216 protein-coding genes, 2 tRNA genes, 4 pseudogenes and 1 riboswitch (2 of these 223 only partly in view) are annotated in these 225408 nt (G+C 60.3%); of the genes and pseudogenes, 112 read left to right on the top strand and 110 right to left on the bottom strand.

The annotated features are described in order from the left end of the window. The 4 genes from ACLH0J_RS26795 to ACLH0J_RS26780 form a co-directional block, all read right to left on the bottom strand. On the bottom strand, positions 1 to 1360 hold the 5' portion of the coding sequence (locus ACLH0J_RS26795; RefSeq protein ID WP_411389789.1) for a TonB-dependent hemoglobin/transferrin/lactoferrin family receptor. 1199 nt of this gene lie to the left of the window's left edge; the window shows 1360 of its 2559 coding nt (coding positions 1–1360); it begins with the start codon at positions 1358 to 1360; the stop codon falls past the left edge of the window. 127 nt (positions 1361 to 1487) lie between these two features. Further along, on the bottom strand, positions 1488 to 2456 hold the full coding sequence (locus ACLH0J_RS26790) for a FecR family protein (RefSeq protein ID WP_411389788.1): 969 nt from the start codon (positions 2454 to 2456) through the stop codon (positions 1488 to 1490). Beyond that, positions 2453 to 2992 carry an RNA polymerase sigma factor gene (locus ACLH0J_RS26785; protein ID WP_411389787.1) on the bottom strand — a complete coding sequence of 180 codons (540 nt, stop codon included), beginning with the start codon at positions 2990 to 2992 and terminating at the stop codon, positions 2453 to 2455. The genes ACLH0J_RS26790 and ACLH0J_RS26785 overlap by 4 nt, the downstream gene beginning before the upstream one ends. Before the next feature lie 116 nt (positions 2993 to 3108). Continuing rightward, on the bottom strand, positions 3109 to 4125 hold the full coding sequence (locus tag ACLH0J_RS26780) for a DUF4917 family protein (RefSeq protein ID WP_411389786.1): 1017 nt from the start codon (positions 4123 to 4125) through the stop codon (positions 3109 to 3111). A gap of 123 nt (positions 4126 to 4248) precedes the next feature. Here ACLH0J_RS26780 and yiaY point away from each other — a divergent pair, with 123 nt between their 5' ends. From yiaY to ACLH0J_RS26740, 8 genes are all read left to right on the top strand, one after another. Next, the gene (gene yiaY / locus ACLH0J_RS26775; RefSeq protein ID WP_411389785.1) at positions 4249 to 5397 is read left to right on the top strand and encodes an L-threonine dehydrogenase; all 1149 of its coding nucleotides are present in this window, start codon (positions 4249 to 4251) and stop codon (positions 5395 to 5397) included. 80 nt (positions 5398 to 5477) lie between these two features. Continuing rightward, a complete protein-coding gene (locus ACLH0J_RS26770) occupies positions 5478 to 6152 on the top strand; it encodes an NAD(P)H-binding protein (protein WP_411389784.1) in 675 nt (224 codons plus the stop codon). After that, positions 6152 to 7081, top strand: coding sequence for a LysR substrate-binding domain-containing protein (locus ACLH0J_RS26765; RefSeq protein ID WP_411389783.1), 930 nt, complete (start codon positions 6152 to 6154; stop codon positions 7079 to 7081). The genes ACLH0J_RS26770 and ACLH0J_RS26765 overlap by 1 nt, the downstream gene beginning before the upstream one ends. Before the next feature lie 68 nt (positions 7082 to 7149). Beyond that, entirely contained in the window at positions 7150 to 8343 is a 1194-nt protein-coding gene (locus tag ACLH0J_RS26760; protein ID WP_411389782.1) for a CaiB/BaiF CoA transferase family protein, read from the top strand. Beyond that, positions 8340 to 9281: a hydroxymethylglutaryl-CoA lyase gene (locus ACLH0J_RS26755; protein ID WP_411389781.1), complete on the top strand. Its 942-nt coding sequence runs from the start codon at positions 8340 to 8342 to the stop codon at positions 9279 to 9281. The genes ACLH0J_RS26760 and ACLH0J_RS26755 overlap by 4 nt, the downstream gene beginning before the upstream one ends. Before the next feature lie 59 nt (positions 9282 to 9340). Next, positions 9341 to 10672, top strand: coding sequence for an MFS transporter (locus tag ACLH0J_RS26750; RefSeq protein WP_411389780.1), 1332 nt, complete (start codon positions 9341 to 9343; stop codon positions 10670 to 10672). A 136-nt stretch (positions 10673 to 10808) separates the two neighbouring features. Further along, positions 10809 to 11450 carry a LysE family translocator gene (locus tag ACLH0J_RS26745; protein ID WP_411389779.1) on the top strand — a complete coding sequence of 214 codons (642 nt, stop codon included), beginning with the start codon at positions 10809 to 10811 and terminating at the stop codon, positions 11448 to 11450. Positions 11451 to 11569: 119 nt separating this feature from the next. Continuing rightward, the gene (locus tag ACLH0J_RS26740) at positions 11570 to 12076 is read left to right on the top strand and encodes a DUF4142 domain-containing protein (protein ID WP_411389778.1); all 507 of its coding nucleotides are present in this window, start codon (positions 11570 to 11572) and stop codon (positions 12074 to 12076) included. A gap of 88 nt (positions 12077 to 12164) precedes the next feature. Here the strand turns inward: ACLH0J_RS26740 and ACLH0J_RS26735 are convergent, their stop codons facing one another. The 5 genes from ACLH0J_RS26735 to csiR form a co-directional block, all read right to left on the bottom strand. Beyond that, positions 12165 to 12653, bottom strand: a complete 489-nt coding sequence (locus tag ACLH0J_RS26735; RefSeq protein ID WP_411389777.1) for a methylated-DNA--[protein]-cysteine S-methyltransferase — start codon at positions 12651 to 12653, stop codon at positions 12165 to 12167. Between the two features lie 92 nt (positions 12654 to 12745). After that, positions 12746 to 12991: a hypothetical protein gene (locus ACLH0J_RS26730; RefSeq protein ID WP_411389776.1), complete on the bottom strand. Its 246-nt coding sequence runs from the start codon at positions 12989 to 12991 to the stop codon at positions 12746 to 12748. A gap of 231 nt (positions 12992 to 13222) precedes the next feature. Beyond that, positions 13223 to 13528 (bottom strand): DUF6482 family protein, encoded by a 306-nt coding sequence (locus ACLH0J_RS26725; RefSeq protein WP_411389775.1) that lies wholly within the window; start codon positions 13526 to 13528, stop codon positions 13223 to 13225. A gap of 8 nt (positions 13529 to 13536) precedes the next feature. Beyond that, complete coding sequence (locus tag ACLH0J_RS26720) at positions 13537 to 14061, bottom strand: DUF3833 domain-containing protein (protein WP_411389774.1); 525 nt, start codon at positions 14059 to 14061, stop codon at positions 13537 to 13539. 203 nt (positions 14062 to 14264) lie between these two features. Beyond that, positions 14265 to 14954 (bottom strand): DNA-binding transcriptional regulator CsiR, encoded by a 690-nt coding sequence (gene csiR, locus ACLH0J_RS26715; protein ID WP_411389773.1) that lies wholly within the window; start codon positions 14952 to 14954, stop codon positions 14265 to 14267. Positions 14955 to 15143: 189 nt separating this feature from the next. Between csiR and glaH the strand changes: the two genes are divergently transcribed. The 4 genes from glaH (at position 15144) to ACLH0J_RS26695 (ending at position 20722) form a co-directional block, all read left to right on the top strand. Then, the gene (glaH, locus tag ACLH0J_RS26710) at positions 15144 to 16130 is read left to right on the top strand and encodes a glutarate dioxygenase GlaH (protein ID WP_411389772.1); all 987 of its coding nucleotides are present in this window, start codon (positions 15144 to 15146) and stop codon (positions 16128 to 16130) included. Positions 16131 to 16195: 65 nt separating this feature from the next. Beyond that, positions 16196 to 17446 (top strand): L-2-hydroxyglutarate oxidase, encoded by a 1251-nt coding sequence (gene lhgO / locus ACLH0J_RS26705; protein WP_411389771.1) that lies wholly within the window; start codon positions 16196 to 16198, stop codon positions 17444 to 17446. Between the two features lie 608 nt (positions 17447 to 18054). After that, on the top strand, positions 18055 to 19569 hold the full coding sequence (locus tag ACLH0J_RS26700) for an APC family permease (protein WP_411392898.1): 1515 nt from the start codon (positions 18055 to 18057) through the stop codon (positions 19567 to 19569). Positions 19570 to 19720: 151 nt separating this feature from the next. Next, entirely contained in the window at positions 19721 to 20722 is a 1002-nt protein-coding gene (locus tag ACLH0J_RS26695; RefSeq protein WP_411389770.1) for a PAS domain-containing methyl-accepting chemotaxis protein, read from the top strand. A 60-nt stretch (positions 20723 to 20782) separates the two neighbouring features. Here the strand turns inward: ACLH0J_RS26695 and ACLH0J_RS26690 are convergent, their stop codons facing one another. The 8 genes from ACLH0J_RS26690 to ACLH0J_RS26655 form a co-directional block, all read right to left on the bottom strand. Further along, the gene (locus ACLH0J_RS26690; RefSeq protein ID WP_411389769.1) at positions 20783 to 21541 is read right to left on the bottom strand and encodes a cache domain-containing protein; all 759 of its coding nucleotides are present in this window, start codon (positions 21539 to 21541) and stop codon (positions 20783 to 20785) included. A 118-nt stretch (positions 21542 to 21659) separates the two neighbouring features. Continuing rightward, positions 21660 to 22406, bottom strand: coding sequence for a FadR/GntR family transcriptional regulator (locus tag ACLH0J_RS26685; protein ID WP_411389768.1), 747 nt, complete (start codon positions 22404 to 22406; stop codon positions 21660 to 21662). Positions 22407 to 22630: 224 nt separating this feature from the next. Continuing rightward, the gene (locus ACLH0J_RS26680) at positions 22631 to 23350 is read right to left on the bottom strand and encodes a substrate-binding periplasmic protein (RefSeq protein WP_411389767.1); all 720 of its coding nucleotides are present in this window, start codon (positions 23348 to 23350) and stop codon (positions 22631 to 22633) included. Then, entirely contained in the window at positions 23347 to 24720 is a 1374-nt protein-coding gene (locus ACLH0J_RS26675) for a glutamine synthetase family protein (protein WP_411389766.1), read from the bottom strand. The genes ACLH0J_RS26680 and ACLH0J_RS26675 overlap by 4 nt, the downstream gene beginning before the upstream one ends. 296 nt (positions 24721 to 25016) lie before the next feature. Continuing rightward, positions 25017 to 25736 (bottom strand): type 1 glutamine amidotransferase, encoded by a 720-nt coding sequence (locus tag ACLH0J_RS26670; RefSeq protein ID WP_411389765.1) that lies wholly within the window; start codon positions 25734 to 25736, stop codon positions 25017 to 25019. Between the two features lie 100 nt (positions 25737 to 25836). Further along, positions 25837 to 26277 carry a flavodoxin domain-containing protein gene (locus ACLH0J_RS26665; protein ID WP_411389764.1) on the bottom strand — a complete coding sequence of 147 codons (441 nt, stop codon included), beginning with the start codon at positions 26275 to 26277 and terminating at the stop codon, positions 25837 to 25839. Continuing rightward, on the bottom strand, positions 26274 to 27572 hold the full coding sequence (locus ACLH0J_RS26660) for an FAD-dependent oxidoreductase (protein WP_411389763.1): 1299 nt from the start codon (positions 27570 to 27572) through the stop codon (positions 26274 to 26276). Before ACLH0J_RS26660 ends, ACLH0J_RS26665 begins: the two co-directional genes overlap by 4 nt. Before the next feature lie 2 nt (positions 27573 to 27574). Continuing rightward, positions 27575 to 28789: a cytochrome P450 gene (locus tag ACLH0J_RS26655; protein ID WP_411389762.1), complete on the bottom strand. Its 1215-nt coding sequence runs from the start codon at positions 28787 to 28789 to the stop codon at positions 27575 to 27577. A gap of 346 nt (positions 28790 to 29135) precedes the next feature. Between ACLH0J_RS26655 and ACLH0J_RS26650 the strand changes: the two genes are divergently transcribed. From ACLH0J_RS26650 to ACLH0J_RS26635, 4 genes and pseudogenes are all read left to right on the top strand, one after another. Continuing rightward, positions 29136 to 29816: a type 1 glutamine amidotransferase gene (locus ACLH0J_RS26650; RefSeq protein WP_411389761.1), complete on the top strand. Its 681-nt coding sequence runs from the start codon at positions 29136 to 29138 to the stop codon at positions 29814 to 29816. A gap of 80 nt (positions 29817 to 29896) precedes the next feature. Next, positions 29897 to 31390: an aldehyde dehydrogenase gene (locus ACLH0J_RS26645; protein ID WP_411389760.1), complete on the top strand. Its 1494-nt coding sequence runs from the start codon at positions 29897 to 29899 to the stop codon at positions 31388 to 31390. A gap of 114 nt (positions 31391 to 31504) precedes the next feature. Further along, positions 31505 to 32821 (top strand): annotated as a pseudogene (locus ACLH0J_RS26640) (HAMP domain-containing protein); the annotation flags it as partial. Between the two features lie 102 nt (positions 32822 to 32923). After that, positions 32924 to 33679 (top strand): methyl-accepting chemotaxis protein, encoded by a 756-nt coding sequence (locus ACLH0J_RS26635; RefSeq protein ID WP_411392897.1) that lies wholly within the window; start codon positions 32924 to 32926, stop codon positions 33677 to 33679. Positions 33680 to 33741: 62 nt separating this feature from the next. Here the strand turns inward: ACLH0J_RS26635 and ACLH0J_RS26630 are convergent. From ACLH0J_RS26630 to ACLH0J_RS26585, 10 genes are all read right to left on the bottom strand, one after another. Beyond that, positions 33742 to 33815, bottom strand: a tRNA-Gly gene (locus tag ACLH0J_RS26630). A 214-nt stretch (positions 33816 to 34029) separates the two neighbouring features. Further along, on the bottom strand, positions 34030 to 34914 hold the full coding sequence (locus ACLH0J_RS26625) for an alpha/beta fold hydrolase (protein WP_411389759.1): 885 nt from the start codon (positions 34912 to 34914) through the stop codon (positions 34030 to 34032). 305 nt (positions 34915 to 35219) lie between these two features. Continuing rightward, positions 35220 to 35912, bottom strand: coding sequence for a pseudouridine synthase (locus ACLH0J_RS26620; RefSeq protein WP_411389758.1), 693 nt, complete (start codon positions 35910 to 35912; stop codon positions 35220 to 35222). After that, positions 35902 to 36108 (bottom strand): cysteine-rich CWC family protein, encoded by a 207-nt coding sequence (locus tag ACLH0J_RS26615; protein ID WP_411389757.1) that lies wholly within the window; start codon positions 36106 to 36108, stop codon positions 35902 to 35904. Before ACLH0J_RS26615 ends, ACLH0J_RS26620 begins: the two co-directional genes overlap by 11 nt. 47 nt (positions 36109 to 36155) lie before the next feature. Next, positions 36156 to 39734, bottom strand: a complete 3579-nt coding sequence (uca, locus tag ACLH0J_RS26610) for an urea carboxylase (RefSeq protein WP_411389756.1) — start codon at positions 39732 to 39734, stop codon at positions 36156 to 36158. Positions 39735 to 39908: 174 nt separating this feature from the next. Next, positions 39909 to 40538, bottom strand: a complete 630-nt coding sequence (locus tag ACLH0J_RS26605; protein WP_411389755.1) for an urea amidolyase associated protein UAAP2 — start codon at positions 40536 to 40538, stop codon at positions 39909 to 39911. 9 nt (positions 40539 to 40547) lie between these two features. Next, positions 40548 to 41273 (bottom strand): urea amidolyase associated protein UAAP1, encoded by a 726-nt coding sequence (locus ACLH0J_RS26600; protein ID WP_411389754.1) that lies wholly within the window; start codon positions 41271 to 41273, stop codon positions 40548 to 40550. Then, positions 41270 to 42034, bottom strand: coding sequence for an ABC transporter ATP-binding protein (locus ACLH0J_RS26595; RefSeq protein ID WP_411389753.1), 765 nt, complete (start codon positions 42032 to 42034; stop codon positions 41270 to 41272). Before ACLH0J_RS26595 ends, ACLH0J_RS26600 begins: the two co-directional genes overlap by 4 nt. After that, positions 42031 to 42846, bottom strand: a complete 816-nt coding sequence (locus tag ACLH0J_RS26590) for an ABC transporter permease (RefSeq protein ID WP_411389752.1) — start codon at positions 42844 to 42846, stop codon at positions 42031 to 42033. The genes ACLH0J_RS26595 and ACLH0J_RS26590 overlap by 4 nt, the downstream gene beginning before the upstream one ends. 12 nt (positions 42847 to 42858) lie before the next feature. Beyond that, positions 42859 to 43926, bottom strand: a complete 1068-nt coding sequence (locus ACLH0J_RS26585; protein ID WP_411389751.1) for a putative urea ABC transporter substrate-binding protein — start codon at positions 43924 to 43926, stop codon at positions 42859 to 42861. A gap of 60 nt (positions 43927 to 43986) precedes the next feature. Further along, positions 43987 to 44088, bottom strand: a riboswitch (guanidine-I (ykkC/yxkD leader). A 313-nt stretch (positions 44089 to 44401) separates the two neighbouring features. On the opposite strand from ACLH0J_RS26585, the gene ACLH0J_RS26580 reads away from it, so the two are divergent. Beyond that, on the top strand, positions 44402 to 44749 hold the full coding sequence (locus ACLH0J_RS26580) for a hypothetical protein (RefSeq protein WP_411389750.1): 348 nt from the start codon (positions 44402 to 44404) through the stop codon (positions 44747 to 44749). A 53-nt stretch (positions 44750 to 44802) separates the two neighbouring features. Here ACLH0J_RS26580 and ACLH0J_RS26575 read toward each other — a convergent pair whose 3' ends face one another. Next, positions 44803 to 45915 carry an enoyl-CoA hydratase/isomerase family protein gene (locus ACLH0J_RS26575; RefSeq protein ID WP_411389749.1) on the bottom strand — a complete coding sequence of 371 codons (1113 nt, stop codon included), beginning with the start codon at positions 45913 to 45915 and terminating at the stop codon, positions 44803 to 44805. 136 nt (positions 45916 to 46051) lie between these two features. Between ACLH0J_RS26575 and ung the strand changes: the two genes are divergently transcribed. After that, entirely contained in the window at positions 46052 to 46744 is a 693-nt protein-coding gene (ung, locus tag ACLH0J_RS26570) for a uracil-DNA glycosylase (protein ID WP_411389748.1), read from the top strand. A gap of 33 nt (positions 46745 to 46777) precedes the next feature. Here ung and ACLH0J_RS26565 read toward each other — a convergent pair whose 3' ends face one another. The 5 genes from ACLH0J_RS26565 to ACLH0J_RS26545 are packed head-to-tail and all read right to left on the bottom strand — an operon-like array spanning position 46778 to position 52152. Continuing rightward, entirely contained in the window at positions 46778 to 47815 is a 1038-nt protein-coding gene (locus ACLH0J_RS26565) for an AbrB family transcriptional regulator (RefSeq protein ID WP_411389747.1), read from the bottom strand. Then, positions 47808 to 49322 carry a tripartite tricarboxylate transporter permease gene (locus tag ACLH0J_RS26560; protein ID WP_411389746.1) on the bottom strand — a complete coding sequence of 505 codons (1515 nt, stop codon included), beginning with the start codon at positions 49320 to 49322 and terminating at the stop codon, positions 47808 to 47810. The genes ACLH0J_RS26565 and ACLH0J_RS26560 overlap by 8 nt, the downstream gene beginning before the upstream one ends. 1 nt (position 49323) lies before the next feature. Then, entirely contained in the window at positions 49324 to 49782 is a 459-nt protein-coding gene (locus ACLH0J_RS26555) for a tripartite tricarboxylate transporter TctB family protein (protein WP_411389745.1), read from the bottom strand. Between the two features lie 60 nt (positions 49783 to 49842). Continuing rightward, complete coding sequence (locus ACLH0J_RS26550) at positions 49843 to 50832, bottom strand: Bug family tripartite tricarboxylate transporter substrate binding protein (RefSeq protein ID WP_411392896.1); 990 nt, start codon at positions 50830 to 50832, stop codon at positions 49843 to 49845. A gap of 27 nt (positions 50833 to 50859) precedes the next feature. Further along, positions 50860 to 52152 (bottom strand): OprD family porin, encoded by a 1293-nt coding sequence (locus ACLH0J_RS26545; protein ID WP_411389744.1) that lies wholly within the window; start codon positions 52150 to 52152, stop codon positions 50860 to 50862. Between the two features lie 235 nt (positions 52153 to 52387). On the opposite strand from ACLH0J_RS26545, the gene ACLH0J_RS26540 reads away from it, so the two are divergent. Next, positions 52388 to 53059, top strand: coding sequence for a response regulator (locus ACLH0J_RS26540; RefSeq protein WP_411389743.1), 672 nt, complete (start codon positions 52388 to 52390; stop codon positions 53057 to 53059). Then, positions 53052 to 54437 (top strand): sensor histidine kinase, encoded by a 1386-nt coding sequence (locus ACLH0J_RS26535; protein ID WP_411389742.1) that lies wholly within the window; start codon positions 53052 to 53054, stop codon positions 54435 to 54437. The genes ACLH0J_RS26540 and ACLH0J_RS26535 overlap by 8 nt, the downstream gene beginning before the upstream one ends. Here ACLH0J_RS26535 and ACLH0J_RS26530 read toward each other — a convergent pair whose 3' ends face one another. Both ACLH0J_RS26530 and ACLH0J_RS26525 read right to left on the bottom strand, forming a co-directional pair. Further along, positions 54438 to 55259 carry an HDOD domain-containing protein gene (locus ACLH0J_RS26530; protein WP_411389741.1) on the bottom strand — a complete coding sequence of 274 codons (822 nt, stop codon included), beginning with the start codon at positions 55257 to 55259 and terminating at the stop codon, positions 54438 to 54440. It abuts the gene before it with no gap. A gap of 35 nt (positions 55260 to 55294) precedes the next feature. Further along, the gene (locus ACLH0J_RS26525; RefSeq protein WP_411389740.1) at positions 55295 to 56236 is read right to left on the bottom strand and encodes a YgfZ/GcvT domain-containing protein; all 942 of its coding nucleotides are present in this window, start codon (positions 56234 to 56236) and stop codon (positions 55295 to 55297) included. A 140-nt stretch (positions 56237 to 56376) separates the two neighbouring features. Between ACLH0J_RS26525 and ACLH0J_RS26520 the strand changes: the two genes are divergently transcribed. Both ACLH0J_RS26520 and ACLH0J_RS26515 read left to right on the top strand, forming a co-directional pair. Continuing rightward, positions 56377 to 56631, top strand: a complete 255-nt coding sequence (locus tag ACLH0J_RS26520) for a succinate dehydrogenase assembly factor 2 (protein ID WP_010563680.1) — start codon at positions 56377 to 56379, stop codon at positions 56629 to 56631. Next, positions 56615 to 57061 (top strand): protein YgfX, encoded by a 447-nt coding sequence (locus ACLH0J_RS26515; protein WP_411389739.1) that lies wholly within the window; start codon positions 56615 to 56617, stop codon positions 57059 to 57061. The genes ACLH0J_RS26520 and ACLH0J_RS26515 overlap by 17 nt, the downstream gene beginning before the upstream one ends. On the opposite strand, the gene nadB is transcribed toward ACLH0J_RS26515, so the two are convergent. Continuing rightward, entirely contained in the window at positions 57030 to 58646 is a 1617-nt protein-coding gene (gene nadB / locus ACLH0J_RS26510; protein WP_411389738.1) for an L-aspartate oxidase, read from the bottom strand. The genes ACLH0J_RS26515 and nadB overlap by 32 nt on opposite strands. Before the next feature lie 463 nt (positions 58647 to 59109). Between nadB and rpoE the strand changes: the two genes are divergently transcribed. The 4 genes from rpoE to ACLH0J_RS26490 all read left to right on the top strand — a co-directional run bounded on the left by rpoE (position 59110) and on the right by ACLH0J_RS26490 (position 62962). Then, on the top strand, positions 59110 to 59691 hold the full coding sequence (gene rpoE / locus ACLH0J_RS26505) for an RNA polymerase sigma factor RpoE (RefSeq protein ID WP_003172477.1): 582 nt from the start codon (positions 59110 to 59112) through the stop codon (positions 59689 to 59691). Between the two features lie 32 nt (positions 59692 to 59723). Beyond that, on the top strand, positions 59724 to 60311 hold the full coding sequence (locus ACLH0J_RS26500; RefSeq protein ID WP_003172479.1) for a sigma-E factor negative regulatory protein: 588 nt from the start codon (positions 59724 to 59726) through the stop codon (positions 60309 to 60311). Between the two features lie 16 nt (positions 60312 to 60327). Continuing rightward, positions 60328 to 61290, top strand: coding sequence for a MucB/RseB C-terminal domain-containing protein (locus ACLH0J_RS26495; RefSeq protein WP_411389737.1), 963 nt, complete (start codon positions 60328 to 60330; stop codon positions 61288 to 61290). 235 nt (positions 61291 to 61525) lie between these two features. Beyond that, positions 61526 to 62962 carry a DegQ family serine endoprotease gene (locus tag ACLH0J_RS26490; protein ID WP_411389736.1) on the top strand — a complete coding sequence of 479 codons (1437 nt, stop codon included), beginning with the start codon at positions 61526 to 61528 and terminating at the stop codon, positions 62960 to 62962. 74 nt (positions 62963 to 63036) lie between these two features. Here the strand turns inward: ACLH0J_RS26490 and ACLH0J_RS26485 are convergent, their stop codons facing one another. Beyond that, positions 63037 to 64470, bottom strand: coding sequence for a M48 family metalloprotease (locus ACLH0J_RS26485; protein WP_411389735.1), 1434 nt, complete (start codon positions 64468 to 64470; stop codon positions 63037 to 63039). Between the two features lie 95 nt (positions 64471 to 64565). Between ACLH0J_RS26485 and ACLH0J_RS26480 the strand changes: the two genes are divergently transcribed. Both ACLH0J_RS26480 and ACLH0J_RS26475 read left to right on the top strand, forming a co-directional pair. Continuing rightward, positions 64566 to 64805 carry a sulfurtransferase TusA family protein gene (locus ACLH0J_RS26480; RefSeq protein ID WP_003172483.1) on the top strand — a complete coding sequence of 80 codons (240 nt, stop codon included), beginning with the start codon at positions 64566 to 64568 and terminating at the stop codon, positions 64803 to 64805. Positions 64806 to 64836: 31 nt separating this feature from the next. Beyond that, positions 64837 to 65907 carry an AI-2E family transporter gene (locus tag ACLH0J_RS26475; protein ID WP_411389734.1) on the top strand — a complete coding sequence of 357 codons (1071 nt, stop codon included), beginning with the start codon at positions 64837 to 64839 and terminating at the stop codon, positions 65905 to 65907. A gap of 67 nt (positions 65908 to 65974) precedes the next feature. Here ACLH0J_RS26475 and ACLH0J_RS26470 read toward each other — a convergent pair whose 3' ends face one another. Together ACLH0J_RS26470 and ACLH0J_RS26465 are read right to left on the bottom strand one after the other, a co-directional pair. Further along, positions 65975 to 66448, bottom strand: coding sequence for a peroxiredoxin (locus tag ACLH0J_RS26470; RefSeq protein WP_411389733.1), 474 nt, complete (start codon positions 66446 to 66448; stop codon positions 65975 to 65977). 9 nt (positions 66449 to 66457) lie between these two features. Continuing rightward, positions 66458 to 67018 (bottom strand): glycine cleavage system protein R, encoded by a 561-nt coding sequence (locus ACLH0J_RS26465; RefSeq protein ID WP_003172487.1) that lies wholly within the window; start codon positions 67016 to 67018, stop codon positions 66458 to 66460. Between the two features lie 273 nt (positions 67019 to 67291). Between ACLH0J_RS26465 and dapA the strand changes: the two genes are divergently transcribed. The 6 genes from dapA (at position 67292) to ACLH0J_RS26435 (ending at position 72898) form a co-directional block, all read left to right on the top strand. Then, a complete protein-coding gene (gene dapA, locus ACLH0J_RS26460) occupies positions 67292 to 68170 on the top strand; it encodes a 4-hydroxy-tetrahydrodipicolinate synthase (RefSeq protein WP_411389732.1) in 879 nt (292 codons plus the stop codon). Positions 68171 to 68187: 17 nt separating this feature from the next. Then, positions 68188 to 69303 carry an outer membrane protein assembly factor BamC gene (gene bamC, locus ACLH0J_RS26455; RefSeq protein ID WP_411389731.1) on the top strand — a complete coding sequence of 372 codons (1116 nt, stop codon included), beginning with the start codon at positions 68188 to 68190 and terminating at the stop codon, positions 69301 to 69303. 4 nt (positions 69304 to 69307) lie between these two features. Continuing rightward, entirely contained in the window at positions 69308 to 70066 is a 759-nt protein-coding gene (locus tag ACLH0J_RS26450) for an MBL fold metallo-hydrolase (RefSeq protein WP_078834596.1), read from the top strand. Positions 70067 to 70093: 27 nt separating this feature from the next. Then, positions 70094 to 70807 (top strand): phosphoribosylaminoimidazolesuccinocarboxamide synthase, encoded by a 714-nt coding sequence (gene purC, locus ACLH0J_RS26445; protein WP_078834595.1) that lies wholly within the window; start codon positions 70094 to 70096, stop codon positions 70805 to 70807. Between the two features lie 84 nt (positions 70808 to 70891). After that, positions 70892 to 70981 (top strand) — tRNA-Ser (locus ACLH0J_RS26440). A 291-nt stretch (positions 70982 to 71272) separates the two neighbouring features. Then, on the top strand, positions 71273 to 72898 hold the full coding sequence (locus ACLH0J_RS26435; RefSeq protein WP_411389730.1) for a methyl-accepting chemotaxis protein: 1626 nt from the start codon (positions 71273 to 71275) through the stop codon (positions 72896 to 72898). Positions 72899 to 72962: 64 nt separating this feature from the next. Here ACLH0J_RS26435 and ACLH0J_RS26430 read toward each other — a convergent pair whose 3' ends face one another. Both ACLH0J_RS26430 and ACLH0J_RS26425 read right to left on the bottom strand, forming a co-directional pair. Beyond that, positions 72963 to 73145, bottom strand: a complete 183-nt coding sequence (locus tag ACLH0J_RS26430) for a hypothetical protein (protein WP_411389729.1) — start codon at positions 73143 to 73145, stop codon at positions 72963 to 72965. Positions 73146 to 73266: 121 nt separating this feature from the next. Further along, a complete protein-coding gene (locus ACLH0J_RS26425; protein ID WP_411389728.1) occupies positions 73267 to 73905 on the bottom strand; it encodes a TetR/AcrR family transcriptional regulator in 639 nt (212 codons plus the stop codon). A 349-nt stretch (positions 73906 to 74254) separates the two neighbouring features. Between ACLH0J_RS26425 and ACLH0J_RS26420 the strand changes: the two genes are divergently transcribed. The 3 genes from ACLH0J_RS26420 to ACLH0J_RS26410 all read left to right on the top strand — a co-directional run bounded on the left by ACLH0J_RS26420 (position 74255) and on the right by ACLH0J_RS26410 (position 77880). Beyond that, positions 74255 to 74776, top strand: a complete 522-nt coding sequence (locus ACLH0J_RS26420; protein ID WP_411389727.1) for a nuclear transport factor 2 family protein — start codon at positions 74255 to 74257, stop codon at positions 74774 to 74776. Positions 74777 to 74954: 178 nt separating this feature from the next. Next, positions 74955 to 76292, top strand: a complete 1338-nt coding sequence (locus ACLH0J_RS26415) for an oxidoreductase (protein WP_411389726.1) — start codon at positions 74955 to 74957, stop codon at positions 76290 to 76292. Between the two features lie 217 nt (positions 76293 to 76509). Then, positions 76510 to 77880: an MFS transporter gene (locus ACLH0J_RS26410; protein WP_411389725.1), complete on the top strand. Its 1371-nt coding sequence runs from the start codon at positions 76510 to 76512 to the stop codon at positions 77878 to 77880. 114 nt (positions 77881 to 77994) lie between these two features. Here the strand turns inward: ACLH0J_RS26410 and ACLH0J_RS26405 are convergent, their stop codons facing one another. Then, a complete protein-coding gene (locus tag ACLH0J_RS26405) occupies positions 77995 to 78636 on the bottom strand; it encodes a TetR/AcrR family transcriptional regulator (RefSeq protein WP_411389724.1) in 642 nt (213 codons plus the stop codon). 423 nt (positions 78637 to 79059) lie between these two features. On the opposite strand from ACLH0J_RS26405, the gene ACLH0J_RS26400 reads away from it, so the two are divergent. The 3 genes from ACLH0J_RS26400 to ACLH0J_RS26390 all read left to right on the top strand — a co-directional run bounded on the left by ACLH0J_RS26400 (position 79060) and on the right by ACLH0J_RS26390 (position 82586). Further along, on the top strand, positions 79060 to 80304 hold the full coding sequence (locus ACLH0J_RS26400; protein ID WP_411389723.1) for an oxidoreductase: 1245 nt from the start codon (positions 79060 to 79062) through the stop codon (positions 80302 to 80304). 4 nt (positions 80305 to 80308) lie between these two features. Then, positions 80309 to 80833: a nuclear transport factor 2 family protein gene (locus ACLH0J_RS26395; protein WP_411389722.1), complete on the top strand. Its 525-nt coding sequence runs from the start codon at positions 80309 to 80311 to the stop codon at positions 80831 to 80833. Positions 80834 to 81164: 331 nt separating this feature from the next. Beyond that, positions 81165 to 82586 (top strand): MFS transporter, encoded by a 1422-nt coding sequence (locus ACLH0J_RS26390; RefSeq protein ID WP_411389721.1) that lies wholly within the window; start codon positions 81165 to 81167, stop codon positions 82584 to 82586. 181 nt (positions 82587 to 82767) lie between these two features. Here the strand turns inward: ACLH0J_RS26390 and ACLH0J_RS26385 are convergent, their stop codons facing one another. The 5 genes from ACLH0J_RS26385 to ACLH0J_RS26365 all read right to left on the bottom strand — a co-directional run bounded on the left by ACLH0J_RS26385 (position 82768) and on the right by ACLH0J_RS26365 (position 87671). Then, positions 82768 to 82956, bottom strand: coding sequence for a hypothetical protein (locus ACLH0J_RS26385; RefSeq protein WP_411389720.1), 189 nt, complete (start codon positions 82954 to 82956; stop codon positions 82768 to 82770). Between the two features lie 455 nt (positions 82957 to 83411). After that, entirely contained in the window at positions 83412 to 84296 is an 885-nt protein-coding gene (locus ACLH0J_RS26380; RefSeq protein ID WP_411389719.1) for an acetoacetate decarboxylase family protein, read from the bottom strand. Between the two features lie 25 nt (positions 84297 to 84321). Next, positions 84322 to 85776, bottom strand: coding sequence for an aldehyde dehydrogenase (locus tag ACLH0J_RS26375; RefSeq protein ID WP_411389718.1), 1455 nt, complete (start codon positions 85774 to 85776; stop codon positions 84322 to 84324). After that, positions 85776 to 86702, bottom strand: coding sequence for a fumarylacetoacetate hydrolase family protein (locus ACLH0J_RS26370; protein ID WP_411389717.1), 927 nt, complete (start codon positions 86700 to 86702; stop codon positions 85776 to 85778). The genes ACLH0J_RS26375 and ACLH0J_RS26370 overlap by 1 nt, the downstream gene beginning before the upstream one ends. Before the next feature lie 36 nt (positions 86703 to 86738). Then, positions 86739 to 87671 (bottom strand): VOC family protein, encoded by a 933-nt coding sequence (locus ACLH0J_RS26365; protein ID WP_411389716.1) that lies wholly within the window; start codon positions 87669 to 87671, stop codon positions 86739 to 86741. Between the two features lie 179 nt (positions 87672 to 87850). Here ACLH0J_RS26365 and ACLH0J_RS26360 point away from each other — a divergent pair. After that, a pseudogene (locus ACLH0J_RS26360) lies at positions 87851 to 88132 on the top strand (transposase); the annotation flags it as partial. 274 nt (positions 88133 to 88406) lie between these two features. Next, positions 88407 to 89387 (top strand): IS5 family transposase, encoded by a 981-nt coding sequence (locus ACLH0J_RS26355; RefSeq protein WP_198865554.1) that lies wholly within the window; start codon positions 88407 to 88409, stop codon positions 89385 to 89387. Between the two features lie 478 nt (positions 89388 to 89865). On the opposite strand, the gene ACLH0J_RS26350 is transcribed toward ACLH0J_RS26355, so the two are convergent. Further along, on the bottom strand, positions 89866 to 90846 hold the full coding sequence (locus ACLH0J_RS26350; protein ID WP_124530037.1) for an IS5 family transposase: 981 nt from the start codon (positions 90844 to 90846) through the stop codon (positions 89866 to 89868). A gap of 68 nt (positions 90847 to 90914) precedes the next feature. Between ACLH0J_RS26350 and ACLH0J_RS26345 the strand changes: the two genes are divergently transcribed. The 3 genes from ACLH0J_RS26345 (at position 90915) to ACLH0J_RS26335 (ending at position 93910) form a co-directional block, all read left to right on the top strand. Continuing rightward, positions 90915 to 92297 carry a carbohydrate porin gene (locus tag ACLH0J_RS26345; protein WP_411392895.1) on the top strand — a complete coding sequence of 461 codons (1383 nt, stop codon included), beginning with the start codon at positions 90915 to 90917 and terminating at the stop codon, positions 92295 to 92297. A 416-nt stretch (positions 92298 to 92713) separates the two neighbouring features. Then, a complete protein-coding gene (locus ACLH0J_RS26340; protein WP_411389715.1) occupies positions 92714 to 93253 on the top strand; it encodes a hypothetical protein in 540 nt (179 codons plus the stop codon). A gap of 30 nt (positions 93254 to 93283) precedes the next feature. Next, positions 93284 to 93910, top strand: coding sequence for a carbohydrate porin (locus tag ACLH0J_RS26335; RefSeq protein ID WP_411389714.1), 627 nt, complete (start codon positions 93284 to 93286; stop codon positions 93908 to 93910). A gap of 256 nt (positions 93911 to 94166) precedes the next feature. Here the strand turns inward: ACLH0J_RS26335 and ACLH0J_RS26330 are convergent, their stop codons facing one another. Next, positions 94167 to 95147: an IS5 family transposase gene (locus ACLH0J_RS26330; protein ID WP_124530037.1), complete on the bottom strand. Its 981-nt coding sequence runs from the start codon at positions 95145 to 95147 to the stop codon at positions 94167 to 94169. A gap of 87 nt (positions 95148 to 95234) precedes the next feature. Between ACLH0J_RS26330 and ribB the strand changes: the two genes are divergently transcribed. Beyond that, the gene (gene ribB, locus ACLH0J_RS26325; RefSeq protein WP_411389713.1) at positions 95235 to 96377 is read left to right on the top strand and encodes a 3,4-dihydroxy-2-butanone-4-phosphate synthase; all 1143 of its coding nucleotides are present in this window, start codon (positions 95235 to 95237) and stop codon (positions 96375 to 96377) included. A 60-nt stretch (positions 96378 to 96437) separates the two neighbouring features. Here ribB and ACLH0J_RS26320 read toward each other — a convergent pair whose 3' ends face one another. Next, positions 96438 to 97058, bottom strand: coding sequence for a LysE family translocator (locus tag ACLH0J_RS26320; RefSeq protein ID WP_411389712.1), 621 nt, complete (start codon positions 97056 to 97058; stop codon positions 96438 to 96440). 23 nt (positions 97059 to 97081) lie between these two features. Here ACLH0J_RS26320 and ACLH0J_RS26315 point away from each other — a divergent pair, with 23 nt between their 5' ends. Then, entirely contained in the window at positions 97082 to 97639 is a 558-nt protein-coding gene (locus tag ACLH0J_RS26315; protein WP_411389711.1) for an Lrp/AsnC family transcriptional regulator, read from the top strand. A gap of 66 nt (positions 97640 to 97705) precedes the next feature. Here ACLH0J_RS26315 and ACLH0J_RS26310 read toward each other — a convergent pair whose 3' ends face one another. The 5 genes from ACLH0J_RS26310 to ACLH0J_RS26290 all read right to left on the bottom strand — a co-directional run bounded on the left by ACLH0J_RS26310 (position 97706) and on the right by ACLH0J_RS26290 (position 103416). Continuing rightward, the gene (locus ACLH0J_RS26310) at positions 97706 to 99274 is read right to left on the bottom strand and encodes a DHA2 family efflux MFS transporter permease subunit (protein WP_411389710.1); all 1569 of its coding nucleotides are present in this window, start codon (positions 99272 to 99274) and stop codon (positions 97706 to 97708) included. After that, positions 99271 to 100686: a hypothetical protein gene (locus ACLH0J_RS26305; protein WP_411389709.1), complete on the bottom strand. Its 1416-nt coding sequence runs from the start codon at positions 100684 to 100686 to the stop codon at positions 99271 to 99273. Before ACLH0J_RS26305 ends, ACLH0J_RS26310 begins: the two co-directional genes overlap by 4 nt. Before the next feature lie 154 nt (positions 100687 to 100840). Next, complete coding sequence (locus tag ACLH0J_RS26300) at positions 100841 to 101452, bottom strand: NADPH-dependent FMN reductase (protein ID WP_411389708.1); 612 nt, start codon at positions 101450 to 101452, stop codon at positions 100841 to 100843. Beyond that, positions 101449 to 102051, bottom strand: a complete 603-nt coding sequence (locus ACLH0J_RS26295) for a nitroreductase family protein (protein ID WP_411389707.1) — start codon at positions 102049 to 102051, stop codon at positions 101449 to 101451. Before ACLH0J_RS26295 ends, ACLH0J_RS26300 begins: the two co-directional genes overlap by 4 nt. A gap of 27 nt (positions 102052 to 102078) precedes the next feature. Beyond that, entirely contained in the window at positions 102079 to 103416 is a 1338-nt protein-coding gene (locus ACLH0J_RS26290) for an acyl-CoA dehydrogenase family protein (RefSeq protein WP_411389706.1), read from the bottom strand. A gap of 153 nt (positions 103417 to 103569) precedes the next feature. On the opposite strand from ACLH0J_RS26290, the gene ACLH0J_RS26285 reads away from it, so the two are divergent. The 3 genes from ACLH0J_RS26285 to ACLH0J_RS26275 all read left to right on the top strand — a co-directional run bounded on the left by ACLH0J_RS26285 (position 103570) and on the right by ACLH0J_RS26275 (position 105914). Then, positions 103570 to 105168 (top strand): hypothetical protein, encoded by a 1599-nt coding sequence (locus tag ACLH0J_RS26285; RefSeq protein WP_411389705.1) that lies wholly within the window; start codon positions 103570 to 103572, stop codon positions 105166 to 105168. A gap of 147 nt (positions 105169 to 105315) precedes the next feature. After that, the gene (locus ACLH0J_RS26280; protein ID WP_411389704.1) at positions 105316 to 105750 is read left to right on the top strand and encodes an ester cyclase; all 435 of its coding nucleotides are present in this window, start codon (positions 105316 to 105318) and stop codon (positions 105748 to 105750) included. Positions 105751 to 105767: 17 nt separating this feature from the next. After that, positions 105768 to 105914: a hypothetical protein gene (locus tag ACLH0J_RS26275; protein ID WP_411389703.1), complete on the top strand. Its 147-nt coding sequence runs from the start codon at positions 105768 to 105770 to the stop codon at positions 105912 to 105914. Between the two features lie 121 nt (positions 105915 to 106035). On the opposite strand, the gene ACLH0J_RS26270 is transcribed toward ACLH0J_RS26275, so the two are convergent. Continuing rightward, on the bottom strand, positions 106036 to 106245 hold the full coding sequence (locus ACLH0J_RS26270; RefSeq protein WP_411389702.1) for a hypothetical protein: 210 nt from the start codon (positions 106243 to 106245) through the stop codon (positions 106036 to 106038). A 70-nt stretch (positions 106246 to 106315) separates the two neighbouring features. Next, positions 106316 to 106528, bottom strand: a complete 213-nt coding sequence (locus ACLH0J_RS26265; RefSeq protein ID WP_411389701.1) for a cold-shock protein — start codon at positions 106526 to 106528, stop codon at positions 106316 to 106318. A 237-nt stretch (positions 106529 to 106765) separates the two neighbouring features. Between ACLH0J_RS26265 and ACLH0J_RS26260 the strand changes: the two genes are divergently transcribed. After that, entirely contained in the window at positions 106766 to 107668 is a 903-nt protein-coding gene (locus ACLH0J_RS26260; RefSeq protein WP_411392894.1) for a LysR family transcriptional regulator, read from the top strand. Here the strand turns inward: ACLH0J_RS26260 and ACLH0J_RS26255 are convergent. Next, on the bottom strand, positions 107660 to 108418 hold the full coding sequence (locus tag ACLH0J_RS26255; protein WP_411389700.1) for a substrate-binding domain-containing protein: 759 nt from the start codon (positions 108416 to 108418) through the stop codon (positions 107660 to 107662). The genes ACLH0J_RS26260 and ACLH0J_RS26255 overlap by 9 nt on opposite strands. Continuing rightward, entirely contained in the window at positions 108415 to 109722 is a 1308-nt protein-coding gene (locus ACLH0J_RS26250; RefSeq protein ID WP_411389699.1) for an MFS transporter, read from the bottom strand. The genes ACLH0J_RS26255 and ACLH0J_RS26250 overlap by 4 nt, the downstream gene beginning before the upstream one ends. A 199-nt stretch (positions 109723 to 109921) precedes the next feature. Here ACLH0J_RS26250 and ACLH0J_RS26245 point away from each other — a divergent pair, with 199 nt between their 5' ends. Beyond that, a complete protein-coding gene (locus tag ACLH0J_RS26245) occupies positions 109922 to 110068 on the top strand; it encodes a hypothetical protein (RefSeq protein WP_411389698.1) in 147 nt (48 codons plus the stop codon). A gap of 36 nt (positions 110069 to 110104) precedes the next feature. On the opposite strand, the gene ACLH0J_RS26240 is transcribed toward ACLH0J_RS26245, so the two are convergent. Next, on the bottom strand, positions 110105 to 110281 hold the full coding sequence (locus ACLH0J_RS26240) for a hypothetical protein (RefSeq protein ID WP_411389697.1): 177 nt from the start codon (positions 110279 to 110281) through the stop codon (positions 110105 to 110107). A gap of 127 nt (positions 110282 to 110408) precedes the next feature. Here ACLH0J_RS26240 and ACLH0J_RS26235 point away from each other — a divergent pair, with 127 nt between their 5' ends. Beyond that, on the top strand, positions 110409 to 111332 hold the full coding sequence (locus tag ACLH0J_RS26235) for a LysR substrate-binding domain-containing protein (RefSeq protein ID WP_411389696.1): 924 nt from the start codon (positions 110409 to 110411) through the stop codon (positions 111330 to 111332). Positions 111333 to 111387: 55 nt separating this feature from the next. Then, complete coding sequence (locus tag ACLH0J_RS26230; RefSeq protein WP_411389695.1) at positions 111388 to 111750, top strand: 5-carboxymethyl-2-hydroxymuconate Delta-isomerase; 363 nt, start codon at positions 111388 to 111390, stop codon at positions 111748 to 111750. Positions 111751 to 111753: 3 nt separating this feature from the next. Here the strand turns inward: ACLH0J_RS26230 and ACLH0J_RS26225 are convergent, their stop codons facing one another. The 4 genes from ACLH0J_RS26225 to ACLH0J_RS26210 form a co-directional block, all read right to left on the bottom strand. Beyond that, on the bottom strand, positions 111754 to 112689 hold the full coding sequence (locus ACLH0J_RS26225) for a LysR family transcriptional regulator (protein WP_411389694.1): 936 nt from the start codon (positions 112687 to 112689) through the stop codon (positions 111754 to 111756). A gap of 138 nt (positions 112690 to 112827) precedes the next feature. Beyond that, positions 112828 to 113562 carry an MFS transporter gene (locus tag ACLH0J_RS26220; protein WP_411389693.1) on the bottom strand — a complete coding sequence of 245 codons (735 nt, stop codon included), beginning with the start codon at positions 113560 to 113562 and terminating at the stop codon, positions 112828 to 112830. 160 nt (positions 113563 to 113722) lie between these two features. Continuing rightward, positions 113723 to 115171 (bottom strand): aldehyde dehydrogenase family protein, encoded by a 1449-nt coding sequence (locus ACLH0J_RS26215; RefSeq protein ID WP_411389692.1) that lies wholly within the window; start codon positions 115169 to 115171, stop codon positions 113723 to 113725. Then, positions 115168 to 116793, bottom strand: coding sequence for a 5-guanidino-2-oxopentanoate decarboxylase (locus tag ACLH0J_RS26210; RefSeq protein ID WP_411389691.1), 1626 nt, complete (start codon positions 116791 to 116793; stop codon positions 115168 to 115170). The genes ACLH0J_RS26215 and ACLH0J_RS26210 overlap by 4 nt, the downstream gene beginning before the upstream one ends. 111 nt (positions 116794 to 116904) lie before the next feature. Here ACLH0J_RS26210 and ACLH0J_RS26205 point away from each other — a divergent pair, with 111 nt between their 5' ends. Further along, complete coding sequence (locus tag ACLH0J_RS26205; protein WP_411389690.1) at positions 116905 to 117780, top strand: LysR substrate-binding domain-containing protein; 876 nt, start codon at positions 116905 to 116907, stop codon at positions 117778 to 117780. Positions 117781 to 117790: 10 nt separating this feature from the next. On the opposite strand, the gene ACLH0J_RS26200 is transcribed toward ACLH0J_RS26205, so the two are convergent. Together ACLH0J_RS26200 and ACLH0J_RS26195 are read right to left on the bottom strand one after the other, a co-directional pair. Continuing rightward, positions 117791 to 118405: an NAD(P)-dependent oxidoreductase gene (locus ACLH0J_RS26200; protein ID WP_411389689.1), complete on the bottom strand. Its 615-nt coding sequence runs from the start codon at positions 118403 to 118405 to the stop codon at positions 117791 to 117793. Positions 118406 to 118439: 34 nt separating this feature from the next. Next, positions 118440 to 119306 (bottom strand): MBL fold metallo-hydrolase, encoded by an 867-nt coding sequence (locus tag ACLH0J_RS26195; protein WP_411389688.1) that lies wholly within the window; start codon positions 119304 to 119306, stop codon positions 118440 to 118442. A 104-nt stretch (positions 119307 to 119410) separates the two neighbouring features. Between ACLH0J_RS26195 and ACLH0J_RS26190 the strand changes: the two genes are divergently transcribed. Both ACLH0J_RS26190 and ACLH0J_RS26185 read left to right on the top strand, forming a co-directional pair. Continuing rightward, positions 119411 to 120316, top strand: coding sequence for a LysR family transcriptional regulator (locus tag ACLH0J_RS26190; protein ID WP_411389687.1), 906 nt, complete (start codon positions 119411 to 119413; stop codon positions 120314 to 120316). A gap of 100 nt (positions 120317 to 120416) precedes the next feature. Then, positions 120417 to 120593 carry a hypothetical protein gene (locus ACLH0J_RS26185; RefSeq protein ID WP_411389686.1) on the top strand — a complete coding sequence of 59 codons (177 nt, stop codon included), beginning with the start codon at positions 120417 to 120419 and terminating at the stop codon, positions 120591 to 120593. Here ACLH0J_RS26185 and ACLH0J_RS26180 read toward each other — a convergent pair. Continuing rightward, positions 120586 to 121461, bottom strand: a complete 876-nt coding sequence (locus ACLH0J_RS26180) for a helix-turn-helix domain-containing protein (RefSeq protein WP_411389685.1) — start codon at positions 121459 to 121461, stop codon at positions 120586 to 120588. The two genes, ACLH0J_RS26185 and ACLH0J_RS26180, sit on opposite strands and share 8 nt — an antisense overlap. Positions 121462 to 121649: 188 nt before the next feature. Here ACLH0J_RS26180 and pobA point away from each other — a divergent pair, with 188 nt between their 5' ends. Together pobA and ACLH0J_RS26170 are read left to right on the top strand one after the other, a co-directional pair. Beyond that, complete coding sequence (gene pobA / locus ACLH0J_RS26175; RefSeq protein ID WP_411392893.1) at positions 121650 to 122834, top strand: 4-hydroxybenzoate 3-monooxygenase; 1185 nt, start codon at positions 121650 to 121652, stop codon at positions 122832 to 122834. Between the two features lie 66 nt (positions 122835 to 122900). Next, positions 122901 to 124418, top strand: coding sequence for an MDR family MFS transporter (locus ACLH0J_RS26170; protein ID WP_411389684.1), 1518 nt, complete (start codon positions 122901 to 122903; stop codon positions 124416 to 124418). A gap of 2 nt (positions 124419 to 124420) precedes the next feature. On the opposite strand, the gene ACLH0J_RS26165 is transcribed toward ACLH0J_RS26170, so the two are convergent. Then, positions 124421 to 125260, bottom strand: a complete 840-nt coding sequence (locus ACLH0J_RS26165) for a cache domain-containing protein (RefSeq protein WP_411389683.1) — start codon at positions 125258 to 125260, stop codon at positions 124421 to 124423. A gap of 355 nt (positions 125261 to 125615) precedes the next feature. On the opposite strand from ACLH0J_RS26165, the gene ACLH0J_RS26160 reads away from it, so the two are divergent. The 6 genes from ACLH0J_RS26160 to ACLH0J_RS26135 all read left to right on the top strand — a co-directional run bounded on the left by ACLH0J_RS26160 (position 125616) and on the right by ACLH0J_RS26135 (position 133000). Further along, complete coding sequence (locus ACLH0J_RS26160; RefSeq protein ID WP_411389682.1) at positions 125616 to 126986, top strand: glutamine synthetase family protein; 1371 nt, start codon at positions 125616 to 125618, stop codon at positions 126984 to 126986. Positions 126987 to 127087: 101 nt separating this feature from the next. After that, a complete protein-coding gene (locus ACLH0J_RS26155; protein WP_411389681.1) occupies positions 127088 to 127687 on the top strand; it encodes a class I SAM-dependent methyltransferase in 600 nt (199 codons plus the stop codon). Between the two features lie 122 nt (positions 127688 to 127809). Beyond that, positions 127810 to 128943: a ribonuclease D gene (gene rnd / locus ACLH0J_RS26150; protein WP_411389680.1), complete on the top strand. Its 1134-nt coding sequence runs from the start codon at positions 127810 to 127812 to the stop codon at positions 128941 to 128943. After that, positions 128940 to 129233, top strand: coding sequence for a YcgL domain-containing protein (locus ACLH0J_RS26145; protein ID WP_411389679.1), 294 nt, complete (start codon positions 128940 to 128942; stop codon positions 129231 to 129233). Before rnd ends, ACLH0J_RS26145 begins: the two co-directional genes overlap by 4 nt. 107 nt (positions 129234 to 129340) lie before the next feature. Next, positions 129341 to 130273 carry a D-2-hydroxyacid dehydrogenase gene (locus tag ACLH0J_RS26140; protein ID WP_411389678.1) on the top strand — a complete coding sequence of 311 codons (933 nt, stop codon included), beginning with the start codon at positions 129341 to 129343 and terminating at the stop codon, positions 130271 to 130273. A gap of 147 nt (positions 130274 to 130420) precedes the next feature. Next, a complete protein-coding gene (locus ACLH0J_RS26135) occupies positions 130421 to 133000 on the top strand; it encodes a hypothetical protein (protein ID WP_411389677.1) in 2580 nt (859 codons plus the stop codon). A 42-nt stretch (positions 133001 to 133042) separates the two neighbouring features. Here the strand turns inward: ACLH0J_RS26135 and ACLH0J_RS26130 are convergent, their stop codons facing one another. Beyond that, positions 133043 to 133636: a nitroreductase family protein gene (locus ACLH0J_RS26130; protein ID WP_411389676.1), complete on the bottom strand. Its 594-nt coding sequence runs from the start codon at positions 133634 to 133636 to the stop codon at positions 133043 to 133045. Between the two features lie 153 nt (positions 133637 to 133789). On the opposite strand from ACLH0J_RS26130, the gene ACLH0J_RS26125 reads away from it, so the two are divergent. Continuing rightward, positions 133790 to 134239: a YcgN family cysteine cluster protein gene (locus ACLH0J_RS26125; RefSeq protein ID WP_411389675.1), complete on the top strand. Its 450-nt coding sequence runs from the start codon at positions 133790 to 133792 to the stop codon at positions 134237 to 134239. Between the two features lie 13 nt (positions 134240 to 134252). Continuing rightward, entirely contained in the window at positions 134253 to 135473 is a 1221-nt protein-coding gene (locus tag ACLH0J_RS26120) for a hypothetical protein (protein ID WP_411389674.1), read from the top strand. Positions 135474 to 135586: 113 nt separating this feature from the next. Here ACLH0J_RS26120 and ACLH0J_RS26115 read toward each other — a convergent pair whose 3' ends face one another. From ACLH0J_RS26115 to ACLH0J_RS26100, 4 genes are all read right to left on the bottom strand, one after another. After that, entirely contained in the window at positions 135587 to 135937 is a 351-nt protein-coding gene (locus tag ACLH0J_RS26115; protein ID WP_411389673.1) for a DUF2892 domain-containing protein, read from the bottom strand. Between the two features lie 67 nt (positions 135938 to 136004). Next, positions 136005 to 136472: an RNA methyltransferase gene (locus tag ACLH0J_RS26110; protein ID WP_010563721.1), complete on the bottom strand. Its 468-nt coding sequence runs from the start codon at positions 136470 to 136472 to the stop codon at positions 136005 to 136007. Positions 136473 to 136594: 122 nt separating this feature from the next. Continuing rightward, positions 136595 to 136969, bottom strand: a complete 375-nt coding sequence (locus tag ACLH0J_RS26105; RefSeq protein WP_048725827.1) for a YajD family HNH nuclease — start codon at positions 136967 to 136969, stop codon at positions 136595 to 136597. A gap of 58 nt (positions 136970 to 137027) precedes the next feature. Next, complete coding sequence (locus ACLH0J_RS26100; protein ID WP_046035159.1) at positions 137028 to 137714, bottom strand: spermidine synthase; 687 nt, start codon at positions 137712 to 137714, stop codon at positions 137028 to 137030. A gap of 78 nt (positions 137715 to 137792) precedes the next feature. On the opposite strand from ACLH0J_RS26100, the gene ACLH0J_RS26095 reads away from it, so the two are divergent. Next, positions 137793 to 138071 (top strand): hypothetical protein, encoded by a 279-nt coding sequence (locus ACLH0J_RS26095; protein WP_411389672.1) that lies wholly within the window; start codon positions 137793 to 137795, stop codon positions 138069 to 138071. Here the strand turns inward: ACLH0J_RS26095 and ACLH0J_RS26090 are convergent. Next, positions 138068 to 140134, bottom strand: a complete 2067-nt coding sequence (locus ACLH0J_RS26090; RefSeq protein WP_411389671.1) for a S9 family peptidase — start codon at positions 140132 to 140134, stop codon at positions 138068 to 138070. The genes ACLH0J_RS26095 and ACLH0J_RS26090 overlap by 4 nt on opposite strands. A 21-nt stretch (positions 140135 to 140155) precedes the next feature. Here ACLH0J_RS26090 and ACLH0J_RS26085 point away from each other — a divergent pair, with 21 nt between their 5' ends. The 6 genes from ACLH0J_RS26085 to ACLH0J_RS26060 all read left to right on the top strand — a co-directional run bounded on the left by ACLH0J_RS26085 (position 140156) and on the right by ACLH0J_RS26060 (position 144594). Further along, entirely contained in the window at positions 140156 to 140689 is a 534-nt protein-coding gene (locus ACLH0J_RS26085) for a hypothetical protein (protein WP_010563725.1), read from the top strand. A 30-nt stretch (positions 140690 to 140719) separates the two neighbouring features. Next, entirely contained in the window at positions 140720 to 141496 is a 777-nt protein-coding gene (locus tag ACLH0J_RS26080) for a class II glutamine amidotransferase (RefSeq protein ID WP_411389670.1), read from the top strand. Between the two features lie 11 nt (positions 141497 to 141507). Then, positions 141508 to 142050, top strand: a complete 543-nt coding sequence (locus ACLH0J_RS26075) for a DUF2937 family protein (protein WP_024074058.1) — start codon at positions 141508 to 141510, stop codon at positions 142048 to 142050. Positions 142051 to 142241: 191 nt separating this feature from the next. Beyond that, complete coding sequence (locus ACLH0J_RS26070; RefSeq protein WP_411389669.1) at positions 142242 to 142982, top strand: 5-oxoprolinase subunit PxpA; 741 nt, start codon at positions 142242 to 142244, stop codon at positions 142980 to 142982. Continuing rightward, positions 142979 to 143683, top strand: a complete 705-nt coding sequence (pxpB, locus tag ACLH0J_RS26065; protein ID WP_411389668.1) for a 5-oxoprolinase subunit PxpB — start codon at positions 142979 to 142981, stop codon at positions 143681 to 143683. Before ACLH0J_RS26070 ends, pxpB begins: the two co-directional genes overlap by 4 nt. Beyond that, on the top strand, positions 143680 to 144594 hold the full coding sequence (locus ACLH0J_RS26060; protein ID WP_411389667.1) for a biotin-dependent carboxyltransferase family protein: 915 nt from the start codon (positions 143680 to 143682) through the stop codon (positions 144592 to 144594). The genes pxpB and ACLH0J_RS26060 overlap by 4 nt, the downstream gene beginning before the upstream one ends. A 78-nt stretch (positions 144595 to 144672) precedes the next feature. Here ACLH0J_RS26060 and ACLH0J_RS26055 read toward each other — a convergent pair whose 3' ends face one another. The 3 genes from ACLH0J_RS26055 to ACLH0J_RS26045 form a co-directional block, all read right to left on the bottom strand. Beyond that, a complete protein-coding gene (locus tag ACLH0J_RS26055; protein ID WP_411389666.1) occupies positions 144673 to 145851 on the bottom strand; it encodes a vWA domain-containing protein in 1179 nt (392 codons plus the stop codon). Next, positions 145851 to 146696, bottom strand: coding sequence for an AAA family ATPase (locus tag ACLH0J_RS26050; RefSeq protein ID WP_411389665.1), 846 nt, complete (start codon positions 146694 to 146696; stop codon positions 145851 to 145853). The genes ACLH0J_RS26055 and ACLH0J_RS26050 overlap by 1 nt, the downstream gene beginning before the upstream one ends. Before the next feature lie 157 nt (positions 146697 to 146853). Next, positions 146854 to 147930 (bottom strand): DUF748 domain-containing protein, encoded by a 1077-nt coding sequence (locus ACLH0J_RS26045; RefSeq protein ID WP_411389664.1) that lies wholly within the window; start codon positions 147928 to 147930, stop codon positions 146854 to 146856. 126 nt (positions 147931 to 148056) lie between these two features. Here ACLH0J_RS26045 and cysK point away from each other — a divergent pair, with 126 nt between their 5' ends. Together cysK and ACLH0J_RS26035 are read left to right on the top strand one after the other, a co-directional pair. Further along, a complete protein-coding gene (cysK, locus tag ACLH0J_RS26040; RefSeq protein ID WP_411389663.1) occupies positions 148057 to 149031 on the top strand; it encodes a cysteine synthase A in 975 nt (324 codons plus the stop codon). A 141-nt stretch (positions 149032 to 149172) separates the two neighbouring features. Next, positions 149173 to 150111 (top strand): aspartyl/asparaginyl beta-hydroxylase domain-containing protein, encoded by a 939-nt coding sequence (locus ACLH0J_RS26035; protein WP_411389662.1) that lies wholly within the window; start codon positions 149173 to 149175, stop codon positions 150109 to 150111. Positions 150112 to 150167: 56 nt separating this feature from the next. On the opposite strand, the gene acnA is transcribed toward ACLH0J_RS26035, so the two are convergent. Further along, entirely contained in the window at positions 150168 to 152909 is a 2742-nt protein-coding gene (gene acnA, locus ACLH0J_RS26030) for an aconitate hydratase AcnA (protein WP_411389661.1), read from the bottom strand. 196 nt (positions 152910 to 153105) lie between these two features. On the opposite strand from acnA, the gene rlmM reads away from it, so the two are divergent. Both rlmM and tusA read left to right on the top strand, forming a co-directional pair. Beyond that, positions 153106 to 154182 (top strand): 23S rRNA (cytidine(2498)-2'-O)-methyltransferase RlmM, encoded by a 1077-nt coding sequence (gene rlmM, locus ACLH0J_RS26025; protein WP_411389660.1) that lies wholly within the window; start codon positions 153106 to 153108, stop codon positions 154180 to 154182. Positions 154183 to 154209: 27 nt separating this feature from the next. Next, positions 154210 to 154461 (top strand): sulfurtransferase TusA, encoded by a 252-nt coding sequence (tusA, locus tag ACLH0J_RS26020; RefSeq protein ID WP_411389659.1) that lies wholly within the window; start codon positions 154210 to 154212, stop codon positions 154459 to 154461. A gap of 5 nt (positions 154462 to 154466) precedes the next feature. Here the strand turns inward: tusA and ACLH0J_RS26015 are convergent, their stop codons facing one another. Then, a complete protein-coding gene (locus tag ACLH0J_RS26015; RefSeq protein WP_411389658.1) occupies positions 154467 to 155849 on the bottom strand; it encodes an MATE family efflux transporter in 1383 nt (460 codons plus the stop codon). Positions 155850 to 155989: 140 nt separating this feature from the next. On the opposite strand from ACLH0J_RS26015, the gene pdxB reads away from it, so the two are divergent. After that, entirely contained in the window at positions 155990 to 157132 is a 1143-nt protein-coding gene (pdxB, locus tag ACLH0J_RS26010; RefSeq protein WP_411389657.1) for a 4-phosphoerythronate dehydrogenase PdxB, read from the top strand. A 141-nt stretch (positions 157133 to 157273) separates the two neighbouring features. Here pdxB and ACLH0J_RS26005 read toward each other — a convergent pair whose 3' ends face one another. Then, positions 157274 to 157447 carry a PA1571 family protein gene (locus ACLH0J_RS26005; RefSeq protein WP_411389656.1) on the bottom strand — a complete coding sequence of 58 codons (174 nt, stop codon included), beginning with the start codon at positions 157445 to 157447 and terminating at the stop codon, positions 157274 to 157276. A 244-nt stretch (positions 157448 to 157691) separates the two neighbouring features. On the opposite strand from ACLH0J_RS26005, the gene ACLH0J_RS26000 reads away from it, so the two are divergent. Next, positions 157692 to 159476 (top strand): ABC transporter transmembrane domain-containing protein, encoded by a 1785-nt coding sequence (locus tag ACLH0J_RS26000; protein ID WP_411392892.1) that lies wholly within the window; start codon positions 157692 to 157694, stop codon positions 159474 to 159476. 63 nt (positions 159477 to 159539) lie between these two features. Here the strand turns inward: ACLH0J_RS26000 and ACLH0J_RS25995 are convergent, their stop codons facing one another. Beyond that, on the bottom strand, positions 159540 to 161468 hold the full coding sequence (locus ACLH0J_RS25995) for a transglycosylase SLT domain-containing protein (RefSeq protein WP_411389655.1): 1929 nt from the start codon (positions 161466 to 161468) through the stop codon (positions 159540 to 159542). Between the two features lie 213 nt (positions 161469 to 161681). On the opposite strand from ACLH0J_RS25995, the gene ACLH0J_RS25990 reads away from it, so the two are divergent. Continuing rightward, complete coding sequence (locus tag ACLH0J_RS25990) at positions 161682 to 163601, top strand: ATP-binding cassette domain-containing protein (RefSeq protein ID WP_411389654.1); 1920 nt, start codon at positions 161682 to 161684, stop codon at positions 163599 to 163601. Between the two features lie 65 nt (positions 163602 to 163666). Here the strand turns inward: ACLH0J_RS25990 and ACLH0J_RS25985 are convergent, their stop codons facing one another. Further along, entirely contained in the window at positions 163667 to 164113 is a 447-nt protein-coding gene (locus tag ACLH0J_RS25985; RefSeq protein ID WP_411389653.1) for a universal stress protein, read from the bottom strand. 106 nt (positions 164114 to 164219) lie between these two features. Here ACLH0J_RS25985 and ACLH0J_RS25980 point away from each other — a divergent pair, with 106 nt between their 5' ends. Further along, positions 164220 to 164657, top strand: a complete 438-nt coding sequence (locus ACLH0J_RS25980; protein ID WP_411389652.1) for a hypothetical protein — start codon at positions 164220 to 164222, stop codon at positions 164655 to 164657. A 230-nt stretch (positions 164658 to 164887) separates the two neighbouring features. Here ACLH0J_RS25980 and ACLH0J_RS25975 read toward each other — a convergent pair whose 3' ends face one another. After that, on the bottom strand, positions 164888 to 165241 hold the full coding sequence (locus ACLH0J_RS25975) for a hypothetical protein (protein WP_411389651.1): 354 nt from the start codon (positions 165239 to 165241) through the stop codon (positions 164888 to 164890). 17 nt (positions 165242 to 165258) lie between these two features. Here ACLH0J_RS25975 and fadB point away from each other — a divergent pair, with 17 nt between their 5' ends. From fadB to topA, 4 genes are all read left to right on the top strand, one after another. After that, entirely contained in the window at positions 165259 to 167406 is a 2148-nt protein-coding gene (fadB, locus tag ACLH0J_RS25970; protein ID WP_411389650.1) for a fatty acid oxidation complex subunit alpha FadB, read from the top strand. 29 nt (positions 167407 to 167435) lie between these two features. Beyond that, positions 167436 to 168611, top strand: a complete 1176-nt coding sequence (gene fadA, locus ACLH0J_RS25965) for an acetyl-CoA C-acyltransferase FadA (RefSeq protein WP_411389649.1) — start codon at positions 167436 to 167438, stop codon at positions 168609 to 168611. A 99-nt stretch (positions 168612 to 168710) separates the two neighbouring features. Continuing rightward, positions 168711 to 168947, top strand: coding sequence for a DUF1653 domain-containing protein (locus ACLH0J_RS25960; protein WP_010563748.1), 237 nt, complete (start codon positions 168711 to 168713; stop codon positions 168945 to 168947). A gap of 114 nt (positions 168948 to 169061) precedes the next feature. Next, positions 169062 to 171683, top strand: coding sequence for a type I DNA topoisomerase (topA, locus tag ACLH0J_RS25955; protein ID WP_411389648.1), 2622 nt, complete (start codon positions 169062 to 169064; stop codon positions 171681 to 171683). A 94-nt stretch (positions 171684 to 171777) separates the two neighbouring features. Here the strand turns inward: topA and ACLH0J_RS25950 are convergent, their stop codons facing one another. Then, on the bottom strand, positions 171778 to 172806 hold the full coding sequence (locus tag ACLH0J_RS25950) for an IS30 family transposase (protein WP_019818564.1): 1029 nt from the start codon (positions 172804 to 172806) through the stop codon (positions 171778 to 171780). 809 nt (positions 172807 to 173615) lie between these two features. On the opposite strand from ACLH0J_RS25950, the gene ACLH0J_RS25945 reads away from it, so the two are divergent. Both ACLH0J_RS25945 and ACLH0J_RS25940 read left to right on the top strand, forming a co-directional pair. Beyond that, a complete protein-coding gene (locus tag ACLH0J_RS25945) occupies positions 173616 to 174137 on the top strand; it encodes a DUF6586 family protein (protein WP_411389647.1) in 522 nt (173 codons plus the stop codon). 118 nt (positions 174138 to 174255) lie between these two features. Beyond that, positions 174256 to 174489 carry a hypothetical protein gene (locus ACLH0J_RS25940; protein ID WP_010212068.1) on the top strand — a complete coding sequence of 78 codons (234 nt, stop codon included), beginning with the start codon at positions 174256 to 174258 and terminating at the stop codon, positions 174487 to 174489. 29 nt (positions 174490 to 174518) lie between these two features. Here the strand turns inward: ACLH0J_RS25940 and sulA are convergent, their stop codons facing one another. Both sulA and lexA read right to left on the bottom strand, forming a co-directional pair. Further along, positions 174519 to 174992 carry an SOS-induced cell division inhibitor SulA gene (gene sulA, locus ACLH0J_RS25935; protein WP_411389646.1) on the bottom strand — a complete coding sequence of 158 codons (474 nt, stop codon included), beginning with the start codon at positions 174990 to 174992 and terminating at the stop codon, positions 174519 to 174521. 10 nt (positions 174993 to 175002) lie between these two features. Next, entirely contained in the window at positions 175003 to 175611 is a 609-nt protein-coding gene (gene lexA, locus ACLH0J_RS25930) for a transcriptional repressor LexA (protein WP_003172575.1), read from the bottom strand. 263 nt (positions 175612 to 175874) lie between these two features. On the opposite strand from lexA, the gene ACLH0J_RS25925 reads away from it, so the two are divergent. Further along, positions 175875 to 176582 carry a TetR/AcrR family transcriptional regulator gene (locus ACLH0J_RS25925; RefSeq protein ID WP_411389645.1) on the top strand — a complete coding sequence of 236 codons (708 nt, stop codon included), beginning with the start codon at positions 175875 to 175877 and terminating at the stop codon, positions 176580 to 176582. A gap of 145 nt (positions 176583 to 176727) precedes the next feature. Continuing rightward, on the top strand, positions 176728 to 177738 hold the full coding sequence (gene nagZ / locus ACLH0J_RS25920; protein WP_411389644.1) for a beta-N-acetylhexosaminidase: 1011 nt from the start codon (positions 176728 to 176730) through the stop codon (positions 177736 to 177738). A gap of 17 nt (positions 177739 to 177755) precedes the next feature. Here the strand turns inward: nagZ and ACLH0J_RS25915 are convergent, their stop codons facing one another. The 3 genes from ACLH0J_RS25915 to mfd are packed head-to-tail and all read right to left on the bottom strand — an operon-like array spanning position 177756 to position 184489. Beyond that, on the bottom strand, positions 177756 to 180449 hold the full coding sequence (locus tag ACLH0J_RS25915; protein WP_411389643.1) for a DEAD/DEAH box helicase: 2694 nt from the start codon (positions 180447 to 180449) through the stop codon (positions 177756 to 177758). Positions 180450 to 180458: 9 nt separating this feature from the next. Then, positions 180459 to 181028, bottom strand: a complete 570-nt coding sequence (locus ACLH0J_RS25910) for a CsiV family protein (protein ID WP_411389642.1) — start codon at positions 181026 to 181028, stop codon at positions 180459 to 180461. An 11-nt stretch (positions 181029 to 181039) separates the two neighbouring features. Continuing rightward, positions 181040 to 184489, bottom strand: coding sequence for a transcription-repair coupling factor (mfd, locus tag ACLH0J_RS25905; RefSeq protein WP_411389641.1), 3450 nt, complete (start codon positions 184487 to 184489; stop codon positions 181040 to 181042). Positions 184490 to 184829: 340 nt separating this feature from the next. On the opposite strand from mfd, the gene ACLH0J_RS25900 reads away from it, so the two are divergent. Beyond that, entirely contained in the window at positions 184830 to 186293 is a 1464-nt protein-coding gene (locus ACLH0J_RS25900) for a glyceraldehyde-3-phosphate dehydrogenase (RefSeq protein WP_411389640.1), read from the top strand. Positions 186294 to 186415: 122 nt separating this feature from the next. Here ACLH0J_RS25900 and ACLH0J_RS25895 read toward each other — a convergent pair whose 3' ends face one another. Beyond that, positions 186416 to 186949 (bottom strand): chalcone isomerase family protein, encoded by a 534-nt coding sequence (locus ACLH0J_RS25895; protein WP_411389639.1) that lies wholly within the window; start codon positions 186947 to 186949, stop codon positions 186416 to 186418. 64 nt (positions 186950 to 187013) lie between these two features. Between ACLH0J_RS25895 and ACLH0J_RS25890 the strand changes: the two genes are divergently transcribed. Together ACLH0J_RS25890 and sthA are read left to right on the top strand one after the other, a co-directional pair. Continuing rightward, positions 187014 to 188024, top strand: coding sequence for an FAD:protein FMN transferase (locus ACLH0J_RS25890; protein WP_411389638.1), 1011 nt, complete (start codon positions 187014 to 187016; stop codon positions 188022 to 188024). A gap of 188 nt (positions 188025 to 188212) precedes the next feature. Then, positions 188213 to 189607 carry a Si-specific NAD(P)(+) transhydrogenase gene (gene sthA, locus ACLH0J_RS25885; RefSeq protein WP_411389637.1) on the top strand — a complete coding sequence of 465 codons (1395 nt, stop codon included), beginning with the start codon at positions 188213 to 188215 and terminating at the stop codon, positions 189605 to 189607. 42 nt (positions 189608 to 189649) lie between these two features. Here the strand turns inward: sthA and ACLH0J_RS25880 are convergent, their stop codons facing one another. After that, entirely contained in the window at positions 189650 to 190372 is a 723-nt protein-coding gene (locus tag ACLH0J_RS25880; RefSeq protein WP_411389636.1) for a glycerophosphodiester phosphodiesterase, read from the bottom strand. A 44-nt stretch (positions 190373 to 190416) separates the two neighbouring features. Then, positions 190417 to 191001 carry a PilZ domain-containing protein gene (locus ACLH0J_RS25875; protein ID WP_411389635.1) on the bottom strand — a complete coding sequence of 195 codons (585 nt, stop codon included), beginning with the start codon at positions 190999 to 191001 and terminating at the stop codon, positions 190417 to 190419. A 94-nt stretch (positions 191002 to 191095) separates the two neighbouring features. Here ACLH0J_RS25875 and ACLH0J_RS25870 point away from each other — a divergent pair, with 94 nt between their 5' ends. Genes ACLH0J_RS25870 through ACLH0J_RS25860 form a run of 3 tightly spaced genes read left to right on the top strand, consistent with a single transcriptional unit; the run spans position 191096 to position 194342 of the window. After that, positions 191096 to 192346 carry a lipoprotein-releasing ABC transporter permease subunit gene (locus ACLH0J_RS25870; protein WP_411389634.1) on the top strand — a complete coding sequence of 417 codons (1251 nt, stop codon included), beginning with the start codon at positions 191096 to 191098 and terminating at the stop codon, positions 192344 to 192346. A 7-nt stretch (positions 192347 to 192353) separates the two neighbouring features. Next, positions 192354 to 193037 (top strand): lipoprotein-releasing ABC transporter ATP-binding protein LolD, encoded by a 684-nt coding sequence (gene lolD / locus ACLH0J_RS25865; protein WP_162830773.1) that lies wholly within the window; start codon positions 192354 to 192356, stop codon positions 193035 to 193037. A 60-nt stretch (positions 193038 to 193097) separates the two neighbouring features. Continuing rightward, entirely contained in the window at positions 193098 to 194342 is a 1245-nt protein-coding gene (locus ACLH0J_RS25860) for a lipoprotein-releasing ABC transporter permease subunit (RefSeq protein ID WP_411389633.1), read from the top strand. A 54-nt stretch (positions 194343 to 194396) separates the two neighbouring features. Here the strand turns inward: ACLH0J_RS25860 and ACLH0J_RS25855 are convergent, their stop codons facing one another. Further along, positions 194397 to 195752, bottom strand: a complete 1356-nt coding sequence (locus tag ACLH0J_RS25855) for a heavy metal sensor histidine kinase (protein WP_411392891.1) — start codon at positions 195750 to 195752, stop codon at positions 194397 to 194399. Continuing rightward, positions 195749 to 196429, bottom strand: coding sequence for a heavy metal response regulator transcription factor (locus ACLH0J_RS25850; RefSeq protein ID WP_411389632.1), 681 nt, complete (start codon positions 196427 to 196429; stop codon positions 195749 to 195751). The genes ACLH0J_RS25855 and ACLH0J_RS25850 overlap by 4 nt, the downstream gene beginning before the upstream one ends. A gap of 156 nt (positions 196430 to 196585) precedes the next feature. On the opposite strand from ACLH0J_RS25850, the gene ACLH0J_RS25845 reads away from it, so the two are divergent. Together ACLH0J_RS25845 and queF are read left to right on the top strand one after the other, a co-directional pair. After that, the gene (locus tag ACLH0J_RS25845; RefSeq protein WP_411389631.1) at positions 196586 to 197107 is read left to right on the top strand and encodes a plastocyanin/azurin family copper-binding protein; all 522 of its coding nucleotides are present in this window, start codon (positions 196586 to 196588) and stop codon (positions 197105 to 197107) included. A 65-nt stretch (positions 197108 to 197172) separates the two neighbouring features. Continuing rightward, positions 197173 to 198003, top strand: coding sequence for an NADPH-dependent 7-cyano-7-deazaguanine reductase QueF (gene queF / locus ACLH0J_RS25840; RefSeq protein WP_411389630.1), 831 nt, complete (start codon positions 197173 to 197175; stop codon positions 198001 to 198003). An 89-nt stretch (positions 198004 to 198092) separates the two neighbouring features. On the opposite strand, the gene ACLH0J_RS25835 is transcribed toward queF, so the two are convergent. Together ACLH0J_RS25835 and ACLH0J_RS25830 are read right to left on the bottom strand one after the other, a co-directional pair. After that, positions 198093 to 198359 (bottom strand): DUF4404 family protein, encoded by a 267-nt coding sequence (locus ACLH0J_RS25835; RefSeq protein WP_010566470.1) that lies wholly within the window; start codon positions 198357 to 198359, stop codon positions 198093 to 198095. 110 nt (positions 198360 to 198469) lie between these two features. Continuing rightward, positions 198470 to 199078 (bottom strand): HAD family phosphatase, encoded by a 609-nt coding sequence (locus tag ACLH0J_RS25830; RefSeq protein ID WP_411389629.1) that lies wholly within the window; start codon positions 199076 to 199078, stop codon positions 198470 to 198472. A 195-nt stretch (positions 199079 to 199273) separates the two neighbouring features. Between ACLH0J_RS25830 and ACLH0J_RS25825 the strand changes: the two genes are divergently transcribed. Continuing rightward, positions 199274 to 199963, top strand: coding sequence for a VacJ family lipoprotein (locus ACLH0J_RS25825; RefSeq protein WP_411389628.1), 690 nt, complete (start codon positions 199274 to 199276; stop codon positions 199961 to 199963). 60 nt (positions 199964 to 200023) lie between these two features. Here ACLH0J_RS25825 and ACLH0J_RS25820 read toward each other — a convergent pair whose 3' ends face one another. Further along, positions 200024 to 200320, bottom strand: coding sequence for a PilZ domain-containing protein (locus ACLH0J_RS25820; protein WP_411389627.1), 297 nt, complete (start codon positions 200318 to 200320; stop codon positions 200024 to 200026). Positions 200321 to 200596: 276 nt separating this feature from the next. On the opposite strand from ACLH0J_RS25820, the gene rssB reads away from it, so the two are divergent. Together rssB and rssC are read left to right on the top strand one after the other, a co-directional pair. Further along, on the top strand, positions 200597 to 201778 hold the full coding sequence (gene rssB, locus ACLH0J_RS25815; protein ID WP_411389626.1) for a two-component system response regulator RssB: 1182 nt from the start codon (positions 200597 to 200599) through the stop codon (positions 201776 to 201778). Next, entirely contained in the window at positions 201778 to 202260 is a 483-nt protein-coding gene (rssC, locus tag ACLH0J_RS25810) for an anti-sigma factor antagonist RssC (RefSeq protein WP_003172602.1), read from the top strand. The genes rssB and rssC overlap by 1 nt, the downstream gene beginning before the upstream one ends. 140 nt (positions 202261 to 202400) lie before the next feature. On the opposite strand, the gene tal is transcribed toward rssC, so the two are convergent. After that, complete coding sequence (tal, locus tag ACLH0J_RS25805) at positions 202401 to 203327, bottom strand: transaldolase (RefSeq protein ID WP_411389625.1); 927 nt, start codon at positions 203325 to 203327, stop codon at positions 202401 to 202403. A 222-nt stretch (positions 203328 to 203549) separates the two neighbouring features. Further along, complete coding sequence (gene dusA / locus ACLH0J_RS25800) at positions 203550 to 204536, bottom strand: tRNA dihydrouridine(20/20a) synthase DusA (RefSeq protein WP_411389624.1); 987 nt, start codon at positions 204534 to 204536, stop codon at positions 203550 to 203552. A gap of 259 nt (positions 204537 to 204795) precedes the next feature. On the opposite strand from dusA, the gene ACLH0J_RS25795 reads away from it, so the two are divergent. Continuing rightward, a complete protein-coding gene (locus tag ACLH0J_RS25795; RefSeq protein ID WP_411389623.1) occupies positions 204796 to 205008 on the top strand; it encodes a hypothetical protein in 213 nt (70 codons plus the stop codon). A gap of 284 nt (positions 205009 to 205292) precedes the next feature. Beyond that, positions 205293 to 206171 carry a diguanylate cyclase domain-containing protein gene (locus tag ACLH0J_RS25790; protein WP_411389622.1) on the top strand — a complete coding sequence of 293 codons (879 nt, stop codon included), beginning with the start codon at positions 205293 to 205295 and terminating at the stop codon, positions 206169 to 206171. A 53-nt stretch (positions 206172 to 206224) separates the two neighbouring features. On the opposite strand, the gene ACLH0J_RS25785 is transcribed toward ACLH0J_RS25790, so the two are convergent. After that, a complete protein-coding gene (locus tag ACLH0J_RS25785) occupies positions 206225 to 207064 on the bottom strand; it encodes a hypothetical protein (protein ID WP_411389621.1) in 840 nt (279 codons plus the stop codon). A 323-nt stretch (positions 207065 to 207387) separates the two neighbouring features. Beyond that, entirely contained in the window at positions 207388 to 207918 is a 531-nt protein-coding gene (locus ACLH0J_RS25780; protein WP_411389620.1) for a hypothetical protein, read from the bottom strand. Between the two features lie 746 nt (positions 207919 to 208664). Between ACLH0J_RS25780 and mqo the strand changes: the two genes are divergently transcribed. Further along, positions 208665 to 210311: a malate dehydrogenase (quinone) gene (gene mqo, locus ACLH0J_RS25775; RefSeq protein ID WP_411389619.1), complete on the top strand. Its 1647-nt coding sequence runs from the start codon at positions 208665 to 208667 to the stop codon at positions 210309 to 210311. Between the two features lie 92 nt (positions 210312 to 210403). Here the strand turns inward: mqo and ACLH0J_RS25770 are convergent, their stop codons facing one another. Next, the gene (locus tag ACLH0J_RS25770) at positions 210404 to 211075 is read right to left on the bottom strand and encodes an NADPH-dependent F420 reductase (protein ID WP_411389618.1); all 672 of its coding nucleotides are present in this window, start codon (positions 211073 to 211075) and stop codon (positions 210404 to 210406) included. Positions 211076 to 211175: 100 nt separating this feature from the next. On the opposite strand from ACLH0J_RS25770, the gene ACLH0J_RS25765 reads away from it, so the two are divergent. Both ACLH0J_RS25765 and ACLH0J_RS25760 read left to right on the top strand, forming a co-directional pair. After that, complete coding sequence (locus tag ACLH0J_RS25765) at positions 211176 to 212105, top strand: LysR family transcriptional regulator (protein WP_411389617.1); 930 nt, start codon at positions 211176 to 211178, stop codon at positions 212103 to 212105. Between the two features lie 90 nt (positions 212106 to 212195). Beyond that, entirely contained in the window at positions 212196 to 212525 is a 330-nt protein-coding gene (locus ACLH0J_RS25760) for a hypothetical protein (RefSeq protein ID WP_411389616.1), read from the top strand. Between the two features lie 149 nt (positions 212526 to 212674). On the opposite strand, the gene ACLH0J_RS25755 is transcribed toward ACLH0J_RS25760, so the two are convergent. The 4 genes from ACLH0J_RS25755 to ACLH0J_RS25740 all read right to left on the bottom strand — a co-directional run bounded on the left by ACLH0J_RS25755 (position 212675) and on the right by ACLH0J_RS25740 (position 215878). After that, on the bottom strand, positions 212675 to 213070 hold the full coding sequence (locus ACLH0J_RS25755) for a PIN domain-containing protein (RefSeq protein ID WP_411389615.1): 396 nt from the start codon (positions 213068 to 213070) through the stop codon (positions 212675 to 212677). Further along, positions 213067 to 213324, bottom strand: a complete 258-nt coding sequence (locus tag ACLH0J_RS25750) for an AbrB/MazE/SpoVT family DNA-binding domain-containing protein (protein WP_411389614.1) — start codon at positions 213322 to 213324, stop codon at positions 213067 to 213069. Before ACLH0J_RS25750 ends, ACLH0J_RS25755 begins: the two co-directional genes overlap by 4 nt. 207 nt (positions 213325 to 213531) lie before the next feature. Continuing rightward, positions 213532 to 214905 (bottom strand): nucleotide 5'-monophosphate nucleosidase PpnN, encoded by a 1374-nt coding sequence (gene ppnN / locus ACLH0J_RS25745; protein WP_411389613.1) that lies wholly within the window; start codon positions 214903 to 214905, stop codon positions 213532 to 213534. Positions 214906 to 215053: 148 nt separating this feature from the next. Then, a complete protein-coding gene (locus ACLH0J_RS25740; RefSeq protein WP_411389612.1) occupies positions 215054 to 215878 on the bottom strand; it encodes an aspartyl/asparaginyl beta-hydroxylase domain-containing protein in 825 nt (274 codons plus the stop codon). Between the two features lie 320 nt (positions 215879 to 216198). Between ACLH0J_RS25740 and fabV the strand changes: the two genes are divergently transcribed. Continuing rightward, positions 216199 to 217392: an enoyl-ACP reductase FabV gene (gene fabV / locus ACLH0J_RS25735; RefSeq protein ID WP_078834549.1), complete on the top strand. Its 1194-nt coding sequence runs from the start codon at positions 216199 to 216201 to the stop codon at positions 217390 to 217392. A 211-nt stretch (positions 217393 to 217603) separates the two neighbouring features. Next, positions 217604 to 218227 carry an HAD family hydrolase gene (locus ACLH0J_RS25730; RefSeq protein WP_411389611.1) on the top strand — a complete coding sequence of 208 codons (624 nt, stop codon included), beginning with the start codon at positions 217604 to 217606 and terminating at the stop codon, positions 218225 to 218227. On the opposite strand, the gene ACLH0J_RS25725 is transcribed toward ACLH0J_RS25730, so the two are convergent. Continuing rightward, positions 218224 to 219129 carry a LysR family transcriptional regulator gene (locus tag ACLH0J_RS25725; protein WP_411389610.1) on the bottom strand — a complete coding sequence of 302 codons (906 nt, stop codon included), beginning with the start codon at positions 219127 to 219129 and terminating at the stop codon, positions 218224 to 218226. The two genes, ACLH0J_RS25730 and ACLH0J_RS25725, sit on opposite strands and share 4 nt — an antisense overlap. A 102-nt stretch (positions 219130 to 219231) precedes the next feature. On the opposite strand from ACLH0J_RS25725, the gene ACLH0J_RS25720 reads away from it, so the two are divergent. Beyond that, the gene (locus tag ACLH0J_RS25720; RefSeq protein WP_411389609.1) at positions 219232 to 220410 is read left to right on the top strand and encodes an aspartate aminotransferase family protein; all 1179 of its coding nucleotides are present in this window, start codon (positions 219232 to 219234) and stop codon (positions 220408 to 220410) included. Here the strand turns inward: ACLH0J_RS25720 and ACLH0J_RS25715 are convergent. After that, positions 220382 to 220603: pseudogene (locus ACLH0J_RS25715) on the bottom strand (LysR substrate-binding domain-containing protein); the annotation flags it as partial. The gene ACLH0J_RS25720 and the pseudogene ACLH0J_RS25715 overlap by 29 nt on opposite strands. Positions 220604 to 220640: 37 nt before the next feature. Between ACLH0J_RS25715 and ACLH0J_RS25710 the strand changes: the two are divergent. Both ACLH0J_RS25710 and ACLH0J_RS25705 read left to right on the top strand, forming a co-directional pair. Next, a pseudogene (locus tag ACLH0J_RS25710) lies at positions 220641 to 220972 on the top strand (hypothetical protein); the annotation flags it as partial. A gap of 138 nt (positions 220973 to 221110) precedes the next feature. Continuing rightward, a complete protein-coding gene (locus tag ACLH0J_RS25705) occupies positions 221111 to 222613 on the top strand; it encodes a nucleobase:cation symporter-2 family protein (RefSeq protein ID WP_411389608.1) in 1503 nt (500 codons plus the stop codon). Between the two features lie 35 nt (positions 222614 to 222648). Here ACLH0J_RS25705 and ACLH0J_RS25700 read toward each other — a convergent pair whose 3' ends face one another. Further along, complete coding sequence (locus ACLH0J_RS25700) at positions 222649 to 223563, bottom strand: proline iminopeptidase-family hydrolase (RefSeq protein WP_411389607.1); 915 nt, start codon at positions 223561 to 223563, stop codon at positions 222649 to 222651. A gap of 94 nt (positions 223564 to 223657) precedes the next feature. Further along, positions 223658 to 224422 carry a LuxR family transcriptional regulator gene (locus ACLH0J_RS25695; protein WP_411392890.1) on the bottom strand — a complete coding sequence of 255 codons (765 nt, stop codon included), beginning with the start codon at positions 224420 to 224422 and terminating at the stop codon, positions 223658 to 223660. Positions 224423 to 224605: 183 nt separating this feature from the next. Here ACLH0J_RS25695 and ACLH0J_RS25690 point away from each other — a divergent pair, with 183 nt between their 5' ends. After that, positions 224606 to 225408 carry the 5' portion of a proline iminopeptidase-family hydrolase gene (locus ACLH0J_RS25690; protein ID WP_411389606.1) on the top strand. Its footprint extends 85 nt past the window's final position, so 803 of the gene's 888 nt are visible here — the first part of the coding sequence; the start codon lies at positions 224606 to 224608; its stop codon lies off the right edge, out of view.

The following is a 225408-nucleotide window of genomic DNA, read 5'->3' as shown; positions in this document are numbered from 1 at the left end:
TGACGTTGCGGATGTCGAGGTTTTTGTCGGTGTATGCCGTGTCCATTTTGCGCCCGCCGGTGGCCAACTGGAAAAACGCCGTGGCGTCACGCTCGTCGGTCTGTTCGGTGTCGGACTGGGAATACTTGACGGTCAGGTCCACCAGCGGGTTGTCCAGCGGCTGGTATTCATACTTGCCCGACCAGGTGGTGTCGACGGTGTCGCGGTTGGCCAGGAAACGCTTGAGCGCCCCTTCGTAGCCGTAGCGGTTGATGTTGGCCTGGGTCGGCGGCGTTGGGTAGCTGGCGGCGGAAAACGGCGTCCAGCGATTGCTGTGGGACTGCGAGTAAGACAGGCCGACGCTGTGTTCATCGGTGAAATGCGCGTTGACCTTGAACAACTTGCCGTCCACATCCTGGGCCGTATTGGGCAGGCGCTTAGGGTTGATCGGGTACTGGTTGTTCTCGTTGGGCAAGCGCGCGGCGACTTTCATGTCGTCACCGTCGCGCTGGGTCAGGTAGGCCAGCGCATCGAAACGGCCATCATCGGTGCGGCCATACACCGCGCTGCTGTAGACCTGTTCGTGGTCGTTGCTGGAGTAACCGTACTTGAGCATCGCGCCGCTGTTGCGGCCGTCTTCGAGCAGGTCCGGTGCATCTTTGGTGGTCATGTTCACGGTGCCGCCAAAGCCACCGTTACCGCTGAACGGCGAGTTGGGGCCTTTTTCGACCTCGATGCTTTTGATCAACTCGGGCTCGATGAATACCGTGCCTTGCTGGTAGCGCTCGAAGCCGCTTTTGGTGGCGCCGTCGACGGTCAGCGGCACGTCTTCGGCATCGCCGAAGCCGCGGATGTTGATGGTCTGGCCACCGGGTTTCAGCGAGCCGCCCTGGCTGACGCCGGGCAGGGTCTGCAGCAGGCTGGGGATGTTGTTGGCTTGGTAGCGGTCGATATCGGCCTGGCTCAGGGTGGAGCGGCCGACGGTGCTGGAGTCGACCTGGCTGCCGGTGCCGATCACGCTCAGGGTGTCCAGTTGGATGGCGCCGCTCTGAGTGGTCTTGCCCTGCTCGGGGCGCACGACGTAGGTGCTGCCGACTTTGATCAGGGTGAACTCACCGTTTTTGAGCAGGCTGCGAATCGCCCCCTCCGGGGTGAACTCGCCGCTGAGTGCCGGCGCCTGCACGTTCTTGAGCAATGCTTCGTCGAACAACAACGCGATCTTCGCCTGCTGCGCCACTTGGCTCAGGGACGTGGCCAGCGACTGGGCGGGCAATTGCAGGGTGAACGACTCGGCAACGGCCGTGAGGCTGAACGCCAGGCAGGCCGCGATGATGGTCGGACGCAGAAACAGGTGCGAAGCGTGGCAAGGCGCGCGAAACATGAAATCCCCCGGTGTGGCCAAATGGCCCAAAAGGTGTGCGTATCAAACGCAGACCGGAGGAAGACGGGGCAGGCAAAAAAATCCACACCTGCGAATGAAAAATATTCTCAAGTGTGGCGTCGGGCGATTATTTGCTGGATTCGATCCTGATGATGCCATCGGCCGAGGCCACGGTTTTCACCGGCAGCAGGGCGGGCAGGGCGTTGAGCAGGGCGTCGGGATCGTTCACATCCAGATTGCCCGAGACCTTCAGTTGCGCCACAGCGCTGCTCACCTGCAACGGCGCCTGGGGCCGGTACAGGCTCAGTTCGTCGATCAGGCTGGCCAGGTCGCGGTTGCGAAACGCCAGGTGTCCGCTGCGCCAGTCGGCCACCTCTTCGTCGATGAGGGTTTGCTGCTGCACGGTGCCCTTGGCATAGCTGTAGCTGGCGCGTTGCTGGGCGCCGAGCAGGGCCACCGGGCTTTTCGGGCCCGGCTCGAACGCCACCTGGCCGTGGGCGACGCTGACCACCAGTTGCTGCGGGCCGCGTCGCACATCGAAGCCGGTGCCGACCACCCGCACATGGGCTTCGCCCGCCTGCACGAACAGCGGCCGTTCCTTGTCGGCGGCCACCTCGATATACACCTGGCCCTTGTCCAGATGCACGATGCGCTGGTACGCGGTGAAATCCACGCGCAGGCGGGAGTGGGCATTCACATACAGGGTGCTGCCGTCGGGCAGTTGCAGCGTGCGCATGCCCTTGGCGTGGGCGGCCACCTGGGCGTGATACACCTCGCGAGGTGCGCCGAGGGACGGCGCCAGCACGGCACACAACAAGGCGGCGGCCACGGCCAGTGCAGGGCGCCACACCGACGGTTTGCGCGTGGACAGCGCCACGGGTTTGTTCAGTTGCTGCAATTGGGCCAGGTCGGCCCACAGTTGTTCGAATTCGGCATAGGCGCGGGCGTGGGCCGGCACCGCTTGCCACGCGGCGAAGGCCTTGCGGTCGGTGCGGTCCGCGCCGTTACGGTTGCGGGCAAACCAACTGGCGGCTTGGGCATCGATGGAATCGCTCTCCTCGATATCCAGGGCGTCGATGTCGCTCAGGCGGTTCATTCTGGCTGCTCCATGCCGGGTTCGGGTTGAAGGCGTCGCTTGCAATGCAGCAGGGCAAAGGCGATGTGCTTTTCCACCATGCTGGTCGAAATGCCCATGCGCTCGGCGATCTGTGCCTGGCTCAGGCCTTCGAAGCGGTGCAGCATAAGGGCTTCTCGCCGGCGGGGCGAGAGTTCGGCGAGGACTTCTTTCAACTGTTCCAGGCGTTGCAGGCGAAGCGCGGCGACCATGGGATCGTTTTGCTCGTCGCTGAGCGGTTCGGCGTCCCTGTCGGCGTGACCTGCATGGACGGTGTGCCGGACCTTCTGTTTGCGCCAGTGATCACGCAGCAGATTGCGCGCCATCTGGAACAGGAACGCCCGTGGCTGCTCGACCTTGGCCCGGTCGCGGTAGTCCAGCCATTGGGTGAAGACATCCTGGGTCATGTCTGCCGCGTCGCTGGCGTTGTCCGTGCGTTTGCGCAGGAAATACAGGATATCTGCATAAAATCTGCGAAAGGCATCGACCGACAACGGGTCCGGCTTGGGACGAGACATGGATATCCTTCTTGACGAAGCGCGACGTAGAAAAGTCGCGAATGATATCGAGAATTATTGCTATTTGTCTCCATCGGAATGAATGTGTGCAGCCTTCGGTCGGAACGAGCCCCAGGCTAGCGCTCGACCGGCACAGACAGTGCCGCGTTGCCCAAGGGATGAGTGCGCGCGGCAAAAAACTCCAGCGCCACGCCGCTGCCCTCGAACAATGCTGAATACCGGCGTTTCTGCTGGCGAATGAAACCGTCGCTGCGGCCCGATACCGAGATCGCCAGGGTGGACGGCCTGGCCTGGCGAATCGCGTCCACCAAGTGCTTGTCCTGCGCGCCCAGGTCGTGGCCGAAGAGGCACAGCGCGCCCTGATGGGTCAGCAGTTGCTCATAGCAGAACGACAGGTAATCCGAACTGCGGATGGTCTTGAGTTTCTCCTCCACCTTGCCTTCGCTGACGAACAACGGCACATCGTCCAGGGTCTTGATCGTGTTGTTGATCGCGAAACTGCTGAGCAGGGTGCTGTCGGTGCTCGGCAATTTGCGCGCGGTGCCGTCCAGGTTGCGCACCAGGTGCAGGCCGCCGTGCAGGTAGAGGATGCGCGTGGCGTCGGTGCGTGTGTTGCGCAGGTCGAAGCTGGCGTCGGCGCTGCGGAACAGGTCGTCGATGCCGGGTGTGTGCAGGATCGCCCAGTAGTTGAGCAGGTCGTAATTGGTGGTGAACACCGTGGCGTACTGGGCCAGTTCGGCGTTGATCGTCGCCAGCGTCGACGGCTGCACCAGGCGCCACGGGATGTGCACGGCGTGGATGGTGTTGATCAGCGCTTCCTTGATCGCGTAGTAGCGATTGCGCGGCGCCGCCGAGCTGACCGCCAGGGCCTTGTTGACTCGGCTGGTGGTCTTCAGCGCGCTGAGGGCCTGCTCGAAGCTGCGGGTTTGCAGGGCGTCGAACACGCTGAGTTCGGATTGGCTGAGGGGTTTTTCTTCGACGGTGCGCGCGTTCTCGAACAGCGAGTCGTAGGCGAAGTCTTCCCAAATCGCCCGGCTGGCGCCGTTGCCGATCAGAATCGCGCTGAACGCGATGCGGCTGCGCAGTGCGCTCCAGTCTTCAAGGTGGGCGTCAATATCCTGGAAATCCTTCATTGCGGCGGGTCTACTCGAAATCGGCTGGGCAGTGACTTTATCACGGGCGTGGCTTGATCCTGATCAAGACGGGTTATGCGATGCCGGTGGATGCTACCGGCATAACGCCCCAGAGGATTTTTCATGAGCAGTACCTTCTTCATTCCCGCCGTCAACATCATGGGCACCGACTGCCTCGACGAAGCGATGGTCGCTATCCGCAACTATGGTTTTCGCAAGGCCCTGATCGTCACCGACGCCGGCATGGCCAAGGCGGGCGTGGCCAGCATGATCGCCGAGAAGCTGGCGATGCAGGACATCGACTCGGTGATCTACGACGGCGCCAAGCCCAACCCGAATGTGGAAAACGTCGAGAAAGGCCTGGCACTGCTCAAGCAGAGCGCCTGTGATTTTGTCGTGTCCCTGGGCGGCGGTTCGCCCCATGACTGCGCCAAGGGTATTGCCCTGTGCGCCACCAACGGCGGGCACATCGGCGACTATGAAGGCGTCGACCAATCGAGCAAGCCGCAACTGCCCCTGGTGGCCATCAACACCACCGCCGGCACCGCCAGCGAGATGACCCGCTTCTGCATCATCACCGACGAAACCCGCCACGTGAAAATGGCCATCGTCGACCGCAACGTCACGCCGCTGCTGTCGGTCAATGACCCGACGCTGATGGTCGGCATGCCCAAAGGCCTCACCGCCGCCACCGGTATGGACGCCCTGACGCACGCCATCGAAGCCTACGTGTCCACCGCTGCCACGCCGATCACCGATGCCTGTGCGATCAAGGCCATCGAACTGATCAGCGCCAATCTGCGTCTGGCGGTTCGCGATGGCAGCGACAAGGCCGCGCGGGAAAACATGGCGTATGCCCAGTTCCTCGCCGGCATGGCCTTCAACAACGCCTCCCTCGGTTTTGTACACGCCATGGCCCACCAATTGGGCGGCCTGTATGACCTGCCCCACGGCGTGTGCAACGCGGTGCTGCTGCCCCATGTGCAAAGCTTCAATGCCAGCGTGAGCGCCAAGCGCTTGAGCGACGTCGGCCGCGCGCTGGGTGCGCAGATCAAAGGCACCACCGACGAAGAGGGCGCCCAGGCGGCCATCGCGGCAATTCGTGCGTTGTCCCTGGACGTGGAAATCCCCGCCGGCCTGCGTGAACTGGGCGCCAAGCTGCAGGACATTCCGCTGCTGGCCACCAATGCGCTCAAGGATGCGTGCGGGCTGACCAATCCGCGGCGAGCGGATCAACGTCAGATCGAGGAGATCTTCCGCAGCGCGTTCTGATGGGGCTGCCGTAAGCCGCAAGCTGTTAAGCTGCCTGCAACTTGAGCTTGACGCTTGCGGCTTGCCGCTGAGGTTCCCCTATGAGAGTTCTGTTATTCGGTGCCACCGGCATGGTCGGCCAGGGCGTACTGCGCGAGTGCCTGCTGGCCGCCGACGTACAGGAAATCGTCGTGGTTGGCCGCACGCCGTTGGCCCTGGAGCACGACAAGCTGCATCAGGTGCTGCACAGCGACATGCTGGATTTCCAACCCCTGGAAAACCTGCTGCAAGGTTTTGATGCATGCTTCTTCTGCCTCGGCGTTTCCTCGGCAGGCATGACTGAAACCCGCTACACCCACCTCACCTACGACCTCACCCTGGTCGCTGCCAGCACCCTGGCGCGGCTTAATCCGCAGATGACTTTTATCTATGTGTCCGGCGCCGGTACCGACAGTTCCGAGGCGGGCAAGTCGATGTGGGCGCGGGTCAAGGGCAAGACCGAGAATGCCTTGCTGCGCCTGCCGTTCAAGGCGGTCTATCTGTTTCGGCCGGGGCTGATCCAGCCGTTGCATGGCGTGCGCTCCAAGACGCGGTTGTACCAGGCCTTTTATTCCGCGTGTGGGCCGGCGCTTTCGCTGCTGCGTCGGCTCAAGCCGGGCTGGGTGGTGAGCACCGAAACCGTCGGCCGGGCGATGTTGGCGGCGGTGCGCCATGGCGCGCCGCAACCGGTGGTGGAACAGGCCGAGATCAATCGTCTGGCGTCCGAGCGTCCCTGATGCTGCACAAGAGTCTGGTACGTCGCCTGGACTTGATCACACTGCAGCTATTCGTTGCGGTGTTTGAAGAAGGCACCCTGACCCGCGCTGCCGCCCGCGAAGCCATCGCGGTATCGGCGGCCAGCAAGCGCTTGATGGAGCTGGAGCAGGTGTTGGGCGTGAGCCTGTTCGTGCGCCGCGCCAAAGGCATGGACCTCACCGCCGCCGGCGAAACCCTGCTGCACCATGCGCGGCAGATGCTCTTCAACGTGGAAAAAATGGGCCTGGAACTGGGTGAACATAGCCACGGTGTGCGCGGCTATGTGCGGATGCTGGCCAATCTCTCGGCAATCATTCAGTTCTTGCCGGAAGACCTGCGGGATTTTTCCGAGTCGCATCCCGAAGTGAAGACCGACCTGGAAGAACGCCCCAGCAAAGGCGTGGTGCAAGGCGTGCTGGATGGCGTGGCCGACCTGGGGATCTGTTCCAGCGACACCGACACCAAAGGCCTGCCCAGCGTGACCTATCGCCACGACAAACTGGTGGTGCTGATGCCGGCGGATCATCCGTTGGCGGCACGCGCGAGCCTGGCCTTCAGCGAAACCCTGGACAGCGATTACGTCGGCCTGCACGCCGCCAGTTCGATCAACATGCGCACCCACGCCGCGGCGCGAGAGGCCGGCAGGATGCTGCGCCTGCGCATCCATGTGCCGGGTTTTGATGCGATGTGCCGGATGGTCCAGGCGAATATGGGCATCGGTATCCTGCCGCAAAAAGCCTATGAGCTGTTTGGCCGGGCGCTGGGGTTGCACGCCGTGCCGCTCACGGATGCATGGTCGGATCGCAGTCTGATCCTGGTGGTGCGTGACGAAGCACAGCTGTCGCCGGTCAGTCGGTTGCTGTTCGATTATCTGAGCGTTCGCGTTTCGCGAACGCTCCTTGCCAACTGACGGTTGGATTTCTCCCGCGTCTGTCCTCTAGCCTTGGTCGCCTATTCCAAAAATAAGAGGTACAGCCCATGACGGCTCCCCTGAGCGGTATCAAGGTGATCGAGATCGGTACCCTGATTGCCGCGCCGTTCGCCGCGCGGATGATGGCCGAGTTCGGCGCCGAGGTGATCAAGATCGAGGCCATGGGGCAGGGCGATCCGCTTCGTAAATGGCGAAAGCTGCACGAAGGCACGTCGCTGTGGTGGTACCTGCAATCGCGTAACAAAAAGTCCCTGGCCCTGGACCTCAAGTCTGCCGAAGGCCTGGACCTGATCAAGCAACTGCTCGGCGACGCCGACGTGCTGATCGAAAACCTGCGCCCCGGCGGCCTGGAAAAACTCGGCCTGGGCTGGGACGTGCTGCATGCCCTCAACCCCAAGCTGACCCTGGTGCGCATCTCCGGCTACGGCCAGACCGGCCCTTACCGCGACCGTCCGGGTTTCGGCGCCATCGGCGAGGCCATGGGCGGCATCCGCTACACCACTGGCAACCCCGACTCACCGCCGGCGCGGGTCGGCGTGAGCCTGGGCGATTCCCTGGCGTCGCTGCATGGCGTGATCGGCGCGCTGATGTCGCTGCTGCGGGTCAAGACCGGCCAGGGCGACGGGCAGATTGTCGATGTGTCCCTGGCTGAAAGCGTATTCAACCTGATGGAAAGCCTGGTGCCCGAGTACGACATGCTCGGCCATGTGCGCGAGCGCAGCGGTGGCGCTTTGCCTGGCATCGCGCCGTCCAATACCTACCTGACCGCCGACGGCGCCTACGTGGTGATCGCCGGCAACAGTGACCCGATCTACAAGCGCCTGATGACCACCATCGGCCGCGTCGACCTGGCCGAAGCGCCGGAATTTGCCCACAACGATGGGCGTGCCAGACAAAGCGGCCTGCTGGATGCGGCGATCACCCACTGGACCAGCAGCCTGCCCATCGACCAGGTGCTCACGGCCCTGGAAGCCGCCGAAGTGCCGGCCGGGCGCATCTATTCCGTGGCCGATATCGTCAGCGATCCGCACTACCAGGCCCGCGACATGTTGCTCACTGCCGAACTGCCCGGCGGTGTGTCGGTGAAGATGCCCGGAATCGTGCCCAAGCTCTCGGATACCCCCGGCGCCGTGAACTGGCAGGGCCCGACGTTGGGTCAGCATACCGACGATATCCTCGGCAGCCTGGGCCTGACGGTTGCCGATATTCAACGCCTGAAAGCTTCGGGAGTGGTGCAATGATTCAGGATTATTCCGACCCGTTGATCGTGCAGGAAGTGTCCCCGCGCGATGGTCTGCAAATCGAACCGACCTGGGTCGAAACGGCCGACAAGATCGCGCTGATCGACCAGTTGTCCCTGGCCGGTTTTTCGCGCATCGAAGCCGGCTCGTTCGTCTCGCCCAAGGCCATCCCGGCGTTGCGCGATGGCGAGCAAGTGTTCCAGGGCATCGCGCGCGCGCCGGGTGTGATCTATGTGGCGCTGATCCCCAACCTCAAGGGCGCGCAGCGCGCCGTGGCGTCTGCGGCGGATGAGTTGAACCTGGTGATGTCCGCCAGCCAGACCCACAACCTGGCGAATATGCGTATGCGCTGCGAGGCGTCGTTGGCGGCCTTCGGCGATATCGTCAGCTTCGCCGCCGGGCATCCGGTGCGGCTGAACGGCAGCATCGCCACCACCTTCGGTTGCCCGTTCGAAGGGCGGATCGACGAAGACCGCGTGCTGCAGATCGTCGACGCGTACCTGGAGCTCGGCATCCAGGGCATCAGCCTGGCCGACACCACCGGCATGGCCAACCCGCGCCAGGTGGAGCACCTGGTCAAGCGCGTGTTGCAGCGTGTGCCTGCGCGCGACTTGACCCTGCATTTCCACAACACCCGCGGCCTGGGGTTGTGCAATGTGCTGGCTGCCTACGACGCCGGTGCCCGGCGCTTTGACGCCGCCCTCGGTGGCTTGGGCGGCTGCCCGTTTGCGCCGGGGGCGTCGGGCAATATCTGCACCGAAGACCTGGTCAACTTGTGTGAAGAAGTGGGGATTCACACCGGCATCGATCTGCCGCACCTGCTGCACATGTCCCGTGGTTTACCAGCGTTGCTTGGCCATGAGTTGCCGGGCCAGGTGGCCAAGGCCGGACGCAACGCCGATCTGCATTCGCCACCGGCTTACATCGCCACGTTGTAACGCCGCACCAGACAACAAAAACAATCGGACGCCTATGAGCAGTCCGCTGGAGAGAAATCATGAACGCTAATACGTTAGAGGCCGGCGCGCGCCCGGCTGCTGAAATCGACGCCGAAAAAGCCCTGGTCAGCAAGGTCGCCTGGCGCCTGATGCCGCTGATCATGGTGTGTTACCTGTTCGCGTTTTTTGACCGTATCAACATCAGCTTTGCCAAGTTCCAGTTGCAAACGGACCTGAGCTTGAGCGACACCGCCTATGGACTTGGCGCCGGGTTGTTCGTGGTCGGGTATGTGATCTTCGAAGTGCCGAGCAACATGATGCTGTACAAGGTCGGCGCCCGGCGCTGGATCGCGCGGATCATGATGTCCTGGGGCCTGGCCACGGCGGCCATGGTGTTTGTCACGGCCGAATGGCAGTTCTATGGGCTGCGCTTCATCATCGGCGCGATGGAAGCGGGCTTTGCCCCCGGCGTGCTGTATTACCTGACGCTGTGGTTCCCGCAGCATTTCCGTGGGCGCATCACCTCGATGCTGTTCCTGGCGTCGGCCTTTGCCGGTTTGGTAGGCGCACCGTTCTCCGGCCTGGTGCTGGAACACCTCGACGGCGTGCTGCAGATGCGCGGCTGGCATTGGTTGTTCCTGCTCGGCGGCTTGCCGTGCATCGGCCTGGGGTTCCTGGTGCTGATCCTGCTCAAGGACCGTATCGAGGACGCGCATTGGCTGACATCGGCGCAGAAGGCGTTGCTGTCCAGCCGTATTGCCAAGCACGAGCCGAACAGTCATGGCGGCTCGCTGTTGTCGGCGATCCGCATTCCAGGCTTTTTGATGCTCGGGTTCATCTACTTTCTGATCCAAGTGGCGTCCTATGGCCTCAACTTCTGGGCACCGCAACTGATCCGCAGCGCGGGTACCCAGAGCCCGGTGATGATCGGTCTGCTCACGGCGATTCCCTATGTGTGCGGTGCCATCAGCATGATCGTGATCGGGCGTCTGTCGGATGCCACCGGTGAGCGCCGCAAGTTTGTCTGCGGCCTGGTGGTGCTCGGCGCGGTGGGCTTTTTCAGCGCCGGGATCTTTGCCGACCACACCACCTTCCTGATCATCGCCCTGGGCATGTTGGGCGCGGGCATCATCGCCTCGATCCCGACCTTCTGGACCCTGCCGCCCAAACTGCTGGCCGGCGCCGGTGCCGGCGCGGCGGGTGGGATCGCGGTGATCAACACCCTGGGGCAGTTCGGTGGCATTGTCAGCCCGGTGATGGTGGGGCGGATCAAGGACCTCACCGGCAGCACCACCCCGGCGCTGTATGTGATCGGCGTGTGTGCGCTGTTGGCGGCGGCGTTGCTGATGTGGGGCCTGCCGCAGAAGTTGCGCACCCTCGACAAAGGCTGAACGGCTCGGTAACGCCAATGCGCAGCCCGACTTCGGTGGCAAGCCCGCTTGCCACCGTTTTGGTGTGTCACATTGCAGTTCTCGGCAGAACAGGCAGAATCCCTCCATCGTTCAACCCTCTGTCAGAGTCGCGCCCATGACCCCATCCTTGCTGCTTGCCGTCCTCGCTTCGGGTTTTATCTACGGCATTACGCCAGGTCCTGGGGTACTGGCGGTGTTCGGCATAGGCGCCGCGCGTGGCCGTCGCGCCGGGGCGGGGTTTCTGTGCGGGCACTTGCTCGGCGATGTGGTGTGGTGCAGCACGGCGCTGATCGCGATTGTGGGCGCGCGCGAAGTCGGCAGCACGGCATTCGATGTGTTGGGCGTGCTCAGCGGCCTGTACCTGTTCTGGCTCGGTTGGCGCGCGATCCGCACCCAGCGTCGCAGCAGTGATGCCCCTCAGGGCGCGGCGCGGCATCCGTTCTGGCACGGCATTGTGTTCGGCCTGACCAACCCCAAGGCGTACCCGGTTGCCGTGGCGACGTTCACTGCGTTGCTGTCCAGCCGCGCCGAATTGCTGACCTGGTCGATGCTGCCGTGGTTGATCGTCCTCAGCTTCGTCGGCGGGCTGCTGGCCTATGCGATCCTGATTGGCGTGGTGGGCGCCCAGCGCGTGCGCACGGTGTATCAGCGCCATGAAATCCTGATCACCAGACTCTGTGGCGTGATGTTTATCGGCTTCGCCATCAATGCGCTGGCCCATGCATTGCCGGGCTTGCTCGGCAGCAAACCGGCGTGACATGACGAGGACCGTTCGTCGCACTGAGAAGTTTTTTCTAAACCTTTGCCGCCCTGAAAATTCCAATTCAGGGTGAGGTGTACTCCCTCGCACCTATTTTTGCCCTGGAGGAACCCATCATGAGCCGCATGGCTATCCGGTTACGCGCCGCCAGTTTCGCGATGCTGCTGGGCCTCGGCGCCAGCAATGCTTTCGCCCAGTCGCCTGCTGAATTCATCGAGCAGGCTTCGGCCAAAGGCATGGCCGATATCGAAACCAGTCGCATGGCCCACGCCAAGACCTCGTCCCAGGAAATCAAGGATTACACCATCGAGGTGATCAACGAGCGCACCCTGGCCAATCAGCACCTGGCGGCGATCGCCAAGAAGCTCGACCTGCCCGTGGCCCCACGGGAGAAGATCGTCGACAAGGCCGAAACCCTGATGCCTGAACTCAAGGACGGCGACTCCTTCGACGCCGCCTACACCGCGCAACAGGTCAAGGAAAACGAAGACGCCATTGCCCTGTTCAAGCAGGAAGGCGCGGCGTCCGATGTGCCGGAAATAAAAGCCCTGGTGGATGAGACGCTGCCCAGGTTGCAAGAGCGTCTGCAAAAGGCCCGCGCCCTGGCGTCCACCTACGGGTAGGGTCATCAAGGCGACGGTTGAGCCCTTCACCGACGAAAAACGGCGGTTGGATCAAATCCAACCGCCGTTTTTTCATGCCGGGTGCACGTCAGCCTCGGTCGGTGCCTTCCAGCGCGAGCAGATACTGCTTGGCCGCAAGCCCGCCGGCGAACCCGGTCAGCCCGCCTGACGCGCCTATCACACGATGGCACGGGGCAATGATTGAGATTGGATTGCGTCCATTGGCCGCGCCCACGGCGCGTACGGCTTTCGGGTTGCCGATCTGCTGGGCGATCTGGCTGTAGCTGCGGGTTTCGCCAAATGGAATGGTCAGCAGGGCCTGCCAGACCTGCTGCTGAAACGCAGTGCCGGTGAAGTCCAATTCCAGCTCGAACCGGTTGCGGCTGCCGGCGAAATATTCCCGTAGCTGGCGCTGGGTTTCCAACAGCACCGGATTGGCGTTGGCCTCGTGCAATGGCCCCAGGCGGACACGGTTGGCGCGCTCTGTTTCCCACAGAATGGCGCTGAGTTTCCCGCCGCGCGCCACCAGGGTGAGTTCGCCGACGGGGGAGGGCATGAGTGTGTATTCATAGCGCATAAGGGGGCTCCTGAACGGGTGGGGGATGGCTCAATCTAGATCAACCCATTGCACCGGAAACTTCGTTTCTTGCGGTCGATTTTTCCGCCGCTCTAGAAGTTCCAGTAAACCCTTGAAAGGTAATAGAGCGCCATCAGCCACGAGGCACTCCCCAGCCCAACCAGTGAGACGACATTGAGCAAGGTGCAGATCAACGCCAGTACCGTTACTCGGCGGCTGGCGTGCCGCCTGGCGAACCCTACGCCATAGGCTGACGCGACGATCGCCCCCAGGGCGAGGGCCGGGCCCAGTGGAAACGGCAGTCGCACCAGCGAGACCAGCAAGGGGACGATCAGCACCCAGCCGACCACCTGCGTGCCCCTTGGGTATTAATCGGTCGGCATTCGGTATTGGTTTCAGGCCCGTCGGCATTCTATAAAGACCGCTCAACCTAAAACGAGCGGTTTCATCAAGCAACACGAATTGTCCTCCCGTCGTCGCGCCCTGTAACGTTGGGGGCGCGTACCGATGCTGGTGGGTGGCACTGCGCTTGGCGTGGTCGGGCTAGGTCGTAGGGTTTGCGCTTCGACCTAGAACGACGCGTTCAGCGAAAACGGAATCCGCAACGCGCCAATGGGTCCTTCACGCGTGCCGCACATTTCGTCATGAACGCAGTGCTGCACCAGCACACAGGGAAACGGTGGAACCTGCTGCAACAGGTCGCGCAAATGCGTGGTGGAGCCGATGCGCATCGGCTTGGCGTGATCGTCGAGCAACGTCATTTCGAGGTGTTCCAGTCGGACGCGAGCGATGTAGAAACCGCCTTCCAGCGACAGCAGTTCCAACTCACGTATTTCGCCTTTCTCGGCGAGGTCGATCAGCATGTGCATATTCATGATTCACCTCATTGGCGACGAAAGAACAACGTGACCTGACCCCACTCGACGCCGAACTTGGACATGCTCGAACGGTTGATCAAGGTGTCTTCGTCCATCAAGTACATCCAATCGTCAAAGCTGACTTCGTACACCTCGCCATCCACCGGCAGATTGAGGCGGTAGCGCCAACGCAGCGCGTTGCCGGCCACTTCGCCGATCGCCTCACCGACCACGTCGCCGGCGCGCCCACGCCAGCGTCCAGGGCCGTCCGGGGTCAGCGTCCACACGCGTTGCTGGCGCGTGCCATCGCTGTAGAGGAAGCGCTCATCGAGAATCAACGCGTTGCCCTCGCGCCGGCTGGCGATATCCACCTCAAAGCGCTTGGCCACTTCCCCCGAACGCTTCTGGAAAATGCCCCAGGCTTTCACGGGTTTGCTGAAGAAGCGCTCCAGGTCCAGCGTTGGTTGCTGGTCGGCGTAGTGGTCGACCTCCACATTGCTGCAACTGGTCAAGCTCAAGACCAGCAACAGTGAAACCAGTAGACGTGTCATGGCCTGGCTCTTTGAAAGTGCGAGGCGAAGCGCCACCGCTCGAGCCATGATACTTGTACATAAATATTTATTTGTACAGGTTTTGCCGCGCTTTATTTTCTGGAGGGGAAGTGTTTCAGAAGCTCGATTCCAAATGCCGCTCACAAAAAACCGGCCATCACGGACCGGTTTCTTTGGGTATTCCCGTCAACATTTTGTGGGGGCTATGCCGGCACCGAGTTGCTGATGATGTCTGAAATGATTGGAACGGGCGTCATCAGATGCTCCCTCATCAGGGCGCTCGCTTTTACCGCATCACGAGCCAGGATTGCGTCAACGAGGGTTGCGTGCTCGGCCCGTTTTTGACGAAGCGCCTCTTCGGAGAAGACCGTGCTTTTCAGCCAGAGGTGGCGATACCTCTCCGCTTGGTCCAACAGTTGCGACCTTAGCTGCAGCAGGTGCTTGGACCCGCATCCGGCGGCTATCGCACTGTGAAACGCCTTATGTCGGGCATCCCATATCTCAAGCATCTGCTCTTGCGTTCTGAGTTCCATCACTTTCGATAGCGTGTGGGTTCGCGCAAGAATCGAGGCTTCCCAGGAGTCATCCCCTCGTTCGATCGCAAGCGTGAGGATCATGGCCTCCAGGTTGGCGCGCGCGTCGTAGATGTCGCGCATTTCCTCCATGGACATGGGCGCAACTCGATAGCCTTTTTGGTTTATCGCAATCACCAAGTGCTCGGCGACGAGCTGTGACAGAGCCTCCCTCAGCGGGCCGACCCCAAGCCCGTATCGGTCTTTCAGGGCGCTCATCAATAGCTTCTGCCCAGCCGGGAATACGCCACGAATGATGTCCTTCTTGAGCCTTCCGTAACCCTCGAAAGTAGATTTCAGTGTTGGCTCAAGCTCTTCCATAGCGACCACTCATCGTCAAATTCTCCTAATGATACCCATTTTTAAGAATAGGGCCGAATGGCTACGGAAACATTTTCTATCTATATATTTTAAAAATGTAGACATTTTTTATTTGTGGCGATATTTTTCGCCCGTCGATTCGCCCGATGCTCCGCAAAGCGCTCACCCTCACTACGCCAGGACATAGCAATGAACGCCTTCTCTCAGATAAACGCTCCGGTCATGCAACAGCCCACCGAGTACGTGGGCTTCTCTCTCAAGCCTTCCGCTCAGTCCAAGCGCTTCTTGGCGCTCACCTTTCCTAAGGCCACCGTCGACGCGTTTTTCGCCGCCGTCGCCGAATGGCCCGTTCAGGCCCTTGAGTACAAGTCGTTTTTGCGGTTTCAGTTCGGCAAAATCCTCAACGAAATTTGTGGTGAGACGCTGCGTCCGGTGTTGATCAATACGCTGCTGGACCGTGAAACCGGTGGCCTGTTGGTGACGCCTGAAGGGCTGAACGATGTCTCCCAGGCAGAAGACATGGTTAAATTTTCTACCGCCGTCGCGCACCTGCTTGGGCGTTCCAATTTCGATGCAATGAGCGGACAGTTTTACGCGCGCTTTGTCGTGGAAAACACCGATAAGTCCGACAGTTACCTGCGTGCTCCCCATCGTGTGATGGAGCTGCATAACGACGGAACGTTCGTGAATCAGATCACTGACTACGTGCTGATGATGAAAATCGACGAACAGAATATGCAAGGTGGCAACTCGCTTCTGCTGCACCTCGATGATTGGGCTGATTTGAATAAGTTCTACCGGCACCCCTTGGCTCGCCGCTCTCTGCGCTGGACCGCGCCACCCAGCAAAAACGTCAAAGAGGATGTATTCCATGCCATCTTTGATACCGATGGTGAGGGGCGCCCGACCATGCGCTACATCGACCAATTTGTTCAGCCCGAAAACTACGAAGAAGGTACCTGGCTTTATGAACTCGGTGAGTCGTTGGAAACCAGTCAGGCGAAGCTGTCTATTCCCGTTCCAGTCGGTTCGTTCGTGCTGATCAACAACTTGTTCTGGCTTCACGGACGCGACCGCTTCACCGCGCATCCAGGCCTTCGTCGCGAGCTGATGCGTCAACGTGGCTACTTCAGCTATCCGAAGGTGGGTCACCACCACGGCCAGACATCCAACTGATCAATGGGCGGGCCACAGGCGACTGCGGCCCGCTCCCTGTCCGCCATCCTTGTGAGGTGATAGCTATGTTCGACTTTGTAATCATTGGTGGCGGCATTGTGGGAATGTCTACAGCCATGCAAATGGCCGCTGAATACCCGGATGCAAAGATTCTATTGTTGGAAAAAGAGTCGAGCCCTGCTCAACATCAAACCGGTCACAACAGTGGTGTGATCCATGCGGGTGTCTATTACACGCCGGGCAGTCTGAAAGCCAAGTTCTGCCTGGAAGGAAATCGGGCAACCAAGGACTTCTGTGATCAACACGCAATTCGTTATGACGCCTGCGGCAAAATGCTGGTGGCCACGAACAATGTGGAAATGGAGCGGATGAAGGCCCTCTGGGAGCGCACCGAGGCGAATGGCCTTGAGCGTGAATGGCTCTCGGCCGCTGAGCTTCGTGAAAGAGAACCGAATATTGTCGGGCTGGGAGGTATCTTTGTCCCTTCCAGTGGCATTGTGAATTACGCTGAAGTCACTCGGAGTATGGCGGCAGAGTTCACAAAGTCGGGTGGCGTCATTCACTACAATTCGCAAGTGACCGCGCTCGACGAGCGTGCGGACGAGGTCGTAGTCACGACGTCGACGGGGGTTTACCAAGCCCGTTTTCTGATTTCGTGCTCAGGCCTGATGGCCGATCGGATCGTCAGGATGCTGGGGCTCGAGCCGCAATTCCAGATTTGTCCGTTCAGGGGCGAATACTACCTGCTGCCCAAGCAGCACAATCAGATCGTAAACCACTTGATTTACCCTATCCCCGATCCGTCCATGCCATTTTTGGGCGTGCATCTGACTCGCATGATTGACGGCACGGTCACCGTTGGACCAAACGCTGTTTTGGCGCTCAAGCGTGAGGGTTACAAGAAAACCGATTTCTCCCTGGCTGATATGTTTGAAATGTTCACCTCGCTTGGGGTCTTGAAGGTACTGAAGGCCAATTTGAAACCCGGTCTGATTGAGATGAGGAACTCTCTGTTCAAGGGCGGCTATCTCCAGCAAGTGCAGAAATACTGTCCGTCAATCAACAAGGAAGACCTCACGCCTTATCCCGCGGGTGTTCGCGCCCAGGCGGTTTCGAACAGCGGCAAGCTTATTGACGACTTCCTGTTTGTTAATACCAATAGAAGCGTGAACGTGTGCAATGCACCTTCACCCGCGGCAACGTCGGCCATTCCTATTGGTGCGTACATCGTCAGCAAGGTAAAGGAGCAAATAGGCCAGCGCGCATTTTTTGCCGCGCCCAAGGTCGATCCGAATGACGTTCGGGCATCGGCATAACAAGAAGTCGCTAGTGATAGCGGCTTTTTTAAGCGAAGAAATCATCGCTGATCATCTTCAGTCTGGATAACTCAAGTCGATCATGGCCTTGGATGAGTTCAGGGGGATCAATGAGCCAGGCTGAAACAGGCGAACACCTGAACGAGCAATGCTGAGAACAGTATCCATGTGCCTGGGTCATGAGCTTCCTCCCTGGAAGAAGGCTCTTTTGTTTCTGAAACCTGCATGACTCCAATCTCGAACGCACCGATTATTTCTCGCATGAGAAGCCTCCTGAACGGAGAGGGCCGGCTGCATGCCTAGCTCTCTGCGAACATTAAGATTCTAATCCATATGTATTGTCAACGATATTGACCGCTTTTTTCAGCGGTTTCGGGCATGTCTGAGCGTAACTTTTGGTGTTTTTTGAGCGTTTGTTCGGTTTTTTGTCAGTGTTTGCTGGGTTTTATGCCGGTTGGTGGGGTGCAAAACATTTTCCTTTGACTTCAAATGTATTTGAAGGTATTTCTAGACCTGCGATGAGCGTTCGCGTTTCCAAGAGCAAAAAAATGCTAGATGGCCCTCCTTTCTACGTCGCTGCCGAGAACACAAAAATACGAGGTTGCACCATGACGAATCATCCCGTGAGTTCCCCGGTTGACGTCGACGCCCAGCGTCTTGCGTCCCTGGGATACAAATCAGAATTCAAACGCGATATGAGCCTTTGGGCGAACTTTGCCTTGGGTTTTACTTACCTTTCGCCGGTTGTCGGCATTTACACCTTGTTCGCATCCTCTCTCATGCTGGGCGGCCCACCGATGATTTGGGCACTGCTCATCGCGGGTGTTGGCCAGCTTCTGGTGGCGCTCGTGTTTGGTGAGATCGTCTCCCAATTCCCGCTCGCAGGCGGTGTCTACCCATGGGCCCGGCGTCTTTGGGGGCGCAAGTGGGCGTGGATGACCGGTTGGGTTTACGTGATGGCGATGTTCTCGACTATCGCAGGGGTTGCCTATGGCGCCGCTCCATACACGGCTTCAGTTGTAGGATTCGAGCCGACAACAGGTGCGAACGTAATCTGTGCTCTGGTGATTTTGGCCATTGCGACCGTCATCAACATGATGGGTACCAAGGTCTTGGCGCAGGCAGCGCTGATCGGGTTTTTCGCCGAAATAATGGGGGCTTTGGTTGTCGGCGTGTACCTGCTGATGTTTGAGCGTCACCACGATATGAGCATCTTCTTCAATACGTTCGGTTCGGAGAGTACGGGCTCCTATACCGCAGCATTCTTGGCCGCAAGTCTTATCGGTGTCTTCCAATACTACGGTTTCGAGGCGTGTGGCGATGTTGCCGAGGAAGTTCCAGAGCCGGGTCTGCGTATTCCTAAGTCGATGCGTCGCACGATTTACATTGGTGGGGTAGCCGCAACCTTCGTCTGCTTTGCGTTGATTATGTCCGTGGTCGATATCGGCGCGGTTATCAACGGCACGCTTGCTGATCCAGTGTCCGCCATTCTGGCAAATGCGTTTGGTCCGGTGGGCTCCACTGCCGTGCTGTGTGTCGTGCTGATCTCGTTCCTTTCTTGCGTGATGAGCTTGCAAGCTGCGGCGAGCCGACTGATCTATGCGTACGCTCGCGACAAGATGATTTTTGCCAGCGGCCTGCTTTCCCAGTTCTCTCATGATCGTCATGTGCCACCGTATGCGCTGCTGCTGTCGGCGCTGTTGCCGGGTGTGATTGTTATTGGTTCGATGATTTCAGCTGATGCGCTTTTGAAGATTATTTCTTTCTCGGCAGTCGGCATCTACATCGCGTTCCAGATGGTCGTTCTTGCGGCGTTGCGGGCTCGCTTGAAAGGCTGGAAGCCCAGCGGTGAGTACCAGCTTGGATCGCTTGGCTTGATCACCAACATTGGGGCGCTGGTCTATGGCGTTGCCGCGATGGTGAACATCAGTTGGCCACGCACCCCTGGTGCACCTTGGTATGACAACTGGATTGTTGTGCTGTCTTCTTTCGCTGTCATTGCGGTCGGCTTTCTCTATATGTGGATTGCCCGCCCTCATCTGCGCAGTGCGGCCATCTACGCTGATGCCATTCCCTCAAGGGATGCCGTTGTCATCGGCGGGGCTCGCGGAACCACCGCATAGTTTCTGACGTAATAAAAAGCGCCCTTCAAGAAGGGCGTTTTTTCATTTCTGAAGGCATTTCAATGATGGGCTGTATTCAGTGCAGATCCCGACTTGAACACCGGAGTCTGCAGAGCGCGATGGCTGAGTCGCGCAGTAGAGGAGCAACGTGATGTGGTTCAAAGGTTCATTGAGTGCGGAATTTGATGAGTTGGATCGCGCCCTGCGCGCATTGTTGGAACAAGAGCCTCTCGCCCCGGAGCGTTTGCGGTTATTGAGCAAGACTCATGCGCCGACTTATTCAAATGTGCTGGCTTTGGCACAGCGGATAAAAGCGCTGGAGGGGCAGGTTGAGAGCCTGACGCAGGCACAGGAAACCTGGGCACAAGACGCAATCGTCAGCACGGATAAAATCAGCACCCTGGCAAACGAGGTGGCTTATCTGGAGCGCTGTTCAACCGAGACGCGCCAGGCCTTCGACTCGATCAATACACAACTGACGGCCCTGAGTGCAGAGGCGCAAGTGTGGGAGCTTACCAAGCAGACCCTTACCGAAGGCTGTTGGGATCTCAGGATTGTCGATGGAGACTTGGAGCATCCTTCCAATGAGCTTCGATGGTCCCGTCAGTTCAAAGAGTTGGTTGGATATTCGGATGCGGAGTTTCTTGATGGCTGGGAAACGTATAACCAAATCGTTGATCCTCACGACCTGCCCAGGATACTGAAGATTATCGACGCATATGTACGAGCGCCGCACAGTGCTGAACATTACGTCGTTGAGTATCAAATGAGGCATAAGCAGCGGGGCATGGTTTGGTACCGAGAGCGGGGTCGGGCCCTGACAGGGCCCGACGGCAAGGTATGCAGGCTGATAGGTGCCGTTCGAGACATCTCTTCCGAGCGACATGCCATCGAGTTGCGTCAGCGGGAGCAGGCGGCCATGCAGGCAACCTACGCGCAGATCTCCACGGCGCTTGGCGTGATAAAGGCCATCGCCGATCAAACGACCATGCTTGCACTCAATGCCGCCATTGAAGCCGCGAGGGCCGGGGATTTTGGGCGTGGGTTTTCGGTTGTGGCCGATGAAGTGAAAAAGCTCGCGTCAAGAACGCAAGAGGCCACTCAGCAGATCCACTCAATGCTTTCGAATGTCTCGGTGAGTGAGGCTGGATGAGCTGGTAGCGTGAGCCGCGCGTAGAGAGGCTTAAGCCTCTCTACGCTGACGGCTGTCGGCTTACGCCGCGCCCCGCTGTTTACGCTTGCAGGGTCGCTGGACAAGAGACCAATGTGCAGCGGCTTCGCCGAGTTCAATGACGCGACAGCCTGTTTCCTGGCGATTCATTGCCTGGTGAGCCATATCGCCGACCGTCCAATTGGCGGTGTTGGCGGCGATGATACGGCCCTCCTCGGATACGATCAGGGCTTCGTTTTCCATCTTGATCAGGCTTGAAAGCAGGATTCGTTCAAAGCGATGCAGGGCGATGTCCGCGCCGGCGATCCCGACGAAACGACCCTCGACGTGGATCGGGAGCGAGAACGTCATGATGTACATGTCGGCCCCATAAAGATCGACGTAAGGGCCCACGACAACGTTGTTCCCTGTGTTTTTGGGGCGGGCGAACCACGGCATGCCCTGGTAGTTGTAGAAGCTTTCGCTGCGTCGATTGAAGTTGAGTGTCATGGGCACAGCCTTGCCCGCAGAGCCCATTCGCCACCACTCAAGGTACATCTCGCAGTCGTCTAGCTCTCCCGGCTCCAGCACGACGCCTGTTCCATGAATGCAGGATTTCGAACCTTGGAGTTGAGCGTCAATTTTCGGTTTCAGCACCGCCAGGTCTTTGGACGAGGGCTTCTTGCCCAGTGAAGCCTCACGTCGCCAAATGTCCACGACTTCGTTTGCCAAGATCGTCAACTGATCGAAAACGTTACCGATCGAAGCATTGATACTGTCCGCGCAGACGTCTGCATCGGTGCGAAAAAGTGGTACTGGCATGGTGTATGGCCCCTGTTGCATTCTCGTCACGCAGTTTGAGCTTGATGCCGTGAGTAGCTTCCACTCACTGCGCATCAAAAAGTCGCTTGCGGGAGAAAGAGCAAGGCGCATGCCACTTTCAGGCGACTTCGGATAAGAGATCTAATCTCAGATCTATAAGCCTTTTGATGCCGCGCGTGACATGGGCTTCTGCCAACGCGCCAGCCAGATTGGGATCATTCGCCATGATCGCCTCTGCAATGGCTCGATGTTCTGATTGGACTGCTTCGGGTGTGATGGCGCCTTCCCCGGGAATCCACATCAGCTCACCGATTTCCGCCTGGAGGCTCATTTCTGCGTGGGTCAGCCTGACGGACTGCGCGGCCACGGCAATCTCGATGTGGAAGCGCGCATCCGCCCGGCGACGTTCTGTTCGGGTGGCCGCTTCGCCTAGCGCATCAATGTAGTGCTGGAGTTTGGCGTGATGCTCCGAGGAGGAGCGTTTTGCCGCGAGTCGAGCGGCTGCCCCTGAAATGGCAACGTGTTCGTCGCACAGATCCCGCAGTTCCAGGGCGCTCATGTCCGCAAGGCGAGCACGCAAATGGACTTCTGGAAGTTCTACCGCCGGACACACGAAGCTGCCGCCATTGCGGCCTCTCCTGGTCTCGATGACACGGCGCTCTCGCAAGTAAGCCAACGCTTCGCGCAGGGTGACGGTCGCGACCCCGAATTGCATCGCCAGCTCGTTTTCGCTTGGCAATTGTTCGCCTTCTGCGATGAGCCCCAGGTCAATCACTTCAATCAGCCTGCGGACCACTTCCTCGGTCCGGCCTTCCTGTCGCAACCTCATGAACGAGGCGGTTCTTGCACTGGCGTTGTTGTTCATAATTCATCGGTAGTCAATTTCGCTCGAACGAGCTTAGTCGACTCGCCAATCCTCCCAAATGATTGTGTTTCATCGCCGCAATTTACCAGACTCAGTCAGCACTTCGGGCTAAAACCTCTCAAATAAAATTTTAAAAAAAAGGCCGCTCCCTCGACAGGTGCGGCCAACGGCTCGGGTGGTAAGGCCGAGCAGACATGTTGAGAGACAGGGGGGAATGCTGTTTCTCAACGGATCTGGAAGGGGTAGCTCAGCGAAGGCATCCATTTACGCCAAAGCTGCTCCAATTGACCGTTCGATTTGATAATCGCGAGGGCTTCATTGACTTGTGCGAGCCAGACGTCATTTCCCTTTTTGACCGCAATGCCCCATTTGTTTTGAGTGGGCACGCTGAAACCGATTTCGAGATCGGCTTCTTCAGCCAGGGGAACCAAGGCAACGTCGTCATCGACGAAGGCATCGATTTTTCCGTCGCGCAGCGCCGTCACCATGTCACCCAGAACATCGTCACTGTCGCCACCGAAAGGCACGCAAATACACCCGGTGAACGTTTCTGCCAGGGCCATGTTCAGGCTTTGTGCGATCGCACCGACTTTCTTGCCGACGAGGTCGGACGCCGCTCGCAGATTGGCACCACGTCGAATCATCACTGCTTCATCGAATACCGCGTATGGCTCGGTGAAATCGGCCAGGGTTTTGCGATGATCAGAAATACCCTGACCGCACAAAATGACGTCGCCTTTGCCGGCCTGCAGCGCGGGATAAAAATCTGCCCAGTTTTGATAAGCGAACTGAAACGGGAGGCCAAGCGTGCGCGCCAGAAGCCTGCCCAGGTCGGACTCGTAGCCATGGCGGAACCCGGTGTCATCCCTCCAGAACAGCGGTGGAGCGGGGAGGTCGGCACAAATAACGCGGAATTCGGCTGTTGGATGAGCGTTGTCGATCATGGCAGGTAGTCCAGGTACATTTTGCGTTCCCAGTCGGTCACTACGCCGCAAGAACGCGCCCACTCGTCTGCCTTCAATTCACGGTAGAGCTGGGTCAGCTCGACAGGGAATGCGCTGCGAACAACCTCGTCACGGTCGAACGCTGCAAGCGCATCGCCGAGGGTCAGGGGGATGCCCACCGACGCGCCACCGTCGACATAGCTGTCTTTGCTCTCGGGCTGGCCGGGGCTCGTTTTATTGCGGATGCCATCCAGCATGCCGGCGAGAAGCAGAGTGTGGGAAAGGTACGGGTTCACACTGGCATCGGGGAGTTTGTACTCCAGGCGACCGTTGGCCGACAGGCGAACGGTGCAGGTTTTGTTGTCCATGCCCCAGTTGATTCGAGTCGGCGCAAACTGGCCGGTGTCCCAGAAGCGTTTGTAGGAGTTTACGGTCGACGCCATGATCATCATGGAGCCCGGCGCGTGAGCGAGCATGCCGCCCAGGGCGTGCAGGCCTACATCGGTCAGGTGCAGTTCACGGCGACCAGGCTCGGCCAGAACGTTGCGGTCATCTTTCCACAAGCTGACGTTGTGATGGCAACCGTTCCCCATGCTGCCGGTGCTCGGCTTTGGCATGAAGCTGGCCTTGACACCGAACTCGCTCGCCACCTGGCGGCAGATCAAGCGATAAGTCATCAGGCGATCGGCAGTGAGCTCGCAAGAGTCGAACATCCAGTTCAGTTCGAGCTGACCCGGATCTTCGTAATCGCCTTCGATCATGTCCAGGCCCATGGCGATCGCATATTCCATGACGCGTTTGTAGATCGGGCGCATGAGTTCAAGGTTGCCCATGTGATAGGCCGGGCTTGCTCCCGGGCGGACTTGTACTTCCAGTTTGTCGCCGAACCAGGTCATTTCCGGCTCGCAGCCCGATTTCATCCGCAGGCCAGTTTCTTTGATGAAGGCTTCATGTGAACGGATCAAATGCCCGCGAGCATCGGTACCCAGTGGCGCGCCACCGTTTTCGAGACGGTGATCCGGCTCGTACATGCGGCAGAAGAACGACCCAATGGACTTGTCCCAGGCAAGCACGTTGAAGCTTTCAACGTCGGGGATTGCGGTGAATTCGGCTGCTTGCGCGCCGCCGCCCAGCAGTTCGCCAGACCGGGAGGTTTGCAGATCGGACACGGCGGTGCGGTGGAACTGCACGCCTTTCTCGAGATTGCGCAGCAAATGCTTCGCCGGCACGACCTTGGCGATGACGCGACCGGAGAGGGTGACAACTTGATAGTAGAGGTATTCGACGCCGGCATCTTTGATGCGTTTAGCCAGTTCCTGAGAGGCTTGGGAGCTGGTGTTGAATTCTCTGTGCAGGTCTAACGCAGTCATTCGAGTTCTCCTGGCGCTGCATGGACAAGGCATGGCAGCAGCCCATTTTTTGTATTCCTGCTCTGACGGCTGGCTCATGGCACCTGGCAGGGACGCTTTTAATTTAAGATATTGTTTTATATCTTTCAAGCACTAAATCTGAAAAATGTCGACTTTACAGGTTGCCTTGTGTGTTTTTTATAAGCAAAAAGCACCTGAGTTATGGCTTTTATGGCGTTTTAACAGGAATTATTGAATGTGGAAGGGGGAAAATGGACTATACATTCAGTCTCATAGGTTAACCGAGTCGGCGATGCTTACTTCGCGCAATAGGTACGGAAGAAATCCGAAACCCATTTCGCCACAGGAGACGCATCTACCGGGAGATGAGCGATGGAGTCCAAAGCGTTAGCCGAGACATAGTCGCCCAGCAGGTCGGCTCGGAATTTTTTCGCCAGCGCCCGGGTATATTCGGGCGAGAACTCGGGGTGGTACTGCACGGAGATGGCCGGAAACGAGTAGCGGAACACGCCGTTTTCGCAATGCGTCGATCCGCCTATACGTGTCGCTTGCGGCGGAATGTTTTGAACCTGGTCTTGATGGAAAACAAAGGACGCGCTGCAGGCTGGAAGGTCGGGAATCTCGTAGGTGTATTGCTGGGCGCCGACCCCCCAACCTTTGTCAGATTTCGCATTCAACCCTCCGTATGCCTGCGCCATGATCTGGTGACCGAAGCAAATACCGAAGACGGGAATGTGTTTCTGTCTGAGCGGCAGCAGCAGGGCGATCAGTTCGAGCATCCATGGACTGCGCTCATAGGTGCTGTGTTTCGATCCCGTCAGGATAAAACCGTCAAAGTCATCCGGGGCCGGGAGCTTTTCTCCGCGCACGACGGATAGGTAGGTGAACGTGGCTTCGGGAAGAAAAGGCGATAGCCACTGGTCGATCATGTGGGGGTAGGACCCAAACTCGTCGATCAAATCGTCCGGTGTTCGTCCGTTTTCCAGAATACAAATCCGCATTGGCCGCTGAGACATCTTTGCCCTCATAAGTCGTAGTGCAGCGCGTCACAACGGTCATTCACACAGCGCCCGAAGGCGCTGGTTCGGACGATCGTCATCGGGCTGATGGTCTCGTTCACAGCCCTGACAAAACGGCTTTGGCCCAAGGCATTGCAATGTCAGCGGGCAGTTGCCCTGCGCTGGCGTCGTGTATCCCTCGTTCGCCCACTTGCTCGGCTCCCAACTCAATCAGTGCCTGCGCAATGATCTCGCTGCCCCGATTGAAGGTTTCATAGAAGCTGTCGCCCAGACCAAAGACCGCGAACTGAAGTCCGGACAGATTGGGTTGTTGACGGTTCAGCGCTTCGAAGAACGGCTGAGCCGATTGCGGAAGTTCGCCGTCACCATAGGTCGAGCACACAATGAAATAGAACACGTCATTCGACAGATCGGCGACTGAGTATTTAGACATGTCGAAGCTTTCAATACTCACGTCTGCGCTGAGTGCATCGACGATATCGTCGGCGACCATTTCAGCGTTGCCGGTTTCTGTGCCGTAGAGGACATGAATGTTCATTTGTGGTGTTCTCCTGCTGGATGGGACTGGGCAGCGCCCAACATGGCCATTTTGTTGCGAAATTTTCGGCGTGCGCGGTTGAGAGGGGCATTTTTCAGTTCAGCCATATCGATGCGCGTCCAGTCTTCGTAGCAAACAGTCGGGCGGTTGATGGCCTTTGCGATCGCGCCATAACCGGGTTTCCCAAGCGCCAGGTCGCCTGTCGTCACGGCCTTCACGATGTGCTCGGCCACGTGCCTGGCATCCGCTCGATTGTCCGGGATCGTGCCGGTGGGCCCTCGACGGAACCAGCCCGTGCAATACAGTCCGTCATCCAGAAAACCGTTGGATAAATCGGCGCCTGGGCATGAGAGGTCGGCGCGGCACAGATCGAGCCCTGGGCGCTCTTCGAATCCAATCGCCGTGATAATGCTCGTCGCCGGAATACTGCACTGGCGCTCGGGGTTTTGCGTGTCTTGAAGCACCAGGCCTGCCACATGGTCGACGCCGGCCACACGAATGGGTGTCCATCCAAAGTGGAAGGTGACTGAGCGTTTGGTTGGGTCAGATTCACCAGCCGATTGAGTCAGTGCGAGCAGCGCTTGTACCTTTGCTCTGGCCAGCGGGTCATCGACCGATTCGAGACCAGGCTCGTCGTTGAACTCGAATTGCACATGGGCCAGTTTGGCGAGTTCTTTGATCATCACCGTGTCGAATTTTGCGCATGCGGCCGGAGATCGACCGACGACATCGATGTGTTCTATCGGGCTGCTGGTCAGATGGGCCAGAGTTTCGTGGGACAGGTCCGAGCCATGAAACTCCTGGCCCTTTTTGACCAGCAGTCGCAGCACATCGATGGCGACGTTGCCATTGCCCACGATGATCGGACGCGTGCCAAAGCTTGGAGAAAACCCTTCTTCGTCCGGGTGATCGTTGAGCAAGCGAGTTATCTGCCCGGCGCCATAGATATGATTGAGTGCATCACCCGGCACGCCGAGTTTGCGATCTCCATACAGGCCCGTGGCAACCACCACAATGTCGTAGGCCGCACGAAGATCGGCGAGTGACAGTTCGCTACCAATATGAACGTTCCCCAGGAACTGAATGTTCTCGCGCTCGAACATTCGTTCAAATTGCCGGGTCACGGCCTTCGTACCTGGGTGGTCAGGCGCGACACCGTACCGGACCAGGCCGTATGGAACCGGCAGTCTTTCAATCAGCGTGATCTCGGCGTCCTGCCATTCACGTCGAAGCGCTTGAGCTATGTAGCAGCCCGATGGGCCCGAACCGATTATCGCAATGGTGGGTGCGCTCATGATTACACCTCTGGATCGAACGCCATGGGCATCGCAATCGGGCCCGTGTTACCGCTGTCCGGCAGCCATTGCACTTGGCCATTGAAGCGCGGGTTTTTGATGCGTTGTGCAAGAAGCGCCAAGGCTTCGGTCATGTCGCCGCGGGCAATGAAGTGGCCGATGCAATGGTGAGCACCTGCGCCAAAACCGAAGTGCGCCTGGCGTTTGGCCGTGATATCGAAGCCGGGATTTTCGAATACGCTCGGATCGGTGCCGGCCGCTTGGCTGAACAGGTGGACCGTCGTTCCCTTTTTGATGTCCAGGCCTTGGTAGTTGAAGTCCTCCAGCGCTTCGCGGGTCACCCAGGTGACGGTCGGGCGCACACGCATGACTTCTTCGACAGCCGCTCGTGCCAGTTCAGGATCGTCGCCCAGCAGTTTCCACTGATCGGGGTGCTGGACGAACATGTCCATGGCCAAGGCGATCTGGTTACGTGTGGTGTCGATGCCGCCGAAAATGGCGAGGACGATCATGTCGTACAGTTCTTGATCGCTAAGCGCGGCTTTGTCTTCTTCGTTGGCTTTAACCAGCAGGCTGAGGAAGTCATCGCCCAGGCCGTTCTTTTTCAGGGTTTCAACCGCCATGGCGGCATAACCGAACAGTTTGTCGGTCGCTGCGTTGATCTTTTCTTCGTCCTGCTTGAACGTCACGCCCAGCGCCAGGCCCATGTCGACTGCCAACTGAGCCAGGCCTCGCCACTCGCTGCGCGGTAAGCCGAGGAGGGCGCAGATGACTTGGGTGGCGTAGGGCTCGGAAAAGTCCGCGACGAATTCGCAGGTGCCTTTCTTCGAGAAGCCATCAATGATTTCGTTAGCCATTTCCTGAAAAACAGGTGTGAGTTTTCTCACGAGCTTTGGCGAAAAAGCCGGGTTCGCAAGACGGCGAAGACGCGAGTGATCGGCGCCTTCGCGACTGAGCAGCATCCGAATCCACCAGTCGGCAAAACTGCCCGTCGCCTTATTGTGAGCCGGCCATGCGTAGCTTCCTTGGCGCAGTCGTTGATCCCGAATCAGTGCGTTGACTTCATCGTAACGAAGAACGGCGATGCCATAAGGCGTGCGTGCGAACCAGCTTTTTTCTCGCGCATCGAGCACTTCCTTCGAGCGCATGGAAAAGGAAGGGTTGGCCACGTCCAGGTAGGGCGCAGCTTCGAGCGTAGTGGGAAGACTGGAAGACATTTGGACACCTTCGATCGTTATTAGAAGAAGCGAACTGCCCACGATTCGCACATGACAACCGACGTAGGTTGGCGGGTGGTGCGGGCCGAGACCGCTTTGGGCCTGGCCTGGCGCTGGGGCCGCAGTACGAATTCAATTTAAAATATGGTTTCAGATCTTTCAAGAGAAATTTTCGGTTGTCACCCCGTAATCGAGCTTGTTTTTGTGCTCGTAAGGCATGTCTTGTATAAGAAACTGCCTATTCAGAGCGAAAAGTCTCATCAAACAGGCCTGAAAAAGCTGCTTGGCATCTAATTATCTTTAAGATATGGTTTCATAAGTATTGAGCTTCGGTCAGGGTTTGCTTATGAAGTCGCTGCGCGCCATTGCAATTGTTCACTCCGATACGGATGTCCCCGGCAGCCTGCCCGAGCTCTTGGGTGAGCAGGGTGTCGATTTGGATATCGTCTCCATCAGCCAGGCCCTGCCAGCCCCGGAAGCGCTCGACATCGTTGTGGTGATGGGCAGCCCGGAATCGGCCTATGACCATCGTTTGTCATGGTTGGACGCCGAGCTCAACTGGCTGAAGGCGGTTCAAGCGCGAGGCGTGCCGACCCTGGGAATCTGCTTTGGCAGCCAGTTGCTCGCCCGTGCACTCGGGGGGCAGGTCTATCGAAATTCCACGGCGGAGATCGGTTGGACTGAAGTTCAAACGCTTCAGGACGAGTGGGTCCACAAAGGCCCGTGGCTCAATTTCCATTTTGATGCCTTTACGCCGCCCCCTGGCTCGACCTTGTTGGCCAAGACCGATCTGGCGCCCCAGGCCTACCGCAAAGGCAAGTCCATGGGCGTGCAGTTCCACCCGGAAATCGACGCCCAGATGTTCGATACCTGGACCGACTACTGGCGCCATACCGAGGAAGGGCAGCGCTTTCTCGCCAACGCCGGCGACCTGCCAGAACGAATGCGCGCAGAGATTCAGGCGAAAGAGGCGGCTAATCGAGCCAACTGCCGCCTGCTGCTTCAGGATTTTTTAGCCGCTATCTGAGCCCCCCATTCAACCGTGACCCAGCATACGAATTACGCCAGCTCGACCTGGGCCATCCATCGTGAACCGTGAGGACAACCATGCAACCGTTAACTTTGAGCGACTGGGAAAGCAAAGCTGCACAGCTGAAGATCGAAGGACGTGCGTTCGTGAATGGCGCGTATGTGAGCGCTGCGGCAGGCACTGTTTTTGAGTGCATCAGCCCGGTCGACGGGCGCTTTCTCGCCAACGTTGCCAGCTGCGATGCCGCCGATGCGGATCATGCCGTAAAGGTCGCTCGTGCGACGTTTGACGCCGGAGTCTGGTCGCGTTCATCGCCGGTTTCCCGTAAGCAGGCGATGCTGCGTTTTGCCGATCTGTTGGAGCAGCACGCAGAGGAGCTAGCGCTTCTGGAAACGCTCGACATGGGTAAGCCGATTTCGGACGCACTGAATGTCGATGTGCCGTGCGCCTCTGACGCCATCCGTTGGAGTGGCGAGGCGATTGACAAGATTTACGACGAAGTGGCCGCGACGCCTCACGACCAGTTAGGCCTGGTCACCCGTGAGCCGATCGGCGTTGTCGCGGCGATCGTGCCGTGGAACTTCCCGTTGATGATGGCTTGCTGGAAGTTGGGGCCCGCGCTGGCTTCGGGTAACTCGGTGATTCTCAAACCCTCGGAAAAGTCGCCGCTGACCGCCCTTCGTATCGCCCAATTGGCCATTGATGCGGGCATTCCTGCGGGCGTCTTGAACGTACTGCCGGGCTACGGGCACACCGTAGGTAAGGCGCTCGCCTTGCATATGGACGTCGATACCATCGTCTTCACGGGCTCGACCAGGATCGCCAAGCAACTGTTGATCTACTCCGGCGAATCCAACATGAAGCGTGTATGGCTGGAGGCGGGCGGCAAGAGCCCCAACATCGTGTTTGCCGACGCTGCCGATCTGCACGCCGCCGCAGAGTCCGCGGCTGCTGCGATCGCCTTCAATCAGGGCGAGGTGTGTACCGCAGGTTCTCGTCTTCTCGTCGAACGCTCGATCAAAGACACATTCCTTGCGATGGTCATCGACGCGCTGAAAGGCTGGATCCCCGGCAACCCGCTTGATCCGGAAACGAACGTGGGCGCCCTGGTCGACACTCAGCAGATGAACAACGTGCTGGCCTACATCGAGGCGGGCCACAAGGATGGTGCGCAGTTGGTCATCGGTGGCGAACGCGTTCTTCAGGAAACCGGCGGGACGTATGTGCAGCCGACCATTTTCGATGGCGTCAGCAACGCGATGAGAATCGCCCAGGAAGAAATTTTCGGGCCGGTTCTGTCGGTCATCACGTTCGACTCGGTTGAAGAAGCCATCTCGATCGCCAACGACTCCCAATATGGCCTGGCCGCGGCGGTGTGGACGGCGGATATCTCCAAGGCACACCTCACGGCCAAAGCCCTGCGCGCAGGCAGTGTGTGGATCAATCAATACGATGGCGGTGACATGACGGCCCCCTTTGGCGGATTCAAGCAGTCGGGCAACGGTCGCGACAAATCGCTCCACGCGTTCGATAAGTACACCGAGCTGAAAGCTACCTGGATCAAGCTGTAGACGCTCGCGTACGCGGTCGTGGGTATCTGATTGAGATTGAGCCGGCGGCTCCCTCTTAGGGAGCCGCACCGTACATTCAGGTGCAGCAAGGCCTCCCGCGATGGGTCATCCCTTATGACAATCGTTTCCTTGGTGCTAAGAGTGCCTGCCATGTTCAGAAGTATTTCTATTCGCCTGAAAATTGTGCTTTTGTCCGGCCTTTGCTTACTGGTGCTGATCGGCGTCGTCGTCGGTCTGAACATGTATCAAAATGCCAAAAGCTCCAACCTGGTCAGTAACGAAGCCATTGCGATGTTTTCCGAAGGCCTTCAAGCCCTGCTTATCTCCAAGGCCGGCGAAAAATCGTCGCAGATTAAAGCCGAGTTCCAGGACGGTTTATCCGTGGTGAATGCCTTGCATGATCACGTCATGCAGGTCGGAAAAATGGATACGTTTACGACGCTGCAGCCCAGTACGGTGAGAAGCGAGCTAAACAAAATCTTGAATGTCGCCCTGCAGCACAACCCACAATTACTTGGCGTCTGGCTGGTACTTGAACCCGATGCATTGGCAGGGGCCGATGCGCGTTATGTCGGGGACCTCGAGAAAGGGGCCAATGAATCCGGGCGTTTTTCCAGCTATTGGAGTCGAGCGAGCGCTCAGGGGCTTAACACCCCCATCACCGAGAAAGACCTGGCGAACTCGGCGCCGGGTATCAGTGGCGTGCCCTACAACATGTGGTACACCTGTCCGGCTTCTACGGGGAAAACCTGCCTTCTGGAGCCCTATCTGGATACCAGCACCGGGCAACCGTTACTGATGACGACGGTGGCTCGGCCATTGTTAATCGACGGCGCAGTAAGAGGCATCGTCGGCGTTGATATCGCCTTGAGCACACTGCAAGACGCGGTCATGAATGCCAGCAAAGAGCTATTTGAGGGGGCGGGCATCGTCACGATCATTTCCTCCAGCGGTGTCATCGCGGGAAGTAGCGACAAACTGATGAACATCGGGCAGAAAATCGACCCACGGGCTCGCGAGGGCGAGGCCTCTCTTGCGGCGCGAATCAAACAAGACGCTCCGGTCGTTGCCCACTACGGCGATACATTCCGGGCCTCGTTCCCGCTTGTGCCAATCCCGGGCGCCACGCCCTGGACAGTCATCATTGACCTGCCTGAACACATCCTCGACGCCAACACCGATCGACTCCGAGCAATCATGAGCCGTTCCGAGAAGCAGAGCGTTGCCGTCACGCTCGCGGGTGCAGCCATCGCGGTGCTGGTCGGCCTGGCGTTGATGTGGATAGTGGCCACGCGCATCACCCGGCCCATCAATGCCGTTGCCGCGAGGCTTAGGGATATCTCAGAGGGTGAGGGCGATCTGACCTGCAGGTTGAGTCACGTGCAACACGATGAACTGGGCGCGCTGGTAGACGGATTCAACCGTTTTCTGAACAAGCTTCAACCCATTATCAAAAGCATCCAGGGAAGTGTTTCAGAAGCGCGGGGCACGGCCAATCAAGCCTCGGAAATTGCCCGGCTGACCAGCATCGGAATGGAGACTCAATTCCGAGAGGTTGACCAGGTTGCGACGGCGTCTCATGAAATGAGCACGACAGCCAGCGAAGTGGCGCGCAGTGCCTCGAACGCTGCAACCGCCGCACAAGGCGCTGATCGCTCCACCAAAGACGGTATCGCGATCATCGAGCGCAGCACCGCGAATATCCAACACCTCGCAGACGAGGTCAGCAACGCTGTGCGTGAGGTCGAGGCGCTCGCGCTCAACAGTCAACAGATTGGAGGCGTTTTAGAGGTCATCCGGGGCGTCGCGGAGCAAACCAACCTGCTCGCGCTAAACGCGGCAATCGAGGCGGCAAGAGCCGGAGAGACTGGGCGGGGGTTTGCGGTCGTGGCAGATGAAGTGCGCAATCTGGCCAGTCGCACTCGGGACTCTGTTGAACAGATTCGCGGAGTGATCCAGGAAATCCAGAGCGGTACCGATGGTGTCGTGCTCACCATGCAGGCAAGTCACGTCAAAGCGCAGGAAAGCGCCGAACAAGTACGGGATGCCTCGGCGGCACTGGAGCGGATATCGCAAGCGGTTTCGGTGATCACTGACATGAACATTCAGATCGCCAGCGCTGCCGAGGAACAGAGCGCGGTGGCCGAGGAGGTCAATCGCAACGTATCGGCAATTCGCGTGGTAACAGAAACGCTGAATGGGCAGGCGAGTGAGTCGGCTCACGTCAGCCAGCAGCTCAATAGCCTTGCAAACCAACAACTGCAACTGGTCGAGCAGTTCAAGGTTTAGCGTTTAACGGTTATTGGCTTGGTGAAGGCAGGCTTGAGCGTTGCTGAGGCCTCGGGAATGGATGGAGCGGGTGAAGGGAATCGAACCCTCGTTATCAGCTTGGGAAGCTGGAGTAATGCCATTATACGACACCCGCTCAGAGCGGCTGACTTTGTACCAGATGTGCGCCGGGATTTGAAGTTTTTCTTTGAAAATTGTGCAGGTTGCAGGTGTTTGCCCAGGCGGCGGACGGACACCTCTGTAGGCGTGGGCTTGCTTGCGAAAAGCTTGAGAACGCCGCGTTAACCCATGAGCACGCGTTATCGTTGGCGATTTTCGCGAGCAAGCTCGCTCCTACAGAGGGTTGGATTTTAGATTGCGAATGCATGTTGGGGTTGGCCCTGGTGATAACGCAATCGACTGGCCTGGCGCGCCGGTTTCAGAAAGCTCACCACCGCTTCGCGACTGTCCCGGCAGGCGGCCTTGTGCTCCATGTCCAGAAAATGCCCGGTGGCCTGGAGGGTGCTGAAGCTACTGTTCGGCACGTATTGCCCGAACAGCTTGGCATCCTCGGCGCTGGTGTATTCGTCCCATTCACCGTTGAGGAACAACACCGGCACGTCGATCTGCCGCGCAGCCTTGAGGTAGCACAGCCGGTCGCTGTACAGCACCTGGCTGATGTGAAAGTGCATCTGCCCGTATTCGTGCTCGGCCAGGCTGCTCACGTGTTTGTAGTTGAAGCGCTTGAACAGCGACGGCAGGTGTTTGCCGATGGTGCTGTTGACCAGGTGGCCGACGCCGTGTCGATCGAGGTTGCCCAGATAGTCGACGCCACGTTCGAGGTAGTCGCGCATGGGCGCGTTGATCACCGGGGAGAACGAGCTGATCACGGCCTTTTCCACGCGGCGGGGGCGCTGGGCAAGGGCGACCAGGGCCGCGGCGCCGCCCCAGGAGAAGGACAGCACGTGTTCGGCGGCGAAGTGGTCGATGAGTTCCAGGAGGATCTGGCCTTCGACTTCCTTCGTCAGCATCTGCTCATGGCGGTTATGGATTTTGGAGCGACCGGCGTAGGGCTGGTCGTACAAAACCACATTGAATTGCGGGTACAGGCTTTTCACGGTTTGGGCGAAGGACGCCGTAGTGGCCATGGAGCCGTTGACCAGGATGATGGTCTTTTCCGCAGCGTCCGCGCGATAGAACTCCGTGTAAACCCGATATTGACCCTGTATATCCAACACAGCGATTTCTGGCCTCATGTCGTAAGACTCCTGGCAAGCGGGTAGGGCGCGCAGATCACTCTGCACGAGCTTTGTGACAGGTAGGCATACGCCTGGAAGAGGAGGGCCCATGTCGATCCGATGACGGCTGGCCGACGGGTATTGTTATGGCGGGCTGTTTGCCGGGAGAGGCCCGTGGATCAAGCGCGGGCGGGGCAAAGTATTTCTTGGAAGTTATAGGTGACTCGCCAGTCACTCGGTGGCTGACGGTTTGATTCAAGCAGCAGACCCGGGATGTCGCAAGTCGCAGAAATGGGTTTTGTCCGTCACCGGCTGAACGGTCGTCAGACCTGTCGGATCTCATCGTCAGTCAACGCACGGTACTGGCCGGGCGCGAGGGACGCATCCAGCGCCAGCGGTCCCATTCGTTCGCGGTGCAGGGCGATGACCTTGTTGTTGAAGTGCCCGAACATGCGTTTGACCTGGTGATAGCGGCCTTCGACGATGCTCAACCGCGCTTGGCGCGGCGCCAGCAACTCCAGGTCGGCGGGTTGGGTGGTGAGGTCCTCGAACGCGAAGTACAGGCCGGCGGCAAAGGTCGGAGCGTACTCGGGGCCGATGTCTTGCTCGGTGTCCACGAGATACACCTTGGGCAATTTGGTCTGCGGTTGGGTCAGGCGCCGCGACCACTGGCCGTCGTTGGTGATCAGCATCAGGCCGGTGGTGTTGAAGTCCAGCCGCCCGGCGATATGCAGTTCGTCGGTGTGCGGTTCATTCAGCAAGTCCAGCACAGTCGGGTGTTGCGGGTCGGACGTGGCGCTCACGCAGCCCTGGGGTTTGTGCAGCATGAAATAGCGCGCCGGCTTGCCCGCCTGCAGCACTTCATCGTCGACGCACACCCGGCTGAATTCGCGCACCTCATGGCGCGGATCGCTGACCGCCAGGCCATCGACGCTCACCCGCCGCTCAACCAGCAGCAGACGCACTTGCTGGCGATTGAAACGCGGCAGGTTGCTGAGGAAGCGATCAACGCGCATGACGCAGTTGCTCGTCAACCTGAGCGCAGCGCGGACACAGGCAGGCCTTGTTGCGCAGTTCGTCGGGCAGGGCTTCGAGCACCGCCGGGTCGATGGTGACGCTGTAGCACCAGCAGGCCCCGCCTGCGGTACGTGGATCAGCCAGGGTGCAGTCGTTGCGCGCACCGCAGGCGGGGCAAAGGGTCGGTGTGGTCATGGGTAGTCGGGCAGGGCCTCGGAAGTCCCTGCACGATACAGCCCCGCTCAGTCCCGTTCCAGCACCACGACCCGTTGCCCGGCGCCGATGCCGCTGCCCGGCTGCACGGGAATCTCCCGCACCACGCCGGCAAACGGCGCCAGCACCGGAATCTCCATCTTCATCGACTCCAGAATCACCAGGACATCGCCGGCCGCGACACGCTGCCCCGCCGCCACCTGGACCTGCCACAGATTGCCCGCGATATGGCTGTCGATGCTGTATTCATTGGCCTGCAACGGCGTGTCATCGCCCAGCAGCGGGGCCGCTTCTTCACTGTCGAAATGCGCCTGACCACTGGCGATCCAGCGCTCGCGCTCGGCGTTGAAGGCGTGTTGCTGCTGCGCCCGAAACGCGTCGATCCCCGCGGCTTCCCGCGCCAGGAAGGCCTGGTAATCCGCGAGGTTCAGCACGCTGTCCTCGATGCTCACCTCAAAGCGGCCCAGGGGGAAATCCCGGCGAATGCGCACCAGCTCGTCGCTGCTCACAGGGTAGAAGCGAATCTGGTCGAAAAACCGCAACAGCCACGGCTTGCCGTTGAACGCTTCGACGGCCCGATAGCGGTTCCACATCTGCAACGTACGCCCCACGAACTGATAACCGCCGGGGCCTTCCATGCCATACACGCACAAGTACGCGCCGCCGATGCCCACCGAGTTCTCAGCGGTCCAGGTGCGGGCCGGGTTGTATTTGGTGGTCACCAGGCGATGACGCGGGTCCAGCGGCGTGGCCACCGGCGCACCGAGGTAGACGTCGCCCAGGCCCATCACCAGGTAGCTGGCGTCGAACACGGTGTGGCGCACTTCATCGAGGTTGGCCAGGTCGTTGATGCGGCGGATGAACTCCAGGTTGCTCGGGCACCAGGGCGCGTCTTTGCGCACGGTGGTCATGTATTTGTCGATGGCCAACTGGCACGCCGGATCGTCCCAGGACAGCGGCAAGTGCACGATGCGCGACGGCACTTGCAGGTTGGGCGTGGAACACACGGCGCTCCACTCGGTGGCGATCAGTGCGAGCAGGTCGGCCAGGGGCAGTTGTTCGGGGTGGTAGTGGATCTGCAGCGAGCGGATGCCGGGCGTCAGGTCGATCACGCCATGCAGTGCGCGGGTTTCGAGGGCTTGCATCAGGGCATGGCCGCGAAAGCGCAGCACCAGGTCCAGTTCGGGCGCGCCGATTTCCAGCAGCAGGTGGGTATCGCCGGCCAATCGGGCAACCAGGCGTGTGTCTTCCTGACCGATATCCAACACCACCGGCGACGCGGGCCAATGTGGGAGCGGGCTTGCTCGCGATAGCATCACCTCGGTCTCCGGGTGGTCCCATTTCAAGGCCAGCTCGCGGGCGGTGCGCAGGTCTACCGGTTCAAAGCGCAGCTTGTCCCCCGCCTTGAGTTGCCCCAGTTGCCAGAGGTCCGCCTCGATCACCGTCACCGGGCACACGAACCCGCCCAGGCTCGGGCCGTCCGGTCCGAGGATCACCGGCATGTCCCCGGTGAAATCCACCGCACCGATGGCGTAGGGGTTGTCGTGGATATTCGACGGGTGCAGCCCCGCTTCGCCGCCGTCCGTGCGCGCCCACACAGGCTTGGGCCCGATCAAGCGCACACCGGTGCGGCTGGAGTTGAAATGCACTTCCCACTGGGTGGCGAAGAAGGTGTCGATGTACTCGGGCTTGAAGTATTCCGGCGCGCCATGAGGGCCATAAATCACCCGCAGGGTGCGCACTGCCGCCAGCGGTTCGGCGACGCACTGCTGCCCGACGCTGACGTCCACCAACGGCGCCAGATGCAACACATCACCGGCCCGCAACGCGCGCCCGCCATGCCCGCCGAACTGGCCGAGGGTGAACGTGCTTTTGCTGCCCAGGTAGTCCGGCACTTGCAGCCCGCCGCGCAGGCACAGGTAACTGCGTGCACCGGCGCCGGCGAGGGTGCCCAGGCTCAAGGTGGCACCCGCCGGGATCAGCAGCGCGGTGTTCATCGGCACCGCTTGATCGTTCAAGTGCAACGCAATTTCGGCACCGGTCACCGCCACGACCGCCGCGCAATTGAAGCGCAGCAGCGGCCCGCTCATGGTGATTTCCAGCGCGGCGGCGCCGTCGTCGTTGCCCAGCAGACGATTGCCCAGGCGCAGCGCGCGGCTGTCCATTGGCCCTGACGGCGGTACGCCCACGGCCCAGTAACCCAGGCGCCCGGGATAGTCCTGCACACTGGTTTGCGTGCCCGCGCTGAGCACCTCGAAGGTGTCGGCGACATAGACCAGGTCTTCGAGGCAGCGCGTCCAGGGCCGGCCACTGGCGAAGGGCGTGGCGAGCAGGATCTGGCGCAGGTAATCGCGGTTGGTTTCCACACCGTAGAGCTGGCTGTCGCTCAGCGCCCGATGCAGGTCCAGGCGCGCCTGTTCGCGGGTGGGCGCCCAGGTGATCAGCTTGGCGATCATCGGGTCGAAGTACGGCGGAATCTCGCATCCGGCTTCCACCCAGGTGTCGATCCGCAGTCCCTCGGCCAGCGGGAACTCCACGCAGGTCAACAGTCCCGGGCTCGGCTGGAAATCACGGCCCGGGTCTTCCGCATACAGGCGTGCCTGGATCGCGTGGCCCCGGGGCTTTATATCCAACGCGCTCAACGGCGGCATTTCCCCCGCCGCCAGTTGCACCATCCAGCGCACCAGGTCCACGCCCCACACTTGTTCGGTGACGCCGTGTTCCACCTGCAAGCGCGTGTTCACTTCGAGGAAATAGAAGCGACTGTCGGCGCTGTCGAAGATGAATTCCACGGTGCCGGCACTGCGGTAATTGACCGCTTTGGCCAGGGTGATGGCCGCCGCACACAACGCATCGGCCATGCCTTCGGGCAGGTTCGGTGCCGGGGTTTCTTCGAGGACTTTCTGGTTGCGCCGCTGCACCGAGCAGTCGCGCACGCCGAGGGCGATGACGTCACCGGTGCCGTCACCGAACACCTGCACTTCCAGGTGACGCGCGTGCTCGATGTACTTCTCGATAAACACGCCGGCATCGCTGAAGTTGTTCTGCCCCAGGCGCTTGACCGCCTCGAACGACTCGCTCAACTGCGCGGCACTGCGGCACACGCGCATGCCGATACCGCCGCCGCCGGCGGTGCTCTTGAGCATCACCGGGTAGCCCACTTCGTCAGCCGCCAGCAATACGGTGTCGAGGCTGTCGAGCAGTTCGGTGCCTTCCAGCAAGGGGATCCGATGCTGTTTGGCCAAGGCGCGGGCGGTGTGCTTGAGGCCGAACACGCGCAGTTGTTCCGGCGTCGGTCCGACAAAGGCGATGCCCGCGTTTTCGCAGGCTTCGGCGAAGGCTGCGTTTTCCGACAGAAACCCGTAGCCCGGATGAATCGCCTTGGCGCCACAGGCCTTGGCGGTGGCGAGGATTTTTTCCACCGCCAGGTAGGTGCCGGCCGCCGCGCCTTCGCCAAGGCTGTAGGCTTCGTCGGCTTGCTGGATATGCAGGCTGGCCGCATCGGCTTCGGCGTATACGGCGATGCCCTTGACGTGCAGCTCGCGCAGGGTGCGCAGGATGCGGCAGGCGATAGCGCCACGGTTGGCGATCAACAGTTTTTCAAACATGGCAAAACCCTGCGGGCCGTCCCGCAAAGTGAGGGAGCACTACGGTCGTCCGCAGTGCATGTCATGAGTGTGGGAGGGAGCAAGCCCCCTCCCACATGGTTCAGCGGTTTTGCAGGCACTGCCCGGCTCGGGCCTGGCAGAGTGCAAATAACCAACGGCGCAAACGCTTAATTTTCAGTTCCATACGAGTAACTCCGCAGGTGTCGGGTTGTAGGCGTTGCACGGGTTGTTCAGTTGGGGGCAGTTGGAGATCAGTACGATCACGTCCATTTCCGCCCGCAGGTCGACGTACTTGCCGGGGGCGGAAATGCCGTCTTCAAAGGTCAGCCCGCCGTCGGCCGTGACCGGCACATTCATGAAGAAATTGATGTTCGGGCCGATGTCGCCTTTGCCCAGGCGACCGTCGTGGGTACAGGCGCGCAGGTAGTTGTCGCGGCAACTGTGCATGTAGCGTTTTTCCAGGGCGTAGCGCACGGTGTTGCTCTCCTGGGCGCAGGCGCCGCCGAGGGTGTCGTGGCGCCCGCAGGTGTCTGCGACGATGGTCAGCATCGGATGGCCGAGGTTGGAATACAGCACGCTGCCGGTGCCCAGGTACACGCTGTTCTGGCGGCGCAACGTGCGTTGCACGTCATAGCGTTCGCGCGGGTTTTTCACGCTGTAGAACAGCGTGTCGACCGCCTGGTTGCCCTCCAGGTCGAGGATGCGCAAGGTCTGGCCGGCCTTGACCTCCATCAGCCACGGCTCGCCGGCGGGAATGGTGGCGCGGTACACCGCCGTGTCGGGTTGTTTCGGTGCAATAGACATGGCAGCTCCTCAGGCGAACAGGCGGTCGGTGTTGATAAAGCCGCGCTCGTTTTCCGGGCGCGAGGTGCGGCAGTGCTCGGCGACACTCGGGTCGGCGTTCATCCAGCTCAGTTTCAGCGGTTGCGGGGCGTAGTCGGGGTTGGGGTCCATCGGATGTTGCAGCGCGGTGAGCACCACCAGGGTGTCCATCGGCGCATAGAGTTCGATGTAGTCGCCGGCCTTGGAATTGCCCGGCACGAAGTGCAGGCCGCCGTTGTCGTCGACGCTGACTTTGCTGAACAGGTTGAGGGTCATCAGCAGGTCGGACAGGCCCAGGCCCCACTTGCCCAATTCCACCAGCAGGTTGTCGGTGCCGTTGCGATAGAAACCGTTGCGCAGTTCCTGATAGCGACCCTGGCCGTACTTCTCGGCCACCTCGGCCGCGCACAGCACGCCGCCGATGCTGTCACTCCAGCCGCAGGTGTCGGCGGTGATGGCGGCCAGCACGCGGCCCATGTCCGAGTACAGGCAATGGCCGCGGGTGAGCTTGGCGGTGTGTTGGCATTTGAGGCTGTCGGGCAGGTTCAGGCGTTCGGTTTTTTCGTGGGCGTTGAGCAGGGTCAGGCTGACGTTGGCGCCCCCGCGGATATCGGTGAGGCGCAGCAGTTGGCCGCGCTTGAGCACGAAGGAACGGTGGCCTCCGCCGGGCAGCATTTCTTCGGCGAACGGCGGGAACAGTTGAGTCGAATCGGTCATTTGGAAGTCGCTCCAAGTTCGGCGGCGAGCGCCTTGCGACGCTCGCTGTTCAAAGGGATGTCGTAGGTGATACGGGCGCCATAGGCGCCGGGGGCGTGGGGGTCGACGCGGACCTTGTCGAACACCAGCAGGCGCGTGCCGAGGCTGAAGCCTTCGCTGAGGTCGTGGGTGACCATGAACACCGTCAGCCGGGTTTCGCGCCACAGTTCCAGCAGCAACTGGTGCATGTCTTTGCGAATGCCCGGGTCGAGGGCGCCGAAGGGTTCGTCCAGCAGCAAGACGCGCGGTTTCATGATCAGGGCCTGGGCGATGGCCAGGCGTTGTTGCATGCCGCCGGAGAGCTGCGCCGGGTATTTGTCCAGTGCGTGGCCGAGGCCGACCTTGTGCAGCAGCACGGCAGCCTGTTCGCGGGCGGCCTTCTTGGCCTTGCCGAACAGCCGTCCCAGCCACGGCGAGCGCGGCAGTTCAAGGCCGAGGGCGACGTTATCCAGCACGGTCAAATGCGGGAACACCGAGTAACGTTGGAACACCACGCCACGGCTGGCGTCCGGTTCGGCGGCCAGCGGTTGGCCGTCCAGCAGGATCTGGCCTTTGCTGGCGGTTTCCTGGCCCAGCAGCAGGCGCAGGAACGTCGACTTGCCACAGCCGGACGTGCCCACCAGCGTGCAGAATTCCCCCTCGGCCACGTGCAGGTTCAGGCCTTCCAGTACTACTTGGTCGCCATAGCGCTGCCACACATTGTTGACGCTGATAAAACTCATGCCCGCGCTCCTTCGTACCAGGGGAACGCGCGCCGGGTCAGGGCCTTGAGGCCCCAGTCCATCAGCCAGGCGAGCAGGGTGATCCACACCACGTAGGGCAGGATCACGTCCATCGCCAGGTAGCGGCGCACCAGGAAGATCCGATAGCCCAAGCCATCGGTCGAGGCGATGGCTTCGGCGGCGATCAGAAACAACCACGCCGAGCCGAGCATCAGTCGCAGCGAGATCAACAGGCGCGGCAGCAATTGCGGGAGCACCACGCGCAGCATCAGGGTCCAGGTGGACGCGCCGAGGGTCTGCGCCTTCACCAGCAGCTCGACGGGGATTTCCCGTGCGCGTTGTTCCAGGTCACGGGCCAGCGCCGGGGTGATGCCGATGACGATCAGCATCACCTTGGACAATTCCCCTAGCCCGAACACGATGAACAGGACTGGCAGGATCGCCAGCGGCGGCACCATCGACAGCACCGTCAGCAGCGGCGACAACGGTGCGCCGAACAGCGGCAGCGTGCCGACGGCGATGCCCAGGCACAGACCGACGAGGGCGCTGATACCGAGGCCGATGGCGAGACGGCGCAGGCTTGCGGCGCTGTCCTGCCACAGCACGTATTCGCCGGTGCGGGTGTCGGCATGCAATGCCAGGCGCTTTACCGCGTCAATCATTTGCCCGGCGCTGGGCAGCAGCTTGTCGTTGGGGTTGTCCGCCAGGCGCTCGGCCGAGCCCACGAAGTAGGCGAACAGCAGCAGGGCGAACGGTAGCAACACCAACAACAGACGGCTGGAGCGGTCCGGGTGACGGTTGATCAGGCGCATGGCCGGGTCCTCTTACAGCTTGCCGTCGGCGGCCATCTGCACGTAGCTGGGGTCGAAATGCAGCTTGAGGTTGGCCTTGTCGCCGCTGGTCACACCGTTGGCGAAGCTCATGCCCACGGCGCTGGTGTCCTTGGCGCCTTCGCCGAGCAGGCCGTGTTCGAACGAGAATTCGGCGACCTTGCGCATGGTGGCCGGCAATTGCGTGCTGGTGGCGAAGGCCAGGGCTTCCTGGGGCGTGGCGAACAACTTGGTGGTGTCCAGTTGCGATTGGAAGCCTTTGAGGTCGGTGCCGGAAGCCTTGGCCATATGCTCCAGCGCTTCGGTGCTGGCGGCGCCTTTGGCGCTCATCAGGGCGACCACTTCAAACCAGGCGCCGGTCAGGGCTTTGCCCAGCTTGGGGTTGTCTTTGAGGGTCTGGGTATTGACCACCATCATGTCCATGATTTCGCCGGGCACTTTGCTCGAGTCGAACACCTCGGTGACGCCGGGCTTGGCTTTGATCTCGGAGAGCATCGGGTTCCAGGTGGTCACGGCCTGCACCTGGTCGGTGTTGAAGGCGGCGGCGATGTCGGCGTCGGAGGTGTTGACCACTTTCAGGTCTTTTTCCGTCAGGTCCGCCGATTCCAGCGCGCGGGCCAGCAGGTAGTGGGACACCGACAGCTCCACCAGGTTGACGTTCATGCCCTTGAGGTCGGCCACCGTCTTGCCGGTGCCTTTGATGACCACGCCATCGTTGCCGTTGGAGAAGTCGCTGACCACCAGCGCGGTGCTGTCCACGCCACCGGCGGCGGGGATGGTCAGGGCGTCCATGTTGGTCATGGTGCAGCCGTCGAACTGGCCGGCGGTGTATTGGTTGATCGACTCGACGTAGTCGTTGAGCTGGACCATGTCGATGGTGATGCCGTACTTCTTGGCCCACTTGTCGAGGATGCCTTGGCTGCCGGCGTATTCCCAGGGCATCCAGCCAGCGTAGATCGTCCAGCACACGCTGAAGTGGTCTTTGCTGGCGGCCTGGGCCTGGAAGCTCAACAGGGCGGCGAAGGCGGCGGCGAGCAGGGCGGGTAAACGGATTGAGGGCATGGGGCTTCTCCAGTTGATCAAGGGCGAGCAGGAGCAACGCGGCACCGTGAACGGTGGCTTGTCTCCCGGGCTTTTATCCCGCCGTGTAACCTCAACTGGAGGTCGCCAACTCTCGGACCAGCCACTCGCGTTTCGCGAGCCGGAACCCTAGTCGGCCATTGCAAATTGTGGTGCCGCGAACCAGTGATGAATCCTGCACGCAAGAGGCAAAGCGAGAGTCGTGCCAAGTGGGGCGCGGGCTTGTAGCACGCGGGTTTGCGCCAAGCGTCCAACGTGCAAGCGCTGACCGCTGCGTCGTGCTGGTGCGCCGTCGCACTGCAATGAGGCGCTCGGTTCGTCCGAAACAGATGTTTCAGTCTGTGTCGGAATCGCACCAGATTCGCTTTTTGATGTCAGATATTTCGTCATTCAGTGAAAGCTGAATGCCGCCCCCCAGCGTCGCTGGAGGTGCTCTTTCGCGGTCCAGGAGGCCGCCATGTATCGACGACTGCTGATCATCGCTTTACTCGGTCTGACCCTTTGCGCATGTGTGCCTTATTACGATGGCGGTGCGAGCTACTACCGTTCCGAGGTCTACACCGCACCGGCGCCGGTGTATTACTACGGCGGGGGCCCGGCGTATCAATATCGCCGCGATTACTACCCCGCGCCGCGTTATTACGCACCGGCCCCGCGTTACTACCAGCCGGCACCGCGCTATTACCCCGCAGGCCCGCGTGCCGGTTATCGGCCGTACCCGAATCAGGGCTGGGGCGATCGCTGGGGCAATGGCGGACGCGGTCATGGGGGCGACCGAGGCGATGGCCGAGGTGGTCATCGCTGATCGGTCTGAAGGCAAGCGGCGCAGGAAGCGCCGCTTTTTTTGCGCGTAAATCCTCAGTAGTCGGACAAATCCGCCAGCGGATGCCGACCTTCCCAGGCCTTGTTGAAGTGCGCGAGCACCACCGCCTCTGGAATCGTGTTGATATCCGGCCAATGCCAGTGGGGTGTCTGGTCCTTGTCGATCAACCGCGCGCGCACCCCTTCGCTGAATTCAGGATGACGGCAGCAGTTCAGGCTCAGGGTGTATTCCATCTGGAACACCTCGGCCAGGGACAGGTGGCGGGCGCGTCGGATTTGTTCCCACACCAGGTGCGCGGTCAGCGGGCAGCCGTCGCTCAGGGTCTTGCCGGCGCGGCTGAATAGCGGGTCGGCGTGCTCACGCAATAGGCTCAAGGCACGCCAGGCACCTTGCACATCGCCCACATCCAGCCACGCGTCGATCTGCGCCCGGCGCGGCAGCCATTGGGCTTCGGGTTGCTGGTCGACGGCTTCCTGGGCCAGGGCCTTGAGCAGGCTGTTGAGCTGCATCGTGGTCTGTTCCTGCCAGTTCAATTGCAGCAGGCCGTCGAGGAGTTCGTCCTGCTGGTCATCACGCAGGAAACGGTCAGCCAGGCCCAGGTCCAGGGCATCCCGACCGTTGAGGTGCGCCCCGGTCAGGCCCAGAAACAGGCCGAGCTTGCCCGGCAGGCGCGACAGAAACCAACTGGCCCCCACGTCCGGGTACAGGCCGATGCTGATTTCGGGCATGGCCAGGCGGCTGCTCGGCGTGACGATGCGCACTGCCGCACTTTGCAGCAGGCCCATGCCACCGCCCAGCACATAACCGTGGCCCCAGCAGATCAGCGGTTTGGGGTACGTGTGCAGGCGATAGTCGAGGCGGTATTCCGCGGCAAAGAACTGTGCGGCCAGGGCCGGTACCACACCGGGGTGTTCCCGGCAGGCCAGGGCCAGGCTGCGTACTTCGCCACCGGCGCAAAACGCCTTGGGCCCCTTGCCGCGCAGTAGCACGCAGGCGATGTTCGGGTCCTTGGCCCAGGCGTCCAGGCGGTCGCCCAGAGCCAGGATCATCGGCAACGAGAGGGCGTTGAGGGACTGTTCCGCGTCCAGGCTGGCGATGCCGATGCGGGCACCGTCGCTGCCGGTCAGCTCTTCGAAGTGCAGGTTCATCGTGACCTCAATCGGGAAAGGGAAGGATCAGTATGATCGTTTGGTGGGAAAGTGCCGGTGGTGTGTCAGATCAATTGACAAGCGGGGTCGGCTTTCCTAGGGTTCGCCTCATTCTTTTTAACAAGACAATTCAACTATGACCGATGGCGACCGTATCAAACTCGAACCCAGCTGGAAACACGCCCTGCGCGACGAGTTCGAGAAGCCCTACATGGCCCAGTTGCGCGAGTTCTTGCGCCAGGAACACGCCGCCGGCAAAGAGATCTACCCGCCCGGCCCGCTGATTTTCAATGCCCTCAACTCCACACCGCTGGACAAGGTCAAGGTGGTGATTCTCGGCCAGGACCCGTACCACGGCCCCGGCCAGGCCCATGGCCTGTGCTTCTCGGTGCAACCGGGCGTGCCGGCGCCGCCGTCGCTGGTCAACATCTATAAAGAGCTCAAGCGCGACCTGAACATCGACATCCCCAACCACGGCTACCTGCAAAGCTGGGCCGACCAGGGCGTGCTGATGCTCAACACCACCATGACCGTGGAGCGCGCCAACGCCAACGCCCATGCGGGCAAGGGCTGGCAGTTCTTTACCGATCGGATCATCGAAGTGGTCAGCGAGCACCAGCCGCACCTGGTGTTCCTGCTGTGGGGCGCCCATGCCCAGGGCAAGCAGAAGCTGATCGATGCCACCAAGCATTTGGTGCTGACGTCGGTGCATCCATCACCGTTGTCGGCGTATCGCGGATTTCTGGGCTGCGGGCATTTCAGCCGCACCAATAAGTTTCTGGAACAGAATGGCGAGACGCCGATTGAGTGGCGGTTGCCGCCGGCGTGAAGGGCGGAGCCGGGGGGGCGGCTCCTGTATCGCTCAGGGTGTATCGGGTCGACAGTTCCAATGGCGGAACAACGGCTCCGCCAGGAACAGCACGAACAACAAGCGCATCACCTGCATCGCCGTGACCAACGGCACCGACAGTTGCAGGGTCTCTGCCGTCAAACTCATCTCGGCAATCCCGCCTGGCATCATGCCCAGGGTCAGTGAGCGCAGGTCCAGATGGGTCAGGGCGCTCAAGCCGACTGCTGCCAACGTCGCGAGTGCCATGGTCAACGCCGTGCCGACCAGGGTACGGCCCATGAACGAAGGCGCCCGACGAAAAAACTCTCGATTGAAGTGACACCCCAACCCGCTGCCGATCAACCATTGGCCGATCTGGCTGCCGCCGTCGGGCAGGCCGATATGCAGGTCCCATACCACGCTGGCAGTGGCACTCACCAGCAACGGACCGAACAACCACGGGTTGGGTTGACGCAAACGCTGCCAGCCCCAGGCCACCAACGCCCCAAGCGCAAACAGCACGGCCAGCCACGCCCAGCTCACGGGCGCCGGATGAAACTGCGGCGCGCCGCCTCCCAGCAGATACTTGAAGATCGCCGGCACGCACAGCACCACCACCAGCACCCGCAAGCTCTGCCCCGCCGCCACCCGGCTGAGCACCGCGCCATTGCGCGCGCCGAGGTTGACCATCTCGCCGGAGCCGCCGGGCATGCTGGAGAAAAACGCAGTGGCGCGGTCTTCACCGCTGCGCCGCATCAACCACACTCCGACCACACTCGACAGGCTGGTCACCAGCGCGCCGATAAAGATCAAGCCGAAATGGCTCATCACCTGCTCGATCACCACCGGCGTGAAGTGCAGGCCGATGCCGATGCCCACTACCCACTGGCCGGCTTTGCGCCCGCCGGGAATCTCCGCCAACTGCCACGGCGTCAGGCAGCGCACGAGGATGATCGCCAGCAACGCGCCGACCATATATGGCAACGGCCAGCCGACCAGGCTGGCCAGGTAACCGCCGGCCAGACCGACCAGCGGTGTTCCCCACCAATGTTTGAAGGTGATTTCAGACATCGGCCACGGCACGACGCTGTTGAGCGCGTTTGCGCCAGATCCGCAGCAGCGGCACAAACAGCATGATCGCGGTCAGCACCCAGACGCCAAAGGTGATCGGGCTCGACCACAGGATTTCCAGCGCGCCGTTGGAAATCGACAGTGCACGGCGCAGGTTCTGCTCCATCAGGCCACCGAGGATAAAGCCCAGCAGCACCGGCGACAGCGGGAAGTCCAGTTTGCGCAGGATGTAGCCGAAGATGCCGATACCCACCATCAGGAACAGGTCGAAGGTGGTGGCGTGGACCGCGTACACCCCGATCGCGGTGATGATGGCGATCACCGGCACCAGCGCCCAGTTCGGCACGGCGAGGATGCGCGTGAAGATTCGGATCATCGGGATGTTGAGGATCACCAGCATGATGTTGGCGATGAACAACGAGGCGATCAGGCCCCAGACGATGTCCGGTTGCTGTTGGAACAACAGCGGGCCCGGCGTGATGTTGTACAGCGACAGCGCGCCGATCATCACCGCGGTGGTGCCCGAACCTGGCACGCCGAGGGTCAGCATCGGCACCAGGGCACCGCAGGCTGACGCGCCGATGGCGGTTTCCGGCGCTGCCAGACCGCGCATGTCGCCTTGTCCGAATTTACCGCTGGCCCCGGCCAGGCGTTTCTCGGTCATGTAGGCGACGGCCGAGGCCAGGGTCGCGCCGGCACCCGGCAATACCCCCATGATGAAACCCAACAGGCCGCAACGGATGTTGACGACAAACACCGAAGACGCTTCCTTCAGGTTGAACATCATCCGTCCGGTGGCTTTGACCGCTTCCTGGCCCCGGTGGGTTTTTTCCAGCAGCAACAGGATCTCGCTGATGGAGAACAGGCCCAACACCAACACCACGAACTGGATGCCGTCGGTCAGGTGGATGTTATCGCCGGTAAAGCGATAAACGCCGCTGTTGGCGTCGATGCCCACCGCCGACAGAAACAGACCGATCAGTGCCGCGACAAAGGTCTTCAGCGGTTTGTCGCCGGCCATGCCGCCGAGGCAGACAATCGCGAACACCATCAGGACGAAATATTCCGCCGGTCCGAAGGCAATCGCCCACTTGGCCAGCAGCGGCGCAAACAGCACCATGCCGCAGGTGGCGATAAACGCACCGATGAACGAACTCCACGCCGACAGCGACAAGGCCACACCGGCCAGGCCTTTGCGGGCCATCGGGTAGCCGTCGAGGGTGGTCATCACGGTGGACGCTTCGCCCGGAATGTTCAGCAGGATCGAGCTGATGCGGCCGCCGTATTCGCAACCCAGGTACACCGCTGCCAGCAGGATCAGCGCCGACTCCGGCGGCAGGCCGAGGGCGAACGCGATGGGGATCAACAAGGCCACGCCGTTGATCGGGCCCAGGCCCGGCAGCAGGCCGACCACGGTGCCGATCAGGGTGCCGCACAACGCGGTCACCAGGTTATAGGGAGACAGCGCAACGCCGAAGCCCTGGCCCAAATAGCCGAAAGTATCCATATCAGTTCTCCAGAACGTCGAGCAGGCCGAGGGGCAGCGGAACATCCATGGCTTTATCGAACAGCAGATAAAGACCGATGGCCATCAGGCTGACGATCACCACACTGGGCAACCAGCGACCGCCATACAGGCGCGCCATGGGGATGCCGATCAGCATGCTGCTGAGGATGAAACCCAACGATTCAAAGGTGGCGGCGAACACGATCAACAGCGTCACGCAGACGCTGATCTTGACCAGTGTGGCGCGGTCCAGCGCGGGTTCTTCCTCGGTGTGCTGGGTTGGCTGCGGGCGAAACAGCATGTAGATCAGCGCCAGGCTCATCAGCCCGAGCATCAACAGCGGGTAGGCGCGAGGCCCCACGGGCTCGTAGGAAAACGACGCCTGGTACGGCCAGGCCATCAAGGCCAGGACGGCGCAGGCCAGCAGCAGCACGGCGGCGAATATGCGTTGTAAGAGCATGTAGAACTCCTGGACCACGCCCCTGGTTCAACAGGGCATGGCCGCGCGACAGAGGGGCGATTACTGGATCAGGCCGAACTCTTTGGCCAGCACTTTGTAGTCCGCCACCTGTTTCTTCACATAGGTGTCCAGCTCCGGTCCGGTCATGGCGAACGGGAACAGCTCGCGCTGGTCACGCAGCTTGGCGAAGTCTTCGGAAGCCAGCAGTTTGTCGAAGGCGTCTTTCCACCAGGCGTAGTCGGCATCGCTGACTTTTGGCCCAAGGTAGAAACCGCGTACCACCGGCCAGACGATGTCGTAGCCTTGCTCTTTGGCGGTCGGAATATCCTTCATTTCCGGCTCGTCCAGACGCGTTTCGGAGAACACCGCCAGCAGGCGCATGTCACCGCTGAGAATGTGCGGCATGGAGTCGGAGATGTCGGTGCTGCCCACCTGGATATGCCCGCCGAGCAGAGCGGTGGCGATTTCACCGCCGCCTTCGAGGGCCACATAACGCAGCTCACGCGGGTTGATCCCGGCGGCCTTGGCGATCAGCGCGGTTTGCATCCAATCCTGGCTGCCCACGGTGCCGCCGGAACCGATCACGACGCTGCCCGGATCTTTCTTCAGGGCTTTGACGAGATCGTCGAGGGTCTTGTAGGGCGAATCGGCTTTTACCGCGATGGCCCCGTAGCTGGTGCCGACCGCCGCCAGCCAGCGCACGGCGCTCTCATCGAAACGCCCGAACTTGCCCTGGGCCAGGTTCAGCAGCGAGCCGCTGGACCAGGCCACCAGGGTCCCGCCGTCTGCGGGGCGCTGCGCGACTACGGCGTTGTAGGCCACTGCGCCCACGCCGCCGGGCATGTAGGTGACGCGCATCGGCTTGCTCAGCAGTTTCTCGTTGACCAGCGCGCTTTGCGCCAGTTTGCAGGTCAGGTCAAAACCACCGCCGGGGGAGGCGGGGGCGATGCATTCCGGCCGCTTGGGTTCGTCGGCGGCCAGCAGTTGGCCGGCAAACAGCATGCAGCCGGCGGCGAGGGCGAGTTGGCGCAATGAAAGGGTCATGGTTATCTCCGTCTTTGTTGTTATGAGGGGCTATTACCAAAGCGCGATGCTGTAACTGACCAGCAGGCGCATTTCATCCGCATCACGGGCTGAATAGTTGGAGCGATACGTCGCGTTGCGCAGGCGCACCGCCACATCCTTGAACGTGCCGCTTTGCACCACGTACTTGATCTCGCTGTTGCGTTCCCACTCCTTGCCGGTTTCGCCGTTCTTGAGCTTGATGTTGTCACCCGACAGGTAGCGGCTCATGAACGTCAGGCCGGGAATGCCCAGCTTGGCGAAGTCGAAGTCGTAGCGTGCCTGCCAGGAGCGCTCTTCGGCGCCGGCAAAGTCGTTGATCTGCACGAAGTTGACCAGGTACGGGTCGCTGCCATCCACATACGGAAACGCACTGTCGCCCGACATGTGCTGGTAGCCGGCGCTGAGCTTATGGCCATTGAGGGCATAGCTGAACAGGCCGTTGAGGGAGGTGTTGTCGATCTTGCCGCCACGGGCGGCGCCGGTGTCATCGCTGAACGCCAGGCGCAGGTCGGTGGCGAAGGTGCCGGGGCCCATCGGCCGCGCGGCCACCAGGCCGAGGAAGTGCTGGCGGTACACATCTTCGAGCTCGGCGAAGTGGTAGCTGCCGGTGATTTTGTCGGCGAATTTGTAGTCCGCGCCGCCGAAGTTGAAATGCTTGCCGGTGGCGCCACTGACGAAGCGGCTGTTCTTGTTGTTGAGGGCGATGTCCTCGTAGTTGCTGTCGTCGCGGTCCTTGGCTTTATCCAGGCGGCCGCCGGTGAAGACCAGGTTCTTGAACTCTTTCGAGGTGACCAGGCCGCCGTTGAAGGTTTGCGGCAGGATGCGGCCGTCGTTGGGCTTGAGGATCGGCAGCTCGGGGATCAGCGAGCCGATCTTCAGCTCGGTGGCGGAAATCTTCACTTTGCCGGTCAGGCCCAGCTTGGAATACTCGTTGGCGGCGCGGCCATCGTCGTGGGTCGGCAACAGGCCGGTGCCGGTGCGGTCGGGGCTGGAATCGAGCTTGACCCCGAGCATGCCCAGTGCATCCACACCAAAGCCGACGGTGCCGTCGGTGTAGCCCGATTGCAGGTTGAGCATGAAGCCCTGGGCCCATTCGTCGCGCTTGGATTGCTGGGCGCTGGTGCCGTCGCGAAAGTCGCGGTTGAAGTACATGTTGCGGGTTTCCAGGGTCGCGCTGCTGTCTTCGAAGAAGGCAGCCTGGCTCAGCGGCGAAAAGCCGGCAAGGGCAGCGGCACTGGCAAGGGCGGTGTGGGTCAGACGGGAAAAACGTACAGGCATGCAAGCCTGGGGCTGTGTCGACAGCATCGTTGTGCACTCCGTTATTGTTCTTATTTTGGCGAAAACGCTTCGAGGCGTTTTTCGGGCGCTACGGGTCAAGTAGCTGGGTGGACATGAACCACCGTGGCTGGATGCTAAAGGGCGAAGCTTTCACTAACCTTTCAGTTGCCTTTCAATGTTTTCGGGCTTCACAGGCCAGGCCGCGCCTGTAAACTGCCCGGCAAAGCGTGGCGCCGACCACCCCCGAACGAGGTACAAATCCATGCGTGTCCTTCTGGTTGAAGACCATCTGCAACTGGCCGAAAGTGTCGCCCAGGCGCTCAAGAGCACGGGTTTGACCGTCGACGTGTTGCACGATGGGGTGGCGGCGGACCTGGCCTTGAGCAGCGAGGAATACGCGGCCGCGATCCTCGATGTGGGGTTGCCGCGCATGGACGGTTTCGAGGTGCTCGCCCGTTTGCGCTCGCGAGGGAAAAATCTGCCGGTGCTGATGCTGACTGCGCGCAGTGACGTGAAAGACCGCGTACATGGCCTGAACCTGGGCGCCGACGACTACCTGGCCAAACCTTTTGAGCTGACGGAGCTGGAAGCACGGGTCAAGGCGCTGCTGCGGCGCAGTGTGCTCGGCGGCGAGCGCCAGCAGGCCTGTGGTGTGCTGGTCTACGACCTGGACACCCGTCGCTTCACGGTCGGCGGCGAGTTGATGACCCTCACGTCCCGCGAGCAGGCGGTGCTTGAAGCGCTGATCGCCCGTCCGGGCCGGGTGATGAGCAAGGAGCAACTGGCCGCCCAGGTGTTCGGTCTCGACGAAGAAGCCAGCCCGGATGCGATCGAAATCTACATACACCGCCTGCGCAAGAAACTCGACGGCCAGCCCATTGCCATCGTCACCTTCCGGGGCCTGGGCTACCTGTTGGAAGCCCGTGATGCATAAGCCCAGCAGCCTGCGCTGGCGCCTGTTGTGGAACCTGGCGCTGTTGCTGGTGCTGTTGATGCTGGCCAGTGGCATGAGTGCGTACTGGAACGGTCGCGAAGCAGCCGACACCGCCTACGACCGCACCCTGCTGGCCTCGGCACGCACCATCGCCGCCGGCCTGACCCAAGTGGACGGCACCCTGAGCGCCAATGTGCCTTACGTGGCCCTGGACACCTTTGCCTACGACAGCGCCGGTCGGATTTATTACCAGGTCAACGACATCAATCAGAAGCTGATCTCCGGTTACGAAAATCTCCCCGGCCCGCCGCCCGGCACGCCGCGTACCGATGATTACCCGGCGCTGGCGCGTTTCTATGACGCCATGTACCTGGGCCAGCCGGTGCGGGTGGTGAGTCTGCTCAAGGCGGTTTCCGAACCGAACATGAACGGCATGGCGGAAATCCGCGTGGCCGAAACCGATGAGGCTCGCGTCAGCATGGCCCGCAGCCTGGCGGCCGACACCCTGCTGCGTCTGGGTATGCTTGCCATCGGCGCGTTACTGCTGGTGTGGTTTGCCGTCAGTGCGGCGCTGCGTCCGCTGGAGCGCCTGCGCACGGCGGTGGAAGAGCGCCAGCCCGACGACTTGCGGCCCTTGCCATTGGTGCAAGTGCAGCATGAACTCGGCCCGCTGGTGCGCGCCCTCAACCACTTCACCGAACGCTTGCGCGGCCAGTTCGAGCGCCAGGCACAATTCATTGCCGATGCGGCCCATGAACTGCGCACCCCGCTGGCGGCACTCAAGGCGCGCCTGGAACTGGGCCTGCGCGCCGAAGACCCTGCCACTTGGCGCAGTACCCTGGAAGCCGCGGCCCAGGGCACCGACCGCCTGACCCATCTGGCCAATCAATTGCTGTCCCTGGCCCGTATCGAAAACGGCGCCCGCGCGATTGCCGAAGGCGGCGCGCAATTGCTCGACCTCAGCCAATTGGCCCGTGAACTGGGGATGGCCATGGCGCCCCTGGCCCATGCGCGTGGCGTGGCGCTGGCGTTGGAAGCCGACCAGCCGGTGTGGTTGCGTGGCGAACCGACGCTGTTGAATGAATTGCTGAGTAACCTGGTGGACAACGCCCTGGCGCACACGCCGCCCGGCGGCAACGTGATCCTGCGGGTGACGACGCCGGCGGTGCTGGAAGTGGAAGACGACGGGCCGGGCATCCCGCTGGATGAGCGGGACCGGGTATTCGAGCGCTTTTACCGACGCAGTCAGCAGGGCGTGGGTTCCGGCCTCGGGCTGGCGATCGTCGGTGAAATCTGCCGGGCGCACCTGGCGCAGATCAGTCTGCATGATGGCGAGCACGCGGGCTTGAAGGTGCGGGTGAGTTTTATCGCCGGCTGATCAGTAGAACATCGAGCGTGCTTCATCCAGTTCTGCGCGCAAACTGTCGCTGTTGGGATCGACCCGCAGCTTTTTCATCGCCGGTACGTTGGATAACGGCACGTCCGCCAATGGATGATCGGTGCCGCGGTGGCAATACAGCACGGCGATCTGTACCAGGTCGATGTAATCGAGGCTGGCGGAGTCGCGTTCAAGGTTCAGGTATTGGCCCGGCAGGTTGACCAGCATCTCCGGGAAGTCCCAGCCATGCAGCAGTTTATCGCCCAGCATCGGGTGAATGCTCGCGATCATGTGATTGAGGCTGACCGGGTCGGAGAGCAGCTCGTAATGGTCTTCGGCGTAGGTCAGGATCGGCAGTACACCGATCTGATGCACCAGGCCTCCGAGCGCTGCCTGATCCGGCTTGAGCAGGCTGTGGCTGCGGCACAGGGCGTAGCTGACGCCCGCGACCTCCAGGCTGCGGCGCCATACGTCGCGCATTTTCTGTTCGACCACTTCGGAGCGGGCGTGGAAGATCTGTTCCATCACCAGCCCGATGGCCAGGTTGCTGCTGTAGTTGGTGCCCAGGCGCGTGATGGCGGTGTGCAGGTCCGTCACTTCCTGGCTCGCGCGTAACAGGGGGCTGTTCACCACTTTGATCAGGCGCGCTGACAGTGCGGTGTCGCGACCGATCACTTTGCTCAAATGGCTGATGCTGATTTCCGGGTCTTCCGCGGCCTGACGAATCTTCAGGGCCACTTCCGGCAATGTCGGCAGAACCAGCTCATCGTTGTCGATGGCCGTCACCAAAGCCTGTTGGACTTCTTCAGCCAGCTTGTTCATTCATGATCTCTAAGGTGTTGCACAAAGTACGGCGACTAACGCTGGATCTCTCGATCACGGTCGAGTTGGTACGGTAGGTCGAGCAGCTGCAAACCGGGGCCTTCCAGTGTGCCTAGATGTACATCTCCATTATCGGCAGCTTCGGCTTGCAATACAGCCAAAAGTTCAATCACTTGGTCAGCTTTTGCCGCAATCACCACTTCGCCGATCGCACTGTTGTGGCTGGGGGAAAACAGCGGAGTGCCTGGCTCGGGCATTTGCGCCGCGCTGAGGCTCAGCCGATACAAACGACGCTTGAGTTTGCCCAGGTACTGCATGCGCGCAACGATTTCCTGGCCGGTGTAGCAGCCTTTCTTGAAACTCACGCCGCCCACGGCCTGCAGGTTGAGCATCTGCGGGATGAACAGTTCGCGGGTCTGCGGCATGACCTGGCCGATACCGGCGCGGATCTGGCCCAGTAGCCATTCGTTCAGATCGGCTTCTTTCAATTGGGTGGCCAATTGGCTGTGTACGGCTTCGGCCGCCTCGGCAGGCACCCACAGTTCCGCGCGACCGGGGGACACGCGGATGGCGATCAATTGCTCCGAACGCGCCACGCTATCGGTTTCGGCCGGCAGTTCCAGGCCGAGTCCGGCGAGGACCGGGTCCGCATTCGACAAGCCGAAACGCGCCCAGCCGGCACTTTCGTCGGTGAGTTTGGATTTGGAAAACACCGCGTATTTCTTCAAGTCCGCCAGTTGCGGTTCCAGCAGCTCGGTGGCCATGGCCATCAATACGCCGTCGTCCTGCAACAGGATGCGGAAGCTTGATTGCATGCGCCCCTTTTGCGTGCAGCGCGCGCCGAGGCTGGCTTGCGTGTCGCTCAGGTAATTGAGGTTGCAGGTCAGTTGGCCCTGCAGGAACTTGGCAGCGTCGGAGCCGCGGACGGCGAGAACGCCTTCGTGGGACAGGGAGCAGAAGAAAGCAGAGTCAGCCATGGGTCATCGCAGGTCAAAAAGTCATGGGTGCATCATAGAGGGGCGCCCGGCAAATGGATAGTTTCCGTATGGGGCGACCAAAGCCGACTGTTCCCGTGCCGTGGGGCCTGTATACTTGCACCCTATTTGAGGAGCGCTCCATGGTCGAAGATGTAGAACTCAATCGTCTGTACTGGCACAGCCGTCGCGGCATGCTTGAGCTGGATGTGTTGCTGGTGCCGTTCGTCAGGGAGGTTTATTCAACCCTTAACGAGGTGGATCGCAACGTTTACGTGCGGCTGCTGGAGTGTGAAGACCAGGACATGTTCGGCTGGTTCATGGAACGCGCCGAGTCGGAAGACCCGGAGCTGCAACGCATGGTGCGGATGATCCTGGATCGTGTTCAGCCCAAGTAATCGCTTCGAATGCCGCTGGCAGGCCTCACGGCGGTTGCTGACGGCCTATCTCCTTGCCCAGCTGTTCGCGCTGGGTGCGCTGTTGTCGCTCGATTTGTCTTATTCAAGCCTCGGCATTTTGTTATGCCTGGCTCACGCCGCCTGGGTCGTGCCGCGCCATATCCTGCTGACTCACCGTTCGTCGATTCGTGGCCTGCGCCGCGATGAGGACGGCTGGCAATTGTGGAGCGCCGCACGGGGTTGGCATGCCGTGCAACTGCGTCCCGACAGCCTGGCATTGCCGCTGATCGTGGTACTGCGCTACCGGGTGCCGGGCGAGTGGCGGGTGCGTTCCATCTGCGTACCGAAGGATTCGCAGGCCGCCGATGTGCACCGGCGGCTGCGGGTGCGTCTGAAATTCAGCCGCCGTAGGTGGTTGGCACCAGAATAGTGTCTCGGGCCTCGGGCAGCATCTGCGGGTAGTCGAGGGTGTAATGCAGGCCCCGGCTTTCCTTGCGTTCCATGGCTGAGCGGATCATCAACTCCGCGACTTGGGCCAGGTTGCGCAATTCGATCAGGTCACGGCTGACCTTATAGTTGCTGTAGAACTCATCGATCTCATCCAGCAGCAACCGCACCCGGTGTTGCGCGCGTTGCAGCCGCTTGTTGGTGCGCACGATCCCCACGTAGTCCCACATGAAGCGCCGCAGCTCGTCCCAGTTGTGGGCGATGATCACGTCTTCGTCCGAATCGGTCACCTGGCTGGCGTCCCAGCGGGGCAAGGCGGCGGGGATGGGGACGTGTGGCAGTTGGTCAAGAATGTCTGCTGCCGCCGAACGCGCATAGACGAAACACTCGAGCAGCGAGTTGCTGGCCATGCGGTTGGCGCCGTGCAGGCCGGTGAAGCTGGTTTCGCCAATCGCGTACAGGCCGGGCACATCGGTGCGCCCGTGTTGGTCGACCATCACACCACCGCAGGTGTAGTGCGCGGCGGGCACCACCGGGATCGGGCCTTTGGTGATGTCGATGTTGAAGGTCAGGCAGCGCTCGTACACCGTCGGGAAGTGGGTCTTGATGAACGCTTCGGGTTTGTGGCTGATGTCCAGGTAGACGCAGTCGATGCCCAGGCGCTTCATTTCATGGTCGATGGCGCGGGCGACGATGTCGCGCGGGGCCAGTTCGGCGCGCGGGTCGAAGCGTTGCATGAAGCGTTCACCACTCGGCAGTTTCAGGTGTGCACCTTCGCCACGCAGGGCTTCGGTGATCAGGAAACTCTTGGCCTGGGGGTGGTATAGGCAGGTGGGGTGGAACTGGTTGAACTCCAGGTTCGCCACCCGGCAACCCGAGCGCCAAGCCATGGCAATGCCGTCGCCACAGGCCCCATCGGGGTTGCTGGTATAGAGGTAGACCTTGGCGGCACCGCCGGAAGCCAGGATGGTGAAACGCGCGCCGTAGGTGTCGACTTCGCCGCTGGTACGGTTGAGCACGTAGGCGCCGAGGCAGCGCTCGCCCGGCAGACCGAGGCGTTTTTCGGTGATCAGGTCGACGGCGACGTGTTGTTCGAGCAATTCGATATTGGGGCGTTGGCGCGCCTGGTGGAGCAAGGTCTTGAAGATCGCGGCGCCGGTCGCATCGGCCGCATGGATGATGCGACGGTGGCTGTGGCCGCCCTCACGGGTGAGATGGAACTCGAAGCCGCCATCGTCACTGCCCGCGTGCTCATCGCGGGTGAAGGGCACGCCCTGGTCGATCAGCCATTGGATCGCCTCGCGGCTGTGCTCGACGGTAAAGCGTACCGCGTCTTCATCGCATAGGCCGCCGCCGGCGTTGAGGGTGTCTTCGACGTGGGATTGCACCGTGTCGGTGTCGTCCAACACCGCGGCGACACCGCCCTGGGCCCAGAACGTCGATCCATTGGCCAGGTCGCCCTTGCTCAAGACTGCAATACGCAGGTGGCTGGGTAGGGTGAGCGCAAGGCTCAAGCCGGCCGCGCCGCTACCGATCACCAAAACATCGTGTTGAAACTGTTGGCTCATTTGAAGGATTCCGCAAAAAGCGATCCACAGAGGGGGCGCGAACAGGACGCCTGGATCGGCGAATCAAAGGGTCACACGGGCTACTAGTATATAGAGGGGGGGAGCGGCACAATAGCCGGGCATTCGTGGCAATGTGAGATTACGGTGCACAGCTTGGGTAAAATCGGTCGTTTATTGAAGCGGGAACTTTTTGCATAAGCCCCGACTCAATAGCAGGTTGCCCGAAAGCTGGGAAAGTGTTGAGTTTATTGGCCCGTCGGGAGCATTGGACGCGTCAGGAAACCGGCGACAAGATTATTCGCGCAGTCGGCCTTGCCCGTACTGCGTTTTTCGTGTGTGCCAAATCAGTGCGCGCCGGAAACTTGCTTGAAGGGGGAGAACTTTTGCGAAAAGTCCGAGTCTATGTTTGCAAGCCTGATCGTTTAGTTATGCAAGCCTCCTTCAAGTACAACGAGGAGTGTTCATGCTAACCCAGGAAGAGGATCAGCAGCTGGTCGAGCGCGTACAACGTGGCGACAAGCGAGCCTTTGATCTGTTAGTGCTGAAATACCAGCACAAAATTCTCGGGTTGATCGTGCGGTTTGTGCACGACACCCATGAAGCGCAGGACGTTGCACAGGAAGCTTTTATCAAGGCGTACCGTGCACTTGGCAATTTTCGCGGTGATAGTGCGTTTTACACATGGCTATACCGCATCGCCATCAACACGGCGAAAAACTATCTGGTGTCTCGCGGACGCCGCCCGCCGGATAGTGATGTAAGTTCCGAAGATGCAGAATTTTACGATGGTGATCACGGCCTCAAAGATCTCGAGTCGCCGGAGCGTGCATTGCTGCGCGACGAGATCGAAGGCACCGTTCATCGCACGATTCAGCAACTGCCAGAAGATTTGCGTACGGCATTAACTTTACGTGAATTCGATGGTCTGAGTTACGAAGACATTGCCAGCGTCATGCAATGTCCGGTGGGGACTGTAAGGTCACGGATTTTCCGGGCCCGGGAAGCCATCGACAAAGCCTTGCAACCGTTGTTGCAGGAAAACTAAAGACAGCGGCGACAGCCAAGAGAGGAACCGCCATGAGTCGTGATGCCCTGCAGGAATCGCTGTCCGCAGTGATGGATAACGAAGCGGATGAACTGGAACTTCGTCGAGTGCTCAACGCATTCGATGACGCCGAAACCCGTGATACCTGGTCTCGTTACCAAGTCGCTCGGGCGGTGATGCACAAGGATCTTCTAATCCCTCGTCTGGATATTGCTGCGGCCGTTTCTGCCGCGCTGGCTGATGAAGCCGTTCCGGCAAAAGCTGCTCGTGGTCCTTGGCGTAGCCTGGGCCGCCTGGCAGTAGCTGCCTCGGTGACTGTTGCCGTGTTGGCCGGTGTTCGCCTGTACAACCAGGACGAAATCGCCGGTGCCGAACTGGCTCAGCAGACTCAGCAACCGGTCATGGCCGGTCCGCAAGTCAAAGGCCCAGCGGTACTGGCCGGCTACAAGGAAAGCTCCGACACCACCGGCCCTATGGCTAACGGTGTGTTGCAAGGGCAATCCGGCTGGCAGGACCAGCGTCTTCCAGGCTACCTGCGCCAACATGCACAGGAATCGGCCTTGAAAGGCACTGAAAGCGCTTTGCCATACGCTCGTGCAGCAAGTTTGGAAAACCGCTGAACCGTTAGGGAGCCCTATGCGCGCCATACCGCTCCTTACGCTTTTGCTCAGTGGTTGGTTTGCACTTCCCGCCCACGCCGATGAAGCCCAAGACTGGCTGACTCGACTTGGGCGTGCAGAGCAACAGCAAAGCTTTCAAGGTACGTTCGTCTACGAGCGTAATGGCAGTTTTTCTACCCATGACATCTGGCATCGTGTCCAAGATGGTCAGGTCCGCGAGCGGCTTTTGCAACTCGATGGTTCGGCCCAGGAAGTCGTACGGGTGGACGGTCGGACGCAATGCGTCAGCGGCAGTCTTGTCGCCGACCTCGGTAATTCGCGTGATGCACCTTCACGCGCGCTTGATCCGCAAAAACTCACACAATTCTACGAGCTGGCCGTCATCGGCAAATCCCGTGTGGCCGGTCGAAATGCGGTCATTGTGTCGATCACCCCGCGTGACCAATACCGCTATGGTTTTGAGTTGCACCTGGACCGTGAAACCGCGTTGCCCCTTAAATCTCTGCTGCTCAATGACCAGGGGCAGTTGCTGGAGCGTTTCCAGTTCACGCGATTGAACACCTCGATCACGCCGGATGATCGCGACTTGCAGCCCACTGGCGATTGCACGCCTATTGCAGCCGCTACGGCTAAGGCGTCAGAGGTGCAACCTAACGAAGACTGGCGTTTGGAATGGTTGCCTCCGGGATTTCAACTGACCAGCAGCAGTACTCGCAAAGACACCCAGAGCAAAACGACGGTCGACAGCCGGATGTATGAAGATGGGCTGGCACGGTTTTCGGTGTTCCTTGAACCGATCAGCGAATCAGGCGTCATGGAGACCCGTACCCAGTTGGGCCCGACGGTAGCGGTGTCGCGTCGGCTGAATACGGTTGAGGGTGAAATGATGGTCACGGTGGTTGGCGAAATTCCCATCGGCACTGCCGAGCGCATTGCGCTGTCAGTGCGCGGTGAAAAAAAGCCCGCCGCCCAGCCGTGAGTCGTTAATCTTATGTTCATTCTGGCCTTTCACTCTACGTCCATGCGAGGTTGGCTGCCGAGTGGCATGAAATGTCCGGATCAGCATTTTCACTTGCAAAAATCTCTCATGTTTTTTATAGGTCAGGGCTTGTCGGCGCTGACCTTGTTTTGTTCGCGGAACAGAGATGTCGGTCGCAGTTTCCGGCGTTTCCTGAACCCTGTCGCTCAACCTTGCTCGTCGTAACGGGAGCTGTATGTCGATACCACGCTTGAAGTCTTACTTATCCATAGTCGCCACGGTGTTGGTGCTGGCTCAGGCCGTGCCCGCGCAAGCGGTCGAGTTGCCTGATTTCACCCAATTGGTCGAACAGGCCTCGCCTGCCGTTGTCAACATCAGTACCACGCAAAAACTGCCTGAGCGCAAAGTCTCCAACCAGCAGATGCCGGACCTGGAAGGCCTGCCGCCGATGCTGCGCGAGTTCTTTGAGCGTGGCATGCCGCAACAGCGCACGCCCCGTGGTGGCGGTGGCCAGCGTGAAGCGCAGTCCCTGGGCTCGGGCTTCATCATCTCGCCCGATGGTTACATCCTCACCAACAATCACGTGATTGCCGACGCTGACGAGATTCTCGTCCGCCTGGCTGACCGCAGCGAGTTGAAAGCCAAGCTGGTCGGCACCGATCCACGTTCCGACGTGGCGCTGTTGAAGATCGAGGGCAAGGACCTGCCTGTACTGAAGCTGGGTAAATCCCAGGACCTGAAGGCCGGGCAGTGGGTCGTGGCCATTGGTTCGCCATTTGGTTTTGACCACACCGTGACCCAAGGTATCGTCAGCGCCATTGGCCGCAGCCTGCCTAACGAAAACTACGTGCCGTTCATCCAGACCGACGTGCCGATCAACCCGGGTAACTCCGGTGGTCCGTTGTTCAACCTGGCCGGTGAAGTGGTGGGGATCAACTCGCAGATATACACCCGTTCCGGTGGTTTCATGGGGGTGTCGTTCGCTATCCCGATCGATGTGGCCATGGACGTTTCCAACCAGCTCAAAAGCGGTGGCAAGGTCAGCCGCGGCTGGTTGGGTGTAGTGATCCAGGAAGTGAACAAGGACCTGGCTGAATCCTTCGGCCTCGACAAGCCGGCGGGTGCCCTGGTCGCACAAATCCAAGACGACGGGCCGGCTGCCAAAGGTGGTCTGCAGGTCGGCGACGTGATCCTGAGCATGAACGGCCAGCCGATCATCATGTCGGCAGACCTTCCGCACCTGGTCGGTGCGCTCAAGGCAGGCAGCAAAGCCAAGCTTGAAGTCATTCGTGAAGGCAAGCGCCAGAACGTAGAGCTGACCGTGGGTGCCATCCCTGAAGAGGGCGCGACCCTGGATGCCTTGGGTAACGCCAAGCCGGGTGTCGAACGCAGCAGCAACCGTCTGGGTATTGCCGTGGCCGAGTTGACCGATGAGCAGAAGAAAGCCTTCGATCTCAAGAGTGGTGTGGTGATCAAGGAAGTACAGGACGGTCCGGCAGCCTTGATCGGCCTGCAGCCAGGTGACGTAATTACCCACCTGAACAATCAGGCGATCGAGACCACCAAGCAGTTCACTGACATCGCCAAGGCATTGCCGAAGAATCGTTCGGTATCGATGCGCGTGCTGCGTCAAGGTCGCGCAAGTTTCATTACCTTTAAGTTGGCCGAGTAATCCGCTAGCCGGCATCTCAATAAAAAGCCCCGCCTTCGGTTTACGAAGGCGGGGCTTTTTTGTGCCTGATGGGTTTAGCCCATCATCCCTTTCACCAGGCGTTCCTGCTCGATCAGCTCACGCTGGCGTGCATCGATGCGTGACGACAACGGAAAATTGTTGCCGGCGCGACGTTTGGCAAAATCCAACTGTTGGATGGCCTGCTGGAAATCGCCCACCAAGGCGAAGTATTCGGCGCGTGCTTGATGCAAGCCGATGATGTTACCGGACAGACCGCGGGTTTCGGCCACTTGATACCACACATCCGGATCATCCGGGCGGGACTTGAGCAGGCCATCCAAGGCCTTTTCCGCATCGGCAGTGCGGTTCTGTTTGAGCAACAGGTCCACCCGTATCTGGTTCAGGGGATAGTTGCCCGGATATTGGACCAGCATCCTATCCGTGCGCTGCTGGGCATCCGGCAGGTGGTTGTTATCGATATCCAGCTGAATCTGCGCCAGGTTGTAGGTGATGTCATTCGGCGCCTTGGCCAGCAAGGACTGCAGGTTTTCCCGCGCTTGCTTGAACTGCGAGGCCTTGATCTGGGCGATGGCCAAGCCATAGCGCGCCACGTCATTTTTTGGATTCTCGTCCAGTTGAGCCTGGAAACGCTTGGCGGCGAGTCCTGACGTGTCCTCATATTGCAACTGCACCCGTGCGCGAATCAGCTGGTAGCGCAGGCTGTCTTCTTTGCCGCCAGGCTTGGACTGCTCAGCGCGGTTGCGCGTGTCAGCGATCCGCGACTCGGTCACCGGGTGAGTCAGCAGGAACTCCGGTGGCTTGGCGTCGAAGCGGTATTGGCGTCCCAGGCGCTCGAACATGGTCGGCATGGAGCGCGGGTCGTAACCGGCTTTTTCCAGGTTGAGGATGCCGATGCGGTCCGCCTCTTGTTCATTCTGACGCGAGAACCGCCGTTGCTCCTGGATCGCCGCGGCCTGGGTGCCTGCAATCGCGGCAATCCCCGCATCGCCAGCACCGGCGGCGGCCGCAATAATGCCGCCCAGCATGGCGGCCATCATCGGAAGCTGCATACGCTGTTGCGCTTCAACGCCGCGGGCGAAGTGGCGTTGGGACAAGTGCGCTAATTCGTGAGCCAGTACCGAGGCGTATTCCCCTTCGGTCTGGGCATTGAGGAACAGGCCGCCATTGACCCCGACAATACCGCCGGGCGCGGCAAATGCGTTCAGTTGCGGGCTATCGATCAGGATAAACTCCAGGCGCCGGTCATTGACCTGGCTGGTCTCGACCAGTTTGTACACGCTGGTTTCGACATAATCCTTGAGTTGCGGATCGTTGAGCTGCGAGACCTGGCCCCGCAGGTAGGCCAGCCATGCCCGGCCCAATTGGTATTCCTGTTGGGGCGAGACAATGGCAGAGCTGGCGTCACCGAGTGACGGCAGGTCGTCGGCGAAGCCTGGGGAGGCCAGCAGGCAGGCCAACGTCAGCAGGGTAGGGCGCAAAAAAGTCATGCACAGAGCCTTTCGACAAAGAGCTTACTGTAGCCGGACACTGAGCTTCGGACCAGATATTCTAAGCAGCCCGAACGCGTTCCCGGAGTAAAACCATGACCGACGCTGTAGCCTTTGATGCCGAACTCGATGCCAGCGGCCTCAATTGCCCGTTGCCCTTGCTCAAGGCCAAGCTGGAACTCAATCGGTTGGCCAGTGGCGCAGTGCTCAAGGTGATCGCCACCGACGCAGGCTCCCAGCGTGATTTCCGCACGTTCGCCAAGCTGGCCGGTCATACCTTGCTGCATGAAGAAGACGTCGCCGGTGTTTACCGTTACTGGTTGCGCAAGGCCTGAACCGTTCGCCCCACCCATCCGAGGTTGATTGATGTTCAAAGTGTTACGAGACTGGATTCAGCGCTACTTCTCCGATGAGGAAGCCGTGGTGCTGGCGGTCCTGCTGTTTCTGGCCTTTACGGCTGTGCTCACCTTGGGCGGGATGCTGGCGCCGGTATTGGCGGGGATGGTACTGGCTTACCTGATGCAGGGCCTGGTCACCACCCTCGAGCGGTTGCGCTTGCCGGGCGCAGTCGCGGTGGGGCTGGTATTCGCCTTGTTCATGGGGCTGCTCGTGGTGTTCATCGTGGTGGTATTGCCACTGCTGTGGCACCAACTGATCACCTTGTTCAACGAGTTACCGGGCATGCTCGCCAAGTGGCAATCGCTGTTGCTGCTGTTGCCGGAGCGCTATCCGCATCTGGTGTCGGACGAGCAGGTGCTGCAAGCCATTGAAGTGGCTCGCGGTGAGATCGGAAAATTCGGACAATGGGCGTTGACCTTTTCTCTGTCCAGCCTGCCGCTGTTGGTCAACATCATGATCTACCTGGTACTGGTGCCGATCCTGGTGTTTTTCTTCCTCAAGGATCGCGCAATGATCGGCCGCTGGGTACGTGGTTATCTGCCCCGCGAGCGGGCGCTGATCACTCGGGTGGCTGAGGAGATGAATCGGCAGATCGCCAACTACATCCGCGGCAAGGTTATCGAGATCATCATCTGCGGCGGTGTGACCTACATCGCTTTTATCGCCCTGGACCTGAACTACGCGGCCCTGCTGGCATTGCTGGTCGGTATTTCCGTGGTGGTGCCGTATGTCGGCGCGGTGGTGGTCACCGTGCCGGTGACCTTGATCGCCCTGTTCCAATGGGGATGGAGCGACCAGTTCATCTACTTGATGGCGGTGTACGGCATCATTCAGACCCTGGATGGCAACGTGCTGGTGCCCTTGCTGTTCTCGGAGGCGGTCAACCTGCACCCGGTGGCGATCATCTGTGCGGTGTTATTGTTTGGTGGGCTTTGGGGGTTTTGGGGCGTGTTCTTTGCGATTCCCCTGGCCACGCTGTTCAAGGCGGTGCTGGATGCATGGCCGCGGCAGGAGCCGGTGGTGGCGCCTTTGTTGTAGCGACCGGGGCGAACTGTGGCGAGCAAGCTCGCTCGCCACACAAGCTTTTTCGACAAAATGGTGCAGTTCAGGCCTGGTTCAACGCCTGCGCCGCCGCCAGCACGGCGTCCACATGCCCTGGCACTTTCACACCGCGCCATTCCTGGCGCAGCACGCCATCCTTATCGATCAGGAATGTGCTGCGATCCACGCCCAGGTATTCCTTGCCGTACAGCTTCTTCAGCTTGATCACATCAAACAGCTGGCAAACCGCCTCGTCCTTGTCGCTGATCAGCTCAAACGGGAATTGCTGCTTAGCCTTGAAGTTCTCGTGGGACTTCACGCTGTCGCGCGACACGCCGAACACTTCGGTATTGGCCGTGTTGAACGCCGAGTACTGGTCACGGAAACCCTGGCCTTCGGTGGTACAACCCGGGGTGCTGTCCTTCGGGTAGAAGTAGATCACCACTTGCTTGCCCTTGAGCGCGGCAAGGTTGAAAGTCTGGCCGCTGGTGGCCTGGGCTTCGAAATCAGCTACGGGTTTGTCGATGACAACTGCCATGGGACTTCCTTACATTGGGTTCTGTGGGCGCCATGGCTCGATCAGTGCGTCGAGGTTCAGGGCATCGGCAAAGTCCAGGAACTGGTCGCGCAGCCAACTGATCTGCACGCCGGCCGGCAAGGTCACGGTAAACGTGGCATTGAGCATGGTGCCGCCGGTTTGCGGTGCCTGGTAGGTGTCGCAGGTCAGGTTCTCCAGCTCGACGTTGTGGTCGATGAAGAACTGGCACAGCTCATTGACGATGTCCGAGCGATACGCCGAGCTGACATACGCTACATAAGGCAGGGCCTGGGGACGATTCTCCAACGCAGCGCTGCGCACCACGTTGACGGTGAAATCGTGCTTCTTGGCCAGGCCGGGCAGGCCGGTCTCCAGGCGCGCCAGGGCATCCCAGGTGCCGGAAATCTGCAGCACCAGCGCACTGCACTCGCCATGGCGGGTCAGGCGCGAGGTCACGACGGCGCAGCGGTTTTCATGGCTGGCGCGGCACAGGACGTTGGTCAGCTCCATGGGGTTGGCGCCGAGGGCACTGATAACAAGGAATTGTTCGCGAACTGTGGGGGTGGACATGCAGCCTTCCTAAAACGATGAGCGGTCGATACGCTGAGGGCTGTATCGATCAAAGGTTGAAGGGTAGCGAAAAGCGTCGCCAAGGGATAGGAGGTGGCGGTTTCATTGCGCGAACGGCCGGATTTTAGCGTGCTCTCCATGGCGCTTTAGCCCAATGATGGCATTGCCCGTCGTTTAGTTGGTCCAGAACGCATCCTCAGGCGGTACTTCGCTTGTGCAAGCATCTTGGCGCCAGTACCATTACGGCTCTCTTTTTCCGGCAGGAGCGGTTGCATGATTGCGGGCAGTATGGTGGCACTGGTCACACCCATGGATGCACAAGGTCATCTCGACTGGGACAGCCTTGGCAAACTGGTGGACTTCCACCTGCAAGAAGGCACCAACGCCATTGTGGCGGTCGGCACCACAGGTGAATCGGCCACCCTCGATGTGGAAGAACACATCAAGGTGATCGAATTCGTGGTCAAGCGTGTCGCGGGTCGTATCGCCGTGATCGCCGGTACGGGCGCCAACTCGACGCGTGAAGCGATCGAATTGACCAAAAACGCCAAGAAAGCCGGCGCCGACGCCTGCCTGCTGGTGACCCCGTACTACAACAAGCCGACGCAGGAAGGTCTGTACCAGCACTTCCGCACCATTGCCGAAGCCGTCGATATCCCACAGATCCTCTACAACGTCCCAGGTCGCACCGCGTGCGACATGAAGGCCGAGACCGTGATCCGCCTGTCCACCGTGCCGAATATCATCGGTATCAAGGAGGCCACCGGCGACATGCAACGTGCCAAGGACATCCTGGCCGGCGTGAGCAGCGACTTCCTGGTGTATTCCGGTGACGACGCCACCGCTGTCGAGCTGATCCTGTTGGGCGGCAAGGGCAACATCTCCGTGACTGCCAACGTGGCCCCGCGTGCCATGAGCGACATGTGCGCCGCCGCCCTTGCCGGCGACGCCGTGACCGCCCGTGCGATCCACGAGAAGCTAATGCCGCTCAACAAGACACTGTTTATCGAATCCAACCCTATTCCCGTGAAATGGGCGCTGTTCGAGATGGGCATGATTCCGGACGGTATCCGTCTGCCGCTCACCCGTCTCAGCGAAGCCTGTCACGAACCGCTGCGACAGGCCCTGCGCCAGTCCGGCGTCCTGGTTTAATTGAGGAAGCACTACGCATGAAGCGATTGGCCGGACTTTCCGCACTTGCCTTGATTATCTCCAGCACCAGTGGCTGCGGTTGGATCTGGGGCCCGGAAGGCTACTTCCGTGACCGCGGCAGCGATTACCTGGAAGCACAAGCAACCAAACCGATGCAACTGCCGCCGGACGTCAACGTCGCCAAGCGCCTTGACCCATTGCTGCCGATTCCGCGTAACGTTGCCGACGACACCACCAAGGGTGAGTACGTAGTGCCGCGTCCACAGCCGATCTCGGCCGTGGCGGATGCGAGCGACTACAGCCTGCAGAAGAGCGGTGACTCGCGCTGGATCGTGGCTCAGCGCCCTCCTGCCGAAGTCTGGCCGGTGGCCGTGCAGTTCTTCCAGGACAACGGTTTCCGTATCGACGAGCAGCGTCCACAGACCGGTGAATTCACCACGGCATGGCAGCAGGGCAGTGAACTGTCCGCCACCATGGCCAAGCGCCTGCAGGCCGGCGGTGTCGCCGCCGACAGCGAGGCCCGTGTGCGCGTGCGCATCGAGCCTGGCGTGCAACGCAACACCAGTGAAGTCTACGTCGTCAGCGCCGAGCGTCCTGCCGGCAGCACCGCCAACGTCGATTTCACCAATCGCTCGGTCAACACTGGCGTTGACTCGGCACTGGTCGACGAGATGCTGGCCAGCATGAGCCGTATCTCCGAGAAGGGTGGTTCCGTTTCCCTGCTCGCCGCACGTGATTACGACACCCCGAGCCGCGTCAGCCTCACCGAAGACGGCAGCGGCAACGTGGTGCTCAACCTCGGCGAAGACCTGGACCGTGCCTGGGCCAGTGTCGGCCGCGCGTTGGAGCAAGGCCCTTGGCGTGTTGAAGACATCAACCGCAGCCTGGGCCTGTACTACATCAACGTGGCGGAAAAGGCCGAACGTAAAGATGAAGAGCCAGGTTTCTTCGGCAAATTGTTCGGCAGCAAGCCGACCAAGGAAGAAATCGAGACTCGCGCCGAGCGTTATCAGGTTCGTTTGAGCAAGGTTGGCGAAAGCGTGCAAGTCACCGTCGAGAAGAACATCAATACCGTTGCGCCAGCTGAGACAGCGCGCAAAGTGTTGGGCGTGATTCAAGACAACCTGGGCTGATCCGGTGCGTTTTGCCGTTCTCGGCAGCGGTAGCCAAGGGAACGGTACGCTGGTCGCCCATGACGACACGTATGTGCTGGTGGATTGCGGTTTTTCGTTACGGGAAACCGAGCGACGTCTGCTGCGCCTGGGGGTTCACCCCTCGCAGCTGAGCGCGATTCTGGTGACCCACGAACATGCCGACCATGTGCATGGCGTGGGTTTACTGTCTCGACGCTACAATCTTCCGGTGTACCTCAGTCGTGGCACCTTGCGCGGGATGCGCAAACCCATTGAGCCCGCAGGTTTCCTGGCCGGTGGTGAGCAACTGCAAATCGGCGCGTTGAGCATCGATGTGATCGCGGTAGCGCATGACGCTCAGGAGCCCACGCAATATGTATTCAGTGACGGAGAGCGACGTTTCGGCGTACTCACTGACCTGGGCTCCTACTGTGCCAAGGTGCTGGACGGTTACCGGAACCTCGATGCCTTGATGATCGAGTCCAACCATTGCCGAGACATGCTGGCTCGCGGTCATTACCCCTACTTTCTCAAGCAGCGGGTAGGTGGCGAACTGGGACATTTGAACAACCACCAGGCGGCGTACCTGGTGTATGAGTTGGGCTGGCAAGACCTGCAACACCTGGTCCTGGCCCATCTGAGCAGCAAGAACAACCTGCCGCAGCTGGCCCGGCAATGTTTTGTCGATACCCTTGGGTGCGACCCGGACTGGCTGCAACTGGCCGATCAAGATTCAGGGCTCGACTGGCGACACATCGCCTAGCCCACCTCACTCAAAGCGGAGCCCATCATGGAAAAACGTGAAGAACTCTACCGCGGCAAAGCCAAGTCGGTGTACAAGACCGACGACGCCAACCGCCTGATCCTGCTGTTTCGCAACGACACTTCGGCGTTCGACGGCAAGCGCATCGAACAACTTGATCGCAAGGGCATGGTGAACAACAAGTTCAACGCCTTCATCATGCAGAAGCTCGAAGCGGCCGGCATTCCGACCCAATTCGACAAACTGCTGAGCGACAACGAGTGCCTGGTCAAGAAGCTGGACATGATCCCGGTCGAATGTGTGGTGCGTAACTATGCCGCCGGCAGCCTGGTCAAACGCCTGGGCGTGGAAGAGGGCCTCAAGCTCAACCCTTACACCTTCGAGCTGTTCCTGAAGGACGATGCAAAGGGCGACCCGTTCATCAACGAATCCCACGTGGTGGCGTTCGGCTGGGGCACCGCTGAGCAACTGGCGCGCATGAAGGAATTGTCCCTCAAGGTCAACGACGTGCTGAGCAAGCTGTTCGACGACGCAGGCCTGCTGCTGGTGGACTTCAAGCTGGAATTCGGCGTGTTCCACGACGGCACCATCGTCCTGGGCGACGAATTCAGCCCGGACGGCTGCCGCCTGTGGGACAAGGACACCAAGAAGAAAATGGACAAAGACCGCTTCCGCCAGGGCCTCGGTGACGTGATCGAAGCCTACGAAGAAGTCGCCAAGCGCCTCGGCGTACCGCTGTAATCGACGCAAGCATCTGATAGCACGGAAAAAAATCTCTATTCGAGCTTTGCTTCCGCGAAACAGGCTGTTATGATGCGCGCCGTTGGAGAGATGCCAGAGTGGCCGAATGGGACGGATTCGAAATCCGTTGTACCTTCACCGGTACCTAGGGTTCGAATCCCTATCTCTCCGCCATTACATAGAAAAAGCCCCGTAGCTGAATAAGCTACGGGGCTTTTTCGTTTCTGCCTCGGTCTATCGAGAAGCGCTTCGTTTCATAGGCCTAAGTCCTTGTACGCCTTGGATGCTTATACGGCACGCCGTTTCCTCATCATTAGTGCAAAAGGGAAGGGGCAAAGATTCCACTTGTTTCCAGCTCGTTGGAAATCTCCGACAGTACTTTTCTGAGCATCGCTAAAGTCCTGCCCTCACAAGCCGAAATGCTCTCATACGATGTCGTATCCCTTGTCGGAGACCGCCCAAAAAATGTCCCTTCGTAGCCTTTCCATCGCCCGCCGTGCGGGTCTGGGTTTTGCCTTGATTGCTCTGCTCGTGGCCCTGTTGGGTTTTTTCGCGCTGTCGAACATGGCCAGTATCCGCGCCAGTGCGGTGCAGGTTGAAAGCGGGTTGGTGCCGAAGATGCGGCTGGTGGCGGATATTCGCGAGATCATGCTGCGCATTCGTACGATCTCTTTGCGTATGGCGCTGGACCCGAATCCTGCGAGCATCCCGCAATACCGCAGCCAGATGGACACCCGCAGCCAGGACCTGACGAAAAGGTTGGCCGATCTCGATGCGGTGATCGATACGCCTGAGGTGCGCATCCTCTACGACCAGTTCCAGGTTTCGTTGCGCCAGTATCAGCAGGGGTTGGCTCAGTCGTTCATCCTTGCCGACAAGCAGCAGGGCGCCGAGCTCAACAAGTTGTTGCTGGTGGACATGAAAACCGTGGTCGATGGCTCCGGTGCTCAGCTCAACGCTTTGGCCGACTACTACAACGCTCAGATCAACCAGCAGGGCCAGACGGCCGAGTCGCAGTACAGCCGTTCACGCACCATGGTGTTTGGTTTTGTGATCGTGGCGGGTTTGAGTACCGTGGTGCTGGCCTGGTTGCTGACGCGCAGCATTGTCGGGCCGCTGAGTCATGCGCTAAGGGCGGCAGAGAACGTCGCTCAGGGCGACTTGACCCAAACGGTGGAGATCACCGGCGATGACGAAGTGACCCGTCTGTTCGTCGCACTCCAGGCCATGCAAGTCAACCTGCGCGGTACCTTGCAGTTGATTCGCCAGTCGGCGGGGCAGATGGCGTCGTCCGCCACCGACCTGAACGGCATTACCGATCAAAGCAGCCGCAGCCTGCAAAAACAGACCGCTGAAATCGAGCAGGCCGCCACGGCGGTCAACGAGATGACTTCGGCGGCGGATGAAGCGGCGCGCAATGCGGTGTCGACCTCCGAGTCCACGCGGCTGTCCAATGAGACGGCGCGCGAAGGCCAGCATCGCGTGGGCGAAACGGTCAGCGCCATTCAAGCTCTGAGCACCAACATCGGCGAAACCTCGACCCTGGTGCAACACCTCGCCGAGCAGTCGCGGGATATCGGCAAGGTACTCGACGTGATTCGCTCCATCGCCGAGCAGACCAACCTGCTGGCGCTCAACGCCGCCATCGAAGCGGCACGGGCCGGGGAGTCTGGACGTGGTTTTGCGGTCGTGGCCGACGAAGTGCGCGCCCTGGCGCACCGCACTCAGCAATCGACCCTGGAAATCGACCAGATGGTCACCGCCATGCGTGCGGGGTCCGACCACGCACTGACCTCGATGCAGTCGAGCACCGCACGCGCCACCGACACCTTGGCGTTGGCGGAAGGGGCCGGCGGTGCCTTGAGCCAGATCACCGAGTCCATCGATCAGATTCACCAGCGCAACCTGGTCATCGCCAGTGCCGCCGAGGAGCAGGCTCAGGTCGCCAAGGAAGTTGATCGCAACATCGTCAACATTCGCGACTTGTCGGCGCAATCGTCTTCTGGCGCCGGGCAGATCAATGGCGCGAGTCGGGAACTGGCGCAACTGGCGGTTGCGCTGAACGAGGCGGTGGCACGCTTTCAGCTTTAGTGAAGTGCGTCGCGAGTGGCGGCGCGCAGGATGGCGCTAATTCAGCGTCGGTTCTTCCACGATCTCAATATTGATCGCTTGCCACTCGCACCCCCGGGCCTCGTTCCAATTCGTAGGTGACGGTTTGCCCTTTGCGCAGCACTCGACCGCCCTGGGTGGTGCTGCTGCGAAAGAAAACGTCATGTGCATCGTGGATGGCAGTTTCGCTGCTGATGAAGATTGCAGTCTGTGGAGTTTTACTGGGCATAGCCGTTCTCCTTTTTCAGTGCAATGCATGGCCCGTGCTGTTCAACGTCGCGGCGCAGCTGGCTTTTTTTACGCGGCTTAGCGACAAAGCGCCTGCCGCACGGTTAATGATCGTCCGGGGTTTATATCGTCCGAATGGGATACACATAGACGGGAGGAAGTGTTGCGACTTTTCCGCCGCCGTCCTTCGGTCCTATACCATCGAAGAAGATGCTTACGATGATCCTGACATGCGCTGCCAACAGTTCGTCCGGCGGGCGGAAGTTCGAGACCAGGGTATCAAACTGGGTGCCCGGTGCTGTCAGTCGGATCAGCAGTGCCGCATATCGCTCAGGGTCTTCGACACGATAACCGCGAGTATTGGCCACCTCGACGATTAGAGATGCCAAGATCCGGATCACGTCCGGCATTCCCGACTGAACCTGCTCAAAAATGGCCTGCAACTCGCTGCGTCTATCAAGCTCGGCAATGAGAACACGGAAATAAGCTGTCAACTGAGGGGCCGACGCAGCCTTGACCACCTCGATCAACGCAATGATGAGTTGCTCTTGCGGATCGGCTACCGATCGGCTTTCGACCACGCAGCCCAGGTCGATCGCGAAGTCCGACGCGGCCTCTGCCATGACGGCGTGAAACAACTCAAGTTTATCCGAGAAGTGCGCATACACCGTTGTCTTTGAAACGCCTGCCTTGGCGGCTACTGCGTCCATGGACGTTCGCTCGTACCCGTTTGCCAATAGAAGATCGACGGCTGCGGCCATGATCAACTCTCGTTTTGATCTGGAAATCTGGATTTGCGGGCGGGGCATTATTCAGGTCCTACATCAATGTCGCATTGGGAAGGCGCTCACAGAGAGCGCCGACCGTCACCGGCCTTATAGCTTATAAGCATGGGCGAATCAAAAACTTAGTCCCATGGCCTCCTTTCACGGAAACGCAATCACCTTGCCTTCGGCAAAAAGCAATTGACAGTCTGTACTGTACGGTACAGTCTATGTTCAGTCGAAGTTCTTGATCAAAAAAATAAGAGGAGCTCAAGATGTCCAGTAATTTGTCACCGATGCCTGGCGTGCCGCTTGTGTCCAGTGGTCTGAAGGGAGGGCCACGAAAGTGAGTGGATTCAAGATCGTCAACGCCATCGCCGAGATCAGTGATCCCGCTATCTATATGAACTGGCTTGATAACGACGAGTACAAGGCTGCTGTCGCGGCCGACCCGTCGCCAGAGCGCACAGCGATCAAGCGGTTGCTCATTGAGTTCGAGGCCGACCTCTCCCGAATAGTCCGTGACAATGTGGTGCAAGAACGGGTCGCCGAGGTGATGACCAAGTACATTGCCGATGACTACATCCAACACGACCCGAACGCGTTCGGCCACGGCCGTGACAAGCTTATCGAGCAATTCCGGCTTGTGCCCATAGCCGGTTCGACACCGCCCCCCGTGGTGAGTGTCATTCTCGACGGAGAGGTCGGTTGCATCATGATGCGCGAGCTCGCACCCGATCCAGTTGTGCCTGGCGCAACCTACGAGTGGAATATCCTCACCGTCTTTAGGGTCCACAACGGCAAGATCGCCGAGCATTGGAGCACCTTCCGCAAAGTGGTGCCCGGCCAGAACCCGATGGGAAATTGAAAATAGGGTCTGCGGACGAGCCCTCGCCGATGCCTGCACTCGTTCTACCGCCAGGACCCCGTCCCTGACCCAGCCTGACTCTCAACCACAATAACAAAGTAGAGTACAACTGATGACCTTGGACATTACACCACCCGTAGGAGGTCCCCCTTCGGGATTGCCGCCGTTTGGAGGGTCTTTGACCCGCCAGACGAAGTTTTCAGAGTCGCCCTACCTGAGCGACGTCGGGCGTCGGATGCGCGATGAAATCCTCGAGTTGCTGCCGCTGTTGCGCAAGCACGCTGCCGAAGGCGAGCAACTCGGAGCGCTGGCGCCGGCCACCCTTGAGGCTGTCCATCGCGTAGGTGCCTTTAAGATTACGATCCCGATCGAGCTTGGAGGGTCCGCACTGGGTGCGCGCGACTCGGCGGAGATCGTGAAAGCGCTCGGTCAGGGCGATGCCTCCGCTGGTTGGCTCGTGATTGTCTCGAGCGCCGCCAGGAACGCGCTGGGCTTCGATCCGAAGGCTCGCGATGAAGTTTTCGCCTGCATCAGCGACTGGGTCGGGCCAATCATGTTTGGCGCCACTGTCTTCGCGCCAAAGGTCGGCGACGGCCGCAAGGTCGACGGCGGCTACATGGTGAAGGGGAAATGGTCCTTCGGCAGCGGTAGCAAACACGCAGCCTGGGGGGCCGTCGGATTCGAATACGACGATGCGGCAAGCGGAGAACGCCGCCGCGCGATGGGGATACTCTCGCACGACCAGTATACGATCGTCGACGATTGGCATGTCATGGGGCTGCAGGCGACGAACTCGAACAGCGTCCGAGCGGATCAGGAAGTCTTCGTGCCGGACTACCGCACCGTCCACACTAACGACCTGCCGCGACTGACGGAAGCGTTGCGCGGAAAGTACTCCGGAATGGCCTTCAAGCACAGCACGATTGGCAGCATGGTCGCCACTACGTGTTCCTTCGCTGCGCTGGCGGTCGGTATCGCAGAGGGTGCCCTGGACTCGTTCCTCGAGCAGGCGGCGAAGCGGCCACCTTTCAACCTCCCGTACAAGACGATGTCGGAGATGGCGTCAATCCAAGTCGTTGCTGGCAAGGCCCGTGCCGTCATCAACGGGGCCAACGCGGTGCTCTGGCGTCATGCCGACGAGATCGACCGGCGAGCGGTCGCGCAGGAGGAATTCTTCCCGTGGAATGAGCCCGAGATCACGATGGACCTGGTCCACCAAATCCATGAGTGCCTGCGCGTTGTCGACGGCTTGTTGCTTGCACTTGGCTCGTCGGCTGTCGTCCTCAGCAATCCGATCCAGCGCGCTGTGCGCGACATCCATGTGCTGGCGACGCATGGTGCGTTCCGCATCGATCCAATGGCTGAAATCAATGGACGGGACATGTTCGGTTTTGAGCCTTTCCCGATGATGGCTGCCCTCAGTTCTCCTCTTCCGAGCGCCGGCTCGCCACAGGCTTCGCCGTCAGCAGGGATGCCACCTCGGATGCCGCCCGGAGGGATGCCTCCTCGTACTTAGATTCGTTGCGATAGTGCTCAAACGCAGTCACCAATAAAAATAACTGAAGCGCGGCCTCATTGACGCCCGCGTGCACTGAGTTCAAGGAGTTCAGATGTCTCAAGCGAATCTATCTGTAACGACGGGATCTCCCGCAACGCCGTACCCAGATGGAGTAATACCGACGCGCGATGGGGCTCAACCGAAGGTCAGTTGGAGGCAGTACTTCGCCGACTTCATGAAGTCGTCCGGCCGAGCCAAGGGCGCACTCATCGGCAGTCTCATCCTCGTGGCCATGGGCCCGGCCGGTCTTTCGGCACTCACCCCGTTTGTGGTGCCAGCCTTTGCAATGAAGACAGGCACGCCACCGCCGGAAGCGATTCTTCTCTTCGTTACCCTGCCACTGTTCATCGGCCCGCTCGTCCTGCCTATCGCCGGACGTTGGGTCGATCGGCTAGGCGCTCAGCGCATTGCCCTCCCTGCGCTGATCCTGTATGCGGTCACTACGGCGATCATCCCCCTCACCGCGGGTACGACGTGGCTGATGGGTGCACTCCTCATTCTCGCGTCGACCTTCGGATTCGGTGCAAGCTTGGGGATAGCCTTCAAGGTGATCTCGGGGTGGTTCCCCGAGCACCGCGGAATCGGTTTTGGCCTCGTCGGGGTAGCGTCCAGTCTCTTCAGCGCGGTCTTCTCCCCGCTATTTCAGTGGCTCGTGAACGGTAACGCGCCAGCATTGCCACCGATGATGCCGGGCATGAGTACCGGCGCGCCACCGGGCGAACTTACCAGAGGGGCGATTTCCGCCGTCGACCCAGCCGTGTTCGCGGGATTTGGCTGGGACGGCACCTACTATATGATCGCGATCGCGATCGCCGTCATCGGTATCCCAGCTGTCCTATGGCTCATCTGTGAACCGAAGGTGAGCATGACAGCGGTCATGCCGACTACCGTGGATGCCAGTCTGCCCGGCGTGCCGTTCAAGAAGGCGGTTTCGACTCGTGCATGGATTTCCATCACGCTGTTTCTCGCATTAGCTGCCGCAGGACCGATTGCGCTACGCCTTAACGCAGTGGACTTTTACGGCGAGGCTGGCATCGATCCGGCAACGGTCTCTCTCGCGCTGTCCGTACTTTTCAGCACGTCGGTCCTTGGACTGCTAGCCGCCGGGACTGTCCTCGACCGGGCGAGCCGTCCATGGGTCGCGGCGGTGCTCCTCGCCGCGGTACCGATCGGTCTGGCGCTCGCGCTCGTCAATAGCGGTTCTGTTGTGCTCCTCTTTGTCTCGATGTCACTGCTTGGCTTCGCAACCGGCGCAGAGTCGACACTTGCTCCTACATTGATCGCCAGGTACTTCGGACTGAAGTCTTTCGGCGCATTGCAGGGGCTGACCCTTGCGATCACCTCGCCGGCTTTGGCGCTGTCCCCCTTCATTGTCAGTGTGATCAAGACAAGTTCCGGCAGCTACACCGTTCCTCTCCTGATGCTTATCGCAGCCGGTGTGATCGCGGTCATTCTCGCGGCTATGCTCCCGAAGTTTCCCAAGCCGTGGGTGCTCCAACCGACCCAGGAGGAGAAGGTGCCTGGTCGGATGACAACGGCCTCATAACCGCCACGGTTGGCTGGAGGGATCCAGCCGCCTGCGGCGTCGGCAGACCAGCGTGTTTTTTTGCGCGGTGCTGTTGAGGCCCGTTCGGCATTGAGGCTTTTACGAGTCGACGGCCTAGGGGTTAGGGCCGATCGGATAGATGTAGGCGGAGGGCAGTGCTGCGACTTTTCCGTCGCTGTCTTTCGGTCCTATACCATCGAAGAAGATGCTTACGATGAGCCTGACATGCGCTGCCAACAGTTCGTCCGGCGGGCGGAAGTTCGAGACCAGGGTATCAAACTGGGTGCCCGGTGCTGTCAGTCGGATCAGCAGTGCCGCATATCGCTCAGGGTCTTCGACACGATAACCGCGAGTATTGGCCACCTCGACGATTAGAGATGCCAAGATCCGGATCACGTCCGGCATTCCCGACTGAACCTGCTCAAAAATGGCCTGCAACTCGCTGCGTCTATCAAGCTCGGCAATGAGAACACGGAAATAAGCTGTCAACTGAGGGGCCGACGCAGCCTTGACCACCTCGATCAACGCAATGATGAGTTGCTCTTGCGGATCGGCTACCGATCGGCTTTCGACCACACAGCCCAGGTCGATCGCGAAGTCCGACGCGGCCTCTGCCATGACGGCGTGGAACAACTTCAGCTTATCCGAGAAGTGCGCATACACCGTTGTCTTTGAAACGCCTGCCTTGGCGGCTACCGCGTCCATGGACGTTCGCTCGTACCCGTTTGCCAATAGAAGATCGACGGCTGCGGCCATGATCAACTCTCGTTTTGATCTGGAAATCTGGATTTGCGGGCGGGGCATTATTCAGGTCCTACATCAATGTCGCATTGGGAAGGCGCTCACAGAGAGCGCCGACCGTCACCGGCCTTATAGCTTATAAGCATGGGCGAATCAAAAACTTAGTCCCATGGCCTCCTTTCACGGAAACGCAATCTTCTTACCGTCGACAAAAAGCAATTGACGCAACTGTACTGTACGGTACAGTATGTTTCTGGCCGAAGTTCTTGGCTAAAAAATAAGAGGAGCTCACAGATGTCTAGTAACTTTTCGCCTATTCCCGGTATGCCACCTATTCCCGGTGGGCCAAATATTTCCGATATGCCACCACCAGGAATGCCTCCAATGCCCGGAGGTATGCCACCGCCACCCCCAGCAGGGCCCGTCGAATCGCAATGGTTGACCGATTTGGGCCGCGAGATCCGGGATAAGGCCAGAGCACTTATTCCCCTTATTCGGGAACAGGCGCGCCAAGGCGAGGAGATTGGTGCGCTGATGCCGGATGTTCTCAATGCGCTCGAAGCTATCGGCGTATACAAGATGGCTATGCCCACCGAATGGGGCGGCTACGCATTGGGAACGCGTGATCTGGTCGACATCATTGCGACGCTGGGCGAAGCAGATGGATCAGCCGGATGGGCTGGCTTCGTCGCAGTTGGGGTGAAAAACCTGCTGGCTCTTGATTCTGAGGTTGTCAAAGAAGTTCTTGAAGATACGCGAGACTGGGTTGGTCCGACCGTCGTTGGCGCATCGGTTTTCGCAACAAAAGTCGGCGATGGTCGCAAGGTAGACGGCGGCTGGATGGTGAAAGGCCGCTGGGCTTTCGGCAGCGGATGCAAGCATGCCAAATGGGCGATGTTGGGGATCACTTACGATCCGAAGACCGCAGGCGGTACCGGGCGTGGCGTTGTCGTCGTCGATCGTTCGAAGTATGAAATCCTCGACGACTGGCATGTCATGGGATTGGCGGGCAGCGCCAGTAATAGCCTGGCCATCGCCGAAGAAGTATTTGTGCCCGATCATCGATTCCTCGACCTGGCCGAATACCCTGTGCGTTTTCAGCATCTGCACACCCGTTACCAGGGCACCGCTTATCAGCAACGCGGGCTCGCGATGCTTACGACTGTTTCCTTGTGCGATATGTCGATTGCGCTCGGCATGGCCCGCGGTGCACTGAACTGCTTTGTGGAGCAGGCCAAGAAACGCCAGCCTTTTACACTTCCCTATCCGACAATCGCAGACATGGCTTCGGCGCAAGTCGCTGCCGGCAAGGCGCTCGCCATGATCAACGTCTCTGCGGCTGTGATCGAGGGTTATGCTGATCAGGTTGATGCCAGGACAGCAGCAGGCCTCGACTTTACGCCTGATGAAGACTCGGAAATCAGTCTGAACCTCGCTTACGTCGCGAGCCTTTGCGAGGACGCTATCAACCTGCTGCAAAAGACAATCGGCTCATCGACTGTGTCGCTGAGCAACCCCATTCAGCGTTTTGTCCGCGACGTTCGCGTCCTGAGTTCGCACGGTGCCGTCCGACTGGATCCGCAAGCCGAGGTCAATGGGCGGCGGCTTTTGGGGCTCAAGCCGTTCCCCATGTTTGCCGGCGCGGTGCCGGAGCGTTCCAATACTGAAGAAAAGGGGCTGTAAGTACATGACTGATTTCACAATCATTGACGGCATCGCACAGATCCACGACCCGAAGCTCTATGAGACTTGGCTGGACAGGGAGGATTACCTGGCGGCAGTGTCGGCATCGCCATACCCGGAAGTCGCCGCAATCAAGCGCCTGTTAATTGATTTTCAGGTCGCTCTTGCCAAGATGGTTCGTGCCAAGGCTGTCGAGGAAAATGTCGTTTCGGTTATGACGCAGTTCGTCAGCGATGACTATATCCAACATGATCCGAATGCGCTCGGTAACGGCCGGGACAATCTGATTGAGTATTTCCGAAAAGCCCCCTTGGATAGAGGCACGGCCCCACCGGTGGTGAATGTGACCGTCGAAGGGGAACTGGGATACGTGATGTTCAGGCATCCGATGCCGGACCCCCTCGTGCCAGGGCAGACCTACGACTGGTACATCCTCACCGTTTTCCGGGTACGAGGTGGAAAGCTCGTTGAGCATTGGAGCGCCTTCCAAAAAATGATGGCGCCCATACTTCCGAAACCGTCGGCCTAAGCGAAGTTGGCGCCCTAACGCGACATTTGCGGTCAGACCTGGCGATAGTCTGCATGACCCTGCTTCAACATCTGAGAATACGATGAAGAGTGGGGCGGTGAACTCACTATAGGTCGACGTCGCGATGTCGCAACCGTAGGTGGAGCCCGGAACATTCCGGGTTTACGAAACGGGCCGGAGAAAAGTTGTTCGCAAACATATAACGAACCAGAAGCAACGATGAAGTTCGTGCATCGGATTCATCAGTGAGTTGGAACCATGGATGGGCTGCAACTCAATCGCGTAACTCACCTCTCGGCAACTGAAGTGCTGCGATCATCGAAATAACGAAATGAGTAACAGGCGTGCATTAATAAAACCAATAAAAACCAATACAAAAGGAAAAAATTCCTATGGGACAGGCGCAGGTTTCTTCTACTTCCCCGCTTCAAAAAAAACATTGCGAGCCTATTTTTCAGACTTGGTTGGGGCTCCCAGAAAAGCCCGCATAGCTTTGGTTGGATGCCTGATCTTGATGGTCATTAGTCCTGCAGGTTTTTCGGCGATTACCCCTTTCGTGACGGCTGCCTTTTCGGCAGCTACACATCGAGCACAATCTGAAGCGATCCTGATCTTCGTTGCGATGCCGCTGCTGCTCGGTCCGCTCATCCTGCCGATTGCAGGCGCGTGGGTGGATCGCTGGGGGGCGAGAGCGGTCACGATTCCCGCAGTGACTCTATACGCGGTAACCACGGTGCTGATTCCCCTCGTCGGCGAATCGCTGTGGTTTCTGGCTCCTATGATCATCCTGGCGGCGATGTTTGGTTTCATGTGCAGCCTCGCCGTGGTATTCAAAGTCATCACTGGCTGGTTTCCAGAGCATCGGGGCATCGGATTTGCGCTGATTGGCATCCTTTCAAGTTTTACCGGGGCAGTATTTTCGCCATTGTTCCAGTGGTTGATATATGGGAGCGCCGGATCGGTTTCTACGCTCGGCCAGGCAGGTGGCATCGGTTGGAGCGGGGCCTACTTTGTGATGGCTGGTTTGATCGCTGTGCTGGGCATTCCCTCAGGGCTCTTGCTCATTTCAGAACCCGCCGGTCGCTCGCCTGACAAGCTCCTTCCCATGCCCGTACCGGCGCTGCGTAAGAGTGATGCGGCCGGCATACCCCTCGGGGCCGCCATCAAGACAAGGACCTGGCTATCGATCACGTTCTTTCTGGCGATCACGGCGGCGGGCCCGATGACCGTCCGACAGAACTCCGTTGATTTTTTCCAGCAACGTGGCTTTGATTTAGGCGACATCGCACTTTCGCAATCTATTTTATTCATGGCTTCGATCTTGGGCCTTTTTATCGGCGGCACGGTCCTCGATCGCAGTCGCCGGCCCTGGATTATCGCACCATTGCTCGCAATGGTTCCGATGGGGGTGGTCATCGCTTATGTCAATCAAGGCTCGGTGTCTTTGTTGTATGTGGCAATGGGCGCTCTGGGGTTTGCTACCGGTGCGGAGTCAGCGCTCGGCCCCTACCTGGTTGCTCGCTATTTCGGCCCCAAAGCCTTTGCACAACTTCAGGGTTTAACGCTGGCAATCTGTTCGCTGTCTTTTGGCCTGACACCTTTCATTACCAGTGCCATAGCGCAAGTGGTCGGAAGTTACTTCATCCCGTTTGCTGTCCTGACTGGACTTATGATGGTCGCGGTGATATTGGCAGCGCTCCTACCGGACTACCCGCCGGAATGGCCCGTCCCGGTTGAGCTTTACGCAAAGTAAATAACCGGTGTTCATTTGACGGCGTGGTTAGCGGACCCGTTGTGCTCACCAACGATCTCTCGCAACGTGCCATGCGTGGGTACGCTAAGTCGCGCCCTGGTACTCAAACTTCATGTACTTGACAACGTATTGATTCGACGCAGGGCTGGCGTTTCAGTGCGAAGCGCTCGAAAAAGGTTCTTCACTCACTCCCGGGAAACGCAGAAATAGGAACGCCGATTTGTTTGATGATGTTGGTGCGAACAAACACATCTAACAAACCGGCGTTCTTATGCTCGGTAGTAATGTTTTCCTCCCTTTTTGGGAGGGCTTTTCTATTGTCTCGATCAAGCCTATTGGCGATGCGCCACAGATCGATCTGATTCCCCATGCCAGCCGATTCCGGCGCTGTGGAGGCTACGCGTAAACCTGTTCAACCATCGATGAGTAGTCGTCGTGATTTACCCACTCTCGGTTGTGCGGTGTGCCTCCGCGTTTTGCTCAGGCGTGTTGATTGTCGTGATTGTGGAAAGCGCGTGAAGGCCGTCAGTCGGCTACGCGCCGCCTGGCCGATGCACACGGGGCAGTTGGCGGGGATAGACAAGCGAATAAAGGTCATTAAGCGGACGGTGTGCAGTTACCGGGATAGCGAATTCTTTTTTCATGAGGATCAGAACGTCTTTCTCGGTAATCCGTGAACCAAAAAAGGGGGCTACTACGTAGCCCCAACGGGAGCAAGCTTCCTTGCCAGAGCGATTCGAGCCTGGAGTGGATGGCATTGCTGCAAAGCGGTTTTTTTCATAAACAGCAATCCGATCATCGATGTGTCCAGGCTCAGGCCACAGTCTATTCCACGAGTCGAATTACGTTGGCGCTGACGCCAATGCCTGGTCCAGAAAACTCGATCATCTCTGCGCCAAGGTATTCGAGGATTTCAAGATCCGCCAAGCCGTTGATCACATGGGAGGTAGTCGGCAACTGTTCGAATGTTGCGCGATTCCACTTCACTGAGCCTCCCGTCCCCCTCCACTTGCGGAAGTTCGCGTCGGTGAACTTGATTGGCGAGGTGTCGCCCGTCGCGCCCGGCAAAGGTTGCGAAGTGGTTGCATAGGCGATATCGCAGCCGCCGCTACCCAAAGGACCGGTGCGCGGCATGTATTTATAAAACAGCGTTGCGCCGCCGGGGCCGGGGAGTCGTTTGTCACCCAAGGTTTCGGTAAGGCTGTTCAATTTGAGTTCGAAGAACTTGAAGCCAAACCACGATGCCTCCCCGCCAGCCGTACCCGCTTCATGATCGATGTCTAGCAGCGGGATATCGGCAAACAACTTTGGAAAGCCCAGCTCCTCACGGCCCGTCATAATGGCATCTGGAATGCCCTCAAACAGGACCGGACAGAACGAGCCTTCGATCCTTTCCGTCGTGCCGGTGTAGACGACCGGAATTTCCACGTTGAGGATGCCGTAGCCGCGACCGGCCAGCCACCATAGATTATGGAAATAGGCCAGCGAAACATGAACCTGTGGCTCGCCACGCAGAGCGAAGCCGGGGGGCAGGATGCGCTCCAGGCTCGATCGCTCGGTGCGGTAGCTCACGGTCATCCACTGGGCGTTCATCGTGCCTGTTTCTTCTGGGCTCCAGAGGTTGCCGTCGGGTTTCTGGCGCGGGCCTGGCGCGGGCCCGAACACTACAGGCATGCGATAGCGCACGCCGGGTTTGAATTCGAACGTCATGGGACGTCTCCTGTTTTTATCGGTTTTAGAATGGATAGTGGCGCGGCGTCGTCTGAAGCGTCAGCCAGCGCAGATCGGTGAATTCATGTATGCCCGCGCGACCGCCGAAGCGACCGAAACCGCTGCCCTTCACACCGCCGAACGGCATCTGCGCCTCGTCATGCACCGTCGAGCCGTTGATGTGGCAAATACCCGACTCGATGCGCTTGGCCACTTCCAGAGCCCGCGCAATGTCGCCGCCGAACACTGCTGCCGATAACCCGAACGCGTTGTCGTTGGCGCAGGCGATGGCCTCCTCGACACCGTTGACGCGCACGATCGGCTTCACCGGACCGAAGGCTTCCTCATGGTAAATCCGCATGTCCGGCGTCACGTTGTCCAGCAACGTGGCCGGCATCAGCGTGTTATCCGTTTTGCCGCCGCACAGCAGCGTTGCGCCTTTCGCCAGCGCATCGTCGATCAAGGTATTACAGCGTTCGACTGTGCTCATATCGACCACGGATCCAAGCACCACCGGATCCTTGCCGCGTGGATCGCCAAGCGGCAGCGCGCGCGCACGAGCAGCGAGATGCAGAATGAAATCATCGGCAATGCGCGCGTCGACAATGATGCGTTCGGTCGACATGCAAATCTGGCCGGAGTTGGCGAACGCCCCGAAGATCGCACCGTCCACGGCGGCTTCGAGATTGGCGTCGTCGAGTATGACGAGCGGCGCCTTGCCGCCCAATTCCAATACCGCAGGCTTGAGATGCTGTGCGCAAGTGATGGCGATAATGCGCCCCACGCGTGTCGAGCCCGTGAAGTTAACGCGGCGCACGGCGGGGTGCGCAATTATCGCTTCGACCACTGCCGCCGCATCTGCCGGTGCATGGGTTACGAAATTCAACACACCAGGCGGGAAACCTGCTTCGTTCAACGCCTCCACAATCAGGCCGTGGGTGCGCGGACAGAGTTCCGACCCCTTGAGAACCACTGTATTTCCGCAGGCCAATGGCGTAGCGATCGCGCGCATGCCTAGAATCACCGGGGCGTTCCATGGCGCCATGCCAAACACGACGCCAGCCGGCTGCCGTACGGCCAGAGCGAGGTTGCCCGGTTGGTCCGAAGGAATCACCTCGCCGCTGACCTGAGTCGTTAACGCGGCTGCTTCGCGCAGTATCGCTGCCGCCAGTTGTACATTGAAACTTCCCCACGAGACGCTCGCGCCGGTTTCTGCGGCCATCGCCTCGATGAACCGCGAAACACGCGCTTCAACCGCATCGGCGGCCTTCAGAAGCAATTGGCGACGTGCGCCCGGCCCCGTCTGTGACCACGAGACAAAGGCCCGTGCCGCTGCATCGACTGAGGCGCGAGCATCCTGCGCCGTCGCCGCGGCGGCGCGCGAAACCACTTGCCCGGAAAGCGGATTACGCCGTTCGAAGGTGACACCGGATGCCGCAGACACGATTTTTCCATCTATCAGCAATTTGACTTCGAACATCACCGGCCCCTTGGCGTTGAAGCAATATTCGAGTCGATAAACGCAGTTCCAGCCGGCTCTTCGGCGACGGTGTTCTCAATGTGGCCGAGGTGCGCGATCTCCACGCGCACAACGTCTCCGGGCTGTAGAAATTTCCCCAGTGCAATACCAACATTCGCGCATGTGCCCGTCGCGATCAGGTCACCAGGCTCCAGTGTCATCACTTGCGAGAGCTCGTGGATCTGCTCCCAGATGGTGTAGATCATGCCGCCGGTGCTGGCGCTCTGGCGCGGTTCGCCGTTGACCCACAGGTTCATCTGCAGGGCGTGTGGATCGGCGATCTCATCGGCGGTCGTGATCCAGGGACCTATCGGCCCGTGACTGTCGAAGGACTTGCCGAGCGTGTAGGTCTGACTCTTGAACTGCCAGTCGCGTGCGGTCACGTCGTTGGCGACGAAATAGCCACCAACGACGCTTGCTGCCTCTTCAATGGACACATGGCGGCAGCGCCGCCCAATCACGACACCGAGCTCGGCTTCGTAGTCCATTTTGTCCGAGACACTCGGCTTGTAGATCGGATCGTAAGGTCCGGTGATGCAACTGACCTGCTTGTTGAACCACAGCTGATTCTTCGGTATCGCGATACCTGCGCGCGCCGCCTCCTCGGCGTGATCGTGATAGTTCATGCCGATGGCAAGGTATTTCTGTGGATCGGGGATAGGCGCCTCGAGACGGACTTCGGCGAGTGGTACCCCGCCGGCCATGCCTTCGAGCCGTTGCGCAAGCCACTTGATGTACGTTGGTCCTTTGGCAAGCACGTTGCGAATCGTATCGGGCGCTGCAGGATCGAGCGCCGAGAGCGGCAAGACGCGCTCGTCAACGACAACGCCGAGGGTCGTGATACTGGCGTGGGGAGTATTGCCATGGGTATAGCGCGCAAGCTTCATGAGTGTGTCTCCTGAAAAAATTAACTGGCAATACGGTCACTCGTAGAATTCCGGCATCAATGGGGGCGCCCACTGGCTCATTTCATCGTTGGAGATTTCGGCGTGGCCTACGGGCATGCCGTCATTGACCAGGTCTCCGTCGGTCCAGTGCTCGATCTTGTTGCCGAACGGATCACGCCAGTAATCGAAGATCTGGCTGCCTTGAACGTGGCGGCCGACGCCCCACGAATGTTTGTAGTTGCGCGCCATGAGGTATTCGTTACCCTGGAACAGGTCGTCCAGATCCAGTACCTCGAACGCGCAATGGTCGAAACGCGCCACGCCGTCTTGTGCAGCCACCATTGCGATCGTGTGATGATCGGTCCACTGCTCGCCGAGGCCGCAGTGCAGAAATGCGGCGATCGTGTTCTGTTGAACGCCAGCCCAGTAGGTATCCGAGACGCGGAAACCAAGTACGTCGCGATAGAACGCGAGCATTTCCTGAAAGTTAGACACGAGCACCGCGACGTGTCCCAAGCGCATGACCGAACTCGGTCTGCATGCGACGCGTACTTTCTTGCCGAAGCGCTGGCGCCGCACCGCCGGATTCATCGCCAGTGGCTCGCGCGTCGGCAAGGGGGCATGGAGCGTCTGGCCATGAATTACGTCCACCACGAATCCCGCCGGATCGGTGAAGCGCACACGCTTGCCGCCACCGGGCTCGAGGCTGTCTTCGACGCTCAGATTCAGGTGCGCGGCGAGTCGCTCCAGATCGGCGAGCGACTGAGCCTTCAGACCGAAGCCTATGGGAGCGTTCTTGTCGCCGAGTTCACTGATATGCGAATGATGGTCGGCGCCAGCAGCCCGCATGTACAGGGCGCGCTCAGTACGCACAACCTGATGCAAACCAAAGTCGACCAAAAACTGTTCCATGCTCTCCAGGTCGGTGACCTGGTAGCGCACAAATGCGATGTCTTTAACGGTAATCAACGTCTATCTCCTTCCGCTACAGATTCCACGCCAGGTCGCGCCTGGCTCGCTGCGGCTCAATCCACATGACTCTGCTGGCAGCCAAAGATGATTAGGCATCGAAATATCGAAGGGATATAGGTGTATCAATGCCGCTGACGAAGGGGGATTTGTCGGTAAAAAACGATCTCGGGAAGTAGATATGCGATGTGGCGATCATTCATGCGCCCGGCTCGATCAAGAGCAAGAAAGGTCATCAATACTTTTCGGGGGGAATCGCGCGTGGGTGTCGCTGCGCAATCGGGTTTGGTCCATGGCGTGGTGGGCACGACGGCCAATTTCGCAGGTGTGACTCAAGTCGATCAGTTGCCCCCCATGGCGAGCAGACCTACGTCTCTGGTGACGCAGGTTGCACCGGCATTGAGAGGCGTGCGGAACACCAAGATCGCAAGACGCTCTGGTCGATTGCTGCGCGGCCCAGCAGACCGTGCTTTTGGCGCTGTGAAACCTGCGGATGAGGCGAAAACGCTTGTTAAGTGCAGCAGGGGCGTGCCTGAAAAGCGCGTGTTCGCAGAAAATAGACGAGTTGGGAGGGGGAAGGCCTGGTTCACGATTTAATCGACGTTTTTTAACCTGAAACAACGGGCCACTTAAAAACGCCTACCGGCTTCAGACCTTCCTTAATTTGCTAAGGAAATCCTGAAAAAGACTTCCTGATTTGGCAAAATCTCCGGACACCAATCGCCGAGCTTTTCAATGAAGCAAATGACCTTCGCCGATGCCGAGTACGCCGGTAAGCGCAAGCAGACCCGCAAGGAATTGTTCCTGATCGAGATGGATCGGGTCGTACCCTGGAAGGGTTTGATTGCCCTGATCGAACCTCATTACCCGAAGGGCGAAGGGGGTCGTCCGGCCTATCCTTTGATGGCGATGCTGCGGGTTCATCTCATGCAGAACTGGTTCGGTTACAGCGATCCTGCGATGGAAGAAGCGCTGTACGAGACGACGATCTTGCGCCAGTTTTCCGGTCTGAGCCTGGAGCGGATCCCAGATGAAACTACCATCCTCAACTTCCGTCGCCTGCTGGAAAAGCACGAGTTGGCCGCTGGTATTCTCGGCGTGATCAATGGCTATCTGGGCGACCGTGGCTTGTCGCTGCGACAAGGCACCATCGTCGATGCCACGCTGATTCATGCGCCCAGTTCGACCAAGAACAAGGACGGCAAACGCGACCCTGAGATGCATCAAACCAAGAAAGGTAACCAGTATTACTTCGGTGCCAAAGCTCACATTGGTGTCGACGATGAGTCAGGGCTGGTGCACAGCGTGGTGGTCACTGCGGCCAACGTCGCGGACATAACCCAACTCGACAAACTGCTACACGGTGCTGAGAACGTGGTCTGCGCCGATGCAGGCTATACCGGTGTCGAGAAGCGCGAAGAGCATGCGGGACGCCACGTCATCTGGCAGATTGCAGCCCGGCGCAGTACCTACAAAAAACACGGTAAACGCAGCGCGCTGTACAAAGCGATGCGCAAGATCGAGAAAGCCAAGGCCCAGGTTCGCGCCAAGGTTGAGCATCCATTTCGAGTGATCAAGCGTCAGTTTGGTTATACGAAAGTGCGTTTCCGAGGCTTGGTGAAAAACACTGCTCAGATGGTGACGCTGTTCGCCCTGTCGAACCTTTGGATGGCGCGTCGATATTTGCTCTCCAGCGCAGGAGAGGTGCGTCCGTAATGAGGAAAATAGCTGCTGCGAGGAGCGTTCAGCGGAAAAAATGGATGGAATAGGCGGCAGACGTGATCGGTTTTGAACGGCCGCCGTTTTTTGAAAGCACCTATGGCTTAGCAGTCGAAAAATAGCGGCCTACTTCAGACTATCCCTAAGCAGTTGAGGAGCGTACCGCGATAGATGCACCTATTTTTTTGGACCACAGAGCAGATTATGAGCGCTCGTAGCAGTGACAGCTGTTTAGTTCAGCTCAATTAATAATAATAAGGAAAATACTGTGGTCCAAATAAAATATAAGAGAGACTGTGGTTCGCAATTGCCTTGCAGCAACACGGTCGTCGCCCAGGTTAAAGTAACCTTGGGATGCTCCGATCAACTTGCCGCGCAGCGATGGCATGCCGTAATTCGCCCGGCACTCAGCGCTATTCCCTGAAAACGGCCTAATACAGTGTGCGGCGGAGCGTTTTCCGCCCGGTTCTCCGTGTTAAGTGCGCAACTCACCCAAACCCATCAGTCGTTTTCGAGCCATCCACAGGTTCGACAGGGCGAACAGCGTGGTCAGTTGGGCCGTGTTTTTCATCAGCCCACGAAAGCGTACTTTCACGTAACCAAACTGGCGCTTGATGACCCGAAACGGATGCTCAACCTTGGCGCGTGTCTGCGCTTTGCAGTACTCGATCTTGCGCTTAGCTTTGTACAACAGGCTGCGTTTGTTCAGCTTGGAATACGTGCTGCGCCGAGCCGCGATTTGCCAGATCACGTCACGATTTTCGTGCTCTTCACGCTTCTCGACACCGGTGTAACCTGCGTCCGCATAGACCGCGTTTTCGTCCCCGTGGAGCAGTTCAGCGACTTGGGTGACATCGGCCACATTGGCAGCGGTGCCGTGGACGTGATGAACCAGTCCCGACTCAACGTCAGCGCCGATGTGGGCCTTCATACCGAAGAAATACTGGTTCCCCTTCTTGGTCTGATGCATCTCGGGATCCCGCTCGCCGTCTTTGTTCTTGGTCGAGCTTGGGGCATGAATAATGGTCGCGTCGACGATGGTGCCCTGGCGCAGCGACAGGCCTTTTTCCTGCAAATAACCGTTGATGACCGCGAGGATGGCAGGCGCCAATTGATGCTTCTCCAGCAAGTGCCGGAAGTTCATGATCGTGGTGTCTTCAGGGATCGGCGCGCTCAGTGTCAGATGCGCGAACTGACGCATGGGCGTGATTTCGTAGAGCGCTTCTTCCATGGCCGGATCGCTGAGGGAGAACCAGTTCTGCAGCAGGTGAATGCGCAGCATGGTTTCCAGTGGGTAAGGTTTTCGACCGCCACCGGTCTTGGGGTAGAACGGCTCGATCAGGCCAAGCAGACCTGCCCAGGGCACGACCTGATCCATCTCGGCAAGGAAGCGTTCGCGGCGGGTTTGCTTGCGCTTGCCGGCGTACTCGAAGTCGGAAAAGCTCATCTGGCTCATGGGAGGCTCGGATCAGGTGGTCGGGCGATTTTCGCATACCCGGGACTTGTTCGGAGATTCCCTTGCGGGTGTGGTTGTTAACTTTCCTGGGAGCATCTGCATGCATCGCACAAGCTCAAGCACAGGAGAGCACGCAGACGCCAACGGCGCCCGTAGCGAAAACAGCGCAAATCGTCAGCCCTCCACCGTTGGAGGGGACGACACTTCCGCCGGTCGATTCTAAATGCCTCAAATACGATGAAACCAATACCCGTATCATGAGCACGATCTATTTGCCGACGACGTGCGATACCATTTCTCCAACTTTATTCGGTATGCGAGACGCGTTGACTGATGCAGGGTGGGGCATACGAGGCAGGGTGAGTGCAGCGGTAGATTACGATGTTAAAAATAGGTACAGCTCTTCGACGCAGCAAAAATATTCCGGGCAAAACCTGAGCGCTTATACCATCAGCAACATCTATGTTACCTATGATCTGGGTCGAAACGGGTTTCCGTTGGGTTCTCAGTTTACCGGTAGCCTGACTCAAGTTAACTCTTCCGGTGGGCAGGGTGAACCGGCTGATATGGACCCCGCAGTGGCCATTTTGGGCGTCACCGTGCCATTGCTTGATAACGCTCTGGAACTTAAAGCCGGCTACTTTTTGCTGAGTCAAGATTTTGTGGGCAGCAATCTTACTGGGAACGCCGGCACCGTTTCACAAGGTGTACAGAGTTCAATTCCCGCGCTGGTGGGGATGAGCGTATTCACACCCACACCGACGGCTGAGATAACCATCAGGGATCCATGGACGAAAAACTTCTATCTCCACTCTGCCGTATCGAATAGTGTCAGTTCTGAAGGTGCCATTACGGAGTTGGAACGAAATCCTACGGGCCTGAAGTGGGGCACAAAGGACACAGGCCCGATGTATGTCAATGAAGTGGGTTATAAAACTTCAATGACACCAGACAGCCTGCCTGTCTGGGCCAGGGCTGGTTTCATCTACAACACAACCGACTATTCAAAGTTCGACGGTGGGAAATCGGAAGATAACTACGCATCGTATGCTGGTCTGACAATGCAGCTCACCAAAAATGCGACTAACCCAGGTGGATTGAACCTGGATATCAAAGTCGATTCTGCGCCATCGGATCGCAATATCTATACGAAGGACTTCGCGATTAACCTGTTTTATGTGGCCCCGTTTGAGAGTCGACCATTCGATATGGCGTCGATAGGGTACAGTAAATCTTGGGAGAGTCCCGAGTTGCAGGACGCTGTGGCGATGGGTGGAGTTCATGATACGTCGAGACAGACCAGCCAAGTAGCCGTTTCATACGCTTATCGGCTGCGTCAGGGTATATATCTGATATCGACGGCTTCTTACGTCACTAACCCGGGAACAGTGTCGGAATCGGAGATGCCCGCGGCTCTGATTGTCAATGGGGCGCTAATGTTTAACTTCTGATTGTATAAAGACAGTCTGCTAGCCGTTCACGCCGGTTAGCAGCACTCATCGAAAGAGCACCGCGATCCGAGGCCTTCGCATCATGGGCCGATGGCCGCGATGGTGAATGTGCAGTCAGCCTTGAGAAGTCCTCTTTCGGCCGACATGTCATATGTGGTGCCTGCACATCCACACGGCGTAATGCCACGGAACAACATTGGGATCTGCCGGTTTCACCGGATTGAAAGTGACAAACCTGTGCTTGTTTTCGCCCACCAGGAAGAAAAAATCTCAGGCGCATATTGTGATAGATGCACCTATTTTTGGGGGCAAGTAACGGGTTGTGTAGGTTGTGGTAATCATCGCTATTCGATAATAAGGAGAGTGCTGTGGTTAAAATAAAGAGGACTGTGGCTCCGAATGGACCCGTCGTAACAATGTGTCAAATCGTCTTGCTGGTATCGGTGTTCACTTTTTTAGCGCTCTCCGAACGCATGACGGAGGCACAGATACAGGAGGACAGGCAGGCATCGGAGTTTTCCGTAGTGCAATCAACGCAAATCCTCAGTCCTTCGCCCATGGAGGATGGGGCACTTCCGCCGGGTTATGAAGGTTGTCAAAAATACGATAAGTATAATACTCGCATCATGACGACCATTTATTTGCCGTCGACGTGTGACACTGTTTCGCCAACATTATTCGGTGCTCGAGAAGGGTTTGCTAATGCCGGTTGGGGCATTCGAGGTACGATCAGTGCCGCCGCAGATTACGATATTAAAAACAGGTACAGTTCTTCGACAACGCAAAAATATTTCGCGCAAATTCTGAGTGCTTATACAATCAGCACCGTAGATGTCACCTATGACCTGGGTCGAAACGGGTTCCCGTTGGGCTCTCAGTTTATCAACAGTTTCTCTCAATTTTTTGTAGGAATGAATCTGACTGGAAACGCCGGGTCGGTCTCACAAGGTGTGTAGAGTTCAATCCCATCACTGGTGAGGATGAGCGTGTACTCACCAATACCGACGGCAGAGATTACCGTCAGGGATCCATGGATAAAGCATTTTTATCACCATTTCGCAATGTCGCGCAGTATCAGTGCTGACGGCGAGATCCACGAGTTGGACGAAAATCCTACCGGTTTGAGGTGGGGAACCAAAAATACCGGTCCGATATACGTCAATGAATTTGGTTATAAAACCGAATTCGCGCCGGGCAGTTTGCCTGTCTGGGCCAGAGCCGGCTTTATTTACAATACAACGGACTATTCAACGTTCAACGGTGGGCAAGCGGAAGATAACTACGCGGCGTATGCGGGGCTTACGGTGCAGCTTGCCAAAAATTCGACTAACCTTGGGGGGGTGAATTTGGATATCAAAGTCGACTCTGCGCCATCGGATCGTAATATATTTTATAAAAACGTTGCGGTTAATCTTTTTTATGTGGGGCTGTTTGAGAGTCGACCATTCGATATGGCTGCGATTGGGTACAGTAAACCCGGGAGAGTCCTGAGTTGCAAGATGCTGTCGCTGCAGGCGGAACTCGCGATACGTCTAGACTTTCCACTCAAGGGGCTCTTTCATATGCCTATCAGTTTAGTCCAGGTATCTATCTCATCTCGACCGCCTCTTTAGTGACTAATCCGTGAACAGTGCGGAAAACGAGCTTCCAGCGGCGCTGATTCTAAAAAATAAACTGCTCACCGCTCACACCCCGTGAACAGTATTTATGTTTTCGATATCACCGAGCTTCAGGCAGGCCTCCTAAGGATGCTCCGATCAACTTGCCGCGCAGCGATGGCATGCCGTAATTCGCCCGGCACTCAGCGCTATTCCCTGAAAACGGCCTAATACAGTGTGCGGCGGAGCGTTTTCCGCCCGGTTCTCCGTGTTAAGTGCGCAACTCACCCAAACCCATCAGTCGTTTTCGAGCCATCCACAGGTTCGACAGGGCGAACAGCGTGGTCAGTTGGGCCGTGTTTTTCATCAGCCCACGAAAGCGTACTTTCACGTAACCAAACTGGCGCTTGATGACCCGAAACGGATGCTCAACCTTGGCGCGTGTCTGCGCTTTGCAGTACTCGATCTTGCGCTTAGCTTTGTACAACAGGCTGCGTTTGTTCAGCTTGGAATACGTGCTGCGCCGAGCCGCGATTTGCCAGATCACGTCACGATTTTCGTGCTCTTCACGCTTCTCGACACCGGTGTAACCTGCGTCCGCATAGACCGCGTTTTCGTCCCCGTGGAGCAGTTCAGCGACTTGGGTGACATCGGCCACATTGGCAGCGGTGCCGTGGACGTGATGAACCAGTCCCGACTCAACGTCAGCGCCGATGTGGGCCTTCATACCGAAGAAATACTGGTTCCCCTTCTTGGTCTGATGCATCTCGGGATCCCGCTCGCCGTCTTTGTTCTTGGTCGAGCTTGGGGCATGAATAATGGTCGCGTCGACGATGGTGCCCTGGCGCAGCGACAGGCCTTTTTCCTGCAAATAACCGTTGATGACCGCGAGGATGGCAGGCGCCAATTGATGCTTCTCCAGCAAGTGCCGGAAGTTCATGATCGTGGTGTCTTCAGGGATCGGCGCGCTCAGTGTCAGATGCGCGAACTGACGCATGGGCGTGATTTCGTAGAGCGCTTCTTCCATGGCCGGATCGCTGAGGGAGAACCAGTTCTGCAGCAGGTGAATGCGCAGCATGGTTTCCAGTGGGTAAGGTTTTCGACCGCCACCGGTCTTGGGGTAGAACGGCTCGATCAGGCCAAGCAGACCTGCCCAGGGCACGACCTGATCCATCTCGGCAAGGAAGCGTTCGCGGCGGGTTTGCTTGCGCTTGCCGGCGTACTCGAAGTCGGAAAAGCTCATCTGGCTCATGGGAGGCTCGGATCAGGTGGTCGGGCGATTTTCGCATACCCGGGACTTGTTCGGAGATTCCCTAAAGGGGGCGAAGGAGAATCTATAATGCAAGAAAAAACAAATCAGTCTGTTCAATCGCAATCCTATATTTCTTCGCCTCAGGAGATCATTGACGAAGCCCGTAATGGTCGAATGTTCATCTTGGTCGACGATGAAGATCGTGAAAACGAAGGTGATCTTGTTATTCCTGCCCAGATGGCGACGCCCGATGCGGTCAATTTCATGGCGACCCATGGCAGAGGCCTGATTTGCCTTGCGATGACGGAGGAGCGGATCGAGCAACTCAAACTCGAACCGATGAGTCGTTCCAATGGAACACGTCATGAAACCGCTTTCACCGTATCAATAGAGGCGCGCGAAAACGTCAGCACAGGGATCTCAGCAAGCGATCGGGCGCGTACGATTTCCGTCGCCATTGGTGCTGCTAACGGTCCTGCGGATATCACCACCCCAGGGCATGTTTTCCCCCTGCGTGCCCGCGATGGTGGCGTGCTGACTCGAGCCGGTCACACCGAAGCCTCCGTAGACGTGTCGCGCCTTGCTGGGCTGAATCCTTCGGGTGTGATCTGCGAGATCATGAAGGACGATGGCACGATGGCTCGTATGGACGACCTGATCGTTTTTGCAAAAAAGCATGACATGAAGATCGGTACGATCCGGGATCTTATCGCTTATCGGTTGCGCCACGACCATCTTCTCGAGCGCAAGGCCACCACGACCTTCAAGAGTAAATGGGGAGGAGAGTGGTTGGCCTATGCCTTTTGGAATAAAGCCAGCAAGAGCGAGCAAATTGCCTTGGTCAAGGGCATCATCGACCCAACCCGGCCGGTTTTGGTGCGAATGCATGCCCTCTCTATCTTCGCCGACGCCTTCGGTGAAGTCTGTGAGGAATCAAGTTATCTCGCCCGGGCAATGGAGGTGATCGCCGAAGAAGGCGCGGGTGTGGTAGTGATCATCAACAAGCCTCGATCCGATGCATTTACTGCGACCGTTCAGTTTCGCGGCCAGGGGGATCGGGACGCGGAAGTCAGGGAGCTTCGTGACTACGGCACTGGCGCCATGGTGCTGGCTGAGCTTGGGGTTCAGCAAGTGATCCTGCTATCTAATCATCGCCACAGTCTGGTTGCCGTCTCCGGGTACGGGATAACGGTTCTTGACGAGCGTCCTATCGATATTACAGCGCAGTAAAACCGCCCCCGGAAAACGTGCCTTCCTGGCAGCGTCGCTTCTGACCGTTCTCTGCCACTTTCAGCTGGCGATTACGCGTATCAACTGCCAGGTGGCGAATCCCAGCAGGAAAAGGCCTGCGCTGCGGTCGATCCATTGCATGGCGCTAACTCCCAGGCGATGACGGATACTGGACACGCCGAAACTGAGGGCTAGCCACCAGAGTGCAGAGCCGCAGAATATGCCCAGCACCACTACCGCCCCGTTCGCACCGGACATCGCCTCGCCGCCGGACAGGGTGGCGAAGATGGCAACGAAGGAGAGTATGGTCAGCGGATTGCTTAGGGTCAGGAGGAACACCGAGGCAAAGGCCGGCAACGCGCGGGCTTGGTCGCTCGCACTGGCGGCTTGTTCCAGCGGTGTGGCGCGCAACATCTTCAAGCCCATCCAGGCCAGGAACAGGGCGCCGAAGAGGGCGAGTGGGGTGACCAGCGTGACGAAGGTGTGGGTGATTGCGCCGATACTAAAGGCGCCCAGCGCACCATAGCAGGCATCCGCCGCCGCCGCGCCCAGGCCGCTGATGAAACCGATGCGCGCACCATGCCCCAGGGTTCGCTGGATGCACAACAGGCCGATGGGACCTACCGGCGCGGCGATGGACAGGCCGACCAGGACGGATTTGAGAAACAGCAGGGTCGCCATGCGCAGGCTCCGGGACAGTGGACATGGGCGATATTCTGCGTTGCAATGCATCGATCCTGAATACAGGAATTACGGTAGTTTCGAGTAATCACCTGAATAAATTACGAATTCAGAATGGGATGCCTGAAAAAATGGAGCTGGATGCAAAATCCTGGAAAATACTTCAGATCGTGCAACTTGAGGGGCGTATTTCCCTGACAGATCTGGCACCAAGGGTGGCCCTTTCGCTACCGGCCACCTCCGAGCGTCTCAAGCGCCTGGAAGAAGCCGGAGTGATTGAGGCTTACTGCGCAACGGTTTCCGCCGAGAAGGCCGGTTACGGCGTGATGGCGCTGATCGGCATGACCACTCCGCAATTGAACAAGGCGCGGCTGATCGGCCAGTTGCAGCAGATGCCGGAGGTGCTGGAATGCCTGCACGTGACCGGGCAGGACTCCTTTATCCTGCGGGTGGTGACCCGCGACATCCGCGACCTGGAGCGTTTCGTCGGCAGCATCAACCACTTTGGCGAGACGCGCACGTCCATCGTCATGTCGGCGCCCATTCCCTTGCGGGGGGTGGCACCGCCGGGCGATTTATGATTGAGTCGACGTTTTTAACCTGAAACAACCGGCCAGTTAAAAACGGCTACTTCAGGCCGTGTCTATTCATACCTTCCCGGAGCCGGGGACTCGTTCAAGTAAGTGTGTGCCTAAGTGCTTGCCCGGGGGGGGCTCCTCGCTGTTTGAGCCAGCAGAGGTTGCACCGCCATTGCCGTCAACCGCAGTTTTGCGCAACAAGAACATGGCGGCGAAACCCGACAACACGATGAGTACGAGCGCGCAAAGAAAAGCGTGACTAAATACTTGTTGGAGCCCGAGCGAGAGATTTTGCTGCAAGGCCGCAGTGACACCAGAGTGCTCGCTGTTGGCCGATATCCCGCCTGTCAGAATAACTGCAAGCAGTGCGGTGCCGAGTGCGCCACCGGCCCGCTGTATGACGTTGAGCCCACTCGTGGCACGCGCGATCTCATGCTTTCTCAAGGTACTTAGTGCAGCGCTTGTCGCAGGCATCATCGTTGAGCCTTTGCCAAACCCGACAATGAACAACATCACTTCAATGCTCCAGAGCGGCGATGTACTTTCGATCATGCTCAGGAACAGAACAGACATTGCAGCGCATACGATGCCAAACAAAACAACTTTTCCCGCGCCGATTTTGTCGACCAGGTAGCCCGAGAGCGGCATTGCCAGCACGGCTCCTAGCCCCTCCACTATGACGAGAAGCCCGGTGTCGAAGGCCGAGTAACCCCGCACTAGTTGAAAATATAAAGGAAACAAAAGGGACATGCCGAAAGCGGATGCGCTCAACAGAAAGCTAATGATGGCGACGGGGCCAACTGTCCGACGGCCAAACAACCGGATATCGATCAGCGCATCTTCGCGCCTCAGAGCATGCAGGGTGAACCCGACGATCATCGCGAGACCAACGAAGGCACAGCCGTCAGCCGTCAGTGAGTTGAAGTCGCCCACTACCGTGATTTGCGTAAGCCCGTAGATGAAGATCCCTAATCCCGGGGATAGGAGCAAAAATCCGGTCCAATCCAGGGCGTGGTGGGGTTTGGATTCGTCAGTGTCAAGCACACGGTAGGCTGCATACAAAGCAATCGCGCCGATGGGCAGATTGATGAAGAAGATCCAGCGCCAGGAAACCTCGTCCACCAGCCATCCGCCCAAGGTCGGACCCAGGATCGGGCCCAGTACGATGGGCAGTCCTACGATTCCCATCAGGCGCCCCATTCGCTGTGGACCCGCAGCGAGGCTCAGGAGTGTCATGCCGGTTGGCAAGATCATGCCGCCACCGAGTCCTTGCAGCACACGGAATACAATCAGCGATGACATCGACCAGGCGGCGCCAGATAAGGCGGACCCGATTAGAAACAGCAGGATCGATGTCAGGTACAGGCGCTTGGTGCCGAAGCGGTCGGCCGCCCAACCAGCGAGGGGGATGATCGCGGTGAGGGCGAGCATATAGCCGGTCGAGATCCACTGAGTAGTTTCCAGCGGAGCCTGGAAGGTTTTTGTCAGCCCTTGGATCGCAATGTTAACGACTGTCGTGTCGAGGATCGACATAAAGGCACCCAGAACCACCACGCCGGCAAGGCGTAGTAGATGCGGATCCAGTTTGTCGGATAATTCAGAATCTGGATTGGCAGGAGAAAGATCGACGCTGCTCACAAAGTCCCCACTATTTCGCGTTTCATTAATTCGCTTTTGCGCTTGGCCGCATTGACAGCAGCCATTGCATCACCCATTCGGATTGCCCGCGAGATGTCCAGGCTGCAGGCTTGCATCGTCGAGGCGACCTTGCCCGAAAAATAGGTAAGGTCTGCCCACCTCTTACTGAGCAAGGATTGTAGTGCCAGGCTTCGCACGAGAATGACGAGGATCGGGTTGCCCATCATTTCGAACAGCGCATTATCAATTTCGATGAGATCGGTCAATTTGGCGATTTTCTGTGAAGGGAGATCGTTGTTCGAGGAGGGCGCAGTGCCATTGTTGTTGCGTTCGGCGGCTACGCGGACCCCTTCGATCACGAGCAGGCTCGACAGCTCGAAGTTTTGCTCCAGAGAGAGGCCGCAACTCGCTATACCTGAGCTGATCAGGCGTACGACTGTCCCGGTCTTGGGCTGCGTGCTGATCACGCCGCCACTGCGCCCGCGGCAGCATGCGACAATGCCGAGATCCTCGAGTATTCGCAAGGCTGGACGTACGATCTCGCTGGCGAAGCCGTAGCGAGCGCCGATATCCCACTCAGACCCGAGCTTGAACGACACAGTTGCCGCATGCGTCAGAATCTCCTCGACGATCAATCCCGCCAATCGGCCGGAGGAATTTTTCATGTCGAGGAAGGTGGTAGCTTGCTCAAAGCTGACCTGATCCATCGGTCGGTTCGCACCAACCAGATCGAGTGCGTGTATACGATCCTGGATCAGGCAACACGCCGTTTCCGCATCACCTGATCGTATGGCCTTGATGAGGGCGTTATCCACCAGCTCTGTGTGGATCTCGGGTTTTTGGGGATCGGCGGCAACGAAGCGTTGCTGTAGCTCTTCCAGCAGATCGATCAGGAACGTGATCGCCGTATCGCCGGAGGCCTGGGCTAATTGACGATAAAAATCTGATCCCAATTCCTTGCCAGCAATGGGCGGCGCGTTTCGATAGACGAAGGGCATGTTGTGCCGGATCAGAGAACGGATGGCAAGTTGACAAACAATTATACGAGCCTCGCGAAGGGCACGCGGCGAGGTGCGGCTGAGGACGAGATGCAGAATGAGCGCCTGCACTGTGTCGTTCAATCCCGGACGAGAGACGTAGAGGCCACCGCCGACACCTCGTCGGACATTGATGAGTCGGCGTGTCTGCATGATGGCGATGACCTCCTGGCAGACCTTGCGTCCCATTCCGAAGCGCTGCCGCAGGTCTGAAACCGAGCCGATCAGGTGACCTTCCGGCCAGTCCCGGCCGGAGAGATCCTCTTCCATCGCGGCTACGATTTCATGCGCCAATTGATGCGATCTGTTGTCCGGGCCGGCAATACGCTCACTGAAGTCGCGTCGGACCTCACTCCTAAGATCGGGAAAGCTCATGACGTCTCCACCTATTTTTATTTTTGGTTTGTGCCGACGCCCGATTGAGCGCCGGCGAAGTGCCTATATTTTTTCCATTCTCTTGGGCTGCCGCAGCAGGCTATTAAGTGATTTTCTACGGCTGCGGGACGCGTGGAGCGCTCCGGTTTGTTTCCTAATTAATGTTTCTGAGCGTTTTTAACGGTGCTTGCGCTCTGTAATGTGCCGACCGGCCCGCGAATTCGACGACCTGACGGCCAACCAAATTGAGCTGGTTGGCTGTTGTCTCGTCCTGGCAGACACCGTTGACGAAGATTTTTCCACTTGAGTTGATTGCGGCCCCCATGGGCGTCGGCCAGCCGCGTAGCGCGTGGACGATCGAGCGCAGCGCGCCGAGGGTCCCGCCGGTTGCTTGCCAGCCGTAGGCAGTAGCGATCAACCCGATTGGCAGCCCATCCAGATAGACCCTCTCGTCCTTGGACGTTTCCTCGATATAGTCGATGGCATTCTTGACGAGACCGGAGATGCTGCCGTGATACCCGGGGCTGGCGATGATGAGACCATCCGCTGCGCGAACCGCCTCGATCAGTGCCTTTGCGCCACTGTTGAGTGGGCCGCTGCCATAGTGCGGGAGCGCCAGGAGCGCCTCGCCACCGAAGAGTTGGGTCCTCCCACCAGCCGCTTCTGCGGTCGATAGGGCAAGGACCAGTGCCTGTTCGGTGGACGAACCTTTATAGGCAGTACCGCCTATTCCGACGATGAGCGGTTTGTCCGAGGGCATTTTCATGACCGGAAACCTCCCTCCATGACGAGTTCTTCGACCGGCAGCCGGCTGTTCGGCTGCTCGCGTTCCTGCAAGGGTGGTGGCAGCAGACTCTTATCGCCCATCTTGCCGATGGCGATCACTGTTTCGACTCGGAAGGTCTTGGGCACATCGAGCGCTTCGTAGGTGCGCTCGACATCGAAACCGGCCATCGCGTGTGCATACCAACCAAGCCGCGTCGCCTGCAAGGCAAGATAGGCCCAGGCCGCGCCAGCATCGAGCGAATGGGTGTAGGAAGGCATTGGACCTGGGGCACCCGGCATCTGCGCGGTATTGGCGGACACCAGCACGACCAGTGCCGAGGCGCCGGCAGCCCAGCTTTGGTTCATCGGCACGAGAAGGTCGAACAGACGCGACCATTGCGGCGTGTCCTTACGGGCGTAGATGAAGCGCCAAGGTTGCGAGTTGAAAGAGGAGGGGGCCCAATGCGCCGCTTCGAAGATCGTCATCAGGTCCTGGTCGGAAATGACAGCGTCCCGATCAAAGGCACGTGGGGACCAGCGCTCCAGAAAGATCGGATCGATGGGGTAAGCCGAGGTGCGGGTGTTGGAAGGACTGGACATATTTGGTTTTTCTCTGTGTGGAAAGTGTTAGCGCTGTGCCAAGCCGCCAGCGAACATGTTGAAGGGGGGAAGACCAAGAACATGGCGTCCGGCGATTTCTGCCGCTGGATCCCGACGGATGGCACCGTGGGTCAACATCACCCGTGCATCACGAGCGAAGCGTTGAATGGGGTTGCGCAGGCTGACGGTCGAAGAACCGATGCAAAGCTGCATCTCGTCAATGGCCTCACCGCAGAGGTTCGCGGCGTAGACCAGGCTCATTGTGGCGAGGGATTCTTCGCGAGGCGTGAAGTCTTCTGCGCGCCGGGTGCGTGCATCAACTTCGTCGGCCGTCTGCAGGATCAATGCCTCGGCGGCTTTGATCTTGGCGTATACCAGTCCTGCGACGACCTGGGTCGACGGCGTCGCGGCGACCGTTTCATAAGGCAGGTTGAACGGCAGGCGCTTGTTGGCCTGTTCGACGAAGCAATCAAGACAGCCTCTTGCCATGCCGAGGGTGATGGCAATATTGGCGAGTGCCGTGGAAAGCATGGTCGCCATGGGCCCCATCCGATAGGTGAGCCCTTCGTATTTCTGCGAGAGCGCACCCAAGGCTATAGGCAGGTCGGCATGGCGGATCACGCGATACGCCGGAACGAAGACTTCGTTCTTGGCCACGATGCTATTGCTTGAACTCGCGGCCATGCCCATGACATGCCAGTCGTCGAGGATTTCGTATTGATCTCGAGAGATCAGTGCCAAGCCGCGAACGGGTTTGTCATCTTCTTGCCATTCGATACCGACCACTGCCCAGGCGGCATAACTACAGCCGCTGCCATACATCCACTTGCCTTTGACCAGGAATCCCGCGTCGGTGGGGCTGGCCTGCCCAACGATGTTGGAGAAGATCGAAGCCCCCACCGCGGCCGGTCCGACCCAATCTGATATCTGCGCCGAAACTTCATCGACTGCCTGCGGGCTGAAAGCAAGGACCATGCGGATGCCGGATGCAGCGAAACCGCTCCAGCCGGCCGAGCCATCGGCATAGGACGCGGCGGCGATCACTTCTACCAGATCGCGTGCGCCGAAGGCCGAACCGCCGAATTTCTCCGGTAGCGTGATGCGGAAATAACCGGTCTGGTCCAGCGCCCGCACTGCTTCGGGTACGAGCGCCGTGGCTTTCTCGCTTTCCCACGCGGTTTCGCGCAAAAGCGGCGTCAGCGCCAGGATAGCGTCGCGCATCTTCACTGCTTCGGGACTTGGGCCGGGGGCCTTGACGGGCCCGGCGTCGGAATCCGCCGGCTGATTGAGCTTGCTGAGTGGGTTCATTTTCTTGTCGTTTTCGTTGGGTTGAACATGGCGCAGATAGTGGCGCTTGCCCAGCAAGGAAACGAAGTCTCAGAGGGTTACGCTAATCCAGGTTTGGGCACCGACGGTCATGTGTGACGTGTTGTGACCTGTCTGCTCGCGGCGCCATGCGGCATTACCGCAAAAAAGGGATACGATGTGGCAATACGCCGTACGATGGACGAGCACAGCATGAATCCAAGTGTCATCACCACCGTCGACCTCCAAGAGGGCCGCGTCACCGCGGCGCTCCAGGCAGTGTTGCAAAGCGAGACCTTCCAGCGCACGAAGCGTCTGCGAGAGCTACTGCAATACCTCGTGTCCGAAACGCTGGCAGGCCGTGGTGAGCGTCTTAAGCAATTCACTATCGCGGTGGATGCGTTCGGTCGGGATGGGGGCTTCGATCCGCGGGTCGACACCAGCGTACGAACCGAAGCATGGCGACTAAGAACACGGCTGGAACTTTACTATCGGACCGAGGGTGTGATGGACCTGGTGCGGATCTCATTGCCGAAAGGGGGATTCACACCCAGATTCCAATTCATGCCCAAGAGCATTGGCGAGGCGGTGGCGCTGCCTGCTGTGCGCGAGCAGCCTCGCCCACGGCTGCTGGTTCTGCCTTTCTCGGGTCTGAGCATTGATGAGCCCGATTTGGTCACCTCATTTCATGAAGAGATCAGCCTTTACCTCGCCAATCTGCCGAGCGTGGCCGTACTTTCCCAGGGGTCCAGCCAGAAATTCGGCCAAGCGGCGATGGATCTGCGGCTTGTCTCTCGAGCGTCACAAGCGTCCTACGTCATGGAAGGAAGCCTCTTTCGGCAAGGGCGGACCTATCGGTTGAATCTACGCATCATCGATCCCATCCTGGATGTGACCGTCTGGTCGGGGCGCCATGAACAACAGGTTGACGACATGATCGTCTTTCAACGCCAGGTTGCGACCGAGGTTGCTTCCTCCGTTCACGGCTGGCTCTGTTCCCGAGCCACGACGTTGATCGGCGAGGACGAGATGGCGCCGCGCTATGTACTGCGCGATAACATGTTGCTGCGCGAATATTTGCGCGGTGCGATCCGCGACCGAACGGCGGGTGAACAGGTTGTCCTCGGCTTGGGGCGTCTCACCTGCGGCTATGCCGACGAAGCGACCACAATGTTCAATCAGGCGATCATGGCCAGTCCAGACGACGGCTTGCCCCATACCGCGATGGGGTTGGGGTATCTTCAAGCTGGGCGGCTGGAAGAGGCCTACCAGGCGGCCGGGCGCGGGGTAGAACTGGCTCCGCGGTCCGCCTTCGCGGTTTCTTCGTTGGCCGCGATCTGCATGCATATGCGTGACTTCGACGGAGCGATCATGTTCGCCCAGAGGTCCGTGGCTTTGGCTCCCGAGTTCGATGCGGTCAAACTGATGCTGGGCGATTGTTTCCTTTACGCCGGACTCGCCAACACCGCCATCGCTCAATTGGAGGACACTTGCCGGTTAATGGACGAACATCCTATCGCCCTGGCGCATCTGGGCTATGCCTATGCCCAAACCGGACAGAAAACCAAGGCAAGGCGTATTCTCAATGTCCTGCAGGACAGCGGTGATAATCCAGAAGGCCCCAACTCGGCGGCGATGACGATGATTCACGTTGGTTTGCAAGAGGTGGAACAGGCTTTTCATTGGCTGGATCAAGCCCTCACTTCGCGCGCCCATACCCAGGAATTACTGTTACTCACATCGCCCGCTTACGACATTCTGCGTTCCCATCCACATTTCAATTCATTCGCGGGTCGTCTGAACGCTTCCTAGGCCTATTAACAGGATGGGACGTGATGCGACCCTTTGTGACTTACGCACTCCTTTGGCGGCCACTCATACTATTCAACCGGAATCCTGACGCGCCGAAGCTGCAGGGGCCTGTGTTCATGTGATGTTCTGCCACGGGAAATAAAGACTATGACTAACCCGCTCCAATCGACGGATCAAGCCGCTCGCAACCGTCAGCTCGTGATTGATTTCTACCGGCATGTGTTTGATGCTCGCAATCCCGCCGCGATAAAGGATTTCGTGACGGAGGACTATCAGCAACATAACTCTCATCTGCCCGACGGCCGCGCTGGTCTGGAGGCCCTCGTGACCGAAATGTTTCGTGGTCTGTCGCCATTGCCGGTTAAGCCTGACCTGTTGATGCCGTCGACGCTCATCGTTGCCGACGGCGATGTCGTGGTGATTGCGGGCGAGTTCCCTCAACCCGAGCCGGAAGATCCTACGAGGACCTATCCCTTTTTCGTGTTCGATGCCTACCGCGTCCGCGATGGAAAGCTTGCCGAACATTGGAGTGGCATCAACAAGATCGCACCGCCTAAACACCTCGAGATAACGAAGCCTTGAAAGCCTGATCTGAGTTGATGCGTACTGAAAACGAGATGACCTCTGTGACCGACGAGGTGGCGCGCAACGCGGTGTCCACCTCCGAGTTCACGCGCTTATCCAATGAGACGGCGCGCGAAGACCGGATCGTGTGGACGAAACGGTCAGCGCCATTCAAGCGCTGAGCACCCACATCGACGAAACCTCGGCCGGGGGCAAAAGCTCGCCGGGCAGATCAATGGCGCGAGCCGTGAACTGGCGCAACTGGCGGTCGTGCTGAACGAGGCTGCGGCGCGCAGGATGGCGCTAATTCAGCGTCGGTTCTTCCACGATCTCAATATTGATCGCTTGCCACTCGTTCCCCGGCCCCCTGACCAGTTCGTAGGTGACCATTTGACCCTCACGCAAGACCTGACCGCCGTGGGCGGTGGTGCTGCGAAAAAAAATATCTTGCGCATCGTAGGTGGCGGTTCCGCTGCGGGTGGAGATTGCAGTCTGTGGAGTTTTTCTGGGCATGGCCGTTCTCCTTTTTCAGTGCAATAAGTGGCGTGGCGTGACCAGGGGGAGGCCGGTCACTGGAAGGTTTTCAGCCCAGTACCTGGACTTTGTCTGCCTGCATCCCTTTTTGCCCCTGCACGGCCTCAAAAGTGACTTTCTGTCCTTCCTGCAAAGTCTTGAACCCATTGCCCTCGATGGCCCTGAAGTGCACGAACAGGTCGGGCCCATTCTCCGGGGTAATGAAGCCGTAGCCTTTATCATTGCTAAACCATTTGACTGTGCCGTTTTGTCTGTCGCTCATCGCTCGTATCCTCGAAACCCTTATGTACCGCCGCCGACGCATCGTCGGTGGCGATATTCATAATGAAAGTCGCGAAGGCGCGCCCCGTCAATGCAGTGGATGACCGACGGTACTGTCATTTATGACAGGTTCGCCGCGCGCGCCATTGAGGGATACTGCGAAGCTTTGCGGCGCGCATAGCGCCCTCTCTCCTCGCAGACGATAATGCCCCCCACCTCGACCACACTGGCCACCTCCGTGATCATCAACTTCGACCTCAACGACCTTCAAGCCTTCCGCGCGGTGGTAGACAAGGGCAGTTTCAGCGGCGCGGCCGAAGCCATCCGCATCTCGCAACCGGCCCTCAGTCGTCGCATTGAAAAGCTGGAGTCCGCCCTCGACGTCAAACTCTTCGAGCGCACTACGCGGCGCGTCAGCCTGACCATGGTCGGTCGCGCTTTTCTGCCGCAGGTCGAGCGCATTCTCGACGACCTTGATATCGCCCTGATGGGCATCAGCAACGTCGCCTCCACGCGCATGGGCAATGTGACCATCGCCTGCGTGCCGTCCACCGCGTACTACTTCATGCCCCATGTGATTTCCGAGTTCCACAAGCTATATCCGAAAATTCGCATTCGGGTGCTGGATGCCAGTGCCGGCGAGGTATGCAACGCGGTGGAGAGTGGCGAGGCGGATTTCGGCGTGAGTTTCAGCGGCAGCCTGGCCGATGAGGTGGAGTTCGAACTGCTGTTGCAGGAGCGCTATGTGCTGGCTTGTCGGCGTGATCACCCGTTGGCCGGGCGCGTCAGCGTGCCTTGGGCCGAAGCCTACGAGCATGACTACATCTCGGTGGACAAGACCTCCGGCAACCGCTTCCTGCTGGACCAGGCCCTGCGCGGGGTGCGGGTGAAAAAGCCGAGTATCTGCGAGACCCACCACGTGACCACGATGATCGGGCTGGTGGAGGCGGGGTTGGGTGTGGCGATGGTGCCGTCGATTGCCATGCCGGCGGACGATCACCCGATTCTGGTGAGTGTGCCGTTGGTAGAACCGCAGGTGATGCGCAATGTGGGGTTGATCAAGCGCCGCGGGCGGACATTGCCGCCGGCAGCGCTGGAGTTGGAGCGGTTGGTGCGGGAGATGCCGTTTCGGTCAGCGTGACACCGAATCCAGGCCGGTGGATTGCACCACCGGCTGGGCTTCGGGTGACGCCAGGTAGTGCAGCAACGCCCTGGCCTGGGTCGGGTGTTCGGCGTTGACCGGAATGCCCGCCGCAAAGCGCGTCACCGATTGCACATCTTCCGGGAGCTTGCCGACATAAGTCACGCCTGGCACCGGCAACAACTCAGCGACCTGCTGCAAGCCCACCTCATAGTCACCCTTGGCAACCTGTTCGGCCACCGGCAGGCGTTCGATCATGCTGCCTTTGGCCGGCATGCCGAGTTTCTTGAACAACTCTTTCTCGACATACACACCGCTGGCGCTGTCCGAATACGCGATCGACTTGGCCTGGCTCAGCACGGCCCTGAGTTCGGCATCGGTGCCGATCGCAGGTTTTGGCGCGCCTTGCCTGACCACCAGGCCGATGCGCGAGTCCGCCAATTCCACGCGGGACGTGGGGTCGACCTTGCCCTGCTGGATCAGCTCATCCAGGGCGTAACCGACCATGATCACCACATCGGCTTTTTCGCCACGGGCCAGGCGGTTGGGAATCGCTTCCGGCGCCTTGCCCATGGACGGGCCGAGAAGGGTGTCGAGGGTGTCACCGCTTTGCCGGGCGTATTGCGGGCCCAGCAACTTATAGGCAGCGGTGAAACCACCGGAGGTCATCACCTTGAGTGGTTCGGCCTGGGCCGTCAGCGCCAGCGCGCCGAGGGTCAGGGCCGTCAGGATGTTCAACCGCGCTTTCATGACGACGCCTCCTGCATCACCTGCCCACGGGTGTTGGACCGGTGATAGAGCGCCAGGGTCGAGCACAAGGCGCACGCCGCGGCGAACATCATCCAGTAGGCCGGCGAGGCCTTGTCATTGGTGATGTGAATGAACCAGGTGGAGATCGCCGGGGTAAAACCACCGAAGATCGCGGTCGCCAGGCTGTAGGCCAGGGAGAAACCCGCCACGCGCACTTCCACGGGCATGATTTCGGTGAGGGCCGGGATCATGGCGCCGTTGTACATCCCGTAGAGGAAGGAGAACCACAGCAGGGTTTCCAGCATATGGGCAAAGCTGGGGGCATTTACCACGTAGGACAGCGCCGGGTAGGCCGTGAGAACGGTCAGCACAGTCATGGCGACCAGCACCGGTTTGCGGCCGAAGCGGTCGCTCAAGCTGCCGCCGATCGGCAACCAGACAAAGTTCGACACGGCCACCAGCAAGGTCACCAGCAGTGCATCGGAGGTGCTCAGTTGCAGCACGGTTTTGCCGAAGGTCGGTGCGTACACGGTGATCAGGTAGAACGCCGTGGTGGTCATGGCCACCATCAGCATGCCGCCGATGACCACGGTCCAGTTCTTCACCAGGGTCGCCAGCACTTCACGCATGCTCGGGCGGTGTTTGCGGTTGGCGAACTCTTCGGTTTCCTGCAGGTTGCGCCGCAGCAGGAAGATGAACGGGATGATGACGCAACCGATGGCGAACGGAATACGCCAGCCCCAATCGGCAACCACCGCCGGTTCCATCCACACGTTCAGGCCATAGCCCAGTGCGGCGGCGACCACGATGGAGATCTGTTGGCTGCCCGATTGCCAACTGGTGTAAAAACCCTTGCGGCCGGGCGTGGCCATTTCCGACAGGTACACCGACACACCGCCCAGTTCCGCGCCGGCCGAGAAACCTTGCAGCAGGCGGCCCATCAACACCAGCAACGGTGCCCACAGGCCAATAGTGTGATAACCCGGTACAAGCACGATCAACAGCGTGCCGCTGGCCATGATCGACAGAGTCACGATCAACCCTTTGCGTCGACCGACGTCATCGATGTAGGCGCCCAGAATCACCGCCCCCAATGGCCGCATCAGGAAGCCTGCACCGAACACGGCGAAGGTCATCATTAATGACGCAAACTCATTAGCGGCGGGGAAGAACGCGGCAGCAATATAGGTGGCGTAGAAACCGAACAGGAAGAAGTCGAACTGTTCGAGGAAGTTGCCCGAAGTCACGCGGAAAACCGCACCCACTTTAGAACGGGCAGAGTCGGGCCGGGAAAGGCTAGTCATGGTTTTGTGTCTCCAGCGTTCTTTTTAAAATGCTTGTTTCGCTTAAGACTTAAGATAGTGGCTGACACATTTAGAAATGATAAGTGAATAATTTAGATTTATTGATGCGCATAGGTTATCAATCGGCAAGGCGCGTCCACATGACGTGTCCTGTTCTATGCTCTCAGGTGTAACCAACACTTACGGATGGGAGGTGGCTATGGGTCACGAACACAAGCAGCACGAAGCGCCGGAGCATGAACAACCCCGGCAACCTCATGAGGAAGAAAAACCCCAGACCTGGAAGCACCCGGACGACGGTACGGAGCTTTCCGAGCGGGATCAGGAACGTCCGCTCAAACCGTGATAACCAGGGCCGGAACGGCCCATTGGTTGAGCGGGGTTACACCAGTAACGAGGTTGGAAACCCCGCCGCCAGCATCAGGTACGCGACCACCGCCGCCAGGCACAGGCCAACGAACACCCGCAACAAGGTGCGGACGGTGGGGTGGGCGATGAAGCGGATGGCCCACAGACAGAACCCGGCCAGGAGGATGACCAGGACGAGAATGACCAGCACGGTGGTGTTCCTGTGACCTTTGTGCGCTGTTTATAGTCCCAAACCCGCCAGATGAACAGTGTGCGCATAGACGCGGCCCTCCGGGCTTTCTACACTGCGGCCTGTTGTGGGAAAGGGGGAGGCGCCGATGAATCGCAATGAGTTACGCAAGGCCGACATCAATCTGATGGTGGTGTTCGAAGCGCTGATGCTGGAGCGCAATGTGACGCGGGTAGCGGAGAAACTGTTTCTCGGCCAACCGACCATCAGTTCGGCGCTCAACCGACTGCGTACTTTGTTCAACGACCCCCTGTTCATTCGCGTCGGCCACCGTATGGAGCCCACCGCGCGAGCCGAGGAGATCATCCAGCACTTGTCGCCGGCGCTGGATTCGCTGTCGTCGGCCTTGAGCCTGACCCATGATTTCGACCCTTCCGTGAGCACCATGACCTTTCGCATCGGCCTGTCCGATGACGTCGAGTTCGGCCTGTTGCCGCCGCTGTTGCGCGCCTTGCGCCAGGAAGCGCCGATGGTGGTGTTCGTGGTGCAGCATGTGGATTACTGGCGCATTCCCGACTTGCTGGCTTCCGGCGATATCACCGTCGGCATCACCCAGACCCGAGGCCTGCCGGCGAATGCCAAGCGCAAGCTGTTGCGCCATATCCGCCCACTCCTGGTGCGCGCCGACGCCTCGGACCGGCCGTTGACCCTCGATGAATTTTGCGCACGCCCCCATGTGCTGGTGTCCCACACTGCCAACGTGTCCGGGTTCGCCGATGAATGGCTGGCGGAAGTCGGTCGCAAGCGCCACGTGGTGTTATCGGTGCCGCAATACAGCGCGTTGCCGGCACTGCTGGCGGGCACGGATTTGATCGCCAGCGTGCCGGACTACGCCGCCGAGGCGATGGCGCAGTCGGGCAATCTGTTCTGCGAGCCGTTTCCGTTCGAGACGCCGACCCTGGATTTGTCCATGGTCTGGCTCAGCCATGTGGACACCGATCCGGCTGAGCGTTGGGTGCGTTCGCGGCTGGAGGCCTTCATGAGTGACCGGACGCTGACGAAAAAGGCCTGATGCTTTTAACCGTGTTATATCTACGAACCTTCCTACGAATGACTCGGAGCCGTCCATGCCGCACCTGCACCTGGAATACACCGCCAACTTGACTGGCCTGGCCGTCGAGAAAATCCTGTTGCGGCTCAACAACGTGCTGATGGTGTCCGGGCAGTTCGGCTCCGAGTTCGATATCAAGAGCCGGGCGATCAAGGTCGAGCGTTTTCAGGTGGGCACTTCTCTCAGCCCGCGTGGCTTTATCGCGGTGAAGCTGTCGCTGCTCAGTGGGCGGTCCGCGCAGGTCAAGAGGCAGTTGTCGGACAGTCTATTGGCTGCGTTGCAGGACCTGGGCGACTGGCCGGCGGACGTGCAGGTTCAACTGAGTGTCCAGGTGGTCGACATGGATCGTGATTCCTACAGCAAAGTGGTCATTGGCTGACGCTTACAACAGGCCCTGATCCGCACACACTTTCACCACTTGCTCACGAAACCAGGTATTGGCGCTGTCCTGTTCACTGGTTTCATTCCACTGCATATCCAGAGTGAACCCCGGCAACCCGTTGGGCGCCTCGCAGCAGCCGAACACCGATGCCGGCGCCAGCAGTTTTTGCACGCGGCGCGGCAGGGTGACGATGAAGTCGGTGCCGGTGATCATCTTCAAGGCTGCGCTGTAGCTATTGGCCCGGGCGACCACTTGGCGCTTGTGGGCCTGGCGTGCCAGCCAGCCGTCGATCATGTTGGTGTCGGACGTCCACGGCGTGGGGAACACATGGCGCCGTTCGGCGAAGGCTTGTAGGCTGAACGCCGGCTCACGGGGCGTCGAGCGTTTATCGAAGACGCACACCAAGTCGTCCTCCAGCAGCATCTGGGTCTTGAAGTCTTTATGGGCGCGGTGAAAATTCGGACCGAAGCAGATCACCAGGTCGAGGCGGCCTTCGTGCAGGTCATCGGCGGGGATGTCGGTTTCCAGCTTCTGCACATTGACGATCACCGGCAGGTCGGCGCGGTCGAAGTTCTTCAGCAGGCGCGGCAGGATCAACTGTTCAAAGTATTCCGGCGCGCAGACATTGAAGGTCACGGCCTTTTGCGTCGGGTCAAAGACCTGGCCACCGGCGTAGCACAGGTTGATGCTTTCCAGAATCTTCTGCACATGGCCGTACATGGTGCTGGCCTTGTACGTCGGACGCATACCGGCCCGCGTGTTGATAAACAGCTCATCCTCGAAACTGGTGCGCAGTTTCTTCAGGCTGTAGCTCACGGTGGACTGGCTGACGAACAACGTTTCTGACACCTCGGTAACGCTGCTCTGGTCGTAGACGGCGATAAACACCATCAAGTCCTGCATATCGAGTTTTCTGAGCAAGTTGCTGTTTAACATCGGTTCCGTCCGTAAAACCTGTTGTACCGAACTCAGCACAAGGCAGCGCAAAAGCTTAACGGAACGTACGTGCCAATAGAAAGCGCTGTAGGGCGTTTCCATGTTTTGGGTGGGACAAATACTGTTTGCAGCGCGACGTCAGCGGATATGCCGCGCGTAATGCCGTGGGTCGAAGCGCGTGACGATCAGCAACATCACCACGATCACGGCGGTCAACGACCACCAGGCCCATTCAAAGCTGCCCAACCGGTCGCGGATCATCCCGGCGATCAGCGGCGACAGGCCGGCGATCAGGTAACCGATGCCTTGCACGAACGCCGTGAGGCTACCGGCGCGGCGCGGGTTGTCCAGATGGTCGAGGGACAGGATCAGGCTCATGGGAAACAAGCCACCGATGCCCAGGCCGAGCAAGCATGGCCACAGCAAACTCAGGTGTCGGGGGCTGAGGATCAGGCCACAGAACCCGAGGATGATCAGCACCAGCAACACCGCGACCACGCTACGTTTATCCCGATGACGGTTGGCGATGGCAGGCGTGATCAGGCCGGACACCACTTCCATCGCCGTGAGGAAACCCAGCAGCAGGCCGGCATTCTGTTCACTCCAGCCTTGCTCCACGTAGTACGGCGCCAGCCACGCCAGCACACAGGTGTAGGACGCGGTGCCGAGGCCGAAAAACATCGCCAGGCCCATGGCCATGACGGGCAACATGGTCAGCAACGCGGCGCTGCTGAAACTCAACGGTACATCGGCGCGAATCGATGACAGCAGCGGGCCTACGGCAGTCATCGATGGGCGCAGGTTAAGGGCGACCAGTACGACACTGATCATCAGCCAGAGGGCGGTGGTGGGTTTTGCGCGAATGTTTTCCATGGGGCGGGCCTTGAAGGGGCAAGGGCGGATCAGGCCACGCACGGGGGAGGGCGGCAAATGAGAACGTCGCAGGGGCTATTGAAAAATTGCGGATGACATGGATGGAGAAGGGCTGTTTGTGGCAAGCGGGCTCACGACGGTGAGCCCCCTGGCTACCGGATCAGTTAGCCCGAATCACATGCTTGAGTTCCTGAAACGCCTCCAACCCCCACGGCCCCAACTCGCGGCCGATGCTGCTCTGCTTGTAACCGCCCCACGCCGTCTGCGGGAAGATCACCTGCGGTGCGTTGATCCACACCATGCCTGCCTGCAACCCATTGGCCACCCGTTCGGCGGTGGCGGGGTTGGCGCTGACCACACTGGCCACCAGGCCGAAATCGCTGTCGTTGGCCAGGGCGATGGCCTCATCTTCGGTGGCGAAGCGTCGTACACACAGCACCGGGCCGAAGATTTCTTCATGCCACAACGCGCTGTCCAACGGCACATCGGTGAATACCGTCGGGCGAATGAAATAGCCCTTCGCCAGATCCGCCGGGCGTTCACCGCCACACAGCAAGCGTGCGCCCGCCTCGATGCCGCGTTGGATATGCCCCAGCACCCGCTGATACTGCGTGCGGTTGATCAGCGCGCCCATTTCCACGTCCTCGGCAAACGGGTCAGCGACGCGAATTCCTTCAGCCCGCGCCTGCAAACGCTGGAGGAAATCATCCGCCAGGCTGTCGGCCACCAGCACCCGACTGGTGGCGGAGCACATCTGCCCGGCGTTGAAAAAACCGCCGCCGCACGCCAGCTCCACGGCGAGGTCGAGGTCGAGGTCGGCATCGGCCAGCACCAACAACGAGGATTTGCCGCCCAATTCCAGGCTCACACCCTTGATGGTTTCGGCGGCGCGTTGCATCACCTGGACACCGACGGCGTTGCTGCCGGTGAAGGAAATCTTCGCCACCCTGCGGTCGGCGGCCAGCGGTGCGCCGACGGCCAGGCCTGTGCCGCAGACCAGGTTGAATACGCCGGCGGGGAAGCCGGCGTCGGCGATGATTCGGGCCAGTTGCAACTCTGCCAGCGGCGTGACTTCCGAGGGTTTGAGCACCACGCAGCACCCGGCGGCGAGGGCCGGGGCGAGTTTCCAGGCCGTGGTCACCATCGGGAAATTCCACGGCACGATCAACCCCACCACGCCGCATGGCTCGCGGCGCAGGCGTGCGCTGAAGGCGTCGCCGGGCAGCGCCACCGCGCGGTCCTGGTCGGCGTCCAACTGCTCGGCGAGGTCGGCGTAGTAGTCGAAGGTGGCGATCACGTCGTCCACATCAATACCCGCCTCGAACAGCGGCTTGCCGTTGTTGCGGGACTGCACTTGCATCAACTGCTCGCGCTGCGCGCCTACTCCTTGCGCGACCTTGCGCAACAGTGCGGCACGCTCGTGGCCGGTGCTTTTGGACCAGTCGATAAACGCCACGCTGGCCGCATCGACCGCGTCGCGCACGGCGTTCGCATCGCCGACGCTGACGTGCGCCAGGCTCGCCTCGGTCGCCGGGTTGATCACCTCCAGCACGTCGTGGCCGGCACGCCATGCACCGTTGATATACACACCGTTCAATACTGCGCTCATAGTGCTACCTCTTTCATCCAAAGCCCCTGGTCGATTTCAATCAGCGTCGGCCCCTGGCGCTCAGCGGCAGCGCGCAAGGCGTTGCGTAAATGTTCCACGCTGTGGACGCTTTCGGCCGCTGAGCCGAGGGCCTTGGCCACCGCGATAAAGTCCGGCGTATAGATGTCCACGCCAACCGGTTCGATGGCGCGGTTGAGCATGTATTTCTTGATCTCTTCATAGCCCTGGTTATTCCACAGCAGCACGATGATCGGCGTGCGAGCTTCCACCGCGCTAGCCAGTTCCGGCAGGGTGAATTGCAGCCCGCCGTCGCCGATCAGGCACACCACCGGTTGCCCGTCGCCACGCCCGAGCCAGGCGCCGATGGCGGCGGGCAGGGCGTAGCCCAAGGTGCCGTAGCCGGTGGAGGCATTGAACCAGCGGCGCGGGTGGTCGAGGTTCAGGGTCAGGTTGCCGCTGTACACCGGTTGGGTCGAATCGCCCACCAGTACGGCGTCGGGCAGTGCCTCCAGCACGGTGTGGAGGAACAGGGTTTGCGCGCGGGTCGCGGCGTCCCAGGTGGACGCCAGTTCGGCCCACAAACGCGCTACGCGGTGAGCGCCCCAGGTGCTGCTGCGCGCCGCCAATGGCTGGTCGCTCAGCGCGTCCAGCAGGGCGGCGGCGGCGATCTGCGCGTCGGCCACCAACGCCACGTGCGGCGGGTAGTTGCGCACGGTCTGGTCCGGGTCGATGTCGATGCGCAGCAGTGCACCGAGGATCTCGAAGCCGCCGGCGAAGGTCACGTCGTAGTCGGTCTCCGCCAGCTCGGTGCCGATGGCCAACACCACATCGGCTTCGGCGACCAGCGCGCGGGTGGCGACCAGGGTCTGGGTCGAGCCGATCAACAACGGATGCGCGGCGGGCAACATGCCCTTGGCGTTGATGGTCAGGGCCACCGGTGCGCCGAGGGTTTCGGCCAGGCGCGTCAGCTCGGGCGCGGCGTCAATCGCGCCACCACCGGCGAGGATCAGCGGGCGCTTGGCCGCGGCGAGCAACTGGCTCATCTGCTTGACCGCCGACGGCGCGGCACCGGCACGGGCCACGCTGACCGGTGCGCTGCCCAGCAACGCGTCGGCGTTTTCCACCAGCACATCCAGGGGGATCTCGATATGCACCGGGCGCGGTCGACCGGCCTGGAACAACGCAAAGGCCCGCGCCAGCACGCCGGGCAATTCCGCCGCCGACATCAGGGTGTGGGAAAACGCCGCCACCCCGGCGATCATCGCGCTTTGGTTCGGCAACTCGTGCAATTTGCCGCGCCCGCCGCCCAACTGGCTGCGCGATTGCACGCTGGAAATCACCAGCATCGGGATCGAGTCGGCGTAGGCCTGGCCCATGGCCGTGGTGATGTTGGTCATGCCGGGGCCGGTGATGATGAAACACACGCCGGGCTTGCCGCGGGTGCGCGCGTAACCGTCGGCCATGAAGCCCGCGCCCTGTTCGTGGCGCGGGGTGACGTGACGGATGCTGGAACGGGCCAGGCCACGGTACAGCTCCACGGTGTGCACGCCGGGGATGCCGAACACCTGTTCCACGCCGTAGCCTTCCAGGAGGTTGACCAACACTTCGCCGCAGGTCGCCATAGAGGTCGCTCTTGTTATGGATTCGAGGCGGTATTGGACCGGCTGGCCCGTAGCGGCAACAAACGATAAAAAGTCATACTAGCCATGTCCCCACGTCATGGCTCAGCCCCTATGAAACGCCTTCCGCCATTGCCTGCACTGCACACCTTCTGGGTCACCGCCCAGTGCTGCAACTTCACCCGCGCCGCCGAGCAACTGCACATCACCCAGGGCGCGGTGAGCCGCCAGATCGCCGGGCTGGAAATCCACCTCGGTTATGCCCTGTTCCAGCGCCAGGCCCGGGGCTTGAGCCTGACCGAAGAGGGGCGCGAATGGTCGCTGCGCGTGCAGCAGGTCTTCGGCCTGATCGGTGAAGCGGTGGAGCAGATCGGCAGCCGCCGCGCGACCCTGCAACTCAAGGCCTCCACCTGCGTGATGCGCTGGCTGCTGCCGCGCTTGATGCAGTGGCAACGCGAACGCCCGGACGTGCCAGTGGAACTCACCACCACCGTGGCCTACACCGTGGACTTTCGCCGCGAGCCATTCGATGCGGCGGTGATCTATGCGCCCATCGCCGCGCAATCGGCCGAGGCGCGGCACTTGTTTGACGAACACCTCACACCGGTCTGCGCCCCCGCGCTGCTCGACAGCCTGCACACGCCTACGGATTTGCAGCAACAGGTGCTGTTGCACCCTACGCGAGACGAGCGGGACTGGGCGTTGTGGCTGAAGGCGGCGAATACCCGCGTGAACAATTTGAGCCAGGGGCATCATTTTGAAACGTTGGATTTGGCCATGACCGTGGCGTCCCAGGGTTCCGGGGTGGCGATTGGCGACAGTGCGTTGATTGGCGAGGACTTGAAGGCCGGGCGCCTGGCGACGCCGTTCGAACTGCGGGTGCCGACGGGGATGGGCTATTTCCTGGTGTATCCGCCCGGGACGCAGCCATCAGCGGGGCTTGAGGCGCTGATGAGCTGGCTGGTCGATCAGGCCAAACAGCCCTTGTAGGAGCGGTGTGTCAGTAGCCGACGGTGAAGCGTTGGCGCGAATGCTTCGGCTTTTCTACTTCATCGATCAGGGCGATGGCGAAGTCGGCAAAGCTGATCCAGCTGCGGCCTTCGCGGCTCACCAGCAGGTCATCCAGGCCCAGGCGGAAGGTGCCGGTGCGCTCGGTTTCCACGAACTCCGCCGACGGCGACAGGAAGGTCCAATCCAGGGCCTTCTCCTGACGCAGCACGTCGAGAAACGCCGCCCCTGCGCTGGCTTCGGCTTTGTATTCCGCCGGGAAGCCCTCGCTGTCGATCACCCGCCCGCCGCCCGGCAGCAACAACGAACCGGCGCCGCCCACTACCAGCAGGCGTTTCACCCCGGCCTTTTTCACCGGTTCGATCACCGACGCAGCGGGCAGGGTGGCGAAGTGCGCCGCACTGATCACCACGTCGCTGCCGCTGATGGCCTGCTGCAGGGCTGCGGCGTCCAACGCATCGACTTGTTTCACGGTCACGCCAGGACGCGCGGCCAGTTTGTCGGTATTACGTGCGATGGCGATGACGCTATGCCCACGACGCAGTGCTTCTTCCAGCAATTGGCTGCCGGCACGGCCGGTGGCTCCAATGATTGCGATCTTGCTCATGACGTTCTCCAGTACGGTTAGGGGTTGAAACGCTTCACCACTTCATTTCGCCCTTGGCGACTTTGGCGCTCAGTTCCAGCGAGCTTTCGTCGGCGAGGGCGGGGTAACGTTGCTTCATGGCCGCGATCTGGGCGGCGGCGTTCTTGGCCTTGGCGGTCTCGGTGTCGAAGGCCTGGATGTAGTCGGCGGTAAAGGCCACGGATTTCGGCGATGGCGTGCCCAGGTAGTGGCCCGGAATCACCGTATGCGGTTTAAGCTTTTCGATGCGTTGCAGGGTGGCGAGCCAGTCTTTATGGGATTGCGCGCTCTGGGTGTCCGCCATCCACAGGTGGATGTTTTCCGAGACCACCACGCCGCCGATCACGGCCTTGATCGACGGAATCCACACAAAACTGCGATCCGGCTGCGGGCCGTCCAGGCCGATCACCTCCAGCGGGTGTCCTTCAAGCATCAGGCGGTGGCCTTCCAGCACCTGCGGCACGATCGTTTTGCCCGGCGTGTCGGCGCCCATTTTCGGACCCCAGAACGCCAGCTTGCCGGCCACGGTGGCGTTGATATGGTCGACCACCGGTTGCGGGGCCAGCACCTTGGCGTCGGGGAAGGCGGCGGTCAGGGTGTCGAGACCGAAATAGTAGTCCGGGTCGCCATGGCTGATGTAAATGGCGGTCAGGTGTTTGCCGCTGGCGCGAATTTTTTCTACCAGTTGCTCGGCCTGGCGTTTGCCGAATTGGGCATCCACCAGGATGGCGTCTTTGGCGCCGCTGACCAGCACCGAACTGACCGGGAAGATCGCCGATTCTCCTGGGTTGTAGACGTCCAGGGTCAGGTCGGCCGCTGCGGCATGGGCAGTAAAGGCCAGGGCGGCGGTGGTCAGGGTCAGGCGCTTGAGCAACGAGAGCATCGGGCAGTCCAGCAGTCGGGAAAGGATGCACAGAGCTTAGTTGCACCAAACGCGACTAAAAATGCGATGCTGGGACATAGTTTGTTTCTGAAATCGGGCAAATCATGGATCGTCTTCAAGCAATGCGCGTGTTTGTCACCGTGGTGGACCTGGGCAGCCAGTCTGCGGCGGCCGACCATCTGGACCTGTCGCGCCCGGTGGTGTCGCGCTACCTGGCTGAGTTGGAGGACTGGATCGGCGCGCGCCTGCTGCACCGTACCACGCGCAAACTCAGCCTCACGGCGGCCGGCGCGGAAACCCTGCCGCGTTGCCGGCAATTGCTCGAATTGTGCGGCGACATGCAGGCCGCCGTCAGCGAGCCGGATGACGCGCCCCGTGGGCTGCTGCGCTTGGGTGTGAGCACCTCGTTCGCCCAGGCGCAATTGGCCCAGGCCATCGCCGAGTACGTCACGCGCTACCCGCTGGTTACGGTCGACCTGCAGGTGCTCGACCGCACGGTGAACCTGGTGGACGAGCGCATCGACCTGGCGATCCGCACCAGCAACGACCTGGACCCCAACCTGATCGCCCGGCGCCTGACCGTCTGTCGTTCGGTGGTGTGTGCCACGCCGGCGTACCTGCTGGCGCATCCGGCCCCGCATAAAGTCGAAGACCTGGCCCGGCACAACTGCCTGACCCACGCCTATTTCGGCAAAAGCCTATGGCATTTCGAAGAAGGCGGCGAGCACATCTCGGTGCCGGTGCACGGCAACATCACCGCCAATGAGGCCAGCACCTTGTTGCGCGTGACGCTGGCCGGCGCGGGGGTGGCGATGCTGCCCAGTTACCAGGCCGGGGACTACATCCGCCGGGGTGAACTGGTGCGCCTGTTGCCCGATGCCGAGCCCCGGCACATGAACATCTACGCGGTCTACGCCTCGCGCAAGCACATGCCTTCGGCGCTGCGCAGCCTGCTGGATTTCCTGGTGCAAAGGTTCCCGGAAGAGCCGGCGTGGGACATCGGTCTCTGAGCGGGCATCACCGGGTTGAATATCCCCCGATAATGGCAACTTGCCCTGGCTGGCCTATGCTTTAAACAGCACCCGGTAGATCCGCCCAGAGGTCTGTGCCATGAGCATTAAAACCAGAAAATACCTGATGATTCTCAGCCTCTGCGCATTGGCCAGTGCGTTGTACGGCACTGCCGCCTACCGCGTCGAACAGACCCGGATGCAGCCGAGCTTTGCGATCAGCTGCCACCAGGATCAATGCGTTCCCCATACCGGCAGTTTCAGCGCGCTCAGGTAGACGATTCAGCCTTCAGGTGCTCGCGAAATGCCTTGGGTGAGAACCCGACCCGTCGGCGGAACAGCCGCGAGAAGTTGGTCGGGTCGGAAAAGCCCAATACCTCCGACATTTCATTGATGGTCATGCTGGTGTAGGTCAGCAGGCGCTTGGCTTCCAGCAATTGGCGGTCATGCATGATCTGCAGCGCGGGTTGCCCGCCCAATTCCTGACACGTCCCATTGAGGTGTGAGACCGAGATTCCCAGTTTGTGGGCCAGATCTTCGATCTTCGGGTGTTCGCGGTAATGCTGTTCGACCAGTTGGGTAAAGCGCCGAAAATATTCACGCCCCCTCGGTGCCCGTGTGTGACGGCGCTGGATCGCCTGGCGACTGATCCAGACCAGCATCTCACTGACCAGGGCGTGCATCAGCATGTCCCGGGCCGGCAGATCATCGGCGTATTCGTCCTGCAGGCGGGCGAACAGACCGTTGAGGTAATCGCTGTCCTTACCTGCGGGATAGCTGCCCAGCACCTGTAATCCATCGACTGTCGTGCCCAGTTGCGCCTGCAAATGGCTGACCAGCGGCGCCGCCAGGGTCAACACGTAGCCTTCGACCTCTTCGTCGAAACGAAACCCATGCACGCACAGCGGCGGCAGTACTTGCAGGGTGGCTTCGCTGAACGTGGTGCGCTGGCCTTCGATTTCCAACTGTGCCTGGCCTTTGTGCACATACAGCAACTGGCACAGGTCCGCGTGCCGGTGGGGCTGGATTTCCCACTGGTATTCCCGACTGCGCCGGGAAATGGTTTCGCAGTGCAACAAATCGGGGGTCGGCCATTGCAGGCTTTCTCCGTAAAGCTTGAAGACCGGAATCGCGGTTTTAGTCATGGTTTCAATCCGATACTCGGCAGAGTGGTGCGGTAATCGCCCCAATTGGCAAAAAGCGCAGGTTTTGGCTCAGTTTTCACCTTCTTATATCGGCCACTCAAGTGAAAAATGTCAGCAATAAGACCAATGACAACTCTTTCACCCGATCCGTTCGGGTGAAGCTTGCGGACATAAAAATAATGATAACGCTGAAAACTCAAGTCGCCATTATCGGCGCCGGTCCTTCCGGACTGTTGCTCGGCCAGTTGTTGCACAACGCCGGTATCCAAACCCTGATTGTCGAGCGCCAGAGCGCCGATTACGTTCTCGGCCGCATCCGTGCCGGCGTGTTGGAGCAGGGCATGGTCGACCTGCTGCGGCAGGCGGGCGTCAGCCAGCGCATGGACAGCGAAGGCCTGGTCCACGATGGCTTCGAACTGGCACTCAATGGCCAACTCACCCACATCGACCTCAAGGGGCTGACCGGTGGCCAGTCGGTGATGGTCTACGGCCAGACCGAAGTCACCCGCGACCTGATGGCCGCCCGCGCCGAGGTCGGTGCCACCACGCTGTACGAAGCACGCGATGTCCAGCCTCACGATCTTAAAACCGATCAACCCTGGCTGACCTTCGAGCACGAGGGCGAAGCGTTTCGCCTGGAATGCGACTACATCGCCGGGTGCGACGGTTTTCACGGCATCGCGCGCCAATCGATCCCGGCCGAGTCGCTGAAGGTCTTCGAGCGGGTCTATCCCTTCGGTTGGCTGGGCATTCTGGCCGACACCCCGCCGGTGCACGATGAACTGGTGTATGCCACGCACCCGCGCGGCTTTGCCCTGTGCAGCATGCGCTCGCCGACCCGCAGCCGCTATTACCTGCAAGTGCCGCTCGACGAGGCGCTGGACGAATGGTCGGACGCGCGCTTCTGGGACGAACTGAAAACCCGTCTGCCCAGCCACCTGGCCGAGCAGTTGGTGACCGGCCCGTCGATCGAAAAAAGCATCGCGCCGCTGCGCAGTTTCGTGGTCGAACCCATGCAGTACGGGCGCCTGTTCCTGCTGGGGGACGCCGCGCACATCGTGCCGCCCACCGGGGCCAAAGGCTTGAACCTGGCCGCCAGCGACGTGAGCACACTGTTTCGGATTTTGCTCAAGGTGTACCGCGAGGGGCGCGTGGACTTGCTGGAAAAATACTCGGCGATTTGCCTGCGGCGGGTGTGGAAGGCCGAGCGGTTTTCCTGGTGGATGACCTCGATGTTGCATCGGTTCCCCGAGGCCGATGGCTTCAGCCAGCGCATTGCCGAGAGCGAGCTGGCGTATTTCATCGGTTCGCAGGCGGGGCGCACAACCATCGCCGAAAATTACGTCGGACTTCCTTACGAAGCTATTGAGTAGCCTGCTATCGTACCGAGCATTCCCGTGGGGCACCTTTCCCCACGGGCCTTGCTTGAAGGTTCTGCCGTGACTCAGCTCAATCAGCCCGCACTGCCCATTCCTGCCGTGCGCAGCGTCCTTGTCTCCTTGATGATGGCGATTTTCCTCGGGGCCCTGGACCAGACCATCGTCGCCGTGTCCATGCCGGCCATTTCCGCGCGCTTCCACGACGTCAACCTGCTGGCCTGGGTGATCTCCGGCTACATGGTGGCCATGACCGTGGCCGTGCCGATCTACGGCAAACTCGGCGACCTGTACGGGCGCCGGCCCATGATGCTGATCGGCATGGGCCTGTTCACCCTGGCCTCGCTGTTCTGCGGCATGGCGCAAAGCATGGAGCAACTGGTGCTGGCGCGGGTGCTGCAGGGCATCGGTGCCGGCGGCATGATCTCGGTGAGCCAGGCGATCATCGGCGATATCATCCCGCCCCGTGAGCGCGGGCGCTATCAGGGTTATTTCAGCAGCATGTACGCGGTGGCCAGCGTGGCCGGGCCGGTGCTGGGTGGCTACATGACCGAGTACTTGTCGTGGCGCTGGGTGTTTTTGATCAACCTGCCGTTGGGCGCCGGCGCCTGGTACGTGGCCCATCGCTCGCTGGTGGGGCTGCCGACGCCGCAACGCAAGCCGATCATCGACTACCTCGGCACCTTGCTGATGATCATCGGGTTGACTGCCTTGTTGCTGGGGATCACCGAAATCGGCCAGGGCCATGCTTGGCGTGACGATGAAGTGCTGGGGTTGTTGGTCTGTTCGCTGGTGGCATTGAGCCTGTTTGTCTGGCACGAACGCCGCGCGCGCGAGCCCTTGCTGCCGATGCACCTGTTCGCCAACCGCAACGCGGTGCTGTGCTGGTGCACGATTTTTTTCACCAGCTTCCAAGCGATTTCCCTAACGGTGCTGATGCCCCTGCGCTTTCAGACGGTGACTGGCGCCGGTGCCGACAGCGCCGCCTTGCACCTGTTGCCCTTGGCGATGGGGCTGCCGATGGGCGCCTATTGCGCCGGACGCATGACCTCGGTAACCGGGCGTTATAAACCGATGATCCTCAGTGGTGCGCTGTTGAGTCCCCTGGCGATTCTCGGCATGGCCTTCAGCGCGCCCCAGGCATTGGGGCTGACCGCCGTGTTCATGCTGCTGTGCGGAATCGCCGGCGGCATGCAGTTCCCCACGTCCCTGGTGGGCGCGCAGAACTCGGTGGAGCAACGGGACATCGGCGTCGCCACCAGCACCACCAACCTGTTCCGTTCCCTCGGCGGTGCGGTGGGCGTGGCGTGCATGTCGGCGCTGTTGCTGGCGCTGTTGCAGGATTCGGCCTTTGCCCACTTGGCCAGCGGTGTGCAGGTGGGCGAAGGCGGTTCCGGCAACGTGCTGCTCGATGGCCTCAACGCCGCCCCGGGCCCGGCGCAGGACGCGCTGCGCGGGGAACTGGCGCTGACGTTCCGGCATTTGCTGATGGTCAGCGCCGCCGTGTCGCTCTTGGGGCTGGCGGCGGCGATTGCGATGCCCAACCGGGTGCTGCGCGGCCGTGAAGATAAGGCCGGGTAGCCTCACGGGCTGTAGTAACCCACCGCCACCATGAAATGCGCGGTTTTGCGCAAGTAGGCGTGCTTGTTTTCGACCTTGCCCGTCACCGGGTTTTTCCAGCGGTACTGGTATTCACCCTGGTCCTGCTCGGCCATCAGCTTGAGGATCGGTGCGCCCACCGGCTTGCCGTCGGGGTCCTTGACCTTGCTGAAGTCGGTGTTGATCAAACGCAGGTTGGTGCCATGGGCCACGTAGCGGCCGGTATTGAGGTCCACCACAAACACGTAGAGGTCATCCTGCAGGAAGCCGCCCTGCAATGAATTGATCGCTCTGAGCGTGCCGGCTTCATCCGCGAGCATTGCCTTCGCGGCCTTGTCGCGCAGGGCCCGTGCCTGTTCCGGCGTGGCTCGTGGCAGGTAATAACCGACCGCCAGGATGCGCGCGCCCACGCGCTGATAAAACACATGTTTGCGTTCGACCTTGCCGTCGTTCCAGTTCTGCCAACGGTAATCGGCCTGCTGGATGCCCTGGCCTTCCGGCACCTGGAGCGCGTCCTTGAACGACTGGCGCACCTCCGGCTCCAGCACTTCGGACACATCGCGGCCAATCAATACGGAGGAGGGGCCACCACTGGCCAGCAACACGCCTTGGGTATCCACCACGAACACATAGCGGTCCTTGTCGACAAACTCGCCCTGGCGGCTGAATGCGGCCAACGCTTTATCGCCGTTGCTCTGGTAGTAGGCCAGGGCTTTTTCCAGCAAGGCCTTGGCGGCCTGGGCGTCGTCCTCCTGAGCCGTCGCGGCGTGAACCTGGCTCAAGCCCAACAGCAACAGCCAGGTGATGCGCAGCAGTCCCTTCATGTCCTGTCCCTCTATCTTATTGGTGTGACAAGAGCGTAGACGGCTGTGGCCTGGCGCGATGAATGTTTAGTCGCACTGCAACCCTACTCCGTCATCGGTGAATTGAACCGCCTGTCCAGGCGTGTGACGCTGCACGCCTCTTCCTCATTGTGATTTGCGTATGGACGGCCTTCCCGACACTCACGCCGCGACACTGCCGTCCGCGCTGGCCTTCTGGGCTCTGTTCCACTGCCGACACGCGCGCCCGCCAGATTCCTCTCTCCTACGTTGATCTATCCCATGGATGACGCGCACCTGCGCGCATCTGCCCGGCGGCGCCTGCGCGCCTGCCTGACGCAAACGTATGAGAACGCCCATGAGTGTTTTTGCCAGCCTGCACGAAGCCCACGCTTTCCTTGAACAGCACCCGGACATCGAAATGTTCGAGCTGTTTATCCTCGACAACAACGGCGTGCCGCGCGGCAAGCTGCTGCACCGCGACGAACTGTTGGCGGTGTACGAAAGCGGCCGGCCATTACCCAGCACCATCCTCGGCCTGACCATCAATGGCGATGACGTGGAAAATTCCGGCTTGGTGTGGGAGGTGGGTGATATCGACTGCCGCGCCTATCCGATCAGCGGCAGCCTGCAGCCCATGCCCTGGCGCCTGATCCCGACTGCTGCGGTGCAAGTCAGCATGCACCCCACCGAAGGCCTGCCCGCCACGGTGGCCGACCCCCGGCATGTGCTGGTCAAGGTGATCGAGGGCCTCAAGGCCGACGGTTACTACCCGGTGATGGCCGCGGAACTTGAGTTCTATCTGCTCGACCAGAAACCCGACGCCAACGGCCGCCCGCAACCGGCACGGGATGTGGACGGTGGTCGCCCGCGTTCGACCCAGGTCTACGGCCTGCGCGAACTGGAGCAGATCGAGCCGTTTCTGGCGGATTTGTACAGCGCCTGTACCCTGCAAGGCATCCCCGCGCGCACGGCGATTTCCGAATACGCCCCGGGCCAGGTGGAGATCACCCTGGAACATCGCACTGACGCCCTGCAGGCGATGGACGAAGCGGTGCGCTACAAACGCCTGGTCAAAGGGGTGGCGCACAAACACGGGATGACGGCCTGCTTTATGGCCAAGCCGTTCGACGACCTGGCGGGCACCGGCATGCACATGCACGTGAGCCTGGCGGATGCCGAGGGCAACAACCTGTTCGCCAGCGAAGCCGCCGACGGCACGCCGCTGCTGCGCCAGGCCGTGGGCGGCATGCTCGACACCTTGCTCGATTCGCTGCTGATGTTTTGCCCCAACGCCAACTCCTACCGGCGGTTCCAGACCAACAGCTATGCGCCGCTGGTGGCCACCTGGGGCGTCGACAACCGCACCGTCAGCCTGCGCGTGCCCGGTGGCCCGGCCTATTCCCGGCATATCGAACACCGCATCTGCGGCGCCGACGCCAACCCTTACCTGGCCGCTGCGGCGATCCTCGCCGGCATCCACCTTGGCATCCGCGAACAACGCGACCCCGGCGCCCCGGTGGAAGGTAACGGCTACGCCCAGGCCAACGCACTCTTGCCCACCGACTGGCTCACCACCTTGCGCGCGCTGGAGGCGTCAAGCTGGGCGCGGGAGGCGTTTGGCAGTGAGTTCCTCGGCGTCTACCTGGCGGTGAAGCGGGCCGAGTACCGGCAGTTCATGGGCGAGGTGGGGGAGCAGGATTGGCGCTGGTATCTGCATCAGGCGTGAGCCGATTGACGGCCGTGGCGGCTTCGACCTTTTTTTCACGTGGCGCTGGTTAAGCTGCGAATCGAAGTCGTTCATTACCGTTTAACTCACATGAGCCTGTGATGTCGTCACCAACCCTTTCTTCCATCGAGATTGAATACGCCGAGCAGTGTGGCCGTGAACACGCCAGGGTCTGCGGTGACACACGCCCGCCCGGGCTGCGCCGGCGACTGGCCTCGTGGCGCGACGAGTGGTTGGTGCGCCAGGCACTCAAAGTCGCCGGCGAACCCGGGCTCGTGCTCGATCTGGCCTGCGGCTCGGGGCGTTTCTGGCCGGTGCTGGCCGAGCATGTCAATCGGGTGATCCTGGCTTCGGACAACTCCCAGCCCATGCTCGACCACGCGCTGACCCACCACCCGGCGTCCTTGCTCAAACGGGTCAAGACGTTTCAGGGTTCGGCGTTTTCCATTGGCTTGTCGGCCAATGCGGTGGATTGCATTTTCTGCCTGGAATTGTTTCGTCATGTGCCCAGCAGCGAAGGGCGCCTGGCGTTGCTGCGCGAGTTTCACCGCGTCAGCCGCGACACGGTGATCGTGTCGGCGTCGTCGCGTACCCCCGTGGAAGCGGAGTTTCGCCAGGCCGGTTTCAAGGTCCTGAGCTATCAGGAGTTCATCCCGGGCTCCAGCCAGTGGCGGGTCTACGTTCTATGTAAGAGAGGATAACTTCCGCTTGTCGGACTATTCTTCATCTTCTGTCTGAGTTTTCACGACGGCCTGTGCACTGCGGATGCTCGCAAGTCCCTTTCGCGATATATACTGCGCGCCATTCTTCAAGGGAGAGCCGTGTGGCAATCGATATTCACTGGATCTGCGACAACGATAGCCTCGGCCAGCATTGCGCCGAATGGCAGCAGTTGCCATTCGTCGCCCTCGACACCGAATTCATGCGGGTCGACACCTTTTATCCCATTGCCGGGCTGATCCAGATCGGTGATGGCGTTCGCGCTTACCTGATCGACCCCCTGACCATCGACAACTGGCAACCCCTGGCCGCCTTGCTGGAAAACCCAGCGGTGATCAAAGTGGTGCACGCCTGCAGCGAAGACCTTGAGGTCCTGCTGCGCCTGACCGGCAGCCTGCCAGTGCCGTTGTTCGACACCCAACTGGCGGCGGCCTACCTGAACCTCGGGTTCTCCATGGGCTACTCGCGGCTGGTGCAAGCCGTGCTGGATATCGAGCTGCCCAAGGGCGAGACCCGCTCCGACTGGCTGCAGCGGCCCCTGTCCGAGACGCAAATCAGCTACGCCGCCGAAGATGCCGTGCATTTGGCCGAGGTCTACATCCGCCTGCGCCCACGGCTGTCGGAGGATAAATACGCCTGGGTCCTGGAAGACGGTGCGGAACTGGTGGCCAACCTGCGCCGCGAAGTCGACCCGTACGAGGTGTACCGCGACGCCAAGCTGGCGTGGAAACTGTCCCGTGCCCAGCTCGCCGTGCTGCGTGAACTGTGCGCCTGGCGCGAGCAGCAAGCCCGCGCCCGCGACCTGCCGCGCAACCGTATCGTGCGCGAACACTCGCTGTGGCCCCTGGCCAAATCCCAGCCGGATAACCTCGCCGCCCTGGGCAAGATCGAAGACATGCACCCGCGCACCGTGCGTCAGGATGGCCAGTTCCTGCTGGACCTGATCAAGCGTGCCGGCAGCGTGTCCATGGACCAATGGCCGCCCGCCGTCGCTGAACCGCTGCCGGTGGACGCCGCCGCGCTGATCAAGCAACTGCGTGCCCTTGGCCAGACGTTCGCCGAGCGCCTCGACATGGCGCCCGAACTGATGCTGCGCAAGAAAACCCTCGAAGCCCTGGTCAAAAGTGGCTACCCCGACGGGCCTTACCAATTGCCAGACTCGCTGCGTGGCTGGCGCCGCGAGTTGATGGGCCAGGCGCTGCTCGACAGCCTGGCCACTGCCGGAGAACAGCCTTGAAACGTATCTGCTCCATCTATCGCAGCTTGAAACGCAACGAAATGTACCTGTATGTGCTGAAAAGCGATGCCCTGGAGCGTGTGCCGGAACCCTTGATGGAAGCCTTCGGCAAGGCCCATCACGCGTTCGACATGGTGCTCACGCCGGAGCGCAAGCTGTCGCGCGAAGACATCACCGTGGTGCTGGAAAACCTCGAAAAGCAGGGCTACCACCTGCAAATGCCGCCGGCCGAGGACGAGTACATCGAACACTTGCCCGAAGAGCTGCTGCGCCGCAACGACCCGATGTGATCGGTCAGTGCCCTGTTCAGGGCACATTCATCCATGGATTCGTATTATCGGGCGCGGGACGCAAGGATGTGGGCGGCCGTCTGCACTGTTTTTGAAAGGTTTGAAGCATGCGTGTTCTGATTGCTGAACAGGATCATCCTCTATACGCCCGATTGCTGGGTGAAGCGGCGCCGGACCTTGAGGTGCTGACCAGCGGCGACTCGGCCGAGCTGTCGCGCCTGGCCGCCGATTGCCCGGTGTGGCTGGGCCAACCGGACCTGCTGGCGACCTTGCTGCGCCAGGGCCACCACCCGCAATGGCTGCAATCGACCTGGGCCGGCATCACGCCGCTGCTGGCCGAAGGGCTGCCGCGCGACTATCGCCTGACCCGCGCGGTCGGCATCTTTGGGCAGGTCATGGCCGAGTTTGTCCTCACCTACATGCTTGGCCACGAACGTGAAGTGCTGGCGCGGCTGGTCAGCCAGGTCGAGCGCAAGTGGGACAGCCGCATGGGCCAGAGCCTGGCGGGGCGCACTGCGCTGATCGTCGGCAGCGGCGATATCGGCCAGCGCGTGGCGGAGTTCCTCGTGCCCTTTGGCGTCAAGCTCTATGGCATCGCCAGCACCGCGCGGGAGCAGGCGCCGTTTATCGAAGTGGCTGGAATCGACCAATTGGGCCGGCTGGTGGGGGAAGCCGATTATGTGATCAACCTGCTGCCCAATACACCCAATACCCACGATCTGTACGACGCGGCGCTGTTCAAGCAATTCAAGCCGACCGGGTTGTTTATCAACGTCGGACGCGGCGTGGCGGTGGTCGATGCCGACCTGGTCGAGGCCCTGAAAGAAGGGCACCTGGCCGGTGCGGTGATCGATGTGTGCCGTCAGGAACCGCTGCCGCAGCGCCATCCGTTCTGGACCGCCTGGGGCCTGTTGTTGACCGGACACAGCTCCGCGCCGACCTCGCCACCGATGATGGTGGAGCTGTTCGTGCAGAACGTGCGGGCGTATCAGGCCAAGCAAGCGTTGCGTGGCGAGGTGGATTTCGAGCGCGGCTACTGACGGCAGCCCGATCACCGTGGGGCATGTACATAAATCCTGACAGTCAAGCGAGGAACCGCCGTGGCGGCGCGTTCCACCCAGGGGTCGCAAAGGGCGCAAGGTCGCGCTTTTTGAAGGATACCCACTTGACTAAGGACAGGTACTTGCATGATGCCCCTGATTTCGCCCGCTGTTCAGCCACGCCCGTTGGCGCCCTCCGACACCCGCGCCGCCAACCCTCCGTCCGCATCCGTCTTACCCGTTGCATCGGGCTTACAAACCCCGGGCGACACCCGCGATGCCGTGCTTGAGGGCTGGACGGGATTTGACCTGGCGCGCAACCAGCACTGGGGCCAACCGGCTTCGGTGATCGTTGAGCAGTTGGGTCAACACCTGATTGAAAAAGGCTACGCCAACGCACAGACCGCCCACCAGAAAGCGTACCGGCTGCTGGCTACGACGGCGCCCGAATGCCTGGTCAAAGACATTCCCGCCAGCGTGACCTACGGCTGTGTGCTGTGGGCTCAATTGGCAATGGCCGTGGCCAGGATCGAAGCCCACGCCCCAGGCCGCACACTGTCCATGGGCTATGCCGAGATCTTGCTGAGCGCCGAGCAACTGACGAGCGACGCTGCGGTCCGCCAGCGCATCGACTTTCAGGCGCTGAAGGATTGGGCGGTCGCCAACGGTTTTCTCGCCGCCGACGAGGCCCCATCGGTGAGCGCCATGGAGCGCGTGAGGACGGCATATAACCGTCAGCTCAGCGCGCTGAAAACCACCAGTACCCTGCTGCAAACCCCAATCCCCAGTCGAAAGGCAATGGCACTCGCCCAGCTCGAGCAGGCATTTCCCGACCTGGACCCGCGTCTCTTCGAAGTGAAGCACTTCCACAAGGCCCGGCTGACGAAGGGGCGGCCTGGCCTGCATCCCGGCGCGCGCTCGATGCTGGATATCGTCATGGAAGGCGGCCAGTTGAAGGGCGAAGAGCATTGGGTGAGCAATGACAAGCGCCTGCCCATCGATGCGTTTTGCAGCCTGTGCCGGACGGGCAAGCTGGGGGTCGCTACGTCCTTCAAGACCGCGTACGACCAGGCGATAGAGGCGCATGAGCAGGGCCACCACAGCCGGGTCCGGCAACTGATCGCCACCTTGCCATTGGAAGACCGCAAGCACCTGGCATTCGGCAAGCTCGAGTTCTTCCACACCAATCAATACACGATCGCCATGGATTTATTGACCCCGCCCGCGTTGCGTGTGAGGGGGCACACGTTGGAGGTCAAGGCGACGCGAAACGGGCAGGTCAATCTCTATACCTTCGACACGCGACGAGGCACCGTCGAGAAAGCGAACTTCCTGCTGCGTCGGCGTACCGAACCTTACACCGCGCAAAAAATGGAAACGCGTGAGGCGAATGTCCTCTCCAGAACCGTGCAGGTTAAGCCGGACCAGGATGCCCCGTCATTTCTCGCGCAACCGGAGGCGATGGGCGCGCCTGACAGTTTCAACGCCAGGCGCAGCCATGCCATCGCCGACGTATTCGTCAAGTCCCTCGACCTGAAGCACGATGACCTGCTCAATGAGGCCAGGGGCATGACCGCCTATGATCAGGAGCGCGCCAGGAATGAGGCGATTTCCCAGTTCTTCCTGAACCTGATCCCGTTGCGCTCGGCCATCGTCAACTTTCAGAACGGCAACATCGGCCAGGGCGTCTTTGACCTGGCCCTGGACGCCGTTGGCCTGGTCACCTTGGGCGCGGGCAAGGCCGCGCAGGCCGGTAAGGTGCTGGGCAGCGCCTTGTCTTCCACCCGCCATGCGGCCAAGGCGGCGAGGTTTGTCGGGGCAACCGCCGTCGAAGCCTTCAACCCCGCGAGCGGTATGGGCGATCTGCTGGTGGGCGGCGGCAGATGGGTGGCCAGCGGCAGGATGGGCCGTGTGCTGGGCGCATCGAGCGGCGGCCTGAGCAATGCGCTGTTTCGCCAATACAAGGTGGCGGATTCGAGCATCGCCGGGCTCTCTCGCAACAGCCAAGGGGTGTATGTCGGCGCAGATGGCCACCGGTCCTACATCCGCAATACGGACAGTGCCGGCCAGACGGCGCTCTACGAAGTGCGACAAGTGACCCGCACCGCCGATGGCAAGGTGCAGGCGCGGGTTTATCACAACAACCGGCAAACCCCGTTGCTGCTCGAGCGCGTCGAGGACGATCAATGGCGGCGACTGGGCGCGCGTGGCGGTCAGCCGGCTTCGGTCAAGGCCGATCTTGGGCCTGAGATCGGTCGAGGTGGCGAGGGAGTCGTGTATGCCAGCCTCGATGGCAAAAGTGTTTATAAGGATGTTGGGCCGACAAGGTTGACCTCGGCCGAGGGCTACGTCGACATGGAGGTGGTCAACCTCAACCGCTACTACGGCGACGGCTTCGCCGAGGTGATGATCGAGGACGGTCGCAAATATATAAAGATGGGCAAAATCGACGGCGTGGACCTGAGCCGCATCGAGAAGGGCAGTCTGCCCCCAGAGGCGCGCTCATTGCTCGATGACGTCGTGGCGCAGATGCAGGCCAAGGATATTTTTCACAACGATCCGCAATTGAGTAACTTCATGTACTCGAAGAAGGACAACACGCTCTATCCCGTCGACATGGACGGCATGCCTGCCGAGTTCATGGCCCCGGTGGTCAGGCAGGTGTACGACCGCCAAATCACCCAACTGCGTAGCGCTTTCAGTGAACTGATCGCCCGACAGCCTTGAGGGCCCACCCTGGTGCTTGACAGCACCAGGGTGTTCGCGGCGTTAAAGGCTGAAATCGCCTTCGGACACCAGCTCGCTCAATGGTTTGCGCGGGCTCGGTGTTTCGCGGGCCTGCAGGTATTCCGGCAAGGTCGATTTATCACCCAGCTTGCCCACGGCGACGGCCGCGTGCAGGGCATAACCGTCAGGAATCTTCAGCTCCTTGCGCGTCAGTTCCTGATCGAAGCCGGCCATGCCATGGGTGTACCAGCCACTGAGGCTGGCTTGCAGCGCCAGGTGGCCCCAGGCGGAACCGGTGTCGAAGGTGTGCCACAGCGCTGGCGTTTCCTCTGTCGCGCCGGGGGCGGTGAAGTCGGTTTTCGAGGCGACGATCACCAGGGCCGACGCGTGCTGCGCCCAACTCCGGTTGAATTCGTTCAGCAATCCCAGGAAACGCTCCCAGTCCGGCGTATCGCGGCGCGCGTAGAGAAAACGCCAGGGTTGCGAATTGTAGGCCGATGGCGCCCAGCGCGCGGCTTCAAAAAAGCTCAGCAGGGTTTCCGGCGCGATGCTCTCGCCGGTGAAGGCGCGAGGCGACCAGCGCTCAGTGAACTGGGGGTTGATCGGGTAATCGGCAACGCGGGGGGAGGTGCTCATGGGCAGTTCCTGATCGTCAATTCGGCGTTCAAAGCTACTGCGCGCCCGCTAGACTGACAAGTCTTGTAACACCGCCAGTCGTAAGCGCTTGGCCCCAGTGGCCTTGGGCACTAGACTGGCGGCCTTTTCACCTACCGATACCGATGTAGAGCCATGGCCGCCAAAGTCGAACCTTTCTGGATACGCAAAACCCTTGAACAGCTCGACCAGGATGAGTGGGAGTCGCTGTGCGACGGCTGCGGCCTGTGCTGCCTGCAAAAGCTAGAGGACGAGGACGACAACAGCGTCTATTACACGCGCATCGCCTGCAAACTGCTCGACCTGAAAACCTGCCAGTGCACCGATTACCCCAACCGCCGCGCCTCGGTTCCCGACTGCATCCAGCTCACCCCGGGGCATGCCGACCAGTTCAAATGGCTGCCACCCACCTGCGGCTACCGCTTGGTCAGTGAACGCAAGGATTTGCCGCTGTGGCACCATCTGGTCTGCGGCGACCGCGACGCCGTGCACCAGGAACGTATTTCCCAGTCCGGGCGCATGCTCAGCGAAGGCAGCGTGCCCGAAGAAGACTGGGAGGATTACCTGATCTTCCGCGCAGGCTGAACAAGGAGTGTGTATGAGGCTGGAACCCAAGCTGGCGGCAGCGTTCGCGTTGCTGGCGTTGAGCATGCCTGCGTGGTGCGCGAAGAAGGTCGACCTGGATTATCACGTCAAGCTGTTGCCCCAGAGCGATCAGGCCGAGGTGCGTGTGAGCCTGTCCCAAGGTTCGGCGGTGCGCAGCCTGAACTTCGACCTGGGCCACAACGGCGACTACAGCGATTTCAAGGCTGATGGCCAATGGCACGTCACCGATCATCGTGGCCTGTGGCAACCGGGCGCCGACAAGGCCAGCCTGACCTACCGTGTGCGCCTCACCCATGCGCGCAAACCGGGCATTTATGAAACGCGGATGACGCCGAGCTGGGCGCTGTTTCGCGGTGAAGACCTGGTGCCGGCGGCACGGCTCGACCAGCAGGACGGCGTCGAATTGGTCTCGCGCCTGGTGTTCGAGTTGCCGGCGGGCTGGAAAAGCGTCGAAACCGCCTGGCCGCGCATCGGCAAGCACAGCTTCCGCATCGACAACGTCTCACGCCTGTTCGACCGGCCCACCGGCTGGATGCTCGCCGGCAACCTCGGCAGCCGCCGCGTGCGCCTGGGCGAGACCGAAGTGACCGTCGCGTCGCCCAAGGGCCAGGCCCTGCGCCGTATGGATGTGCTGACCTTGCTGACCTTCGTCTGGCCCCAGGTGGAAGCTGCGTTCCCGCGTCATCCGGCCAAACTGCTGGTGGTCGGTGCCAGCGATCCGATGCGCCGTGGCGCGTTCTCGGCGCGCGACTCGATCTACCTCAACAGCCGCACGCCGCTGGTCGGCGAAAACGGCAGCAGCCCGTTGATCCGCGAAGTGGTGCAGGCCATCGGTCGTTTCAATGACCGCGACACCAGTGACTGGATCCGCGAGGGGATGGGCGAGTATTACGCCATCGAACTGCTGCGCCGTGCCGGCGGCATTACCGATGAGCGGTATCAGGCGATCCAGGCGCGGTTGGTCCGGGAAGGCAAGGACGTGACCAGCCTGCGCGGCGAGCACGTCAGCGGCGCGACGGTGTCACGGGCGGTGGTGGTGTTGCAGGAGCTGGACCGCGAGATCCGCGTGAAGACCCACAACAAGCGCTCCCTGGATGACCTCGCACAAGCGGTGATGCGCACCAACAGCATCACCACCGCGGAGTTCGTGCAGCTGGCCGAGAGCATCATTGGCGAGTCGTCGGTGGTGCTGGACTCCAAGCTGTTGCACTGAAGCAGAACAGAATGTGGGAGGGGACTTGCTCCCGATAGCGGTGGGTCAGTCACCAATCCAGTGACTGACACCCTGCTATCGGGAGCAAGCCCCCACATTTGGATCGTCTGGGTTCATCCAGTGGTTTTCGTGGCCTCGTCGGCCGTCACTTGCGCTTTCGTCTTCAGGTTCTTCAACTCGGCACCGGTGCGCTCGATCTGGGTCCGCACGCTGTTCATGTCCTGGCGACCCTGTTCCAGCTTGTCCTTGAGCGTGCTGTGCCCGGTGAAGCCGCGCGCCAGCGCGACACCGCCGATCGCCACCTGGATCAGCCCGAAAATCCCGCCACGGCGCAAGCCTTTGCCCACCATCATCGCGCCGCCGGCCACCGAGGCGATGCGTTCCCAGCCATGCACGTTCTGCGTGGGGCGGGGGTGAAAGGGCGCGTGCTCGATGATAGGTCGCAGGGTTTTGCTGTCGCTCATGATCTGTCTCCAACAAGGGCAAATGTATGTAGCTGACTGCTTGAGGGCGCGGGATGTTCCCGGATAATCAGTATTTGGGGCCCGAACGGGTGTTGTTGCCTTTGGCCATGCGGTCGTAGAGCACCACGTTGACGGTGGCGGCGAGGTTCATGCAGCCGGTCGTCGGGATGTACACCACGTCTTCGCACCAGTCGCGGATGTCTTTATCCAGCGAACCGTCTTCAGGACCGAAGATGTACAACGCGCGGTCGGGGTGGGTGTATTCGGGCAGCGGGCGGGCGCCTTCGACCAACTCCACGGCGACCGGGATACAGCCCAGGGGCAGGATCTTCTTCAGGTCGTCGATGCCGATCAGCGGAATGTCGTGATGGACCTTCTTGGTGTCGGTGATGAAATCCCGGGCGCGCTCGTAACGCACGCCGGTGTAGAACACCGAGGCCACGCCGTAGCAACCGGCGGCGCGCATGACCGAACCGACGTTTTCGGGGGATTTGGGGTTATACAGACCGATGCAGCTGTAGCGTTTATTGCCCACGGGGAAGGGTGCCTTGGCGAAAAACCGCGATTATACGGGCAATGGCCGAAACAATGTGCCTGTGGAGAAGCGGCCTGCCACAACAAGCCACTTCTTCACCGCAGGCCCCTCACAACCCGGTGTCAGTCGTCTTTCTTCATCAACCCCGCCAACGCCGCAAACGGGTTGTGCGTGGCCTTGGCAATGGTCGGGCTGCTGGTGGAGCCTTCGCTGAAATACTGCTGGTCGGTGTAGCGCGAGTGTTCGTTGTCGTGGCAGTACAGGCACAGAAGCTCCCAGTTGGAGCCGTCCTGGGGGTTGTCATCATGATTGTGGTTGCGGTGGTGCACGGTCAGTTCGCTCAGGCGTTTGCCGGCGAATTCACGCGCGCAGCGGCCGCACACGTGGGGGTACATTTTCAGGGCTTTGTCGCGGTAGCCCATTTCCCGGTCGCGCTGGGCATCGGCGAGGATGCGGTCGAGCTTGGCGGTGTGGGAGGGCGGGTTGGTCGAGCTCATCATGGCTCCTGTCGTTGGGTGGTCACGGGTAGGTTGATTCTAGCCAATCGTGGCGCAATTAGCCCTTGAGCTTTTCGGCAATCCAGATGGTATGCCGCGTGCCCTTGTTGCCATGGGCGAACACCTGCACTTCTTCGGCCTTGAAGCCGGCCTTGCGCAGCTTGTCGCTGAACAGCTTGTCGGCGCTGGCCGACCACACCGCCAGCACGCCCTTGGGCCGCAGGGCCTTGGCGCAGGCGGCCAGGCCGCCGGCGGAGTACAGCCAACTGTTGGCCTTTTGCGTGAGGCCTTCGGGGCCGTTGTCGACGTCGAGCATGATCGCATCGAAGCCCTGGGGTTCGGCCTGCAACACTTTGGCCACGTCTTCCAGGCGGATCACCGTGCGTGGGTCCAGCAGCGGGCGGCCGGATTTTTCGCCCAGCGGCCCGCGGTTCCATTCCACGACGCCGGGCACCAGTTCGGCCACCACCACTTCGGCGGTCTTGCCCAAATGCTTGAGCGCCGAGGCGAGGGTGAAGCCCATGCCCAGGCCGCCGATCAGCACCCGCGAACCCGGACGACCGGCGACTTTGCGGCAGGGAATTTCTGCCAGCGCGTCTTCGGAGCCGTGCATGCGCGTGTTCATCAACTGGCCGCCGTCACCGCCCTGGATCTTGATGACAAAATCTTCACCGTATTCGAACAGGCACAAGGCACCGCCGTTGTCGGGGATCGGGGTGGTGTCCAGCAGAACGAAACGTTTCATGGAGATCTCATTGGGAAGGGCATTCTTGCGCGGTTGGGAGTAGCCTTACGACATTCCGGTCAGGCCATGGAGCCATCGATGAAGTGCAGCATTCTAACGGTCATTGTGCTCGGCGCGCTCGCATTGGGTGCGGCGCAGGCTCAGGAGTTGCAAACCGTCCCGGTCGCCCCCGCGCCAACTCCCGGTGCGCCGGGTACACCTACCCCGACGCTCTACCCGCAAGTCAGCCCACCGGCCGTGCCCAAGACGAACGGCTCGCCGCCCCTGGTGCCCATCGTGTTGCCGACGCCGCCGAAGGACCTGACCGTGCCCGGCCTGCTGCCCAACGACAGCAAGCCGAAAACGCCCGGCGGTTAGAACGATTGCGGGGCCAGCCCCAGCACCTTGAACACAAAGGCATATTCGAGCGCTACGTCACGAATGCCCTGGTAACGACCGCTCATCCCGCCGTGACCGGCCCCTAGTTCGGTCTTGAGCAGCAGCAGGTTGTCGTCCGTCTTGGTCGCGCGCAACTTGGCCACCCACTTGGCCGCTTCCCAGTACTGCACGCGGCTGTCGTTGTAGCCGGCGATCACCAGTGTGGCCGGGTAGGCCTGGGCGCTGACGTTTTCGTACGGGGCGTAGGCCTTGATGCGTTCATACACCTCGGGTTCTTCAGGGTTGCCCCATTCGTCGTATTCGGTGACGGTCAGCGGCAGGTCGGGATCGAGCATGGTGTTAAGCACGTCGACGAACGGCACTTCGGCAATCGCCGCCTGGAACAGTTCCGGGCGCTGGTTGAGCACCGCGCCGATCAGCAGGCCGCCGGCGCTGCCGCCGCTGATGACCAGTTGCTTGGCGGTGGTCAGGCCCTGGGCAATCAGGTGTTCGGCACAGGCGATAAAGTCGCTGAAGGTGTTCTGCTTGTGTGCCTGCTTGCCGTTGCGGTACCAGGCTTCGCCCAGTTCGCCGCCGCCGCGCACGTGGGCAATGGCGAAGGCCACGCCCCGGTCCAGCAGGCTCAGGCGCGCGTGGGAGAACCACGGGTCGAGGCTCTGGCCATAGGCGCCGTAGCCATACAGGTACAGCGGCGTCGGTTTGCCGAGCTGGTCACGCTTGACCACCAGGCTGATCGGCACCTGGGTGCCATCGGCGGAGGTCGCCCACAGGCGTTGGCTGATGTAGTCGTCGGCGTTGAACACACCGAGTACCGGGGTTTCCTTGAGCACCTGCTGTGCGCCGCTGGCCAGTTCCAACTGGCGTACCTGGGCCGGGCGGTTCAGCGCTTCGTAGCGCAGGCGGATCTTGTCGCTGGAGAACTCGAGGCTGTTCTGTACGTAGAGGCTGTAGGCGGCGTCAGGCAATTCCACGCGATAGGCCGGCACGCCTTGCGGATGCACTTCGATCACCGGCAGGCCGCCGATGCGCAGGCTCAAGGTCATGGCGCCGGCATTCAGGCTGACGCCGTCGAGCATCACCGCATCGCTGTGGGGGATCAGGTTCTGCCAGTCGGCTTCGGTCGGCACATGGCCAGTGTCTGCGGCGACGAACAGCGCGTAGTTGATGCCGTCTCGGTTGCTGCGGATGAACCAGGTCCACTCGCCGTCAAGCTGGCCGTGGTCGACATCGTATTCATGGTCTTCGACCCGTGGCGCCAGGCAGGTGAAGTCCAGGTGCGGTTGGTTGGCGTCCAACGCCCAGATTTCGCTGGTGGTCTTGCTGCCCAGGGCCAGCAGCAACTGGTGTTCGGAGCTTGAGCGGTAGCAATGCAGGAAGAAACGCCCGTCGGTCTCGTGGAACACTTCCTGCGCGGCGGTGCCGTCGAGGCGATAGCGATGCAGCTTGTGCGGTCGGTGGGTGTCGTCCAGTTCGCCGAAGAACAGGGTCAGGCTGTCATTGGCCCAGGTCATGCTGCCGTCGCAGTTGTCGAATGCCAGTTCGCTGACCTTGTCGGTGGCCAATTCCTTCACGTACAGGGTGTAGATCTCTTCGCCATTGGTGTCCAGGCTGTAGGCCAGGCGCTGGTGGTCGGGACTGATGCTGAAGGTGCCGAGGGAGAAGAAGCCGCCATTGGCCAGCACGTTCGGGTCCAGCAACAGTTCTTCGCTGCTTTCATCCACCTGATTGCTGTCATCGGCCGGGCGGCGGCAGCGGTAATGGCGGGCGTACTCATCGCCGGCGGTGGTGCGTGTGTAATACAGGTACGGGCCCCAGGGGGAGGGCAGCGACAGATCGGTTTCGAGGATGCGGCCCTTGATCTCTTCGAACAGGGTTTCGCGCAGTGTGGCCTGGTCGGCGAGCTGGGCTTCCTGCCAGGCGTTTTCGGCCTTGAGGTAATCGAGCACTTCAGCGCTGTCACGCTCTTGTAGCCAGGCATAGGGGTCTGGGCCTGGGGCTTTGCGGGCGATCGGGGCGGCAGTGATGTGGGTCGATGGCGGCATGGATCACTCTCTGTCTGGCGGATGGTGGCAGGCATTGCAGCCGCGACACGTAAAAGCCGTTATCATAGCGGCCTGTTTGCCTACCTTGCCATGGACACCATGACCGAGAACGACTATCTGACCGCTTGGGGCCTTTACGCCTTCGCCGCTTTGGGCTGCCTGTTGGTGTGGTGGCGCATGACCCGCTGGATCTGGCGCTGGCTGCGCGAGCCGCTGCAATTGTTGATGGCGGTGCTGCTGTTGAGCCCGACCATCGTCGACCCGGTCAAGACCCAGTTCGCGCCGGCCGTGGCCATCACGGCGCTGGACCTGGTGCTCAAGGTCGGCAATAACGCCTGGCGGGCGATTTCCGATTTGTTCATGTACACCATGATCGCGTTTGGCGTGTACCTCGTGTTTGTGCTGATCCGCTGGCCCATCGAGCGCGCCGCCAACGCCCGCCGCGAGCGCAAGGCCGCCGCCGATGCTGCCTTGGCCGCCGAGCCGGAAGACGATGACGAGCCGTTTCGTCGCCCGGCACCGGTGAGCGGTATGCGGGTCGAACCGCGCCTTTAACGTTGACTGCCCTGCATCGAGAGCCCTGGCATGTGTGAATTATTGGGCATGAGTGCCAACGTCCCCACCGATATCGTGTTCAGCTTTACCGGGCTGATGCAGCGCGGCGGGCGTACCGGCCCCCACCGCGACGGTTGGGGCATCGCCTTCTACGAAGGTCGTGGCCTGCGTCTGTTCCAGGACCCGGCCGCCAGCAGCGAATCGGAAGTCGCACTGCTGGTGCAGCGTTATCCCATCAAAAGTGAAGTGGTGATCGGCCATATCCGCCAGGCCAACGTCGGCAAGGTGTGCCTGTCCAATACCCACCCGTTCGTGCGCGAACTGTGGGGGCGCAACTGGTGTTTCGCCCACAACGGCCAGTTGGCCGACTTCGCTCCCCGCGCCACCTTCTACCGTCCGGTCGGCGATACCGACAGCGAAGCGGCGTTCTGCGACCTGCTCAACCGTGTGCGTGAAGCCTTCCCCGAGCCGGTGGACATCGAACGGATGCTGCCGGACCTGATCGCCGCCTGCGCCGAATACCGCAGCAAAGGCGTGTTCAACTGCCTGCTCAGCGATGGCGACTGGCTGTTCTGCTATTGCTCGACCAAATTGGCGCAGATCACCCGTCGCGCACCGTTTGGCCCGGCGCGCTTGAAAGATGTCGACGTGATCGTCGATTTTCAGGCGGAAACCACCCCCAATGATGTGGTGACGGTGATTGCCACCGAACCGTTGACCGACAACGAAAACTGGACCCGCTACGAACCGGGCCAATGGAGCCTGTGGCGACGCGGAGAATGCGTCAGCCAGGGCGTTACCGAGTAAGGATATCGACCATGTTGCTCAGTTATCTGCGGTTGGTGCTGTTTGCCATTGGCCTGTTGGTCGGTGTGCAAGTGCCGGGGTTCATCAACGATTACGCCAAGCGCGTCGAAGCCCACCTGATCGAGGCCCAGACCGGCCTGCGCGGGTTCGAATCCACCGCGCAGCAGTTTTTCAACGGCGACTTGCAGGCCCTGGTGGCCCACTACCGCGCCAGCGACGACCCGGTGTTCCAGAGCGATGCCAAGAGCCTGGGCGCGATGCTCGATCGCCAGGTGGCTTTGGACAAGCAATTCCAGGCGATGCAAGGCCCCTGGTACATCCGCGCCCTGCAAGTGGCGGTGGCCGCCGACCCGGATATCCGCCTGGAGACCTGGAACGGCTACAGCTACCAGATCCTGCTGACCCCCGAAGCCATGGGCTGGGGCCTGGGCGGGGCGATGCTGCTGTCGTTCGGCCTGGAGTGCCTGTTCCGGCTGATTGACTGGGTGGTGCTCGGCGGCAAGCGCCTGCGCCAGAGCCGGCCGATCGAAGAGCGTGACCTCAAGGGCCTCTAAAGACCCGTTGCCCCCCCTGTAGGCGCTGGCTTGCCGGCGATAGCGGTTCATCAGTCATCACCGCTATCGCCGGCAAGCCCATCCCCATGCGCCAATGCTTCGTTCTCCGGCCCCAAGTGTCGGGACAAGTTGCGAGTTCTGCGTAAAAAATCCCACACTACAAAAAAACAGAGCCTACAGGAGCAACCACCGTGAGCCGTCTGCTACTGAACTGCGACATCGGCGAAAGCTTTGGCAACTGGACGATGGGTCTGGACGCCGAGGTCATGCCGTTCATTGATTGCGCCAACGTGGCCTGCGGTTTCCATGCCGGCGACCCGAGCATCATGCGCAAGACCGTCGGCCTGGCGCTCAAGCACGGCGTGCAAGTGGGCGCACACCCGGCGTACCAGGACCTGCAAGGCTTCGGCCGCCGCTCCATGGCCTACACGCCGGAGGAAATCCAGGACCTGTTGCACTACCAGATCGGCGCCCTCGACGGTATCTGCCGGGCGCAAGGCGGGCGGGTCAGTTACGTCAAGCCCCACGGGGCGATGTACAACGACATGATGTCCAACCCCGCGCAGTTGCGCGCGGTGATCCAGGCCGTCGCGGCGTACGGCGACCTGCCGCTGATGCTGATGGCCACCCGCGACAACAGCGCGGCCAAAGCCCTGGGCAATGAGTATGGCGTGATCCTGTGGTTCGAGGCCTTCGCCGACCGTGGCTACGACAACAAGGGGCACCTGATGTCGCGCCAGTTACCCGGCGCCGTGCACCACGACGCCGAGACCATCATCCAGCAAGCGCTGACGATTTCCCGTGGCGAAGCCCTGACGGCCAGCGATGGCAGCCCGCTGGTCTTGCAGGCTAAAACCTTGTGCGTGCACGGCGACAACGCCAGCTCGGTGGCGGCGGTGCAACGCATCCGCGAGGCCTTGAAGCCCGCATGAAACCACGCATTGAAGTGGTGGCCATCGATTGCCTGATGGTGCGTCTGTTCGAGGCGATCGCCGAAGCCAATATGCCGTGGATGCTGGCCGCCACCCAACGCCTGCGCAGCGGATTCGGTGCGGCGTTGGTGGACCTGGTGCCGTCCTATACCACGCTGATGGTGCATTACGACCTCACCCAATTGAACCCGGCACACGCGCGGGAATTGATCGAGCAGGCCCTGACCGACCTGCAACCCCAGGCCCGGGGCAGCGGCCAGCACCATGTGCTGCCGGTGTGGTACGACCTGAGCGTCGGCCCTGAGTTGAGCGTGCTCAGCCAGCGCAGCGGCTTGTCCGTCGACGAGGTGATCCGCCGCCACAGCGCCCACGAATACCCAGTGTTCGCCCTCGGCTTCGCCCCTGGTTTTGCCTTTATGGGGCTGGTGGATGAATGCCTCGCCACGCCGCGCCTCAACACCCCGCGCAAACGCGTGGCCGCCGGCAGCGTCGGCATCGCCGAACGACAAACCGCAGCGTACCCAGCGGTGTCGCCAGGAGGCTGGAACCTGATCGGCCGCACCCCGGCCACACTGTTCGACCGCGACCGCGACGGTTACAGCCTGATGCAACCGGGCGATACGGTGCGCTTCGAGTCCGTGGATCACGCCGAATTCATCCGCCTGGGAGGCGATGACACGCCGTTGGAGGCGCAGGCATGAGCCGCTTGACGATTGAGGCCAGCACCCCGCTGTGCCTGTTGCAGGACGCCGGCCGCTTTGGCGTGCGCCACCTGGGCGTGACCCAGGGCGGGGCGCTGGATTGGGTGTCGATGTCCTGGGCCAACTGGCTGCTGGGCAATGCGCTGGACGCGCCGGTGGTGGAAATCACCCTGGGCGGGTTTACCCTGCGCGCCGAGGAATATTGCCTGCTGGCCCTGGCTGGTGCGGATCTGGGCGCGTCTATCGATGAGCGTGCCATCAGCCCCGGTCGCGGTTTTATCCTGCAAAAGGGCCAGCGTTTGCGCTTTACCCAACCGTTCAGCGGCGCGCGCGCTTACCTGGCGGCGCCGGGCGGGTTTGATGCGCCTGATGTGCTGGGCAGCTGTTCGACGGTGGTGCGTGAGGAACTGGGCGGGCTGGATGGCTTCGGCAAGCCCTTGGCCGAAGGCGGGCGGTTGGGCTATTCCGGTACCGGCGGGGCGATGAAAGTGCTGAGCACGACCGCGCTACCGGCCAAAGCACCACTGGATGTGATTGTCGGTGCGCAGATCGGCCGGTTCAGCGGCCAGAGCCTGTTCGATACCTTCAACACCGAATGGACCCTCGACAGCCGCGCCGACCGCATGGGCATGCGCTTGCTGGGCACGCCGCTCGAGTACCAGGGCCCAGCGCTGATTTCCGAAGGCATTCCCCTGGGGGCGGTCCAGGTACCGCCGGATGGGCAGCCGATCGTGTTGCTCAATGACCGGCAGACCATTGGCGGTTATCCGCGTCTGGGTGCATTGACGCCGTTGGCGCTGGCACGGCTGGCGCAGTGTTTGCCGGGAGAGAAAGTGCGCCTGGCGCCGATGGTGCAGGAGACTGCGCATCGCCAGCATCTTGAGTATCTGCAGCGGTTCACCACAGGCTAGAGAACACTGTGGACCAGAACTGTGGGAGGGGGCTTGCCCCCTCCCACATGGAGGTTGTGTTGAATGGGAGAGGGCGGGTCATTTGGAGAGAAAACGCATGCCTTCTTCCAGACCGCGCAAGGTCAGCGGATACATCTGATCCTCGACCAATTCCCGTACGATCCCGGTCGATGCGGTATAGCCCCAGGTGTCCTTGGGATACGGGTTTATCCAGATCAGCTTCTTGTACTTGGCCATGAAGCGCTGCATCCACACGTACCCCGGCTCCTCGTTCCAGTGTTCGACGCTGCCGCCGGCCTGGGTGATCTCATAGGGTGCCATCGACGCATCGCCGATAAAGATCACTTTGTAGTCGGCGCCGTACTTGTGCAGCAGGTCCTGGGTGGCGGTGCGCTCCGACGTGCGGCGCTGGTTGTTCTTCCACACCGACTCGTACACAAAGTTGTGGAAGTAGAAGTACTCCAAGTGCTTGAACTCGGTCTTGCAGGCCGAGAACAGTTCTTCGCAGATCTTCACATGGGCGTCCATCGAACCGCCGATGTCGAACAGCAACAGCAGCTTGATGGTGTTGCGCCGCTCCGGGCGCATCTGGATGTTCAGCAGCCCGGCATCGCGGGCGGTGTGGTCGATGGTGCCGTCGATGTCCAGCTCTTCGGCCGCGCCCTGGCGCGCGAACTTGCGCAGGCGGCGCAGGGCGATCTTGATATTGCGCGTGCCGAGTTCCACCTGATCGTCGAGGTTCTTGTACTCGCGCTGGTCCCAGACCTTGACCGCCTTGCCCTGGCGCTTGCCGGCATCGCCGACGCGAATGCCTTCCGGGTTGTAGCCGCCGGAACCGAACGGGCTGGTGCCGCCGGTGCCGATCCATTTATTGCCGCCGGCGTGGCGTTCCTTCTGTTCTTCCAGGCGTTTCTTGAATGCCTCTATGAGTTTGTCGAGGCCGCCGAGGGACTGGATCTGCGCGCGCTCTTCATCCGTCAGCGAACGCTCGAACTCCTTGCGCAGCCAGTCTTCGGGGATCAGCGCCTGCAGGTGGTCGTCGAGCTTTTCCAGGCCGTTGAAATAGGCGCTGAAGGCGCGGTCGAACTTGTCGAAATGCCGCTCGTCCTTCACCAGGATCGCCCGGGCCAAGTAGTAAAACTCGTCCATGTCGGCGAAGGTCACGCGCTGTTTCAGGGCGTTGATCAGGTCAAGCAGTTCACGCACCGACACCGGCACCTTGGCTGCGCGCATTTCATTGAACAGGTTGAGCAACATTATCGATTACCGCGACGGCTCATGAATGCCAGACGTTCCAGCAGTTGCACGTCTTGCTCGTTCTTGACCAAGGCACCGGCCAGGGGCGGGATGGCCTTGGTGGGATCGCGTTCGCGCAGCACCGCTTCGCCGATGTTGTCGGCCATCAGCAGCTTGAGCCAGTCCACCAGTTCTGAGGTGGAGGGTTTTTTCTTCAGGCCCGGTACTTTGCGCACGTCGAAAAACACGTCCAGCGCTTCGCTGACCAGGTCTTTCTTGATGTCGGGGTAGTGCACATCGACGATTTTTTGCAGGGTGGCGCGGTCGGGGAAGGCGATGTAGTGGAAGAAGCAGCGGCGCAGGAACGCGTCCGGCAGCTCTTTTTCGTTGTTGGAGGTGATGATGATGATCGGGCGTTTCTTGGCCTTGATGGTCTCGTCGATTTCGTAGACGTAGAACTCCATCTTGTCGAGTTCTTGCAGCAGGTCGTTGGGGAACTCGATGTCGGCCTTGTCGATTTCATCGATCAGCAGGATCACCCGCTCCTCGGACTCGAACGCTTCCCAGAGCTTGCCTTTCTTCAGGTAGTTGCGCACGTCGTGCACTTTGTCGACGCCCAGTTGCGAATCACGCAGGCGGCTGACCGCGTCGTACTCATACAGGCCCTGATGCGCCTTGGTGGTGGACTTGATGTGCCAGGTGATCAGCTTGGCGCCAAAGGATTCGGCCAGTTGCTCGGCGAGCATGGTCTTGCCGGTGCCGGGCTCACCCTTGACCAGCAGCGGACGCTCCAGCGTGATGGCAGCGTTGACGGCCAGTTTCAGGTCATCGGTGGCAACGTAGGCCTGGGTGCCTTCGAACTTCATCGGTCATTCCTCGAATTCATCAATGTCCGGACTATACCGCGCAGCCCCGGCGACTGTGAACGCAGACGGGCTATTCAGTCTCTGAATGGCCAGTCACCGTAGGCGCGAGCTTGTTGTTGTTGTTGTTGTTGTTGTTGTTGTCATTGTCGGGTGGGGGTCAGTCGGCGCTGGGTTTGGGTTGTTCGTAGCGGGCGTTGAAGGCCTGGATGAAACCATTACGCAAAATCGCCAAAAAGGCGGAGAACGCGCTGACATTTTGCTGATGCACGCTGCCACTGAGTTCGACGCGGGTGGCGAATTGGTTCCTGGACTGGTTCTTCAGCACGGTCTCGCTGGCGCCAACCACGGCCTCCCAGATTGAGCGAAAGATGTTCTTGTCCTTGTTTTCCACGTCCTGCTGCCAGTCGAAGACTTCCACATCCCGCAACAGCGGCTTGATGTAGCCGCGCAATTGGCCGTTTTCCGCCTGGGCTTCGATCACCACATCGCCGGTGCCGGCCTTGAAATCGAATTTGCCGTAGGCCGACGCGAAGTCATTCATGCGCTTGAGTTGCAAATCCTTGGCGCGGAAGCGGAACTCGAAATTTTCGAAATTGCTCAACGGGTCAAAGGTGGCGGTGGCTTCCAGCGGCGCCTGGCCTTGCAGCAGGGCCTTGCCGTCGAAGCGGGCATCGCGCTTGCCTTTGACGTCCACCACATTGGTCAGGTTATAGAAGCTGGCGTTGACCGAGGTGGCCGTGATGTTCACCGGCGGTTTGGAGCTGAAGTTATGAAAGGCGACCTTGCCGTCTTCGATGCGCACTTCATCGAGGGTGATCGGCAAGAGTTTTCCCAACTGCGCGCGCCAGTCGGTGCCCTTACCGGTCTGCGAGGCCTGCTGGTTGGCGCCGCCGTCGACGAAGTTCACCTCGGGGTTGATAAAGCGCACCTGGGCCACCACCGCATGGTCGTACCACAGCGAATGCCAGCTCACCGCGAGGTCGATCAGCGGCGCCTTGACGAACGGTACGGGCACCTTGCCGTCGACCTTGACGATCTGCAGGCCGTTGATCCGGTAGGCGCCGCGCCACAGGGCCAGGTCCACGTCGCTCACCTGGCCACGGTAGTCGCCCATGTCGGCGAGCTTGTCATTCAAGTAGTTGCGCACAAGGTAAGGCAGGGCGAGGTCGAGGGCGACCAGCACCACCACCAGTCCGGCGGCGGTCCATAGTGGCCAGCTGTAGCGACGTTTCATCGGGCGGTTCTCCATGCAGGTAGGGGGTGGACTGCGGTGAGGCCTGCAACGTTCCTCTGACTGGACGCGTTGCAACACGAGGCATACCCTTGTGGCCTTCCTGAAAATTGCCCAATAGGACCCGCCATGAGCCGCATCTTTGCAGACAACGCGCACTCCATCGGTAACACGCCACTGGTTCAGATCAACCGCGTCGCACCGCGTGGCGTGACCATTCTGGCCAAGATCGAGGGGCGTAACCCCGGCTATTCGGTGAAGTGCCGCATCGGCGCGAACATGATCTGGGACGCGGAAAGCACCGGCAAACTAAAGCCTGGCATGACCATTGTCGAGCCGACGTCGGGCAATACCGGTATTGGCCTGGCGTTTGTCGCCGCCGCCCGTGGCTACAAGCTGCTGCTGACCATGCCGGCGTCCATGAGTATCGAACGGCGCAAGGTGCTCAAGGCCCTCGGTGCCGAGCTGGTGCTGACCGAGCCGGCCAAGGGCATGAAAGGCGCAATCGACAAGGCCGCTGAAATCCTCGCCAGCGACCCGGCCAGTTATTTCATGCCCGCGCAGTTCGAAAACCCGGCCAACCCCGCAATCCACGAAAAAACCACCGGGCCGGAAATCTGGAACGACACCGATGGCGCCGTCGACGTGCTGGTGGCGGGCGTCGGCACCGGCGGCACCCTTACCGGGGTGTCGCGCTATATCAAGAACACTGCGGGCAAGCCGATCCTGTCGGTGGCCGTCGAGCCGATGGCGTCGCCGGTGATTACCCAGGCCCTGGCCGGTGAAGAGATCAAGCCCAGCCCGCACAAGATCCAGGGCATCGGCGCCGGTTTCGTGCCGAAGAACCTCGACCTGTCGATGGTCGACCGTGTGGAACTGGTGACCGATGAAGAATCCAAGGCCATGGCCCGGCGCTTGATGCAGGAAGAGGGGATTCTGTGCGGGATCTCCTGCGGTGCAGCCATGGCGGTTGCCGTACGCCTGGCCGAGAAGCCGGAAATGCAGGGCAAGACCATCGTCGTGATCCTGCCGGACTCCGGTGAACGCTACCTGTCTAGCATGCTGTTCAGCGACCTGTTTACCGATCAGGAAAACCAGGCTTGAGCCACAGGGGTTGATTTGTGTCAGCCGGTCAGCCGGGGCCTTCTGCATAATGGCCCAACTGTTTATCATGCCCGGCTGCTACGTCCGGTCTCCCGTTGCCGGGCGTCTGTTGGCCGGGCGCTTATTTCCAGGAGTTGCTGCATGACCTTTTCTTTGGCCGCCAAACTGTCGGTGTTGCTGGTGTTTATCGGCAGCACGCTGTACGTGCACCTGCGCGGCAAGGCCCGTTTGCCGATGTTGCGCCAGTTCGTTAACCATTCGGCGCTGTTCGCCCCGTATAACGCCTTGATGTACCTGTTCTCCGCCGTGCCGTCCAAGCCTTACCTGGACCGCAGCAAGTTCCCGGAACTGGATGTGCTCAAGGACAACTGGGAAGTGATCCGCGAAGAGGCCATGCACCTGTTCGACGAGGGTTATATCCGCGCCGCCGAGAAGAACAACGACGCCGGCTTCGGTTCGTTCTTCAAGAAGGGCTGGAAGCGTTTCTACCTCAAGTGGTACGACAAACCGCTGCCGTCGGCGGCAGCGCTGTGTCCCAGGACCGTAGAGCTGGTGAGCAGCATTCCCAACGTCAAGGGCGCGATGTTCGCGCTGTTGCCGGGCGGCAGCCATCTCAACCCGCACCGCGACCCGTTTGCCGGTTCCCTGCGTTACCACCTGGGCCTGTCCACGCCGAACTCCGACGCCTGCCGCATCTTCGTCGATGGCCAGGAATACGCCTGGCGCGATGGTGAAGACGTGATGTTCGACGAAACCTACGTGCACTGGGTGAAGAACGAGACGGAAAAGACCCGCGTGATCCTGTTCTGCGACATCGAGCGTCCGCTGAGCAGCCCGCTGATGACTCGCATCAACCGCTGGGTCAGCGCGCAACTGGGCCACGCCACCGCGCCGCAGAACCTCGATGACGAACGCGTTGGCGGCATCAACCAGGCCTATGCCTGGAGCAAGTCGTTCAGCGACAAGATCAGCAGTGTGGTCAAACAGTGGAAGCGCAAGCATCCCAAGGCCTACCGCGTTGCGCGGCCGGTGTTGGCGGTGGTGGTGGTGGTGCTGTTGTGGAAGTGGCTCTTCGGCTGATCTTCGGTCAAAAATGTGGGAGCAAGCCCCCTCCCACATTTGATTTACAGCGTCGCCTAAGAGGCGATCAACTGGCGCAGCACATAGTGCAGGATGCCCCCGGCCTTGAAGTATTCCACTTCATTGAGGGTGTCGATCCGGCACAGCACGTCGACCTTCTCGCGGCTGCCATCCTCGCGGGTAATCACCAGGGTCAGGTTCATGCGCGGCACGATCTCCACCGCGGTCAAACCGAGGATGTCGATCTTCTCCTTGCCGGTGAGCTTGAGCGCCTTGCGGTTCTGATCCAGCTTGAACTGCAACGGCAGCACGCCCATGCCCACCAGGTTGGAACGGTGGATCCGCTCGAAGCTTTCGGCGATCACCGCCTTGACCCCCAGCAGGTTGGTGCCCTTGGCGGCCCAGTCGCGGCTTGACCCGGTGCCATATTCCTGGCCGGCGATCACCACCAGCGGGGTGCCCGAGGCCTGGTATTGCATCGCGGCGTCGTAGATCGGCATTTTCTCGCCGGTGGGGATGTACAGCGTATTGCCGCCTTCTTCGCCGCCGAGCATTTCATTGCGGATACGGATATTGGCGAAGGTGCCGCGCATCATCACTTCATGGTTGCCCCGGCGTGAACCGTAGGAGTTGAAGTCGCGCGGCTCCACGCCTTGTTCGCGCAGGTAGCGACCGGCGGGGCTGTCGGCCTTGATGTTGCCGGCGGGGGAGATGTGGTCGGTGGTCACCGAATCGCCCAGCAAAGCCAGGACGTTGGCGCCGTTGATGTCTTTGATCACCGGCAGCGGACCGGCAATGTCGTCGAAGAACGGCGGGTGCTGGATGTAGGTGGAGTCCTTCTGCCACACATAGGTCGCGGCCTGCGGCACTTCAATGGCTTGCCACTGCGCGTCGCCGGCAAACACCTCGGCGTATTCCTTGTGGAACATGCCGGTGCTGACCTGGGCGACCGCGTCGGCAATCTCCTGGCTGCTTGGCCAGATGTCCTTGAGGTAAACCGGATTGCCGTGTTGATCGTTGCCCAGCGGTTCGCGGCTGATGTCGATGCGCACCGTACCGGCCAACGCATACGCCACCACCAGCGGCGGCGAGGCCAGCCAGTTGGTTTTCACCAGCGGGTGCACCCGGCCCTCGAAGTTACGGTTGCCGGACAGCACCGAGGCGACGGCGAGGTCGGCCTTCTGGATGGCTTTCTCGATCGGCTCGGGCAACGGGCCGGAGTTGCCGATGCAGGTGGTGCAGCCATAGCCCACCAGGTCGAAGCCGAGCTTGTCCAGGTACTGGGTGAGGCCGGCGGCCTTGTAGTAGTCGGTGACCACTTTGGAGCCGGGCGCTAGGGAGGTCTTGACCCAGGGTTTGCGGGTCAGGCCTTTTTCCACGGCTTTTTTCGCCACCAGCCCGGCGGCCATCATCACGCTGGGGTTGGAGGTGTTGGTGCAGGAGGTGATCGCAGCGATCACCACGGCGCCGTTTTTCAGGCGATAGGTCTGGCCGTCGTACTCGTAGTCGGTTTCGCCCACCAGATCGGCATTGCCCACGGCCACACCGCCGCCGCCTTCGCTTTCCAGGCGACCTTCTTCCTTGTTGGTCGGTTTGAATTGCAGGTCGAGGAAGTCACTGAACGCCTGGCTGACGTTCGGCAGCGACACACGGTCCTGCGGGCGTTTGGGGCCGGCGAGGCTGGCTTCGACGCTCCCCATGTCCAGGGCCAGGCTGTCGGTGAACACCGGCTCTTGACCCGCATTGCGCCACAGGCCCTGGGCCTTGGTGTAGGCCTCGACCAGTTTCACCGTCGCGGCTGGTCGGCCTGACAGGCGCAGGTAGTCCAGCGTCACCTCATCCACCGGGAAAAAGCCGCAGGTGGCGCCGTATTCCGGGGCCATGTTGGCGATGGTGGCGCGGTCCGCCAGGGGCAGGTCGGCCAGGCCGTCGCCGTAGAACTCGACGAATTTGCCGACCACACCTTTCTTGCGCAGCATTTGGGTGACAGTCAGCACCAGGTCGGTGGCGGTGATGCCTTCTTTCAACTTACCGGTGAGCTTGAAGCCGATCACTTCCGGAATCAGCATCGACACCGGCTGGCCGAGCATCGCCGCTTCCGCTTCGATCCCGCCCACGCCCCAGCCGAGCACGCCCAGGCCGTTGATCATGGTGGTGTGGGAGTCGGTGCCCACCAGGGTGTCGGGGAACGCATAGGTGCGGCCGTCTTCGTCCTTGGTCCACACGGTGCGGCCAAGGTATTCGAGGTTGACCTGATGGCAAATGCCGGTGCCCGGCGGTACCACGCTGAAGTTGTCGAAGGCGCTCTGGCCCCAGCGCAGGAAGGCGTAGCGTTCGCCGTTGCGCTGCATTTCGATGTCGACGTTTTGCTTGAACGCGCCGGTGGTGCCGAACTTGTCGACCATCACCGAGTGGTCGATGACCAGGTCTACCGGCGACAGCGGGTTGATACGCTGCGGGTCGCCACCGGCCTTGGCCACGGCGGCGCGCATGGCGGCGAGGTCGACCACGGCCGGCACGCCGGTAAAGTCCTGCATCAGCACGCGGGCGGGGCGGTATTGGATCTCGCGGTCGGAGCGGCGCTCTTTGAGCCAGGCGGCGATGGCCTTGAGGTCGGCGCCGGTGACGGTCTTGTCGTCTTCCCAGCGCAGCAGGTTTTCCAGTAGCACCTTGAGGGACATCGGCAGCGTGTCCAGGTCACCCAGGCGTTTGGCGGCTTCGGGCAGGCTGAAATAGTGATAAGTCTTGTCGTCGACTTGCAGGGTTTTAAGGGTTCTCAGGCTATCAAGGGATGACATTTACATGACTCCTTTTGGTCCGCACGGCTACGGACCTGACGGGACGAACAGAGCTATCAAACTAGCGCTGTTTTCAGTAGCTGGCTAATTACTGGACTCTATGGACAGATCCAAGGTTCCGAAGTCAGCTATCATGCGCGCGTTTTCATGACAGACATTGCGATACCGCAAGTCCGTTGCGTCGCCAGGAGAATCGATGAACACCCTTTTTATGCACTGCCGCCCGGGTTTTGAAGGCGAAGTCTGTTCCGAGATCGCGGAACACGCCGCGCGCCTGAACGTTTCCGGCTACGCCAAGGCCAAGACCGGCAGCGCCTGCGCCGAATTTGTCTGCACCGAGGAAGACGGCGCCCAGCGCCTGATGCACGGCCAGCGTTTTGCCGAGCTGATCTTCCCCAGGCAGTGGGCGCGCGGGGTGTTCATCGACTTGCCGGAAACCGACCGCATCAGCGTGATCCTTAAGCACCTGCAAGGTTTTCCGGTGTGCGGCAGCCTGTGGCTGGAGATGGTCGACACCAACGACGGCAAGGAGCTGTCGAACTTCTGCAAGAAATTCGAAGTGCACTTGCGCAAAGCCCTGCTCAACGCCGGCAAGCTGGTGGACGACCCGAGCAAGCCGCGCCTGCTGCTGACCTTCAAGAGCGGCCGTGAAGTGTTCATGGGCCTGGCCGAGTCGAATAACTCGGCGATGTGGCCGATGGGCATCCCGCGCCTGAAATTCCCCCGCGACGCGCCCAGCCGCTCGACCCTGAAGCTGGAAGAGGCCTGGCACCACTTCATCCCCCGCGATCAGTGGGACGAACGCCTGCACGGCGACATGACCGGCGTCGACCTGGGCGCCGCCCCCGGCGGCTGGACCTGGCAACTGGTCAACCGCGGCATGCTGGTGACCGCCATCGACAACGGCCCCATGGCCGAAAGCCTGATGGACACCGGCCTGGTCCAACACCTGATGGCCGACGGCTTCACTTTCGTGCCCAAGCAGCCGGTGGACTGGATGGTGTGCGACATCGTCGAGAAACCCGCGCGCAACGCGGCGCTGTTGGAAACCTGGATCGGCGAGGGTTATTGCCGTGAAGCGGTGGTGAACCTGAAGTTGCCGATGAAGCAGCGCTTCGCCGAGGTCAAGCGCTTGCTGGAGCGTATCGAGGACGGTTTCAAGGCGCGTGGGATCCGGGTGGAGATCGGTTGCAAGCAGCTGTACCACGACCGTGAAGAAGTGACCTGCCACCTGCGTCGGCTGGTGGATGTGAAGAAAACCAAGGCCCGTTAAACTGCGCGCCTGCTTCAGGAGTAATCAATGAGCGATATGACCGACACCGCCGTCGACGGCATCCTCGACGCCACGGGCCTCAACTGCCCGGAGCCGGTGATGATGCTGCACCAGCACATCCGCGACCTGCCGCCTGGCGGCTTGCTCAAGGTCATCGCGACCGACCCGTCGACGCGCCGCGATATCCCCAAGTTCTGCGTGTTCCTGGACCACGAACTGGTGGGTCAGCAGGAGCAGGCCGGCACCTATCTGTACTGGATCCGCAAAAAAGCCGACTGACGCGCCTACCGTTGGCGAATGCGCCGGCGTGCACTGCGCGCCAGGCGCACCAGCAACATCCCCGCCGCACAGCTCAGGCCCACGATCAGCCCTTGCCACAACCCGCTCGGGCCGCTGGGTTCGCCGAGCCAGTCGGTCAGCCCCAGGGCATAACCCACCGGCAACCCCACGCCCCAATAGGCGAACAGCGTCAGCACCATGGTGACCCGGGTGTCCTGATAGCCGCGCAACGCACCGGCGGCGGTGACTTGGATCGAATCGGAGAACTGGAACAGCGCGGAGAACACAATCAGCGTCGACGCCAGGTGGATGACGATCGGGTCCGGGGTGTAGATCGCTGCAATCTGCTCGCGAAACACCAACATCAGGCTGCAGGACAGGCAGGCATAGGCCAGTGCCGTGCCCATGCCGACCCCGGCGGCGAAGCGTGCTTCACGCGGCTCGCCACGCCCCAGGGCCTGGCCGACGCGCACGGTGACGGCCATGCTCAGGGAGTAGGGGATCATGAACACCAGGGAACTGACGTTCAGCGCGATCTGATGGCCGGACACCACCATGGCGCCCAGGCCGCCGAGCAGCAGGGCGATCACGGCAAAGATGCTCGACTCGGCAAAGATCGCGATGCCGATCGGCAGGCCAATCGCCAATATGCGTTTAATCACCGACCACTGCGGCCAGTCGAAACGCTTGAACAGTTCGCTGCTCTGATACGCCGGGCCCCAGCGTGTCCAGCCGGCCAGGCCGAGCATCATCACCCACATCGCGATGGCCGTGGCCCAGCCGCAGCCCACGCCGCCCATGGCCGGCACACCGAGGTGGCCGTAGATGAAGATGTAGTTCAGCGGAATATTCAGCGCCAGCCCGCACAGGCCCATCACCATGCTCGGCCGCGTGCGACCCAGGCCATCGCTGAAACAGCGCAGCACGTAATACAGCGCAACGGCCGGCATGCCGGCGGCAATGCCATGCAGGTAGCCCATGGACGGTTCGATCAGGTCCGGCTCGACGTTCATGGCGTGCAGGATCGGTTCGGCGCAGAGCAGCAGCAATGCCCCGGCGATGCCGACCACCACCGCCAGCCACAAGGACTGGCGCACCAGCGGGCCGATCTCGCGGTACTGGCCTGCACCGTAGCGCTGGGCGACTTTCGGCGTGGTGGCCAGCAAGGTGCCAGTCATCAGCAGGTACACCGGAATCCAGATCGAATTGCCCAGGCCCACCGCCGCCAGGTCCTGAGGACTGACGCGCCCGGCCATCACCGCATCGACAAAGCTCATCGCCGTGGTTGCCAGTTGGCCGATCATGATCGGCAGGGCGAGGGTCATCAGGTTGCGCACTTCACGGCTGACGCGTGCGGGGCGGGTGAGGGGGGTGGTGGCAGTGTTCACGTACAGATGTCCAGTAAAGCGAAACGCAAGGACGGCGGATTCTACGCCTTGACATAACGGTCAGGAAAAAACCTGTGTTAGCGATTTGTAAGCGTGCGTCGCGATCCCTGTACACTGCGGGTCCGCCAAAGGAGCCTGCCATGCTGATTGTTGCCGACGAAAATATCCCGCTGCTCGATGCATTCTTCCAAGGATTTGGCGAAATTCGCCGGGTACCCGGCCGTTCCATCGACCGCGCCACGGTCGAGCAGGCCGATGTGCTGCTGGTGCGCTCAGTCACCAACGTCAACCGTGCGCTGCTCACGGGGACGAAGGTGCGCTTTGTCGGCACCTGCACCATCGGCACCGATCACCTGGACCTGGACTACTTCAAACAGGCCGGCATCCAGTGGTCCAGCGCCCCCGGCTGTAACGCACGGGGCGTGGTGGACTACGTACTGGGCAGCCTGCAGACCCTGGCCGAAATCGAAGGCGCCGACCTCGGTGCGCGTACCTATGGCGTTGTCGGTGCCGGTGAAGTGGGCGGCCGGCTGGTCAAGGTGCTCAAGGGACTGGGCTGGAACGTGCTGGTGTGCGACCCGCCACGGCAGATCGCCGAAGACGGTGATTACGTCAGCCTGGCGCAGATCATCGAGCAATGCGATGTGATCAGCCTGCACACGCCGTTGACCAAGTCCGGCAACGGTTCGACCTGGCACTTGTTCGACCGCGAGCGCCTCAACCGCCTCAAGCCCGGCACCTGGCTGATCAACGCCAGCCGCGGCCCGGTGGTGGATAACGCGGCCTTGCGCGACGTGTTGCTGGCGCGTGAAGACCTGCAAGCCGTGTTGGATGTATGGGAAGGCGAGCCGGAAGTGGATGTCGACCTGGCTGATTTGTGCGTGCTGGCGACGCCGCATATCGCCGGTTACAGCCTGGACGGCAAACAGCGCGGCACGGCGCAGATTTACCAGGCGTTCTGTGGGTATCTGGGGCAGGAGCCGAGCATTCGACTGAGCGACTTGCTGCCGCCGCCGTGGCTTGCCGAAGTGCACTTGAATGCATCGACCGACCCGGCCTGGGCGCTGGCGACGTTATGCCGCAGCGTGTACGACCCGCGCCGGGATGATGCGGATTTCCGTCGCAGCCTCGTGGGAACCGTGCAAGAGCAACGCAAGGCGTTCGACCTGCTGCGCAAGCATTACCCGGAGCGTCGTGAAATCGATGGCTTGAAGGTGCGCATTAATGGCGAGTCCGCCGCGATTTCAGCAATCGTCTCAGCCCTGGGCGCCGAATTGCTATAGGAGCCGGCTTGCCAGCGAAAAATCTTTAGGCGCCGCGTTCATTCTGGCGACTCGCGTCATCGTTGACGACCATCGCTGGCAAGCCCGCGCCTACAGAAAAAAACCGGCCATCAAGGCCGGTTCTGAAAGAGCGTGGGCGCTTCAGCCTTGCTGCGCAGGCTTGACCAGTCGCTGTTCCAACTCGCTGCACGCTTGCTGGATCATCTCTTCGGTAATCTGCACTTCACAGCCGTTTGCGTCGATGTATGAGCAAGGCAATGGCTGCGGTTGGCGAATCACTTCAATTTTGGCATCGCTGCTATTTTGCAAGGTCATGGCCTGTCTCCTCATCAGGTTTGTACCTACTCTAAAACCCCCGCGTGACCGCACTGTTACAACTCCTTGCACGTTCAGCGGTTCGAGCCCTCAGTCCACCAGAAACCCACAGGAATTTCCAGTCGGGCGTTAGAACGATAGCCTCTAGGGGCCGGCATCGGCGGGCATAATTAACCTGACTCATTGTTATTTGCCCAAGTTCCCCCAATGTAAGAAGGCAGGTACCTCTCTCTCCTTTTTGGTGATGCCCTCCATGTTCTCAGTCCGACAACGCCGCGCCATTCGCCTGGCCAGCCGCTTTATCGCGCCCTACCGCTGGCAGGCGCTGGGCGCCCTGTTGGCGCTGATCGTCACCGCCGGCATCACCTTGTCCATGGGGCAGGGCATTCGCCTGTTGGTGGACCAGGGCTTCATGACCCAGTCACCCCATCTGCTCAACCAGTCCATCGGCCTGTTCATGGTGCTGGTGCTGGGCCTGGCAGTGGGCACGTTTGCGCGTTTCTACCTGGTGTCGTGGATCGGCGAGCGGGTGGTGGCCGATATTCGTCGGCAGGTGTTCAACCACCTGATCTATCTGCATCCGGGCTTCTATGAAAACAATCGCAGCTCGGAAATCCAATCGCGGCTGACCACCGACACCACCTTGTTGCAATCGGTGATCGGCTCGTCGCTGTCGCTATTCCTGCGCAATGCGCTGATGGTCATCGGCGGTATCGTGCTGCTGTTCATCACCAACCCCAAGCTCACCAGCATCGTGGTGATCGCGCTGCCGCTGGTGCTGGCGCCGATCCTGATTTTCGGCCGGCGCGTACGCAGCCTGTCGCGCTTGAGCCAGGACCGTATCGCCGATGTCGGCAGCTACGTGTCCGAGACCCTCGGCCAGATCAAGACCGTGCAGGCCTACAACCATCAGGTGCAGGACGAACAACGCTTCGCCGTGACCGTGGAGCAGGCGTTTACCACTGCACGCAAGCGCATCGCCCAGCGCGCCTGGCTGATTACCCTGGTGATCATGCTGGTGCTCGGCGCTGTAGGGGTGATGCTGTGGGTCGGCGGCATGGACGTGATCAGTGGGCGTATTTCCGGCGGCGAACTGGCCGCGTTCGTGTTCTACAGCCTGATCGTTGGCAGCGCCGTCGGCACCCTGAGCGAAGTGCTCGGCGAACTGCAACGCGCTGCCGGTGCGGCGGAGCGGATCGGCGAATTGTTGCAGTCGAACAACGAAATCCAGGCGCCGACCACGGGCGCCGTGACGTTGCCCGAGCGCGTCAGCGGCCGCATGGAGCTGCAAGACCTGCACTTTTCCTACCCCTCACGGCCAGACAGTTACGCCATCGACGGTTTGAGCCTGACCATCAACCCCGGCGAAACCCTGGCGCTGGTGGGGCCGTCCGGGGCAGGCAAGTCGACGATTTTCGACCTGCTGTTGCGCTTCTACGACCCTCAGCAAGGTCGCATCCTGCTTGAAGGGCACCCGCTGACCGAACTCGATCCCCTCGACCTGCGCCGCCATTTCGCCCTGGTGTCCCAGAGCCCGGCGCTGTTCTTCGGCAGCGTCGAAGAGAACATTCGCTACGGTAACCCGAGCGCTACCCGCGAACAGGTCGAAGCCGCCGCCCGCATCGCCCATGCCCACGACTTCATTCTGCAAATGCCCAACGGCTACCAGACCCACCTCGGCGACGGCGGTATGGGCCTCTCCGGTGGCCAACGGCAGCGCCTGGCCATTGCTCGTGCGTTGCTGGTGGACGCGCCGATCCTGCTGCTGGACGAAGCCACCAGCGCCCTCGACGCCCAGAGTGAACACCTGATCCAGCAGGCGCTGCCGCAGTTGATGCAAGGCCGCACCACGCTGGTCATCGCCCATCGCCTGGCAACGGTGAAGAACGCCGATCGGATTGCGGTGATGGACCAGGGCAAGCTGGTGGCGGTGGGCACGCATCAGCAGTTGATCGCCAGCAACCCGCTGTATGCGCGGTTGGCGGCGTTGCAGTTCAGTGATGGCGTGGAGGAACAGGTAGCGCACTGAAATCGCCGCGCATAAAAATGCCCGCATCCTTCGATGCGGGCATTTTTATGTGTGCGTCAGGCTTTATTGATCGTCGAAATACCGCTCATGCCAATCCACCAGCGGCTGCGGCGAATTGAGCTTCTGCCCGTAGATCACTGAATAAGACAGCACGTTCTGCACGTATTGGCGGGTTTCGTCGAACGGGATGCTTTCCACCCATACGTCGAAACTCAGGTGGTCGGCACCGCGCAGCCACTGGCGCACGCGGCCGGGGCCGGCGTTGTAGGCGGCGGAAGCGAGCACGCGGTTGCCGTTGAACTGGCTATGCACTTGACTCAGATAGGCGGCGCCGAGCTGGATGTTTTTGTCCGGGTCGAGTACCTGGGCCGGGGAGGCCAGCGGGATGCTGAATTTGCGCGCGGTGTCCTTGGCGGTGCCGGGCATCAGTTGCATCAGGCCGCTGGCGCCGACGCCGGAGCGGGCGTCGTCCATGAACGCGCTTTCCTGGCGGGTGATGGCGAACACCCAGCTCGAATGCAGGCCGCGCACCTTGGCTTCGCGCACCAGGGTGTCGCGGTGGGCCATCGGGAAGCGGATGTCGAGGTCGTCCCAGTACTGCGCCTGGCTGATGGTACGGATCGCCGGGAAGTACCACTTCATGTCATAGGCCAGCCTGGCCTGGGCGACCATTTCGTCGCGGTTGAAGTGACGGCTGACGTGGTACCACTCGCGGCGGCCATCCACCACCTGGCCTCGCGCATAGAACTCCAGGGCGCGGCGCACACCGGGGGTGTTGCGCACTTTGTTGATCAGTGCCTGGCTCATCAACAGCGGCTTGTTCATCAACTGGTACGGCGCCTTGGAGCGGTCGGCGGCGAGGAAGCCATAGAAATCCCGCTCCCGCGACAGATTCTTGTACAGCACCAGGGCTTGCGGGTTTTGCGGCTCGGCCAGTTCCAGGCTGCGGGCCTGCCAGTAGCGCCAGCGGTTGGTGGTGGCCAGGTCTTGTGGGAGTTTGCGCGTGAGTTGGTAGGCGTCTTCCCAGCGGGCCAGGCGCAACAGCAGGCGCAGGCGCCATTCGGACACGGTGTTGTCGCGCAGTTCCGGGTCGTACTTGGTCATCACCTCAAGGGCGCGTGGGTCGAAGCGCTTGGCCAGGGTCAGGCCGATCTCACGGGCAATTGCCACTTTTTCGTCACGGGAGAAGTGCATGCTGCTGGCATAGCCATCGAGCATGGCCATGGCCTTGTCCGGGTCCTGGCGCGCCAGGCGACGAAGGCCCAGGCCCACGGCGTCAGACATCGCCTCGGTAGCCGGCAGGAAGCGTGACGGGTCGCTGAGCATCTCCGGCTTTTGCGCCACGTCCACCATCAAGCGGCCTTGGGCGCCGAGGGTCGGCAGGGTTTTTACCAGGCTGTTGGCCAGCGCGTAGTTACGGGCTTCGGCGGCGAGCTTGGCGCGGTCCCAGATTTTCTGTTCGGTGAGTTGGCCATCTGCGGCCCACTGCGCGAACGTCGCGTCACAGGCTGCCGGTTGGGATTTGCCGGTCATCCACAGTTTCTCGGCGGTCTTGTAGCCGTCGGCCTTGAGGTTGTGGGTGAGTTGGAATTGGCTATGCAGGCAATCGAGCTCGACGAAATTGAGCTTGGGGTCGTAATACTTTTCAAAGGTCTGCCAGTCGCCACGGTCGGCCAGCCAGCGCAACCAACGCAGTTTCATCCAGTTGGCTTGGGGCAGGTCGCCGTTTTTCGCGAGGAACTGTTCGATTTCCTCGTTGCTGGCGCTCTTCAGGCGGGCGGTCAACTCGTCGTACGCCAGATAAGGCGTCAGCGGGTAATCGGCCAGGGCCTGGCTGTATTGCATGTAAGGGCCGGTATCGCCCCTGGCCAGGGCGCGTTTGGCTTCATCGTAATATTGACGTTGAGTAGTGATATCCACAGCCAGGGCCGATTGAGCGGCGGTGGCGGAAAGAAGCAGACAAGATAAAAAGTTGAAAAGGCGACTGCGCATGAGACGTCCGTGCAGAGAAATCACGACTAGCACCGGCACCGCCGACACTGATTGCCCCTAGCTTAGCCTTTTGCCAGCGGCCGGTGAAAGCTTTGCTGGGCGGTTCATTGAAGTTCGCCGGAAATGTCCTACAGAACGTCTCGACAGCGAAAATGCTGGCCGCATCCCACCCTCAAGTCAGGTAGAATGCGCGCCCAGTTTTTGGAGAAGCGTATGACCCTGCTCAAATTCAGCGATGTGTCCCTTGCTTTCGGCGCTATGCCGTTGTTGGACAAGGTGTCCTGGCAGATCGCCCGTGGTGAGCGGGTGTGCATCATCGGCCGCAACGGCACCGGTAAATCCAGCATGATGAAGCTGGTGAAAGGCGACCAGAAGCCCGATGACGGCTCTGTCTGGCGCGCTCCGGGCCTCAAGATCGGCGAATTGCCGCAGGAATTGCCGGTGGCCGACGGACGGACAGTGTTCGACGTGGTTGCCGAAGGCCTGGACGGCGTCGGTGAGTTGCTTGCGCAATACCATCACCTGGCGCAGAACTGCGTCACCGAAGAAGACCTGGACAAGCTGATGCACGTCCAGCAGGACCTCGAAGCCCGTGACGGCTGGCGCTTGCAGCAACTGGTGGACAGCACCTTGAGCCGCCTGCAGTTGCCGGCCGACAAGACCCTCGCCGAATTGTCCGGCGGCTGGCGTCGTCGCGTCCTGCTGGCCCAGGCACTGGTGTCCGAGCCGGACCTGCTGCTGCTCGACGAACCGACCAACCACCTGGACATCGGCGCCATCGCCTGGCTCGAAGAAGCCCTCAAGGATTTCCAGGGCGCCGTGCTGTTCATCACGCACGACCGGTCCTTCCTGCAGAACCTGGCCACGCGCATTCTCGAACTGGACCGTGGTGGCCTGATCGACTGGAACGGCGACTACGCCAGCTTCCTGGTGCACAAAGAGGCCGCACTGTCCGCCGAAGAAACCGCCAACGCGCTGTTCGACAAGAAACTGGCCCAGGAAGAAGTCTGGATCCGCCAGGGCATCAAGGCCCGCCGCACCCGTAACGAAGGCCGCGTACGTGCCCTCAAGGCCCTGCGCGTCGAGCGCAGCGAGCGTCGTGAGCGGACCGGCAAGGCCAATATCCAACTGGATACTGCCGACAAATCCGGCAAGCAAGTGATGGTGCTGGAAAACGTCAGCTTCCATCACCCGGACGGTCCGTTCCTGATCAAGGACTTCTCCATGGTCCTGCAGCGCGGCGACCGTATCGGCCTGCTGGGCGCCAACGGCACCGGCAAGACCACCTTGCTCAAGCTGATGCTCAGCGGTCTGAAGCCGACCAGCGGCACGGTGGAAGAGGGCACTCGCATCGACGTTGCCTACTTCGACCAGTTGCGTCACCAGTTGGACCTGGAAAAAACCGTGATCGACAACGTCGCCGAAGGTCGCGACTTTATCGACATCGACGGCCAGAGCCGCCACGTTCTCAGCTACCTGGGCGACTTCCTGTTCAGCCCGCAGCGTGCACGTACGCCAGTGAAAGCCTTGTCCGGCGGTGAGCGTGCGCGTTTGCTGCTGGCCAAACTGTTCAGCAAGCCCGCGAACCTGCTGGTGCTCGACGAACCAACCAACGACCTCGACGTGGAAACCCTCGAGCTGCTGGAAGAGGTCCTGCTGACCTTCAACGGTACCGTACTGATGGTCAGCCACGACCGGGCATTCCTCGACAACGTGGTCACCAGCACCCTGGTCTTCGAAGGTGAAGGCAAGGTGCGCGAATACGTCGGCGGTTACCAGGACTGGCTGCGCCAGGGCGGTTCGCCGCGCCTGTTGGGCGTGACCGAGAGCAAGTCCGGCAAGGCCGACCTCACATCGGCGGTGGTGACGCCTGTAGCCGCCGCTGCACCGGTCCAGGAAGCGGCACCGGCTGCCAAGAAGAAGCTCAGCTACAAGCTGCAGCGTGAGCTGGAAGCCTTGCCGGGTGAGATCGACGCCAAGGAGCAGCAGATCGCTGCGGTCCAAGCGCAAATGGCTGACGCGGGGTTCTACCTGCGTCCGGCAGCGGAAACCGCCGCGGTCATCGCTTCCTTGGAAACGCTGAACCAGGAACTGGAAGCATTGGTGGAGCGTTGGGCCGAGCTGGATGCCTGATTGATCCACACGCAATAAAAAGCCCGGCGTTCACGTAAGTGAGCGCCGGGCTTTTCATATCGGTATTACTTGCTGGTGTCTTTGACCAGTCTTACCGCCAGCACATCGCATGGTGCGCCATGCAGCACGTCGTTGGCAGTGGAACCCAGCAGCAGCGCGAGGCCGTGGCGACCGTGGCTGCCGACCACGATCAGGTCGCAATGGTGTTTCTTGGCAATGTCATGGATTTCCTGGCGCGGTTGGCCATAGGTGAGGTGGGAATTTTCCTTGGTCACTTCGGGGTATTTGAGGATCAGGCGCTCAAGGCGCTCCTTGGCCTGGTCAAACTGTTGTTGCTGCAGTTGGGAAAGGTCCATAGGCACGTCGCCGCCAAAGGCCATGGCCATCGGCTCTACGATATGCACCAGTGACAGTTTTGCACCGCAAGCGACGGCAACGGCGCGGGCGCGTTTGATCACTGGATCGCACTCTTCGGTCAGGTCTACGGCGACCAGAATATGTTCGTATGACATGGGGCGTACCTCCAGGGGACTGCAATAAATTCAGTATGGCTGCTTTCCAAGCGGAAGGGTTTGCATCAGGTCAAATCCGCTCATCTAGAAATTCGGGAGTACACATATGACGGTCTGGATAGTGGTGTCAATCCTTGTGGTGGTTCTGAGCCCTCTGGCATGGCTGCGCCCGTCGCGCCATCAGAGCGGGCGCATGGCTCTGCGCATGGAGGCGCGCCGCATCGGCCTGGCCATGCAACTGGCCCCCCAGGAATGGCCGCACTGGCTCAAGCAGGAACCGCCAAGCCCGTGCGCGCAGTACTGTCGGCCACGGCGCGGCAGTACGCCGGCCACTTGGAGTTATTGGCAGATGGAACCCGGTGTGTGGGTCAATCGGTGGCGCGAAGTGTGTGTGGACGAGAAGTTGTTGCCGCATTTTGCGACGCTGCCGGCCAACGTCTACAAAGTCGAGGCCGACGAGCAAATGATCGCCCTGTATTGGGGCGAGAAAGGCGAGGCGAGCGTATTGAAAGACATCGACGCACTGCTCAAGGCCCTGGCCTGACCCATCCCATGCCGGAGCGAGCTTGCTCGCGAAAAACTCAAGAGCGCCCCATACATCCTGGGTGTACGCGTTATCGTTGACGATCTTCGCGAGCAAGCTCGCTCCTACCGGTGCCTTGAATCGCACGCAATAAAAAGCCCGACATCATCATCGGGCTGGGGTTGGCCAGGCAGGCCGGTAAATCGGTGTTTCCTGCGTCGGATATTCATCCAGGCGCGTTACGGTTGTCGCTAGCCTAGCGGCATATCCGGTTCTGTACAGTCTTTTCCCAGATATTTTTCATTATTGATTTCGTGAATAGTTGAATATTGACGAGGTGCGGCCTTTGGGTCGAGGTTCTGAAAGTGACTGGAAAGTCGCGTTTTTCCGAGCCTTTCGAGCGATTGACAATTGTCGGGAATTGGATGAAGGTGGCGTACCCAAATCAAACGGGCGTATGAATTGAGCGTTTGTCTGTCAGACCGCTCATACAGAATCCCGACTATCGCATTGGCGGGTGTGCCTGGCGCATTGGGGTGAGCATTGACGAAATCATCAATGTCCAACCAGAGGCCAGCGTCCGATGTGTACTGTTCAGCTTCCATATCGTGGAGATCAGTTGATGATTTACGAAGGTAAAGCCATCACGGTTAAGGCTCTTGAAAGTGGCATCGTCGAACTGAAATTCGACCTCAAGGGTGAGTCCGTCAACAAGTTCAACCGTCTAACCCTGAACGAACTGCGTCAGGCCGTAGACGCCATCAAAGCAGATGCTTCGGTCAAGGGCGTGATCGTCTCCAGCGGCAAGGACGTGTTTATCGTCGGCGCCGACATCACCGAATTCGTCGAGAGCTTCAAGCTGCCCGATGCCGAGCTGGTGGCTGGCAACCTCGAAGCCAACAAGATTTTCAGCGATTTCGAAGACCTCAACGTCCCGACCGTTGCCGCGATCAATGGCATCGCATTGGGCGGTGGCCTGGAAATGTGCCTGGCGGCAGACTTCCGTGTCATGTCGGCCACGGCGAAAATCGGCCTGCCTGAAGTCAAGCTGGGCATCTACCCAGGTTTTGGCGGCACCGTGCGCCTGCCGCGCATCATCGGTGCCGACAACGCTATCGAGTGGATCGCCGCCGGTAAGGAAAACAAGGCTGAAGACGCACTGAAAGTCGGTGCCGTCGATGCAGTGGTTGCTCCCGACAAACTGGCCGAAGCCGCGCTGAACCTGATCAAAGGCGCCATCAGCGGCGAATTCGACTACAAGGCCAAGCGTCAGCCGAAGCTGGAAAAACTCAAGCTCAACGCCATCGAACAGATGATGTCGTTCGAAACTGCCAAAGGTTTCGTGGCTGGCCAGGCCGGTCCGAACTACCCGGCGCCGGTTGAAGCGATCAAGACCATCCAGAAAGCCGCGAACTTCGGTCGCGACAAAGCCCTGGAAGTGGAAGCGGCAGGTTTCGTCAAACTGGCCAAGACCTCCGCAGCCCAGAGCCTGATCGGCCTGTTCCTGAACGATCAGGAACTGAAGAAAAAGGCCAAGGCCTACGACGAAGTCGCCAAAGACGTGAAACAGGCCGCCGTACTCGGTGCCGGTATCATGGGCGGCGGTATCGCCTATCAGTCGGCGTCCAAAGGCACGCCGATCCTGATGAAAGACATCAACGAGCACGGCATCGAGCAGGGCCTGGCGGAAGCGGCCAAGCTGCTGGTGGGTCGCGTTGATAAAGGTCGCATGACCGCGGCGAAAATGGCTGAAGTACTCAACGGCATTCGTCCTACCTTGTCCTACGGCGATTTCGGCCACGTCGACCTGGTGGTCGAAGCAGTTGTCGAAAACCCGAAGGTCAAGCAAGCGGTACTGGCCGAAGTGGAAGCCCAGGTCAAAGACGACACCATCCTGGCGTCCAATACCTCGACCATTTCCATCACGCTGCTGGCCAAGGCCCTCAAGCGTCCGGAAAACTTCGTCGGCATGCACTTCTTCAACCCGGTGCACATGATGCCGCTGGTGGAAGTGATCCGTGGCGAGAAGTCCAGCGAGCTGGCCATCGCCACGACCGTTGCCTACGCCAAGAAAATGGGCAAGAACCCGATCGTGGTCAACGACTGCCCGGGCTTTTTGGTCAACCGCGTGCTGTTCCCGTACTTCGGCGGTTTCGCCAAGCTGGTCAGCGCCGGTGTGGACTTCGTACGCATCGACAAGGTCATGGAAAAATTCGGCTGGCCCATGGGCCCGGCGTACCTGATGGACGTAGTCGGCATCGACACCGGCCACCACGGTCGCGACGTGATGGCTGAAGGCTTCCCGGACCGCATGAAAGACGAACGCCACTCGGCGATCGACGCGCTCTACGAGGCCAAGCGCCTGGGCCAGAAGAACGGCAAGGGCTTCTATGCCTACGAGACCGACAAGAAGGGCAAGCAGAAGAAGGTTGCCGATCCGTCGGTCCACGAAGTGCTCGCGCCTGTCATCTATGAACAGCGTGAGGTGTCCGACGAGGACATCATCAACTGGATGATGATCGCCCTGTGCCTGGAAACCGTGCGTTGCCTGGAAGACGGCATCGTCGAAACCGCCGCCGAAGCCGACATGGGCCTGGTGTACGGTATTGGTTTCCCTCCATTCCGTGGCGGTGCGCTGCGTTACATCGACTCGATCGGTGTGGCCGAGTTCGTTGCCCTGGCTGATCAATACGCTGATTTGGGCCCGCTGTACCACCCGACCGCGAAGCTGCGTGAGATGGCCAAGAATGGCCAGAGCTTCTTCGGTTAAGCGTCCCATACACTTGAGCGAGAATATTTATGAGCTTGAATCCAAGAGACGTGGTGATTGTCGACTTCGGTCGCACGCCAATGGGCCGCTCCAAGGGCGGCATGCACCGCAACACCCGCGCCGAAGACATGTCGGCGCACCTGATCAGCAAATTGCTGGAGCGTAACGTCAAGGTCGACCCGAACGAAGTCGAAGACGTGATCTGGGGCTGCGTCAACCAGACCCTGGAGCAGGGCTGGAACATCGCCCGCATGGCCTCCTTGCTGACCCAGATCCCGCACACTGCGGCCGCCCAGACGGTCAGCCGCCTGTGTGGCTCGTCGATGAGCGCACTGCACACCGCGGCCCAGGCGATCATGACCGGCAACGGTGATGTGTTCGTGGTCGGTGGCGTGGAGCACATGGGCCACGTCAGCATGATGCACGGCGTCGATCCTAACCCGCACATGTCGCTGCACGCGGCAAAAGCCTCGGGCATGATGGGCCTCACCGCGGAAATGCTCGGCAAGATGCACGGCATTACCCGCGAAGCCCAGGATGCTTTTGGTCTGCGCTCTCACCAGTTGGCCCACAAGGCGACCCTGGAAGGCAAGTTCAAGGATGAAATCATCCCGATGAACGGCTACGACGAGAACGGTTTCCTGAAACTGTTCGACTACGACGAGACCATTCGTCCGGACACCACCCTGGAAAGCCTGGCGGCCTTGAAGCCAGCGTTCAATCCGAAGGGCGGCACCGTGACGGCCGGTACTTCGTCGCAAATCACCGACGGTGCCTCGTGCATGATCGTGATGTCGGCGCAGCGTGCCCAGGACCTGGGTATCCAGCCGATGGCGGTGATTCGTTCGATGGCGGTTGCCGGTGTGGACCCGGCGATCATGGGCTATGGTCCAGTACCGGCCACACAAAAAGCCTTGAAGCGCGCAGGCTTGACCATTGCCGATATCGACTTCTTTGAGCTCAACGAAGCTTTCGCCGCACAGGCCTTGCCCGTGCTGAAAGATCTGAAAGTACTCGACAAGATGAATGAGAAGGTTAACCTGCACGGCGGTGCGATTGCGCTGGGCCACCCATTCGGTTGCTCCGGTGCGCGTATTTCCGGCACTTTGCTCAATGTGATGAAGCAAAATGGCGGCAACCTTGGGGTTGCAACCATGTGCATTGGTCTCGGCCAAGGCATTGCCACCGTCTTCGAACGCATCTAAGCGTTGGGTTGACGGAAGCCGGGGCCCCAGTGCCCCGGTTTTTGTTTTTCGGTATTTTTTATTATTTTTTTTTAACAAATTTTGTGAGGGGGCCAAAACATGAAAGTCGAACCGGGGCTCTATCAACATTATAAAGGTCCGCAGTACCGCGTTTTTAACGTGGCGCGGCACTCCGAGACCGAAGAAGAAGTCGTGTTCTACCAAGCACTGTATGGCGATTACGGCTTTTGGGTGCGCCCGTTGAGCATGTTCCTCGAATCCGTCGAAGTTGACGGCGAACAGGTCCCGCGCTTTGCTTTGGTGCAGGCCGAACCCAGTCTTTTTTCAGGGCAATAACGGCAGGTCGCGCAGACTGCTGCGCTTGACCTCACCTTGTTGCCACTATATATAGCGTTGCCGCGTCAGGCGCCAACTGCCTTTCACTTCTCGAATTCAGGAATTTTCCGATCCATGGGCAAATCGCTGGTCATTGTGGAATCCCCGGCTAAGGCCAAGACCATCAACAAGTACTTGGGTAACGAGTACGTGGTGAAGTCGAGTATCGGCCATATCCGAGACCTGCCCACCAGCGGTTCGGCTAGCGCCAGCAAGGAGCCTGCCGCCAAGCGCGGCAAGGCCGCCGCGGGCGAAGGTCCGGTGCTTACCCCTAAAGAGAAAGCGCGCAAGCAGCTGGTCTCGCGCATGGGTGTGGACCCGGAACATGGCTGGAAGGCCAAGTACGAAATCCTTCCGGGCAAGGAAAAGGTCATCGAAGAGCTGCGCCGGCTCGCCAAAGATGCCGACACCATCTATCTCGCAACGGACTTGGACCGCGAAGGGGAAGCCATTGCCTGGCACCTGCGGGAAGCCATCGGCGGTGATGACAGCCGCTACAAGCGTGTGGTGTTCAACGAAATCACCAAGAAAGCCATCCAGGAAGCCTTCTCCAAGCCGGGCGAGCTGGATATCGACCGTGTCAACGCCCAGCAGGCCCGTCGTTTCCTCGACCGCGTCGTGGGTTACATGGTCTCGCCACTGCTGTGGGCCAAGATCGCCCGTGGCCTGTCCGCCGGCCGAGTGCAATCGGTAGCGGTCAAGCTGGTGGTGGAGCGTGAGCGCGAAATCCGTGCGTTCAACCCCGAAGAATACTGGGAAGTCCACGCTGATCTCGGCACCGCCAAGGGCGCCAACGTGCGCTTTGAAGTGGCCCGCGAAAAAGGTGAGGCCTTCAAGCCGCTGAACGAAGCCCAGGCCATGGCCGCGCTGGAGAAGCTCAAGGCCTCCAGCTACAGCATCGTCAAGCGTGAAGACAAACCGACCAGCAGCAAGCCGTCGGCACCGTTCATCACCTCCACCCTGCAACAGGCCGCGAGCAACCGCCTGGGCTTCGGTGTGAAGAAAACCATGATGATGGCTCAGCGTTTGTACGAAGCCGGCTACATCACTTATATGCGTACCGACTCCACCAACCTGTCGCAAGACGCGGTGGCGATGGCGCGCACTTATATTGAAAGCGAATTCGGCAAGAAGTACCTGCCGGAGAAGCCGAACGTCTACAGCAGCAAAGAAGGCGCCCAGGAGGCTCACGAAGCGATCCGTCCTTCCGATGCCAACACCGAGCCAAGCAAGCTCAGTGGCATGGAGCGCGACGCTGAGCGCCTCTACGAGCTGATCTGGCGCCAGTTCCTGGCCTGCCAGATGCTGCCGGCGCAATACCTGTCCACCACCGTCAGCGTCGGCGCTGGCGACTTCGAGCTGCGTGCCAAGGGCCGTATCCTCAAGTTCGACGGCTATACCCGCGTCATGCCGCAGATCGCCAAACCAGGCGATGACGATGTACTGCCGGACATGGCCCAGGGCGACACGTTGAAGCTGATCAAGCTCGACCCGTCCCAGCACTTCACCAAGCCGCCGGCCCGTTATTCGGAAGCCAGCCTGGTGAAAGAGATGGAGAAACGCGGTATCGGTCGTCCTTCGACCTATGCGGCGATCATCTCCACCATCCAGGACCGTGGCTACGTGGCGCTGCACAACCGTCGTTTCTATTCGGAGAAGATGGGCGACATCGTCACCGAGCGTCTGTCCGAGAGTTTCTCCAACCTGATGGACTACGGCTTCACCGCCGGCATGGAAGAGAACCTCGATGACGTGGCCCAGGGCGAGCGCGACTGGAAAAACGTGCTGGACGAGTTCTACGGCGACTTCAAGAAGAAACTCGAAGTGGCCGAAAGCCCCGAGAGCGGCATGCGTGCCAACCAGCCAGTCATGACCGACATCCCGTGCCTGACCTGCGGCCGTCCGATGCAGATTCGTACCGCGTCCACCGGCGTGTTCCTTGGTTGCTCGGGTTACAGCCTGCCGCCGAAAGAGCGCTGCAAGGCCACCGTCAACCTGGTGCCGGGCGATGAGATCGCCGCCGACGACGAGGGTGAATCCGAATCGCTGGTGCTGCGTGGCAAGCACCGTTGCCCGATCTGCAGCACGGCGATGGATGCCTACCTGTTGGACGAGAAGCACAAGTTGCACATCTGCGGTAACAACCCGGATTGCGACGGTTACGAGATCGAAGAGGGCAGCTACCGGATCAAGGGCTACGAAGGCCCGAGCCTGGAATGCGACAAGTGCGGCAGCGAGATGCAGCTCAAGACCGGCCGTTTCGGCAAGTTCTTCGGTTGCACCAACCCGACCTGCAAGAACACCCGCAAACTGCTGAAAAGCGGTGATGCGGCGCCGCCGAAGATGGACCCGGTGAAAATGCCCGAGCTCAAGTGCGAGAAGGTCAACGACACCTACATCCTGCGCGATGGTGCTTCGGGACTGTTCCTGGCTGCCAGCCAGTTCCCGAAAAACCGCGAGACCCGTGCGCCGCTGGTGCTGGAAATCGTGCCGCACAAGGATGAGATCGATCCGAAGTACCACTTCCTGTGTGAAGCGCCGAAGAAGGATCCGGACGGTCGCCCGGCCGTGATCCGCTACAGCCGCAAGACCAAGGAGCAGTACGTGCAGACCGAAGTGGACGGTAAGCCTACCGGTTGGAAGGCGTTCTACGAGGGCGGCAAGTGGAAGGTCGAGGACAAGCGCCAGGGTGCTTGATCGGCTCGGTCGAGTAATACGCAGCCGCCTAAATACAGGCGGTGTGTAAAACACAACTTATACCGGGCGGTTGCAGAAGCTGAGTGCAACACGGTTATTGATTTGAAGCTGGAGCATGATGCCGCATAGCCATGGCTTCCTGCATCACCTCGCCCATGACTTCGATCGGGCACTTGAAATCGAAGCGTTTACGGGGGCGCATATTCAGCTCCAAGGCGATGGCATTCAATTGCTCTTGACTGTGTACCGACAAGTCAGTCCCCTTGGGCAGGTACTGGCGGATCAGGCCGTTGATGTTTTCGTTGCTACCGCGCTGCCAGGGGCTGTGCGGGTCGCAGAAGTAAATAGCGACCCCTGTCTGCTGGGTGATTTCAGCATGCCGCGCCATCTCCCGGCCCTGGTCGTAGGTCATGCTCTTGCGCATCGCCAGCGGCATGCTGTTGAGCGCTGCACTGAAGCCCTCCATCGCCGAGGTCGCCGTTGCGTCGTTCATCTTCATCAGCATCAGGTAGCCACTGGTGCGCTCCACCAACGTGCCTACCGACGAGGCGTTGGCCTTACCCTTGATCAGGTCGCCCTCCCAATGCCCCGGCATCAGCCGGTCTTCGATCTCTGGCGGGCGAACATGAATGCTGACCATCTCAGGGATCTGGCCGCGCCGATCCACGCCACCAGAGCGCGGCCGGCGCGTCGTCTTGCCTTGGCGCAGGCAGACGATCAGCTCCTTGCGCAACTCGCCGACCGGCAAGGCATAGATCGCGTTATAGATCGTCTCACGACAGACGTAGGCATCTCTGAGGTTGGGTATGGTCATGCTGCGCAGCTTGCCGGCAATCTGCTCGGGAGACAAACGCTTACGCAGCATGTGGGCCACCAGTTCGAAGCGCTCGCTGCCCGGCACAAGCTTGCGCTTGGGGCGACAAACCTGGCGCCGAATGTTCATCTGTTGCTGGGCGCAGCGGGCCGAGTAAGCACCACTACTGCCTCGATTGCGCTTCAGCTCTCGGCTGATGGTCGAGGGCGACCTGTCAATCAGGCGAGCAATGCCGCGCAGGCTGAAGCCTTGAGCTTGACTGAGTTGAATGATGGCGCGCTCTTCGACGCTGAGTTCGGAATAGGACATAGGGGCAGCACCGTACCGGAAAGGTCAGGTGTTGCACTCAGTTTTCGCGGCCGCCCCGGCTGAAAGCAAATGCCCCGACTTGTCGGGGCATTTGCTTTTGCGGCCTATCAACTTCGGCACTCCGGTTGCGCTTATGGCTTGATAGCGCGCATAAAAAAGATGCGCATATCCAACGACACCGACATTCTCTTGGATCGACGGCAGATTGCTAAGTTTTCACGCAGCCTGTGAAGAGGTGGCTTTTCGGATGTGCCAAGCAGGCTATGTCATAGGTAAGCACCACTGTCTGGGCGTGTAGGGCTATCAGGAAAAAGAGCTGTAGGTGAAGGAACGTTTCCCATAAAGCTGACCACTTATTTGTCGGGTAAATAACCCGCCAATTATCAAGCGAAGGATCAAGTGAAATGGGATTGGAAGTTCTGTTGATGCCCGCAATTAAAACCGCTGAATATTTGATCGGGGAAGGCGCCGAGGCTATTGTTAAACACTTTTAAAAGAAAAAGCTCGAGGGGGAAGAGTCCGGAAAAACAGAAGACAAACAAAAACGTGAGACGCCTCCCCAAGTAAGGTATTAAACCGAACGCGTAAACTAGAAGCTCATAGTGAGCCGTTCAAAAAGGTACTGCCCCCTCTGTTCGAATGAGTTATGCAGTACAACGTATGGCATGTCGAGTTTCCTCACCCCTCTGTAGGGTGATGCGAGAGGGGTGGATATTCATCTGCCGCCTACTCTGTGCTTGCGGTGTGCGCAGTTGATCCGTGACACTGTTGAGCTAGCATCATGCCTATTCGTTGTGGAGGTTGCCGTCATGGCCAACGAACTCTATACCCGTACCAATCAGAAAATTTACTTCGCGGGTTTGTCCCTGGAAGCCCTTGGCCGCGCCGAGGAAGGGAAGGAGATGAACGCCATCGCGCTGGTCCTGGCGGGGCGTGAAGCCGCCTTGTTCCACCTGTATGGCGCCTTGCTGGGGTTGTGCCATGAGATTGCCGGGTTCTACCGCTTGCCCCAGGCCGGTTCGCCCCGCGCGGAAATGATCATCAGCCGCGAAGTGCTGGAGACCATGGCTATCCCAGAGCTCGCCGAGCTGGTGGAAATGGCCCAAAGCCCGGACAGTTGGGTCGCGCGTTTACTCAAAGCCCATGCCGATATGTTCCAGCCACCGCGAATTCCCCGCGTGCCCAAGGGCGACGTGACACAGCCGCTGATCGTGGCGGTTGCGCTGGAAGAGGATGAGCCCAAGCCCCTGAGTCGGGAAGAGCTGGAAGGCTGGCGCCAGGAGCTGAAAAAGATGGCGCTGCGCTTTCGTGAGGGCCTGAACGAGTGCTGAAGACAGGTTCGATTTTGTGTGCACCGTTCATCAAGCGGTAAAGAAACCCCCTCAGATCCTCAACGAGGCCGGGCGGATGACTGATATAATCCCTGCCTTTCGTGGAGAACAGACTTTTATGCCGACGTCCTTTCTGGAAATTGTTGAGTTGCCTGACGGCCGAATCGAGCTGCGCCGTGCTGAGGACGAAGGTTCTCTGGTTATTCTGGATTTTTCCGAAGATGCAAAAGTGTTTCTGCAGGGCCAACACGTTGAAGTGGCCAAAGCCATGTTGAGCGTTGGTGTGCAGATGGCCGGTCGCCTGGCGGAAGGCGAGCCGGAAAAAGAGGATGGGCCACGGGTTCTTCACTGAGTTTCAGGGTGAGCAAGCCCCTCGCCACGTTACCCCAATCGGATATTCAAGCTCTGTGCATCGCCTGTAAGCGCGGCGCTGATCAGTTGTTGCTTGGCAGTGGCGTTCAGCGGGTTCAGCCAGCTCACCACCGTGTGGCTGCGGCCCAGGCGCAAGGCTTCGCAGGTCAATTGTTGGGCGCTTTGGGTGCCGCGGGGTTGCAGTAACAGGATGCGCTCGCGGTTGAGGCCGGCGTCCCGCAGCCAGGCCTGGGTCAGACTGGCGGGTGGCGCGATCAGCGTCAGCCAGCGGGCATCCTGCTCCTCGCTCAGTTCGCGAAGGATCGGTGCCAGTAGGCTCAGGCAGCTCCCGGCCGCACCGCGCAACGACAGTTCACTGAACACCTCGGGTTCGGCGCTCCAGGGCGCTTCGACCGTTTCCTTGAGGATCGGCGCAAGGGGTTGGGCCAGAAAGGCCTCGAACAGCGACAGTTGTGTGTGTTGTGGGGTGTGAACGAGCTGCATGATGCCTCCTTTAGCGGCGAATGACGCCGACGCTCAGGCCTTCGATCACCAGGTCCTGGTCTTTCAGGTTGACTTCAATCGGGGCGAACTCAGGGTTCTCGGCCAGGAGCCAGACCTTGCTGCCTTCGCGCTTGAAGCGTTTGACGGTGACTTCATCGCCGATACGGGCGACGACGATCTGGCCGTTACGGGCTTCGCGGGTAGTGTGGACGGCCAGCAGGTCACCGTCGAAAATGCCTACGTCCTTCATGCTCATGCCATGGACCCGCAACAGGTAGTCGGCGCGGGGATGGAAGAAGGTCGGGTTGATGTTGCAGGATTCCTCGACGTGCTGTTGCGCCAGGATCGGCGCACCGGCGGCGACGCGACCAATGATCGGCAGGGTCGATTCGTCGGCCTTGGCTTCGAAACCCGGGATGCGAATGCCCCGCGAAGCCCCTGGAGTCATCTCGATCGCACCTTTGCGAGCGAGGGCCTTGAGGTGTTCTTCGGCGGCATTGGGGGATTTGAACCCCAGCTCCAGCGCAATTTCCGCTCGTGTCGGCGGGTAGCCGTTGTCATCGAGGCAGCGCTTGATAAAAGCCAGAATCTCAGCTTGGCGTGGCGTCAGTTTTAGCATGTTGATCGCTTTGTCTTTTTATACAGTGACTGGGATTATATACAGTGGACTGTACTTGGCAATCATCCTTTTTTGCGCGTCCGCTGGACGGTCATCGGTTATCTCTCCTACAAAGCAAAGACAGCGCTGCCTACAGAGTTGAAAGGATGTGATTAAATGGTGCTCAAATAGATGACTGCCCGGCCGGAAAGCGAACCCATAGACTTGACAAGACACAGGCTGAAACGTATGTTTCAAACAAGTGTTTGTCAGGCGGAGTAGCCATGGCCCAGTCGGAAACCGTTGAACGCATTCTCGATGCTGCCGAGCAATTGTTCGCGGAAAAAGGATTTGCTGAAACCTCATTGCGGCTGATCACCAGCAAGGCAGGGGTCAATCTCGCCGCCGTGAACTATCATTTCGGCTCGAAAAAAGCCCTGATCCAAGCAGTGTTCTCACGTTTTCTCGGGCCGTTCTGTGCGAGCCTCGACCGTGAGCTTGAGCGCCGCCAGGCCAAAGCCGACCATAAGCCAAGCCTGGAAGAACTGCTGGAGATCCTCGTTGAGCAAGCGCTGGTGGTGCAGCCGCGCAGCGGCAACGACCTGTCGATCTTCATGCGTCTGTTGGGCTTGGCATTCAGCCAGAGCCAGGGCCACCTGCGTCGTTATCTGGAAGACATGTATGGCAAGGTGTTCCGCCGCTATATGTTGCTGGTCAACGAAGCTGCCCCGCGTATTCCACCGATCGAATTGTTCTGGCGCGTGCACTTCATGCTTGGCGCCGCAGCATTCAGCATGTCCGGGATCAAAGCGTTGCGGGCGATTGCCGAGACCGATTTTGGCGTCAACACCTCCATCGAGCAGGTGATGCGCCTGATGGTGCCATTCCTCGCTGCCGGCATGCGCGCCGAAACCGGCGTGACCGACCAGGCCATGGTCGTCGCTCAATTGCGTCCGCGCAGCAAATCCACACCCATCCCCGCTAAGGTTTGACCGTCCCGGGTGTGCGTGGCCGCTGGCATCCGCTAAGCTAGCCGCCCATGCCGATTTCAGCTATTTACGCGCAATCCGTTGTGCTTGCCGCGCTTATCGCGCCGGGTGAGTGCGGTGGATTGTGTGCGTTATTTAAGGAAGGTTTATGACTGCTGCCCTGCAAGGTTCTTTGATGGTCGACGTTGCCGGTACCTGGCTGACGGCCGAGGATCGCCATCTGTTGCGCCAGCCTGAGGTGGGTGGCCTGATCATTTTTGCGCGCAATATCGAGCATCCGCGCCAGGTGCGGGAATTGAGTGCGGCGATTCGTGCCGTGCGCCCGGACCTGCTGCTGGCGGTCGACCAGGAGGGCGGTCGCGTGCAGCGTCTGCGCCAAGGCTTTGTGCGCCTGCCGGCCATGCGCGCGCTGGCGGACAATCCCAATGCCGAATACCTCGCCGAGCAGTGTGGCTGGATCATGGCCACCGAAGTCCTGGCCGTTGGCCTGGACCTGAGCTTCGCTCCGGTGCTGGACTTGGACTACCAGCGCAGCGCCGTGGTCGGCACCCGCTCCTTCGAGGGCAACCCCGAGCGCGCCGCGGTGCTTGCCGGTGCCTTTATCCGTGGCATGAACAGCGCTGGCATGGCCGCCACCGGTAAACACTTTCCGGGTCACGGGTGGGCTGAGGCCGATTCCCACGTTGCCATTCCCAATGATGAACGCAGCCTGGAGCAGATTCGCGCCAATGACCTGGTGCCTTTCGCACGCCTGAGCCGGCAATTGGCGGCGGTGATGCCGGCCCACGTGATTTACCCGCAAGTCGACGCCCAGCCCGCCGGTTTCTCGCGTCGCTGGTTGCAGGACATTCTGCGTGGCGAACTGCAATTTGACGGGGTGATTTTCAGTGACGACCTGTCCATGGCCGGTGCTCATGTGGTGGGGGATGCGGCCAGTCGGATTGAGGCGGCGCTGACTGCCGGTTGCGACATGGGCCTGGTGTGCAACGATCGTGCGGCGGCTGAGCTGGCACTCAGTGCGGCTCAGAGGATGAAGGTCACGCCGTCGGCTCGTATCGCACGTATGCGTGGGCAGGCGATTGCTTCGACTGAGTATAAGCAGGATCCACGCTGGTCGACCGCCCTCACGGCATTGCGCGGGGCTCAACTGATCGACTGAAACCCCCGATCTAGCTGTCAGCGTTTTTCTTGCTTGTTGGGCAGCGGCGCAAACAGCGCCTCGATATCCTCGTTGCCCAACTGCCAATCCCCGGTGGTCCGCCCATCCAGCACGCCGGCTGCAAGATCGGACTTTTCTTTCTGCAGGTGCTGAATTTTTTCTTCCACCGTGCCGCGCGCAATCATCTTGTACACGAACACCGGTTTCTCCTGGCCAATGCGATACGCACGGTCGGTGGCCTGGTTTTCCGTGGCCGGGTTCCACCAGGGGTCATAGTGGATCACGGTGTCCGCTTCGGTCAGGTTCAGGCCTACACCGCCCGCCTTCAGGCTGATCAGAAAGATCTGCAGCTTGCCGCTCTGGAAATCCTTCACCGGCGTGCGCCGATCACGGGTCTGGCCGGTCAGCAGCGCGTAGGCGACGCCGCGTTTTTTCAGCTCGAGTTCAATCAGGCTCAGCATCGAGGTGAACTGGGAAAACAACAGGATCCGACGCCCTTCGGCAAACAGCTCTTCGAGCATCTCCATCAGGCTGTCGAGTTTGCCCGAGCTGCTGCCACGGGCGGGCAGGCTGGCATCGTTGACCAGGCGCAAGTCGCAGCACACCTGGCGCAACTTGAGCAGCGCTTCAAGAATGATGATCTGGCTGCGTGCCACGCCTTTGCGGGTGATCTCGTCGCGGACCTTTTTATCCATGGCCAGGCGCATGGTTTCGTACACGTCGCGCTGGGCTTCATTGAGGTCGACCCAATGGATGATCTCGGTCTTGGGCGGCAATTCCGTCGCCACCTGTTCTTTGGTCCGGCGCAGTAGGAAGGGTTTGATCCGACCGTTGAGGTGCTGCAATCGTACATCGCTGCCGCGCTTTTCTATGGGGGAGCGGTAGTCACGGTTGAAGCTCTTGACGTCGCCGAGCCAGCCCGGCAGCAGGAAGTGGAACAGCGACCATAACTCGCCCAAGTGATTTTCCAGCGGGGTGCCGCTCAGGCACAGGCGCTGCCGTGCATTCAGCTCGCGCGCGGCTTGGGCTGCTTTGCTGGATGGGTTCTTGATGTACTGGGCTTCGTCGAGGATCAGTACGTGCAAGGGCAGGGGGGCGAGCTGTTCGATGTCCTTGGGCAGCAGTGCGTAGGTGGTCAGCAGCAGGTCATAATCCTGCAGGGTTGCGAAGTGTTTCTTGCGCCCCGCACCATACAGCGCCAGCACCTTGAGTTGCGGGGTGAAGTGCGCCGCCTCGTCGAGCCAATTGGGGATCAGGCTGGTGGGCATCACCACCATGCAGGGCCGGTCCAGACGGCCAGCGGCTTTTTCAGTGAGAATGTGCGCCAAGGTCTGCAGGGTTTTGCCCAGCCCCATGTCATCCGCAAGAATCCCGCCTACCTCCAGTTGACGCAGCGACTGCATCCAGCTCAAGCCTTCGAGCTGATAAGGCCGCAGCGTTGCGTTCAACCCTTCGGGAGCCACGCAGGTGAAGTCCTTGATGTCCCGCAGGCGCTGGGCAAAGTTGCGAATCTTTTCGCCGCCTTCCCATTGCAAGGGCAGGTCTTCCAGCGGGTTCAAGCGGATTGCATCGGCTTTTGCCAGGCGCAGCGTGGTGGCACCGGGTTCCTGCAGATAGAACTCGCCGAGGGTTGCCAGCACCGGTTTCAATCGGCCATAGGGCAACGCCACTTGCAGCGGGCCATGGCCGCCATTGGGCAGGCCGGGGATATTCACCAGGATCAGCTCATCATCACGCCGCCGGGCGATTTTTTCCGGGAAGAGGATCTCGGTGTGGGAGCGCATCAGGTTGAGCAGGATCGGCAGCAGGCTCAGGCGTTCGCCATTGACGATGATCCCCAGTTCCAGGTCGAACCAGTCGCGCTCTGGCCCTTCGTCGACGGTGGCATACCAGTCTTCCACCGGGCTCAGGTCAAAACCGAAGTCGTCGTCGATCTGCAGTTCCCAGCCTTCGGCCCGCAGTGTCGGCGATGCGTTGAGGGTGAAGTTCAGCCAGGCGCTGTCATTGACCATCTCGAACAGCTCGCCAGCGCTTTCCGGCAGGGCCTTGCTCTGGCGTGTGGCGATCTTGAAGCCGAGCAGGCGCAGTTGCTCGCGGTACCGCTGCTCCAGCTCGGGATGGCGCTTGATACGCAGGCTCTGGGTTTCCTGACGCACGATGATGTCAGCGTTCTTTTGCCCGCTGACATAGTTGCCCAGATAGTTGAACGACAACGCTGCCCGGTGCTGGATATAACGCTGCATCTTGCCGTTGCGCGGCTCGAACGCACTGAATTCGGCGCTGGCCAACCACAAGCGCGGCACAGGCAACACATCTTCCATCACCACCTGCGGCAGTACTACGCGGTTGTCCAGCACGGCCTGGAGTTTTTCCAGCAGTTCGGCATCCTGGGCAGCGGCCGGATAGGCCAGGGTTTCCTGAACCTTGAGCAGCACGGCGGCAATATGTTTGCAGTTGGTGTGCACCGGGCAAGTACAGCGGCTGTCCACCAGGATCAACGTGCCCTTGGCTGATTCGCGCAGCGAGATGGTCTGCCGATAGACGTTGCTGCCCGAGCCTTCGCAACTGGCGATGATGGTGCTGTCGCCGCACTCGACAATGCGCACGCGATTTTCCAACGCATAACGCCGCCCACGCTCCAGGCTTTGCTCTTTGAAGCGATTGGCCCACGAGGGGGCCAGGGGTTTGGTCAGCGACGACGTCAGGGGCATGGCGCGGGATCAGTCCTGAATATCGGGCGGTGGTGCGCTGGGTGGTTTGGCGGTCAACGAAGTGATCTTGATCAGCAGCGCCAGGTGGCCGCCGTCCAGATAGTTGAGCTGGTTGTTCTTGGTGCGCACGTCCTTTTGGGTCATGTGCTCGCTGGCGATCACGCTACCGTTGCTGTCGAAGCGGTTGATCCAGAAGTCCGCATCGATATCGGTGAAACGACCCAGTTGCAGGCTCAGCACGCCCTCGATGGGAAACTGGCCGAACTGTTCCTGGCCTTCGGTGATCGCGATTTTTACCGGCTGCTCACCGAGGTTCTGCTCCCAGGCCTTATGGACGAGCACGGTGTAGCTGGTGTCTGCGCGCAGCTTGTCGACGATCGTGCCCAGGCGCGGCGGGCTCATTTTGTCGCCCAGGTGTACGGCCCCGGCGTCCCAGTCCTCCGGCGCGGCGCGGCTGCTGTCGAGCTCCGGCTCCGCGTTCTGGCGCACCAGGATCATTTCCACTTGGTACGGGCTGTCGGCGTACGCCGAGGGTGCGAGTACCACCAACATCAGGCTCAGAATGCGGAACAGGCGCATTGGGGCGTCCTTCAAACAGATTTCGGGATGAGGCGCTCAAACAGCGCCTCCAGGGTATTGAAGCGTTCTTCGGCACGCTCCATAGGGACCATGAACTTGAACAGCGTAGCCCCTTCGAACTTGTAGCGGTTGGGCTGGCCCTGGATCAACTTGATCAGTACCAACGGGTCCACCGGCGTCTGCGCTTCGAATTCGATGCGCCCGCCCTGCGGCCCGGCGTCGACCTTCTTGATCCCCAGTTGCTCTGCCTGCAATTTGAGCAGGGTCAGGCGCACCAGGTTCTTGGTTGGTTCGGGCAACAGGCCGAAGCGGTCGATCATCTCGACCTGCAGGTCCTTGAGGCCTTCTTCGTCGGTGGCCGAGGCAATGCGCTTGTACAGGATCAGTCGCGCGTGCACATCCGGCAGGTAGTCTTCGGGAATCAATGCCGGCAAGCGCAGGTTGATCTCCGGACCGCCGCCCAGGGGTTGGTCGAGGTTCGGTTGCTCGCCTTTGCGGATGGCTTTCACTGCACGTTCGAGCATCTCCATATACAGGGTGAAGCCCACGGCCTGGATCTGCCCGCTCTGGCCGTCGCCAAGCAATTCGCCGGCGCCACGGATTTCCAGGTCGTTGGTGGCCAGCACAAAGCCGGCGCCCAGGTCCTGGGTGTTGGCGATGGCTTCCAGGCGTTTTTCCGCGTCACCGGTGATTTGCTGGCGCGGTGGCGTCAGCAGGTAGGCGTAGGCCTGGTGGTGACTGCGTCCGACGCGGCCGCGCAACTGATGAAGTTGCGCCAGGCCGAACTTGTCCGCGCGCTCGATGATGATGGTGTTGGCGCTCGGCACGTCGATGCCGGTCTCGATGATGGTCGAGGCGATCAGTACGTTGAAGCGCTTGTGGTAGAAGTCGCTCATCACCTGTTCGAGGTCGCGCTCGCGCATCTGCCCGTGGCCGATGGCAATGCGTGCTTCCGGCACCAGTTCGGCGAGGTCGGCGGCGCATTTCTCGATGGTTTTCACATCGTTGTGCAGGTAATACACCTGTCCGCCGCGCAGCAATTCACGCAGCAGCGCTTCCTTGACGGTGCTGTTGTTCTGCTCCATCACGAAGGTGCGCACCGACAGGCGCCGCGCCGGTGGGGTGGCGATGATCGACAGGTCGCGCATGCCCGACACCGCCATGTTCAGCGTGCGCGGAATCGGCGTGGCGGTGAGGGTGAGGATGTCGACTTCGCTGCGCAGGGCCTTGAGCTGTTCTTTCTGACGCACGCCGAAGCGGTGTTCTTCGTCGATGATCACCAGGCCCAGGTTCTTGATCTTCACATCGTCCGACAGCAGTTTGTGCGTACCGATCACGATGTCGATCTTGCCTTCCGCCAAATCGGCGACGGCGGCATTCACTTCCTTCGCGGACTTGAAGCGGCTCATGACTTCGACGGTGACCGGCCAGTCGGCAAAACGGTCGCGGAAACTGTTGTAGTGCTGCTGGGCGAGCAGGGTGGTCGGCACCAGGATCGCCACTTGCTTGCCGCCATGCACGGCGATGAAGGCCGCGCGCATCGCCACTTCGGTCTTGCCGAAGCCCACGTCGCCGCAGACCAGGCGGTCCATCGGTTTGGGGGCGAGCATGTCGGCACGCACGGCTTCGATGGTGGTTTGCTGGTCCGGGGTTTCTTCGAAGGCAAAACCGGCGCTGAAAGTGGCGTAGTCGGCTTTCGGGTCGGCGAACGCATAGCCTTCGCGGGCGGCGCGACGGGCATAGATGTCGAGCAGCTCGGCGGCGACATCGCGCACCTGTTCGGCGGCCTTGCGCTTGGCTTTCTGCCAGGTCTCGGAACCCAGGCGGTGCAACGGCGCCAGGGCGTCGTCGCTGCCGGTGTAGCGGGCGATCAGGTGCAGGTTGGCCACCGGCACGTAGAGCTTGGCGCCTTCGGCGTATTCCATGGTGAGGAATTCGGCGGCCTGGTTGTCGATTTCCAGCGTTTGCAGGCCCAGGTAGCGACCGACGCCGTGATCGATGTGCACCACCGGCGCGCCTTCGCGCAGCTCGGTGAGGTTTTTGATCACCGCGTCGTTATTGGCGTCGGCGCGTTTTTCGCGGCGACGACGCTGCATCACGCGCTGGCCGAACAGCGGGCTTTCGGCGATCAGCGCCAGGGCCGGATCTTCCAGCAGCAGGCCTTCGTCCAGGGGGGCGATGGTGATTGCCAGGCGGTCCTTGCTCGCGACAAAGTCCGACCAACTGTCGACGGTTTTCGGGCGCAGCTTCAGGCGTTCCAGCAGTTCCAGCAGCACTTCGCGGCGCCCGGCCGATTCGGCGGTAAACAGCACACGACCGGCGAAGTCGCCGAGGAAGTTGGACAGCGCTTCGAGCGGCTGGCTGGCCTTGGCCTCAATCGCCAGGTTCGGCAGGTTTTGCGCGGGGAAGCGCATGCGGCCGCTGCCTGCGTCCACATCCTCTTGGCTGGCGACCACGCGCGGCCAGTTTTTCAGGCGGGCGAAGCAGTCCTCCACCGGCAGGAACAGTTCGGCGGGCGGTAATAAAGGACGGGATGGATCAACGCGGCGCTCTTCGTAGCGGTTGCGCACATCGTTCCAGAAGTTTTCCGCCGCCTGTTCGATACCCGGCAGCGAGAACACCTGGGTGTCCTGGGGCAGATAGTCGAAGAGGGTGGAAGTTTCGTCGAAGAACAGCGGCAGGTAGTACTCGATACCGGCCGGGGTAATCCCGCTGCTCAGGTCCTGGAAGATCGGGCAGCGGCGGAAGTCGACGTCGAAGCGTTCGCGAAAGCGTGCCTTGAAGCGCGTCACCGCGTCTTTCTGCAACGGGAATTCTCGCGCCGGCAGCAGCTTGATCGACTCGACCTTGTCGATGGAGCGCTGGTTTTCCGGATCGAAGGTGCGCAGGGTCTCGATTTCGTCATCGAACAGGTCGATGCGGTACGGCAACTTGCTGCCCATCGGGAACAGGTCGATCAGCGCCCCGCGCACCGCGAATTCGCCGTGTTCGTAGACCGTGTCGACGCAGCGGTAGCCGCTGGCTTCCAGGCGCGTGCGCATCTGCTCTACGTCGAGCTTCTGGCCGATATCCAGCACCAGGCTGCTGCCCAGCAGGAATTTGGTCGGCGCCAGGCGGTGCAGCGCCGTGGTAATCGGCACCACCAGCACGCCGTGGGCCAGTTCCGGCAGGCGGTACAGGCTGGCGATGCGCTGGGAGATGATGTCCTGGTGCGGCGAAAACAGGTCGTAGGGCAGGGTTTCCCAGTCGGGAAAATGCAGCACCGGCAAATCGGGGGCGAAGAAGCTCAGCTCCTGCTCCAGCCGTTCGGCGCTTTGGCTGTCGGCGGTGAGCAGCAGGGTAAAGCGCTTGGCTGCGCTGGCAGCCTCGGCGATGGCCAGGCTCAGGGCGGCACCGGGCAAATTGCCCCAGTGCTGTTTACCTGCCGCGGCAGGGAGTTGCGGTAGACGCAGAACGGGCACGGAAGGTTGAGCTCCAAGCGTTGCGACAAAGTCGGTAATTGTAACGGCCCCAGGTGCCGCCTGTCAGTTGCTGACTGAGCCTATTACGGTTTGTGGGAAATGTGGTGGCTAAGACAAACAATGGCGCGTTTTGACGCAATATGTAGTGCCGAAATGCATATAGTTTTCGGAGGGTTACGGACAAGTCGTGCTGCCCGCTCAAGTGATGGCCTTCTGGAACCCGCGTGTTTACTGGGCTGCAGCGAGGTGGCTTTTTTGGGTAAGCGCTTTTTGTTGTAGGACGCGCATTGCTCCGGGGGCGGGCGGGCGGCATAATGTAGCCCCTTTTTTCAGCCCCTACATGTGGAAGGTTCCCGTGACTCAGAAGCCCGACCAGTGTCTTGGTGAATGGATCGACCGTGAAGCACTCGCTGAAGCGATGATCCCGCTTATCGGTCAGCTGTACCGCAATAACAATGTGGTGAGCTCGATCTATGGCCGCAGCCTGATCAACCAGTCAGTCATTGCGATTCTCAAGGCGCATCGCTTTGCTCGCCATCGTTCTGCCAACGACAGCGAACTCTCCGTCCACGAAACATTCCCTCTGCTTAAAGCCATGAGCGAGCTCAAGCTCGGCGCGGCTTCGGTAGACCTGGGCAAGCTGGCCGCCAAATTCCGCGCCCAAGGCAACGGCCGTTCCGTCGAGCAGTTCGTGCGTGAAGAAATGGCCGATGTGGTTGGCAAGCAGAACGCCTCGGCCCGCAAAGGCACCGACGTTGTGCTCTACGGCTTCGGTCGTATCGGTCGCCTGCTGGCCCGCATCCTGATCGGCAAAACCGGTGGCGGCGACGGCCTGCGCCTGCGCGCCATCGTGGTGCGCAAAGGCGCCGAGAACGACCTGGCCAAGCGCGCGAGCCTGTTGCGTCGCGACTCGGTACACGGTCCGTTCAACGGCACCATCGTCATCGACGAAGAAAACAACACCATCACCGCCAACGGTAACCTGATCCAGGTGATCTACGCGAAGAACCCGACCGAGGTGGATTACACCCAGTACGGCATCAAGGACGCCCTGCTGGTGGATAACACCGGCGTATGGCGCGACGCCGAAGGCCTGGGTCAGCACCTGACCTGCCCAGGGGTTGCCCGCGTTGTCCTGACCGCACCTGGCAAGGGCAAGCTGAAGAACATTGTTCACGGCATCAACCACGCCGAAATCACCGCTGAAGACAAGATCGTGTCCGCCGCTTCCTGCACCACCAACGCCATCGTGCCGGTGTTGAAGGCTGTCAATGACAAGTTCGGGATCATCAATGGTCACGTCGAAACCGTTCACTCGTACACCAACGACCAGAACCTGATCGACAACTTCCACAAGGGCAATCGCCGTGGCCGCAGCGCTGCGCTGAACATGGTGATCACCGAGACCGGTGCTGCCACCGCTGCTGCCAAGGCCCTGCCTGAACTGGCTGGCAAGCTGACCGGTAATGCGATCCGCGTGCCGACGCCAAACGTGTCGATGGCCATTCTCAACCTGAACCTTGAGAAAGCGGCTACCCGCGACGAGATGAACGAGTACCTGCGCTACATGGCGCTGCACTCCGATCTGCATAAGCAAATCGACTTCGTCAACTCCCAGGAAGTGGTCTCCACCGACTTCGTTGGCTCGCGCCATGCCGGCGTGGTGGACGCGGAAGCGACCATTACCCAGGACAACCGCGTTGTGTTGTACGTGTGGTACGACAACGAGTTCGGTTATAGCTGCCAAGTGGTTCGTGTGATGGAAGACATGGCTGGGGTCAACCCACCTGCATTCCCGCGCTAAGCATTTGCGGTAAATGAAAACGCCCCGACTTGTCGGGGCGTTTTTGTATCTGGCATCACCTGATAACGCTGGGAACCTGATGCCGCGCGGTGCTCTCGGGTTTTTCGCGAGCAAGCTCGCGCCTACAGGAGCAGTTTGTTGCGCAAGCTGTCTGAGAGCCCCTTGGGGGCCAACCAGATGCCCAGATAGGCCCTTGCCAGTTCGTCGTCCCGACTGCTGAACACGACTTCTCCATTGATCTCCAGGTTCAAGCCTCGGCCTGGGCGTACATCCAGGGCGTAGCGATCACCGCTGCGGATGTTGCGAAAGCTGGCATGCAGCCGTTCCAGCTCAGGCTTCAAGCGGGCGCTGGCCTGCTGGCGTTCCAGGGTAGCCGTGGCTGCCTTGATGACATCGTTGCGATCAATGTTGCGAAAGTAATACAGCACAAGGCGCAGGGCCTTCTGTTGATCCCATGAAGGTTTTGCCTGCATGTCGGCCGGCGCATACAACGCTGCGGCATACACATCTGCCCAGAGGTATGTCAGCACGGCCTGGTTTTTCAGCACCAGTTGCTGGGACTGAGCCGGAAAGTTCGCCTGGGTGAGACGATCCGCCTCATCGGCGAGCGCCGGGAGTGCGAACATCAGCCATAAACAGATAAGCGCATGCCGCATAATGGTGGGTCCTGGAAAGGTGTGTGCCTACAGGTTAATTCAATTTTCGACGGCGATTAGGTTTATGGGTAACCTGCGACAGATAGTGGCGGTATGCGGTTTTGCGGTGCTGGCCGGCTGTGGCGGCGATACGCTGGAGCAGTTTGGTGGCCCGACCATGGGCAGCACCTATTCGATCCAGTACGTCAGAAGTTCGACGGCACCCGCGCCGAAAGAGCTCCAGCGCCAGGTAGAAAGCATCCTGGGGGACGTTGACCGACAGATGTCGACCTACCGCAGCGACTCCAATATCGAACGTTTCAACCACCTGCCAGCCGACAGTTGCCAGCCGATGCCCGCGCCGGTTCTGCAACTGGTGCGCACCGGCGAGCAACTGTCCCAGGCCAGTGCGGGGGCGTTTGACCTGACGGTGGAACCGCTGCTGAACCTGTGGGGTTTCGGGCCCCAGGCCCGGCAACTGACGGTGCCGGACCCCGCGACGCTGGCACAGGTGCGCCAACGGGTCGGTCATCAGCATCTGCGTATCAATGGCGAGCAACTGTGCAAGGACGCCGCCGTCGAAGTCGACTTCAACAGCATTGCCGCCGGTTACGCGGTGGATCGTATCGCCGAGCTATTGAACGGACTGGGTATCCACCACTACCTCGCCGAAGCCACTGGCGAACTCAAGGCTGCCGGCCACAAACCGGATGGCTCGCCCTGGCGCATCGCACTGGAAGAACCCCGCGACGACCGGCAGGTCGCTGAAAAAATCATCCGTGTAGACGGCTTTGGTGTGTCCACGTCAGGTGACTATCGTAATTATTTCCAGCAGGATGGCCGGCGTTATTCCCACACCCTGGATGCGCGGACCGGCGCGCCGATTACCCATCAACTGGCATCGGTGACGGTGTTGCACCCGTCGGCGCTGATGGCCGATGGGCTGTCGACGTTGCTCCTGATCCTTGGGCCGGAGCAAGGCTGGGATTACGCTGAGCAGCACCAGATCGCCGCGTTTTTTGTACTGCGCCAGGGGGATGCTTTCGTCACGCGCAGCAATCAAGCGTTCGAGCAAATGACGGCGCTGAAACCGTAATTCCCGCCGTGTAGTAAAGGCAAAACTGGCCTACGACGCGACCAAGGGTTAATGTGCGCGGCGTTGAGCCTTATATAGACTGTGCCCCGGTTCACACACTTGAGCCAAATTGTCCTTCATGACCGCTGGCCGCGGCATGATTTAGCCAGGCGTCCAACCGTGGGCCTGGCCTGTTCTGAGGAGTACGCATGGCTGTCTACAACTACGATGTAGTAGTACTGGGTTCCGGCCCGGCTGGAGAAGGTGCGGCGATGAACGCCGCGAAGGCAGGGCGCAAGGTGGCAATGGTCGATAGCCGCCGCCAGGTCGGCGGTAACTGCACCCACCTGGGTACCATCCCGTCCAAGGCCCTGCGTCACTCGGTCCGCCAGATCATGCAGTTCAACACCAACCCGATGTTCCGGGCCATTGGCGAGCCGCGCTGGTTCTCGTTCCCGGACGTGTTGAAAAGCGCAGAAAAAGTCATCTCCAAACAAGTCGCCTCGCGTACCGGCTACTACGCCCGTAACCGCGTCGACCTGTTCTTCGGCACCGGCAGCTTCGCCGACGAGCAAACCATTGAGGTGGTGTGCCCCAACGGCGTGGTCGAGAAACTGGTGGCCAAACACATCATCATCGCCACTGGTTCGCGCCCGTATCGTCCGGTGGATATCGATTTCCTCCACCCGCGTATCTACGATAGCGACACCATCCTGAGCCTGGGCCATACCCCGCGCAAACTGATCATCTACGGCGCCGGCGTGATTGGCTGTGAATACGCCTCGATCTTCAGTGGCCTGGGTGTGCTGGTGGAGCTGGTAGATAACCGCGACCAGTTGCTGAGCTTCCTCGACTCGGAAATTTCCCAGGCGTTGAGCTACCACTTCAGCAACAACAACATCACCGTGCGCCACAACGAAGAGTACGAGCGGGTCGAAGGCCTGGACCACGGGGTGATCCTGCACCTCAAGTCCGGCAAGAAGATCAAGGCCGATGCCTTGCTGTGGTGCAACGGTCGTACCGGCAACACCGACAAGCTGGGTATGGAAAACATTGGGGTCAAGGTCAACAACCGTGGCCAGATCGAGGTCGACGAGAACTATCGCACCTGCGTGACCAACATCTACGGTGCCGGTGACGTGATCGGCTGGCCGAGCCTGGCCAGTGCCGCCCACGACCAGGGCCGTTCGGCCGCCGGCAGCATCGTCGACAATGGTAGCTGGCGCTATGTGAACGACGTGCCGACCGGGATCTACACGATTCCCGAGATCAGCTCGATCGGCAAGAACGAGCACGAACTGACCAAGGCCAAGGTGCCTTACGAAGTGGGCAAGGCGTTCTTCAAGAGCATGGCGCGTGCGCAGATCGCCGGTGAGCCGCAAGGCATGCTGAAGATTCTGTTCCACCGCGAGACTCTGGAAGTCCTCGGCGTACATTGCTTTGGCTACCAGGCCTCGGAGATCGTGCACATCGGCCAGGCGATCATGAACCAGCCAGGTGAGCAAAATACCCTCAAGTATTTCGTCAACACCACGTTCAACTACCCGACCATGGCGGAAGCCTATCGGGTCGCGGCCTACGACGGCCTCAACCGGCTTTTTTGAGCGGCTCCGGCCGGTGGCCTGAGCCGGCCGGGGAGACCGATTTCAGTAATTCTCGAGGGTGGCAGTGGCCAAACCGGGAAAGTCTGTAATCAGGCTATCTACGCCGAAGTCGGCGAGCCTGCGCATCAGCGCAGGTTCGTTGACCGTCCACACGGATACGTGCAAACCCTGGCGCTGGGCTTTTTCCAGACGCTCGGGGGTGCACAACGTCCAGTTCAACGCCAGCATCTCACAGCCATAGTTCTGCGCGACCTTCAACGGGTCGAGCCAGGCGTATTCGGCTACCAGGCCGCGTGACAGGTCCGGGGTGAGTTCAACCGCCGCTTTCAATACTTCCCGCGAGCTTGAGGTCACGGTGACCTTGTCCATCAGGCCAAAGCGTACGGCCATTTCGCGGATGGCCAGCACGGTAGTGGCGGCACGGGTGCGCGAGGCGCTTTTGACTTCCAGTTGCCAGTGGTCGAAGTCGCACTTTTCGAACAGTTCTTCCAGGCGTGGAATCGGGCAGGGCTTGATCCAGCCAGGGCCGCCTTTGCGCGCGTCCATCTTCACCAAATCCGCCGCCGAATACTCGACGACTTTGCCGCGCCGGTCGGCAGTGCGCTTGAGGGTCGGGTCGTGGATGACCATCAGTTCGCCGTCCAGGGACAGGTGCAAATCCAGTTCGCAGCGGCGTACCCCGTGCTTGAGGCATTCCTGGAAACTGGTCAGGGTGTTTTCCGGTGCTTCGCCTTTGGCACCGCGGTGGCCGTAAATCAGGGTCACAGTTGCTCCTTTACGCCAGGTGTCCTGGCGGGGTGAATACGAATTCAGGTGTCTTGGGCGTCGCTTTGTTCCCGCGCCAGGCGCCGTTGCTGGGCTTGTTTCTGCAGGATATAGCGCGCCAGCAGTTGGCGTTGGGTGTCGGGGATGGATTCGAACTCGGTGCCCACTTCGAAGCCGTCGCCCTTGGGGTCGCAATGGGTGACCCGCGCACGCAGCAGCAGGCCGAGCGCCTGGGGCATCAACACCAGTTTGACGGCCAGGTGCGCACCGATGGCGAGGGGGGCAGGGTGCTGGAAGTCGATGCCGCCTTCGGAAATGACCACCGGTTGCGGGGCGCCGAGTTCATCGCGCAGGCTTTGCGCCATGATCTGGCTGAGCAGGTCCAGGCGTTTGTTCTGGACTTTGAGGAAGGCCGCCAGGGTACGATCCTTCTCGCTGAGCTGGCGTAACAGGTGCTGAGCTTCGAATTCGCTCAGGTGCAGTTCGCTGAGCAGATTGAACAGCGGCGAATCATCCAGTAACACTTCCTTGCTCGCTGCTTCCGGGGCCGACAGGCTTTTGATTTGGAGTGCGATCATGTCGTCGATACGGTAGTATTCGCGGCGATCTTCTTCATCTAATGTCGACATGGCGAACCCCAGGTAACGGTAATGGTCTGAGTGTAAAGCTGCTTACCAGACCCCGCCACCGGGACGTCTTCTTTTCCTCCGAACAAGCCCCGACATGTTCAGACCTCTCTTCGTATTTATCGGCACGCGTTATACCCGTGCAAAGCGTCGCAATCATTTTGTGTCGTTCATTTCCTTGACCTCGATGATCGGGCTCGCCTTGGGCGTGGTCGTGATGATCGTGGTGCTGTCGGTGATGAACGGCTTCGATCATGAGATGCGCACCCGCGTGCTGGGCATGGTGCCCCACGCGACCATTGAGTCGGGTGAACCGATCAGCGACTGGCAAAGCCTGGCCGACAAGGTCAAGCAGAACCCCAAGGTTTTGGCGGTCGCGCCGTTTACCCAGATGCAGGGGTTGCTGACCAACGACGGCAAGGTGCAGAAGATCCTGCTCAATGCCATCGACCCGGTCCAGGAACGCAAGGTCTCGATCATCGACAAGTTCATGTTGCAGGGCAAACTGGACGACCTGTCGCCCGGCAGCTTTGGCATCGTCATCGGTGACAAGGCCGCGGCCAAGCTTGGCGTGGGCATCGGCGACAAGCTGACCTTCGTCGCCCCGGAAGTCACCGTGACCCCGGCCGGCATGTTCCCCCGCATGAAACGCTTTACCGTGGTCGGCACCTTCCACGTGGGGGCCGGCGAGATCGACGGCTACCTCGGCCTGACCAACCTCACCGACCTGGCCCGCCTGCACCGCTGGCAGCCGGATCAGGTGCAGGGCCTGCGCCTGAAATTCAACGACTTGTTCGACGCCCCGCGCGGCGCCTGGGAAATCGCCCAGCACCTGGGTGAAAGCCAGTATTACGCCCGCGACTGGACCCGTACCCACGGCAACCTGTACCAGGCCATCCGCATGGAAAAAGCCATGATCGGCCTGCTGTTGCTGCTGATCGTCGCCGTCGCCGCCTTCAACATCATTTCCACCCTGGTAATGGTGGTGAACGACAAGAAGGGCGACATCGCCATCTTGCGTACCCTGGGCGCCACACCGGGGCAGATCATGGCGATCTTCATGGTGCAGGGCACGGTGATCGGCGTGGTCGGCACCTTGATCGGCACGGCGGTGGGCATTCTGGCGGCGCTGAACGTCAGCGCCGCCATCGCCGGCCTCGAAACCCTGATCGGCCACAAGTTTCTCAACGCCGACGTGTACTTCATCGACTACTTGCCGTCCCAGGTTCAGGCCCAGGACGTGTTGATGGTAGGCGGCGCCGCATTGGTCCTGAGTTTCCTTGCCACCCTATATCCAGCCTGGCGCGCGGCACGTACCCAGCCAGCACAGGCCTTACGTTATGAGTGAATCGGGCATGAGTGAAAAAGCAATCCTGAGCTGCCGCAACCTGGGCAAATCCTACGAGGAAGGCCCTGAATCGGTTGTGGTGCTGTCCAACCTGCAACTGGAACTTCACCCTGGCGAGCGCGTGGCGATCGTCGGCAGTTCCGGTTCCGGCAAAAGTACCTTGCTTAACCTGTTGGGCGGCCTCGACACGCCGTCCCAGGGCAGCGTGTGGCTGGCCGGCGAAGAGTTGTCGGCCCTCGGCGAGAAAGCCCGTGGCCAGTTGCGCAACCGTTCGTTGGGCTTCGTGTACCAGTTCCACCATCTGTTGCCGGAGTTCACCGCCCTGGAAAACGTGTGCATGCCGCTGCTGATCGGCAAGACCGCGATTCCGGAGGCGCGCCAGCGTGCCACCGCATTGCTGGAGCGCGTCGGCCTCGGCCACCGCCTGGAACACAAACCGGCGGAATTGTCCGGCGGCGAACGCCAGCGTGTGGCGATTGCCCGCGCCCTGGTGAACAACCCGGGCCTGGTGATGCTTGACGAGCCGACCGGCAACCTCGATTCCCACACCGCCCAGGGCATCAAGGACTTGATGCTGGAATTGAGCACCCAGATGCGCACTGCGTTCCTGGTGGTGACCCATGACATGAGCATGGCCCGGCAGATGGACCGCGTGTTGCACCTGCAGGAAGGTCATCTGGTCGCCATCTGACCCGTTTCAAGCCTGACGCCTGGCGTCGGGCTTTTTCATTTTTTCAGGCGGTGCAAGCCAATGTTCAGACCGTTATCGATTTTCATCGGCACGCGCTATACCCGCGCCAAGCGCCGCAACCGTTTTGTTTCGTTCATCTCGATGACTTCGATGATCGGCCTCGCCCTGGGCGTGCTGGCGATGATCGTGGTGCTGTCGGTGATGAACGGTTTTCAACGCGAAATGAGCTCGCGCATCCTCGGCATGGTGCCCCACGCCACCATCGTCGGCGTCAAGCCGATCGACGATTGGCAGCCGGTGGCCGCCGCCGCGATGAAAAATCCGCAAGTCACCGCCGCTGTACCGTTCACGCAGATGGACGGCATGTTCTCCTACAAGGGCGCCATGCAGCCGATCGAGATCAGCGGCGTTGATCCGGTCCAGGAAGGCAAGGTGTCGATCGTGGCCCAGCATATCGTCAAAGGCAAACTCGAAGACCTGAAGCCCGGCGAGTTCGGCGTGGTGGTCGGCGACATCACGGCACGGCGCTTTCGCCTGAACGTGGGCGACAAGCTGACCCTGATCGTCCCGGAAATCAGCAGCGCGCCGGGCGGTATCACCCCGCGCATGCAGCGATTGAACGTGGTCGGCATTTTCAAGGTCGGCGCCGAGCTGGATGGTTCCATGGCCTTGATCCACATGGCCGACGCCGCTGAAATCCAGCATTGGCAGCCGAATCAGGTACAAAGCGTGCGCCTGGCGGTAAAAGACCTGTACGCGGCACCCAAGGTCTCGGCGGACATCGCCGCCAGCCTCGGTGCGGCTTACAAGGCGGATGACTGGACCCACACCCAGGGCAGCCTGTTCAGCGCGATGAAAATGGAAAAGACCATGATCGGCCTGCTGTTACTGATGATCGTGGCCGTGGCGGCGTTCAACATCATTGCCACCTTGATCATGGTGGTGAACGACAAGGGCGCGGACATCGCGATCCTGCGCACCATCGGCGCCACGCCACGGCAGATCATGGCGATCTTCATGGTGCAGGGCACGGTGATCGGCATCGTCGGTACCCTGATCGGCGGTGTGTTGGGGGTGATTGCGGCGTTGAACGTCAGTGAGTTGGTGGGCTGGCTGGAGCGGGTGACCGGGCAGCATATCTTCAGTTCGGACGTGTATTTCGTCAGCAATCTGCCTTCGGAGTTGCAAGGTGGGGATGTGCTGCTGATTTGCTCGGCCGGGTTTGTGTTGAGTTTTTTGGCGACGATTTACCCGGCGTATCGGGCGGCGAAAATTGAGCCGGCGCATGCCCTGAGATATTCGTAGTATTCAAGACCGCTATCGGGAGGCCTGCTCCCGATAGCGCCCGTCCGGCTTGCATCAATACCCCTTCGGCAACTCGATCACAAACCGCGTCCACCCCGCCTCGGACTCGCAATAAATCCGCCCTCCATGGGCTCGCACAATCGACTGGGTAATTGCCAGCCCCAGCCCCGCGTGTTCGCTGCTGCCTTCATGGCGGGCCGGGTCGGCCCGGTAGAACCGGTCGAACAACCGCGGTAGTACCTCCGCCGGAATGCCTTCCCCGCTGTTCTCAACCGTCAACGTCACGGCCTGTGCGGTTTCAACCATCGTTACCCGCACTTCGCCACCCGCTGGCGTAAACCGCAGCGCGTTATCCAGCAGGTTCGACAAGGCTCGGCGCAACATGCCGCGATCGCCGGCGGTGTGGGCGTTTCCTTCGTGTACCAGGCTGATTTGCGCGTCCTCTGCGAGCAGGGCGAAAAACTCCAGCAATGCCTGCACTTCATCGGCCAGCGCCAGCGGTTCGCGCTTGGGGATCAGCAGGCCGTGGTCGGCTTTGGCCAGGTAGAGCATGTCGTTGACCAACTGCGCCATCCATTGCAGCTCTTCCAGATTGCTGTGCAGCGCCTCGCGATAATCCTCCAGCGGGCGTGGCTGGGTGAGGATCACCTGGGTGTGGGTCAGCAGGTTCGACAGGGGTGTGCGCAGTTCGTGGGCGATATCGGCAGAGAAGGCCGACAGGCGCTGGAACGCGTCGTCGAGGCGACCGAGCATGGCGTTGAAGGCCTGGGCCAGTTCCGCCAGTTCCACCGGCATGTGCTGCTGGGGTAGGCGCTGGGTCAGAGAATGGGCGGACACGCTGGCGGCCACTTCGCCCATGCGGCGCAAAGGCCGCAACCCACTGCGCGCTGCCCAGGCACCGAGCAGGGCGGTGGCCAGGGCGCTGAGGCCGACGGTGAGCCAGATCAGATGCTGCATGCGCTGCAGGAAGTGCTGGTGATGGGTGATGTCGAGTATCAGGCTCAGGTGCGGTGAATCCGGCTGCTCCGGCCGCAATGGCGCGTTGTACACCCGGTAATCGGTGCCTGTGTTTTGCAGGCTGTGCAGGCCGGGTGTTTCGGGCAGGGTGATGGTCGGTGCGCCATCGAACCAGCGTTGTTCGCCCGCCGTGATGCGCAAGGCAAGATCGGGCTGGCGATTGAGTTCGGCGCGCAGTTGCGCTTCGCGTTGAGCCAATGATTGCGCCGAGTCGACCCCCCGTAAGGTGCTGCGCAGCACGACCAGTTTGCTATCGAGCAGTTGCTGGTCCAGCTCGATAAAGTGCGCCTCGCTGGCGTGGTTGAAGAGCACGCCGGCCAGCAAGGACACCACCGCAGTGCAGGCGGCAAACAGCAGGGCCAGGCGGCTGGTCAGGGACAGGCGCTTGATCAATTGCACCGTTCCTCCAGCACATAGCCCATGCCGCGCACGGTGTGGATCAACTTGTCGGGGAAGTTGTCGTCGACTTTCAGGCGCAGACGGCGGATCGCCACTTCGATGATGTTGGTGTCGCTGTCGAAGTTCATGTCCCACACCTGGGAAGCGATCAGCGACTTGGGCAGCACTTCGCCCTGGCGGCGCAGCAGCAGTTCGAGCAGCGAGAATTCCTTGGCGGTGAGGTCGATACGCTGGCCGCCCCGTTCGACACGGCGGCGAATCAGGTCCAGGCGCAGGTCGGCCAGTTGCAGGGCGGTTTCCTGCGGTGCGCTGCTGCCACGCCGCAACAGGCTGCGCACGCGCGCCAGCAGCTCGGAAAACGCGAAGGGCTTGACCAGGTAATCGTCGGCGCCCAGTTCCAGGCCATGCACGCGGTCTTCCACGGCATCGCGGGCGGTCAGGAACAGCACAGGCGTATCCAGGCCCGCGTTGCGCACGGCTTGCAGGATCTGCCAGCCATCGCGACCGGGCAGCATCACATCGAGGATCAGCAGGTCGTAGTCGCCGGTCAGTGCCAGGTGCTGGCCGCTGGTACCGTCGGCCACCAGTTCGGTGGTAAAGCCGGCCTCGGCCAGGCCCTGGCGCAGGTAATGGCCGGTTTTGGGTTGGTCTTCGACGATCAGCAGTTTCATGGGCAGCTCTTGGCAGCAGGTCACGTCGGGCTTTATACCGTGGTGGCCAGGGGAGGGGCGCAACCTGACAAAGTTGTAATCTAGCAGTCAGCTAGCTGGCAGCGCTGCAATCTTAAAGTGGTCCCCAGACTGATCCCACACCTTTGGAGAATTGAGATGGCATTGCGTACCCCCCTGTTGTTGGCGACCTGCCTGTTGGCGTTGAGTGTCGGGGCGATGGCTGACACAGCCCATACCTATGCATTCGGCCAGCCGGCTTCTGCCGACAAGGCCACGCGCACCGTGGAAGTGGTGATGCAGGATATGTCCTTTTCGCCCAAGTCCCTGGATGTAAAGGCCGGTGAGACAGTGCGCTTTGTGCTGGTCAACAAAGGCCAGTTGCTCCACGAGTTCAACCTGGGCGACGCGGCGATGCATGCTGAGCATCAGAAGCAAATGATGCAGATGCAGGCCAGCGGTATGTTGAACGCCACCGGGATGGGCAAGATGGACCACAGCGCCATGGGCCACGGCGATATGAGTGGGATGAAGCACGATGATCCCAACAGCGTACTGGTAGAACCGGGTAAAACCGCCGAGTTGACCTGGACGTTCAGCAAAACCACGGGCCTGGAGTTTGCCTGCAATATTCCCGGGCATTACCAGGCGGGCATGGTGGGCAAGATCAACGTCGAATGAGCGCGTGTTAAGGGCGGGGGCAAAGGCTGGTAGACTGGCGGGGTTTATTTAGCCAGGTTTCCGCCATGCATCCCGCTGCCGAACATTCGCCGCTGGGCAAGTCCAGTGAATACATTTCCACCTACACCCCTTCGTTGCTGTTCCCGATTCCGCGCGCTGCCAAATGGGCCGAGCTGGGCCTGAGCGCCGAAACCCTGCCCTACAAGGGCGTGGATTTCTGGAACTGCTTCGAGTTGTCCTGGCTGTTGCCATCGGGCAAGCCGGTGGTGGCCATCGGCGAGTTCAGCATCCCGGCCGATTCGCCGAATATCATCGAATCCAAGTCGTTCAAGCTGTACCTCAACTCGCTCAACCAGACCGCGTTTGCCGATGTGCCGAGCCTGGAAGCGACCCTGCGCACCGACCTCAGTGCGGCTGCCGGCAAGCCGGTGAGCGTGCGCATCCGCAGCCTGGCCGATGTCGAGGCCGAAGGTGTGCAGGCCTTGCCGGGCATCTGCATCGACGATCTGGACATCAGCGTCAGCAACTACGAGCACCCGCGCCCGGAATTGCTGCGTTGCGATGATTCGCGCATCGTCGAGGAGTGCGTGCACAGTCATTTGCTCAAATCCAACTGCCCGGTCACCAGCCAGCCCGATTGGGGCAGTGTGGCGGTGGACTATCGGGGTTCGGCACTGGATCACGCCAGCCTGCTGGAATACCTGGTGAGCTTTCGCCAGCACTCGGATTTCCATGAGCAGTGCGTGGAGCGCATCTTTCTCGACCTGCAGCGTTTGCTCAAACCTGAGAAGTTGACGGTGTACGCGCGGTATGTGCGGCGAGGTGGGTTGGATATCAACCCGTACCGCAGTACGGAGGATGTGGCGTTCCAGAACGTGCGCCTGGCCCGCCAATAAACACACCGCATCTTTGTAGGCGCCCGGCTTGCCGGCGATGGTGGCCTTTAGTTCGCCATCGCCGGCAAGCCGGGCGCCTACAAAGGGGGTCAGATGCCGATATTGCCCAGGGTTATCACGATATTGCGCAATGTCCCGGCAATGCCCGGATGGTCCAGTTCGAAACCTTCTACCGCCCGGTTCACATCGTCAGCGATGCTGGGTGGCTGGGTGGCCGGTTCCAGTTCAAGTTGCACTTCGAACTTGGCAAGCAAGGCTTCCAGCGCTTCACGCTTTTCGGCTGACAGCGGTGGGTCCTGTTCCAGTTGCTCGCGCAGGATGTTGACCTGTTCTTGCAGTTTTTCGCGGGCAGGCATGGTGGTTTTCCTTTTATCGATAGGCACTGGCATAGACCACGGCACGCCGAGAAAGGTCTATGAGAGGAGCTGTAGATTAATCTACCGGCGCCGTCTGTGCATGATCTTGATCAGGGCTTTTCGCCTTTGAGCTGGCGCAGGCTGATGTCGGCCAGGCAACTGCCGAGTTCGCCCAGGTGATCGATCACCGAATGCACGCCCAACCCGTACAGCGCCACCGTGGCCTTGCCGCGTTTGCGCTCGCGTTCCTGCTCGCTCAGTGCCTGCCACTGTTCGGGGGCCATGCCGCACAGCGAGCCGCAGGAGGCCAGGCCGATGGTCCATAGCCCGGCGTTCAACGCCGATTGCAGTAAGCGCGGTTCGCCGCTGACCAGGACGCAGCCTTCCAGGCGCTCGATATTCAGTTCCATCAAGGCTTGCCAGCAGGCATGGGGCGCCGGCCAGCGGAAGGGGGAGGGCGATGCGGCCTTGAGCCAGTCCGGCAGCGCAGCGGCCAGCGGGGTCGTCACCGAGGGCGGCAGTTCATCCAGCCAGGCGCAGGGGACGCCTTGTTCCTTCAGGCTGCGCAGGATTTTCAGGGCGCCCGGTGTGGCTTGGGAATCAGGGGAGGGGGAATCGGTGCGTGCCCGGGAACCGAAGTCCACCAGGCATCCACTCAGGCCAAACAAAACAGCCGTCAAGGCAGGCGTGGTAGCGGTGGCAATCTCGGCGTGAGGCATGTCGACATCCCTGAAATAGCCATGACGCTATCGGGGCAGGATGACAATGGGATGACAGTGGGATGAATTGCAGGAAATTTGTCTATTGTCTGTATGTCTTTTCCTGACTGCTGCCTAATTGCACGCTTCCGTCATATACTGGCCACCTCATTCAGGGCATAGCGCCCATGACAGACCATTCAAGGAGCAAAAGCTATGCGCTGGAGCCACTACTTCGCTCAGCTTTCAGTGTGTGCCACTTTCCTGCTAGCACCCTTCGTCGCACAGGCCGCATCGGAAGATGACCCATGGGAAAGCATCAACCGTCCCATCTTCACCTTCAACGATACCGTTGACACATACGCCCTCAAGCCATTGGCTCAGGGCTATCAGTTTGTGACTCCGCAATTCGTACAGGACGGCGTGCACAACTTCTTCCGCAATATCGGTGATGTCGGCAACCTGGCCAACAACGTGCTGCAGCTCAAGCCGCATGCCGCAGGTGTGGACACGGCCCGTCTGTTGATGAACACCACGTTTGGCGTGCTGGGCTTTATTGACGTCGGCACCAAAATGGGGCTGCAACGCAGCGATGAAGACTTCGGCCAGACCCTCGGCTATTGGGGCGTGGGCAGTGGTCCATACGTGATGATCCCCCTGCTGGGCCCAAGCACCTTGCGTGATGCGCCGTCCAAATACGTGGACAGCTACACCCAGCCTTACCGCTACATGAACGATATCGGCTGGCGCAACAGCACCTTCGGCCTGAACATCGTCGACACGCGCGCCAGCCTGCTCGACAGCGAGAAGCTGATCACTGGCGACAAATACACCTTTATCCGCAATGCTTACCTGCAGAACCGCGAGTTCAAGGTCAAGGATGGCAAGGTCGTCGACGACTTCTAGGTCGCGACGTCTTGAAACGAAAAAAGGCGACCACGTGGTCGCCTTTTTTGTGCGCGGCTATTAGCGCATTTTCAGGATTTTCAGCCCCAAATGCTGACTGTCGCCCTCATTCTTCCCCCACACCACCTGGGTGTCTGCCTCCAGGCCCGCGAGGGCGGGATGCTCCGACTCGATGCGCACGGTCAGCAGATCGCCCACCGCGAACTGGCGAGGTGCCTGCACCTGCATGCCGGAGCTGGAAAGGTCCACGCAAACCCCGTCAATCTCCTGCCCGGCGTGGATCAAAGACACATCGGCACCCACTCGCATGCGGATGAAATCGCGCTTTTCAGCGTAGTCGCGCTCGTGTTCGCTCACAGCTTCCATCCTTACTTTGTGTTGTGGTGATGGCTGTTCTTATAACTCCCGGTGATTTGCGATGTAAAGACGCTCGGCGACCATCGGCATGAGCTTGAAACCCCTGGCGGATGGGAGTACCGTCTGCGCCTTAGAAGGGCACCTCTGCTTTACCATTGTGCGTGGGGAAAAACCCCATGGTTTGTAGGACAGAGAGGCTAGAAAGCGAATCCAGTACGTGAGCCCGGCCATTGCCGAGCCGCCTACGCCAACCTAATTCTGGCGCCGTTTGCCCACATGCCAAAAACCAGTGCCACGCTGCTGATAATCGATGACGACGAAGTAGTGCGCGCAAGCCTTGCGGCCTATTTGGAAGACAGTGGCTTCAGCGTCCTGCAGGCCAGCAATGGCCAACAGGGTCTTCAGGTATTCGAGCGCGACAAGCCCGACCTCGTGATCTGCGATCTGCGCATGCCTCAGATGGGCGGCCTCGAACTGATTCGCCAGGTCACCGAGCTGTCTCCGCAGACGCCAGTGATTGTCGTGTCCGGTGCCGGGGTGATGAACGATGCCGTCGAAGCCTTGCGCCTGGGCGCTGCCGACTACCTGATCAAGCCCCTTGAAGACCTGGCGGTGTTGGAGCACTCGGTACGCCGCGCGCTGGATCGTGCACACCTGCTATTGGAAAACCAGCGCTACCGCGAAAAGCTCGAAACCGCCAACCGTGAACTCGAAGCCAGCCTGAACCTGCTCCAGGAAGACCAGAATGCCGGTCGCCAGGTGCAGATGAACATGCTGCCTGTCAGCCCCTGGACCATCGACGAATTCCAGTTTGCCCACCAGATCATTCCGTCTTTGTACCTGTCGGGTGATTTCGTTGACTATTTCCGTGTTGATGAGCGACGAGTTGCGTTCTACCTGGCCGACGTATCCGGCCATGGAGCTTCCTCTGCTTTTGTGACCGTGTTGTTGAAGTTCATGACCACACGGCTGTTGTTTGAATCCAAGCGCAATGGCACCTTGCCGGAGTTCACGCCCTCCGAGGTGCTGGGCCACATCAACCGAGGCCTGATCAGCTGCAAGCTGGGCAAGCACGTGACGATGGTCGGCGGCGTGATTGACGAAGAAACCGGTCTTTTGACCTACAGCATCGGCGGTCACCTGCCGATGCCTGTTCTGTACACTCCTGACAGTGTGCGTTACCTGGAAGGGCGTGGTCTGCCGGTCGGCCTGTTCAACGAAGCGACCTACGAAGACCACATCCTGGAGTTGCCGCCGACGTTCAGCCTGACGCTGATGTCCGACGGCATCCTGGACCTTCTTCCAGAGCCTACACTCAAAGAGAAAGAAGCCGCCTTGCCCCAGCGGGTCAAGTCGGCGGGCGGCAGCCTGGATGGCCTGCGGCAGGTTTTTGGATTGGCCACGCTGGGGGAGATGCCGGATGATATCGCCCTATTGGTGTTGAGCAGGAATCTTTGATGAGTACCGGAAGAATCCAATTCGCCGAGCAGGACGGGACCTTCGTCTTGAAGTTTGTCGGTGAAGTGCGCCTGACCTTGTGTTCGGCGCTGGATGCAACGATTGAGCGGATTTTCACTGCCTTGAATTTCTCGGCGATCGTGATCGATCTGACCGAAACCCGCAGCATCGATAGCACCACCCTTGGGCTGTTGGCCAAGTTGTCCATTCTGTCTCGGCAGAAAGTGGGCCTGTTGCCGACGGTCGTCACCACCCATGAAGACATCACCCGTTTGCTGCAGTCCATGGGTTTCGACCAGGTCTTCAACATCGTCGACCGCCCGATCCCTTGCCCTGAATGCCTGACCGACCTGCCGTCCCAGGATCAGTCCGAGGAAGTGGTACGGGTCAAGGTGCTGGAAGCGCACAAGATCCTGATGGGCCTGAACGAATCCAATCGCGAAGCATTCCACGACCTCGTCAACGCCCTCGAACGCCACTGACCGCCCTGTTCGAGCGCACTCCAAGTGTGGGAGAGGGCTTGCTCCCGATTGCGTCGGGCCGGTCAATGCATTCCTAACCGATTGACACAAAAAAAGGGCGGCACCCTCACAGGTCCCGCCCTTTTTGTCGCCGCCTGTTTTTACAGCTTGGCAGTCAACAGCGCTTCCAGCTTCTCCTGGTCGCGAGCAAACTGACGAATCCCCTCCGCCAGCTTCTCGGTCGCCATTGCATCCTCGTTGGACTCCCAACGGAACTGCGCTTCGGACAGATGCACCCGCGCTTCACCGGCATGGCCAGGCGACAGCTTGCGCTCCAGCTTGCCGGTATCGGCCGCCAGTTTTTCCAGCAGGTCCGGGCTGATGGTCAGGCGATCGCAACCGGCCAGCTCTTCGATCTGGCTCAGGTTGCGGAAGCTCGCCCCCATCACCACCGTCTTGTAGCCATTGGCCTTGTAGTAGTTGTAGATGCGTGTCACCGACTGCACGCCCGGATCTTCGGCGCCGGTGTAGTCGTTGCCATTGGCTTTCTTGTACCAGTCGTAGATCCGCCCCACGAACGGCGAAATCAGGAACACGCCGGCTTCTGCGCATGCCACGGCCTGGGCAAAGGAGAACAGCAGGGTCAGGTTGGTCTGGATGCCTTCTTTTTCCAGTTTCTCCGCCGCGCGGATGCCTTCCCAGGTGGAGGCGATCTTGATCAGGACACGGTCACGGCCAACGCCGGCTTTTTCGTACAGGTCGATCAGGCGATGTGCACGCTTGAGCACCGCATCGGTATCGAACGACAGGCGCGCATCCACTTCGGTGGAGATGCGTCCCGGCACCACTTTCAGGATCTCCTGGCCGACGGCTACCGCAAAACGGTCGCTGGCCAGGCCGACGTCACCGTTGCAGTTCTGCACGCACTCATCCAATAGCTTGGCGTACGCCGGAATCGACGCGGCCTTGAGCAACAGGGAAGGGTTGGTGGTAGCGTCTTGTGGCTTGAGCTTGGCGAGGGCTGAAAAATCGCCGGTATCGGCTACGACGGTGGTGAACTGCTTGAGTTGTTCCAGCTTGGAAGTCATGGGCGTGCTCTGTCCTATGGGTCTGATGACATTACCCGAGCGCTGGCAGGCGCTCAAGGGCGCAAATGCGTTCGATCGTTTGCGAGGGCAACAACCTGAAAACAGCCGTTTGAATGAATGATCTTGCTGGTAAATAGGAGGGCAAAATGCCGGACAGGTTCAACCCGAAATGAATTCTGGCGGGGAAGCTTGTGCACAGCTACCAGCAAAGTCGGCGGGTCTTCAGCGCCCTTCCAGCAGGGCCCCAGCCTGATCCAGCAATGCCAACGGATCGGTCGCCTTGTGAATATCCACCGACAACAACTGCCGAAACTTGCGCGCCCCTGGGAAACCCGTCCCCAACCCCAGCACATGCCGAGTGATGTGATGCATCGCCCCGCCCGTCGCCAGATGCTCGGCAATGTAAGGCCGCAACTGCGCCAATGCCTCAGCGCGGCTCACCACCGGCTGCGTGCTGCCAAACAACTGCTGATCCACCTGCGCCAGCAGATACGGATTGTGATAGGCCTCGCGACCCAGCATCACCCCATCAAACGTCTGCAAGTGCTCATGGCACTGTTCCAGGGTCTTGATCCCGCCGTTGAGGATAATCTCCAGCTCAGGGAAATCCCGCTTCAACTGCGCCGCCACGTCGTAGCGCAAAGGTGGAATGTCACGGTTCTCCTTCGGCGACAGCCCCTCCAGAATCGCGATCCGCGCATGCACGGTAAAACTGGGGCAGCCTGCGTCTTTCACCTGGCCGACAAAATCACACAACTGCGCATAACTGTCCCGGCCATTGATCCCGATGCGGTGCTTCACCGTCACCGGAATCGACACCGCATCGCGCATCGCCTTCACGCACTCCGCCACCAGCGCCGGATGACCCATCAAACACGCGCCGATCATGTTGTTCTGCACCCGATCGCTGGGGCAGCCGACGTTCAGGTTCACCTCGTCATACCCCGCCGCCTCAGCCATACGCGCACACGCAGCCAAATCGGCCGGAACGCTACCGCCCAATTGCAGCGCAAGCGGATGCTCGGCGTCGTTGTGGCGCAGGAAACGCTCGTGATCGCCGTGGAGGATCGCGCCGGTGGTGACCATTTCGGTATAGAGCAGGGCGTGTTTGGAGAGCAGGCGCAGGAAGAACCGGCAGTGGTGGTCGGTCCAGTCCATCATCGGGGCAACGCAAAAACGACGAGAAAACGGAGCTTTTTGTAGGGACATTGGAAGTCTGAGTCAACGAGGCGAATGGCGCAGTTTATCAGGGATGTATCTCCGGTGTCGGAGCGGCGTGTTCCGCACGCTTCACCACTGCGTGTGTGAAATACACCGCTCTTGTGCTCTGCGCCCCCCGAAACTCCAATGCCGCAACCTGAACCCACCCAGTCATTTAGCAAAGTTTCATAATTCCTTGAACCGTTGAGGTCTACGATCATTGTAAAGAGGTGACTCCCGCGCCTCCGGCCCACAGGAAACCGAAACAATGATCTCGAATCTGCTCAAAATCGTGATGATCGCTGGCACGTTGCTGTTGGGCGCTTGCTCGTCAGGTGTGAGCAGCGACCCTTGTTTTACCGGAGGATGCCAAGCCTTTGGTGATCGCAGCCCCAGCAAAGCCACCAAGATGAGTTTTGGGGGGAGTGGGCTTGGTAGTAGTTATGGTGAGTATGGTTCTGGGTTGCTGCATGATGACTGATGGGGTGGTTGCCTCGTCGCTATCGTTAACCTCTGCCATAGGGGGGGGCTTTGGTGATTTTGGAATTGGGGGCATTAGTGATCACCTTTCCTGCGGTGGGCGATCAGATAGATGCCTAGGCGGACTAGCGCAGTTGCCGTGCCAGACCATGGCCCTTGAGATGAATACCAGGGGCGCCGGGCATGCGTGTTCCCATGCCTGCCCGATGCGTGCAAGATTACTCGCCGCGTGTCCTGGCGATCGGGATATGATCGCGTTCTATGAATCAGACTTCCCCATGACTTATGGCTGTTGATCTACAAGCGCTCTACCCCAAACTCATCCATCTGATGCTGGATACGGTGTTTGTGGTGGATAGAGACGACCACATTGTTTTTGTGAGTGATGCCTGTGAGGCCCTGCTGGGTTACCGTCCTGACGAACTGAACGGCACCGCGATCACGCGCTATATGCATCCTGAGGACCTGGCTGCCACGCGGGCCTCGATTAGCCGCGTGATGAATGGTCAATCCCACTTCGATTTCCGCAACCGTTACATCCGCAAGGATGGAGGCGTGGTGTACATCCTGTGGGCGGCATTCTGGTCGGAGGAGGTCGGTGCAAGGATTGGTGTGGCGCGCAACGTGACGGCTTTAATTCAGGCCGAGGAGGAATTACGTTTCCTCGCTCATCATGATCCGCTGACAAAATTAACCAACCGGTCGCTGTTCAATGATCGCCTGGAGTCCGCCCTGCGCGCGGCGCATCGCCACAACCGTCAGTTGGCTTTGCTGTTTCTGGATGTGAACGACTTCAAGCGTATTAACGATGTCCATGGCCATGCGGTGGGGGATCGTGTTCTGTGCGTGATTGCCCATCGTCTGGAAAGCTGCATGCGTGAGACGGACACCGTGGCCCGGATGGGCGGCGATGAATTTACGGTGCTGCTGACCGATGTCCAGTCGAGGAGCGCCATTTCCAATAAGTTAGAACAGATTCACAACATCATGGCTGCCCCACTGGGTCCTGAGTTCGGCGCACTGCAGATGCCGTTGTGCAGTATCGGCGTTGCCTATTACCCGGAGGACGGGAAGGATGCCGATACACTGCTCACCCATGCGGATGGTGAAATGTACCGGATGAAAAAGCACCGTCCTTTAGACAATGAGGCGCCTGGGACATAAGTGAAATTCAAGAAAGGGTAAGCAATGAGGGGGTGTCGTGATAGGAGTCCCCATTATCCCGTAACAACCGTTCCCTTATGAAAAATCTCGCGCCGCGCCCGGCGGCTTATATTTTCATGCTTGCTCCGCGCGTACATCTCGTCAAAACGGTCGCGATCAATGCCTTCATACTTGGCTACCTCTTCCAGCACCCTCTGGTCGTATTCTTCTTCGATCACGAATCGGTAAATCTCCCGCCGGTAGTAAAAGCCGAATTGAAACGCCAGCACCTCGGTCAAGTAATCCGAGGCAGTGAGAAAGCAGTTTTCCAGGTCGATTGCCTTGGCTCGCATTGGTTGCTCAAGGTTGACCATCACGTTGTTAGCCCAGAAATCCATGTGCACGATGCCCTTGCCGTGCAAGGAGCGCAGCAGTTTGAACGACACCGTGATCAGACTCTGGATGTCGCGCTCCTGTTTGAGCCATTCCAGGCCATTGAGATAACCTTCCAGTAGTTTGGTAAAGATGAAAAATTCCTGGATCAAGCCCAGCGCAGACTTTCTATAACCGAAGCCATACAAGCCGGCGACCGGTGCGCCGCGTTGTTGGGCGCCCAGGGTGTTGATGACTTCCTCAACCGGCCAGTCGAATGTTCCGTCGCGTTTTGCACGACCGAGGGTGACTCGCAGTTTGGGCCTGAGGCTGTCGAGCGGCTGGGATTTGGCGAACAGGTTGTTCTCCATTCCTTTGAGCGGTGCGCTGATGCGGTTTTTGAGTGGTTGGCGGGAATCGATCAGCTTCTGAATCGCCTGTTGGACGCTCTGGTCAACCGCATGTGTGGTGAAAATCTTAGCGTTGCGGTGATGGAGTGTCGTCGGGAAATTTTGGAGCACGCTGCTGTCGGGAAAGCTCAAAACACGTCCTTGTCGTTCGGGAAAATATGACAGAAATACTACATGATGGCGTTGTGATATTAAACCTGAATCATACCTGTCTAGAAACAAAATAGCCAAAGCGGCAGGCTTGAATGTATTGACAAGATTAATTTTATGCGAGTTTTTATTTTTTGTTGGCGGTAAAAATCGCCGCGAAAAAAGAGATCCGATGCGATAATGGCCTAGAGCCATTATCGTACGCTCTCATAAGTGCTCTTAATGAAAATGACATTTTTCGCGAAGTTTTTTATTGTTTTTGTTATTTTGATACTGGTCTGTATTATTTATTGGTAGGCGAGTTTTTATCGTGTGTTTAAGGGCGATTGGTTTGTTTGTATTGGCGAATAATAAACCTGCCAATTACAAAAAAAACTGCCTAGGATAAAGCCTAGAAAACCACCCAGTAACGCAAATTTTCTCGTGTTCTTACTGTTGGCGATTTTTGCTTCGTCAAGGGTATTAAATGCTCGCACGTTATTGCCAGTCGACAAGGATGGCAAGTTAAGCGCAATGGCTTGATTGTTTGCGGTGTTCAATGCGGCTTTCAACTGCGCTCTTGCCAGCTCTGCAGTTGTAGCTGTGGCCGAGGCAATATACAGAATGGATTCGTTTTTGCCTGTCTTGGGTACGGTCTCTTTCAATGTAATGGAATTCGCTGCCATCACGCCCATCGCGGTATAGAATACGTCGTTTTGAATCGAGTTGTACAGTTTGGTTTCCAGAGGCGGTGAGTTTACTGAAGTACTCGCGTCTTTTTCCTTAACTTCTTTATATAAGCTGTACAGTGATGATTTGGTGATGTAAGTGCTGGCGGTCCATTGGTCGGGGGACATTGCAGTGATCAAAAATAAAAAAAATGGCGCCCACCACTGTCGTGGCAATGACGGTTTTCTTACTCGACCATAAAGTCTGGAGAAGCGGAATCAAATCTATTTCATCATCAGTGGGGCGGGTTTTCGGGTTCGTTGAAATGCTCACGACAAGTTCCTTTTTTTGCGTTTTCGAATTGTAGAGAAAACGCCACAATACGGCATGTATTATTTACTGTTGTTTTAAATGCGAACCGCTCCCCTTTGTTTTGCAGGGCGCCGCGCCATTCTTTCACACATATGAACACGCTTGCGTGGCAATCGTTCACGGCGTACGTGCCGCCGCGGCTTACGTTTCCCTGCCCGTTGCTGTTCAATCCCCGCCTGCATCCGCCGTGCGATCAGGTAAACACCCAGCGCTGTCGCTGACGACCCTGTGACCCCTCGTCGCGCCTGTCAGGCTTGACACTCATCCCGATCAGTCTCGCTAAAACCAATATGCGAGTGATGTCAATTGGCCAAACAGCGCATATCGGCTGTTTGGCGTGATATTCTGCGCGCCATCCTGGTCTAGCCTTTCTCCGGTACGTAAACCCGTATACGTAGCGGTTCTTGGCTATTTCCCGGGTAGCTGAAGCCAATAATGATAAGAAGTCAGCGCAGAAGGGACATAAAAGTGAGGTCGATACGTCGGCCTTGTGTGCCCACCCTGCGGCCCTGAAGTGAGTCAGGGGCGGTGGGGCGGATGGCGTTTATCATAGGTGCTACTGATGTTTAAAAAAGTGAACACTGCCCTGTTGGGGCTGGCGTTGTCGATGGGGATCGCGTCCGCTCATGCGCAGGAGGCAAAGAAAGTCGATGTGCTGTTGATCGGCGGCGGCATCATGAGCGCGACCCTGGGTGTATGGCTCAATGAGCTGGAACCGGACTGGTCGATGGAAATGGTCGAGCGCCTCGACGGCGTCGCCGAAGAAAGCTCCAACGGCTGGAATAACGCCGGTACCGGTCACTCGGCCCTGGCTGAGTTGAACTACACCCCGGAAGACAAGAACGGCAACGTTGAGATCCCCAAAGCGGTCGAGATCAACGAAGCGTTCCAGATCTCCCGTCAGTTCTGGTCCTGGCAGGTCCGGCAGGGCGTGCTGAAGAACCCGCGTTCGTTCATCAACTCCACGCCGCACATGAGCTTCGTGTGGGGCGATGACAACATCAAGTTCCTCAAGAAACGCTACGAAGCCCTGCAAGCCAGCCCGCTGTTCGCCGGCATGCAGTACTCCGAAGACCCGGCGCAGATCGCCAAATGGGTTCCGCTGATGATGCAAGGGCGTGACCCGAGCCAGAAAATCGCGGCGACCTGGAGCCCGCTGGGTACCGACATGAACTTCGGCGAGATCACCCGCCAGTTCGTCGCGCACCTGCAAACCACGCCCAAGTTCGACCTGAAACTGTCGAGCGAAGTGCAGGACATCACCAAGAACACCGACGGTTCGTGGCGTGTCAGCTACAAAAACCTGAAAGACGGCACCAAGACTGAAACCGACGCCAAGTTCGTGTTCATCGGCGCTGGCGGCGGTGCCCTGCACCTGCTGCAGAAGTCGGGCATTCCTGAAGCCAAGGAATATGCGGGCTTCCCTGTTGGCGGCTCGTTCCTGGTGACCGATAACCCGGCTGTTGCCGAGCAGCACTTGGCCAAGGCCTACGGTAAAGCCTCGGTGGGCGCGCCACCGATGTCGGTTCCGCACCTGGACACCCGTGTGCTGGATGGCAAGCGCGTGATTCTGTTTGGCCCGTTCGCGACCTTCTCCACCAAGTTCCTGAAGGAAGGCTCGTACCTGGACCTGCTGACCAGCACCACCACCCACAACATCTGGCCAATGACCAAAGTCGGTATTCGTGAATACCCTCTGGTCGAGTACCTTGCCGGCCAACTGATGCTGTCGGACGACGACCGTTTCAAGGCGCTGCAAGAATACTTCCCGAACGCCAAGAAAGAAGACTGGCGCCTGTGGCAAGCCGGTCAGCGCGTGCAGATCATCAAGCGTGACGAGGAGCAGGGCGGCGTGCTGAAACTCGGAACCGAAGTGGTCAGCTCTGCCGACAACACCATTGCAGGTCTGTTGGGTGCATCGCCAGGCGCGTCCACCGCGGCTCCGATCATGCTGACCGTGCTGCAGAAAGTGTTCAAGGACAAGGTCGCCACCCCGGCCTGGCAGGAAAAACTGCACCAGATCGTGCCAAGCTACGGCACCAAGCTGAACGACAGTCCTGAGGCCGTTGCCAAGGAATGGGCCTACACCGCCAACATCCTGCAACTGACTCCACCGCCTGCGATTCCGCAGATGGCTGCGCCAAAAGCCACCGAGGCTGCCAAGCCTGCGGCCGAGCCGAGCAAGCCGGCGTCGGACCTGGCGTTGTAAGTCGTTGGTGAGGTCTTGGTAACAGGGCTGAGCCGATGTGCAAAAGCCCGCTGAACCGGTAACGGTCAGCGGGCTTTTTTGCAGGTGCGTGTCTATGGCCGGGAGCGGGAACGATCGACCGGAGGCACTTCGACGGTCCGTTGGGCCGCCGCCAGCGCTGCTTTCAAGCCTGCCTGGTCCAGCGCAACGCAATACGCCGGTTTGGCCCGTTCGAAGCGCCAGCTTTCATCCAGTCCGCCGGCATCCACGGTGTCGAACCCCAGCTCGTCGAGCAACTGGATCACTTGGGCTTTCGCCGCTACGTCATCGGCGGCCACCGGCAATGCGCGGCGCTCGGGTGCGCCGTGGGGGCGGGCGTCCTGCGTCAAGTCCGGCGCAAAGATCGCATTGAACACCTTCACCACGTGGGACCGGGGCAAGTGATCGGCGAGCAGCCGGCTGGTGGTGGTTTCAAAGCGGTCCAACTCGGGGATATGCCCATCACGCTCCGGGTAGTAATTGTTCGCGTCCATGACCGTTTTGCCTTCCAGCCCCTGTACGGGCACGCTGCGATAATGCGCCAGGGGAATAGCCACGAGCACCACATCGCCAAATTGTGCCGCGTCTTCTGCGCTGCCCACATGAACGCCCCAAATGCCGCTGAGCACGCTGCTCATGGTCTGTGGGCCGCGGGAGTTGCTCAACATCACCTCATGGCCGGCCGCCAGTGCCAGTTGTGCCACGGAGCGCCCGATGAAACCTGCTCCAATAACGCCAATCTTCATGTCTTTGCTCCAGAGAGAAGGGGGAGGGGGTTATGATGATTGGCAACCAACAGGCGATAAATAAGCGCTCTGTCGTTGATGTTATTACTGAGAGTGGGGAATGATGGATCGTCTTTCCAGCATGAATGCCTTTGTGATCGCTGCCGAGTTGGGCTCATACGCCCGCGCCGCCGAGCGTTTGAACATGTCGGCGCAGATGGTGGCCAAACATGTTGCCGCGCTGGAACAGCGCCTGGGGGCGCGCTTGCTCAATCGCACTACGCGCCGGCAAAGCCTCACTGAGCTGGGTAGTGCGTACTACGAGCGTTGCAAACATATCCTGACAGAAGCCGAGGCCGCCGATTCTCTGGCGCAGATCATGAATGACACCCCGCGTGGCAAGCTGAAAATCACCGCGCCGGTGACCTTCGGCTCCTGCAGCCTGATGCCCCTGGTGACTGCGTTTCTGCGCGACAACCCCGATGTGAACATTGACCTGCACCTCACCGATCGTTTCGTCGATCTGGTGGAAGAAGGCTACGAAGCCGCTTTTCGGATTGGTCCCCTGGCGACCACTGGATTAACCGCCAGACCCCTGGCGCCCTATCGTCTGGTGGTCTGCGCGGCGCCTGTCTACTTGGCGGCACGGGGTATACCGCTGCGACCGGCGGACCTTCAACACCATGAATGCTTGGGCTATGTCTTCTGGTCACGTCCAGCCGATCGCGAATGGGTGTTCTACCAGGGGACGGTATCGCACAAGGTGCAGGTTGCCAGCCGTTTGCAGATCAACGAAAGCAGGGCCTTGATGTCGGCTGCACTGGATGGGTTTGGCATTGTGCTCGGCCCGGAAGATTTTCTACGTCCGGCCCTGGACCGGGGTGAGTTGGTGCGGGTGCTCCCGGACTTTGATGCGCCGAGCCGGCCCATGCATTTGGTCTACACCGCCAACCGGCAACGTACTGCCAAGTTGCGGCGTTTTGTCGAGGCGGTGCAGGAGCGTTTCGGCCCTGCGTGTGAGTTCAGCAACCTGACAGACGCCACCTGTTAAAAAGTACCCAGGCCCTGCAGGAGCGCGGCTGCAACAAGGGGGCACTTTTTTACGGGCAGGTTGTTGGGCGTCAGCGCCCGAGGGGGTTGTATGTGGTTACGTTATGCAGCATTGGCGGCGATGGTCGTCGCGGCATCCGGGTGTGTGCAGGAGCGTGTCGTGCATGAGCGCAGGCCGGTGCAACGAGAGTATGTCGAAGTGATCGCGCCACAACCGCCGCCGGTTCAGGTGATCGAAGTCGAGCCTGCGCCGCGCTACGGCTATGTGTGGTCACGGGGTTACTGGCGTTGGGACGGCGGGCGTTACGTCGCTGTACACGGTCATTGGGAAGCGGTGCGTGAGGGCTATCGCTACATGCATCCGCATTGGGTGCAGCGCAATGACGGTTACCACTGGCAGGGTGGGGGTTGGGTTCGCTGAATCCTGGCTAGGTCGGCTTCTTCGTACCCAGGAGCCGAACCTCCCGCAGCAGCGCCGCGCCTAATTGGTTGCTGCCCAGTTCCCGATAGCCCACGGCCTTGATCTCACCGTTCTCTTCGGCCTGGATCAGGATCAGCGCTGGTGACGGTTCAGGCCAACCGCTGCATGCCCGTTGTCTTGACCGCGTCGAGGTCGAAGGTGGCGGTGTACTCGCACCCCACTGCGTGGGCGCAGCGCTCTATCAGGCAGTCGGCAAAATCGGCGTTGTTCGCTGAGAACCGTCGCAGTGCCTGCCAGATGATATCGGCATGCTCGATGGTCAATTCACGGGTGCGCAGCAGTGTTTCCAGGACTGTCACCACGTCGCGCTTGGCTGACTGGTAGCAACTTTGTAAAACCCACACCAGCTCGACGACGGACACCAAGCTGACAAATCCAGGCGAAAACGTGGTGAGCGATTCGATCAGTTCGTTGGCTTTGGGGGGCTGAACCGGATCATCCTGGGTGACATAGCGCACCAGCACATTCGTATCCAGTCCGATCACCCGGCTTTCGCTCCTTGGGCCGCAATGGCGCGGTTCATGTCCTCGATGGAAACGGGCGTGGCAGGCTTGCGGATCAACCCCTTGAGGTCGTGAACGGTTTTGCTCGCGGCAATCATGGAAAACTGGCCGTCTTCCATTTCGACGAATTCCACCCGATCTCCGGTTTCCAGGCCCAGGGCGGTCCTGACTTGGATGGGAATGGTGATTTGTCCTTTTGAGGTGAGGGTGGCGGTGGCCATAGTGAAGATCTCCATCGTGGAGCTCCTTACCTTAGGGTAAGGAATTATGGCGGACAAGATCCGTTGGTCCATAGGTTGCTCATCGTGTGGGGTGGTCGGAATAGATAAAACGATAGCCCGATTCCGCACGCCCACACGGCTGAAAGCGACCGTAAAGCGCTACAACATATGACTGGCCGCCACCGGTGGCGGCGCCCAGTCATGGGACGCAGCAGCGTTCGATCATTGCACTACGCGGTAGCACGGCACGTATGCCGCGCCCCCTGGCAACTTCATGCGGTGCTGGGCGACAAAGGCCTGCAGCAGTTCGTCCAGCGGTTTCATGATGGTCGCGTCGCCGTGGATTTCGTACGGACCGTGCTCTTCGATCAGGCGGATGCCCTTGTCCTTGACGTTGCCCGCCACGATGCCGGAGAACGCGCGACGCAGATTGGCCGCCAGTTCGTGAGGTGGCAGTGCATGGCTCAGTTGCAGGCTGGCCATGTTTTCGTGAGTCGGATCGAATGGGCGCTGGAAGCCTTCGTCGATCTTGAGCAGCCAGTTGAAGTGGAACGCATCGTTGCGCTCGCGACGGAACTGCTTCACCGCCTTGAGGCCGGTGGTCATCTGGCGCGCCACTTCGGCCGGGTCGTCGATGATGATCTGGTAGTGCGCCTGCGCCGCTTCGCCCAGGGTTGCGCCGACGAAGGCATGCAGTTGTTGCAGGTACGGCGCGGCGTGTTTCGGCCCGGTGAGGATGACCGGGAAGGGTAGGCCGCGATTGTCCGGGTGCATCAGGATGCCCAGCAGGTACAGGAACTCTTCGGCTGTGCCGGCGCCGCCAGGGAAGATGATGATGCCGTGGCCCACGCGCACGAAGGCTTCCAGGCGCTTCTCGATATCCGGCAGGATCACCAACTCATTGACGATCGGGTTCGGCGCTTCGGCGGCGATGATGCCCGGCTCGGTCAGGCCCAGGTAGCGGCCGCCGGTAATTCGTTGCTTGGCGTGGGAAATGGTCGCGCCCTTCATCGGACCTTTCATCACGCCAGGGCCGCAACCGGTGCACACGTCGAGGCTGCGCAGGCCGAGTTCGTGGCCGACTTTCTTGGTGTATTTGTATTCTTCGGTATTGATCGAGTGCCCGCCCCAGCACACGACGATTTTCGGCTCGACACCGGGGCGCAGGGTACGGGCGTTGCGCAGCAGGTGGAACACGTAGTCGGTGATGCCCTGGGAGTTGCTCAGGTCGATGCGCTGGCTGTCCAGTTCGTTCTCGGTGTAGACGATATCGCGCAGGGCGCTGAACAGCATCTCACGGGTACTGGCGATCATCTCGCCATCAACGAACGCATCGGCCGGCGCGTTCAGCAGTTCCAGGCGCACGCCGCGATCCTGCTGGTGGATGCGCACTTCAAAGTCTTTGTAGGCGTCGAGGATGGTCTTGGCGTTGTCGATATGCGCGCCGGTGTTGAGGATCGCCAGGGCGCACTGGCGGAACAGGGTGTAGATGCTGCCGGAACCGGCTTCGCTCAGTTGCTGGACTTCACGTTGTGACAGGGTTTCGAGGCTGCCCTTGGGGCTGACGGAGGCGTTGATGACTTGACGTTGGGGCATTCTGAGTCCTTGAAAGCGCAGCCACCGCACCCGCAGGAGGGCGATGGCTTGAGAATGATGGGTGCCGAATTCGGTCGCGCAAGACGGTTATTTACCAAAGGCATAAGGCCGAGTGCAAACACCGTCCAGCACCATCATGCCGCAGAACTTACTGAATCAGCTTCCAGTTTTTGTAGAAAACCCGACGCAGTGTAAAGACCATCCCGGCAAACCCGGCAATCACGGCGTTGAGCACCGAAGGCAGCGGGGTCGGGCGCACGATATCGATAAACAGGCAGTAGCGCTTCGCATCGTTCTTGTTGAAGGACGCATGCATCAGCGTGTCATCGAAGATAAACAGCGGGTCGTCGTGCCAGTAATGCTTGTGCTTGCCCACCTGAATGTAGACGCCGTCGTGCTGAGGCGCTGGGGCCATGTTGTAGAGCACGCGAAACATCATGCGCAGGGGGCCGAAGTGAAAAGAGGTCGAGCGGTTTTCATTGAACACCGACACGCCGATGGTTTTCACGAATGGCAGCTTTTTGCGCAGTTCGGGAATATTCAGCGTGGTTTCGATCGGCCGCCCGTACCATTGGAAAAACAACATGCCGCGCTTCTTCTCGGCCATGCGCGTGTCCAGGTAACCGATGATTTCATCCTTGTGGGCCATGGCGTCGTTGATCACCTGTTGCAGGTCTTCCTGCCAGGTGGGCGGCAGGTCGCGCATCGTATAAATATGACGGTTGCGGGAGCTCAGCAGGTCGAACAGCGTGTTGAACGGCGCGAGCAGCCAGGTGTTGCGACCGCTGCCGACAAAGTATTTCTTGATGCTGGGCGTGTCATACAAGCCGTTGCGCAGAAAATCGTAAATACCACAGACCAGCACCAGGCTGAGAAACACCAGTGTGGTTTCGGGGAAGACATCAATGATCAGCAGTACCCCGAGAGCCCAGGCGACTGATATCGCCTTTTTACGAAAAGCAGGCTTGTTCATGACGCTCAGCTCCGGCAGGACGCCATTCGACAGGTCCAGATGCTTGGCTGCGAGTGGTGGGTTTTAGAAATATTTTGAAATACCTGCGTCATCATAAGGCGTTCGCCCCTGGAAAGGCGTTTTAAATATTGCAACATTGTGAAGGCTCTCCAGGGTTTTTAACCCTTGCCAGCCTTGATCCGCGTTTTGTGGATCGGATTTTGTAAACAGAAGATTTGCGTCTATCGTGACGCTTCGGTTTTTCGGACGTCATAGACCGGTACGATTGAAGTTGAATGGCCACCACTGGCCTTCGGCACCTTGGAAGAGGCAGAAATTTTATGATCATCAAACCGCGGGTTCGTGGCTTTATCTGTGTGACCGCTCACCCTGTTGGCTGTGAAGCGAACGTCAAGCAACAGATCGACTACGTCACCGAGCACGGCGCCATCGAAGGCGGCCCGAAGAAGGTGCTGGTCCTCGGCGCTTCCACCGGTTACGGCCTGGCGGCGCGCATCAGTGCCGCGTTCGGTTGCGGCGCCGACACCCTGGGCGTGTTTTTTGAGAAAGAAGGCGAAGAAGGCAAGCTCAGCTCCGCCGGCTGGTACAACAGCGCCGCGTTCGAGAAGTTTGCCGTCGAAAAAGGCCTGTACGCCAAGAGCATCAATGGTGATGCGTTCTCCGACGACATCAAGCGCCTGACCATCGAGACCATCAAAAAAGACCTGGGCAAGATCGACCTGGTCGTCTACAGCCTGGCCGCGCCGCGCCGCACCGACCCGCAAGGCGTGGTGCACAACTCCACCCTCAAGCCGATCGGCAAGGCCGTGACCCTGCGCGGGATCAACACCGACAAGGGCGTCGTCGTCGACACCACCCTTGAGCCGGCCACCCAGGAAGAAATCGACGGCACCGTGAAAGTCATGGGCGGCGAAGACTGGCAGCTGTGGATCGACGCGCTGCGTGACGCCGACGTACTGGCCGAAGGCGCCAAGACCACCGCGTTCACCTACCTCGGCGAGAAGTTGACCCAGGACATCTACTGGAACGGCTCCATCGGCGAAGCCAAGAAGGACCTGGACAAGAAAGTCCTGACCCTGCGCGACAACCTCGCCGCACTGAAGGGCGACGCCCGTGTGTCGGTGCTCAAGGCCGTGGTCACCCAGGCCAGTTCGGCGATCCCGATCATGCCGCTGTACCTGTCGCTGCTGTTCAAGGTGATGAAAGAGCAAGGCACCCACGAAGGCTGCATCGAGCAGGTCTACGGCCTGTTCAAGGACAGCCTGTACGGCAGCCAGCCGAAACTCGACGCCGACGGCCGCCTGCGCGCCGACCTGGCCGAACTGGAGCCGAAGGTCCAGGACGCCGTGGCAGCGCTGTGGAACCAGGTCACCGACGAGAACGTCAACGAGATCAGCGACTTTGCCGGTTACAAGGCTGAGTTCCTGCGCTTGTTCGGCTTCGAGATCGACGGCGTGGACTACGAGGCTGATGTAAATCCGACCGTGAAGATCAAGGGCCTGATCCAGGCTTAAACGCGGTTGAAAACATGTGGGAGGGGGCTTGCTCCCGATAGTGGTGGGTCAGCCAGTCCATTCGGTACTGACATTCCGCTATCGGGAGCAAGCCCCCTCCCACTTTTTTTTGTGTGCTTTTCAGATCCGTCTTACGCTCCGGCGCGTACCTCCCACTGGGCAAATCTGCCAGACTCCCTCGGCTATCACATTCAGGCTAACGGAGGATCTGATGACGATTCGTGCAGTGGTTTTTGATTTCGGCGGTGTCCTGTTCGACTGGAACCCGCATCACCTGTACCGCAAGCTGATTGCCGACGATCACGAACGGCAATGGTTCCTCGACACGATCTGCACCCAGGCCTGGAACACCGAGCAGGATGCCGGCCGCAGCCTGGCTGATGCCACGCGCAGCCTGATCGACGAATACCCTCACCACCAAGCCTTGATCCAGGCTTACTACGACCGCTGGCATGAAATGCTGCTTGGCCCGTTGCCCGAAGGCGTGGCTATTCTCAAGGCACTGCACCAGGCCAATATGCCGCTGTTCGGACTCACCAACTGGTCGGCCGAAACCTTTCCTTATGCGCGTGCCAATTACCCCTTCCTCCAGATTTTTCGTGACATCGTGGTGTCCGGCGAATTGAAGCTGATCAAGCCTGACGCGGCGATCTATCACGCCAGTCTCGACCAGGTGCGTGGGCACCTGCCGGATATCCAGGCTCGGGAAGTGGTGTTCATCGATGATGTCGCCGGCAATATCGAGGCGGCCATCGCCCTTGGCTGGCAAGGCATTCACCATGTGTCGGCCGAGCGTACCGCTGCGCAATTGCGAGCGTTGGGCGTGGGTTTCTAGCGCGCCCACTTTTCCATGACGAAATCGACGAACGCTCGCAGCTTCGGCAGGCGATAGCGGTCCTGGGCGTAGAGCACGTGCATGGGGCGGCTGGGCAGTTGATAGGTGGTCAGCAAGGCCACCAGCTTGCCGCTCTGCACATCCGGCTGCACCAGGGCATCGGGCAGCATGACGATGCCCATGCCTTGCACCGCCGCCTGGCGCAAGGCTTGGGAGCTGTTGACGGTCAGCGAGCCGGACACCGGGATTTCCACTTCACCCTCGGCGCCGCTCATGCGCCATAGCTTGTCGGCATCGCGCCAGTCATCGGTGGAGGGGTAGGCGAACGCCAGGCAGTCATGTTGCTGCAGGTCTTCGGGCTTCGACGGCGTGCCGCGTCGCGCCAGGTAATCCGGCGAGGCGCAGAGGGTAATGGTGTAGTCCAGCAGGGGGCGTGCGATCAGGCTTGAGGGTTCCAGTTCGCCCAGGCGGATAGCCACGTCGAAGCCGCTGTCGATCAGGTCCATGCGCTGGTTGCTGAGCACCACGTACAGCTTGATTTGTGGGTAGCGCTGGGAAAATTCGCTCAGCGCCGGCGCCAGGCGTTCGGTGCCGAACGCGGGTGGGGCGGTGATGCGCAAGGTGCCTTTGGGAATATCGCTGCGGGCCTGTTCGGCCAATTGCTCGGAGTCGGCCACCAGGCCGAGCACTTCCAGGCACCGTTGGTAATACTGCCCGCCGAATTCCGTGAGGCTTTGTTTACGGGTGGTGCGCTTGAGCAAGCTGACGCCCAGCCGCTGCTCCAGGGCGCGCAGGTGGTTGCCGACCATGGTGGTCGACAGCCCGCAGGCCTGGGCGGCGGCAGTCATGCTGCCGGTTTCCACAACCTTCACGTACACCGACATTGCCTGGAACAGATCCATTATCAATCCCTGATTTAAAGTCATTGCAGGAATGCGCAGTTTATCCAGCAGAGGTGGCTAACGATACTGCAGCCATCACAACGATGCACTGGAGCTCCCCTCATGACCGCCACTTGCCTGATGACCACCTATCAACCCCTGGCCCTGAGTTTTACCCGTGGCCTGGGCACGCGCCTGTGGGATCAACAAGGTCGCGAATACCTGGATGCGGTGGCGGGCGTGGCAGTGACCAATGTCGGGCACTCCCACCCCAGGTTAGTGGCAGCCATTAGCGAACAGGCGGGCCTGCTGCTGCATACGTCCAACCTGTACAGCATCGACTGGCAGCAACGGCTGGCTCGGCGCCTGACGTCGCTGTCCGGCCTGGACCGTGCCTTCTTCAACAACTCCGGCGCCGAAGCCAACGAGACCGCGCTGAAACTGGCGCGCTTGCATGGCTGGAAAAAGGGCATCGAAGAGCCGTTGGTGGTGGTGATGGAGAACGCCTTTCATGGCCGCACCCTCGGCACCATGGCCGCGAGCGACGGCCCCTCGGTGCGCTTGGGTTTCCAGCGCCTGCCAGGGGATTTTCTCAAGGTCAGGTTTGGTGATATGGCGGCGATAGACGCGATCACCCAGACGTTCGGCACGCGTATCGCGGCGGTCCTGCTTGAGCCGATCCAGGGCGAAAGTGGTGTATTGCCGGCGCCGGCCGGTTACCTGCAAGCCCTGCGCGATCATTGCACCCGTCATGGCTGGCTGATGATGCTCGACGAAATCCAGACCGGCATCGGCCGCACCGGTACTTGGTTTGCGTTCCAGCACGAAGGCATCCTGCCGGACGTGATGACCCTGGCCAAAGGCCTCGGCAACGGCGTACCCATCGGCGCCTGCCTGGCCCGGGCCGCCGTGGCGCAACTGTTCACACCCGGCAGTCACGGCAGCACCTTTGGCGGTAACCCGCTGGCCTGTCGTGTGGGTTGCACGGTGCTGGACATCATTGAAGGACAAGGCTTGTTGCACAACGCCGCGCAACAGGGCGAACGCTTGTTGGCACGGCTGCGCGTGGAATTGAGCGAACACCCGCAGGTACTGGCAATTCGCGGGCAGGGCTTGATGATCGGCATCGAACTGGCCCGCCCTTACCGCGACCTGGCGCAGCGCGCCGCCGAGGAACACGCGCTGCTGATCAACGTGACACGCGGCAAAATCATTCGCCTGCTGCCGCCGCTGACCCTGGACGCCAAGGAGGTCGAGATGATCGTGCGCGGCATCACCCGGCTATTGGATCAGGACCATTGAGCCATTCCTGGTTGAGTGTCCGGGTATCCCCCAGGTAATCCAGCAACCACGCCATGGTCGGGGACAGTTTGTTCTGGGCCCAGGCTACGCATGATGGGCTGGCCGGGAAGGGGCGCTTCAATTGCAGCGCCACCAGCTCACCGCGTTCGATCCACGGCATTACCTGATGCGCCGGTGCCATGCCGACGCACAGGCGGCCGGCGGGGGTCAGCTCCACGTCGCGATGGCGGCGCACGGCACCGAAACGTCCGACAGCGGAACCTGAACCGGCGCGATTCGGCTATGGACAGTTGCTCACCTCGCGCGTATTTACCGGCAATGTGATGATCTTTGCTGCCTGCTCGGCCAGTTTGCGGAAAATTCCGGCAAGGCGGCAGCACTGCAAAACACCCTGCAACTGGGGTTGTGCTTTCTCAGCAGCCTGTTGGTGTCGTCGATGATCGACCAGGCTCTGCTGATCACCGTGCTCGTGATGCTGGCGACTGCGCCCTTGGCGGTATTGGGTTACTGGCTGGCGCGGCCGAAGGCAGACCGCTCGGCAATGGCCGCTGATTTGAAGTGAGCTTGTATGGCAATGGAGGGATTATTTTTGTAACGCCGATCATGGTGCTTTGTCGGATTAATTGTATACAACTAGATGGACATCCGGTCCTAACATTGCATACAGTGGCCGCACAACAAAAACAGAGAACCCCTCACCATGACTTTCCCGAAGGCGTCACCGCAGCGGCCCGAAGATGAAAATCTCGGCGTCGCCGCGAACATGGCTTACGGCCTGCAGCATGTGCTCACCATGTATGGCGGTATCGTCGCGGTACCGTTGATCGTCGGCCAGGCGGCCGGGTTGTCGCCGGCGGATATCGGCCTTTTGATCGCGGCGTCGTTGTTCGCCGGCGGCCTGGCCACGCTGTTGCAGACCCTTGGCCTGCCGTTCTTTGGCTGCCAGTTGCCGCTGGTGCAGGGCGTGTCGTTTGCCGGCGTGGCAACCATGGTGGCGATTGTCGGCAGCGACGGCGCGGGTGGCGTGCCCGCGATTCTCGGGGCGGTGATGGCCGCGTCGTTGATCGGGTTGTTGATCACCCCGGTGTTCTCGCGGATCACCCAGTTTTTCCCGCCGCTGGTCACCGGTATCGTGATCACCACCATCGGCTTGACCTTGATGCCCGTGGCGGCGCGCTGGGCCATGGGCGGTAACAGCCGCGCGGCGGATTTCGGCAGCGTGCCCAATATCGGCCTGGCGGCGCTGACCCTGGTGCTGGTGCTGCTGTTGAGCAAGGTCGGCAGTGCCACCATATCGCGCTTGTCGATCCTGCTGGCGATGGTGATCGGTACCGTGATCGCGGTAATGCTGGGCATGGCCGACTTTTCCGGCGTCACCCAGGGGCCGATGTTCGGCTTCCCCGCGCCGTTTCACTTCGGCATGCCGACCTTTCATGTGGCCGCGATCATTTCCATGTGCATCGTGGTGATGGTGACCCTGGTGGAGACCTCGGCGGATATCCTGGCGGTGGGTGAGATTATCGACACCAAGGTCGACTCCAAGCGCCTGGGCAATGGTCTGCGTGCGGATATGCTGTCGAGCCTGTTCGCGCCGATCTTTGGCTCGTTCACCCAAAGTGCCTTCGCCCAGAACGTCGGGCTGGTGGCGGTGACGGGGGTGAAGAGCCGTTTTGTGGTGGCCACGGGTGGGGTGTTCCTGGTGATCCTCGGCCTGTTGCCGTTCATGGGCCGGGTGATCGCGGCGGTGCCGACCTCAGTGCTGGGCGGTGCGGGGATTGTGCTGTTCGGTACGGTGGCGGCCAGTGGCATTCGCACCCTGTCCAAAGTGGACTATCGCAACAACATGAACCTGATCATCGTCGCCACGTCCATCGGCTTTGGCATGATCCCGATCGCCGCGCCCAGTTTCTACGATCAGTTCCCCAGCTGGTTCGCGACCATTTTCCACTCGGGGATCAGCTCCTCGGCGATCATGGCGATCCTGCTGAACCTGGCGTTCAACCACTTCACCGCCGGTAACTCGGACCAACAGTCGGTGTTTGTCGCAGGGACCGAGCGCAGCTTGTGTTTTCAGGACGTGGCGGCGTTGCGCGAGGGCGATTACTTCAGTGGCGGCAAGCTGTTCGACGCCGAGGGTAAGGAGATTCCGTTGCTGGCGGATGCCCCCAGGAAGAGCGCAAAACCTGAAACCAGCGAGGTCTGAATGTGGGAGAGGGCAAGCCCCTCCCATCGTTGAACTCAACCGGCTATCGAGCACACCTCATCCAGAAACTTCACCACCGTGCCCATGCACGCCTGGCGCTCTTCCACGTGAGGCATGTGGCTGGAGTCCTCGAACAGCGCCCAGCGCACATCGGCGATTTCATCCAGGAACGGCTTGACCACCAGCGGCGTTGCCTCGTCATGTCGACCGGAGATCACCAGGGTCGGCACCTTGATCGCCGACAGGCGGCCGATTGATTTCCAGTCCTTCAGGCTGCCGATCACGTGGAACTCGGTAGGGCCGCTCATCGCGTGGTACACCGTCGGATCTGAGTCGACCTGGGCGAAGGTGCGCGCCACTTCTTCCGGCCACGGGTTGACCCGGCACACGTGCTGATCATAGAAAACCCGTGAGGCCGCGAGGTATTCCGGGTCTTGGTAGGTGCCGGCGGCTTCGTGCTTGAGCAGGGTTTCGTGCACGCCTTCGGGCAACAATTTGCGCAGGCGGTTGGCTTCGCTGACCCAGGTGCGCATGCACGTCGGTGAATTGGCCGGGATAAACGCACGCAGGCCCTTGGGTTGCAGAATCGCGTGTTCGCTGCCGAGCATACCGCCCCAGGACTGACCGAGGATCGCGTAGTTATCGCTGATCTGCAGGTGGTCCAGCAGGTTGTTCAGTTCGTCGAGGAACAGGCCGACGGTCCAGAAGGACGGGTCTTTGTCGGGCAGGTGGGTGGAGCGGCCGTTGCCCAGTTGATCGTAATGGATCACGGCGTGACCACTGGCGGCGACGTCCTTGAAGGCGTCGACATAGTCGTGGGTGCAGCCGGGGCCACCGTGGAGGATCACCAGGGGCGTGCGACCGCTGGAGAGGTCACCGGTGACGCGGTACCAGGTCTGGTAGGCGCCGAACGCCGCATACCCTTCGCGGATTTTTTCGATGAATTCCATTTCGTTCCCTGCTCTGAGAAAAAGGCTCAGGGAGACGATAAGTCGCTGGTGAAATTTAGGTAACTAGCAAAACAGCTAGGTTTTTATCGATGACTCAGTCTTCCAGGAGGCGGTAATGGGTGGCGCGCACCACCGCCTGCACCCGGTTCTTGGCCCTCAGTTTGTGCATCGCTGAAGCCAGGTGCAGGGTGACCACGGCCAGCGACCGGCTCAATTGCGCGGCGATTTCGGCGGAGGTCAGGCCTTCGGCGGCCCATTTGAGGCACTCGCGTTCGCGTTTGGTCAGGTGAATGTGGGGGTAGGTGTGTAGCTCCTTGCTGAACAGCGGGTAGGCCGCTTCCTGCAACGCGTGGGAAATCAGGCTGAAATCCGACAAGGTCTGCTGTGCATCCAGCAGCACCGTGTTGGCGTTGCCGGTGCGCAGGCCCGTCAGTGAAGCGAAACCGCCACGAGGCAGGTGGATCGGCACGCTGACGCCGCAGGTCAATTGCTGTTCGTGCAGGTAGGAAGACACGGGGGCATGGCAGGGATCGATGATCGTTTGCAGGGCGGTGTCGGCCTTGGCCTCGTAGGACCATACGAACGGCGATACGGTACGCAGGGCCAGGTGTTGCACCGGGTCGATCTGGTAGAACCCTTTGCTGCACCACAGTGCATGCCAGTCGGGCGGGGTATTGCGCAGTTCCAGTACCGAGGGGGTAATCAACGCACCATCCTGGTCGATCGGCACCGGGGCGTAGTCATACACCAGTGCGTCGAAGCCCAACTGTTGGGCAAGAATGAACGTGTTGTCCATCTGCTCGTCCAGGCTCCTGCCCGGCATCAGACGGTGATTGAAGGCAGTCAGCTTGGCCAGCATCCGTTCTGCTCCCGAAGTCATATGAATCTCGATTTCCTGCAAGTAGAATGCCACGCCCCGGCGAAGGACTGCCAGGCCAAACCTATAAGAAATGCTAGGTTATGGACGCGCGGCATCCTCGGTAGTGTTGGCCCGATGAACGGCCGCTACCCGCCAGGCCGATACAACACAAGGAATGTATGCATGTGGCGTGAAATTGCCCCCGACCAGCAGTACAACGTGCAAGTCGACGGCCATAACCTCGTGGTCTACAGCTTTGGCGAAGGCGATGAGGTGCTGTTGTGCCTCAATGGCGGCCCGGGCCTGCCCTGTGACTACTTGCGCGACGCCCATGGCTGGCTCAAGGACCATAACCTGCGAGTGGTTGCATTCGACCAGCTTGGCACCGGGGCATCAGCCAGACCCACCGACGTTTCCCTGTGGGAAATCCGCCGTTATGTCGAAGAAGTTGAAACCGTACGCCAAGCCCTGGACCTGGGGCGTGTGCACTTGCTCGGGCATTCCTGGGGCGGCTGGCTGGGCATTGAGTACGCCATCTATTATCCCGACGCGCTGAAAAGCCTGATCCTGGAAAACACCGTCGGCGACATTCCGCACCTTTCCCAGGAGCTCGAACGCCTGCGCGGCGCCCTCGGCAGCGAAACCGTGGCTATGATGCAGCGCCATGAGGCCATGGGTACCCTGGACCACCCGCAGTATCAAGCCGCCATCACCTTGCTCAACTACCGCCATGTGTGCCGCCTGGATGAATGGCCCGAGCCGGTCAAGCGCTCCCTCGGCGACTGGAACATGGGCCCCTATGAAACCATGCAAGGCCCCAACGAATTCCTCTACATCGGCAACCTCAAGGACTGGAACCGCCTCCCCGAAATGGCCGGTTTCAACATGCCGATCCTGATCACCACCGGCCAGCACGACGAACTCACCCCGGCCTGCGCCCTGCGCATGAAGATGGCAGCCCGCCACGCCGAATTGCATGTATTCCC

Source organism: Pseudomonas sp. MPB23, assembly GCF_046605395.1.
In the GTDB taxonomy this organism is placed as follows: domain Bacteria; phylum Pseudomonadota; class Gammaproteobacteria; order Pseudomonadales; family Pseudomonadaceae; genus Aquipseudomonas.
Note: the sequence above shows the minus strand (reverse complement) of the source record. Positions and strands in the feature narration are given on the sequence as shown.

Bases quoted from the DNA above. Each gene is read 5' to 3' on its own strand.
- ACLH0J_RS26495 (WP_411389737.1), top strand. From the start codon at position 60,328: ATGCGCGCCATACCGCTCCTTACGCTTTTGCTCAGTGGTTGGTTTGCA.
- ACLH0J_RS26745 (WP_411389779.1), top strand. From the start codon at position 10,809: ATGACCCCATCCTTGCTGCTTGCCGTCCTCGCTTCGGGTTTTATCTAC.
- ACLH0J_RS25960 (WP_010563748.1), top strand. From the start codon at position 168,711: ATGAAAGTCGAACCGGGGCTCTATCAACATTATAAAGGTCCGCAGTAC.
- ACLH0J_RS26780 (WP_411389786.1), bottom strand. From the start codon at position 4,125: ATGAAGGATTTCCAGGATATTGACGCCCACCTTGAAGACTGGAGCGCA.
- ACLH0J_RS26095 (WP_411389672.1), top strand. From the start codon at position 137,793: ATGAAGTGCAGCATTCTAACGGTCATTGTGCTCGGCGCGCTCGCATTG.
- ACLH0J_RS25870 (WP_411389634.1), top strand. From the start codon at position 191,096: ATGTTCAGACCTCTCTTCGTATTTATCGGCACGCGTTATACCCGTGCA.
- lolD (WP_162830773.1), top strand. From the start codon at position 192,354: ATGAGTGAAAAAGCAATCCTGAGCTGCCGCAACCTGGGCAAATCCTAC.
- ACLH0J_RS26270 (WP_411389702.1), bottom strand. From the start codon at position 106,245: ATGCCCAGAAAAACTCCACAGACTGCAATCTCCACCCGCAGCGGAACC.
- queF (WP_411389630.1), top strand. From the start codon at position 197,173: ATGCATCCCGCTGCCGAACATTCGCCGCTGGGCAAGTCCAGTGAATAC.
- pxpB (WP_411389668.1), top strand. From the start codon at position 142,979: ATGAAACCACGCATTGAAGTGGTGGCCATCGATTGCCTGATGGTGCGT.
- ribB (WP_411389713.1), top strand. From the start codon at position 95,235: ATGCAAGAAAAAACAAATCAGTCTGTTCAATCGCAATCCTATATTTCT.
- ACLH0J_RS26055 (WP_411389666.1), bottom strand. From the start codon at position 145,851: ATGTTGCTCAACCTGTTCAATGAAATGCGCGCAGCCAAGGTGCCGGTG.
- ACLH0J_RS26765 (WP_411389783.1), top strand. From the start codon at position 6,152: ATGCTGCACAAGAGTCTGGTACGTCGCCTGGACTTGATCACACTGCAG.
- ACLH0J_RS26410 (WP_411389725.1), top strand. From the start codon at position 76,510: ATGAAGTCGTCCGGCCGAGCCAAGGGCGCACTCATCGGCAGTCTCATC.
- ACLH0J_RS26675 (WP_411389766.1), bottom strand. From the start codon at position 24,720: ATGACTGCGTTAGACCTGCACAGAGAATTCAACACCAGCTCCCAAGCC.
- ACLH0J_RS26105 (WP_048725827.1), bottom strand. From the start codon at position 136,969: ATGAGCTCGACCAACCCGCCCTCCCACACCGCCAAGCTCGACCGCATC.
- ACLH0J_RS26405 (WP_411389724.1), bottom strand. From the start codon at position 78,636: ATGGCCGCAGCCGTCGATCTTCTATTGGCAAACGGGTACGAGCGAACG.
- ACLH0J_RS26075 (WP_024074058.1), top strand. From the start codon at position 141,508: ATGTTGCTCAGTTATCTGCGGTTGGTGCTGTTTGCCATTGGCCTGTTG.
- ACLH0J_RS26430 (WP_411389729.1), bottom strand. From the start codon at position 73,145: ATGCCCAGTAAAACTCCACAGACTGCAATCTTCATCAGCAGCGAAACT.
- ACLH0J_RS25915 (WP_411389643.1), bottom strand. From the start codon at position 180,449: ATGCCCCTGACGTCGTCGCTGACCAAACCCCTGGCCCCCTCGTGGGCC.
- ACLH0J_RS26620 (WP_411389758.1), bottom strand. From the start codon at position 35,912: ATGCGCGTTGATCGCTTCCTCAGCAACCTGCCGCGTTTCAATCGCCAG.
- ACLH0J_RS26205 (WP_411389690.1), top strand. From the start codon at position 116,905: ATGAAACGCCTTCCGCCATTGCCTGCACTGCACACCTTCTGGGTCACC.
- ACLH0J_RS26685 (WP_411389768.1), bottom strand. From the start codon at position 22,406: ATGAACAACAACGCCAGTGCAAGAACCGCCTCGTTCATGAGGTTGCGA.
- rssC (WP_003172602.1), top strand. From the start codon at position 201,778: ATGAGTACCGGAAGAATCCAATTCGCCGAGCAGGACGGGACCTTCGTC.
- ACLH0J_RS25910 (WP_411389642.1), bottom strand. From the start codon at position 181,028: ATGCGCCTGTTCCGCATTCTGAGCCTGATGTTGGTGGTACTCGCACCC.
- ACLH0J_RS26645 (WP_411389760.1), top strand. From the start codon at position 29,897: ATGCAACCGTTAACTTTGAGCGACTGGGAAAGCAAAGCTGCACAGCTG.
- purC (WP_078834595.1), top strand. From the start codon at position 70,094: ATGGAAAAACGTGAAGAACTCTACCGCGGCAAAGCCAAGTCGGTGTAC.
- ACLH0J_RS26605 (WP_411389755.1), bottom strand. From the start codon at position 40,538: ATGTCTATTGCACCGAAACAACCCGACACGGCGGTGTACCGCGCCACC.
- ACLH0J_RS26320 (WP_411389712.1), bottom strand. From the start codon at position 97,058: ATGGCGACCCTGCTGTTTCTCAAATCCGTCCTGGTCGGCCTGTCCATC.
- ACLH0J_RS26220 (WP_411389693.1), bottom strand. From the start codon at position 113,562: ATGGAAAACATTCGCGCAAAACCCACCACCGCCCTCTGGCTGATGATC.
- ACLH0J_RS25835 (WP_010566470.1), bottom strand. From the start codon at position 198,359: ATGCCTGCCCGCGAAAAACTGCAAGAACAGGTCAACATCCTGCGCGAG.
- ACLH0J_RS26490 (WP_411389736.1), top strand. From the start codon at position 61,526: ATGTCGATACCACGCTTGAAGTCTTACTTATCCATAGTCGCCACGGTG.
- fadA (WP_411389649.1), top strand. From the start codon at position 167,436: ATGAGCTTGAATCCAAGAGACGTGGTGATTGTCGACTTCGGTCGCACG.
- ACLH0J_RS25985 (WP_411389653.1), bottom strand. From the start codon at position 164,113: ATGTCATACGAACATATTCTGGTCGCCGTAGACCTGACCGAAGAGTGC.
- ung (WP_411389748.1), top strand. From the start codon at position 46,052: ATGACCGATGGCGACCGTATCAAACTCGAACCCAGCTGGAAACACGCC.
- ACLH0J_RS26525 (WP_411389740.1), bottom strand. From the start codon at position 56,236: ATGGCTGACTCTGCTTTCTTCTGCTCCCTGTCCCACGAAGGCGTTCTC.
- ACLH0J_RS26470 (WP_411389733.1), bottom strand. From the start codon at position 66,448: ATGGCAGTTGTCATCGACAAACCCGTAGCTGATTTCGAAGCCCAGGCC.
- ACLH0J_RS25890 (WP_411389638.1), top strand. From the start codon at position 187,014: ATGGGTAACCTGCGACAGATAGTGGCGGTATGCGGTTTTGCGGTGCTG.
- ACLH0J_RS26475 (WP_411389734.1), top strand. From the start codon at position 64,837: ATGTTCAAAGTGTTACGAGACTGGATTCAGCGCTACTTCTCCGATGAG.
- ACLH0J_RS26770 (WP_411389784.1), top strand. From the start codon at position 5,478: ATGAGAGTTCTGTTATTCGGTGCCACCGGCATGGTCGGCCAGGGCGTA.
- ACLH0J_RS26760 (WP_411389782.1), top strand. From the start codon at position 7,150: ATGACGGCTCCCCTGAGCGGTATCAAGGTGATCGAGATCGGTACCCTG.
- ACLH0J_RS25780 (WP_411389620.1), bottom strand. From the start codon at position 207,918: ATGTCCCCCGACCAATGGACCGCCAGCACTTACATCACCAAATCATCA.
- ACLH0J_RS25700 (WP_411389607.1), bottom strand. From the start codon at position 223,563: ATGGAATTCATCGAAAAAATCCGCGAAGGGTATGCGGCGTTCGGCGCC.
- ACLH0J_RS25875 (WP_411389635.1), bottom strand. From the start codon at position 191,001: ATGTCGACATTAGATGAAGAAGATCGCCGCGAATACTACCGTATCGAC.
- ACLH0J_RS26755 (WP_411389781.1), top strand. From the start codon at position 8,340: ATGATTCAGGATTATTCCGACCCGTTGATCGTGCAGGAAGTGTCCCCG.
- ACLH0J_RS26045 (WP_411389664.1), bottom strand. From the start codon at position 147,930: ATGAAACGTCGCTACAGCTGGCCACTATGGACCGCCGCCGGACTGGTG.
- ACLH0J_RS25720 (WP_411389609.1), top strand. From the start codon at position 219,232: ATGACCGCCACTTGCCTGATGACCACCTATCAACCCCTGGCCCTGAGT.
- ACLH0J_RS26115 (WP_411389673.1), bottom strand. From the start codon at position 135,937: ATGAGCGACAGCAAAACCCTGCGACCTATCATCGAGCACGCGCCCTTT.
- uca (WP_411389756.1), bottom strand. From the start codon at position 39,734: ATGTTTGAAAAACTGTTGATCGCCAACCGTGGCGCTATCGCCTGCCGC.
- ACLH0J_RS25750 (WP_411389614.1), bottom strand. From the start codon at position 213,324: ATGGAGATCTTCACTATGGCCACCGCCACCCTCACCTCAAAAGGACAA.
- ACLH0J_RS26560 (WP_411389746.1), bottom strand. From the start codon at position 49,322: ATGGATACTTTCGGCTATTTGGGCCAGGGCTTCGGCGTTGCGCTGTCT.
- ACLH0J_RS26540 (WP_411389743.1), top strand. From the start codon at position 52,388: ATGCGTGTCCTTCTGGTTGAAGACCATCTGCAACTGGCCGAAAGTGTC.
- ACLH0J_RS26230 (WP_411389695.1), top strand. From the start codon at position 111,388: ATGCCGCACCTGCACCTGGAATACACCGCCAACTTGACTGGCCTGGCC.
- ACLH0J_RS26595 (WP_411389753.1), bottom strand. From the start codon at position 42,034: ATGAGTTTTATCAGCGTCAACAATGTGTGGCAGCGCTATGGCGACCAA.
- ACLH0J_RS25770 (WP_411389618.1), bottom strand. From the start codon at position 211,075: ATGAAGATTGGCGTTATTGGAGCAGGTTTCATCGGGCGCTCCGTGGCA.
- ACLH0J_RS26390 (WP_411389721.1), top strand. From the start codon at position 81,165: ATGAGTAACAGGCGTGCATTAATAAAACCAATAAAAACCAATACAAAA.
- glaH (WP_411389772.1), top strand. From the start codon at position 15,144: ATGAACGCCTTCTCTCAGATAAACGCTCCGGTCATGCAACAGCCCACC.
- ACLH0J_RS26520 (WP_010563680.1), top strand. From the start codon at position 56,377: ATGGTCGAAGATGTAGAACTCAATCGTCTGTACTGGCACAGCCGTCGC.
- ACLH0J_RS26740 (WP_411389778.1), top strand. From the start codon at position 11,570: ATGAGCCGCATGGCTATCCGGTTACGCGCCGCCAGTTTCGCGATGCTG.
- ACLH0J_RS26635 (WP_411392897.1), top strand. From the start codon at position 32,924: ATGGAGACTCAATTCCGAGAGGTTGACCAGGTTGCGACGGCGTCTCAT.
- ACLH0J_RS26340 (WP_411389715.1), top strand. From the start codon at position 92,714: ATGTGTCAAATCGTCTTGCTGGTATCGGTGTTCACTTTTTTAGCGCTC.
- ACLH0J_RS26535 (WP_411389742.1), top strand. From the start codon at position 53,052: ATGCATAAGCCCAGCAGCCTGCGCTGGCGCCTGTTGTGGAACCTGGCG.
- ACLH0J_RS26790 (WP_411389788.1), bottom strand. From the start codon at position 2,456: ATGAACCGCCTGAGCGACATCGACGCCCTGGATATCGAGGAGAGCGAT.
- csiR (WP_411389773.1), bottom strand. From the start codon at position 14,954: ATGGAAGAGCTTGAGCCAACACTGAAATCTACTTTCGAGGGTTACGGA.
- ACLH0J_RS25850 (WP_411389632.1), bottom strand. From the start codon at position 196,429: ATGAAACTGCTGATCGTCGAAGACCAACCCAAAACCGGCCATTACCTG.
- ACLH0J_RS25705 (WP_411389608.1), top strand. From the start codon at position 221,111: ATGACTTTCCCGAAGGCGTCACCGCAGCGGCCCGAAGATGAAAATCTC.
- sulA (WP_411389646.1), bottom strand. From the start codon at position 174,992: ATGCAGCTCGTTCACACCCCACAACACACACAACTGTCGCTGTTCGAG.
- ACLH0J_RS26500 (WP_003172479.1), top strand. From the start codon at position 59,724: ATGAGTCGTGATGCCCTGCAGGAATCGCTGTCCGCAGTGATGGATAAC.
- rlmM (WP_411389660.1), top strand. From the start codon at position 153,106: ATGAACACCCTTTTTATGCACTGCCGCCCGGGTTTTGAAGGCGAAGTC.
- ACLH0J_RS26555 (WP_411389745.1), bottom strand. From the start codon at position 49,782: ATGCTCTTACAACGCATATTCGCCGCCGTGCTGCTGCTGGCCTGCGCC.
- ACLH0J_RS26050 (WP_411389665.1), bottom strand. From the start codon at position 146,696: ATGAAGTTCGAAGGCACCCAGGCCTACGTTGCCACCGATGACCTGAAA.
- dusA (WP_411389624.1), bottom strand. From the start codon at position 204,536: ATGTCCCTACAAAAAGCTCCGTTTTCTCGTCGTTTTTGCGTTGCCCCG.
- ACLH0J_RS26725 (WP_411389775.1), bottom strand. From the start codon at position 13,528: ATGAATATGCACATGCTGATCGACCTCGCCGAGAAAGGCGAAATACGT.
- ACLH0J_RS26035 (WP_411389662.1), top strand. From the start codon at position 149,173: ATGACCTTTTCTTTGGCCGCCAAACTGTCGGTGTTGCTGGTGTTTATC.
- dapA (WP_411389732.1), top strand. From the start codon at position 67,292: ATGATTGCGGGCAGTATGGTGGCACTGGTCACACCCATGGATGCACAA.
- ACLH0J_RS25945 (WP_411389647.1), top strand. From the start codon at position 173,616: ATGGCCAACGAACTCTATACCCGTACCAATCAGAAAATTTACTTCGCG.
- ACLH0J_RS26615 (WP_411389757.1), bottom strand. From the start codon at position 36,108: ATGACCACACCGACCCTTTGCCCCGCCTGCGGTGCGCGCAACGACTGC.
- nadB (WP_411389738.1), bottom strand. From the start codon at position 58,646: ATGAGCCAACAGTTTCAACACGATGTTTTGGTGATCGGTAGCGGCGCG.
- ACLH0J_RS26255 (WP_411389700.1), bottom strand. From the start codon at position 108,418: ATGAAAGCGCGGTTGAACATCCTGACGGCCCTGACCCTCGGCGCGCTG.
- ACLH0J_RS26785 (WP_411389787.1), bottom strand. From the start codon at position 2,992: ATGTCTCGTCCCAAGCCGGACCCGTTGTCGGTCGATGCCTTTCGCAGA.
- ACLH0J_RS26665 (WP_411389764.1), bottom strand. From the start codon at position 26,277: ATGAACATTCATGTCCTCTACGGCACAGAAACCGGCAACGCTGAAATG.
- ACLH0J_RS25830 (WP_411389629.1), bottom strand. From the start codon at position 199,078: ATGCCTCACGCCGAGATTGCCACCGCTACCACGCCTGCCTTGACGGCT.
- ACLH0J_RS26215 (WP_411389692.1), bottom strand. From the start codon at position 115,171: ATGAGCGCAGTATTGAACGGTGTGTATATCAACGGTGCATGGCGTGCC.
- ACLH0J_RS26235 (WP_411389696.1), top strand. From the start codon at position 110,409: ATGAATCGCAATGAGTTACGCAAGGCCGACATCAATCTGATGGTGGTG.
- ACLH0J_RS26210 (WP_411389691.1), bottom strand. From the start codon at position 116,793: ATGGCGACCTGCGGCGAAGTGTTGGTCAACCTCCTGGAAGGCTACGGC.
- topA (WP_411389648.1), top strand. From the start codon at position 169,062: ATGGGCAAATCGCTGGTCATTGTGGAATCCCCGGCTAAGGCCAAGACC.
- ACLH0J_RS26680 (WP_411389767.1), bottom strand. From the start codon at position 23,350: ATGATCGACAACGCTCATCCAACAGCCGAATTCCGCGTTATTTGTGCC.
- ACLH0J_RS26660 (WP_411389763.1), bottom strand. From the start codon at position 27,572: ATGAGCGCACCCACCATTGCGATAATCGGTTCGGGCCCATCGGGCTGC.
- lhgO (WP_411389771.1), top strand. From the start codon at position 16,196: ATGTTCGACTTTGTAATCATTGGTGGCGGCATTGTGGGAATGTCTACA.
- acnA (WP_411389661.1), bottom strand. From the start codon at position 152,909: ATGTCATCCCTTGATAGCCTGAGAACCCTTAAAACCCTGCAAGTCGAC.
- ACLH0J_RS25795 (WP_411389623.1), top strand. From the start codon at position 204,796: ATGATCTCGAATCTGCTCAAAATCGTGATGATCGCTGGCACGTTGCTG.
- ACLH0J_RS26465 (WP_003172487.1), bottom strand. From the start codon at position 67,018: ATGTCCACCCCCACAGTTCGCGAACAATTCCTTGTTATCAGTGCCCTC.
- fadB (WP_411389650.1), top strand. From the start codon at position 165,259: ATGATTTACGAAGGTAAAGCCATCACGGTTAAGGCTCTTGAAAGTGGC.
- ACLH0J_RS26250 (WP_411389699.1), bottom strand. From the start codon at position 109,722: ATGACTAGCCTTTCCCGGCCCGACTCTGCCCGTTCTAAAGTGGGTGCG.
- ACLH0J_RS26670 (WP_411389765.1), bottom strand. From the start codon at position 25,736: ATGTCTCAGCGGCCAATGCGGATTTGTATTCTGGAAAACGGACGAACA.
- ACLH0J_RS26720 (WP_411389774.1), bottom strand. From the start codon at position 14,061: ATGACACGTCTACTGGTTTCACTGTTGCTGGTCTTGAGCTTGACCAGT.
- fabV (WP_078834549.1), top strand. From the start codon at position 216,199: ATGATCATCAAACCGCGGGTTCGTGGCTTTATCTGTGTGACCGCTCAC.
- ACLH0J_RS26590 (WP_411389752.1), bottom strand. From the start codon at position 42,846: ATGCGCCTGATCAACCGTCACCCGGACCGCTCCAGCCGTCTGTTGTTG.
- ACLH0J_RS25790 (WP_411389622.1), top strand. From the start codon at position 205,293: ATGGCTGTTGATCTACAAGCGCTCTACCCCAAACTCATCCATCTGATG.
- ACLH0J_RS26480 (WP_003172483.1), top strand. From the start codon at position 64,566: ATGACCGACGCTGTAGCCTTTGATGCCGAACTCGATGCCAGCGGCCTC.
- ACLH0J_RS26370 (WP_411389717.1), bottom strand. From the start codon at position 86,702: ATGAAGCTTGCGCGCTATACCCATGGCAATACTCCCCACGCCAGTATC.
- rpoE (WP_003172477.1), top strand. From the start codon at position 59,110: ATGCTAACCCAGGAAGAGGATCAGCAGCTGGTCGAGCGCGTACAACGT.
- ACLH0J_RS26280 (WP_411389704.1), top strand. From the start codon at position 105,316: ATGACTAACCCGCTCCAATCGACGGATCAAGCCGCTCGCAACCGTCAG.
- ACLH0J_RS26585 (WP_411389751.1), bottom strand. From the start codon at position 43,926: ATGCCCTCAATCCGTTTACCCGCCCTGCTCGCCGCCGCCTTCGCCGCC.
- yiaY (WP_411389785.1), top strand. From the start codon at position 4,249: ATGAGCAGTACCTTCTTCATTCCCGCCGTCAACATCATGGGCACCGAC.
- cysK (WP_411389663.1), top strand. From the start codon at position 148,057: ATGAGCCGCATCTTTGCAGACAACGCGCACTCCATCGGTAACACGCCA.
- ACLH0J_RS26315 (WP_411389711.1), top strand. From the start codon at position 97,082: ATGGGCGATATTCTGCGTTGCAATGCATCGATCCTGAATACAGGAATT.
- ACLH0J_RS26575 (WP_411389749.1), bottom strand. From the start codon at position 45,915: ATGAACCTGCACTTCGAAGAGCTGACCGGCAGCGACGGTGCCCGCATC.
- ACLH0J_RS26000 (WP_411392892.1), top strand. From the start codon at position 157,692: ATGCCCTCCATGTTCTCAGTCCGACAACGCCGCGCCATTCGCCTGGCC.
- ACLH0J_RS25950 (WP_019818564.1), bottom strand. From the start codon at position 172,806: ATGTCCTATTCCGAACTCAGCGTCGAAGAGCGCGCCATCATTCAACTC.
- ACLH0J_RS26275 (WP_411389703.1), top strand. From the start codon at position 105,768: ATGCGTACTGAAAACGAGATGACCTCTGTGACCGACGAGGTGGCGCGC.
- ACLH0J_RS26695 (WP_411389770.1), top strand. From the start codon at position 19,721: ATGTGGTTCAAAGGTTCATTGAGTGCGGAATTTGATGAGTTGGATCGC.
- ACLH0J_RS25900 (WP_411389640.1), top strand. From the start codon at position 184,830: ATGTGGAAGGTTCCCGTGACTCAGAAGCCCGACCAGTGTCTTGGTGAA.
- ACLH0J_RS26735 (WP_411389777.1), bottom strand. From the start codon at position 12,653: ATGCGCTATGAATACACACTCATGCCCTCCCCCGTCGGCGAACTCACC.
- ACLH0J_RS26530 (WP_411389741.1), bottom strand. From the start codon at position 55,259: ATGAACAAGCTGGCTGAAGAAGTCCAACAGGCTTTGGTGACGGCCATC.
- ACLH0J_RS26160 (WP_411389682.1), top strand. From the start codon at position 125,616: ATGAGTGTTTTTGCCAGCCTGCACGAAGCCCACGCTTTCCTTGAACAG.
- ACLH0J_RS26080 (WP_411389670.1), top strand. From the start codon at position 140,720: ATGTGTGAATTATTGGGCATGAGTGCCAACGTCCCCACCGATATCGTG.
- ACLH0J_RS25975 (WP_411389651.1), bottom strand. From the start codon at position 165,241: ATGGAAGCTGAACAGTACACATCGGACGCTGGCCTCTGGTTGGACATT.
- lexA (WP_003172575.1), bottom strand. From the start codon at position 175,611: ATGCTAAAACTGACGCCACGCCAAGCTGAGATTCTGGCTTTTATCAAG.
- ACLH0J_RS26180 (WP_411389685.1), bottom strand. From the start codon at position 121,461: ATGACTAAAACCGCGATTCCGGTCTTCAAGCTTTACGGAGAAAGCCTG.
- ACLH0J_RS26750 (WP_411389780.1), top strand. From the start codon at position 9,341: ATGAACGCTAATACGTTAGAGGCCGGCGCGCGCCCGGCTGCTGAAATC.
- tusA (WP_411389659.1), top strand. From the start codon at position 154,210: ATGAGCGATATGACCGACACCGCCGTCGACGGCATCCTCGACGCCACG.
- ACLH0J_RS26185 (WP_411389686.1), top strand. From the start codon at position 120,417: ATGAGCATTAAAACCAGAAAATACCTGATGATTCTCAGCCTCTGCGCA.
- ACLH0J_RS26120 (WP_411389674.1), top strand. From the start codon at position 134,253: ATGAGGCTGGAACCCAAGCTGGCGGCAGCGTTCGCGTTGCTGGCGTTG.
- ACLH0J_RS26305 (WP_411389709.1), bottom strand. From the start codon at position 100,686: ATGAGCTTTCCCGATCTTAGGAGTGAGGTCCGACGCGACTTCAGTGAG.
- ACLH0J_RS26165 (WP_411389683.1), bottom strand. From the start codon at position 125,260: ATGAAGGGACTGCTGCGCATCACCTGGCTGTTGCTGTTGGGCTTGAGC.
- ACLH0J_RS26005 (WP_411389656.1), bottom strand. From the start codon at position 157,447: ATGACCTTGCAAAATAGCAGCGATGCCAAAATTGAAGTGATTCGCCAA.
- ACLH0J_RS26330 (WP_124530037.1), bottom strand. From the start codon at position 95,147: ATGAGCCAGATGAGCTTTTCCGACTTCGAGTACGCCGGCAAGCGCAAG.
- ACLH0J_RS26285 (WP_411389705.1), top strand. From the start codon at position 103,570: ATGAATCCAAGTGTCATCACCACCGTCGACCTCCAAGAGGGCCGCGTC.
- ACLH0J_RS26300 (WP_411389708.1), bottom strand. From the start codon at position 101,452: ATGAAAATGCCCTCGGACAAACCGCTCATCGTCGGAATAGGCGGTACT.
- ACLH0J_RS25845 (WP_411389631.1), top strand. From the start codon at position 196,586: ATGGCATTGCGTACCCCCCTGTTGTTGGCGACCTGCCTGTTGGCGTTG.
- rssB (WP_411389626.1), top strand. From the start codon at position 200,597: ATGCCAAAAACCAGTGCCACGCTGCTGATAATCGATGACGACGAAGTA.
- ACLH0J_RS26395 (WP_411389722.1), top strand. From the start codon at position 80,309: ATGACTGATTTCACAATCATTGACGGCATCGCACAGATCCACGACCCG.
- ACLH0J_RS25925 (WP_411389645.1), top strand. From the start codon at position 175,875: ATGGCCCAGTCGGAAACCGTTGAACGCATTCTCGATGCTGCCGAGCAA.
- ACLH0J_RS26125 (WP_411389675.1), top strand. From the start codon at position 133,790: ATGGCCGCCAAAGTCGAACCTTTCTGGATACGCAAAACCCTTGAACAG.
- pdxB (WP_411389657.1), top strand. From the start codon at position 155,990: ATGCTGATTGTTGCCGACGAAAATATCCCGCTGCTCGATGCATTCTTC.
- ACLH0J_RS25760 (WP_411389616.1), top strand. From the start codon at position 212,196: ATGTGGTTACGTTATGCAGCATTGGCGGCGATGGTCGTCGCGGCATCC.
- ACLH0J_RS26265 (WP_411389701.1), bottom strand. From the start codon at position 106,528: ATGAGCGACAGACAAAACGGCACAGTCAAATGGTTTAGCAATGATAAA.
- ACLH0J_RS26190 (WP_411389687.1), top strand. From the start codon at position 119,411: ATGGATCGTCTTCAAGCAATGCGCGTGTTTGTCACCGTGGTGGACCTG.
- ACLH0J_RS25995 (WP_411389655.1), bottom strand. From the start codon at position 161,468: ATGCGCAGTCGCCTTTTCAACTTTTTATCTTGTCTGCTTCTTTCCGCC.
- ACLH0J_RS26565 (WP_411389747.1), bottom strand. From the start codon at position 47,815: ATGTCTGAAATCACCTTCAAACATTGGTGGGGAACACCGCTGGTCGGT.
- mqo (WP_411389619.1), top strand. From the start codon at position 208,665: ATGTTTAAAAAAGTGAACACTGCCCTGTTGGGGCTGGCGTTGTCGATG.
- tal (WP_411389625.1), bottom strand. From the start codon at position 203,327: ATGACTTCCAAGCTGGAACAACTCAAGCAGTTCACCACCGTCGTAGCC.
- ACLH0J_RS26090 (WP_411389671.1), bottom strand. From the start codon at position 140,134: ATGCCGCCATCGACCCACATCACTGCCGCCCCGATCGCCCGCAAAGCC.
- ACLH0J_RS26195 (WP_411389688.1), bottom strand. From the start codon at position 119,306: ATGCTCTCGTTGCTCAAGCGCCTGACCCTGACCACCGCCGCCCTGGCC.
- ACLH0J_RS26355 (WP_198865554.1), top strand. From the start codon at position 88,407: ATGAAGCAAATGACCTTCGCCGATGCCGAGTACGCCGGTAAGCGCAAG.
- ACLH0J_RS26580 (WP_411389750.1), top strand. From the start codon at position 44,402: ATGTATCGACGACTGCTGATCATCGCTTTACTCGGTCTGACCCTTTGC.
- ACLH0J_RS26425 (WP_411389728.1), bottom strand. From the start codon at position 73,905: ATGGCCGCAGCCGTCGATCTTCTATTGGCAAACGGGTACGAGCGAACG.
- ACLH0J_RS26135 (WP_411389677.1), top strand. From the start codon at position 130,421: ATGATGCCCCTGATTTCGCCCGCTGTTCAGCCACGCCCGTTGGCGCCC.
- ACLH0J_RS26085 (WP_010563725.1), top strand. From the start codon at position 140,156: ATGGTGGCAGGCATTGCAGCCGCGACACGTAAAAGCCGTTATCATAGC.
- nagZ (WP_411389644.1), top strand. From the start codon at position 176,728: ATGACTGCTGCCCTGCAAGGTTCTTTGATGGTCGACGTTGCCGGTACC.
- ACLH0J_RS26375 (WP_411389718.1), bottom strand. From the start codon at position 85,776: ATGTTCGAAGTCAAATTGCTGATAGATGGAAAAATCGTGTCTGCGGCA.
- ACLH0J_RS26600 (WP_411389754.1), bottom strand. From the start codon at position 41,273: ATGACCGATTCGACTCAACTGTTCCCGCCGTTCGCCGAAGAAATGCTG.
- ACLH0J_RS26225 (WP_411389694.1), bottom strand. From the start codon at position 112,689: ATGTTAAACAGCAACTTGCTCAGAAAACTCGATATGCAGGACTTGATG.
- ppnN (WP_411389613.1), bottom strand. From the start codon at position 214,905: ATGCCCCAACGTCAAGTCATCAACGCCTCCGTCAGCCCCAAGGGCAGC.
- ACLH0J_RS26625 (WP_411389759.1), bottom strand. From the start codon at position 34,914: ATGAGGCCAGAAATCGCTGTGTTGGATATACAGGGTCAATATCGGGTT.
- ACLH0J_RS26380 (WP_411389719.1), bottom strand. From the start codon at position 84,296: ATGACGTTCGAATTCAAACCCGGCGTGCGCTATCGCATGCCTGTAGTG.
- ACLH0J_RS25895 (WP_411389639.1), bottom strand. From the start codon at position 186,949: ATGCGGCATGCGCTTATCTGTTTATGGCTGATGTTCGCACTCCCGGCG.
- ACLH0J_RS25725 (WP_411389610.1), bottom strand. From the start codon at position 219,129: ATGGATCTGTTCCAGGCAATGTCGGTGTACGTGAAGGTTGTGGAAACC.
- ACLH0J_RS26385 (WP_411389720.1), bottom strand. From the start codon at position 82,956: ATGGGGAATCAGATCGATCTGTGGCGCATCGCCAATAGGCTTGATCGA.
- ACLH0J_RS26655 (WP_411389762.1), bottom strand. From the start codon at position 28,789: ATGTCTTCCAGTCTTCCCACTACGCTCGAAGCTGCGCCCTACCTGGAC.
- ACLH0J_RS25825 (WP_411389628.1), top strand. From the start codon at position 199,274: ATGCGCTGGAGCCACTACTTCGCTCAGCTTTCAGTGTGTGCCACTTTC.
- ACLH0J_RS26650 (WP_411389761.1), top strand. From the start codon at position 29,136: ATGAAGTCGCTGCGCGCCATTGCAATTGTTCACTCCGATACGGATGTC.
- ACLH0J_RS26060 (WP_411389667.1), top strand. From the start codon at position 143,680: ATGAGCCGCTTGACGATTGAGGCCAGCACCCCGCTGTGCCTGTTGCAG.
- ACLH0J_RS26485 (WP_411389735.1), bottom strand. From the start codon at position 64,470: ATGACTTTTTTGCGCCCTACCCTGCTGACGTTGGCCTGCCTGCTGGCC.
- ACLH0J_RS26690 (WP_411389769.1), bottom strand. From the start codon at position 21,541: ATGCCAGTACCACTTTTTCGCACCGATGCAGACGTCTGCGCGGACAGT.
- ACLH0J_RS25765 (WP_411389617.1), top strand. From the start codon at position 211,176: ATGATGGATCGTCTTTCCAGCATGAATGCCTTTGTGATCGCTGCCGAG.
- bamC (WP_411389731.1), top strand. From the start codon at position 68,188: ATGAAGCGATTGGCCGGACTTTCCGCACTTGCCTTGATTATCTCCAGC.
- ACLH0J_RS26700 (WP_411392898.1), top strand. From the start codon at position 18,055: ATGACGAATCATCCCGTGAGTTCCCCGGTTGACGTCGACGCCCAGCGT.
- ACLH0J_RS26435 (WP_411389730.1), top strand. From the start codon at position 71,273: ATGTCCCTTCGTAGCCTTTCCATCGCCCGCCGTGCGGGTCTGGGTTTT.
- ACLH0J_RS26350 (WP_124530037.1), bottom strand. From the start codon at position 90,846: ATGAGCCAGATGAGCTTTTCCGACTTCGAGTACGCCGGCAAGCGCAAG.
- ACLH0J_RS26545 (WP_411389744.1), bottom strand. From the start codon at position 52,152: ATGCTGTCGACACAGCCCCAGGCTTGCATGCCTGTACGTTTTTCCCGT.
- ACLH0J_RS26130 (WP_411389676.1), bottom strand. From the start codon at position 133,636: ATGAGCACCTCCCCCCGCGTTGCCGATTACCCGATCAACCCCCAGTTC.
- sthA (WP_411389637.1), top strand. From the start codon at position 188,213: ATGGCTGTCTACAACTACGATGTAGTAGTACTGGGTTCCGGCCCGGCT.
- ACLH0J_RS26200 (WP_411389689.1), bottom strand. From the start codon at position 118,405: ATGAGCAAGATCGCAATCATTGGAGCCACCGGCCGTGCCGGCAGCCAA.
- ACLH0J_RS25730 (WP_411389611.1), top strand. From the start codon at position 217,604: ATGACGATTCGTGCAGTGGTTTTTGATTTCGGCGGTGTCCTGTTCGAC.
- ACLH0J_RS26245 (WP_411389698.1), top strand. From the start codon at position 109,922: ATGGGTCACGAACACAAGCAGCACGAAGCGCCGGAGCATGAACAACCC.
- ACLH0J_RS25740 (WP_411389612.1), bottom strand. From the start codon at position 215,878: ATGAACAAGCCTGCTTTTCGTAAAAAGGCGATATCAGTCGCCTGGGCT.
- ACLH0J_RS25990 (WP_411389654.1), top strand. From the start codon at position 161,682: ATGACCCTGCTCAAATTCAGCGATGTGTCCCTTGCTTTCGGCGCTATG.
- ACLH0J_RS26100 (WP_046035159.1), bottom strand. From the start codon at position 137,714: ATGAAACGTTTCGTTCTGCTGGACACCACCCCGATCCCCGACAACGGC.
- ACLH0J_RS25980 (WP_411389652.1), top strand. From the start codon at position 164,220: ATGACGGTCTGGATAGTGGTGTCAATCCTTGTGGTGGTTCTGAGCCCT.
- ACLH0J_RS25695 (WP_411392890.1), bottom strand. From the start codon at position 224,422: ATGCTGGCCAAGCTGACTGCCTTCAATCACCGTCTGATGCCGGGCAGG.
- ACLH0J_RS25940 (WP_010212068.1), top strand. From the start codon at position 174,256: ATGCCGACGTCCTTTCTGGAAATTGTTGAGTTGCCTGACGGCCGAATC.
- ACLH0J_RS26155 (WP_411389681.1), top strand. From the start codon at position 127,088: ATGTCGTCACCAACCCTTTCTTCCATCGAGATTGAATACGCCGAGCAG.
- ACLH0J_RS26295 (WP_411389707.1), bottom strand. From the start codon at position 102,051: ATGTCCAGTCCTTCCAACACCCGCACCTCGGCTTACCCCATCGATCCG.
- ACLH0J_RS26140 (WP_411389678.1), top strand. From the start codon at position 129,341: ATGCGTGTTCTGATTGCTGAACAGGATCATCCTCTATACGCCCGATTG.
- ACLH0J_RS25860 (WP_411389633.1), top strand. From the start codon at position 193,098: ATGTTCAGACCGTTATCGATTTTCATCGGCACGCGCTATACCCGCGCC.